At 63.6% G+C, this 227,552-nt stretch carries 219 protein-coding genes, 2 tRNA genes, 1 other RNA gene and 1 pseudogene (2 of these 223 cut by a window edge); 91 read left to right on the top strand and 132 right to left on the bottom strand.

Annotated elements, in window-relative coordinates; translation table 11 throughout:
- From efp to LB513_RS07450, 5 genes are all read left to right on the top strand, one after another.
- On the top strand, positions 1-203 hold the final stretch of the coding sequence (gene efp, locus LB513_RS07470) for an elongation factor P (protein ID WP_224662818.1). The gene continues 364 nt to the left of window position 1, outside the view; the window shows 203 of its 567 coding nt (coding positions 365-567); its start codon lies off the left edge, out of view; the stop codon is at positions 201-203.
- A 25-nt stretch (positions 204-228) separates the two neighbouring features.
- A complete protein-coding gene (locus LB513_RS07465) occupies positions 229-1,029 on the top strand; it encodes an inositol monophosphatase family protein (protein WP_224662817.1) in 801 nt (266 codons plus the stop codon).
- Positions 1,030-1,128: 99 nt separating this feature from the next.
- Positions 1,129-1,815 carry a PAQR family membrane homeostasis protein TrhA gene (trhA, locus tag LB513_RS07460; protein ID WP_224662816.1) on the top strand — a complete coding sequence of 229 codons (687 nt, stop codon included), beginning with the start codon at positions 1,129-1,131 and terminating at the stop codon, positions 1,813-1,815.
- Between the two features lie 106 nt (positions 1,816-1,921).
- Positions 1,922-2,947, top strand: coding sequence for a MotA/TolQ/ExbB proton channel family protein (locus tag LB513_RS07455; protein WP_224662815.1), 1,026 nt, complete (start codon positions 1,922-1,924; stop codon positions 2,945-2,947).
- 1 nt (position 2,948) lies between these two features.
- Positions 2,949-3,980 carry a peptidoglycan -binding protein gene (locus tag LB513_RS07450; protein WP_224662814.1) on the top strand — a complete coding sequence of 344 codons (1,032 nt, stop codon included), beginning with the start codon at positions 2,949-2,951 and terminating at the stop codon, positions 3,978-3,980.
- Positions 3,981-4,055: 75 nt separating this feature from the next.
- Here the strand turns inward: LB513_RS07450 and LB513_RS07445 are convergent, their stop codons facing one another.
- The gene (locus LB513_RS07445) at positions 4,056-4,409 is read right to left on the bottom strand and encodes a DUF1304 domain-containing protein (RefSeq protein WP_224662813.1); all 354 of its coding nucleotides are present in this window, start codon (positions 4,407-4,409) and stop codon (positions 4,056-4,058) included.
- Positions 4,410-4,547: 138 nt separating this feature from the next.
- Between LB513_RS07445 and LB513_RS07440 the strand changes: the two genes are divergently transcribed.
- Positions 4,548-6,032: a carboxypeptidase M32 gene (locus LB513_RS07440; protein ID WP_224662812.1), complete on the top strand. Its 1,485-nt coding sequence runs from the start codon at positions 4,548-4,550 to the stop codon at positions 6,030-6,032.
- A gap of 1 nt (position 6,033) precedes the next feature.
- Here the strand turns inward: LB513_RS07440 and LB513_RS07435 are convergent, their stop codons facing one another.
- A complete protein-coding gene (locus tag LB513_RS07435) occupies positions 6,034-7,833 on the bottom strand; it encodes an ABC transporter transmembrane domain-containing protein (RefSeq protein WP_224662811.1) in 1,800 nt (599 codons plus the stop codon).
- 201 nt (positions 7,834-8,034) lie between these two features.
- Here LB513_RS07435 and rpmE point away from each other — a divergent pair, with 201 nt between their 5' ends.
- Positions 8,035-8,256 carry a 50S ribosomal protein L31 gene (gene rpmE, locus LB513_RS07430; RefSeq protein WP_006327661.1) on the top strand — a complete coding sequence of 74 codons (222 nt, stop codon included), beginning with the start codon at positions 8,035-8,037 and terminating at the stop codon, positions 8,254-8,256.
- A gap of 52 nt (positions 8,257-8,308) precedes the next feature.
- Here rpmE and LB513_RS07425 read toward each other — a convergent pair whose 3' ends face one another.
- On the bottom strand, positions 8,309-9,016 hold the full coding sequence (locus LB513_RS07425) for a hypothetical protein (protein ID WP_224662810.1): 708 nt from the start codon (positions 9,014-9,016) through the stop codon (positions 8,309-8,311).
- A gap of 158 nt (positions 9,017-9,174) precedes the next feature.
- Here LB513_RS07425 and LB513_RS07420 point away from each other — a divergent pair, with 158 nt between their 5' ends.
- Positions 9,175-10,287 carry a helix-turn-helix domain-containing protein gene (locus tag LB513_RS07420; protein ID WP_224662809.1) on the top strand — a complete coding sequence of 371 codons (1,113 nt, stop codon included), beginning with the start codon at positions 9,175-9,177 and terminating at the stop codon, positions 10,285-10,287.
- Between the two features lie 16 nt (positions 10,288-10,303).
- Here LB513_RS07420 and LB513_RS07415 read toward each other — a convergent pair whose 3' ends face one another.
- A complete protein-coding gene (locus LB513_RS07415; RefSeq protein ID WP_224662808.1) occupies positions 10,304-10,933 on the bottom strand; it encodes a TetR/AcrR family transcriptional regulator in 630 nt (209 codons plus the stop codon).
- Between the two features lie 133 nt (positions 10,934-11,066).
- On the opposite strand from LB513_RS07415, the gene LB513_RS07410 reads away from it, so the two are divergent.
- Entirely contained in the window at positions 11,067-11,546 is a 480-nt protein-coding gene (locus LB513_RS07410; protein ID WP_224662807.1) for a DUF1772 domain-containing protein, read from the top strand.
- A 27-nt stretch (positions 11,547-11,573) separates the two neighbouring features.
- On the opposite strand, the gene LB513_RS07405 is transcribed toward LB513_RS07410, so the two are convergent.
- From LB513_RS07405 to LB513_RS07375, 7 genes are all read right to left on the bottom strand, one after another.
- Positions 11,574-11,870 carry a SelT/SelW/SelH family protein gene (locus tag LB513_RS07405; RefSeq protein ID WP_411962686.1) on the bottom strand — a complete coding sequence of 99 codons (297 nt, stop codon included), beginning with the start codon at positions 11,868-11,870 and terminating at the stop codon, positions 11,574-11,576.
- 11 nt (positions 11,871-11,881) lie between these two features.
- Positions 11,882-12,631, bottom strand: a complete 750-nt coding sequence (locus tag LB513_RS07400) for a YebC/PmpR family DNA-binding transcriptional regulator (RefSeq protein WP_224662805.1) — start codon at positions 12,629-12,631, stop codon at positions 11,882-11,884.
- Positions 12,632-12,865: 234 nt separating this feature from the next.
- Positions 12,866-13,633, bottom strand: a complete 768-nt coding sequence (locus LB513_RS07395; protein WP_224662804.1) for a TerC family protein — start codon at positions 13,631-13,633, stop codon at positions 12,866-12,868.
- Positions 13,634-13,701: 68 nt separating this feature from the next.
- A complete protein-coding gene (locus LB513_RS07390; RefSeq protein WP_224662803.1) occupies positions 13,702-14,526 on the bottom strand; it encodes a YmdB family metallophosphoesterase in 825 nt (274 codons plus the stop codon).
- Positions 14,527-14,584: 58 nt separating this feature from the next.
- The gene (locus LB513_RS07385) at positions 14,585-15,172 is read right to left on the bottom strand and encodes a 5-formyltetrahydrofolate cyclo-ligase (RefSeq protein ID WP_224662802.1); all 588 of its coding nucleotides are present in this window, start codon (positions 15,170-15,172) and stop codon (positions 14,585-14,587) included.
- A gap of 91 nt (positions 15,173-15,263) precedes the next feature.
- Positions 15,264-15,418: non-coding RNA, 6S RNA (gene ssrS, locus LB513_RS07380), on the bottom strand.
- Between the two features lie 25 nt (positions 15,419-15,443).
- A complete protein-coding gene (locus LB513_RS07375) occupies positions 15,444-15,869 on the bottom strand; it encodes a DUF4345 domain-containing protein (protein WP_224662801.1) in 426 nt (141 codons plus the stop codon).
- Between the two features lie 144 nt (positions 15,870-16,013).
- Here LB513_RS07375 and LB513_RS07370 point away from each other — a divergent pair, with 144 nt between their 5' ends.
- The 4 genes from LB513_RS07370 (at position 16,014) to msrB (ending at position 19,281) form a co-directional block, all read left to right on the top strand.
- On the top strand, positions 16,014-16,853 hold the full coding sequence (locus LB513_RS07370; RefSeq protein ID WP_224662800.1) for an AAA family ATPase: 840 nt from the start codon (positions 16,014-16,016) through the stop codon (positions 16,851-16,853).
- 39 nt (positions 16,854-16,892) lie between these two features.
- Positions 16,893-17,339, top strand: coding sequence for a GNAT family N-acetyltransferase (locus LB513_RS07365; RefSeq protein WP_224662799.1), 447 nt, complete (start codon positions 16,893-16,895; stop codon positions 17,337-17,339).
- Positions 17,340-17,346: 7 nt separating this feature from the next.
- Positions 17,347-18,537, top strand: coding sequence for a vWA domain-containing protein (locus LB513_RS07360; RefSeq protein ID WP_224662798.1), 1,191 nt, complete (start codon positions 17,347-17,349; stop codon positions 18,535-18,537).
- 339 nt (positions 18,538-18,876) lie between these two features.
- Positions 18,877-19,281 carry a peptide-methionine (R)-S-oxide reductase MsrB gene (gene msrB / locus LB513_RS07355; RefSeq protein WP_224662797.1) on the top strand — a complete coding sequence of 135 codons (405 nt, stop codon included), beginning with the start codon at positions 18,877-18,879 and terminating at the stop codon, positions 19,279-19,281.
- Between the two features lie 62 nt (positions 19,282-19,343).
- Here the strand turns inward: msrB and LB513_RS07350 are convergent, their stop codons facing one another.
- The 13 genes from LB513_RS07350 to LB513_RS07290 form a co-directional block, all read right to left on the bottom strand.
- Entirely contained in the window at positions 19,344-19,655 is a 312-nt protein-coding gene (locus LB513_RS07350; RefSeq protein WP_224662796.1) for a hypothetical protein, read from the bottom strand.
- 6 nt (positions 19,656-19,661) lie between these two features.
- A complete protein-coding gene (locus LB513_RS07345) occupies positions 19,662-20,102 on the bottom strand; it encodes a hypothetical protein (RefSeq protein ID WP_224662795.1) in 441 nt (146 codons plus the stop codon).
- Positions 20,103-20,137: 35 nt separating this feature from the next.
- Entirely contained in the window at positions 20,138-20,398 is a 261-nt protein-coding gene (locus tag LB513_RS07340) for a DUF2312 domain-containing protein (protein WP_140702457.1), read from the bottom strand.
- Positions 20,399-20,606: 208 nt separating this feature from the next.
- Entirely contained in the window at positions 20,607-24,065 is a 3,459-nt protein-coding gene (gene pyc, locus LB513_RS07335) for a pyruvate carboxylase (RefSeq protein WP_224662794.1), read from the bottom strand.
- Positions 24,066-24,345: 280 nt separating this feature from the next.
- Positions 24,346-25,464, bottom strand: coding sequence for a branched-chain amino acid ABC transporter substrate-binding protein (locus LB513_RS07330; RefSeq protein WP_224662793.1), 1,119 nt, complete (start codon positions 25,462-25,464; stop codon positions 24,346-24,348).
- A 138-nt stretch (positions 25,465-25,602) separates the two neighbouring features.
- Positions 25,603-25,950 (bottom strand): DUF6867 family protein, encoded by a 348-nt coding sequence (locus tag LB513_RS07325; RefSeq protein ID WP_224662792.1) that lies wholly within the window; start codon positions 25,948-25,950, stop codon positions 25,603-25,605.
- 17 nt (positions 25,951-25,967) lie between these two features.
- On the bottom strand, positions 25,968-26,696 hold the full coding sequence (locus LB513_RS07320) for an ABC transporter ATP-binding protein (protein WP_127260487.1): 729 nt from the start codon (positions 26,694-26,696) through the stop codon (positions 25,968-25,970).
- The gene (locus LB513_RS07315; RefSeq protein WP_224662791.1) at positions 26,696-27,778 is read right to left on the bottom strand and encodes an ABC transporter ATP-binding protein; all 1,083 of its coding nucleotides are present in this window, start codon (positions 27,776-27,778) and stop codon (positions 26,696-26,698) included. Before LB513_RS07315 ends, LB513_RS07320 begins: the two co-directional genes overlap by 1 nt.
- Positions 27,779-27,795: 17 nt before the next feature.
- Positions 27,796-29,391, bottom strand: a complete 1,596-nt coding sequence (livM, locus tag LB513_RS07310) for a high-affinity branched-chain amino acid ABC transporter permease LivM (RefSeq protein WP_224662790.1) — start codon at positions 29,389-29,391, stop codon at positions 27,796-27,798.
- A gap of 4 nt (positions 29,392-29,395) precedes the next feature.
- Complete coding sequence (locus LB513_RS07305) at positions 29,396-30,298, bottom strand: branched-chain amino acid ABC transporter permease (protein WP_224662789.1); 903 nt, start codon at positions 30,296-30,298, stop codon at positions 29,396-29,398.
- Between the two features lie 335 nt (positions 30,299-30,633).
- Complete coding sequence (locus LB513_RS07300) at positions 30,634-31,635, bottom strand: 4-hydroxyproline epimerase (RefSeq protein ID WP_224662788.1); 1,002 nt, start codon at positions 31,633-31,635, stop codon at positions 30,634-30,636.
- Positions 31,636-31,650: 15 nt separating this feature from the next.
- Positions 31,651-32,907, bottom strand: a complete 1,257-nt coding sequence (locus LB513_RS07295) for an NAD(P)/FAD-dependent oxidoreductase (RefSeq protein WP_224662787.1) — start codon at positions 32,905-32,907, stop codon at positions 31,651-31,653.
- A 60-nt stretch (positions 32,908-32,967) separates the two neighbouring features.
- The gene (locus LB513_RS07290) at positions 32,968-33,861 is read right to left on the bottom strand and encodes a dihydrodipicolinate synthase family protein (RefSeq protein ID WP_224662786.1); all 894 of its coding nucleotides are present in this window, start codon (positions 33,859-33,861) and stop codon (positions 32,968-32,970) included.
- A 68-nt stretch (positions 33,862-33,929) separates the two neighbouring features.
- On the opposite strand from LB513_RS07290, the gene LB513_RS07285 reads away from it, so the two are divergent.
- Positions 33,930-34,622, top strand: a complete 693-nt coding sequence (locus LB513_RS07285) for a GntR family transcriptional regulator (RefSeq protein ID WP_224662785.1) — start codon at positions 33,930-33,932, stop codon at positions 34,620-34,622.
- Positions 34,623-34,976: 354 nt separating this feature from the next.
- Here LB513_RS07285 and LB513_RS07280 read toward each other — a convergent pair whose 3' ends face one another.
- On the bottom strand, positions 34,977-36,473 hold the full coding sequence (locus tag LB513_RS07280) for a CoA-acylating methylmalonate-semialdehyde dehydrogenase (protein WP_224662784.1): 1,497 nt from the start codon (positions 36,471-36,473) through the stop codon (positions 34,977-34,979).
- 158 nt (positions 36,474-36,631) lie between these two features.
- On the opposite strand from LB513_RS07280, the gene LB513_RS07275 reads away from it, so the two are divergent.
- Positions 36,632-37,513 (top strand): LysR family transcriptional regulator, encoded by an 882-nt coding sequence (locus tag LB513_RS07275; RefSeq protein ID WP_224662783.1) that lies wholly within the window; start codon positions 36,632-36,634, stop codon positions 37,511-37,513.
- Between the two features lie 27 nt (positions 37,514-37,540).
- On the opposite strand, the gene LB513_RS07270 is transcribed toward LB513_RS07275, so the two are convergent.
- Complete coding sequence (locus LB513_RS07270; protein ID WP_224662782.1) at positions 37,541-38,248, bottom strand: hypothetical protein; 708 nt, start codon at positions 38,246-38,248, stop codon at positions 37,541-37,543.
- A 45-nt stretch (positions 38,249-38,293) separates the two neighbouring features.
- Between LB513_RS07270 and LB513_RS07265 the strand changes: the two genes are divergently transcribed.
- Both LB513_RS07265 and LB513_RS07260 read left to right on the top strand, forming a co-directional pair.
- Positions 38,294-38,737, top strand: a complete 444-nt coding sequence (locus LB513_RS07265) for a hypothetical protein (protein ID WP_224662781.1) — start codon at positions 38,294-38,296, stop codon at positions 38,735-38,737.
- On the top strand, positions 38,734-40,893 hold the full coding sequence (locus tag LB513_RS07260) for a phospholipase D-like domain-containing protein (protein ID WP_224662780.1): 2,160 nt from the start codon (positions 38,734-38,736) through the stop codon (positions 40,891-40,893). The genes LB513_RS07265 and LB513_RS07260 overlap by 4 nt, the downstream gene beginning before the upstream one ends.
- Before the next feature lie 12 nt (positions 40,894-40,905).
- Here the strand turns inward: LB513_RS07260 and LB513_RS07255 are convergent, their stop codons facing one another.
- The 8 genes from LB513_RS07255 to rsfS all read right to left on the bottom strand — a co-directional run bounded on the left by LB513_RS07255 (position 40,906) and on the right by rsfS (position 49,230).
- Positions 40,906-42,162 (bottom strand): D-amino acid dehydrogenase, encoded by a 1,257-nt coding sequence (locus LB513_RS07255; RefSeq protein WP_224662779.1) that lies wholly within the window; start codon positions 42,160-42,162, stop codon positions 40,906-40,908.
- 78 nt (positions 42,163-42,240) lie between these two features.
- Positions 42,241-43,380 carry an alanine racemase gene (alr, locus tag LB513_RS07250; protein WP_224662778.1) on the bottom strand — a complete coding sequence of 380 codons (1,140 nt, stop codon included), beginning with the start codon at positions 43,378-43,380 and terminating at the stop codon, positions 42,241-42,243.
- A 92-nt stretch (positions 43,381-43,472) separates the two neighbouring features.
- Positions 43,473-43,991 (bottom strand): RNA pyrophosphohydrolase, encoded by a 519-nt coding sequence (locus LB513_RS07245; protein ID WP_224662777.1) that lies wholly within the window; start codon positions 43,989-43,991, stop codon positions 43,473-43,475.
- A gap of 160 nt (positions 43,992-44,151) precedes the next feature.
- Positions 44,152-45,330, bottom strand: a complete 1,179-nt coding sequence (locus tag LB513_RS07240) for a divergent polysaccharide deacetylase family protein (protein WP_224662776.1) — start codon at positions 45,328-45,330, stop codon at positions 44,152-44,154.
- A gap of 182 nt (positions 45,331-45,512) precedes the next feature.
- The gene (locus LB513_RS07235; RefSeq protein ID WP_224662775.1) at positions 45,513-46,844 is read right to left on the bottom strand and encodes a S41 family peptidase; all 1,332 of its coding nucleotides are present in this window, start codon (positions 46,842-46,844) and stop codon (positions 45,513-45,515) included.
- Positions 46,845-48,167, bottom strand: a complete 1,323-nt coding sequence (locus tag LB513_RS07230; protein WP_224662774.1) for a murein hydrolase activator EnvC family protein — start codon at positions 48,165-48,167, stop codon at positions 46,845-46,847.
- Between the two features lie 120 nt (positions 48,168-48,287).
- Complete coding sequence (rlmH, locus tag LB513_RS07225; RefSeq protein ID WP_224662773.1) at positions 48,288-48,770, bottom strand: 23S rRNA (pseudouridine(1915)-N(3))-methyltransferase RlmH; 483 nt, start codon at positions 48,768-48,770, stop codon at positions 48,288-48,290.
- Between the two features lie 82 nt (positions 48,771-48,852).
- Positions 48,853-49,230: a ribosome silencing factor gene (gene rsfS, locus LB513_RS07220; RefSeq protein WP_372952950.1), complete on the bottom strand. Its 378-nt coding sequence runs from the start codon at positions 49,228-49,230 to the stop codon at positions 48,853-48,855.
- Between the two features lie 241 nt (positions 49,231-49,471).
- On the opposite strand from rsfS, the gene LB513_RS07215 reads away from it, so the two are divergent.
- Positions 49,472-50,323 (top strand): mechanosensitive ion channel family protein, encoded by an 852-nt coding sequence (locus LB513_RS07215; protein WP_224662771.1) that lies wholly within the window; start codon positions 49,472-49,474, stop codon positions 50,321-50,323.
- Between the two features lie 31 nt (positions 50,324-50,354).
- Here the strand turns inward: LB513_RS07215 and LB513_RS07210 are convergent, their stop codons facing one another.
- The 6 genes from LB513_RS07210 to LB513_RS07185 form a co-directional block, all read right to left on the bottom strand.
- On the bottom strand, positions 50,355-51,641 hold the full coding sequence (locus tag LB513_RS07210) for an MFS transporter (RefSeq protein WP_224662770.1): 1,287 nt from the start codon (positions 51,639-51,641) through the stop codon (positions 50,355-50,357).
- Between the two features lie 74 nt (positions 51,642-51,715).
- Positions 51,716-52,303: a nicotinate-nucleotide adenylyltransferase gene (locus LB513_RS07205; protein ID WP_224662899.1), complete on the bottom strand. Its 588-nt coding sequence runs from the start codon at positions 52,301-52,303 to the stop codon at positions 51,716-51,718.
- Between the two features lie 330 nt (positions 52,304-52,633).
- Positions 52,634-53,920 (bottom strand): glutamate-5-semialdehyde dehydrogenase, encoded by a 1,287-nt coding sequence (locus tag LB513_RS07200; RefSeq protein ID WP_224662769.1) that lies wholly within the window; start codon positions 53,918-53,920, stop codon positions 52,634-52,636.
- Between the two features lie 3 nt (positions 53,921-53,923).
- A complete protein-coding gene (gene proB, locus LB513_RS07195) occupies positions 53,924-55,060 on the bottom strand; it encodes a glutamate 5-kinase (RefSeq protein WP_224662768.1) in 1,137 nt (378 codons plus the stop codon).
- Between the two features lie 4 nt (positions 55,061-55,064).
- A complete protein-coding gene (gene obgE / locus LB513_RS07190; protein ID WP_224662767.1) occupies positions 55,065-56,096 on the bottom strand; it encodes a GTPase ObgE in 1,032 nt (343 codons plus the stop codon).
- A gap of 72 nt (positions 56,097-56,168) precedes the next feature.
- A complete protein-coding gene (locus LB513_RS07185) occupies positions 56,169-56,789 on the bottom strand; it encodes a rhomboid family intramembrane serine protease (protein ID WP_224662766.1) in 621 nt (206 codons plus the stop codon).
- Between the two features lie 312 nt (positions 56,790-57,101).
- Here LB513_RS07185 and LB513_RS07180 point away from each other — a divergent pair, with 312 nt between their 5' ends.
- Positions 57,102-57,971, top strand: coding sequence for an endonuclease/exonuclease/phosphatase family protein (locus tag LB513_RS07180; RefSeq protein WP_224662765.1), 870 nt, complete (start codon positions 57,102-57,104; stop codon positions 57,969-57,971).
- Positions 57,972-58,108: 137 nt separating this feature from the next.
- On the opposite strand, the gene LB513_RS07175 is transcribed toward LB513_RS07180, so the two are convergent.
- From LB513_RS07175 to LB513_RS07165, 3 genes are all read right to left on the bottom strand, one after another.
- Positions 58,109-58,696 carry a GNAT family N-acetyltransferase gene (locus LB513_RS07175; RefSeq protein ID WP_224662764.1) on the bottom strand — a complete coding sequence of 196 codons (588 nt, stop codon included), beginning with the start codon at positions 58,694-58,696 and terminating at the stop codon, positions 58,109-58,111.
- A gap of 137 nt (positions 58,697-58,833) precedes the next feature.
- Positions 58,834-59,103, bottom strand: a complete 270-nt coding sequence (rpmA, locus tag LB513_RS07170) for a 50S ribosomal protein L27 (RefSeq protein WP_013529063.1) — start codon at positions 59,101-59,103, stop codon at positions 58,834-58,836.
- A 98-nt stretch (positions 59,104-59,201) separates the two neighbouring features.
- Positions 59,202-59,843 (bottom strand): 50S ribosomal protein L21, encoded by a 642-nt coding sequence (locus tag LB513_RS07165; RefSeq protein WP_224662763.1) that lies wholly within the window; start codon positions 59,841-59,843, stop codon positions 59,202-59,204.
- Positions 59,844-60,210: 367 nt separating this feature from the next.
- On the opposite strand from LB513_RS07165, the gene LB513_RS07160 reads away from it, so the two are divergent.
- Positions 60,211-60,300 (top strand) — tRNA-Ser (locus LB513_RS07160).
- Positions 60,301-61,495: 1,195 nt separating this feature from the next.
- Here the strand turns inward: LB513_RS07160 and LB513_RS07155 are convergent.
- Positions 61,496-61,732, bottom strand: coding sequence for a hypothetical protein (locus tag LB513_RS07155; RefSeq protein WP_224662762.1), 237 nt, complete (start codon positions 61,730-61,732; stop codon positions 61,496-61,498).
- A 686-nt stretch (positions 61,733-62,418) separates the two neighbouring features.
- Complete coding sequence (locus tag LB513_RS07150; RefSeq protein WP_224662761.1) at positions 62,419-63,303, bottom strand: hypothetical protein; 885 nt, start codon at positions 63,301-63,303, stop codon at positions 62,419-62,421.
- Between the two features lie 448 nt (positions 63,304-63,751).
- Between LB513_RS07150 and LB513_RS07145 the strand changes: the two genes are divergently transcribed.
- Positions 63,752-63,844, top strand: a complete 93-nt coding sequence (locus tag LB513_RS07145; protein ID WP_224662760.1) for a putative RiPP precursor — start codon at positions 63,752-63,754, stop codon at positions 63,842-63,844.
- A 394-nt stretch (positions 63,845-64,238) separates the two neighbouring features.
- Here LB513_RS07145 and LB513_RS07140 read toward each other — a convergent pair whose 3' ends face one another.
- Complete coding sequence (locus tag LB513_RS07140) at positions 64,239-66,134, bottom strand: GGDEF domain-containing protein (RefSeq protein ID WP_224662759.1); 1,896 nt, start codon at positions 66,132-66,134, stop codon at positions 64,239-64,241.
- 329 nt (positions 66,135-66,463) lie between these two features.
- Between LB513_RS07140 and LB513_RS07135 the strand changes: the two genes are divergently transcribed.
- From LB513_RS07135 to LB513_RS07125, 3 genes are all read left to right on the top strand, one after another.
- Complete coding sequence (locus tag LB513_RS07135) at positions 66,464-66,988, top strand: L,D-transpeptidase (protein ID WP_224662758.1); 525 nt, start codon at positions 66,464-66,466, stop codon at positions 66,986-66,988.
- Between the two features lie 284 nt (positions 66,989-67,272).
- Complete coding sequence (locus LB513_RS07130) at positions 67,273-69,261, top strand: ice-binding family protein (protein WP_224662757.1); 1,989 nt, start codon at positions 67,273-67,275, stop codon at positions 69,259-69,261.
- Between the two features lie 165 nt (positions 69,262-69,426).
- Positions 69,427-70,224: an EAL domain-containing protein gene (locus tag LB513_RS07125; protein WP_224662756.1), complete on the top strand. Its 798-nt coding sequence runs from the start codon at positions 69,427-69,429 to the stop codon at positions 70,222-70,224.
- 31 nt (positions 70,225-70,255) lie between these two features.
- Here the strand turns inward: LB513_RS07125 and recQ are convergent, their stop codons facing one another.
- The gene (gene recQ, locus LB513_RS07120; RefSeq protein ID WP_224662755.1) at positions 70,256-72,094 is read right to left on the bottom strand and encodes a DNA helicase RecQ; all 1,839 of its coding nucleotides are present in this window, start codon (positions 72,092-72,094) and stop codon (positions 70,256-70,258) included.
- A 210-nt stretch (positions 72,095-72,304) separates the two neighbouring features.
- Positions 72,305-72,811, bottom strand: coding sequence for a hypothetical protein (locus tag LB513_RS07115; RefSeq protein WP_224662754.1), 507 nt, complete (start codon positions 72,809-72,811; stop codon positions 72,305-72,307).
- Between the two features lie 64 nt (positions 72,812-72,875).
- Here LB513_RS07115 and LB513_RS07110 point away from each other — a divergent pair, with 64 nt between their 5' ends.
- Positions 72,876-74,297 (top strand): coniferyl aldehyde dehydrogenase, encoded by a 1,422-nt coding sequence (locus LB513_RS07110; protein WP_224662753.1) that lies wholly within the window; start codon positions 72,876-72,878, stop codon positions 74,295-74,297.
- A gap of 22 nt (positions 74,298-74,319) precedes the next feature.
- On the opposite strand, the gene LB513_RS07105 is transcribed toward LB513_RS07110, so the two are convergent.
- Both LB513_RS07105 and uxaC read right to left on the bottom strand, forming a co-directional pair.
- Entirely contained in the window at positions 74,320-74,658 is a 339-nt protein-coding gene (locus LB513_RS07105) for a cupin domain-containing protein (protein ID WP_224662752.1), read from the bottom strand.
- 62 nt (positions 74,659-74,720) lie between these two features.
- A complete protein-coding gene (uxaC, locus tag LB513_RS07100; protein ID WP_224662751.1) occupies positions 74,721-76,130 on the bottom strand; it encodes a glucuronate isomerase in 1,410 nt (469 codons plus the stop codon).
- Between the two features lie 178 nt (positions 76,131-76,308).
- Between uxaC and LB513_RS07095 the strand changes: the two genes are divergently transcribed.
- Positions 76,309-77,778, top strand: a complete 1,470-nt coding sequence (locus LB513_RS07095) for a mannitol dehydrogenase family protein (protein WP_224662750.1) — start codon at positions 76,309-76,311, stop codon at positions 77,776-77,778.
- 52 nt (positions 77,779-77,830) lie between these two features.
- Here the strand turns inward: LB513_RS07095 and LB513_RS07090 are convergent, their stop codons facing one another.
- The 8 genes from LB513_RS07090 to LB513_RS07055 all read right to left on the bottom strand — a co-directional run bounded on the left by LB513_RS07090 (position 77,831) and on the right by LB513_RS07055 (position 87,165).
- Positions 77,831-78,238 (bottom strand): F0F1 ATP synthase subunit epsilon, encoded by a 408-nt coding sequence (locus LB513_RS07090; RefSeq protein ID WP_224662749.1) that lies wholly within the window; start codon positions 78,236-78,238, stop codon positions 77,831-77,833.
- A 116-nt stretch (positions 78,239-78,354) separates the two neighbouring features.
- A complete protein-coding gene (atpD, locus tag LB513_RS07085; protein ID WP_224662748.1) occupies positions 78,355-79,911 on the bottom strand; it encodes a F0F1 ATP synthase subunit beta in 1,557 nt (518 codons plus the stop codon).
- Between the two features lie 70 nt (positions 79,912-79,981).
- Positions 79,982-80,866 (bottom strand): F0F1 ATP synthase subunit gamma, encoded by an 885-nt coding sequence (locus LB513_RS07080; protein WP_224662747.1) that lies wholly within the window; start codon positions 80,864-80,866, stop codon positions 79,982-79,984.
- A gap of 32 nt (positions 80,867-80,898) precedes the next feature.
- Positions 80,899-82,428, bottom strand: a complete 1,530-nt coding sequence (gene atpA / locus LB513_RS07075) for a F0F1 ATP synthase subunit alpha (RefSeq protein WP_224662746.1) — start codon at positions 82,426-82,428, stop codon at positions 80,899-80,901.
- Positions 82,428-82,988, bottom strand: a complete 561-nt coding sequence (locus LB513_RS07070; RefSeq protein ID WP_224662745.1) for a F0F1 ATP synthase subunit delta — start codon at positions 82,986-82,988, stop codon at positions 82,428-82,430. Before LB513_RS07070 ends, atpA begins: the two co-directional genes overlap by 1 nt.
- Before the next feature lie 246 nt (positions 82,989-83,234).
- Positions 83,235-83,630, bottom strand: coding sequence for a DUF4345 family protein (locus LB513_RS07065; RefSeq protein ID WP_224662744.1), 396 nt, complete (start codon positions 83,628-83,630; stop codon positions 83,235-83,237).
- Positions 83,631-83,761: 131 nt separating this feature from the next.
- Positions 83,762-84,814, bottom strand: coding sequence for a hypothetical protein (locus LB513_RS07060; protein ID WP_224662743.1), 1,053 nt, complete (start codon positions 84,812-84,814; stop codon positions 83,762-83,764).
- 167 nt (positions 84,815-84,981) lie between these two features.
- Positions 84,982-87,165, bottom strand: coding sequence for a primosomal protein N' (locus LB513_RS07055; protein WP_224662742.1), 2,184 nt, complete (start codon positions 87,163-87,165; stop codon positions 84,982-84,984).
- Positions 87,166-87,254: 89 nt separating this feature from the next.
- On the opposite strand from LB513_RS07055, the gene fsa reads away from it, so the two are divergent.
- From fsa to LB513_RS07020, 7 genes are all read left to right on the top strand, one after another.
- On the top strand, positions 87,255-87,911 hold the full coding sequence (fsa, locus tag LB513_RS07050) for a fructose-6-phosphate aldolase (protein ID WP_224662741.1): 657 nt from the start codon (positions 87,255-87,257) through the stop codon (positions 87,909-87,911).
- A gap of 79 nt (positions 87,912-87,990) precedes the next feature.
- Positions 87,991-88,887 (top strand): LysR family transcriptional regulator, encoded by an 897-nt coding sequence (locus tag LB513_RS07045; RefSeq protein ID WP_224662740.1) that lies wholly within the window; start codon positions 87,991-87,993, stop codon positions 88,885-88,887.
- A gap of 142 nt (positions 88,888-89,029) precedes the next feature.
- A complete protein-coding gene (locus LB513_RS07040) occupies positions 89,030-89,806 on the top strand; it encodes an ECF transporter S component (RefSeq protein ID WP_224662739.1) in 777 nt (258 codons plus the stop codon).
- A complete protein-coding gene (locus LB513_RS07035; protein WP_224662738.1) occupies positions 89,806-91,569 on the top strand; it encodes an ABC transporter ATP-binding protein in 1,764 nt (587 codons plus the stop codon). Before LB513_RS07040 ends, LB513_RS07035 begins: the two co-directional genes overlap by 1 nt.
- Positions 91,570-92,397 (top strand): energy-coupling factor transporter transmembrane component T family protein, encoded by an 828-nt coding sequence (locus LB513_RS07030; RefSeq protein ID WP_224662737.1) that lies wholly within the window; start codon positions 91,570-91,572, stop codon positions 92,395-92,397. It begins immediately after the preceding gene.
- A complete protein-coding gene (locus LB513_RS07025; protein ID WP_224662736.1) occupies positions 92,394-92,840 on the top strand; it encodes a nuclear transport factor 2 family protein in 447 nt (148 codons plus the stop codon). The genes LB513_RS07030 and LB513_RS07025 overlap by 4 nt, the downstream gene beginning before the upstream one ends.
- 7 nt (positions 92,841-92,847) lie before the next feature.
- Entirely contained in the window at positions 92,848-93,477 is a 630-nt protein-coding gene (locus tag LB513_RS07020) for an NAD(P)H-dependent oxidoreductase (protein ID WP_224662735.1), read from the top strand.
- A 59-nt stretch (positions 93,478-93,536) separates the two neighbouring features.
- Here LB513_RS07020 and lptE read toward each other — a convergent pair whose 3' ends face one another.
- Both lptE and leuS read right to left on the bottom strand, forming a co-directional pair.
- On the bottom strand, positions 93,537-94,121 hold the full coding sequence (gene lptE, locus LB513_RS07015; RefSeq protein ID WP_224662734.1) for an LPS assembly lipoprotein LptE: 585 nt from the start codon (positions 94,119-94,121) through the stop codon (positions 93,537-93,539).
- Positions 94,108-96,732 carry a leucine--tRNA ligase gene (gene leuS / locus LB513_RS07010; protein WP_224662733.1) on the bottom strand — a complete coding sequence of 875 codons (2,625 nt, stop codon included), beginning with the start codon at positions 96,730-96,732 and terminating at the stop codon, positions 94,108-94,110. Before leuS ends, lptE begins: the two co-directional genes overlap by 14 nt.
- 151 nt (positions 96,733-96,883) lie before the next feature.
- Between leuS and LB513_RS07005 the strand changes: the two genes are divergently transcribed.
- Positions 96,884-97,546 (top strand): YggS family pyridoxal phosphate-dependent enzyme, encoded by a 663-nt coding sequence (locus tag LB513_RS07005; RefSeq protein WP_224662732.1) that lies wholly within the window; start codon positions 96,884-96,886, stop codon positions 97,544-97,546.
- Positions 97,547-97,836: 290 nt separating this feature from the next.
- Positions 97,837-98,886 carry an aldo/keto reductase gene (locus LB513_RS06995; RefSeq protein WP_224662731.1) on the top strand — a complete coding sequence of 350 codons (1,050 nt, stop codon included), beginning with the start codon at positions 97,837-97,839 and terminating at the stop codon, positions 98,884-98,886.
- A gap of 303 nt (positions 98,887-99,189) precedes the next feature.
- On the opposite strand, the gene LB513_RS06990 is transcribed toward LB513_RS06995, so the two are convergent.
- Positions 99,190-100,098 (bottom strand): LysR family transcriptional regulator, encoded by a 909-nt coding sequence (locus LB513_RS06990; protein WP_224662730.1) that lies wholly within the window; start codon positions 100,096-100,098, stop codon positions 99,190-99,192.
- A gap of 118 nt (positions 100,099-100,216) precedes the next feature.
- On the opposite strand from LB513_RS06990, the gene LB513_RS06985 reads away from it, so the two are divergent.
- Positions 100,217-101,398, top strand: coding sequence for an MFS transporter (locus LB513_RS06985; RefSeq protein WP_224662729.1), 1,182 nt, complete (start codon positions 100,217-100,219; stop codon positions 101,396-101,398).
- A gap of 54 nt (positions 101,399-101,452) precedes the next feature.
- Positions 101,453-102,487, top strand: coding sequence for an aldo/keto reductase (locus tag LB513_RS06980; RefSeq protein WP_224662728.1), 1,035 nt, complete (start codon positions 101,453-101,455; stop codon positions 102,485-102,487).
- 233 nt (positions 102,488-102,720) lie between these two features.
- On the opposite strand, the gene LB513_RS06975 is transcribed toward LB513_RS06980, so the two are convergent.
- Positions 102,721-102,993, bottom strand: a complete 273-nt coding sequence (locus LB513_RS06975; protein ID WP_224662727.1) for an usg protein — start codon at positions 102,991-102,993, stop codon at positions 102,721-102,723.
- A gap of 298 nt (positions 102,994-103,291) precedes the next feature.
- Between LB513_RS06975 and acs the strand changes: the two genes are divergently transcribed.
- Both acs and LB513_RS06965 read left to right on the top strand, forming a co-directional pair.
- Positions 103,292-105,247 carry an acetate--CoA ligase gene (gene acs, locus LB513_RS06970; protein WP_224662726.1) on the top strand — a complete coding sequence of 652 codons (1,956 nt, stop codon included), beginning with the start codon at positions 103,292-103,294 and terminating at the stop codon, positions 105,245-105,247.
- Positions 105,247-105,987: an MOSC domain-containing protein gene (locus LB513_RS06965; RefSeq protein WP_224662725.1), complete on the top strand. Its 741-nt coding sequence runs from the start codon at positions 105,247-105,249 to the stop codon at positions 105,985-105,987. The genes acs and LB513_RS06965 overlap by 1 nt, the downstream gene beginning before the upstream one ends.
- Positions 105,988-106,408: 421 nt before the next feature.
- Here LB513_RS06965 and LB513_RS06960 read toward each other — a convergent pair whose 3' ends face one another.
- Positions 106,409-107,827 carry a TadE/TadG family type IV pilus assembly protein gene (locus LB513_RS06960; protein ID WP_224662724.1) on the bottom strand — a complete coding sequence of 473 codons (1,419 nt, stop codon included), beginning with the start codon at positions 107,825-107,827 and terminating at the stop codon, positions 106,409-106,411.
- A gap of 297 nt (positions 107,828-108,124) precedes the next feature.
- Entirely contained in the window at positions 108,125-108,994 is an 870-nt protein-coding gene (locus tag LB513_RS06955) for a transglutaminase-like domain-containing protein (protein WP_224662723.1), read from the bottom strand.
- A 162-nt stretch (positions 108,995-109,156) separates the two neighbouring features.
- Between LB513_RS06955 and LB513_RS06950 the strand changes: the two genes are divergently transcribed.
- Positions 109,157-109,828, top strand: coding sequence for an HAD-IA family hydrolase (locus LB513_RS06950; RefSeq protein WP_224662722.1), 672 nt, complete (start codon positions 109,157-109,159; stop codon positions 109,826-109,828).
- 35 nt (positions 109,829-109,863) lie between these two features.
- Here LB513_RS06950 and LB513_RS06945 read toward each other — a convergent pair whose 3' ends face one another.
- A complete protein-coding gene (locus LB513_RS06945) occupies positions 109,864-110,079 on the bottom strand; it encodes a DUF1674 domain-containing protein (RefSeq protein ID WP_224662721.1) in 216 nt (71 codons plus the stop codon).
- A 119-nt stretch (positions 110,080-110,198) separates the two neighbouring features.
- Here LB513_RS06945 and htpX point away from each other — a divergent pair, with 119 nt between their 5' ends.
- The 4 genes from htpX (at position 110,199) to purH (ending at position 116,179) form a co-directional block, all read left to right on the top strand.
- A complete protein-coding gene (gene htpX / locus LB513_RS06940; RefSeq protein ID WP_224662720.1) occupies positions 110,199-111,221 on the top strand; it encodes a zinc metalloprotease HtpX in 1,023 nt (340 codons plus the stop codon).
- The gene (locus tag LB513_RS06935; RefSeq protein WP_224662719.1) at positions 111,218-112,606 is read left to right on the top strand and encodes an RsmB/NOP family class I SAM-dependent RNA methyltransferase; all 1,389 of its coding nucleotides are present in this window, start codon (positions 111,218-111,220) and stop codon (positions 112,604-112,606) included. The genes htpX and LB513_RS06935 overlap by 4 nt, the downstream gene beginning before the upstream one ends.
- A gap of 148 nt (positions 112,607-112,754) precedes the next feature.
- Positions 112,755-114,479, top strand: coding sequence for a heparinase II/III family protein (locus tag LB513_RS06930; protein WP_224662718.1), 1,725 nt, complete (start codon positions 112,755-112,757; stop codon positions 114,477-114,479).
- Positions 114,480-114,562: 83 nt separating this feature from the next.
- Complete coding sequence (purH, locus tag LB513_RS06925; RefSeq protein WP_224662717.1) at positions 114,563-116,179, top strand: bifunctional phosphoribosylaminoimidazolecarboxamide formyltransferase/IMP cyclohydrolase; 1,617 nt, start codon at positions 114,563-114,565, stop codon at positions 116,177-116,179.
- Between the two features lie 40 nt (positions 116,180-116,219).
- Here purH and LB513_RS06920 read toward each other — a convergent pair whose 3' ends face one another.
- Entirely contained in the window at positions 116,220-117,596 is a 1,377-nt protein-coding gene (locus LB513_RS06920) for an MFS transporter (protein WP_224662716.1), read from the bottom strand.
- A 288-nt stretch (positions 117,597-117,884) separates the two neighbouring features.
- On the bottom strand, positions 117,885-122,684 hold the full coding sequence (locus LB513_RS06915; protein ID WP_224662715.1) for an NAD-glutamate dehydrogenase: 4,800 nt from the start codon (positions 122,682-122,684) through the stop codon (positions 117,885-117,887).
- A 133-nt stretch (positions 122,685-122,817) separates the two neighbouring features.
- Between LB513_RS06915 and LB513_RS06910 the strand changes: the two are divergent.
- A pseudogene (locus LB513_RS06910) lies at positions 122,818-123,380 on the top strand (peroxidase-related enzyme).
- Positions 123,381-123,418: 38 nt separating this feature from the next.
- Here the strand turns inward: LB513_RS06910 and LB513_RS06905 are convergent.
- Both LB513_RS06905 and typA read right to left on the bottom strand, forming a co-directional pair.
- Entirely contained in the window at positions 123,419-124,033 is a 615-nt protein-coding gene (locus tag LB513_RS06905; RefSeq protein ID WP_224662714.1) for a LysE family translocator, read from the bottom strand.
- 163 nt (positions 124,034-124,196) lie between these two features.
- Positions 124,197-126,026 carry a translational GTPase TypA gene (typA, locus tag LB513_RS06900; RefSeq protein ID WP_224662713.1) on the bottom strand — a complete coding sequence of 610 codons (1,830 nt, stop codon included), beginning with the start codon at positions 126,024-126,026 and terminating at the stop codon, positions 124,197-124,199.
- Between the two features lie 198 nt (positions 126,027-126,224).
- Here typA and LB513_RS06895 point away from each other — a divergent pair, with 198 nt between their 5' ends.
- A complete protein-coding gene (locus LB513_RS06895; RefSeq protein WP_224662712.1) occupies positions 126,225-126,503 on the top strand; it encodes a hypothetical protein in 279 nt (92 codons plus the stop codon).
- Positions 126,504-126,573: 70 nt separating this feature from the next.
- Here the strand turns inward: LB513_RS06895 and LB513_RS06890 are convergent, their stop codons facing one another.
- Complete coding sequence (locus LB513_RS06890) at positions 126,574-128,148, bottom strand: alkaline phosphatase D family protein (protein ID WP_224662711.1); 1,575 nt, start codon at positions 128,146-128,148, stop codon at positions 126,574-126,576.
- A gap of 134 nt (positions 128,149-128,282) precedes the next feature.
- The gene (locus LB513_RS06885; RefSeq protein WP_224662710.1) at positions 128,283-129,566 is read right to left on the bottom strand and encodes an MFS transporter; all 1,284 of its coding nucleotides are present in this window, start codon (positions 129,564-129,566) and stop codon (positions 128,283-128,285) included.
- Between the two features lie 72 nt (positions 129,567-129,638).
- Between LB513_RS06885 and LB513_RS06880 the strand changes: the two genes are divergently transcribed.
- A complete protein-coding gene (locus LB513_RS06880; RefSeq protein ID WP_224662709.1) occupies positions 129,639-130,256 on the top strand; it encodes a TetR/AcrR family transcriptional regulator in 618 nt (205 codons plus the stop codon).
- Positions 130,257-130,300: 44 nt separating this feature from the next.
- Positions 130,301-130,894 carry a hypothetical protein gene (locus tag LB513_RS06875; protein ID WP_224662708.1) on the top strand — a complete coding sequence of 198 codons (594 nt, stop codon included), beginning with the start codon at positions 130,301-130,303 and terminating at the stop codon, positions 130,892-130,894.
- A 172-nt stretch (positions 130,895-131,066) separates the two neighbouring features.
- Here LB513_RS06875 and ppa read toward each other — a convergent pair whose 3' ends face one another.
- From ppa to LB513_RS06845, 6 genes are all read right to left on the bottom strand, one after another.
- Positions 131,067-131,600: an inorganic diphosphatase gene (ppa, locus tag LB513_RS06870; RefSeq protein ID WP_224662707.1), complete on the bottom strand. Its 534-nt coding sequence runs from the start codon at positions 131,598-131,600 to the stop codon at positions 131,067-131,069.
- 121 nt (positions 131,601-131,721) lie between these two features.
- Positions 131,722-132,228 (bottom strand): GNAT family N-acetyltransferase, encoded by a 507-nt coding sequence (locus LB513_RS06865; protein ID WP_224662706.1) that lies wholly within the window; start codon positions 132,226-132,228, stop codon positions 131,722-131,724.
- Positions 132,229-132,333: 105 nt separating this feature from the next.
- On the bottom strand, positions 132,334-132,972 hold the full coding sequence (locus tag LB513_RS06860; RefSeq protein WP_224662705.1) for a TPM domain-containing protein: 639 nt from the start codon (positions 132,970-132,972) through the stop codon (positions 132,334-132,336).
- Positions 132,973-132,979: 7 nt separating this feature from the next.
- On the bottom strand, positions 132,980-133,867 hold the full coding sequence (locus LB513_RS06855; RefSeq protein ID WP_224662704.1) for a TPM domain-containing protein: 888 nt from the start codon (positions 133,865-133,867) through the stop codon (positions 132,980-132,982).
- A 4-nt stretch (positions 133,868-133,871) separates the two neighbouring features.
- The gene (locus tag LB513_RS06850) at positions 133,872-134,681 is read right to left on the bottom strand and encodes a TPM domain-containing protein (RefSeq protein WP_224662703.1); all 810 of its coding nucleotides are present in this window, start codon (positions 134,679-134,681) and stop codon (positions 133,872-133,874) included.
- A gap of 200 nt (positions 134,682-134,881) precedes the next feature.
- The gene (locus LB513_RS06845) at positions 134,882-135,520 is read right to left on the bottom strand and encodes a LemA family protein (protein ID WP_224662702.1); all 639 of its coding nucleotides are present in this window, start codon (positions 135,518-135,520) and stop codon (positions 134,882-134,884) included.
- 159 nt (positions 135,521-135,679) lie between these two features.
- Here LB513_RS06845 and LB513_RS06840 point away from each other — a divergent pair, with 159 nt between their 5' ends.
- From LB513_RS06840 to LB513_RS06825, 4 genes are all read left to right on the top strand, one after another.
- Positions 135,680-135,931, top strand: a complete 252-nt coding sequence (locus LB513_RS06840; RefSeq protein WP_224662701.1) for a hypothetical protein — start codon at positions 135,680-135,682, stop codon at positions 135,929-135,931.
- Positions 135,932-135,944: 13 nt separating this feature from the next.
- Complete coding sequence (pdxY, locus tag LB513_RS06835; RefSeq protein ID WP_224662700.1) at positions 135,945-136,829, top strand: pyridoxal kinase PdxY; 885 nt, start codon at positions 135,945-135,947, stop codon at positions 136,827-136,829.
- A gap of 176 nt (positions 136,830-137,005) precedes the next feature.
- Positions 137,006-137,650: a carbonic anhydrase gene (locus tag LB513_RS06830; protein ID WP_224662699.1), complete on the top strand. Its 645-nt coding sequence runs from the start codon at positions 137,006-137,008 to the stop codon at positions 137,648-137,650.
- 160 nt (positions 137,651-137,810) lie between these two features.
- On the top strand, positions 137,811-139,865 hold the full coding sequence (locus tag LB513_RS06825; protein WP_224662698.1) for a M3 family metallopeptidase: 2,055 nt from the start codon (positions 137,811-137,813) through the stop codon (positions 139,863-139,865).
- 40 nt (positions 139,866-139,905) lie between these two features.
- On the opposite strand, the gene LB513_RS06820 is transcribed toward LB513_RS06825, so the two are convergent.
- From LB513_RS06820 to LB513_RS06805, 4 genes are all read right to left on the bottom strand, one after another.
- Positions 139,906-141,381, bottom strand: a complete 1,476-nt coding sequence (locus LB513_RS06820) for a M81 family metallopeptidase (protein WP_224662697.1) — start codon at positions 141,379-141,381, stop codon at positions 139,906-139,908.
- Between the two features lie 126 nt (positions 141,382-141,507).
- The gene (locus LB513_RS06815; protein ID WP_224662696.1) at positions 141,508-142,332 is read right to left on the bottom strand and encodes a carbohydrate ABC transporter permease; all 825 of its coding nucleotides are present in this window, start codon (positions 142,330-142,332) and stop codon (positions 141,508-141,510) included.
- On the bottom strand, positions 142,329-143,198 hold the full coding sequence (locus LB513_RS06810) for a carbohydrate ABC transporter permease (RefSeq protein WP_224662695.1): 870 nt from the start codon (positions 143,196-143,198) through the stop codon (positions 142,329-142,331). The genes LB513_RS06815 and LB513_RS06810 overlap by 4 nt, the downstream gene beginning before the upstream one ends.
- A gap of 353 nt (positions 143,199-143,551) precedes the next feature.
- Positions 143,552-144,784 carry an ABC transporter substrate-binding protein gene (locus LB513_RS06805; RefSeq protein WP_224662694.1) on the bottom strand — a complete coding sequence of 411 codons (1,233 nt, stop codon included), beginning with the start codon at positions 144,782-144,784 and terminating at the stop codon, positions 143,552-143,554.
- 181 nt (positions 144,785-144,965) lie between these two features.
- Here LB513_RS06805 and LB513_RS06800 point away from each other — a divergent pair, with 181 nt between their 5' ends.
- From LB513_RS06800 to LB513_RS06790, 3 genes are read left to right on the top strand one after another with little or no spacing between them, the layout of a single operon-like run.
- The gene (locus LB513_RS06800) at positions 144,966-145,736 is read left to right on the top strand and encodes an SDR family oxidoreductase (RefSeq protein ID WP_224662693.1); all 771 of its coding nucleotides are present in this window, start codon (positions 144,966-144,968) and stop codon (positions 145,734-145,736) included.
- A gap of 2 nt (positions 145,737-145,738) precedes the next feature.
- The gene (locus tag LB513_RS06795; RefSeq protein WP_224662692.1) at positions 145,739-146,809 is read left to right on the top strand and encodes an ABC transporter ATP-binding protein; all 1,071 of its coding nucleotides are present in this window, start codon (positions 145,739-145,741) and stop codon (positions 146,807-146,809) included.
- 8 nt (positions 146,810-146,817) lie between these two features.
- Positions 146,818-147,699 carry a MurR/RpiR family transcriptional regulator gene (locus LB513_RS06790; protein ID WP_224662691.1) on the top strand — a complete coding sequence of 294 codons (882 nt, stop codon included), beginning with the start codon at positions 146,818-146,820 and terminating at the stop codon, positions 147,697-147,699.
- Positions 147,700-147,702: 3 nt separating this feature from the next.
- On the opposite strand, the gene LB513_RS06785 is transcribed toward LB513_RS06790, so the two are convergent.
- Positions 147,703-148,026, bottom strand: a complete 324-nt coding sequence (locus LB513_RS06785) for a DUF167 family protein (protein ID WP_224662690.1) — start codon at positions 148,024-148,026, stop codon at positions 147,703-147,705.
- Between the two features lie 3 nt (positions 148,027-148,029).
- Complete coding sequence (locus tag LB513_RS06780) at positions 148,030-148,320, bottom strand: YggT family protein (protein ID WP_224662689.1); 291 nt, start codon at positions 148,318-148,320, stop codon at positions 148,030-148,032.
- 160 nt (positions 148,321-148,480) lie between these two features.
- On the opposite strand from LB513_RS06780, the gene LB513_RS06775 reads away from it, so the two are divergent.
- The 3 genes from LB513_RS06775 (at position 148,481) to LB513_RS06760 (ending at position 149,526) form a co-directional block, all read left to right on the top strand.
- A tRNA-Ala gene (locus tag LB513_RS06775) sits at positions 148,481-148,556 on the top strand.
- A gap of 309 nt (positions 148,557-148,865) precedes the next feature.
- Positions 148,866-149,225, top strand: coding sequence for a DUF2934 domain-containing protein (locus LB513_RS25305; protein ID WP_411962685.1), 360 nt, complete (start codon positions 148,866-148,868; stop codon positions 149,223-149,225).
- Positions 149,212-149,526: a plasmid stabilization protein gene (locus LB513_RS06760; protein WP_224662688.1), complete on the top strand. Its 315-nt coding sequence runs from the start codon at positions 149,212-149,214 to the stop codon at positions 149,524-149,526. The genes LB513_RS25305 and LB513_RS06760 overlap by 14 nt, the downstream gene beginning before the upstream one ends.
- 75 nt (positions 149,527-149,601) lie before the next feature.
- Here LB513_RS06760 and LB513_RS06755 read toward each other — a convergent pair whose 3' ends face one another.
- A complete protein-coding gene (locus LB513_RS06755; RefSeq protein WP_224662687.1) occupies positions 149,602-150,024 on the bottom strand; it encodes a winged helix-turn-helix transcriptional regulator in 423 nt (140 codons plus the stop codon).
- 96 nt (positions 150,025-150,120) lie between these two features.
- Between LB513_RS06755 and LB513_RS06750 the strand changes: the two genes are divergently transcribed.
- Positions 150,121-150,837: an SDR family NAD(P)-dependent oxidoreductase gene (locus LB513_RS06750; protein ID WP_224662686.1), complete on the top strand. Its 717-nt coding sequence runs from the start codon at positions 150,121-150,123 to the stop codon at positions 150,835-150,837.
- A gap of 5 nt (positions 150,838-150,842) precedes the next feature.
- On the opposite strand, the gene LB513_RS06745 is transcribed toward LB513_RS06750, so the two are convergent.
- The 5 genes from LB513_RS06745 to LB513_RS06725 all read right to left on the bottom strand — a co-directional run bounded on the left by LB513_RS06745 (position 150,843) and on the right by LB513_RS06725 (position 155,901).
- Positions 150,843-151,874 (bottom strand): energy transducer TonB, encoded by a 1,032-nt coding sequence (locus tag LB513_RS06745; RefSeq protein WP_224662685.1) that lies wholly within the window; start codon positions 151,872-151,874, stop codon positions 150,843-150,845.
- On the bottom strand, positions 151,871-152,329 hold the full coding sequence (gene exbD / locus LB513_RS06740; RefSeq protein ID WP_224662684.1) for a TonB system transport protein ExbD: 459 nt from the start codon (positions 152,327-152,329) through the stop codon (positions 151,871-151,873). The genes LB513_RS06745 and exbD overlap by 4 nt, the downstream gene beginning before the upstream one ends.
- Positions 152,330-152,333: 4 nt before the next feature.
- Positions 152,334-153,266, bottom strand: a complete 933-nt coding sequence (exbB, locus tag LB513_RS06735; protein WP_224662683.1) for a tonB-system energizer ExbB — start codon at positions 153,264-153,266, stop codon at positions 152,334-152,336.
- 243 nt (positions 153,267-153,509) lie between these two features.
- Entirely contained in the window at positions 153,510-155,120 is a 1,611-nt protein-coding gene (locus LB513_RS06730) for a 5-guanidino-2-oxopentanoate decarboxylase (RefSeq protein ID WP_224662682.1), read from the bottom strand.
- Between the two features lie 25 nt (positions 155,121-155,145).
- On the bottom strand, positions 155,146-155,901 hold the full coding sequence (locus LB513_RS06725) for a glutamine amidotransferase (protein WP_224662681.1): 756 nt from the start codon (positions 155,899-155,901) through the stop codon (positions 155,146-155,148).
- 159 nt (positions 155,902-156,060) lie between these two features.
- Here LB513_RS06725 and LB513_RS06720 point away from each other — a divergent pair, with 159 nt between their 5' ends.
- The 8 genes from LB513_RS06720 (at position 156,061) to LB513_RS06685 (ending at position 163,292) form a co-directional block, all read left to right on the top strand.
- On the top strand, positions 156,061-157,140 hold the full coding sequence (locus LB513_RS06720) for a LacI family DNA-binding transcriptional regulator (protein WP_224662680.1): 1,080 nt from the start codon (positions 156,061-156,063) through the stop codon (positions 157,138-157,140).
- A 111-nt stretch (positions 157,141-157,251) separates the two neighbouring features.
- Positions 157,252-158,358 (top strand): ABC transporter substrate-binding protein, encoded by a 1,107-nt coding sequence (locus tag LB513_RS06715; RefSeq protein ID WP_224662679.1) that lies wholly within the window; start codon positions 157,252-157,254, stop codon positions 158,356-158,358.
- 79 nt (positions 158,359-158,437) lie between these two features.
- The gene (locus LB513_RS06710) at positions 158,438-159,256 is read left to right on the top strand and encodes an ABC transporter permease (protein ID WP_224662678.1); all 819 of its coding nucleotides are present in this window, start codon (positions 158,438-158,440) and stop codon (positions 159,254-159,256) included.
- The gene (locus tag LB513_RS06705) at positions 159,253-160,053 is read left to right on the top strand and encodes an ABC transporter permease (RefSeq protein ID WP_224662677.1); all 801 of its coding nucleotides are present in this window, start codon (positions 159,253-159,255) and stop codon (positions 160,051-160,053) included. Before LB513_RS06710 ends, LB513_RS06705 begins: the two co-directional genes overlap by 4 nt.
- 45 nt (positions 160,054-160,098) lie before the next feature.
- The gene (locus tag LB513_RS06700; RefSeq protein WP_224662676.1) at positions 160,099-161,106 is read left to right on the top strand and encodes a dimethylarginine dimethylaminohydrolase family protein; all 1,008 of its coding nucleotides are present in this window, start codon (positions 160,099-160,101) and stop codon (positions 161,104-161,106) included.
- 1 nt (position 161,107) lies between these two features.
- Positions 161,108-162,169, top strand: coding sequence for an ABC transporter ATP-binding protein (locus LB513_RS06695; protein ID WP_224662675.1), 1,062 nt, complete (start codon positions 161,108-161,110; stop codon positions 162,167-162,169).
- 111 nt (positions 162,170-162,280) lie between these two features.
- A complete protein-coding gene (locus LB513_RS06690; RefSeq protein WP_224662674.1) occupies positions 162,281-162,970 on the top strand; it encodes a cysteine hydrolase family protein in 690 nt (229 codons plus the stop codon).
- Complete coding sequence (locus LB513_RS06685) at positions 162,957-163,292, top strand: GYD domain-containing protein (protein WP_224662673.1); 336 nt, start codon at positions 162,957-162,959, stop codon at positions 163,290-163,292. The genes LB513_RS06690 and LB513_RS06685 overlap by 14 nt, the downstream gene beginning before the upstream one ends.
- Before the next feature lie 18 nt (positions 163,293-163,310).
- Here LB513_RS06685 and LB513_RS06680 read toward each other — a convergent pair whose 3' ends face one another.
- Both LB513_RS06680 and LB513_RS06675 read right to left on the bottom strand, forming a co-directional pair.
- Positions 163,311-164,255 carry an LLM class flavin-dependent oxidoreductase gene (locus tag LB513_RS06680; protein WP_224662672.1) on the bottom strand — a complete coding sequence of 315 codons (945 nt, stop codon included), beginning with the start codon at positions 164,253-164,255 and terminating at the stop codon, positions 163,311-163,313.
- A gap of 118 nt (positions 164,256-164,373) precedes the next feature.
- Positions 164,374-164,529: a hypothetical protein gene (locus LB513_RS06675; RefSeq protein WP_224662671.1), complete on the bottom strand. Its 156-nt coding sequence runs from the start codon at positions 164,527-164,529 to the stop codon at positions 164,374-164,376.
- Positions 164,530-164,852: 323 nt separating this feature from the next.
- Between LB513_RS06675 and LB513_RS06670 the strand changes: the two genes are divergently transcribed.
- A complete protein-coding gene (locus LB513_RS06670) occupies positions 164,853-165,620 on the top strand; it encodes an SDR family NAD(P)-dependent oxidoreductase (protein ID WP_224662670.1) in 768 nt (255 codons plus the stop codon).
- A 212-nt stretch (positions 165,621-165,832) separates the two neighbouring features.
- On the opposite strand, the gene LB513_RS06665 is transcribed toward LB513_RS06670, so the two are convergent.
- The 7 genes from LB513_RS06665 to uxuA all read right to left on the bottom strand — a co-directional run bounded on the left by LB513_RS06665 (position 165,833) and on the right by uxuA (position 174,746).
- Positions 165,833-166,777, bottom strand: coding sequence for an ABC transporter permease (locus tag LB513_RS06665; RefSeq protein ID WP_224662669.1), 945 nt, complete (start codon positions 166,775-166,777; stop codon positions 165,833-165,835).
- Positions 166,774-167,829: an ABC transporter permease gene (locus tag LB513_RS06660; RefSeq protein ID WP_224662668.1), complete on the bottom strand. Its 1,056-nt coding sequence runs from the start codon at positions 167,827-167,829 to the stop codon at positions 166,774-166,776. Before LB513_RS06660 ends, LB513_RS06665 begins: the two co-directional genes overlap by 4 nt.
- Entirely contained in the window at positions 167,829-169,340 is a 1,512-nt protein-coding gene (locus LB513_RS06655; RefSeq protein ID WP_224662667.1) for an ABC transporter ATP-binding protein, read from the bottom strand. Before LB513_RS06655 ends, LB513_RS06660 begins: the two co-directional genes overlap by 1 nt.
- 216 nt (positions 169,341-169,556) lie before the next feature.
- Positions 169,557-170,588, bottom strand: coding sequence for a BMP family protein (locus LB513_RS06650; protein WP_224662666.1), 1,032 nt, complete (start codon positions 170,586-170,588; stop codon positions 169,557-169,559).
- A gap of 132 nt (positions 170,589-170,720) precedes the next feature.
- Positions 170,721-172,022 (bottom strand): NAD(P)/FAD-dependent oxidoreductase, encoded by a 1,302-nt coding sequence (locus LB513_RS06645; protein WP_224662665.1) that lies wholly within the window; start codon positions 172,020-172,022, stop codon positions 170,721-170,723.
- A 2-nt stretch (positions 172,023-172,024) separates the two neighbouring features.
- A complete protein-coding gene (locus LB513_RS06640) occupies positions 172,025-173,401 on the bottom strand; it encodes a glutamine synthetase family protein (RefSeq protein ID WP_318011179.1) in 1,377 nt (458 codons plus the stop codon).
- Positions 173,402-173,561: 160 nt separating this feature from the next.
- Entirely contained in the window at positions 173,562-174,746 is a 1,185-nt protein-coding gene (gene uxuA / locus LB513_RS06635; RefSeq protein WP_224662663.1) for a mannonate dehydratase, read from the bottom strand.
- Between the two features lie 89 nt (positions 174,747-174,835).
- Here uxuA and LB513_RS06630 point away from each other — a divergent pair, with 89 nt between their 5' ends.
- Positions 174,836-175,621: an SDR family NAD(P)-dependent oxidoreductase gene (locus LB513_RS06630; protein ID WP_224662662.1), complete on the top strand. Its 786-nt coding sequence runs from the start codon at positions 174,836-174,838 to the stop codon at positions 175,619-175,621.
- 38 nt (positions 175,622-175,659) lie between these two features.
- On the opposite strand, the gene LB513_RS06625 is transcribed toward LB513_RS06630, so the two are convergent.
- The 5 genes from LB513_RS06625 to LB513_RS06605 form a co-directional block, all read right to left on the bottom strand.
- A complete protein-coding gene (locus tag LB513_RS06625) occupies positions 175,660-177,732 on the bottom strand; it encodes a 3-hydroxyacyl-CoA dehydrogenase NAD-binding domain-containing protein (RefSeq protein ID WP_224662661.1) in 2,073 nt (690 codons plus the stop codon).
- A 169-nt stretch (positions 177,733-177,901) separates the two neighbouring features.
- Entirely contained in the window at positions 177,902-178,849 is a 948-nt protein-coding gene (locus LB513_RS06620; RefSeq protein WP_224662660.1) for an ABC transporter permease, read from the bottom strand.
- Between the two features lie 3 nt (positions 178,850-178,852).
- A complete protein-coding gene (locus LB513_RS06615) occupies positions 178,853-179,833 on the bottom strand; it encodes an ABC transporter permease (RefSeq protein WP_224662659.1) in 981 nt (326 codons plus the stop codon).
- Between the two features lies 1 nt (position 179,834).
- Positions 179,835-181,331, bottom strand: coding sequence for a sugar ABC transporter ATP-binding protein (locus LB513_RS06610; protein WP_224662897.1), 1,497 nt, complete (start codon positions 181,329-181,331; stop codon positions 179,835-179,837).
- A gap of 70 nt (positions 181,332-181,401) precedes the next feature.
- A complete protein-coding gene (locus tag LB513_RS06605; RefSeq protein WP_224662658.1) occupies positions 181,402-182,415 on the bottom strand; it encodes an ABC transporter substrate-binding protein in 1,014 nt (337 codons plus the stop codon).
- A gap of 211 nt (positions 182,416-182,626) precedes the next feature.
- On the opposite strand from LB513_RS06605, the gene LB513_RS06600 reads away from it, so the two are divergent.
- The 8 genes from LB513_RS06600 (at position 182,627) to LB513_RS06565 (ending at position 192,509) form a co-directional block, all read left to right on the top strand.
- Positions 182,627-185,044, top strand: a complete 2,418-nt coding sequence (locus LB513_RS06600) for a glucan 1,4-alpha-glucosidase (RefSeq protein ID WP_224662657.1) — start codon at positions 182,627-182,629, stop codon at positions 185,042-185,044.
- A 45-nt stretch (positions 185,045-185,089) separates the two neighbouring features.
- Positions 185,090-186,106, top strand: a complete 1,017-nt coding sequence (gnd, locus tag LB513_RS06595; RefSeq protein ID WP_224662656.1) for a phosphogluconate dehydrogenase (NAD(+)-dependent, decarboxylating) — start codon at positions 185,090-185,092, stop codon at positions 186,104-186,106.
- Between the two features lie 22 nt (positions 186,107-186,128).
- Complete coding sequence (gene zwf, locus LB513_RS06590) at positions 186,129-187,505, top strand: glucose-6-phosphate dehydrogenase (RefSeq protein WP_224662655.1); 1,377 nt, start codon at positions 186,129-186,131, stop codon at positions 187,503-187,505.
- A gap of 11 nt (positions 187,506-187,516) precedes the next feature.
- On the top strand, positions 187,517-188,221 hold the full coding sequence (locus tag LB513_RS06585) for an ROK family protein (RefSeq protein ID WP_224662654.1): 705 nt from the start codon (positions 187,517-187,519) through the stop codon (positions 188,219-188,221).
- Between the two features lie 215 nt (positions 188,222-188,436).
- Entirely contained in the window at positions 188,437-188,901 is a 465-nt protein-coding gene (locus LB513_RS06580) for a MucR family transcriptional regulator (RefSeq protein WP_224662653.1), read from the top strand.
- A 102-nt stretch (positions 188,902-189,003) separates the two neighbouring features.
- Positions 189,004-190,104, top strand: coding sequence for an aminotransferase class I/II-fold pyridoxal phosphate-dependent enzyme (locus LB513_RS06575; protein WP_224662652.1), 1,101 nt, complete (start codon positions 189,004-189,006; stop codon positions 190,102-190,104).
- 158 nt (positions 190,105-190,262) lie between these two features.
- Positions 190,263-191,501 carry an MFS transporter gene (locus tag LB513_RS06570; RefSeq protein WP_224662651.1) on the top strand — a complete coding sequence of 413 codons (1,239 nt, stop codon included), beginning with the start codon at positions 190,263-190,265 and terminating at the stop codon, positions 191,499-191,501.
- A gap of 12 nt (positions 191,502-191,513) precedes the next feature.
- A complete protein-coding gene (locus LB513_RS06565) occupies positions 191,514-192,509 on the top strand; it encodes a glycosyltransferase family 8 protein (protein ID WP_224662650.1) in 996 nt (331 codons plus the stop codon).
- Positions 192,510-192,518: 9 nt separating this feature from the next.
- Here LB513_RS06565 and LB513_RS06560 read toward each other — a convergent pair whose 3' ends face one another.
- From LB513_RS06560 to hemC, 6 genes are all read right to left on the bottom strand, one after another.
- Positions 192,519-193,247, bottom strand: a complete 729-nt coding sequence (locus LB513_RS06560; RefSeq protein WP_224662649.1) for a glutamine amidotransferase — start codon at positions 193,245-193,247, stop codon at positions 192,519-192,521.
- A 15-nt stretch (positions 193,248-193,262) separates the two neighbouring features.
- Positions 193,263-193,742 carry a TerB family tellurite resistance protein gene (locus tag LB513_RS06555; protein WP_224662648.1) on the bottom strand — a complete coding sequence of 160 codons (480 nt, stop codon included), beginning with the start codon at positions 193,740-193,742 and terminating at the stop codon, positions 193,263-193,265.
- 37 nt (positions 193,743-193,779) lie between these two features.
- On the bottom strand, positions 193,780-195,378 hold the full coding sequence (locus LB513_RS06550) for a heme biosynthesis protein HemY (protein ID WP_224662647.1): 1,599 nt from the start codon (positions 195,376-195,378) through the stop codon (positions 193,780-193,782).
- A gap of 10 nt (positions 195,379-195,388) precedes the next feature.
- Positions 195,389-196,870, bottom strand: a complete 1,482-nt coding sequence (locus LB513_RS06545; protein WP_224662646.1) for a COG4223 family protein — start codon at positions 196,868-196,870, stop codon at positions 195,389-195,391.
- Positions 196,871-196,978: 108 nt separating this feature from the next.
- Complete coding sequence (locus LB513_RS06540; protein WP_224662645.1) at positions 196,979-197,698, bottom strand: uroporphyrinogen-III synthase; 720 nt, start codon at positions 197,696-197,698, stop codon at positions 196,979-196,981.
- A gap of 1 nt (position 197,699) precedes the next feature.
- Entirely contained in the window at positions 197,700-198,626 is a 927-nt protein-coding gene (gene hemC / locus LB513_RS06535) for a hydroxymethylbilane synthase (RefSeq protein WP_224662644.1), read from the bottom strand.
- 154 nt (positions 198,627-198,780) lie between these two features.
- On the opposite strand from hemC, the gene tsaD reads away from it, so the two are divergent.
- Genes tsaD through LB513_RS06500 form a run of 7 tightly spaced genes read left to right on the top strand, consistent with a single transcriptional unit; the run spans position 198,781 to position 203,551 of the window.
- Positions 198,781-199,866, top strand: a complete 1,086-nt coding sequence (tsaD, locus tag LB513_RS06530) for a tRNA (adenosine(37)-N6)-threonylcarbamoyltransferase complex transferase subunit TsaD (protein WP_224662896.1) — start codon at positions 198,781-198,783, stop codon at positions 199,864-199,866.
- Positions 199,863-200,879: an NAD(P)H-dependent glycerol-3-phosphate dehydrogenase gene (locus LB513_RS06525; RefSeq protein WP_224662643.1), complete on the top strand. Its 1,017-nt coding sequence runs from the start codon at positions 199,863-199,865 to the stop codon at positions 200,877-200,879. Before tsaD ends, LB513_RS06525 begins: the two co-directional genes overlap by 4 nt.
- Positions 200,880-200,913: 34 nt before the next feature.
- Positions 200,914-201,210 (top strand): YciI-like protein, encoded by a 297-nt coding sequence (locus LB513_RS06520; protein WP_224662642.1) that lies wholly within the window; start codon positions 200,914-200,916, stop codon positions 201,208-201,210.
- A gap of 40 nt (positions 201,211-201,250) precedes the next feature.
- Positions 201,251-201,676, top strand: coding sequence for an EVE domain-containing protein (locus LB513_RS06515; RefSeq protein WP_224662641.1), 426 nt, complete (start codon positions 201,251-201,253; stop codon positions 201,674-201,676).
- Positions 201,631-202,329 (top strand): class I SAM-dependent methyltransferase, encoded by a 699-nt coding sequence (locus LB513_RS06510; protein WP_224662640.1) that lies wholly within the window; start codon positions 201,631-201,633, stop codon positions 202,327-202,329. The genes LB513_RS06515 and LB513_RS06510 overlap by 46 nt, the downstream gene beginning before the upstream one ends.
- 49 nt (positions 202,330-202,378) lie before the next feature.
- The gene (locus LB513_RS06505; RefSeq protein WP_224662639.1) at positions 202,379-202,795 is read left to right on the top strand and encodes a DUF1761 domain-containing protein; all 417 of its coding nucleotides are present in this window, start codon (positions 202,379-202,381) and stop codon (positions 202,793-202,795) included.
- Between the two features lie 12 nt (positions 202,796-202,807).
- Positions 202,808-203,551, top strand: a complete 744-nt coding sequence (locus tag LB513_RS06500) for a glycosyltransferase family 25 protein (protein ID WP_224662895.1) — start codon at positions 202,808-202,810, stop codon at positions 203,549-203,551.
- A 25-nt stretch (positions 203,552-203,576) separates the two neighbouring features.
- Here the strand turns inward: LB513_RS06500 and gcvA are convergent, their stop codons facing one another.
- Positions 203,577-204,509 (bottom strand): transcriptional regulator GcvA, encoded by a 933-nt coding sequence (gene gcvA / locus LB513_RS06495; RefSeq protein ID WP_224662638.1) that lies wholly within the window; start codon positions 204,507-204,509, stop codon positions 203,577-203,579.
- A gap of 11 nt (positions 204,510-204,520) precedes the next feature.
- On the opposite strand from gcvA, the gene LB513_RS25235 reads away from it, so the two are divergent.
- Positions 204,521-204,910, top strand: coding sequence for a hypothetical protein (locus LB513_RS25235; RefSeq protein ID WP_318011176.1), 390 nt, complete (start codon positions 204,521-204,523; stop codon positions 204,908-204,910).
- 67 nt (positions 204,911-204,977) lie between these two features.
- On the opposite strand, the gene LB513_RS06485 is transcribed toward LB513_RS25235, so the two are convergent.
- Positions 204,978-205,514 carry a L,D-transpeptidase gene (locus LB513_RS06485; RefSeq protein ID WP_224662893.1) on the bottom strand — a complete coding sequence of 179 codons (537 nt, stop codon included), beginning with the start codon at positions 205,512-205,514 and terminating at the stop codon, positions 204,978-204,980.
- Between the two features lie 144 nt (positions 205,515-205,658).
- Here LB513_RS06485 and LB513_RS06480 point away from each other — a divergent pair, with 144 nt between their 5' ends.
- The gene (locus tag LB513_RS06480; RefSeq protein WP_224662637.1) at positions 205,659-206,342 is read left to right on the top strand and encodes a response regulator transcription factor; all 684 of its coding nucleotides are present in this window, start codon (positions 205,659-205,661) and stop codon (positions 206,340-206,342) included.
- A gap of 221 nt (positions 206,343-206,563) precedes the next feature.
- Positions 206,564-207,016, top strand: coding sequence for a Crp/Fnr family transcriptional regulator (locus tag LB513_RS06475; RefSeq protein WP_224662636.1), 453 nt, complete (start codon positions 206,564-206,566; stop codon positions 207,014-207,016).
- A 15-nt stretch (positions 207,017-207,031) separates the two neighbouring features.
- Here the strand turns inward: LB513_RS06475 and LB513_RS06470 are convergent, their stop codons facing one another.
- The 7 genes from LB513_RS06470 to tesB form a co-directional block, all read right to left on the bottom strand.
- Complete coding sequence (locus LB513_RS06470) at positions 207,032-207,838, bottom strand: exodeoxyribonuclease III (protein WP_224662635.1); 807 nt, start codon at positions 207,836-207,838, stop codon at positions 207,032-207,034.
- Between the two features lie 240 nt (positions 207,839-208,078).
- Entirely contained in the window at positions 208,079-208,759 is a 681-nt protein-coding gene (locus tag LB513_RS06465; protein ID WP_224662892.1) for an outer membrane lipoprotein carrier protein LolA, read from the bottom strand.
- Positions 208,760-208,906: 147 nt separating this feature from the next.
- The gene (locus LB513_RS06460; protein WP_224662634.1) at positions 208,907-211,591 is read right to left on the bottom strand and encodes a DNA translocase FtsK; all 2,685 of its coding nucleotides are present in this window, start codon (positions 211,589-211,591) and stop codon (positions 208,907-208,909) included.
- Between the two features lie 221 nt (positions 211,592-211,812).
- Positions 211,813-212,088, bottom strand: coding sequence for a hypothetical protein (locus LB513_RS06455; protein ID WP_224662633.1), 276 nt, complete (start codon positions 212,086-212,088; stop codon positions 211,813-211,815).
- Positions 212,089-212,405: 317 nt separating this feature from the next.
- Entirely contained in the window at positions 212,406-213,761 is a 1,356-nt protein-coding gene (locus LB513_RS06450; protein ID WP_411962684.1) for an ammonium transporter, read from the bottom strand.
- A gap of 30 nt (positions 213,762-213,791) precedes the next feature.
- Positions 213,792-214,130: a P-II family nitrogen regulator gene (locus tag LB513_RS06445; protein WP_010912291.1), complete on the bottom strand. Its 339-nt coding sequence runs from the start codon at positions 214,128-214,130 to the stop codon at positions 213,792-213,794.
- A 216-nt stretch (positions 214,131-214,346) separates the two neighbouring features.
- Positions 214,347-215,219, bottom strand: a complete 873-nt coding sequence (gene tesB, locus LB513_RS06440) for an acyl-CoA thioesterase II (RefSeq protein WP_224662632.1) — start codon at positions 215,217-215,219, stop codon at positions 214,347-214,349.
- A 93-nt stretch (positions 215,220-215,312) separates the two neighbouring features.
- Here tesB and LB513_RS06435 point away from each other — a divergent pair, with 93 nt between their 5' ends.
- Positions 215,313-216,575, top strand: a complete 1,263-nt coding sequence (locus LB513_RS06435) for a ubiquinone biosynthesis hydroxylase (protein WP_263481983.1) — start codon at positions 215,313-215,315, stop codon at positions 216,573-216,575.
- Here LB513_RS06435 and LB513_RS06430 read toward each other — a convergent pair.
- The 4 genes from LB513_RS06430 to LB513_RS06415 form a co-directional block, all read right to left on the bottom strand.
- Positions 216,572-216,970, bottom strand: coding sequence for a GFA family protein (locus LB513_RS06430; RefSeq protein WP_224662631.1), 399 nt, complete (start codon positions 216,968-216,970; stop codon positions 216,572-216,574). The two genes, LB513_RS06435 and LB513_RS06430, sit on opposite strands and share 4 nt — an antisense overlap.
- Before the next feature lie 256 nt (positions 216,971-217,226).
- Entirely contained in the window at positions 217,227-217,754 is a 528-nt protein-coding gene (locus LB513_RS06425) for a hypothetical protein (protein ID WP_224662630.1), read from the bottom strand.
- Positions 217,755-217,826: 72 nt separating this feature from the next.
- The gene (locus LB513_RS06420) at positions 217,827-218,183 is read right to left on the bottom strand and encodes a YciI family protein (protein ID WP_224662629.1); all 357 of its coding nucleotides are present in this window, start codon (positions 218,181-218,183) and stop codon (positions 217,827-217,829) included.
- 49 nt (positions 218,184-218,232) lie between these two features.
- Positions 218,233-218,394: a hypothetical protein gene (locus LB513_RS06415; protein WP_224662628.1), complete on the bottom strand. Its 162-nt coding sequence runs from the start codon at positions 218,392-218,394 to the stop codon at positions 218,233-218,235.
- Between the two features lie 214 nt (positions 218,395-218,608).
- On the opposite strand from LB513_RS06415, the gene LB513_RS06410 reads away from it, so the two are divergent.
- Positions 218,609-219,034, top strand: coding sequence for an OsmC family protein (locus LB513_RS06410; protein ID WP_224662627.1), 426 nt, complete (start codon positions 218,609-218,611; stop codon positions 219,032-219,034).
- 80 nt (positions 219,035-219,114) lie between these two features.
- Here LB513_RS06410 and LB513_RS06405 read toward each other — a convergent pair whose 3' ends face one another.
- From LB513_RS06405 to sdhC, 8 genes are all read right to left on the bottom strand, one after another.
- The gene (locus LB513_RS06405; RefSeq protein WP_224662626.1) at positions 219,115-219,744 is read right to left on the bottom strand and encodes a YceH family protein; all 630 of its coding nucleotides are present in this window, start codon (positions 219,742-219,744) and stop codon (positions 219,115-219,117) included.
- Positions 219,741-220,502 carry a DNA polymerase beta superfamily protein gene (locus tag LB513_RS06400; protein ID WP_224662625.1) on the bottom strand — a complete coding sequence of 254 codons (762 nt, stop codon included), beginning with the start codon at positions 220,500-220,502 and terminating at the stop codon, positions 219,741-219,743. The genes LB513_RS06405 and LB513_RS06400 overlap by 4 nt, the downstream gene beginning before the upstream one ends.
- Before the next feature lie 73 nt (positions 220,503-220,575).
- A complete protein-coding gene (locus LB513_RS06395; protein WP_224662889.1) occupies positions 220,576-221,007 on the bottom strand; it encodes a DUF983 domain-containing protein in 432 nt (143 codons plus the stop codon).
- Between the two features lie 143 nt (positions 221,008-221,150).
- The gene (locus LB513_RS06390; RefSeq protein ID WP_224662624.1) at positions 221,151-221,930 is read right to left on the bottom strand and encodes a succinate dehydrogenase iron-sulfur subunit; all 780 of its coding nucleotides are present in this window, start codon (positions 221,928-221,930) and stop codon (positions 221,151-221,153) included.
- Between the two features lie 11 nt (positions 221,931-221,941).
- Positions 221,942-222,274 carry a hypothetical protein gene (locus LB513_RS06385; RefSeq protein WP_224662623.1) on the bottom strand — a complete coding sequence of 111 codons (333 nt, stop codon included), beginning with the start codon at positions 222,272-222,274 and terminating at the stop codon, positions 221,942-221,944.
- A gap of 7 nt (positions 222,275-222,281) precedes the next feature.
- Complete coding sequence (gene sdhA, locus LB513_RS06380; protein WP_224662888.1) at positions 222,282-224,090, bottom strand: succinate dehydrogenase flavoprotein subunit; 1,809 nt, start codon at positions 224,088-224,090, stop codon at positions 222,282-222,284.
- A 19-nt stretch (positions 224,091-224,109) separates the two neighbouring features.
- Positions 224,110-224,505, bottom strand: coding sequence for a succinate dehydrogenase, hydrophobic membrane anchor protein (sdhD, locus tag LB513_RS06375; RefSeq protein WP_224662622.1), 396 nt, complete (start codon positions 224,503-224,505; stop codon positions 224,110-224,112).
- A 2-nt stretch (positions 224,506-224,507) separates the two neighbouring features.
- The gene (gene sdhC / locus LB513_RS06370) at positions 224,508-224,927 is read right to left on the bottom strand and encodes a succinate dehydrogenase, cytochrome b556 subunit (protein ID WP_224662621.1); all 420 of its coding nucleotides are present in this window, start codon (positions 224,925-224,927) and stop codon (positions 224,508-224,510) included.
- On the opposite strand from sdhC, the gene LB513_RS06365 reads away from it, so the two are divergent.
- Positions 224,824-225,159, top strand: a complete 336-nt coding sequence (locus tag LB513_RS06365) for a hypothetical protein (RefSeq protein ID WP_224662904.1) — start codon at positions 224,824-224,826, stop codon at positions 225,157-225,159. The genes sdhC and LB513_RS06365 overlap by 104 nt on opposite strands.
- 102 nt (positions 225,160-225,261) lie before the next feature.
- On the opposite strand, the gene LB513_RS06360 is transcribed toward LB513_RS06365, so the two are convergent.
- Positions 225,262-225,657: a hypothetical protein gene (locus tag LB513_RS06360; protein WP_224662620.1), complete on the bottom strand. Its 396-nt coding sequence runs from the start codon at positions 225,655-225,657 to the stop codon at positions 225,262-225,264.
- Between the two features lie 311 nt (positions 225,658-225,968).
- Here LB513_RS06360 and LB513_RS06355 point away from each other — a divergent pair, with 311 nt between their 5' ends.
- A complete protein-coding gene (locus LB513_RS06355; RefSeq protein WP_224662619.1) occupies positions 225,969-226,334 on the top strand; it encodes a hypothetical protein in 366 nt (121 codons plus the stop codon).
- Positions 226,335-226,387: 53 nt separating this feature from the next.
- On the opposite strand, the gene LB513_RS06350 is transcribed toward LB513_RS06355, so the two are convergent.
- Positions 226,388-227,552, bottom strand: partial view of a sensor domain-containing diguanylate cyclase gene (locus LB513_RS06350; RefSeq protein ID WP_224662618.1) — the 3' portion only. It continues 32 nt past the right edge of the window; 1,165 of the gene's 1,197 nt are visible here — the last part of the coding sequence; the start codon falls outside the window, past its right edge; it ends in the stop codon at positions 226,388-226,390.

Genomic DNA, 227,552 nt, shown 5'->3' with positions numbered 1-227,552 from the left:
CGATCGGCATTTCGATGCCAGACTATGTGACGCTGACCATCACCGAGGCGGACCCGGTGGTGAAGGGGCAGACGGCGGCCTCCTCCTACAAGCCGGCCGTGCTGGAGAATGGCATCCGCGTCCTGGTCCCGCCTTTCATCGGCGCCGGCGAACGCATCATCGTCGACACCAACGAAATCACTTACGTGCGCCGCGCCGACTGACGCGCGACGGCAGGAAGATTTAAAGATGGCACGATCAGCCCTCCTCAACGTCATGGTCCAGGCCGCAATGAAGGCCGGCCGTTCGCTGTCGCGCGACTTCGGCGAGGTCCAGAACCTGCAAGTGTCCTTGAAGGGTCCGGGCGACTATGTCAGCCAGGCCGACCGCAAGGCGGAGGACATCGTTTTCGCCGAGCTGTCGAAGGCCCGCCCCGGCTACGGATTTCTGATGGAAGAGCGCGGCGTGGTCGAGGGCGAGGACAGCCAGCACCGCTGGATCGTCGACCCGCTCGATGGCACCACCAACTTCCTGCACGGCATCCCGCTCTTTGCCGTTTCCATCGCACTGGAGCGCCAGGGCCAGCTCGTCGCCGGCGTCATTTACAACCCGGCCATGGATGAACTCTACACCGCCGAGCGTGGCGGCGGCGCCTTCATGAACGATCGCCGCCTCCGCGTCGCCGGCCGCACCAAGCTGGTCGACACGGTGATCGGCTGCGGCATGCCTCATCTGGGCCGCGGCCATCACGGCAATTTCCTCGTCGAACTGCGCAATGTCATGGCGGAAGTGTCGGGCGTGCGTCGCCTCGGCTCCGCATCGCTCGACCTTGCCTATGTTGCCGCGGGCCGCATGGACGGTTTCTGGGAGACCGGGCTGTCGGCCTGGGATCTCGCCGCCGGGCTCCTGATGATCCGCGAGGCGGGCGGCTTCGTTTCCGACATGGATGGCGGCCAGGACATGCTTGACAAGGGCTCGGCCGTGGCCGGCAACGAGATCATCCAGCGCGCCCTGCTGAAGGCCGTGAAAAAGCCGCTCACGGCGCGCTGATCGGCGCGACACGCTGATGCGCCGCGGTCGCAAAACCGCAACGGAAGCTTGAAATACTGTCCGGCGGTTACCCAGATATAGGGTGACGCAGGACCATGGATGACCGACACCAAGCCGCAACCCGACATCCCCTTCATGGGCCGCTGGCACTATTCCCGTGCGGAGATGATTGCCGACGGCATCGTCCACGCCGTCGGGATCGTTCTGGCGATAGCGGCCGGCTCGGCATTGCTGGCACTGGCCGCCTATCGGGTCGGCCCCGGCGAATACGTCGCCGCGGCCTTCTACGTGGTCTCGCTGCTCACCGTCCTGTCCGTGTCGATGACCTACAATCTGTGGCCAGTGTCCTCGCCGGCGAAATGGGTCTTGCGGCGTTTCGACCACGCCGCGATCTATCTCTTGATCGCCGGCACCTACACACCCTTCCTGGCGCAACTCGACGGCTCGCCGCTGGCGAACTGGATGATCGTGCTGGTCTGGATCGCCGCGGCCCTGGGGATCGCGATCAAGGTGTTCCTTCCCGGCCGTTTCGACCGGCTGGCCATCGTCTTCTATCTCGCCATCGGCTGGAGCGGCATCGCCCTGGCCAGGCCGCTAGTCCAGACGCTGCCGACCACATCTCTGATGCTCATCATTGCCGGCGGCATCGTCTATTCCTGCGGCGTCATCTTTTTCGCCTGGAAGCGACTGCGCTTCCACAACGCGCTATGGCATGGCTTCGTCGTGACCGGCGCCGGCCTGCATTTGGCCGCCATGGTCGATTGCCTGGTCGTAAGCCGCCTCTGAACAAGCCCGCGGGCACGGCAATATTGCCAATCGCCATTCAATTTGGTCACAATTCCGTTTAGAGTCGTGAGCGGCGCGATCGGCGGGCAGTGGAAACGGGGCACGGATGGCTTTTCTCAGATCCTTCGGCGTGGGCAGGCGTTCCGACGTCTTGATCTACGACCCGCATAAACTGTCGAGTCCGCAGGTCTTCTTGCTGACCATGGTGATCTTCCTCGCCATTGTCGCCTTTATCGCTGCCATCCTGACCCGCCAGATCTCGACCGCCTTTGGCAGTAATCCGGGCCTGAACGGCTTGATCGTCGGCGTGCTGGCGGTGGGCATCCTCCTGGCCTTCGGTCAGGTCGGTAGGCTGTTTCGCGAAGTGCGCTGGGTCAATTCGTTCCGCGCCGGCTCCGAGACCACCGAACCGGTGCTGCTGGCGCCGATGAAGGCGATGATCGGCCGGTCCTCCGCGACCGCCTTCTCGACAAGCTCGATGCGCACCATGCTCGATTCCATCGCCACGCGCCTTGACGAAAGCCGCGACACCTCGCGTTACCTCGTCGGGCTGCTTGTCTTCCTCGGCCTGCTCGGCACCTTCTGGGGGTTGCTGAACACCATCGGCTCCATCCGCGAAACCATCGAAGCGCTCGATCCCGGCACCGGCGATGCCGCCGCCGTGCTCGACTCGTTGAAGCAGGGACTTTCGGCGCCGCTGGCCGGCATGGGCACGGCCTTCTCGTCGTCGCTGTTCGGCCTTTCCGGCTCGCTGGTGCTCGGCTTCCTCGACCTGCAGGCCGGCCGCGCCCAGACGCGGTTTTACACCGAACTCGAGAACTGGCTGTCCTCGGTCACCGACCTGTCGTCGGACATCGTCGTCTCCGATCCGGCCAAGTCCGAATCCTCCGACGAGATCCGTGTGCTGTCGGAACGGCTGCGCAGCATGCAGGAGAATGGCGGCGGCGCCAATCCCCGCGTCGCTACCGCCATGGCCAATCTTGCCGACGGCATTTCCGGTCTGGTCAAGAACATGCGCTCAGAGCAGCAGATCATGCGCGATTGGGTCGAGGCCCAGTCGGACGAGCAGAAGGCGATGCGCAACACGCTGGAAAAGATCGCCGAGGCCCTAAAAAAGCCCGGGGTCCACTGACATGGCACTGGCGCGTGGGCGACGCAGCGATCGCCGTATCGATTATTGGCCCGGCTTCGTCGACGCGCTGTCGACGCTGCTGCTGGCAATCATGTTCCTGCTCACCGTGTTCGTGCTGGCGCAATTCCTGCTCGGTCGCGAACTCTCGGGCAAGGATACAGCCCTGTCGCGCCTCAACTCGCAGATCAACGAACTGACCCAGCTTCTGGCGCTGGAACGCTCGACGGCGCAGGACAAGGATGATTCGCTGGCCAATCTGCAGGCGTCGCTGTCGGCGGCGGAAGCGGAAAAGAGCCGGCTCCAACAATTGCTGGCGCAAGGCGCCGGCGCCGGCAACGCCGCCAACCAGCGCGCCATTGAGCTCAGCGGCGAACTCGATAGCCAGCGGCAGATCAGCCAGCAGGCCTTGAGCCAGGTCGAGATCCTCAACCAGCAGATCGCGGCACTGCGCAAGCAGATCGGCGCTCTCGAGGACGCGCTCGACGTCTCCGAGACGCGCGACCGCGACTCCAACACCAAGATCGCCGATCTCGGCCGTCGCCTCAACGTCGCGCTGGCGCAGCGCGTACAGGAACTCAACCGCTACCGCTCCGACTTCTTCGGCCGCCTGCGCGAAATCCTCGCCGATCGCGAGAACATCCGCATCGTCGGCGACCGGTTCGTCTTCCAGTCGGAAGTGCTATTCCCGACCGGATCGGACGTGATCAACGATGCCGGCAAGGGCGAGATGAAGAAGCTCGCCGACGCCATTATCGAGCTGCAGAAGGAAATTCCTCCGGAGATCAACTGGGTGCTGCGCGTCGACGGCCACACCGACAACAAGCCGCTCTCCGGCACCGGCCGCTACCGCGACAATTGGGAGCTGTCGACGGCCCGTTCGACCTCGGTGGTGAAATTCCTCATCGAGAATGGCGTGCCGGCCAACCGCCTGGTCGCCGCCGGCTTCGGCGAGTTCCAGCCGCTCGACCCGGCCGATACCGACGAGGCACGCAACAAGAACCGTCGCATCGAACTGAAACTCACCGAACGGTGATCACAACTGTTCGCCGACTAAGCAATGGCGAGCAGACCGCGACGTGTGGGGAGCCGTCCCACAGGCGCTTTTTCCTCACACGGCTAGCCAGACGGCGACCAGCGCAAGCACCGCCGGCGCGGCCTGGACGAACAGGATCTTGCGGCCGGCCGTCGCCGCCCCGTAAAGGCCGGCGATGGCCACGCACAGCAGGAAGAACATTTTGACCTGAAACCCGGCGGCGCCGAGGGTCAGTCCCCAGATCAGGCCAGCGGCAAGGAACCCGTTATAGAGCCCCTGGTTGGCGGCCAGCACCTTCGATGCGCTGGCGAATTCCGGCGTCAGGCCGAAGGCCTTATGGCCGCGCGGCGTGTCCCACAGCACCATCTCGAGATAGACGATGTAGACATGGATCAAGGCCACCAGGCCGACCAGGATGTTGCCGATCATTGCGTTCCCTCGATTTCTCGCGGCAGCATTTCACGCGTGACCTTGTTTGCGCAAGATGCCTGGCGGGATCAGGGCCCAGGGTTGCAAACATCCTGGCGTTGGTATCTTTTCGCGCCGTCCTCAATCACGGAAAACGCCATGTCCTTTCAGAAACTCGATGACCTCGGCCACAAGCTCGAAGCGCTCGAGCATGCGCTGGCCATCCTCGGTGCCGATGAGGCCACCCACATGGCGGTAGGCGGCGGCGAGAAGCGTGCCGAGGCGATGTCGGCGCTGGCGGGCATGTATCACACAAGGGCAACCGCGCCGGAAATAGGTGACTGGATCGCCGCCGCCGAGGCCGAGGCGCTGAACGACGAGCAGAAGGCCGCTATTGCCGAACTGCGGCGGCAGTACACCAATCTGACCTGTCTGCCTGTCGAATTCGTCGAGCGCCAGACGACTGCGCGCATGCGCTGCGAGCAATTGTGGCGCGAATTGCGCGCCAAGAACGACTGGACCGGCTTCCAGCCGGCTCTAGAAGGCGTGGTAGCGCTGGTGCGCGAAGAGGCCGCCCTACGCGCCGACGTACTCGGCCTCGCGCCCTATGACGCGCTGATGGAGCAATACGACCCCGGCAACCGCACCGCCGATATCACCCCCGTCTTCGCTGACCTGAAGGCTTTCCTGAAAGGGTTCGTACCCGAAGCGCTCGCGGTGCAGGAAGCGCGGCTGCGCCAGCGACCGCTGAAGCCGCTTTCGGGCACCTATGCGATCGACAAGCAGCGCGAGCTCGGCCTTGCCATGATGACCGCGGTCGGCTTCGACCCGACGCATGGCTCGCTGTCCGTGTCGCATCACCCGTTCTGCGGCGGCGTTCCCAGCGACGTTCGCATAACCACCCGCTACAAGACCACCGATTTCCTGTCGGCGCTGATGGGCGTGCTGCACGAGACCGGCCATGCGCTCTATGAGCAGAACCTGCCCAAGTCATGGGCCCACTGGCCGTTGGGCAAGGCGCGCGGCATGGCTGTGCATGAAAGCCAGAGCCTGTTCGTCGAAAAGCAGCTCGGCCGCAACCCGGCCTTCTGGCGCTGGGCCCTGCCGGTGGTCGAAAGGCATCTCGGCGAAGCATGGTCGCTCGAGGATATACTGCCGCATGTGCACCGAGTCGAACGCGGACTGATCCGTGTCGATGCCGACGAGGTGACCTACCCCCTGCATGTCATCCTGCGCTATGAATTGGAGCAGGAACTCGTCGGAGGCACGCTCGAGGTGGCCGATCTCCCCGAAGCCTGGGACGCCAGGATGCGCGACTATCTCGGCCTCTCGACCATCGACAATCCGGCCGACGGCCCGATGCAGGACGTGCATTGGCCCGGTGCCGCCTTCGGCTATTTCCCGTCCTATACGCTTGGCGCGATGATGGCTGCGCAGCAATGGGCGGCGCTGACCAGGGAGCATCCCTCCGCCGACGATGACCTCGCAAAAGGAAATTTCGAGGCGATCAACGCGTGGCGCCGCGAAAAAATCTGGTCGCAGGGTTCACGCTGGTCGACGCCGGATTTGCTCGAACGCGCAACCGGCGAAAAGCTTGACGCCAGTTATTTCGTCAACCATCTCAGGCAGCGTTACGGAAGCTAACCTATTCCGCAGCACCCCTGAAGGCGGTCGCCCCGCTCTCGAACTGCAGCTTGGCCAGCCGGGCATAGATGCCGCCCTTGGCGACGAGGCTGTGATGCGTGCCTTCCTCGACGATGCGGCCGCCATCCATGACCAGGATCCTGTCGGCCTTGAGCACGGTCGCCAGGCGGTGGGCGATGACGATGGTGGTGCGGCCCTGCATCAGCCTTTCCAGCGCGACCTGCACCAGCGTCTCGCTTTCGGCGTCTAGCGCGGAGGTGGCTTCGTCGAGCAGAAGGATCGGCGCGTCGCGCAGGATGGCGCGCGCGATGGCCACACGCTGGCGCTGGCCGCCGGACAGCGTCACGCCCCGCTCGCCGACCTGGCTGTCATAGCCTTTTTCCAGCCGGAGGATGAATTCATCGGCCAGGGCGTCCTTGGCGGCCGCCTCGATCTCGGCGTTGCTGGCACCCGGCCTGCCGAAGCCGATATTGTCGCGGGCCGTCGCCGCGAAGATGGTGACATCCTGCGGCACGATGGCGATGCGCTGCCGGATCGCGACGGGATCGGCTTCGCGAACGTCGACGCCGTCGATCGTGATCTTGCCTGTCTCCGGGTCGTAGAAGCGCAGGATCAGAGAAAAGACCGTGCTCTTGCCAGCTCCCGAAGGACCGACGATCGCCACCGTTTCGCCGGGCATGACCTGGAAGCTCAAGCCATGCACGGCGGCGCGGTCCGGCCTTGCCGGATAGGAGAAGGACACGCCCTCGAAGCTGATCGCGCCCTTGGCCACGGAAGGCAGTGGTTTCGGGTCGGCGGGCGCCTGGATTGCCGGTTTCTCCGCTAGGATCTCGGTCAGCCGTTCGGCCGCGCCTGCCGCCTGGGCAAGTTCGCCCCAGACCTCCGATAGCGCGCCAAGCGCGCCGGCTGCGAACACCGAATAAAGCAGGAACTGGCCAAGCGTGCCTGCCGACAATGTGCCTTCCAGCACGTCACGCGAGCCGAACCACAGCACGGCCACGACCGACGAGAAGATCGTGAAGATGGCGAAGAAAGTGAGGAAGGAGCGTGCGAAGATCGAGGACCGCGCCGCCGCGAAAGCGGCCTCCACCGCAGCCGAGAAATGACCGGTGACCAGCTTCTCATTGGTGAACGCCTGCAGCGTGCGCACGGCGCCGATCTGCTCGCTGGCATAGGCCGTCGCGTCGGCGAGCGTGTCCTGCGCCTGCCGCGACTTGCGCCGCACCGAACGACCGAAGGCGACCAGCGGCAGCACGATGATCGGAATGGCGGCGATGACCAGGCTCGACAGTTTCGGGCTGGTGACGACCATCATTGCCACCGCGCCCAGGCCGAGGATGACATTGCGCAAAGCGACTGAGGCAGTGGCGCCGACCGCCGACTTCACCTGCGTGGTGTCGGCGGCAAGCCGCGACACGATCTCGCCGGACTGCGCGGTGTCGAAGAAGGAGGGCGACAGCGTCGTCACATGGGCGAACACATCGCGCCTGATATCGGCGACGACGCGTTCGCCGAGCGTGATGACGAAATAGTAGCGGCCGGCGGATGCCGCCGCCAGCATGGCGGCCATCGCTAGCAAGGCGACGAAATATTCGGCGATGAACGTCGAGTTGGATGACGAGAAGCCATGATCGATCATGCGGCGAACCGCAAGCGGCAGGGCCAGCGTGGTCACCGCCGCGATGACCAGCGAGATGACGGCGCCGACAACCAGCGTGCGGTAGTGTGTGATATAGGGAAACAAGCGCCTGAGCGGCTTGAGCGAGCGCCTGCGCTCGTCTGCGCTGCTGGTTTGCGCCATGGCAGTGTTTCCTCTGGCCGCTCTGGATAATGCGCTCACTATGCGCTTGTCGCGGCCTTGTGATTCAATTCCGCCTGATGTATAGGCTCGCCGACCGTTTTAGAAGCCGTGGCTCCTCAATAGCCGCGGCTTTGAGTTTAAAAAAGAGGCGCATCGACGCAGGCTCATGCCCGTCGGCGCCGGCAAGCCAGGAACCGCGCCATGAAGACCGACATCCATCCCGATTACCACACCATCAAGGTCGTCATGACCGATGGCACCGAATACATGACCCGTTCGACCTGGGGCAAGGAAGGCGATACGATGAACCTCGATATCGACCCGACCACCCACCCGGCCTGGACCGGCGGCCAGCAGACCCTGCTCGACCGCGGCGGCCGCCTGTCGAAGTTCAAGAAGCGTTTCGAAGGTTTCGGCCTCTAAGCCAGACCGGCCTTGCAGATCAAAAACCCGCCCTCGTGGCGGGTTTTTTGCTTCAGCGAATGGTGGCGCGAACAAAGTCGCCGTTAATGGCGACCAGGGGCTTGACGCCGACGGTGTTGGGAAGCGAGCTGTCGACGAAGGATGCCGCCGCCGTCACCGAGTAGCTGATCGCAACCCCTTGTCCGAACGCTAGCGTGGCATCCAGCGCCTTGCCGGTGATGGCAATGTTTTCGTCATGTCTGACGCTGCCAAAAGCGAGATTGGCTTTCAGCGCGTCGCCTTTGAGCTCGACGATCGACGCATGCCCGTCGAGCGAGATATCGGCTGCCTTGCTGGTTATGGCTATGGTGGAAAAATTCCCAGCCATCCTGGCTTGCAGCGCCGCCTGGTTGATAGACACCGAACTTTCAGGTTTGATGTTTGCATTGATGTCGACCCTGCAGTCCGAAGGGTCCATCCATGACGACGGTGAAACATAGATACGCAATGTCGAGGCCTCCAGCTTCATGTCGCTGACAAGGCTGCAGTCATTAGCGAACCAGCTCGAATACCAGCGCGAGAACCAGCCATGGCGGCGGCTGCCGATCGTCGCCTGATAGGGTGCCGACGCCAAAGTCGTGATCCTGACGGAACTGGCTTCACCTGATATAACGATGGCGCTCACGCCATCAAGATCGAGGGTCTTGCCGGCCTCCCCGGTTGCCGGCGAGGCAAGTGCTACACTGCCGAATGACAGCAAAGCGAGAATTGCGAATTTCATTGATATCTCCGATCATGTTTGGCGGTCGGTTGGACCGTGGCGCTGTCGGAATGACCCACGACGTCGAGTTAGGCGACCTCGATCGCGATCCGGGACGCACGTGAACGCAATCCAGCTCATTGTCGGCCGCTGCCAGCCTTGGAACCACGCTTGCCATCATGATCTTCATTCCCTTGCCGTTCGTCGTTGCTCTGCTGCTTGTCATCCTGCTTGTGCAGATGATCCGCCGAAACGAAGCGGATCTGCGCGAGAACATCGCCTTCATTCTGCTGATGGCGGCCTATGCCTTGCAGTCGGTGCTGATTGGCATCCGCTGGGGCTATGATGTCAGAGCAATGATGCCGGCCCAGTCGGCGCTGGCGACGCTGATCGCGCCGCTGGCCTGGATCGCCTTCGGCAACCTGACGACGGAACCGTCGGAGCACCGCCTGTCACGGCTGTGGCCGCATCTGCTGCCGGCCTTCCTGGTTGCCTTGCTGCTGGCCTTCTGGCGCGAGCCGGTCGGACCGGTGATCATCCTCGTGTACTTGTCGTATGGGTTCGCGCTTCTCTGGCTCGCATTGTCTGGCCCGGACGTCCTTGTCGAATCGCGCCTCGACGGCGTCTTGCGATCCTACCGGTCGCTGTGGGTGACGGCGCTGGCGATCCTCGCGTCGCCGCTCACCGACATCATCATCAGTTTTGACATGCAATGGACCGGCGGAGTTCATTCCGGCGCGGTGATTGCCGGCGGCAACGTGCTGGCGCTGCTGCTGCTGGGGGGTGCCGCCGCGGTTGCCAGCGAAGCCACCCCCGCCGATGAAGACAACGAGCCTCGGCCGCAAACCTCGACACGCACTACAACCGAAGACTCGGCGATCGCGGCTGCGGTCGACGCGCTGATGCAGTCGAAGCAACTCTATAAGGATGTCGATCTCAACCTTGGGAGGCTCGCCAGGCGGCTCGGCCTGCCGGCACGTCAGGTGTCGTCGGCAATCAATCGCATCCACGCGTCGAGCGTGTCGCAATATGTCAACAACCACAGGATCGACGAGGCGCGACGCCTCCTGGCTGCGACGGACGAACCGATCACCCGCATCATGTTCGACGCCGGCTTTCTCAGCAAGTCGAACTTCAATCGCGAATTCCTGCGCATCACCGGTCTGAGCCCGAAGGCCTGGCGGCTTGGGCATCAGTTGCCAGCAGGTGCGAGGTCGGTCGCGTCGCTGTCGGGCCAATCCATGCCGGCGACATCGTTGTCGGCCAAGTCCTCGCCCGTGGGAGGAAAATGAACTCGCGCAGTGACACTCACTCTCCGGTCAGTTCCCGCAACGCCATGCGCTTGTAGGCCGCCACGAGCCTGTCGCCCTCATGCCGCTCGACCGAGATCGCCAGCCGCATGGCCGCTTCACCCATCTGCCAGATGAGAAAGGCCGTGGTCTCCAGGGCGACGGCGTCCGCACCGGGGCGCAACCGCCTAAGCACTGCTGTAAGGAACCCGGCATTGGCCCGGCTATCGGCGAGTTCGAGTTGCCGCAGCGCCTTGTCCGCCTGCGTGCCGGACCAGATGTCGCGCATGACCGGCTCGGCCAGGAAAAGGCGATAGTAGATGTCGACCAGTTCGGAAAAGGCTGATCGCAAGCCTTCGGCATCACTCACGCCGGCCAGCGTGGCCGAGATACAGGCCTGGCTTTCAGCGGTGTAACGTTCGGCCAGCGCCCGGATGATCGCCCGCTTGTCGGGAAAGAACTGGTAAAGCGAGCCGATCGAGACGCCCGCCCGTTCCGCCACTTCCCCCATCCGCATCGCGTCGCTGCCTTCCTCGGCGATCAGCGCCGAGGCGGCGGCCAGCATGCGCTCGACCCGCTCGCGGCTGCGCTGCTGGCTCGGCGTCCGGCGCGGCGAGGCGATGGGCTCATTGGACGGCGCGCCTTCCATGGTCGTCTCCAACAAAAGCGTCCGGTTAAACCGGCAACGAAGTGACTTGACGGAAAAAATACGAGGGTTTATCACGTTTAGCAAATGTGAGAACTACTCACGTTTAAACGAACCCTGACCCGGAGCAATCGACGTGATCGCGAAATTTCTTCCCAGCCTGACCTTCGTCGCGGCGCTCGGTGCCGGTGTGGTCGGCGGCGTGTTCTTCGCATTCTCCAATTTCGTCATGCCCGCACTCGCCCGTCTGCCGGCGGCGGGCGGCATTGCGGCGATGAATTCAATCAACATCACAGTCATCACACCGACCTTCATGACCGCGCTCTTTGGCACCGGCCTGATCTGCCTCGTGTTGATCGCCGGCGCCATCCTCGGCTGGGGTCAGCCGGGCTCGTTCTGGCTTCTCGCTGGCGCCCTGATCTATCTCGTCGGCAACCCTATCGTCACAATGGTCTTCAACGTACCGCTCAACGATGCCCTGGCCGCCGTCGATCCGGCCAGCAGCGACGGTGCCGCCGCATGGGCCGGCTATCTCAGCAGTTGGGTCATGTGGAACCACGTCCGAGCCGTCACTGCCATCGTGGCGCTGGGTTGCTTCATGATGGCGCGGCAGTGAAAGTGAACGGATCGCGGGGCTCCGGGTTCACGCCGGGTCTTTTGACACGTGCCCCTTGCGATCGGAGTGACCGAGGTCGCGCTCCGGATCGATGACATCACGAACCAGCTGCTTTAGCTTCGCCGCTTCGGGAAAGCCGCCGTCGCGCTTGCGGTCCCAGACCAGCACATCATTGCAGGAAATGGTGAAGATGCCACCAGTCCCCGGCACCAGTGTCACCTCGCCCAGCTCCGTGCCGAAGGTGGAGAGCAGCTCCTGCGCCATCCAGCCCGCCCGCAGCAGCCATTGGCACTGCGTGCAATAGGTTATGCGGATGATTGGCACGGATTGTCCGCTCACGCCGCGCTGAGCTTGGCCATGGTCTCGTCGTCGACTTCGAAGTTGGCGTAGACGCTCTGCACGTCATCGTCGTCCTCGAGCGTCGCGACCAGCTTCATCAGCGATTGGGCCCGTTCCTCGTCGACCGGAACATTGTTCTGCGGCCTCCAGATCGGCTTCACCGATTCCGCTTCGCCGAGCGACGCTTCCAGCGCCTTCGACACTTCGCCCATGCTCTCGAAGCCGCAATAGATGGTGTGGCCTTCTTCGTCACTCTCCACGTCGTCGGCGCCGGCTTCGATCGCAGCGTCCATCACCTTGTCGGCGCTGCCGGCGGAAGCCGGGTAGTAGATCTCGCCGGCGCGGTCCCACATGAACGACACCGAACCGGTTTCGCCAAGCGCGCCGCCGGCCTTGGTGAAGGCGGCCCGCACATTCGACGCCGAGCGGTTGCGGTTGTCGGTCAGGGCCTCGACAATGAGGGCGACGCCACCCGGGCCGTAGCCCTCATAGCGGACCGCTTCGTAATTCTCGGCATCGCCCATCGACGCCTTGTTGACGGCGCGCTGGATGTTGTCCTTCGGCATCGACACCGCCTTGGCGTTCTGGATCGCCAGCCGCAGGCGCGGGTTCATCGATGGATCGGGCGTGCCGCTCTTGGCGGCGACGGTGATTTCGCGCGCCAGCTTGGAAAACATTTTCGACCGCACCGCGTCCTGACGGCCCTTGCGGTGCATGATGTTCTTGAACTGTGAATGGCCAGCCATGGCACCCCTGTCGTGTTCGGCTAGAGCATGCTGCCACGAGGTATTCACCTCGTCCTGCAACATGCTCGAATTCAAAATGTCAGAGCGTCCAGGTGCAACCTTTGGAAGCACGGCGTTCTCTTTAGGAATGGCCGGCTTATAGATAAATCGGCTCAATTCGTCCAGCCGCAGCTATTGCATCTCGACCAGACATCGCGTGCGACGCCGTTGCGGCTCACGACGACGCAGATGAGATCAATGCTTCTCGCCGGACTTCGCTTTCCTGCGCCCGCGTGCCAGCATATTGAGGCCCTCGACCAGCGCCGAGAAACCCATCGCCGCGTAGATGTAGCCCTTGGGAACATGGTAGCCCATGCCGTCGGCGATCAGCGTCATGCCGATCATCAGCAGGAAGCCCAATGCCAGCATGACGATGCTGGGATTCCGGGCGATGAAGTCGGCCAGCGGCCCGGCGGCCAGCATCATCACGGTCACCGCGACGATGACGGCGATGTACATGATAGCGATCTCGTCCGTCATGCCGACGGCGGTGATGATCGAATCGATCGAGAACACCAGGTCGAGCAGCAGGATCTGGAAGATCGCTCCGGCCAGCGAGATCTGCAATGTCTCGCCCATCATGCTGTCCTGATGATCATCGGGATCGACGGTGTGGTGGATTTCCTTGGTTGCCTTCCAGACCAGGAAGAGGCCGCCGGCGATCAGGATCAGGTCGCGCCAGGAGAACCCATGGTTGAACGCGGTGAACACCGGCGCCGTCAGCTGAACGATGATCGAGATGGTAGCGAGCAGGATGAGCCGCATGATCAGCGCCGCCGATATGCCAAGCCGGCGGGCACGGGCCCGCTGCGCTTCCGGCAGCTTGTTGGTGAGGATCGAAATGAAGATCAGATTGTCGATGCCGAGCACGATCTCCAGCACCACCAGCGTCAACAAGGCGACCCAGGCGGTTGGATCGGACACGAATTGGAAATGCGGTGCCAGGAATTCAACGAGCTGCATGGAGGTCGTCCCCTACGATCTAGAGCAGTGTCGCCGGCAATTAGGTACGACCGAGCACTATATCAATGTCATGACCAGAAAGACGGAGCAGTTTCCTCAAGCCGCGGACCGCGGCGAAACGGCGCGATCTTCTCCGTCAGGCCGGTCCGATCGGAAATGGTGACGCCCACACCGCATAGGGTCGCTGGGCCGGTTGCCGCTTCGAAACGGCCCTTGGGCACTTTGGACAGGAACCGGTTGAGGGGCTCCTCCTTGTCCATGCCGAGAGAGGAATCATAGTCGCCGCACATGCCGGCATCCGACAGATAGCCGGTACCACCATTGAGGATCTGGTGATCGCCGGTCGGCTGGTGGGTGTGGGTACCAACGACAAGGCTGGCGCGGCCATCGACGAAATGCGCAAAGCACATCTTTTCCGACGTCGCCTCGGCATGGAAGTCAATGACCACCGCATCCGCCTGCTCGCCCAGCGGACAGGCGGCAAGTTCGCGCTCGCCCGCCTGGAACGGATCGTCGAGTTCGGGATGCATGAACACCCGCCCCATGATGTTGGCGACGAGCACCCGCGCGCCGCCCCTCGATATGTAGACGCCCGAGCCGCGCCCTGGCGTGCCTTTGGGAAAATTGGCCGGCCGCAGGAACCGCTCTTCGCGCGGCGCGAAGGCCAGGGCGTCGCGCTGATCCCAGACGTGGTTGCCCGTGGTGACGACATCGGCGCCGGCCTCGATCGTTTCGCGAAAGATCTCTTCGGTGATGCCGAAACCGCCGGCGGCGTTCTCGCCATTGACGATGACGAAGTCGAGTTTGAAATCGGAAATCAGACCCGGCAGTTGTTCCCAGACCGCCGTGCGTCCCGTCTTGCCGACCATGTCGCCGAGAAAGAGAAGTCTCATAGGATCCCGCAAAAAGCCGAAGCATGACTTTGGCAAGACCATGCGTCCAAAAATCTATCTACAATTGCGGCCGGAAGCGGCGCAACCCGCTCTCGGTGAGTATTTCGGTAAGAATGACGTCATGGTCCTCATTCGGCACCAGCGCCACCTCCTGACAGTCGAAGGCAATCCCGACCAAACGCGGGGGGCTTCCCTTCTCGATCAGCCTGGCGATGGCACGGTCATAGTAGCCGGCGCCGTAGCCGATCCGATGCCCGCGCGCATCGAAAGCGGCCAGCGGCACCAGCATGACCGACGGATCGAGCACTTCGGCCTCCTGATGCGGACCGACCGTGCCGAACCCCATCTCCACCAAGGGCGCACCGCGGACCAGTTCGCGAAAGACGATGGTGGTCCTGTCGAGGATGGCCGGCAGACAAAGCCTCGCCCCCTTCTCGCGCAAGGCATACATCAGCGGCCGGACATCGACCTCCGAGCGCATCGGCCAGAACCCGGAGACGATCTGGCCCGGCTCGATGGCGAGATGATCGCGCGCCGTCTTCGCCATTTCGAGGGCGATCTCCACCCGCCATAGCGCATCGAGCGCATCGCGGCGCTTCAGCGCCTCGAGACGAAGCTGTTTTTTCAGGTCTTTCGAGGATGTCATGCGGGGACGATAGAATGGCGGGATTTGGACGCAGCTACTGTAAGCGACGTTTTCTACCGCATACCGATGCAACGCGCGCACCAGTATCGAGTGACGATCCACACAACCGGTGGAGAGAGCGATCCCGGGACCTACAAAGTAGGTGGGCGCCGTATGAGAAAACCCACGGGTCTTCCCAGGGACAGCTCCCTAAGGATCGTTAAGGCCCCGGGGAAAATGTTCTCCTGCCGGGAAGCACAGACCGTCCCGCCCAATATAGGCCGCCGATTCGTCAAGCGCCAGCGGCACGGCCATTGTCGGCGGCATTATTCGCAATCCGTCCTTGCCACCAGACCAGCAGCGGCACCGCGAGCAGTTCGACGCAGAGTCCGGCCAGATGACCGGTCGACGGCGGTCCGGCCGTGATGAGTGAGACAAGCCGCGCCAGTCCTCCTGCAAACGTGCAGGCCGCAAGCAATCTGAAGCGCTCCGTTTTGGCCTCGATACCGGGAATACAACTGTACCAGCCAATGCCGATAGCGAGGAAGAATCCGGAGAGGAACCGGAAATGGCTGTCGAGATCGGCCGGCCAGGGCGCCCTGACATGCAGGAAACTTGGCCCGGCCAGCACGCCTGCGAGGCCGACCAGCACCGGCGTCGCCGCCAGCATTCCGACCACTATCTGCAGCGCCATCTTGGTGGAAGTCTGTCCCGCCATGCCCAACCCTTTCGGCCGCAAGGTGGCCGTGTCTCAGCAACGGATTTCCCAGTTGCGGGTTTCAAGCTCATTCGCCGCAGTCGGCCTGCCCTTGCACAGGCGGGGCGGCGTCCTTACGGTCCGATGAACAGACGGGGAGCAGGAATGCGTTTCGAAGGCACGGCGGCCTATGTCGCCGACAAGGATCTTATGGTGGCGGTCAACGCCGCGATCGCGCTCGAACGGCCGTTGCTGGTCAAAGGCGAGCCCGGAACCGGCAAGACCGAACTTGCCCGCCAGGTGGCAGCCGCGCTCGGCCTCGACCTGATAGAATGGCACGTCAAGTCGACGACGCGTGCGCAGCAGGGCCTTTACGAATATGACGCGGTGTCGCGGCTGCATGACAGCCAGCTCGGCGATGCCAGGTTCAACGACATCAAGAACTACATCAAACGCGGCAAGCTCTGGGAGGCGTTCGCTGCCGGCAGGAAAGTCGTGCTGCTGATCGACGAGATCGACAAGGCCGACATCGAGTTCCCCAATGACCTGCTGCAGGAACTCGACCGGATGGAGTTCTTCGTCTACGAGACCGGCGAAACCATCCGCGCCGCTGTCCGTCCCATCGTCATCATCACCTCCAACAACGAGAAGGAACTGCCGGACGCTTTCCTGCGCCGCTGTTTCTTCCACTACATCCGCTTTCCCGAAATCGACACGCTGCACAGGATCGTTGACGTCCATTATCCCGGCATCAAGCAGAATTTGGTGCGGGCGGCGCTCACCCAGTTCTACGAGATCCGCGACGTGCCGGGGCTGAAGAAGAAGCCGTCGACCTCCGAAGCGCTCGACTGGATCCGGCTGCTGGTCAGCGACGACATCGCGCCGGAGGACTTGCGCGCCGCCCCCAAGAACGCACTGCCCAGGCTGCACGGCGCACTCTTGAAGAACGAGCAGGACGTGCATCTCTTCGAACGGCTGGCCTTCATGGCCAGAAGGCAGCAATAGGCAGGCAGCTTTTGCCAAGAACCTTTCGGAGGAAATGACATGTCTGAGATTGTTGTCCGCCCGCTCGCGCAGTCCGACCACGACGACTGGAAGCGCCTGTGGACCGACTACCTCACCTTCTACGAGACCAAGCTGCCGGAAGAGGTCTACGCCATCACCTGGAGGCGGCTGTTCACGGCAGGCGAATTCGAACCGAAGGGTTTTATCGCCACGCTGGACGGCAAGGCGGTCGGCCTCACCCACTATCTTTACCATCGCTCCGGCTGGTCGGAAAAAAACAACTGCTACCTGCAAGACCTGTTCGCCGACCCCGATGTGCGTGGCAAGGGCATCGGCGCCGCACTGATCGAGGCAGTGAAACAGGAAGCCGCAAAGATCGGCGTCAAGAACGTCTACTGGATGACGCACGAAACCAACAGCACGGCGCGCAAGCTCTACGACCGTGTCGCGCGGAAGACGGGCTTTATCGAGTACGATTTGCTGTAGCGAGGCCATGTTCCTTCCCTTCTTCCTCGAACTCAAGGCTGCGCGCGTCCCCGTCTCGCTTCGGGAATATCTGTCGCTGCTGGAAGGGTTGGAAGCCGGGTTGGTCGACTACGACGTCGAGGGCTTTTATTACCTGGCCCGCGCCGCACTGGTGAAGGACGAGCGCTATATCGACCGTTTCGATCAGGTGTTCGCCCATGTCTTCAAGGGCATTGAGGCGCTAGGCGGCCTGGATGCAGTGGATGTCCACACCCTGCCGGAAGAGTGGCTGCGCCGGTTGGCCGAGAAACATTTGAGCGACGAGGAGAAAAAGCTTGTCGAGGCCCTCGGCGGCTTCGACAAGCTCATGGAGACCTTGAAGCAGCGCCTCGAGGAGCAGAAGGGCCGCCACCAGGGCGGCTCGAAATGGATCGGCACTGGCGGCACCTCGCCCTTCGGCGCCTATGGCTACAATCCCGAAGGCGTACGCATCGGCCAGCATGAGAGCCGCAACCGCCGTGCCGTAAAGGTCTGGGACAAGCGCGAATTCAGGAACTTCGACGATGCGGTCGAGCTCGGCACGCGCAACATCAAGATCGCCCTGAAACGTCTGCGCCGCTGGGTGCGCGAAGGTGCGGAAGAAGAGTTCGACCTGCCCGGCACGATCCACGCCACGGCCGAGCACGGCTACCTCGATGTGCGCGCGCGGCCGCAACGGCGCAACGCCGTCAAGCTGCTGATGTTCTTCGATGTCGGCGGCTCGATGGACGACCATATCAAGAGCGTCGAGGAGCTATTCTCGGCCGCCCGCGCCGAATTCCGCCAGCTCGAATATTTCTATTTCCACAATTGCCTCTACGAAGGCGTGTGGAAGGATAACCGCCGGCGCCATGCCGAGACCATCCCGACCTTCGATCTCATCCACAAATACGGCCCCGACTACAAGGTGATCGTCGTCGGCGACGCCGCGATGAGCCCCTACGAGATCGCGCAGCCCGGCGGCTCGGTCGAACATTGGAATAAGGAGGCCGGCAGCGTCTGGCTCGGCCGCCTGTTGCAGCAATGGCCAAACGCGATTTGGCTCAATCCGGAGAGCCAGAAGAATTGGGGTTACACCCATTCTATCGCGATGATCCGCGACATCTTCGGCGGCCGCATGTTCCCGCTGACACTGGCCGGCCTCGAAGGTGCGACGAAGCAGCTTTCGCGGAAGCATTGACCGCTTCCACGTCCGCAATCGCCAAAGTCGGCGCTGCCCCTCACTGTCCTGCCGGACATCTCTCCCCGTAAACGGGGCGAGAGGGCTGACCGCTATGTCGACGCCTTTCTTGCAAAATCGACAATTGGCGAAATCGCCGACGACAGCGTCCCCTCTCCCCGTCACTATACGGGGAGAGGATGCCGGCAGGCAGGTGAGGGGCGGCGCAGACGCCTGAGAGAAGCTGAGCTTCCGGAACAGACTTCGAATGCCAGGCACTGGGCAGGTCCGTAACAAATGCCTATCTTGATGCGAATACCCTTTGCACCAACAACAAGCCGCAAAGGCCGAGGAGATCAAATGGACACCCACACCTATTCCGTGACCCGCACCGACGCCGAATGGCGCGCCATGCTGACGCCGGAGCAATACGCCGTCATGCGCGGTCACGGCACCGAGCGGCCGGGAAGCTGCGCCCTGCTCTATGAAAAGCGCGCCGGCACCTTTTCCTGCGTCGGCTGCGACCAGCCGCTGTTCGAATCCAAGCTGAAATTCGAGAGCGGCACCGGCTGGCCGAGCTTCAACGATCCGGTTCCGGGCTCGGTCGAGAACACCATCGACCGCAGCTACGGCATGGTTCGCACCGAATGCCACTGCGCCCGTTGCGGCAGCCATCTCGGCCATGTCTTCGAGGACGGCCCGCCGCCGACCGGCCTGCGTTATTGCATCAACGGCGTAGCCCTGAAATTCGAGCCGGCCGCCTGAGCGAACCTCCATTACCTCTTTGCGAAGGGCGGCTCCGGCCGCCCTTTTTCGTGGCCGAGTTCTCAGACGACGACCGTGGCGATGAGCCAGACCGCCGAGCCGAGCATCATCAGCGACGCCTTGGCGCCGCCTGACTTCTCAGCGGTGCGCCAGACGGCGATGGTCAGGAACACGGCATAGGGGACCGGCGCGAAATGCACCGCGAGCACGAGGCCGAGCGGCATTTTCAGCCCCAGCAGGATGAGCGCCAGCACGGATGACACGACGCTGATTGCCGTGCCGACCAGAACCATGTCGCGCCAGAAAAGCTGATCAAGCGGCGCCTGTCCAAGCCATCGCGAGCGAAAGAAGGACCCGATCCCGGCTAGCGACATCGGCGCCTATCCCTGCCCCAGCACGTTGGCAACCGCCCGCTCGATGCGTGAGCATTCCGTGACCAGCCAATCGGCCATTGCCGGCCAATTGTCCTCGGCATAGCAGTTCACCCGCCACATCGAATTGATGCCCAGGCCCGGGCTGCTCTGCTCCGGCCCGAGCTTCAGCCTCGCTTCGATCGCCGGCCGGAACGGCTCCAGCCGTGACCAGCTTTGCGTGGCTCCGAATTTTTCGTTGCGGCCGAAGAAGACGCCGACATGGTTCTGCGCCGGCGCGACATACATGGAAAGGACCAAGGCGAAGTCGGGGAGTCCGCGCTGCCAGAACCAAGGCCCGCGCCTCGCCAGCCTCTCCCTCTCCTGGGGATGCCGTTCTTCGAACAGCGTCCAGAAGCCGCGATGGCGGAAGTCAGACCCGCGACGCGCGCCGAAGTCGAATTCGCTCATCGGCGACTCCGGAATTCATCAGCGGGTCACTCGCTCTACTCCATGCCGAGCGCGGCCATATACAGATCGAGGATGGCATCCTCCTCCTGGCGTTCGGCCTGGTCCTTCTTGCGCAGCCGGATGATCGTGCGGATTGCCTTGGTGTCGAAGCCGGTGCCCTTGGCTTCGGCGAAGACTTCCTTGATGTCGTCCGAGATGGTTTTCTTCTCTTCCTCAAGACGCTCGATGCGCTCGATCAAGGCACGCAACTGGCCGGCGGCAACAGTCTGGCTGGTCTCTGTGATATCGTCGGCCATGTTCTCTCCACGTCGTTGGAGCAATTCCACGAAAAGTGCTTTAGCGGTTTTCCGTCGGGAATTGCGTGAAAACTCGCCGCGACTCGTAAACCTGCCTAGGCGAATTGAGCCGGTTCGATGCCCGACCGGATGGCGCGGGTCAAGCCGTTATCGACACGCCGGCCGGGTCAGCCGACACAAGCCGACGGGCCCGGCTGTTTGCCTGATCCTAGCTGAACGCGATCAGCAGATCCTTGGCATCGATCTGGTCGCCGGCCTTGACCAGGACTTCGGCGACGGTGCCGTCCCGCTCGGCATGCAGTGCCGTTTCCATCTTCATCGCCTCGATGGAGAGCAGCACATCGCCGGCCTTCACCACCTGGCCGGCGCCGACCGAAAGACCCGAGACCACCCCCGGCATCGGCGCGCCGACATGCGCCTCATTGCCCGGCTCGGCCTTGCGCCGCGCTTTCGACGCGCCCGTATCATGGCTGCGGTCGGGCACCTTGATGCGGCGCGGCTGGCCGTTTAGCTCGAAGAACACGGTGACCATGCCCTTGTCGTCGACATCGCCGATGGCCAGGCAGCGCACCACCAGCGTCTTGCCCTTCTCGATGTCGACGAAAATCTCGTCTTCCGGCTCCATGCCGTAGAAATAGGTCGGCGTCGGCAGCACGCTGACCGGGCCGTAGGTTTCCTGCGCGCCAGCGAAGTCGGTGAACACCTTCGGATACATCAGCCACGAGGCGAATTCGAACTCCGACAGCTTGCGCTCGAGCTTCTCCTCGATCTCCTTGCGGCTGGCCTCGAGGTCTGCAGGCTTGAGCAGCGAGCCCGGCCGCGCTGTGATCGGCTTTTCGCCCTTCAGCGCCTTCTTCTGCAGCGCCGCCGGCCAGCCGCCTGGCGACTGGCCGAGATCGCCGCGCAGCATCGACACGACCGAGTCCGGGAAGGCGATGTCCTTGTCCGGGTTCTCGACGTCGGCGACCGTCAGGTCCTGGCTGACCATCATCAGCGCCATATCGCCGACGACCTTGGACGACGGCGTCACCTTGACGATGTCGCCGAACATCAGATTGACGTCGTGATAGGTCTGCGCCACTTCGTGCCAGCGCGTTTCCAGCCCCAGCGAACGCGCCTGCTCCTTGAGATTGGTGAACTGGCCGCCCGGCATCTCATGCAGGTAGACTTCCGACGCCGGCCCCTTGAGGTCGCTTTCGAACGCGGCGTACTGGTTGCGCACGGCCTCCCAGTAGAAGGAGATGCGACGGATCCATAGCGGGTCGAGGCCCGGATCGCGGTCGGTGCCCCTCAGCGCCTCGACGATGGAACCCAGGCAGGGCTGCGAGGTGTTGCCCGAGAAGGAATCCATGGCCGCATCGATGGCATCGACGCCACTGTCCACCGCCGCCAGCACCGTCGCCGCGGACAGGCCTGAAGTGTCGTGGGTGTGGAAATGGATCGGCAGGTCGGTCGCCTCGCGCAACGCCTTGAACAGGACGCGCGCCGCGGCCGGCTTCAACAGGCCGGCCATGTCCTTGACCGCGATGATATGCGCACCGGCGGCCTGCAGCTCGCCCGCCAAGCCGACATAGTAGTTGAGGTCGTATTTGGCCCGCGACGGATCGAGGATGTCTCCGGTGTAGCAGATCGCAGCCTCGCACAGCTTGCCCTCGGCGCCGACCGCGTCCATCGCGACGCGCATGTTCTCGACCCAGTTCAGGCAATCGAAGACGCGGAACAGGTCGATGCCGCCGCTCGCGGCCTGCTTGACGAAATGCTGCACGACATTGTCGGGATAGTTCGTATAGCCGACGCCATTGGCGCCGCGCAGCAGCATCTGCAGCAAGAGATTGGGGGCAGCTTCGCGCACGAGCGACAGCCGCTCCCACGGATCCTCGGTGAGGAAGCGCATGGCGACATCGAAGGTCGCGCCGCCCCAGCATTCGAGCGACAGGAGCTGCGGCAGGGCGCGGGCGTAGGTGCCGGCAATATTGGCAATGTCATGCGTGCGCATGCGTGTCGCCAGCAGCGACTGATGGCCGTCGCGCATCGTCGTGTCGGTGACCAGCACTTCCTTCTGTTCGCGCATCCAGGCGGCGAACTTCTCCGGCCCGAGCACGTCCAGCCTCTGCTTGCTGCCTGCCGGCACATTACCATTGAGGTAGGGCACCATCGGCGGCGCCGCGTCGGCCTTCGGCCGTGGCCGGCCCCGCGTCTCGGGATGGCCGTTGACCGAGACATCGGCAAGGTAGTTCAGCAACTTGGTCGCGCGGTCCTGCCGCTTGACCTGCTGGAACAGCTCCGGCGTCGTGTCGATGAACTTGGTCGTGTAGGAATTGTCGGCGAAACTAGGATGGTTGATGATCGCTTCGAGGAAGGTCAGATTGGTGGCGACGCCGCGGATGCGGAACTCCCGCAGCGCTCGGTTCATGCGGGCGATGGTCTCGGTCGGCGTCGGCGCCCAGGCCGTCACTTTCTCCAGCAGTGGATCGTAGAAGCGGGTGATGACGGCGCCGGAATAGGCGGTGCCGCCATCGAGGCGGATGCCGAAGCCGGTCGCGCCGCGATAGGCGGTGATGCGGCCATAGTCAGGGATGAAATTGTGCTCGGGGTCCTCGGTGGTGATGCGGCACTGCAGGGCATGGCCGTTCAGCATGATGTCCTTCTGCGCCGGCACGCCGGACTCCGGTGTGCCGATGGCAAAGCCGTCCAGAATGTGGATCTGAGCCTTGACGATGTCGATGCCGGTCACCTGCTCGGTGACGGTGTGCTCGACCTGGATGCGCGGATTGACCTCGATGAAGTAGAATTTCCCGCTGTCGGCGTCCTGAAGGAACTCAACCGTGCCGGCGCCGACATAGCTGGTCTCGCGCGCGATCTTCAGCGCATAGGAGCAAAGCTCCTCGCGCTGCGCCATTTCGAGATAGGGCGCCGGTGCCCGCTCGACGACCTTCTGGTTGCGGCGCTGGATGGAGCAGTCGCGCTCGAACAGATGCACGACATTGCCATGCGTATCGCCGAGCACCTGCACCTCGACATGGCGCGCACGCTCGATCAGTTTTTCGAGATAGACCTCGTCCTTGCCGAAGGCGGCCTTTGCCTCGCGCTTTCCTTCCGTGACCTCGCGCGCAAGGTCGGCTTCGGAACGGATGGAGCGCATGCCGCGGCCGCCGCCGCCCCAGGACGCCTTCAGCATCACCGGATAGCCGATGGTCTTGGCGAGTTCCTTCACCGCCTCCATGTCGTCGGGCAAAGGATCGGTGGCCGGGATGACCGGCACGCCGACCTCGATGGCGAGGTTGCGCGCCGCGACCTTATTGCCGAGCCGACGCATTGTGTCGGGCTTCGGGCCGATGAAGATGATGCCGGCCTCGGCGCAGGCATCGGCGAATTCCGGGCTTTCCGACAGCAGCCCATAGCCCGGGTGAATGGCATCGGCGCCCGAAAGCCTGGCGACGCGGATCACCTCGTCGATCGACAGATAGCTCTCGATCGGCCCCATGTCGTGGGTCAGATGCGGCCCGCGACCGACCTGGTAGCTCTCATCGGCCTTGAAGCGGTGGAGTGAATATTTGTCCTCCTCGGCCCAGATCGCCACCGTCTTGAGGCCGAGCTCGTTGGCTGCGCGAAACACCCGAATGGCGATTTCGGACCGGTTGGCGACGAGGATCTTCGTGATGGCCAAGGACGAACTCCAGACGTGTGGGGGAGGAACCGGCAGTCATGATTAGCGCGAAAATGCTGCAGCGCAAACAAAATCGCCGCTGACCAGGCCCGCATAAGGCGAATCTCAGCGGCAAGGCAACCCGCATCCGCGCCAACAGGCGACAAACACCCGCTCCGCGTCAGCCCATGATCGTTTTGCGGCTGAGATCGTCTCGCCGTCCCCGGATTGACTTAGACAAGCCTCGAAAAAAATGCCCGGCGCGAGCGCCGGGCATTTCTTGAAGATCAGGCCGAAATACTTACATCTTCTGGATGTAGGTATACTTGCCGTCGTCACCCTTCTTCCACTCGTACATGACATAGCCGGGCAGCGTCGGGTCGCCCTTCGCGTCATAGGACAGGTCGCCGAGCACGGTCTTGAACGGGCCGTTCTCATGCAGCGCCTTCGCAACGACCTGCGGATCGTTCGACTTGGCGGCTGTCGCTGCCGCCGCGATCGCCTGCATCGCCGCGTAGGAGTAGAGCGTGTAGGCTTCCGGCTCGAAGCCCTGGGCGCGGAACTTCTCGACCAGTTCCTTGTTGGCCGGGATCAGACGCGGATCCGGTCCGAACGTGTTGAGCGTACCGGCAACCGCGTCGCCCGCGATCGAAGCCAGTTCGTTCGACACGATGCCGTCGCCCGAGACCAGTGTTGCCTTCAGGCCCTGGTCCGCGGCCTGGCGGATGATCAAACCGGCCTCGGTGTGCAGGCCGCCCCAGTAGATGATGGAAACGCCGGCTTCCTTCATCTTGGCGATCAGCGCCGAGAAGTCCTTGTCGCCGACATTGACGCCTTCATACATGACTTCCGTCACGCCCTTGGCGTTCATCGCCTTCTTGGTCTCGTCGGCAAGGCCCTGGCCGTAGGTGGTCTTGTCATGGATGACCGCGATCTTGGCATCCTTGAAGTTGGTGGCGAGATAGCCGCCGGCGATGCCGCCCTGCTGGTCGTCGCGTCCGCAGGTGCGGAACACGTTCCACAGGCCACGCTCGGTATACTGCGGGTTGGTAGCGGCAGGGGTGACTTCGACGATGCCGTTTTCGGCATAGACTTCCGATGCCGGGATCGAGACGCCCGAGTTGAAGTGGCCGATCACGAACTTGACGCCGTCGCCGACGAACTTGTTGGCGACCGAGATGCCCTGCTTAGGATCCGACACGTCGTCGCCGACCTCGAGCTTGATCTGCTCGCCATTGATGCCGCCCGCCGCATTGATGTCGGCAACGGCCTGTTCGGCGCCCTTCTGCAACTGCGCGCCGAAGGCGGCATTCGGGCCGGTGATCGGGCCGGCGACGCCGACCATTAGGTCAGCCCACGCATTGCCGCTGAACGCGATCAGCGCGGTCAGGGCGACGGCGGACAAAAGTGACTTTTTCATTGAAACGCTCCCATTAACGGAGTGGGCGTGGATGAAGCTTTTCATGCGATGCCCACCCTTATCGCAGAAAGCATAGTTTGCCGATTTTCAGGCACTTGTCACGCCGATTCATCCTCGAAACGACGTTAATCATGAACGTCAACCTTTGGGTTTCCAGCTCAAGATTGAGGCTCGTTCGTAAAGCCAATTATACTGCGAGACCATCTGGTTGGTGCGCGTGTATTGATAGCCAATGAAACCGAGGATCATCAGCACGATGGTATCGACGACATAATAGTGCAGCGAGAACATTGTGCCGGCGAACAGCGCGTGGTGGATGAAGCGAATGGCGATGCCGAGGCCCAGCACATACGCAAACAGATGGAAGAAGCTGCGCCAGGTCTGCGCGCTGGCCCTGCCTGTCATCCATGCCGCCCAGCCGCCAAGCAGACAGGTGACGAAGAAGAACTGCCAGATCGACGGCTCCTCGTAGAGTATGCCTTGCATGGTGGAGTCTCCTGAACTCAGTGGTGTCCGCCTTCGAGATAGGCCGCGCGCACCTCCGGATTGGCGAGCAGTTCCTTGCCGGTGCCGCTCATCGTCACATTGCCGTTGACCATCACATAGCCACGCGTCGCCAGCTTGAGGGCGCCGAAGGCGTTCTGCTCGACCAGGAACACGGTCAACCCTTGCGTCCGGTTCAATTCGCGAATGGCGTCGAAGATCTGCTTGACGATCAGCGGCGCCAGGCCGAGCGACGGCTCGTCGAGCAGCAGCAGCTTCGGCCGCGCCATAAGCGCGCGGCCGATCGACAGCATCTGCTGCTCGCCGCCCGAGAGCGTGCCGCCGCGCTGCGCGATGCGCTCCTTCAGTCGCGGGAACAGCGTGAACACCTTCTCTACGTCCTCGTCATAGTGCTTGAGGTTGTCGAGGCTGGCGCCCATCTGGAGGTTTTCCATGACCGTCATGCGCGGGAAGATGCGCCGCCCCTCGGGCGACTGCGCGATGCGCATACGGGCAATCTCGTGGGTCGGCATCTGGGTGATGTCGGTGCCGGCGAAGGTGATCGTGCCGGCACGTGCCCTCGGCGCGCCGAAGATGGTCATCATCAGGGTCGACTTGCCGGCGCCGTTGGCGCCGATCAGCGCCACGATCTCGCCCTGGTTGACGGTGACATCGACGCCATTCAGCGCGCGGATATTGCCGTAATAGGTCTGGACGCCCTTGATATCGAGCAGCGTTGTCGCGGCCATTATTTGCTCCCTCCGCGCGGCTTCGCCGTCGGGGTTTTCGGCTTGGCAGTGGCCCGCTCGGAGGGCTTTCGCGGCGCGGTCGATGACTTCGCATCGACTTGCTCGGCCTTCGAGGCGCCTTTGGCGACCGTGATCCGTTCGCCGGTGCTGTGGCCGACAGTATCGCTCACCGGGCCTGCCATGAAGGACGAGGATGCCCCTGGCCCGTGAGCTGAGTCCGGCCCGATATCGAGCTGTTCGATCACATCCTCGTCGCCGACCTCGGTCAGCACGGTCTCGACCTCCTCGTCGTCGACGCCCAGATAGGCGGCGATGACACGCGGGTCGGTGCGAACCGATTGCGGGCTGCCGTCCGAAATCTTGCGCCCATATTCGAGCACGACGACATGGTCGGAGATCTGCATGACGACGGACATGTCATGCTCGATCAACAGGATCGAGGCGCCGGATGTCTCCTTGATGTCGATCAACAGAGTGTTCAGGGCCGCCGACTCCTTCGGGTTGAGGCCGGCCGCGGGTTCGTCTAGGCACAGCAGCTCCGGCCCGGTGCACATGGCACGGGCGATCTCGAGTCGCCGCTGTGCGCCATAGGGCAGGTCGCCGGCCGGATCGTCTGCGCGGTCTACAAGGTCGGCCTTTTCCAGCCAATGCTTGGCCAGCTCGACCGATTCCGCCGAGGCCTTGCGATAGCCACTGAAGCCGAACAGGCCGAGTATCGTGTAGCCCGACGCCTTCATGAGCTTGTTGTGCTGGGCAACCAGCAGGTTTTCCAGCAGGGTCATGCCCGAGAACAGGCGAATGTTCTGGAACGTGCGGGCCACCTTGGCCCGCGCCGGTATCTCATGGTTCGGCAGCCTTTCGAGCAGGAAGCGCGAGCCGTTGCTCCGGTTCAGCGTGATCATGCCTTCGGAAGGCTTGTAGAAACCGGTAATGCAGTTGAACACCGTGGTCTTGCCGGCGCCGTTGGGCCCGATCAGCGCGGTGATCTCGCCGCGTTTTGCGGTGAAGGACAGGTCGCCGATGGCGACCAGGCCGCCGAACTTCATCGACAAGTGCTCGACCTGAAGAATGGCATCGTTCATGGGCACACTCGCATTCATCAGCCGTGGCCCTCCTTGGTGAAGGAACTCGACACAGCCTTGCGCTCCTTCAGGAAGGCGGTTGGCTCTCGAGTGCCGACGAAGCCGCGCGGCTTCCACAGCATGACGATGACCATGGCCATGCCAAACAGAAGCATGCGATAGAGCTCCGGTGTGAAATCGGGGCCGAAGACCTGCTTGAGGAAATCGAGCTCGCGCAGCACTTCGGTGCCGCCGATCATCACCATGGCGGCAACCGCAATGCCGACCAGCGACCCCATGCCGCCGAGCACGACGATCGCCAGGATGATGGCCGATTCCAGGAAGATGAAGGATTCGGGGCTGACGAAGCCTTGCCGCGCGGCGAAGAACGAGCCGGCGAAGCCGCCGAACATCGCGCCGGTGGCAAAGGCGGTGAGCTTGGTCGTCGTGGTGTTGATGCCGAGCGAGCGGCAGGCGATCTCGTCTTCGCGCAACGCTTCCCAGGCGCGGCCGACCGGCATGCGCCGCAGCCTTATCGTGACGAAGGCGGTCAGCAGCGCCAGGGCCAGGATCAGGTAATAGAGGAAGATTTTGTAGTAGGCGCTCGACTGGGCAATGTGGAGCACCTTGGCGATATAGTTGGGATCCGAGACATTGAAGGTCATCAGCCCGAAGAAGGTGACTTTCGGAATGCCCGAAATGCCGGCCGAACCGTTCGTCACCTCACGCCAGTTGATGAGCACCAGCCGGATGATCTCGCCGAACGCCAAGGTCACGATCGCCAGGTAATCGCCGCGAAGCCGCAGCACCGGAAAGCCGAGCAGGACGCCCCAGAAGGCGGCCATGGCGCCTGCCGCCGGCAGCAAGATCCAGAAGGACAGGCCGTATTGCGTGCCCAACAGCGCATAGGCATAAGCGCCGACCGCATAGAAGGCAACGTATCCGAGGTCGAGCAGTCCGGCGAGGCCCACGACGATGTTGAGCCCCCAGGCCAGCATCACATAGATCAGTATCTGGATGCCGTAATTGTCGACCCATTTCAGCGAGCCCTGCAAGCCGCCGACGATCGACCAGGACATCAGCGACAGGACCGCCACGACCAGGATCGGGTAGAGGATCAGCGCCGCTATGCCGAGCTTGGTGAAGTTGGCATGGATGAAGCCGCGGAAATAGTAGATCACGCAGGCCAGCACATAGATGACCGACAAGGCGCGCAGGAACTGCAGATACCCGGCCGCCCCAGGCCCCACCCAACCTGCGAGCGAGTTGTTCAACGCAAACAGCAGCACGACCAGCACGACCGCAACGATGAAGGCCGGCAATTGGAAGAAACGCGACGCCGCGCTGGCCGGCAACAGGCCGGTGGCGACGTCGGCGATCTTCTGGTTGGCCAGGAACGGCTGGCCGTAGGCCACGTAGAGGAAGCGTCCGATGGCCGTCGCGACGACCACGGCGACGAGCAGCCCCCAGCGCGTCGTCAGCACCAGCTCATTGGAAATGTTCTGGCCGGTCTTGAGGCCGATGAACAGCACGAACAGGCCAAGCGATATGGCGCCGGCATAGAGGGCCTCGCGCAATGCGCGCTGCATGGGCGTGGCGACGACGTCGCGCTCCGGGTTTACGGTGACGGCCATTGTCTCAGACCTTTTCGACTTCTGGCCGGCCCAATATGCCGGATGGCAGGAAGATCAGCACGATTGCCAGGATCGAGAACGCGGCTACGTCCTTGTAATCGATCGAGAAATAGGCCGACCACATGCTTTCGATGAAGCCGATCAGCAGCCCGCCGAGCACGGCGCCGGGCAAGGAGCCGATGCCGCCGAGCACGGCTGCCGTAAACGCCTTCACGCCCGGCACGAAGCCATCCGAGAAGGCGATGACGCCGTAATACATGAGGAACAGCGTGCCGGCGACGGCGGCAAGCGCGGCGCCCATGATGAAGGTGATCGAGATCGTGCGGTCAACATCGATGCCGAGCAGCGCGGCCATCTTGCGGTCCTGCTCGCAGGCCCTTTGCGCGCGACCGAGCGAGGTTTTGTTGACCAGATACCAGAACAGCGCCAGCAGCAGCGCCGTGACCACCACGATGATGATCTGCTTCAGCGACACGCTGATCCCGTTGATGTTGTAGACTTGGCTGACCATTGGCGGGATCGGCTTGTTGCGTGGTCCCTGGGTCACCTGCACGAAATTGGAAAGCGCGATCGACATGCCGATGGCGGTGATCAGCGGCGCCAGCCGGAATGATCCGCGCAACGGGCGGTACGCCACCTTCTCGATCGTCCAGTTATAGAGGCTGGTGAGCAGCATCGCGACGATCATCATAACCAGAAGCGCGATCACGACCGGGACCGAATAGAATAGCGCCCCGAGTGCCAGGAAGACGATCAGCGCCGTGAAGGCCCCGACCATGAAAATGTCGCCATGGGCGAAGTTGATCATGCCGATGATGCCGTAGACCATCGTATAGCCGATCGCGATCAGCCCATAGATCGATCCCAGCGTCAGCCCGTTGATAAGCTGCTGGACAAAATACTGCATGTGTACACGGCTCCCCTGGAATGTCGCCCATGCAGACGCATTCCTTTTCGTATTTCCCCTAGTCGTAGAGTTTCGAGCCCGGATTGCAACGTCATTTTTCAATCATTTTGCGCGTTTGCGAGGCACGCCGTCCGATTGCTCGTTTTTCACCGCCCGACCCCTGGACTATCTCGGACCCTATCATTGGCATAACGCAATGTCTTTGACGAATCGAGCGCATGATGCAGCCGAATTCGAAGAAATCATCACACAACGCAGGAGATTGGAAGAATCGTTGCGCTGCTGACACGTTTCATTTTTTCGTCATCTTGCCTTCCCCAAGGTCAGGAATGCTCTCACGCGACCACGAATCCGTGCGCGAACGGGTCTCGGTCGTCGATGAAGATAGTGTTCAATCCGGTCATGCGCGCCCAGCCGCCGATCGACGGAATGATCGCCGGCTTGCCCGCCACTGACACCTCCCTCTCGACCTTGCCCTTGAACAACGAACCGATGATCGATTCATGCACGAAGGCGTCGCCGGTCTTGAGCTTGCCCTTGGCATGAAGCTGCGCCATGCGCGCCGAGGTGCCGGTGCCGCAGGGCGAGCGGTCGATGGCCTTGTCGCCATAGAAGACGGCATTGCGGGCATCCGCCTCCGCCACTGTCGGCTTGCCGGTCCACAACATGTGCGACAGCCTGTTGATGCCAGGGTTTTCCGGATGCACGAAAGTGTATTTCTCGTTCAGCCTTTGCCGGACCACCGGGCTCCAGGCGATGAAGTCGCCGGCGGAATGGTCGGCCATGTCGCGATAATTCGCCTGCGGTTCGACGATGGCGTAGAAATTGCCGCCGTAGGCGACATCCACGGTGATTTCGCCAAGCCCCGGACAGTCGACGGTCAGGCCCTCGGCATAAAGGAACGATGGCACGTTGGTGATGCGCACCTCTTCGACATCGTCGCCCACCTGCGTGTACTCGGCAATGACGAGGCCGGCGGGCGTGTCGAGCCTGAGCACGCCAGGCGTCTTCGGCTTGATCAGCCCATGTTCTATGGCCATCGTCACCGTGCCGATGGTGCCGTGGCCGCACATCGGCAGGCAGCCCGAGGTTTCGATGAACAAGATCGCGATATCGCAATCCTCGCGCGTCGGCGGGTAAAGGATCGAGCCGGACATGACGTCATGGCCGCGTGGCTCGAACATCAGGCCGGTGCGGATCCAGTCATATTCGGCAAGGAAGTGCGCCCGCCGTTCCATCATCGTCGATCCATGCAGCAGCGGACCGCCGCCGGCTACCAGCCTCACCGGATTGCCGCAGGTGTGGCCGTCTATGCAGAAGAAGGATTTCTTGGCCATGAGGCTCCTCGAAAATCAAAACCTTTGGGGACTGAAGGGACCCGGGTCGATCGCCGGAGCTTGCCCGAGGACAAGATCGCGGAGCAAGCGCCCTGTGGCGGCTGCCTGGGTCAGGCCGAGATGGCCATGGCCGAAAGCATAGAAGACATTGCCGGACAGGCGGGACGTGCCGATTACCGGAAGCGAATCCGGCAGCGACGGGCGAAAGCCCATCCATTCGCGGCCGCCGGATGGGTCGAGCCCGGGCAGGAAGCGTCCGGCCTTCTCCAGCATCGCCTTCGATCGGGCGAAGTTCGATGGCCGATCGAGCCCCCCAAGTTCGACCGCCCCGCCGACACGTAGGCCGGTCGAAAGTGGCGTAACGACGAAGCCGTGCCCGGAAAAGATCAGTTGCCGCTTCACGTCGAAGGCAGTCGCCGGCAGCGTCGTGTTGTAACCGCGCTCCGTCTCCAGCGGGATCCGGTCGCCAAGCGGCCTTGCCAGCAGATGGGACCAAGCCCCGGCCGCGATGACCAGCTGCTTCGCCTGCCGGGCCGTGCCATCGGCCAGCCTGAGCGTCGCGCCTTCCCGCCCGGCCCCGACATGCTCGATACGGGCTTTTTCAAAGCGCGCGCCCAACCCCTCGGCATAGGCCCACACCGCCTTTCCGAGCAGCTTCGGATCGTCGACTGTCTTCCATCCCGACACGAAGGTGCCCTTGATGAAGCGTGGCGAGAGGCCGGGCTGCAGCGCCGCGAGTTCATCGCCTGCCACATGGCGGAAGCCGATGCCGAAACGCTCGCGCGCGGCCCAGCCGGAAAGCGAGGCGCGGAATTCGGCCTCGCTTTCATAGAGTTCCAGCGAGCCATCCTCGCGCAGCATCCGCCTGGTGGCGGAGCGGTCGAGCAAGGCCATCCACTCGGCCTCGGCGAGCTTCATCATGCCGGCCTGGGCGGCGAGGCTCGCTTGGTATTTCCCGGGCGCGCCGGCGCGCCAGAAGCGGATCAGCCAGGGCAGGAGCTTCGGCAGATAGGCCGGAGGAATGCTGAGCGGGCCGAGTGGATCGGCGAGCCAACTAGGCAATTGCCGGATCATGCCCTTGTGGGCCAGCGGAAGCACATCGGAGAAGGCAAGGGCGGAAGCATTGCCCGAGCTCGTCTCTTCGCAGATGCCCGTCCGGTCGAAGACCGTGACCTTGCGCCCCGCTTCGGTCAGGAAGACCGCGGCGCAGATGCCGATGATACCGCCACCGATGATGGCGACGTCGAGTTGGGTGCCGCTTTCGCTGCTCAAGTACGGCCACCCATTTTGTAGTGAGGGAGCATGTGAATGAACCCTATGCGAACGCCACTCTCAAAACTGCGGCAGGGTCGGCCGCACCGCGAGTGCGTCCTTGATGATCTTCTCGACCGCCTTGCGGCGCTCGCCAGACAGCGGCTGGCGCGGCATGCGGACCCGGTCGTTGGTTTGGATGGCGAACACTTCGGCAAGTTTGATGTTCTGCACCAGATAGGTCGAAACGTCGAGATCGAGCAATGGCCGGAACCAGCGGTAGATGGCAAGCGCTTCCTCGCGCCGGCCCTGCGTCATCAGCTGATAGATGGCGACCGTCTCCCGCGGGAAGGCGGTGACCAACCCGGCGACCCAGCCGATGGCGCCGACCGACAGGGCCTCGAAGGCGAGATTGTCGACGCCTGTGAACAGGTCATAGCGGCTGCCGAAGCGGTTGATGATCTCGGTCGAACGGCGGATGTCGTCGGACGATTCCTTGATCGCCACGAAGCGCTGGTCCGACGCCAGCTCTTCCATCTGGTCGACGGTCACGTCGACACGATAGGCCAGCCGGTTGGAATAGATCATCACCGGCAGGTCGCCGGCCTGCGCTACGGCGCGCAGGGCCGCCACGGTCTCTTCCGTATTGGTGTGGTAGATCGGGCTCGGCACCACCATCAAGCCATCGGCGCCCTCTTTGGCGGCGCGCTTGGCGATGCTGGCGGCTTCGCGTGTGCCGGCCTCGTTCACCGTCAGCAGCACCGGCTTCTTGCCGGCGACCTTCTGTGCGGTCTTCAAAACCTCGATCTTCTCGTCATGCGACAGCATCGGCCCCTCGCCTAGCGAACCGCAGACGATGATGCCGTCGCAGCCGGCCTCCATCTGGAGGCTGAAGCATCGCTCCATTTCGGCGTGGTCGAGGCGGTCATCCTCGGTGAACTTCGTCGTGACGGCAGGAAAAACTCCGGTCCACATGTCATGTCTCCATCTGATATATCAGTCGTATATTTGTTAACAAATCCGCTGTCAACCCGGATTTCGCTATGATATATCGAGAATATATCAGGAGACCGCATTTGATATCCACGGAAGCAAGGACATCGGCTGAGCCGGCGGCGATCAAGGCCTACCACGTGCTCGAGCATATGATCGTTACGCTGGAACTGGCCCCGGCGAGCTTCGTGACGGAGGGCACGCTGATCGACCGGCTGGGCCTTGGCCGCACCCCGGTGCGTGAGGCGATCCAGCGCCTGGCCTGGGAAGGGCTGCTCGATGTGAGGCCGCGCGCCGGCATCGCGATCGCGCCGCTGCATCCCGGAGACTGGCTGCGTGTACTCGACGCGCGCCGCGGCGTCGAGGTCGTGCTGGCACGCTCCGCGGCGCGCTTCGTCACCCGCGAGGCCGCTGACCTGTTTCACGAAGCCGCCCTCGCCATGCAGAAGGCGGTGATCTCGGGCAATGTGCTCGCCTTCATCCAGGCCGACAAGGCACTAGACGAAGCCCTGGCCCTGGCCGCCGACAATCCGTTCGCCGCAAGGCTCGCCGCTCCTTTGCAGACGCACAGCCGGCGCTTCTGGTTCCGCTATAAGGCCGATACCGGGCTGGCCGAATCCGCCGAGCATCACGTCGCCCTGATCCGCTCGATTCTCGACGGCGACGAGGATGGCGCGGCAAAGGACGCAAAGCGGCTGATGGCGCTGCTGCGCGGCCATGCCGAGACCGCCGCCACGCGATAGGACGGTACCGTCATTCAAGCTGCCGCAGCCGAGGGCGAGGACGCGCAAGCCAAGCAATCGTGCGGCTAGTTCATCGTCGGGATGAGGCACTCGGTGCTGTCCTGATGCCGCCCGCGCGCCCGCCGCCGAAGGCGAGGACGCGCAAGCGAGCAATTGTCCGGCTAGTTCATCGTCGGAATGACGAACTCCGCGCCGTCCTTGATGCCGCCCGCGCGCCCGCAGCCGAAGGCGAGGACGCGCAAGAGAGCAATTGTCCGGCTAGTTCATCGTCGGGATGACGAACTCGACCCCGTCCTTGATGCCGCCGCGCGCCCGCAGCCGAAGGCGAGGACGCGCAAGCGAGCAATTGTTCGGCTAATTCATCGTCGGGATGACGAACTCGGCACCGTCCTTGATGCCGGACGGCCAGCGCGACGTCACCGTCTTGGTCTTGGTGTAGAAGCGGAACGCGTCCGGTCCGTGCTGGTTGAGGTCGCCGAAGGACGAGGCCTTCCAGCCGCCGAATGTGTAGTAGGCGATCGGCACCGGGATCGGCACATTGACGCCGACCATGCCGACCTGGACACGGCTGGCGAAGTCGCGCGCGGCGTCGCCGTCACGCGTGAAGATGGCGACGCCATTGCCCATCTCGTGGTCGTTGGCGAGCTTGATGGCGTTCTCATAGGTCGGCGCGCGCACCACCGAGAGCACCGGCCCGAAAATCTCTTCCTTGTAGATGCGCATGTCCGGCGTGACATTGTCGAACAGGCAGCCGCCCATGTAATAGCCGTTCTCATAGCCCTGCATGGAGAAGCCGCGGCCGTCGACGACCAGCTTGGCGCCTTCGTTGACGCCTGTGTCGACATATCCCTTCACGCGCTCCAGCGCCTGGGCGGTCACCAGCGGGCCGAAATCGGCGGAGGAATCCGTGGACGGGCCGACCTTCAGGCTTTCGACGCGCGGGATCAGCTTTTCCATCAGCCTATCGGCGGTGTCGTTGCCGACGGGAACCGCGACCGAGATGGCCATGCAGCGCTCGCCGGCAGAGCCGTAGCCGGCGCCGATCAACGCATCGACGGTCTGGTCCATGTCGGCGTCGGGCATGATGATCATATGGTTCTTGGCGCCGCCGAAGCATTGCACGCGCTTGCCTGCCGCGGTGCCGCGCGAATAGATGTAATGGGCGATCGGCGTCGAGCCGACGAAGCCGATGGCCTTGATGTCGGGATCGTCGAGGATGGCGTCGACCACCTCCTTGTCGCCATTGACGACGTTCAGGATGCCGGCAGGCAGGCCGGCTTCGAGGAACAGTTCCGCGATGCGCAGTGGCACGCCGGGGTCGCGTTCGGACGGTTTCAGGATGAAGGCGTTGCCGCAGGCGATTGCAGGCGCAATTTTCCAAAGCGGGATCATCGCCGGGAAGTTGAACGGTGTTATGCCGGCGACGACGCCGAGCGGCTGGCGCATCGAATAGACGTCGATGCCGGGGCCGGCGCCATCGGTGAACTCGCCCTTCATCATATGCGGCGCGCCGATGCAGACCTCCACCACTTCGAGGCCGCGCTGGATGTCGCCCTTGGCGTCGGCGATGGTCTTGCCATGCTCCCGCGCCAGGATCTCGGCCAGCTCGTCATATTCCTTGGCGACGAGTTCGAGGAATTTCATCAGCACGCGCACGCGGCGCTGCGGATTGGTGGCCGCCCAGCCAGGCTGCGCCGCCTTGGCGTTCTCGACCGCCGCGCGCAGTTCCGCCTGCGACGCAAGCGCCACCGTGCCGCGCACGGAGCCGTCCATCGGCTGCATTACATCCTGCTTGCGCCCGCTGGTCCCGGCGACACGCTTGCCGCCGATGAAATGACCGTAGTCGATCATGATTTCTCTCCCTGGATTCCGATGCCGCATTGTCCGCCTTTGGCGGGCGAATGGCAACGCGAGGGAGAACGCAACCGTTGTGCGTAGAATAGATATCATTTGACGAGCGGGCATTAATTCTCGCAAGTGGCAGCGCCGAACAATCTGCGAGGAATGCCGTGAACTGGGATGACGTCCGAATCTTCCTGGCCGTGGCGCGCGCCGGCCAGATCCTTGGCGCGGCCAGGCGCCTGGAGCTCAACCATGCCACCGTCTCGCGCCGGGTCGCCGCGCTCGAGGAGGCGCTCCGGGCCAAGCTGTTCCGCCGCCTGACGACGGGGAGCGAACTTACGCCTGCCGGTGAGCGCTTCCTCGACATTGCCGAGCGCATGGAAGCCGACATGATCACCGCGCGGTCGACCGTGGCCGGCGAGGGCGACGATGTCTCGGGCACGGTCCGCATCGGTGCGCCGGACGGTTTCGGCGTCGCCTTCCTGGCCAGGCGGCTGGGCGAACTGACCGCGCTACACCGCGAACTCACCATCCAGCTCGTCCCGGTGCCGCGGTCCTTCTCCCTGTCTCGCCGCGAGGCGGACATCGCCATCACGGTCGAGCGGCCGACGGAAGGCCGGCTGGTGGCGGGAAAGCTGGTCGACTACTCGCTCGGCCTCTTTGCTTCCCGCGCCTATGCACAAGCGCAAGGCTTGCCCAGGACAGCCGCCGAACTCGGCCGGCACACGCTCATCGGCTATGTGCCGGACCTGATCGTCAGCCCCTCGCTCGACTACGCGGCCGAGTTCAGCGCGGACTGGCGCACCAGCTTCGCCATCTCCTCGGCACTTGGCCAGGCCGAAGCGGTGCGCTCCGGCGCCGGCATCGGCATCCTGCACACTTTCGTTGCACGCTCGATGCCGGAACTTGTGGCGGTGGATGTAGTCGCGCCCATCCGTCGGGCCTACTGGCTGGTCTATCATGAATCGGTGAGGCCGCTGCGCCGCATCCAGATCGTCGCCAGCTTCATCACCAGGGCGGTTGAACGGGAGCGCGCGCTGTTTGCCTAATTCCCACGCTGGGCACAAAATGACAGATTACGGCGAGTCCAGAATGAAGGAGTTGGCCACGCGCTCGGCCTTGCCCGCAAGCCGCGTCCACATTTGCGCCACCTGCTCTGCGCTCTCGGCCATGACGCTGCAATTCACGTAGCCGTAGCGCGCGCCTCGGACCGAAAACGCAAATCTGGAATGGCCATAAAAGGTGGTATTGTCCTGCCGCACCGTGAAGTCCACGTCGGCAAGGCGAACAGGATAGTTGTCAGGAAAACTTGCAAGTTTGTCATTGGTGAAATCGGCTGTGGTGAACGAACTGCCGACTGTCTTCTTCCAATTGTGTATCGACCAGTTTTCCATGATTTTGCGCGTATCGGACTGTGAGCCCTTGGCCATTGGAACGTAAAGCGCAGCCGATACCATACAGGTGAGATCGGCAGACTTTACGCTCAGCTTTATCTCTTCTTCGGAAAGCGTCTCGTTGATCCAATCTACAGGAAAGGTCAGCGAGAACCCATTCTTTTGATCATGAACGGTGATGTCGGCGGCATTGGCCCCAACGGAGTAGACCAGAAACCCGACAGTCATGGCAACAAAGCAAAAGCGCATCACTGGTGCTCGCGAAATCCCAAGCGCAACAGCGCCCGGTGAGGTGTGCCGCCACCGAATACCACAATCGGGCGACACACACCGCCTTTTCCTTGCCACAAAACCGGCCAGTGTGACATCGGGCGGGCGATCGCCGGCCACCGGCAAGTCGCCGGTGACATCTCTCGGAAGCTGGCGCGGATAGACATGCGAGCCGTTCTTGCCATCCTGCCGCTGCTCCTAGTGTCCGCATGCGCCAACCCGTGGGCGGAAGTGCCGCAAGCGCAATTGCCCAAGCCGATCCGCTACGCCATGGCCCGCCCATCGCCTTTCGTATTCGACAATTACTGCGGTCCGGGCACCCGCACAGGCGATCTGTCCGCCCCGCCGGTCGACCGTCTCGACTCGGCCTGCCGTACCCATGACGCCTGCTACATCGCCCGCCGCAATCACTGCGACTGCGACGCCGCCCTCCTCGCCTCGGCCAAGGCGATACGTAACGACAGGACGGCCCCTCGCAAGATGCGCGGCGAGGCGGACCTGCTGATCGCCACTTTTACCATCCCTGTCTGCAAGGTCTTCCCGCAAGGTTTCATGCCACCGCGCGACCCGGCGCAATTGAGCGCCATGAAGGCCGGAGCCGCCGGGTGACCGGCCGCGCCTCCATCATCTCCGGCTTGGTTGGGCTGGTTCTCATCGCCCTTGCCGGTTGTGCCGGCACTGGCGGCAATGCCTGCGGCCTCTTGCCAGGACAAAAGGCCTGCAGGCAACCAGCGCTGGCGGCCAGCACGCCCGGGCCGCAAGTGGAAGCCTCACAGTTTTTCGGCGATGCCGGGACCGGCAACTATGAAAGACGGTTCCTTGCCCTGCTCGCCCATCATCAGCTCGGCGCCATGGATCGCGCCAATGGCACCGGTCCCTTTGGGCACGACCGCCACGCAATCCGCAACAGCGACTTCCAGGCAAGCTATCGGACGATGGAGCAATTGGCCGGACCGGTTGGGAGGACACATCCGGATCCGGTCGCTGGCGGCGGTGGCGACGGCTATTTCGCCGCACGCTGGCGGGAATCGCGGCAGACACTCTACATCGACGCGGCGGCGCGGCCTTTGGCAGCCAGGACCTTCGACTTTTCCGGCCTGCAGGCGCGCAGCACCGAGATCGTGGTGCGCCAGGCGGGCAGGCTATCGGTTGAGATCGTGGGCTCGTGCGACGGCGCGCTGGCAATCAAGTCCGGCGCCGGTTCACGCACGATCGCCGCGGGTGCCGCGTTTCGTTTGCGCCTGTCGGGCGAAGACGACGCGGTCAGCCTGTTCCCGAGCCTAGGCTTGAACCGTTGCTTGGTGAGAATCCGCTCCAGCCTCGCCCCCGCGGGGGCACCTCTCACAATCCAGCGTGAGGAAACGGCCGATCCGGCGCTCGCCGCCCTCGACAGCCGCTACCAACGCTGCCCGACACCGGATGCGGCGGACCTCGATGCGCTCGCCCGCGCCTTCTATGCCCCTCGCTGGCTTTCACAGACCTGCGCTATGCCGATCGGCGAGCCTGGGCTGCTGCGCAAGTCGCGTGACGGCTTCAACGCCAAGGTGGAGGCGCTGATGGGCGCGCCGCTTCCCGATGCGGCGATAGACAAGGGCGATCCCGAACTGCCGCTCGATTTCTCCCAGGCGCCGAGATTGAAGTTGATCTATCTGTCGTCACTGGAGTTCAAGGCGGATTTCTCCGGCCGTGTCATCGAACGGCTGATCCGCCATCACGCGGCGCTCGGCACCAAGGTGCGTATCATGGTCACCGACGTGCTGGAACGCGACAAGGACGACGCCATGCTGCATCGCCTGGCGGCGGAATTTCCCAATGTCGAGCTGCAGGAATATCGCTGGCGAGCTGATCCGGGCGCACCGATCGACGAGCAGATTTCACAATTGCACAAGGTCATGCATGTCAAAATGCTGGCGACGCTGGCATTTGATCCCGGTCGTTCGCGTGCCATCATCGGCGGGCGCAACATCCATGATGGCTTCCTCTTCCACCAGCCGATCGACCTGTCGCGCTATCCCAACCTTGAGCAATATGGCAAGACCGACGGGTTCTCGCTCAACTACTATTCGAACTGGAGCGATTTCGACCTTGAATTCACCGATCCCGCCACGGTCGAGACGCTTGCCGCCCATCTTTCGACCCTGTGGCTGCGCGATGCGGACACCAACATGGCGCGGCCCTTTTCGATTCCGGTCCGCTCCGGGCGCCCTCCACTCGGCAGCGCGCGACATTTCATCTCTATCCCCTATGAAGACGGACATGCGCTGGAGGACTATTTCGTCGAATTGATCGATGCGGCGCAACACCATATCCAGATCGTCAATCCCTACCTCAACCTGACGCCGAAGCTCAGCCTCGCCTTCGACAGGGCGCTGGCCCGCGGCGTCAGGATCGATATTGTCGGCCGCATCGACCTCAAGGGCGATATCGGAGGCAAGTTCCTGACCGCGCTCAACAAGCTCTTCGTCGAGAGATATGGCGACCGCATCGACATCCGCGAATTCAAGGCCCCCGATGTCGTGTTGCATTCCAAGATACTGATGATCGATGAGCGGCTGGTGACGATTTCATCGGTCAATCTCAATAACCGCAGCTTCTTACACGATTCCGAGAACGGGATGACGGTCCTCGATCCCGCATTCTACGCCAGGATGAAGCCGGTCTATGACGACTATGTCGCCCACTCCAACCCGGTCTCGACAAGGGTGACCATCCCGTTGGCCTACCGGCTGCTGTTCGACGACGGTTGGGTCAGGCAGGCGTTTTGAGCCTGTCCTGCGCTATCGCTGATAGCGGTCCTGCGCCAAGTCTCTTACGTCGATATCAGGCACACGGCTGGAGATGATGTCGGCCAGCACTTTGGCGGAGCCGCAGGCCATGGTCCAGCCTAGCGTGCCGTGCCCGGTATTGAGATAGAGATTGGACAGTTCGGTGCGGCCGATCAGCGGCGGGCCGTCCGGGGTCATCGGCCGCAACCCGCACCAGAACGTCGCATCCCGCAGGGCGCCGGCACCTGGGAACAAATCGCCGACCGAATGCTCCAGCGTGCGCCGCCGCGATTCATGCAGCCTGAGGTCGAAGCCAGAAATTTCTGCCGTGCCGCCGACCCGGATGCGGTCGCCGAGCCTGGTGATCGCCACCTTGTAGGTCTCGTCCATGACGGTCGACACGGGCGCCGCCGAAGCATCCTGGATCGGTACGGTCATCGAATAGCCCTTCACCGGATAGACCGGGATCGGCCGCTGCATCCGGCGCATGAAGCCCGCCGAATAACTACCAAGTGCCATCACATAGGCATCGGCGGCTCTCCAGCCCTTGCTGGTGCTCATATTATTGACGCGGTTGCGCATGCGCAGCACCCGGTAGATCGTCGTGTCGTATTCGAACTTGACGCCGCGCGCCACGCAGAGTTCGGCCAATTTGTCGGTGAACATCTTGCAGTCGCCGGTCTCGTCCGCGGGCAGCCTGAGGCCGCCGACGAATTTTTCACGCACGCCGGACAGTCCCGGCTCCGCCGCGATGCAACCGTCCTGGTCGAGGATTTCGTAAGGCACGCCGTATTTCTTGAGCACCTCGACGTCGCCACCCGTGCCGTCGAGCTGCTTTTGTGTGCGGAACAATTGCACCGTGCCCTGGGAACGCTCGTCATAGGCGATGCCGGTCGCCTCGCGCAGTGCCTTCAACATGTCGCGGCTGTACTCGGCCAGCGGCACCATGCGCGCCTTGTTGATCGCATAACGCTCGGCCGTGCAGTTGCGCAGCATCTTGACCAGCCATGTCCACATATGCGGGTCGAAGGCCGGCCTCACCACCAGCGGGCCATGCTTCATCAGCAGCCATTTGATCGCCTTCAGCGGAACGCCCGGCCCCGCCCAGGGCGACGCGTACCCCGGTGAAATTTCCCCGGCATTGGCGAAGCTGGTTTCCAGCGCCGGGGCCTTCTGGCGATCGAGCACCGTAACCTCATGGCCGGCCTCGGCGAGATAATAGGCCGTGGTGACACCGATCACGCCACCGCCCAGGACCATGATTCTCATCGTGCGTAACTCCAACCCGCTACCCGAGCCGGGCAGGCTTTGCCCTGTCTGCCGGATTTTGCCGCGTCCGCCAAGAGGCTAGCCATCGACGTATCGCCTGTGGAAGCGCGGGCCGAGGCTGGTCAGGATTTCATAGCCGATGGTGCCGGCGTGGCCAGCAGCGTCGTCGACGCTCTGCGACGGGCCGAGCATGTCGACGAGATCGCCCTCCTTGAGTGTGCCGGGTGGCAATGCTGAGATGTCGAGTATGATCGAATCCATCGACACCCGCCCGAGAAAGGGCAAGCGCACGCCCCCGAACCAGGCTGCCGACGCCGCCCGCCGGTGCCAGCCATCGGCGTAGCCAAGCGAGATCGTCGCCGCTGTCATGGGAGCCGCCGCGTGGAACGTGTGGCCATAGCCGACGCCAGCCCCGGCTTCCAACAGCCGAGTCTGCACGACCTTCGCCTGCAGTCCCACCACCGGCAGCATCGGGTTCGGCTCCGACGGCGTCGGATTGATTCCGTAAAGCGCAGCCCCCGGCCGGGCAAGATCGTAATGAAAGCTTTGCCCGAGAAAGATGCCGGAAGAATTGGCGAGCGTGGCTGGCGCTGCCGGCAACATCAGGCGCATGCGCTCGAAAGCCAGCCGCTGCCGCTCATTGGCGGGATTGTCCGGCTCGTCGGCGCAGGCGAGATGGCTCATCACCAGGCGGATGTCGATGCCCTCGAAGGCCCGCGGATCAGCGCCGATGCGCTCCACATCCCCTGAAGCCATGCCGAGCCGCGACATGCCGCTATCGACCTGGACCGCCGCCGGCAGCCTGCGCCCGGCTCCACGGGCGGCTGTCCGCCACGCAGCCAGCTGTTCGGGGCTGTTGATGACAGCGGAAAGATCAGCCGCGACCGCGTCCCGCTCCGCCCCAGGTGGGATGCCGTTCAGCACGAAAACGCTGGCGCCCGGACCAAGCACATTGCGCAGGGCGACCCCTTCGCCAAGCAGCGCCACGAAGAAGCTATCGCAGCCTTCTTTCATGAGTGCGGCCGCCACATGGCCCGCCCCAAGCCCATATCCATCGGCCTTGACCACGCCAGCGCATCGCACCCCGTTCAATCGTGTCGTCAGCCGCCGATAATTCTCCCGGATCGCGCCAAGGTCGATGGTGAGAATGGCCCCGGCAGCCGCCGCGCTTGCTGCGGTGGAACCCTCGGGCGGCGTGCTCTTGGAGGCGTCGTCCATGGCGACCCTTCTCGTGGCGGATAGACATCATTAGGTCCGCCGCGTCGGCACTTCAACCAAGGGCGGTCGCGCCAGCAGCCGGCGTCGCGGAATTATCGCGCCAGATGCTGGAAGGCCGACACGACGTCTTCATAGACATGCCGCTTGAAAGGCACGATCAGATCGGGAAGGTCGCGCATTGGCCGCCAAGCCCAATCGTCGAATTCCGCCGTATGACCGCCTGGCGGCGGATTGATCTGGATTTCCTTCGACTCGCCGTGGAAGCGAAAAGCGAACCATTTCTGCGTCTGGCCGCGATACCGGCCCTTGAAGGCGACGCCGACGAGATGTTCCGGCAAATCATAATTGATCCAGTCCGGCGCCTCGGCCAGCAGCGAGACGCTGCGCATGCCGGTCTCCTCATAAAGCTCCCGCTCGGCCGCCTGCAGCGGTTGCTCGCCCTTGTCGATACCGCCCTGGGGCATCTGCCACAGTTGCGTCGTACCGGCGAACTCGCTGTCCGCTTCGGCGATGCGGTGCCCCACCCAGACCATGCCATCAGCGTTGAGGATCATCAGCCCGACACAAGGCCGGTAGGGCAGCGTTTCAGGATCGATTTTTTTCTTCGCCATCGTCGGACCTTGGTGAATGGTGAATGGTGAATGGTGAATGGTGAATGGTGAATGGTGAATGGTGAATGGTGAATGGTGAATGGTGAATGGCAATAACCCGAGAGCGCGACATCGGAAGGGGCTAAATCCTTCCTTCTATCAACTATTCACTATTCACCATTCACCCTTTTTGCGGGTCGATCGCCACCGCTGAAATCGGCACGATCTCGATGCCGCGCTTCTTGGCCTCGACAACCCAGGACGAGACCGTGTCGACAGTCAGGTCGAAGGCCGAGCCGATGCCGACGGCAGAGCCCTTGGCGCGCGCCGTCGCCTCGAGCTCATCGAGTTTCTTCAGGATGGCGCCGCGATCCTGCACGGCATCGATGGCGGCGTCGCCGGCAACGAAGGGCACGCCGTCCTTGAGCGCCAGGTCCGGCGCCAGGCTGCGCGCCGACGATCCGTCGTCGATATAGGCCAGGCCCCGTTTGCCAAGCTCTGCCATGAACGGCCCCATCGCCGACGCGTCGGCCGAGAAACGCGCGCCCATGTAGTTCATGACGCCGGTGTAGTTCGTCGTGCGCGACAGCGCCCAGTGCAGGTTTTTCAGGTTCTCGTCCGCGCTCGCGGTCACGGTCAGCGTGTTGCGGCCGGGGTTGACGTTCGGATAGTCGAACGGTTCGAGCGGCACCTGCATGATGACTTCGTGGCCGCTTTGGCGCGCCGCCTGCATCCACCGCCCGATGCTGTTGCCTTGCGGCGCGAAGCCCAGCGTCACCTCGGCCGGCAGCTTGGCGATGGCAGCCTGGGTGCCGGTCTGCGACACCGCGAGCCCGCCGATGACGATCGCCACCCGCGCCCCACGTGCGCCCGACCATGGCCGGGCATAGACGTCGAATGGCCGGCGGCCATCGGCCGCGCGAACAGGCAACGGACCGGTTTCGCTGCTTTCGATCAGTTCGGCGTCGGGAATATGAGCGATCTTCAGGTTCTGGCCAATGGTCGACGGGTCGTGGATCACGATCGCCGCCCGCGGCGGCCCATCGCCTTCCTCCGTCTGCACATGGATGATTTGCGGCCCGCCGGCCTTGGCCGGCGTATCTGGCTTTGGCGCCGCGACCGGGGCCAACGCACCGGGCGCTGCGGGCTCGGCCGTCACACTTGCTTTCGGTGTCGAAACCGCGACCTGTTGCGGCTTGCGAAAGGGCTTCTCCCTCAGCGCGATCGCTCCGGAAACCCCGACGATCGCCAGCACCGCCAAACTCGCCACAATCGCGCCGGAGCTGACCTTGCGGGCAACGCGCGGCGGCCGGACGGTCTGTCCGAGCGGGCGTTCGATGTCCTTGCCTGTGTCAGCCAAGCCTTGTCCCCTGGCGCGCGGCTTCGAAACCGGAAGCATTCAAAAAGGCCATGCACGTTCATCAGAATTGGAACGTCCTGGCGCCACAATGGCTGGCGCCTGTCCCCGAATCAAACTGCCGGAACCTTTCGGTCCCGGCAGCTTCGCATTGCTTCGTTCAGGCAGCCAGACTGTTGCTGCCCTTACTGGTTGAGAACGGCCTTTTCCGGGTTGGGCGGGAAGGCAGGATCGGTCTTCTCGCCGCGCAGCAACTGCTCGGCATAGATGAGCTGCAGATCGTCCTTGGGATCCGGCGGCACATAAGCCGCCGAGCCTGACCCGGTCGCGCTCTCGTCGGCGCCCTTGATATGGCCCTTGAGGTCGGATTCGCCGCGCGTCAGGTCCCTGCCCTGCAGTTCCGGCGGCAAAGGCTGGTCGACCTTGATGTCGGGCGTGATGCCCTTGCCCTGGATCGACTTGCCCGACGGCGTGTAATAGAGGGCCGTCGTCAGCCGCAGCGCGCCATTCTCGCCGAGCGGGATGATGGTCTGCACCGAACCCTTGCCGAAGGACTGCGTGCCCACCACCGTGACGCGGCGTAGATCCTGCAGCGCGCCGGCGACGATCTCGGACGCGCTGGCCGAGCCGCCATTGACCAGGACGATCATCGGCTTGCCGTTGATGTCGTCGACCTGCTTCGGCTTGGCGTCGAAGCGGGTGACGTCCTTCGGGTCGCGGCCGCGGGTCGAGACGATCTCGCCACGGTTGAGGAAGGCGTCGGACACGCTCACCGCCTGGTCGAGCAAGCCGCCCGGATTGAGGCGCAGATCGAGCACATAGCCTTTCAGCTTGTCGTTCGGCACCTGCTTCTTGATGGTGTCGATGGCGTTCTCGAGGTCGTCATAGGTCTTTTCGGTGAACGAGGTGATCTTCATGTAGCCGATGTCGTTCTCGACCCGGAACTTGACCGCCTTCACCTTGATGATGTCGCGCACCACGGTCAGTTCGATCGGCTTGTCGGCGCCCTGGCGCAGGATGGTCAGCTTGATCGGTGTGTTGACCAGGCCGCGCATCTTCTCGACCGCGTCGTTGAGGGTGAGGCCACGAACCTCCTCGCCGTCGATCTTGGCGATGTAGTCGCCGGCGAGCACACCCGCCTTGGCGGCCGGCGTATCGTCGATCGGCGTGATCACCTTGACCAGGTCGTTCTCCATCGTGACCTCGATCCCGAGGCCACCGAACTCGCCCTTGGTCTGGACGCGCATGTCCTGCGCCTGTTCGGCGTTCATGTAGGAGGAGTGCGGATCAAGCGACGCAAGCATGCCGTTGATCGCATTTTCGACCAGCGACTTGTCGTCGGGCGGCGTCACGTAATTGGCCCGCACCCGCTCGAAAATATCGCCGAAGATCGCCAGTTGCTTGTATGTCTCCGACCCCGCAGCGTTCGCCGCCGAGCCGGGTGCGCCATAAACAAGGCTCATGGCGGACGCGCCCATCAGCGCACCGGCAAACAGAAGCGACAGTTTCCGCATCATTCACGTCCTTCCAGATAAACGGTCCGCCCACCACGGGGCCGGATCGACGGGTTTTCCATCCTTGCGAAACTCGACATAAAGTTCCGGCGCGGCATTTCCATTCTTCGAGGCCGAGGTGCTTGCCACCCGGGCCTCTCCCATCGCGCCGACCGGCTCACCTGCGAGCACCGACTGGCCAGTCACGACGCTGATTCTGCTCATCCCCGCCAAGACGACATGATAGCCGTCGCCTGCGTTCAGGATCAAGAGTTGACCATAGGAGCGAAACGGCCCCGCATAAAGCACATTCCCATCCGCCGGCGCGGTGACGATGGCCGCCGATTGTGTCGCAACCATGTCTCCAAGCATCACCGCGCCGTTACCGTCGTCGGCGCCGAAGCGCAACTTGATCCGGCCCGTGACCGGCAGCGCGATCTGCCCCTGCAAAGCAGAAAAAGGCGCCGACGCTGTCAGTTGGTTGCCTTCGGGGACAGGCAGCGAGGCCAGTTCGGGGGCAGCCTCGCCGGCCTTTGCGGCGTCGGCGGCCTTGGCGGCATCGGCGGCCTTGCGGGTCTTGTCGGCCTGCGCCTCGAGCGAGGCGATCAGCTCCTTCAGGCTGCCGGCCTTCGCCGCCAGGGCTTCGGACCGCTGCTTCTCGGCGGCCAGTTCGGCCTGTGTGTCGGTTTCGAGTTTCTGCTTCGCTTCCAGCAGCATGGAAAGCCGCTTCTTTTCCGCGGTCTGGTCGCCTACGGCGGCCGTCAGTCGCGCCCGCTCCGCCTCGATCGAGCCGGTCACCCGCGACTGCTCCTTGAGGTCGGCCAGCAGCGTGTCTGCCTGCTGGCGCAGTTCCGGCACCACGGCGCCGAGCAGGATAGCGCTGCGCACCGACGACAGCGCATCCTCCGGCTTGACCAGGATCGCCGGCGGCGGATTGAGCCCCATGCGCTGCAGCGCCCCCAGCACTTCGGCCAGCACGTCGCGCCGTGCCGCCAGCGAAACGCGGATCTTCTCCTCCTGGGCCTTGAGGCCTTCGAGCCGCGCGCCGATATCCTCGATGTCCTGTCCGAGCTTCTGTTCAGTCATCGCCGACTGGATCAGGGCTGCGGTGATCGACGCGTGGTCCTTCTTGATCGTGGCGATGTCGGCGGCAAGCTTGCCCAGCCGCTCGGACGACAGCGTGATCTCCTTCGAGACCCGCTCATATTCGGCTCGGCTCTGGTCTGGATCAGGCGCCGTGTCGAGCGTGTTTTCCGCCCGCGCGGCATGAAGCGACAGCGCCAGCGCCGCGGCGATGCCGCAGCGCACGCGCCATGAGCCCGTCCTTGATTTCCAGTCTTCAGACATTGAAGCCCGATTCTATGCGCGGCTTCGTTAACGAACGATCAACCATGTTCGAAGCCCGTTTCGATTGCTGCAATCTGGCGCCGCATTGGGGCGGAAATCCAGCCGGCGCGCACTCGCCGATCATGAACGGTGGTAGGGATGACCGGACAGTATTGTGGCCGCCCGGTAGAGTTGTTCCCCCAGCATCACGCGGACCAGTTGGTGCGGCCAGGTCAGCGCGCCGAACGAAAGCACGAGTTCGGCTTGGCCGCGCAGCGGCTGGTCGTGACCGTCGGCGCCGCCAATGGCGACGAGCAGCGCCTTGCGGCCGCCATCTCGCAACAGGGCGATGCGGGCGGCAAACTCTTCGGAGGTAAAATTCTTGCCGCGTTCGTCGAGCAGGAACAGCGCGCTGCCTTGCTGCAGCTGCGCCTGCAGCTTCTGACCCTCGTCGCGACGGCGTTCGTTGGCGCTCTGGCCGCGCCCCTCGGCGATTTCGGTCACGCCGGAGAATTCAAGCCCCACCGCCGGGCCGCTCTTGGCGAAGCGCTCGAAATAGCGGTCGGCAAGCTCTCTCTCGGGGCCGGTTTTCATTCGGCCCACGGCATGAACTGATATCTTCATCCTCGCCTCTGCAAGCCGCCGATGCGTGTCACCCAGGGATGGGAACCGGCTTTGCGACAATGACACGCATCAAGAAAACGGCTTAGTGCAGGGTCTCTTCCTCGAGATCGGGCGCCTGCCACATCTTTTCGAGATTGTAGAAGTCGCGGACTTCGGGGCGGAAGACATGGACGATGATATCGCCCGAATCGATCAGGACCCAGTCTGCGCCCGACAGCCCCTCGACGCGCGCCGTGCCGAGACCGGCATCCTTGAGCGCCTTGAGCAGGTGGTCGGCGACAGCCGAGACATGACGGTGAGATCGGCCCGACGCGACGACCATGTAGTCGCCGAGGCTCGATTTCCCCTGTATGTCGATTGAGACAATATTTTCGGCCTTGGAGTCTTCCAGACTGGCAAGGACTGTCTTGATGGCGCGGGACACGGCGTCGTCTACGCTGATCCTGGCCGGCGAGGGCACCATATCGGCCCTCTTCCGCAGTGCTGTTCTCAGTGTATTTCCTTTCGCAGCAAGAACAACCAAATCACCCCTCGAAGCAGGTGACACTGCTTAGATAGGCAGAGTTGCGTTGCACTTTCAAGACGCAGCCCAGATCGGCCCCGCTGCTTCGCCGGTTAGAACGGTCCGCGGCCACACAGTAAAAGCGGAACCCACGCCTTCGGGAGGGGTTATGGGCGCATCGACCAATCGGAATCTCTAAATGGCGATCGACCCGCAAAACGCCTTTCTGTCCATCCAGACAAGCCTCGCGCAGCTGAGCACGCTGATCGTCTCCTATTCTTTCTCGGCCATCGGCGCCATCATCCTGCTGGTTGTCGGCTACATTGTCGCCGGTCTGGCTGAACGCTCCATCTTCGCCGGCCTTGGCCACATCCATCACTTCGACCAGACCTTGCGGCAATTCTTCTCCAAGATCGTGCGCTACGCCATCCTGGTGCTTGTCGTCATCATGGTGCTCGGCCAGTTCGGCGTTCAAACCGCGTCGATCATCGCCGCCATCGGCGCCATTGGCCTGGCCATCGGCCTGGCATTGCAAGGCACGCTGCAGAACATTGCCGCCGGCATCATGCTTCTGGCGCTGCGGCCATTCCGCATCGGTGAGTCCGTCGAGGTCGGCCCCATTGCCGGCACGATCGAGGAAATCGGCTTGTTCGCGACAAAGCTGCGCACCGCCGAAGGCATCTACATCCTCGCCCCCAATTCGACGCTCTGGAACCAGCCGGTGCGCAATTTCTCGCGCAACGGCGTGCGGCGCGGCGACATCACTTTGAGCATCGGCTCCTGGAACGACATCGACCGGGCACAGAAAACACTGCTTGCGCTCGCCGCCGCGGAAAAGCGCATTCGCCGCGATCCGGCTCCGATCGCCTTCGTGGCCAGTCTCGGCGACACGACCGTTTCGCTCACCTTGCGCTATTGGACATCGGCGGCTGATCATTTTTCAACCACCATCGACATGACCAAGCGTGCAAAGCAGGCATTCGACAGCGAGGGCATATCCATACCGCTGCCGCCGCCGGAAGCGCCCACGCCCGAAATCCGCAAGCAATGAACGATGAAGCGGCTCGTTGGCCGGGATCAGCTCAGTCCTTGGCCCGGCCTTGAGGCTCGTCGGGCGCGAAGGCGAGTTCCACGGGCAAGGGGGCCTGCGCCGACATCGGCGCGAAACTGCCAGTATCTGATGCTGGCACAGGCCTGGCCGCGATCACTCGCCACAGCACGAACAGGCAAAACAGCGTAGCGATGACGATCCCGACATAGATGAAGGTCGCGGTGCCGAAAACCACCGAAAGCGCCGTGACGATGCCCGGTACGACGAAGCCGGCCAGTGACCAGGCAAACAGCATCGAGCTCGACAGGGCCAGAAGCTCTTCCTTCTTGGCGCGGTCTGCTGCATGCGCGCTGGACAGCGAATAGATCGATTCCGCCGCCCCGTCCCAGATCAGGTAGATCACCACCAGGACCATCAGCGCGCCGCCATCGAAGACGATGGCAAGCAGGCTTGCCGCAATGGCCAGCATGGCGGCGCCGGCAAGAACGAGACGCCGATCCGTCCGGTCCGAAAGCCAGCCCAGCGGGATCTGCAGGATCAGCGTTCCGACCGGCATCGCCGACAGGAGCAGCGCGACGTCACCTTGCGAATACCCTTTGGCGGTAGCGTGTATCGGCGCAAAACCCGAAATGATCATCGACAGGCCGCCGACCGCCAGCATGCCCGCGATCCCTACCGGTGAGATGCGCCATGCCTGGCGCAAGGCCACCGAAGCCGCCTGCGGCGCCGGCGGCTGGGCAAGGCGCGTCAACCCGACGGGCAGGATCGACAGGGCCGTGAAAGTGATGCCGATCAACGAGGCCTGGGCGGTGTGGATGTCGACAATGGCAAGCGTTGCATAACCTAGGCCCAGCCCGGCCACGTAAGAGACGTAGAACACCGCCATGACCCGCCCGCGTATGGCATTGGGCAGCGCGTCATTGAGCCAGCTCTGCGCGACGATGAACAGGCCGCATATGGCAAAGCCGTAGAGGGCGCGTGCCGCGATCCACAACAAGGCGTGCGGTCCGGCGCCAATGGCGGCATTGGAAAGCGCGATCAGCGCCGACAGCACCATGAAGGCGCGGGCATGCCCGACACGGCGCACCAGCGGCCCGGTCAGGATGCAACCCGCCAAGCCGCCGGCCGAAAGGCCGGTGACGATAAGACCGGCCCAGATCGGGTCGAACCCCTCCACGCCAAGCCGCACGGGAATATAGGCGAACATCAGCCCATTGCCGATGGCGATCAGCGCCATCGACACGATGACGCTGGCAATCGCGATCAGCGGCGCGGGCTTGTCATCGGCTTCGGTAAGGTTTTTCCCGGGAATCGGCATGCCTAGGCAGGATTGCCCATGCAATGGGCAAAGGAAGCGATAAAAACGACATCGCCTGGGACGGAGTTGGCCGTTTACCCCTTTGCCAGTTCGCGGATGGCACTCGAAGACAGGGACGAACGGGGTCCGTGGATGAAGGTCCAGGCCGGGGCCTTGATGCGGGCGAGGCGCGGCGCATCGCCTTCGTCGACGCGGGCATAGTCGAACGTCTTGGCCACGACCGATGACAGGAAAGACAGCGTCGCGCCCGGGCGGTCGATGACCGCGATCGGGAAGGTCATGACGATCTGGCGCCAGCGCTGCCAGCGATGGAAATCGCGCAGTGAGTCGGCGCCCATGATCCAGACGAAATCGACGCCGGGGTTGCGCGCCTTGACCAGCGCCAGCGTGTCGGCCGTATAGCGCACATTATGTGCCGCTTCGAAGGCGGTGACCTTGATCTTCGGGTTCCTGGCGATCCGCTCCGACAGTTGCAGCCGCTCACTGAGCGGCGCCAGTTCACGACTGCTTTTCAGCGGGTTGCCCGGCGTCACCATCCACCAGAGCTGGTCCAGCGCCAGGCGCCTGAGCGCGATCTCTGCGACCAGGGCATGGCCTGCATGCGGTGGATTGAAAGACCCGCCGAACAGGCCGACGGCCAGGCCTTTCTCGGCATGCGGCATTTTGAGATAGGCGGAGGGGACGGGTTGCTGGGACAAGGACAGCATGGGGCTAAGCACCCCCCTCTGCCCTGCCGGGCATCTCCCCCGCAAGGGGAGAGATCACCTGTATTAGCGATGGCGCCAATCGTGTATCGTCGAAGATTGGCGAAACCCTCAATGCCAGCCAATCTCCCCCCTTGCGGGGGGTGAGGCGTGATCCGCGCAGCGGACGGAAAGCCGATTGCTTGGCTTCCCGAACAACGAACGCCCGGAGCGATCGCGAAGGGCCGGGTCCGGCAGGACAGAGGGGGGTGCCTTGGCGCAAGCGTCAGGCCTCTTGCGCAAGCGGCGTCAAGGCCTCACCTGCCCCGATCCGCGCACGCGGTATTTGAACGACGTCAGTTGCTCGACGCCGACCGGGCCGCGGGCGTGCATCTTGCCGGTGGCGATGCCGATCTCGGCGCCCATGCCGAACTCGCCGCCATCGGCGAATTGCGTCGAGGCATTATGCAGCAGGATCGCCGAATCGATCTCGTTGAAGAACCGTTCCACGGTCCGTGCATCCTCGGCCACGATCGCCTCGGTGTGATGCGAGGAGAAGGTCTCGATGTGCTCGATAGCACCGCTAATCCCGTCAACCAGCTTCACCGCGATGATGGCGTCGAGATATTCGGTCACCCAATCGGCATCGGTGGCCGGCGTGGCATCGGCAAAGGCTTTCAGCACCTCGGCGTCCGCATGGATCTCGCAGCCGGCCGCGCGCAAGGCGTCCAGGATCGGCACAAGATGCGTGGACGCCACGGCGCGGTCGACCAGCAGGGTCTCGGCGGCGCCGCAGACGCCTGTGCGCCGCATCTTGGCGTTGACGGCGATCCTCACCGCCATCTCTACATCGGCCGAACGGTCGATGTAGAGATGGCAGATGCCTTCGAGATGGGCGAAGACCGGCACGCGCGCCTCGCTCTGCACCCGGCCGACCAGGCTCTTGCCTCCGCGCGGGATAATGACGTCGAGCGTGCCGTCGAGGCCCTTCAGCATCTCGCCGACGGCGGCGCGATCGGTGGTCGGCACCAGTTGGATGGCGTCTTCCGGCAGGCCGGCGGCTTTCAAGCCTTCGACCAGGCAGGCATGGATGGCGGAGGACGAATTGAGCGAATCCGAGCCGCCGCGCAGGATCACCGGATTGCCGGCCTTCAGGCACAGCGCGCCGGCATCCGCCGTCACGTTCGGACGGCTCTCATAGATGACGCCGATGACGCCGAGCGGCGTGCGCACGCGCTCGATATGCAGGCCGTTCGGCCGATCCCATTCGGCGATGACGTCACCAACGGGATCCCTGAGTGCGGCGATCTCGCGAATGCCGTCGGCCATGGCGCGGATACGCGTCGGATTAAGCTTCAGCCGGTCCATTAAGGAGGCGGACAGGCCCGATTCCTCGCCATTCGAGACATCGATGGCGTTGGCGTCGAGGATCTCCTGTTCGCGACGGAGGATGGCGTCAGCCATGGCGGTCAGAGCGGCGTTCTTGGCGGCGGTGGTCGCAATAGCCAAAGGTCGGGCGGCAGCGCGGGCGCGGCGGCCTATGTCGGCCATCAGCGCCGCGGTGTCGTCCCCGGATTTTTCATGCAGCTTCAGCATGGCTCATCCTCCGCTTGTGTCGCCTCCAGCGTGACTCACCACCAGGTCGTCGCGGTGGATCATCGCCGAACGCGCCTCGTAGCCGAGCACGGTTTCGATCTCGGCCGTCTTCAGGCCCGCGATCCTTACGGCATCGGCGGCATCATAGGCAACCAGCCCGCGCGCGATCTCGCGGCCCTCGGGCGACAGGATCGCCACCGTATCGCCGCGCGAGAAGTTGCCGCTGACCAGCTTGACGCCGGCCGGCAGCAGCGACTTGCCCGAGGTGAGCGCACCAATCGCACCGGCATCGACCGTCAGCCGGCCGGCCGGTTCGAGCTGGCCCGCGATCCACGTTTTGTAGCCCTTGACCGGATTGGCGCTTGGCCGGAAGAAGGTAGCGCGCTCGCCCCGTTCGATCGCCAGCAGCGGCGAAAGCCGCGTGCCCGAGGTGATGATCATCGCCGTGCCGGCGGCGGTGGCGATCTTGCCGGCATCGAGCTTCGTACGCATGCCGCCCCGCGACAATTCGGACGCCGCGGCCCCCGCCATCGCTTCGATATCTGGCGTAATGCGGTCGACCACCGGAATGAATTCGGCTTTGGGGTCTTGAGTCGGCGGCGCCGTGTAGAGCCCATCAATGTCGGAGAGCAGCACCAGGAGGTCGGCGCCCATCATCGTTGCCACGCGCGCGGCCAGCCGATCATTGTCGCCATAGCGGATCTCGGAGGTGGCCACCGTATCGTTCTCGTTGATGACCGGGACCGCCTTCATCTTGAGCAGCGTCGAGATCGTCGCGCGTGCGTTGAGGTAGCGCCGGCGCTCCTCCGTATCGCCGAGCGTCAGCAGGATCTGGCCCGATTTCAGCGCCCCCTTGCCCAACGCGTCCGACCAGGCGCCAGCCAGCGCGATCTGCCCGACCGCGGCCGCCGCCTGGCTTTCCTCGAGCTTCAAGGCCCGCTTTCCAAGGCCGAGGATGGTGCGGCCAAGCGCGATGGCGCCGGACGACACGACGAGGATTTCGGCGCCGCCCTGCGCAAGCACCGCAATGTCGTCGGCGAGCGACGCCAGCCAATCGCGCTTCAGGCCGCTCGCGCGGTCGACCAGCAACGCCGAGCCGATCTTGACGGTGATGCGCCGGTATTTCTTGAGCGACTGCATGGCCTCACTTTTCCCAGCGAGTGTCGACCACGGGCACCGCCTCCGCCCGCGCCTCGGCGATCACCTTCATCAGGGCGCGCAGCACCGCCTCGACCCCCTCCCCGGTGACGGCCGAGAGCAGCATCGGCGCGCGGCCCGCGGCGCGCTTCAGCGAAGCGACCTTTTTCTTGCGCGCCTCGGGATCGAGCGTGTCGATCTGGGAAAGCGCGACGATCTCGACCTTGTCGGTCAGGCCGTTGCCATAGGCTTCAAGCTCGGCGCGAACCGTCTTGTAAGCCTTGCCCGGATTCTCCTCCTGCGCCGAGACCAGATGCAGCAGGACGCGCGTGCGCTCGACATGGCCAAGAAAGCGGTCGCCGATGCCCACGCCCTCATGCGCGCCCTCGATCAGGCCCGGAATATCGGCGATGACGAATTCGCGCGCGTCGATGCGGGCAACCCCCAGACCTGGATGCAGCGTCGTGAACGGATAGTCGGCGATCTTCGGCTTGGCGGCGGTGACGGCGGCTAGGAAGGTCGACTTGCCGGCATTGGGCAGCCCGACCAGCCCCGCATCGGCAATCAGCTTCAGCCTCAGCCAGATATTCATCTCTTCGCCCGGCAGGCCGGGATTGGCGCGGCGCGGCGCCTGGTTGGTCGACGTCTTGAAGTGCTGGTTGCCGAAGCCGCCATTGCCGCCCTTGGCAAGCAGGAAGCGCTGGCCGACCACGGTCAGGTCGCAGATCAGAGTCTCATTGTCTTCCTCGAACACTTGCGTCCCCGCCGGCACCTTAAGCGTGACGTCGGCGCCCTTGGCGCCGGTCATGTTGCGGCCCATGCCATGGACGCCGGTCTTGGCCTTGAAATGCTGCTGGTAACGATAGTCGATCAGCGTGTTCAGCCCGTCGACCGCCTCCAGCCAGACATCGCCGCCGCGCCCGCCGTCGCCGCCATCCGGCCCGCCGAATTCGATGAACTTCTCGCGCCGGAACGACACCGAACCGGCGCCCCCGTCACCGGAGCGGACATAGACCTTGGCTTGATCGAGAAATTTCATGGGCTTGCAGTTTCTGCTGACGGCTTTACGGAGCTGTTGTTTACGTGGCGGATAAGAGGATCGGCGAGGCACCTAGGACATGGTGGACGGTCTCGGGTCTCGTGACAGTTTCACATATAGCCCTCCGCCCAGGATTCCCAGGAGAAAGCCCGCAATGTGGCCCGGTTTCAAATAACCGTCCGAGATCAGATCCAGGCCGACACCGGGGAGAACAACGAGGCATATCAGGAAAGCCGCCGCGGCGCGATCGACTGCCCTCGCGAAAGCGAGGACCGAAGCAAAGCCGGCAAAGGCGAAAGTCGCCTGCGACGCGCCGGTTCCAACGTTCCACGGCGCCTCGATGAAGATAGGACTGACGATCGTTGCGAGTCCGCCGGCGACAAGCCAAAGCAGGAAGACCCAGCGACCACCCGTTTCTCTTTCGACCCGACCGCCCAGCAAAAGGATGCCTATGGCGTTCCACAGCATATGGAGTGGCTTGGCGTGGATGAGTTGCGCCGTAAAGATGCGCCAGACTTCAAATCCGGCCATGTCCTGAATGGTCGTTCCGCCATAATCCCTTAGAGCAGCTACGTTGACGGCGCCGAGTAAGGAATGGTTGGCGGAATAGAAGACGTAACTGGAAACCACAATCGTCAAGGCCGCCAGAAATGCCGACATGCCGCGCCATGAGATGTGAAAGCCGGACTTCATGAATTCCCTGTCAAACAAACCGTGACGCCAAGCGCATCAGCCTCTTCTTGAAGCAGGTCAAGCGCTTCTTGCCGGGAACTCCGCATCATTGACGCACTTCGCCGACGGTGCATCGATATAGGACAATACGATAAATGCTACACGTTGTTGCATCGCGCAAACTTGTCGATGGCATCGACAATCTCGGGCGGACAAGATGCCGCCGGTGCGCTTGGTGGGTTGGCCAACAAAGGACCTTGCTCTAGACAACGGCGGCGAAGGGCAAGGCGCTCGTGACATTGGCGGCGCGGAGCCGGCCGGAAGCATGTCGAGATGAAGCTTGTAACCTACAACATCCAGTACGGCGTTGGCCTCGACGGGCAATACAATATCCGGCGCATAGCCGACGCCGTGCGCGGCGCCGACGTGATCGCGCTGCAGGAGGTCACCCGCAACAATCCCAGGAATGGCGGGCGCGACATGGTCGCCGAGATCGGCGAAGCCCTGCCCGACTATTTCGCCGTCTATGGCAGCAATTTCGAGGCCAATATGGGCTCGCGCATCGAGAACGGGCGCGCCATCACCACGACCTTCCAGCTTGGCAACATGGTGCTGTCCAAGACCCCCATTCATCTGTCGCGCAACCTTCTGCTGCCGCGCAGCCGCAGCTTCGAAGCGATGAACTTCCAGCGCGGCGCGCTGGAAGCGCTGATCGAGACGCCGCTTGGCTTCATCCGCTTCTATTCCGTTCATCTCGACCATCGAAGCCCGGTCGAACGCGCCAGGCAGATCCGCTTCCTGCGCCGGCGCCTGCTGGACTATGCGCTCGAAGGCGGCGCTCTCTCCGGCGTCGCCGAGATCGGCCTGCCGGAAGTGCCGCACCCCGAAGCCTTTGTCGCCATGGGCGATTTCAACATGCTGGCCGGCTCGCCCGAATATGTGGAATTCGCCGGCCTGCCCGACCATGAATTCGGCATGCCGCTGACCGCCGACCTCGCCGTCGACGCCGCCATGCGCCTGAACGCCACCGGCGACGATCTCGTCAGCTGGGTCGATCCCCAGGACCCCGCCAATGCCAGCCGCCACAAGCGCATCGACTATGTCTTTACCAGTGCATCGCTGGCCGGATCGCTGAAGCGCCTTTGGGTCGACCGGCAAGCGGACGGCTCGGACCATCTGCCGGTCTGGGTCGAGCTGGGCTGAACTCCTAAGTCACGAACCATCCACGGGCCAAGAGGTCCCCTCTCCCCACGGGGAGAGGTCGGATTGCCCCGAATTGTTCTTCGCAATTCGGCTGGCAATCCGGGTGACGGGGCGGCATACGTCCTCCCAGGCATCCATCAAAAATGAACCCAATTGCGCAGGCTGGTCCACGTCTTGCGGTCGAGCCGATAGCGCTCGACCGGCACCTGGCCGGCGACGATCGAGTTCAGCATGCCCTGTCCGGCATACTGGAAGCCGCATTTGTGGATCACGCGGCGCGAGGCCGGATTGATGACCCGCGTAGAGGCGTGCAACACCTGGATCGACGTCCTCTGGAAGGCGAGGTCGACCAGTGCATGCGCCGCTTCCGTCGCATAGCCGCGCTTCCAGTGGGGCTCGCCGATCCAGTAGCCGAGTTCGAGCCCGCGATCGGTGGTGTTCAAACCGGCGCAGCCGACGAAAATGTCGGTGCCGGCCAGTGTCAGGGCATAGGCGATGCCGGCACGACGGGACCGCGTCATGGCCAGGAAGCTGCGCGCCTCGGCCTCGCCATAGGGATGCGGCATGCGGGCCAGCATTTCGGCGACATGGCGATTGTCGGCAAGCTCGACCAGTTGAGCGATATCGCCTTCATGCGGCGCCCGCATCACCAGCCGCTCGGTGACCAGCACCGGGCAATCTATTGCGTAACTATCGTCGTCCGTGTCTTCGGCTTCGGCAACCATGTGGCAATCCTCCAGGCACAAGAAAAAGGGGAGATGGAAACCCATCTCCCCTGATCCTTTTCCTGACCCGATCCATTCACTGGTTTGGCCAGACACCGGTTCCCGAGATGGGCGCCGGTGTTTTAGTGCGGAACCGGCTACTCCGCGGCTTTGGCAATCGGGTTGACCGATACGTAGGTTCGGCCATTGGCTTTTTTATTGAAAGTCACGGCGCCGGTCTCGAGCGCGAAAAGCGTATGATCCGTGCCCATGCCGACATTGACGCCGGGATGCCACGTGGTGCCGCGTTGACGAATGATGATGTTGCCTGGGATGACGGCTTCGCCGCCGAATTTCTTCACGCCCAGACGCTTGGAATGCGAGTCGCGACCGTTGCGCGACGAGCCGCCAGCTTTCTTGTGTGCCATCTAACTAACTCCGATGCGCCGCAAGGCGCTTGAATGGTCTTATGAACGCGTTCGCGTTCCGTTTCAAGTCCGATACGGCGCAGTTTCGCGCCGGTCGCCTACTTCTTGGCCAGTTCCTTGGCCTGTTCGCGCCAGTCATTGATCTGGTCGGTGCTGAACGGCATGTTGGCGTCGATCTTGGCGACATCCTTGTCGGTCAGCTTGGCAAGCTGGGCGAAGGTCGTGATGCCCTGCTCGTTCAGGTCCTTTGCCGCGACCTCGCCGATGCCGACGATCACGGCGAGATCGTCCGGCTCGCCCTTGGGCGCCTTGAACAGAGGCGCTGCCGCCGGCGCCGCTTCCGCTGACATCGTTGCTTCAGGGGCGGCTTCCGCCTTGGCTGCCTTTCTCGGCGCCTTGGCCCCTGCTGCCTTCGTCGGCCTGGCGCCCTCGAGCAGGATCTCGGAGATCCGCACGGTGGTTAGAAGCTGGCGATGGCCGATCTTGCGGCGCGAATTCTGGCGGCGGCGCTTTTTGAAAGCGATGACCGTGCGATTCTTGCCCTGCTCGACGACTTCGGCGGTAACCAGGGCACCATCGACGAACGGCGCGCCGAACGTGACATTGTCGCCCTCGCCATGCGCGAGTACGTGGCCGATCTCGACGATATCGCCGACATTGCCTTCGACTTTTTCGATCTTCAGGAGATCGTTGGCGGCAACGCGATACTGCTTGCCGCCCGTTTTGATGACTGCGAACATTTTTTGCCTTTCGCTGTTCGGTCGGCCTCGTGAACCGCGCAAGCGGTTCGGCCGTCTTTTTGTCAGTCTGCGGGTTCGAAAAACAAGCGGCGTGGAAGAAACCCTCCACGCCGATTGCGCGCTGTCCCTAACCGAAGGTTCCAGGCGAGTCAAGGCAAACAGCCATTCAAAGGCCGGCAGCAGCGAGAGGGCGTAAGATCGGCATGGCGGCCGAACTCGCCTGAGCCGTGCAGGGGGCTTGGCCGCGAGGCCCGGCCCCAATCCCAGCCCGTCTCGGGCAAGCCAAATAACTGGCGGATTGGCCTTGTAACCGGCCCGATCAGCCGTTATCTAGTGCGCCGCGCCGGCAACGGCCGACCATGACCGCGGAGAGGTGGCAGAGTGGTCGAATGCACCGCACTCGAAATGCGGCATGGGTGCAAGCCCATCGGGGGTTCGAATCCCTCCCTCTCCGCCATACCTTCCAAGCAAGAAATTGAAATCGCAGTCGAATCTGCAAGTCGGAATTCTTTTCCGACTTTGTTCCCCATTATGGTTTCGTGCATTTAACCAGCTGCCGCGGCCCTTACCACCGTATCGCTCGGTCGAAGTCACAATATCGACTGAGCAATCTCCCGGCATATTCCCCCTGACCATCGGCGCCCACTGCCTCGATCACCTTCTCCAGGCTTACGTTGGCTCAAGGTCGCTATTGTCGGTTTGGTACCAAGCCGCGCCCGGGCACCAGGTCCGGCATTCCGCCGAAGCAGCCTTCACGCGCGTCTTTAAATGGCGATTGTCGGGGCTGGAAGGAATGGTGAGTGTACAACGCCGTCTTATATCGAGGACGTGCGGCCACTGAGGGCTGCACGGTTCCGAGCACCGCTACCGGACAACCCGGATCCTGCACGAAGTGCTGTTGAATACCGCCCGCAGTCACCGGAGAGAAGTCGGGTTTATAGAATGGATAGCACTGGTCCGGTGGCTCCGATTTCAATCGCAGACGCTAGTATAGAAAGCCGATGATAAAAAGGCTACTGAACAACGCAACCAAACCAGTGCTTTCGGACGCCAAGCCAACTTGGTGGCATTAGCTGGCATGCCCCTGTCCCGTGCGTCAAAGTTTGGGAATGCCGCACCGTTGAAAAGCTTTTGATAAGCGTTGATCGAATTCGCCACTGCGGGGACCGGGAGGTTGGCCGGATCTGACTTTGGCTGAAGCCTCTCTTTCCCAACCACCGGCCGGAAACTTGTCCCATACGCATTTGCACAGCCTAGTGATTTGTTTGTCTGTAAAAATCCGCCTTGTAACGTCGATTCCACCGGACACAATTCTGAACTCTGGAATGGGTTGAACGCATAGGCCAGTGGTTTGCACGGATGACGCTTCAGCCGAACCCGTAAAATGGCCAAAAGCCAGTATTGCGCCAATAAGGGTTACTTTAGTCGGCGAAGTGGCCATTGTGATTAGCTCCGATGGCTCCGGACTGCTTGGTTGGTCTGATGTGGTTTCGGACAATAGTGCCAGCAATTGCGAAGGCGAACACCAACAGGAGATACCACAAGGAATGGTGGCTGGTGATAATGAGCATCGTACCTATCAAGCCAACGATCAGAGACAAGATATCGAATAGCAACATGCCAAGCATCCCAATCATACGGCCGCCTCCCCCTTAGTAGCCATAGAAGGAAATCTTAAACACCGCCGATATCACAACGACGGCCCATGCGCCTACACCCGCTATGCCGAAACCGATAATGGCCAATACAATGGAAAGACCACGGTTTGAGGGCCACAACCGTTTACTCTGATACCAAACGAGCCATGCGCCGCTGCCGAATACAAGCAATACGAACGTAACCACCAGAAGCGGAATTGCCCATGGGTAAGATTGGGAAAATTCAATCATTTGGCTCTCAAAATACCACAGTCAGCCGATAGACCCAAATTGCCGCCAAGACGCCTACCGCAAATAGGGCTGTGAAGAGTACCATGGAGGAAATCTTCTCGAGCATTCGGATAGGCGTCCTAATAATACAACGTGCAACGGTTTGGGTCTTCGGATCAACCAGAATGAGAATTTTTTCACCAGCTAAAACAATAGTGCTAACGAAGAACCAATTTTTTGCCTTAATCTGATCCGCCGCTCCGTTGTAACCATACGAAACAGTCACTTTCCACAATCAACTTCAGAATTGATCTCGGCCCACTTGACTACTACGCCTTCGATCCTCGCCCATTTCTTTCTTATCCGCTCACGTGAACAAAACCAAATGATGGTCCCCATGATCATTATGGCTATGAAGAGGTAGAAACCCGTTCCATCACCCTTATCGACCGAACCGAACCCGCCAACATGTCAGTAGGGCTTAGGAATAACGTTTGAACAGTGTGATGCCTATGCCTGAATAAATTGCTGGGAAAACTATCCTCACAAACTGATATTGCATCAACCCGAAGACGGCCAGAAGCGTGACGAATGGGACTACACCCAGCGAGTAATAAATCATGAATTTGGTTCTAGCTGTCATTCGTCACCGCGCCTCTGGATATGATTAATTTCATAAGAGCTACACTTTGTTCCCTAGCGACGCCTTAAGGACAGGACGTGCGGCCACTGAGGGGCTGCACGGTTTTCAGCACCGCTACCAGCTCGCTTTGCTGTCGCGTACCGGTCTTGGCGAATATTCGCTCGAGATAGCTTCGGCCCGTCTTCACTGTGAGATTTGTACTCTTGGTTGAGTCCTTCAGGGAAAGGCCGCATGCCAGGCTGATAGCGAGTTTAGCCTCGGCTCTCGTGAGTCCGAAAAGTTCACGAAGGCCTGTCTCGAAATCCTCCAAATTTCGCGGAGCGACTTCATTCGTCATGATCGCCGCGCGCCGTTGGTGGCCGCCCTCGAACAAGCGAGAATCGGCAAGCGGAGCGATCGATACGGCGAGTCCGGTGGCCGCTGTTTTGCCGTGGGCGAGCATCAAGAGTGAGCCGCCTATCTCCGGCGTCGCGCCGTTCTCCGACGAACAAGCAGTTGCGATCAGGCGTTGAATACGGTGCGTATCTGGCTGGTTGGCCGCTTGGATATGTCCATCCTTCAGCCTCAATGGCGTATGCTGCCGTGAGACCAAGGCTTCCGCAGCCTCGTTCATGTGGATCACGCGGCCATTCCCATCAACCACCAGTATACCGAATGGCAATAGCGACGAGAGGCAAGAGGACGCCATGACTCTCACGATCCTGGATGATTTCGCCGGCACGAAGGAGATGTGTGACCCACCTCCGATCCAACCTCGCTTAGACTGGCGCTGCGGCGAATATCCGTGATTCCATTCTTCCAGCTCACGGATGTTTTGCTGCCAACTTGCATCTGCATATTTTCCATCTGTCGTACTCCGTCCGGGAATTTTCTCGTCAAAGGCCCAGAAGGCCCAATGATCGGCGGGTTGCCGTCTCCTCACTGGGGTGACTCCTTCCAGTTGCGCCATTTGCGGTACTCGTCGTGATCCCAGCGTGAATCGGTGCGCCGGTATCGGCCTGCTCGTCGTGCTGTGATGATCAACAGATCGCGCCAGCGGGCGACCTCCACGGTCCGCCCCTGTTGGCTCACCGTGGCTCGATCGCGTTCGGCTATAATGGTTGTGATGCATCACCGGCACCTTGAGCGCGGTCCAGGGCTCACCTGCCGGTTTTCCCCGCTGGTATCTCAGGCCTGCAACTCTTCACGGCAGTAACGCGCTGGCATCGGATCGATCTGCCAAGCTCAGCCTCGAAACATCAAATGCCGATAAGCTCGAGGCTGCGGCGATCGGTTTATGGGGAGGCTGATTGACAGGCTGGTGGCCTGATCCGAGCTCCGACAGGCGCTTTGATCAACTTGACAAGGTGGGCGGGCGGCAGCATCCTCAAGCAGAGGTAAAAGAGAGGACACGTTCCATGAAGAAGACCTACGAGAAGCCAACGCTGCTCAAGCGCGATAGACTGTCAGCAGTCGCCGCCCAGATTGGCCCCTCCACAACGGTCGAGTAATCGAAGTCTCCATCGAGCGAAGACAGTGCAACGCCGGCTGTGGCCAGGTGTAAGCATTTGCCTTTGTTCCCGCCGAGGCTCCGATCCGAAACCCACCGCTCATCCAAGCCCCCTGCCGAAAGGTGCCCGGGCTTCCCTTTTGCGCAACACACATCGGCCCGTTCACGTTATCCTGATTGGCTGCTGAAGGGCGATCCCGCGAAAGCTAGGCGGAGGTGGGGCTTTCACGCCATTGCGGGTCGCCCCCGCGAAAGTGCCAAAAAAAGCCCGCCTTTTGGGGAGGCGGGCGAGTTGACAGAAGTGCCAGGGATCAACCCGGCACAGGGTCAACGAGCCGCCGCATGATTGGTTTCAAGGTCTTCGCTTCCCTTCCCTCAGCCGTTGCCGGCCGGCTTCACCGCGAGTCGCCGCCATTCGTGCCGGTGGGAAGAACCGGGCTTGCGGGCTGGTGTTGCACTGGCTTGGAAATTCCGAACACCCCGTCGTCGCTGCGGCCACCGGGCTTCTGGGCGAAGCTGGCCAGCAGCCCTGTCGTTATCTGGCGCGAGACGGCCTGCGAGAACAGGTACCCTTGCCCGAGACGGTAGCCAAAGGCGGTGAGTTGGGCGGCCTGGTCTTCACGCTCTATGCCTTCGGCGACCACCTGGATGCCGAGCTTGGCTGCGATCCCGAACAGGCCTTCGACGATCGCGACGCTCGGGTCCCCGGGCGTCAGGTGGTCGACAAAAGTCTTGTCGATCTTGATGATGTCGACGGGCACGGTCAGCAGATGCGTGAGCGATGCGAAGCCGGTTCCGAAATCGTCGAGCGCCACCCGCAGCCCGCGGTCCCGCAATGCCCTGATCCCCTGCGCCACCGCCGGATCATTGCGACCGAGATACACCGATTCGGTGACCTCGACGATGACGTGTCGCAACGGTACGTTCTCGCGGCTGAAGGCCGCCTCGATGCGGTCGTAGAGGCGACCGCTATGGAAATCCGCCGAGGAAATGTTCACCCCGACATGTTGGAAGGGTATGCCCTGCTCAAGCCAGCCACGAACGTCTGCGGCGACCATGGCCAGCATGCGGTCGGTCAGGCGCGCGGCGATATGCGCGTCGGCGGTCGCCTCCATGAATGCCGCTGCCGGCAGGATCTCGCCATCGGGCCGCCTCAACCGGCATAACGCTTCCAGCCCCACGATCTCGCGTGTGTCGAGCCGCACGATGGGTTGGTAAAAGGCATCGATCCTGTCGTCGCGCAACGCTGTCTCGACGTCGCGAATGCTCTCGATGCGATGGGTGATCGCGGTGCCGATGTCCTCTCTATAGAGAGCGAAGCCGCCCCGCTTGGTCTCCTTGGCATGATACAGGGCGAAATCCGCATGCTGGTGGACATCGTCGGGATCGGTATCGTCGCCGGACAGGAGCGCGCCACCTATCGTCGCCCGAGGTATGATGATGTGCCCGCCGCAATCGGCCTCAGGCGCAATCGCCTCGAGAACAGATTTCGCCGTCTGTTCCAGGCAAGCGACACCGGCGGTCTCCCTGACGATGACGGCGAACTCGTCGCCGCCCATGCGAAAAACACGGTCAGGCGCTACCGCCACGCCAATTCGCCAGGCCACGGTTTGAAGAAGCACATCACCTGTATGATGGCCGAACGTATCGTTGACGGTCTTGAGATTGTCGAGATCGATCATGAGCAAGGCCCATGATCCGGGCTCGACGCAGGAGATCTGCTCCATCGCGGCGTTGAAGCTGGCGCGGTTCGGCAGGTCCGTCAGCGCGTCCACATAGGCTTTGCGATCACGCTCCATCACCCGGTCATGGCGTTCCAGCGCAATGGCGCACAGATAAGTGCATGCGCCGACGACATCTTCCTCGCGCGGATTTGGGCCGCGCCTTTCCTTGAAATAAAAGGCAAAGGTGCCCATCACGTCGCCCAGCGCACCCCGGATCGGCGTCGACCAGCACGCCTTGAGCCCAAGTGACAATGGCAGGTGCTTGAAGTCGGACCATCGCGGATCGGTTTCGATGTCGCGCACTATGACCGGAACCCCAAGATATGCCGAACTGCCGCATGAGCCGACATTCGGCCCGATCATCACACCGTCAAACTCGTGCGAGAATGCGCCGGGAAAGCTTGGAGCGGCGAGAGGGTGCAACAGCCCGTTGCGCTGGACCTGCAGTATTGTGCAGAGCACACCGGGCAGAAGCACTTCAATCTCGAGGCAAAGCCTGTTCATCGTGGCTTCGAGGTTGTCGCCCTTGGCAATCAATTCCAGAATATTCTTCTGCAGATGAAGCATGGCAATCAACCGATGCGCTCGAGGCGGTTCGCCGGAGTCCGGGGCGTCGACGTAACCGCCAACTAAGCAAGCGGAATAGTAGGCGTAAAGCCCTCGGCGGGCTTTTAATAATGGTTTCTGCAATGCTCAAACGATCGTGTCGATTGCTCGACCAATCGGTCCGATCCTTTCCGGCAAATGGTGACCGCTGGAAGTTGGAATGGGTCCAGGGATCGGCCGCTTGATTACAAGTTTAAGGACATTTCGGCCTCGTTGTTGAGGTGACGGCGCTTAGCTGACCTTCGGCACGGAGCCAGAATGGCTGCCTCCCTCGCCAAGGGAGTCCTCCGATGCGCGCGAAACTCCGACCTGATTGGCGAACCGCCGGCATTGTCATCGCCATTTTCCTTGCGCAGTCGGTGGCCCCGTCATGGGCGGACGGCAAGATCGTCGGCTTCAGCGCCGCCATCGCACCGGGGACAATCGTTGTGCGCACCGGGGAGAGGAGGCTTTACCTTGTGCTCGGCTTCGGTGCCGCGCTGCGGTACAAGGTTGGGGTGGGCCGAGTTGGCCGGCAGTGGACGGGGTCAACGGTCATAGATGGCAAATACATCCGGCCAAACTGGGCGCCGCCTGACGCGGTCAGGCGAGACAAGCCTGGACTCCCGAAGCTTATCGCCAGCGGCGCACCGGAAAACCCGATGGGGGAGGCTGCATTGACCCTGGCGGGGGGCGAATACGCCATCCACGGCACCAATGTCCCCAATTCCATTGGCGGCTTCGTGTCCTATGGCTGCATCAGAATGTATAATAGCGACATAGTTGACCTCTACTCACGGGTTTCCGTGGGCTCACCCGTCCTTGTCACCCGATAATTTTGGAGTCGGCGTAAAGCCTTGCGGAGCCGAATCCCGGCAATTCACACATTCAAAAAATCGGCGGTCGGCCAAATACTACCGACATTGAGGAAATAAAAAATGAGCCGATAAAAAATAAATCATCCGGATAAGACCGCAAAAACACCAGATTATCCAATGATTTCAGCAGAAATATTGTTTAAATATTGTTGGCGAGTTCTTGGTTTTAAGGGATAAGATTTAGAATTTAACCAATTGTTAACACTCCAAGAGCGACTGTCGCGTCGGCTTGGAGACCAAAGATGCACACATTCGCAAAAAACCTCTCGATCGCCTTGGCGGCGCCGCTCGCGCTGATGGCCGGCGCGCACCGGGCCGCCGCCGCCGATGACCTGGCGAGCTTCGGTGTCCTGGCAGGGTCGACCGTCACCAACACCGGCGCCTCGGTAATCACCGGCAATGTCGGGGTAAGCCCCGGCAACGCCATCACCGGCTTCCCTCCCGGCCTGGTCGTCGACGGCGTCATCTACACCAGTGGCGGCGTGGTGGAGCAGGCGCAGAGCGACCTCACGACCCAATTTACGACGCTTAACGGTCAACCGCCTTCCAACAATTTGACCAGCACCAACCTCGGCGGCCTGACCCTGACGTCGGGCGTCTACAAATTCGACGATTCCGCCCAGCTGACCGGGCAATTGACGCTCGACGCGCAAGGCAACCCGAATTCGCGCTTCGTCTTTGTCATCGGCTCGACACTGACCACCGCATCCGCTTCGCAGATCAACCTCATCAATGCCGCACAGGGCGGCAACGTTTATTTCATCGTCGGCAGTTCGGCGACCCTGGGCACCGACACGGAATTCGCCGGCCAGATTCTTGCTTTGACCAGCATCACCCTGAACAACGGCGCGAACATCAACTGCGGTGCCGCGCTGGCGCGCAACGGTGCGGTGACGCTCGACACCAACACCATCTCGATCTGCGTTCTGGACCAGGCCACCATCGGCGACGTCCTCGATACCATCACGGCCGGAACCGGAGGCAACCAGAATTCCGTGGGCTCGGCGATCGACAGCTACGTCTCGGGCGGCGGCGTCCTGCCTGCGGAGTTCCAGAACCTTATAGCCTTCCTGTCGCCGACCGAACTGGACGACGCCCTATCGCAATTGTCGGGCGAGATCGGAACCTCAGTGGCGCCAGCCGGCATGCAGGCGACCACCTCGTTCCTGTCGCAGGTCTTCAGCGAGCTCAACGACGGCAGCGAAGGCCAATACGCTCCACAGAGCGAGCCCGTGCCGGACCAGGCGCCAGGCCCGAACGCGCCCGCGACCGTCAAGACGCTCGGATATGGACCGGATGAAGCGCAAACAACAGGATCCGTCCCCGGCCTGACCGCGTTCGATCGCACATCGTCGCCTGATCCGCGCCGCTGGAACGCATGGGTTGCCGCTTATGGTGACCGGACCACGGCCGACGGCTCGTTCACCGATGGCACCCATGACTTGACCATGGATTCGGCGGGGGTATCGGCAGGCCTCGACTACAGGATAACGCCCGACACCCGCGTCGGCTTTGCGCTCTCCGGCGGCCGCTCCAATTTCGATCTCGCCGACGGACTGGGCGACGGTCGCAGCAATGTCACCCAGGCCGCGATCTATGGTCGGACCAATCTCGACGCGGCCTATCTCGCCGGAGCGCTGTCGTTCGGCCATTACGACGTGAAGACGGATCGGACGCTGACATTCGACGGCGGCGACCATCTTTCCTCGTCGTTCTCCGCCTATGACGTCGCCGGCAGGGTCGAAGCCGGTTACAGGTTCAGCATACCCGAGACGACGATCCTTTCAGGCGCGACAGGCCTCACACCCTATGCCGCGCTCCAGGTGCAATCGTTCCATACGCCTTCCTATTCCGAGCCAAGCGATTCCGGGACCTCGCCCTTTGCGCTCAACTATGATGCGAACACGACGACATCAGTGCATACGGAACTGGGAGCGAAAGTCGACCACGTCATCGCCCTGCAGGACGCCACCGTGCTGACGCTGCGCGGCCGCATAGCCTGGGCGCATGACACCGGCCAGAATTCCGACATGCAGGCGAGTTTCCAGGGCCTGCCGGGCTCTAGCTTTACAGTGGCAGGGGTCGAATATGGGTCCGACGCCTTGCTGTTGTCGGCCGGGGCCGAAATCAAGCTGAAAGGCGGGTTTGCCGTCTCGGGACTGCTCGACAGCAGGTTCGCCAGCACATGGAAATCCTATGCCGCGACCGCACGGCTCAGCTACGGTTGGTGATACCGAGGAAGCCGGGAACCTTTCGGTCAACTCGTCAAAATCAGCGGCTCAACGCAGACTCCGCCCACGCGCGTCCGACGTGCATATTTGCTCGGGCTCCCGACTGGCGTGTTAATTCGGGATTCACATCGATGGCATACCAAAGGATCAACGGAGAGCCTGCGGATGGCGTGCCAAGGATGTCATGGGGGAGAGGACCTCGACTTCGCCTTTACGATGGCTTTCCAGCCGATCGTGAACCTGCGTGAAGGCGTGGTCTGGGGATACGAAGCGCTGGTGCGCGGCACCGATGGCGCGTCTGCCGGCCAAGTCCTTTCCCAGGTCACCAAGGACAATCGCTACAAGTTCGACCAAGCCTGCCGGGTCAAGGCCATAGAATTGGCTGGACGGCTTTTCCCCGGCGATGGCAGCCGCCTCTCGATCAACTTCATGCCCAATGCGGTCTATGAACCGAAAGCCTGCATTCGGGCTTCTCTCGGCGCCGCGAAGCGCTCGGGTTTCGATCCCAAGCGCCTGATGTTCGAATTCACCGAGGACGAACGGATCGGCGATCCGAAACATCTCGAAAACATCATCGCTGCCTACAAGAACATGGGTTTCGTCACCGCAATCGACGATTTTGGCGCGGGCTATGCAGGCCTCAGCCTCCTGGCCATGCTGCAGCCCGATATTATCAAGATCGACATGGCGCTGGTGCGCGGAATTGCCACTTCGGCGGCCAAGCAGGCGATCATCGCCAGCCTGGCTACGCTGGCGCGCGAACTCGACATCGCCTTGCTCGCCGAGGGGATCGAAACGCAGGCCGAGCTTGAGATCATCAAGGCCGCGGGCATATTCCTCGGCCAGGGCTATTATTTCGCCAAACCCGAAGTCGAGCGCTTGCCGAGCATCTCGATTTCCCAACCCTGGGCGTCCTGCGCCGGCGCCTTTCAAGGCCGCCTGCGCCCTCCAACCGCGGCCTGAGCCACCCGTACCATCGCGGATTTAGCGCGCTTCAGACCGACCCATCGGCTCGGTGGGCGGAGATCGCAGCGAGGAATGCTGGGCCGAACTCCTTTAGCTTGGCCGCGCCCACGCCATTGACTTCGGCAAAGGCGTCGATGTCGCTGGGGCGGCGCTCGGCCATGTCGATCAGCGTCCGATCTGAGAACACCACATAGGCCGGCACCTGTCGCTCCTTGGCGAAACGCAGGCGCAATGCCTTAAGGACGGCCAACAGCGAAGCGTCCAATCCCTCGGCGCCTGCGAGAGCCTCCTGGCCGCGCATCTTGCGCAAGGCCCGGCCGCGCGCCTCGACACGGTAATGGAACGAGGCTTCGTCTCGGCCGAGCGCATGACCCTTTTCCGAGATGGCGAGGCCGCCATGGCCGCCGGGATCCGGCTCGACAAACCCGTTCGCGACGAGTTGGCGGATCAGGGATTGCCAAAAGTCCTTCTTGTGCGCCACGCCGGACCCGAAGCAGGCGAGCTTCTGATGGCCGCGCGCCAGGATCTTCTCGGTCTCATGGCCGACCAGGATGTCGATGACATGGCCGGCGCCGAAACGTTGCCCGCTCTGGGCCATCGCCGCCAGGATGAGCCGCGCTTGCGCGCCGCCATCGGCACGCGGCGCCTGGTCGAGACAGTTGTCGCAATTGCCGCACGGTGCTGCCTCCTCGCCGAAATAGCCAAGCAGCACCTGGCGGCGGCATTGCGCCGTCTCGCAATAGCCGATCAGCGTGTCGAGCCGGCCATGCGAACGCCTCTTATGCTCGGCCGAAGCATCCTCGTCGTCGATGAACAGCCGGCGCATGCGGATATCGCCGAGTCCGAACAGCATATGCGCCTCGGCCTCCCGCCCGTCGCGGCCGGCACGGCCGATCTCCTGGTAATACGCCTCCAGACTGCCAGGCATATCCGTGTGGAACACATAGGCCACATCAGGTTTGTCGATGCCCATGCCGAAGGCGATGGTCGCCACCATGACGACGCCGGACAGGGTCATAAAAGCGTTTTGGTTCGCGTCCCGCGCCTCCTTGCTCATGCCGGCGTGATAGGCGAGCGCGGTCACGCCGTTCTTTTCGAGGAACGCCGCGATCTCCTCCGTCTTCTTGCGCGACAGACAATAGACGATGCCGCTGCGGCCCGCGTGACGCTCGATGAAGTCCAGCAGCTGGCGCTTGCTGTCCTGCTTGGCCGCGATGCCAAGCTTGATGTTCGGCCGGTCGAACCCCAGCACCAGCGTTTCGACGCGCTCGGCGAACAGCCTGGCTTCGATGTCCTTGCGCGTGCCCTCGTCGGCGGTTGCCGTCAGCGCGATGATCGGAACCCCCGGAAAGATGTCGCGCAGCCGCGACAGATCTTCATATTCGCACCGGAATGCCGGTCCCCACTGGGAGATGCAATGCGCCTCGTCGACGGCGATCAGGCTGACATCGAGCCTGGCCAGCGCTTCGAGCATCCGCTCGGTCATGAGCCGCTCCGGCGCGAGGTAAAGCAGACGCGTCTGCCCCAAGGCGACACGCCGCCACGCGGCGACGTTCGCCTCGCGGTCGATCGAGGAATTGATCGTGTCGGCGGCAACGCCGGCAAGGCGCAGGGCGGCGACCTGATCCTGCATCAGCGCCACCAGCGGCGAAACGACGATTGTCAATCCGCCCAGGACCAGCGCCGGCACCTGGTAGCAGAGCGATTTGCCCGCGCCTGTCGGCATGACTGCCAGGACATGGCGCCCGGCCAGCAGCGTCTCGATGACATCGGACTGGCCGGGACGGAAATTGTCGAAGCCGAACACGTCCTTCAGCACACGCCGCTTGGGATCGTCCGCCCGCATGCTCGCTGCCTGAACCGGCATCAGGCAGATACCGGGCGGCAAGCGAGTTGGCGAGGATCAGGGCGGATGGGTAAACCGGTCAAGCGACTCTCCGGGGGTGAACCCTTGGAGTAGCCCAGCCCTCAGGCGATCACAACGGCCCTTTCTGGGTCGCCATGTGCCGACGCGCGGATGGCATCCGGCTCACGGCCGCCTGGCAGGTCAATGGAATGGGGCGGCCAGCCAACGGCATCACTCGCCGCTGCTCGCTTGCTCCAGTTCGTCATAGTAGCGCTGAGCCATCTTGGCCTTGTCCGCCCGTGCCCTTTCCGACCGGCGACCGAATTCTTCTTTAAGGGTCTTGGACAACAGCAAGGCATATAGGCAGTATGCGATGGCCGCCGCCATCAGCAGGGTAACCAGCCCCATCGGCACCGAGCGGTCTGCCAGCCTGAGAATTCCAATGGCGCCTGCCAGCAGCGTGGAAAGAGCAGCCATGGCCGTAAGGAATATCTTCGCCGGCCATGACCCTTTCAGGAAGTAGTAGGCGCCGATAATATAGGCCACGCTGGCGATTCCGTTCACGACATTGGGCGGCTGTCGAAGGGCCAGCAGGGTCACCTGGGCCAGGACGCCAAGCACGCCGAATACAATGAAAATGCCGGCAACCGCCTGCATGTGAAGCTTACCGTTCATTCCACCCCCCTGTTCGAAGCCCTGCTCCCCCGGCATTCCAGCATTCAACCAGGGATTGCGCAAGATCTGTCGCTGGATTCCTTCGCCCCGCGCTATAGACTTGGCCAGGCAGGACAGGAGGAGCTCGATGCTGCAGGTGAGACAGAATGCACTGGCCGATCGGTTCCAGCAGCAGCGCGCCGCATTCGCGGCGCAGCCCTTTCCCGAGATCGGCGTCCGAAAGGACCGCCTGAAACGCCTTCTGGCGCTCACCGAGCGGCACGAAGGCGACATCTCCGCGGCTGTTGACGCCGACTTTGGCGGCCGATCGACCCATGAGACGCGCCTTGCCGAACTGTTTGTCGTGCGCGCCGGCATCCATCATGCACTTTCCCACCTGAGGGGCTGGATGCGGGAACGCCGCGTCGCGACCGCCATGCCGTTCCTACCGGGCCGCAATCGCCTTATGCCGCAGCCGCTCGGCGTGGTCGGCATCGTCTCGCCGTGGAATTACCCGTTCCAGCTTGCTGTCGCGCCTATGACCGCGGCCCTCGCCGCCGGCAATCGCGTGCTGGTCAAACCATCCGAACTGACTCCCGCCTTTTCGGCTCTGCTGGCGCGTCTGGCTAGCGAGCATTTCGCCCCGGACGAACTCAGCGTCATCACCGGCGATGCCGAGGTTGGGAAGGAATTCGTGTCGATGCCTTTCGACCACCTGCTGTTCACCGGCTCCACGGCGGTGGGGCGCCAGGTCGCGATTGCCGCTGCCGCCAATTTGACCCCGGTCACGCTGGAACTCGGCGGTAAGTCGCCCGCGATCCTCGATCCATCCTGCGACCTCGACCAGGCCGCTTCCAGCATCGCCTATGGCAAGCTGCTCAACGCCGGCCAGACCTGCATCGCGCCGGACTATCTCCTGGTGCCGAAGGGGCAGGCTGGAATTCTCGCCGCCAAGCTGGCAGCAGCGATCGGGCGGCTTTATCCAAGCCTGCGCGACAATCCCGATTACACCGCCATCATCAGCGATCGCCACCTTGAACGTCTGCGCGACATGATCGCGGAAGCCCGCGATGCTGGGGCGGACATCACCGAGATCAACCCTGCCGGGGAGACGCTTGGCGCCACCAGCCGCAAGATGTTTCCGACCCTGGTCAGGAATGCCGACCCGACCCTTCGGTTGATGCGCGAGGAGATTTTCGGCCCGGTGCTGCCCATTGTCGAATATGCCACGGTCGACGAGGCGATCGGCCATGTGAACCGGTCGGACCGGCCACTGGCGCTCTACTGGTTCGGCCGCGACCCCGGCAACCGCCGCCGCATCCTGCAGGAGACCGTCGCCGGCGGCGTCACCATAAACGATTGCATGCTGCATCTGGTGCAGGAGAACCAGCCTTTTGGCGGCGTCGGCGCCAGCGGCATGGGCGCCTATCACGGCGAATGGGGCTTCCGCACCTTCAGCAAGGAAAAGCCGGTTTTCCTCCAATCCCGGCTGAGTGCCGGAGGCCTTCTGCGCCCGCCCTACGGCAAGACGTTCGAGCGCGTCTTCAGCCTGCTGCGGCGCATCACTTGAGCATTGGGATCGCCTGCGTGCGCTACCCGAGGAAATCGGCGCGGTGCGGCGTGAAACTGTCGACCAGCCGCCCAGCCTTCAATGCCCTGACGCCATGCACAAGGCCGGACGGCACGATGAAGCTGCTGCCGGCATCGAGGATTTCGGTCCGGCCGTCGATGGTCACCTCGAAGCGTCCTTCGGCAACATAGCTTGCCTGGACATGCGGATGCGAGTGCAGGGCGCCAACCCCTCCCTCGTCGAAGCCGAACTCGACCAGCATCAGCTCCTCGGTGTGCAGGAGCACGCGGCGGCGGTTACCGTCCGGCGTCGCCGTCCATTCACCCTCGCCGGCATGCGCGAAAACTTTGGATTCAGTCATAATGGCTCCACGTTTCGGGTGCCCTTGGGCACGGATCGCATAACCCAGGCATGCGGCATGCGTCACAGCCGATAGGCTTTCTTGGCCAGCGTATAGGCCAATTCGCCGGCCAACTCATGCGCCTCGTCTTCGCGCAGCCTGTGCTCCGCAACGAGCCTAGCCAGGAAAGCGCAATCGACCCGTCGTGCCACATCGTGGCGGGCAGGAATCGAGGGAAAGGCCCGGGTATCGTCATTGAAGCCGACAGTGTTGTAGAAGCCCGCGGTCTCGGTGGTCTTCTCTCGATACCGCCGCATGCCTTCCGGACTATCGTGGAACCACCAGGCCGGCCCGAGCTTCAGCGCCGGATAGACGCCGGCCAGGGGCGCCAGTTCGCGCGCGTAACTGCTTTCGTCGAGCGTGAAGAGGATGATGGTCAGGTCACGTTCCAGCCCGACGCAATCGAGCAGCGGTTTCAGCGCCGTCACATAGTCGGTGCGTGTCGGGATATCAAAACCCTTGTCTCGGCCAAATCCGCGCAGGATGGCGGGCGAATGATTGCGGAAGGAGCCAGGATGGATCTGCATGACCAGCCCGTCATCCCTGCTCATCTTGGCCATCTCGGTCAGCATCTGGGCGCGGAACAAGCGCTTCTCGCGCTCGTCGACAGAGCCCTGCCGTATGCGGTTGAACAGTTCCTCCGCCGCCGCATCCGAGAGATTGGCCGTTTCAGCCGTCGGATGCCCGTGATCGGACGAGGTCGCGCCAAAGCACTTGAAGAAGGCGCGGCGTTGGCGATGCGCGTCGAGATAGCCGGCCCATCGGCCGGTATCGCTTCCGGTGATCTCGCCCAGCCTGTCCAGATTGGCTGAAAATCCCTCGAAATCCGGATCGACCACCGCGTCCGGCCGGTAGGCGGTGACGACCCTGCCCCGCCAGCCGCTGTCCCGGATCATCCCGTGCCATTCGAGATTGTCCAGCGCTCCTTCCGTCGTCGCGATCACCTCGATGTTGAAGCGCTCGAAGAGCGCGCGCGGCCGGAAATTGTCCGACTGCAGCAGGGTCGCGATCGTATCGTAATGGCGGTCGGCCGTCGCGGCGTTCAGCGGCTCCTCGATGCCGAAGAGATGGGCCAGCACGTGGTCGAGCCACAGTCGTGTCGGCGTGCCGCGAAAGAGAAAATAGTTCTCGGCAAAGCGCCGCCAGATCGCCCTGCCATCCATCTCGACGGGCGAACCATCGAGGCCGACGATGCCGAGATCCTCGAGCCGGACGCCCTGGCTGAACAGCATGCGCAATATGTAGTGGTCCGGGACAATGAGCAATTGCGCCGGATCGGGGAACGGCTCGTTCAGCGCATACCAGCGTGGATCGGTGTGACCGTGCGGGCTGACGATAGGCAGGTCTTTCACTCGGGCGTAGAGGTCACGCGCAAGCGCGCGCGAATTGGCCTCGGGCGGAAAGAGCAGGTCCGGATTGGTCAGCGCATGCATGGGACTGCGGCTCCTTCCAGGTTGGACAATCCGTAAGTTCGGGCGAAGGCGATGTCAAACTAGCTCCCGAAACGGGCATCCTTGCGGCAGGCGGAAACAGGTGTTACGCCGCTTGTCATCCGCCCCGCCGGGACATCTCGGTGCCACGCCGTGCAAACCTCTCAGCCCCTGTGATGTGATGACCAGAACCGCTTTGTCCAATGCGACGCTGCAACAGCTGCCACAGCCGGTCGAAATCCCCGGATATGATCGCGCCAAGGTCGCGCCGGGCATCGTGCATCTGGGCGTTGGCGCCTTTCACCGGGCTCACCAGGCCGCCTATGTCGACGACTGCCTGTCGGCAGGCGAGACAGGCTGGGGCATCGTCGGCGTCTCCTTGCGCAGCCCCGACACGCGCGACGCGCTGGCGCCACAGGACGGGCTCTACACGCTGGCCATCCGCAGCAGCGGCGCGGAAAAGCTCCGCATCATCGGCTCGATCGGCTCCATGCTCGTGGCGCCGGAAGACCCGGGCGAGGTGCTGGCGGCCTTGACCGACGCGCGCACTCGCATCGTCACGCTGACGATCACCGAAAAGGCCTATCTGCGGGCTGCGGGCGGCGGCCTCGACACCGCCCACCCCGATGTCGTTGCCGATCTGGCAAGACCGGAATTGCCGAAGACGGCGCATGGTTTTCTGACCGAGGCGCTCGCCCGGCGCCGGGCAGCCGGGATAGCGCCCTTCACTGTGCTTTGCTGCGACAATCTCCCGGCCAACGGCGCCACGCTGCACCGCCTGATCGTTGAATTCGCCGCGTTGCGGGATGCCAGGCTCGCCCGACACATCGCCGACGAAGTGGCCTTCCCATCGAGCATGGTCGACCGCATCGTGCCGGCCACCACCGACGACGACCGCGCGCGTGTTGCCCGCCAGCTCGGTGTGGCGGATGCCTGGCCGGTGATGACCGAACCGTTCAGCCAATGGGTGATCGAAGATCATTTTCCAGGCGGCCGCCCAGCCTGGGAACAATTCGGCGTCACCATGGTCGCGGATGTACGGCCCTATGAAGACATGAAGCTTCGATTGCTCAACGGCGCCCATTCGGCCATCGCCTATCTCGGCCTGCTCAGCGGTCATCCGACGGTCGACCGCGCTTTTGCAGATCCGGCGATCCGGCAATTTGTCGACGCGCTCTGGGCCGAGGCGATCCCGACGCTGCCGAGCGATGCGGGGCTCGACACGGCGAGCTACACGGCGGAACTCGCCCAGCGCTTCTCGAACACCGCGCTCGCCCACCGAACGGCCCAGATCGCCAATGACGGCAGCCAGAAGCTGCCGCAACGCATCATTGCTTCAGCCCTTGAGCGGCTTGAAGGCGGCGACCGGCCGGATCATCTGTCGCTGGTGGTGGCCGCCTGGATCGCCGCCTGCGAGGAGCGCGGCAAGACTTTGCCGGATGGCCATTTCACCGATCCGCTCGATGCAGCGCTTGGCGAAACCGCCACGAGGCAGCTCTCTTCTACCGAGACCGTCGCCTCGATTTTTGATCTGGCTGGCTTCGCCAAGGGAAAGCCGGAGGGCGAAAGTTTGATGGAGCTCACGGCCAGGCATCTCGAACGGTTGCGCCGTGGCGGACCGGCGGCTGCCTTCTCTGCAATGGGCACTTAACAAAAAAGCGAGGCAAGGCCCCGCTTTTAATCAAGTCATCCGCAGGCGAATTTTACGCCGGCAGGATGGCGCCCTCGAGCGTCGTGAGCTGGCTAAGGAACTGTTCCGCCTTGCTGCGGGACTGGTCGTCCTTGGCATCCGCGGCATCTTCCTTTGCTGCCTGGATGCGGCGGGCGAGATCCGCGCGGTCGACATCCTTCACGGCAACCGCGGACTCGGCCAGCAGCGTGCAGCCGGACGGAACGATGTCGGCGAAGCCGCCGAACACCACATAGCGTTCTTCCTGCCCGGACACGGTCTTCAAGCTGACCACGCCCGGCTTGATCGTGGTCATGACCGGCGCATGGTTTGCCATGACCGTCATCTCGCCCTCGGCGCCCGGAATGACGACCGATTCAACCTGCTCGGAAACCAGGAGCCGCTCAGGCGAGACCAGTTCGAATTTGAAAGCTTCAGCCATGATCAACCTAGCAAATGGTGAATGGTGAATGGTGAATGGCCTGAAATGCCCTTACCCATCGCCAATTTCCCGTCCGCTACTCCCTATTCACCATTCACTATTGACCATTCACCAGCTTAGGCCGCTTCAGCCGCCAGGCGCTGTGCCTTCTCGACCGCTTCCTCGATGCCGCCGACCATGTAGAAGGCAGCTTCCGGCAGGTGATCGTAGTCACCGTTGCAGAGGCCTTTGAAGCCCTTGATGGTATCGGCAAGGTCGACCAGCTTGCCAGGCGCGCCGGTGAACACTTCGGCGACGAAGAAGGGCTGCGACAGGAAGCGCTCGATCTTGCGGGCGCGGGCCACCGTCTGCTTGTCCTCTTCCGACAGCTCGTCCATGCCCAGGATGGCGATGATGTCCTGCAGCGACTTGTAGCGCTGGAGGATCGACTGCACCTGGCGGGCGACGGCATAGTGCTCGTCGCCGACGACCAGAGGGTCGAGCATGCGCGAGGTCGAATCCAGCGGATCGACGGCCGGATAGATGCCCTTCTCGGCGATGGCGCGATTCAGCGTCGTCGTGGCGTCAAGGTGAGCGAAGGAGGTTGCCGGCGCCGGGTCGGTCAAATCGTCGGCGGGCACGTAGATGGCCTGCACCGAGGTGATCGAGCCCTTGGTGGTGGTGGTGATGCGTTCCTGCAGCGCGCCCATGTCAGTGGCGAGCGTCGGCTGATAGCCCACGGCCGACGGGATACGGCCGAGAAGCGCGGACACTTCCGAGCCGGCCTGCGTGAAGCGGAAGATGTTGTCGACGAAGAACAGCACGTCCTGGCCCTGGTCGCGGAAATACTCGGCGACCGTCAGGCCGGTCAGGCCAACGCGGGCGCGCGCGCCCGGCGGCTCGTTCATCTGGCCATAGACGAGGGCCGCCTTGGAGCCTTCGCCGCCACCCTTCTTGTTGACGCCGGATTCGATGAACTCGTGATAGAGATCATTGCCTTCGCGGGTGCGCTCGCCGACGCCGGCGAACACCGAATAGCCGCCATGCGCCTTGGCGATGTTGTTGATCAGTTCTTGGATCAGCACCGTCTTGCCGACGCCGGCGCCGCCGAACAGGCCGATCTTGCCGCCCTTGGCGTAGGGCGCCAGCAGGTCCAGCACCTTGATGCCGGTGATCAGGATCTGGGCTTCCGTCGACTGCTCGACATAGGTCGGAGCCGGCTGGTGGATGGAACGCATTTCGATCGCGTCGACCGGGCCTTCTTCGTCGACCGGCTCGCCGATGACGTTGATGATGCGGCCGAGCATGCCCGGGCCGACCGGCACGGTGATCGGCGCGCCGGTGTCGCGCACTTCCTGGCCGCGCACCAGACCTTCGGTCGAGTCCATGGCGATGCAGCGGACGGTGTTTTCACCCAGATGCTGGGCGACTTCGAGCACCAGCCGGTTGCCGACATTCGTGGTTTCGAGCGCGTTCAGGATCGCCGGCAGGTGATCGCCGAACTGCACGTCGACAACGGCGCCGATGACCTGGCGGACCTTGCCGGTGACACCGGTCGCCGCGGCCGCCAGCACCGGGCTGTTTGCCGACGCACTCATCGGAACCACCGCCTTCTTCCGTGGTGCTGCCGGAGCCTTTGCCGGTGCCGCTGCCTGTACGGGAACCGCCGCCTTGGGAGTCGCTGCTTTCGCCATCCTCTTTACCCTTTTTCGTCTCTCTGTTTGTCACGCGTCCGGTTGAAGGCCTGCGGCCTCTGGAACCGCGCTAGAGCGCCTCGGCGCCCGAAATGATTTCGATCAGTTCCTTGGTGATCTGCGCCTGCCGCTGGCGGTTGTAGGTGATCGACAGCTTGTTGATCATCTCGCCGGCATTGCGCGTCGCATTGTCCATGGCGCTCATCTTGGCGCCCATCTCGCCGGCCGCGTTCTCGAGCAGCGCCCGGAAAACCTGTACCGAGATGTTGCGCGGAATGAGGTCGGAAAGGATTTCGCCCGGCTCAGGCTCATATTCATAGACGGCACTGCCACCGGCGACTGCCTCTGCCGGCGCCGAAGCGATGCCGGCAGGAATGATCTGCTGAGCCGTCGGGATCTGGCTGATCACCGACCTGAACTGGGAATAGAACAGCGTGCAGATGTCGAAGCCGCCCTCGTTGAACAGGGCGATGACCTTGCGGGCGATAGCGTCGGCATTGGCGAAACCGAGCGTCTTGACCTCACGCAGGTCGACGCGGTCGATGATCAGCGATGCGTAGTCGCGGCGCAGTATGTCGAAACCCTTCTTTCCGACGCAGATGATCTTGACCTGCTTGCCGTCGGCCAGCAGCTTGCGAATATGATCGCGGGCAAGCCGGGCGATCTGCGAGTTGAAGCCGCCGCAAAGACCGCGCTCGGCCGTGCAGACGACGAGCAGATGGACTTTGTCCTTGCCGGTGCCGGTCATCAACGCCGGAGCATCGCCACCGCCGCCGATCGCCTGGGTGATGTTGGCCAGAACGGACCCCATGCGCTCCGAATAGGGGCGCGCCGCTTCCGCGGCCTCCTGCGCACGGCGCAGCTTCGCCGCGGCGACCATCTGCATCGCCTTGGTGATCTTCTGCGTCGCCTTGACCGAGGCGATACGGTTACGAAGGTCTTTTAATGAAGGCATGCTTCAAACCTGATCCCGTCTTGTCGCTTCGCTCAGGCGAAGGTCTTGGCGAAAGCGTCGATCTCGGCCTTCAGCTTGCCGCGCAGATCGTCCGACAGCGCCTTTTCCTTGCGGATGCCGTCGAGAACGTCCTTGCCAGCCGCACGCATGTGGCTCAGCAGGCCCTGCTCGAACTTGCCGACCTGGTTGATGGGCAGCTTGTCCAGATAGCCGTTGACGCCGGCAAAGATCACCGCGACCTGCTCTTCGGTCTTAAGCGGCGAGAATTGCGGCTGCTTCAGGAGTTCCGTCAGGCGCGAGCCGCGGTTGAGCAGGCGCTGCGTGGCGGCGTCCAGATCGGAGCCGAACTGCGCGAAGGCCGCCATTTCGCGGTACTGCGCGAGTTCGCCCTTGATCGAGCCGGCAACCTGCTTCATCGCCTTGATCTGCGCGGCCGAGCCCACGCGGCTGACCGACAGGCCGACGTTCACCGCCGGGCGAATGCCCTGGAAGAACAGATTGGTCTCGAGGAAGATCTGGCCGTCGGTGATCGAGATCACGTTGGTCGGAATATAAGCCGAGACGTCGTTGGCCTGCGTCTCGATGATCGGCAGCGCGGTCAGCGATCCGCCGCCCAGATCGTCATTGAGCTTGGCGGCGCGCTCGAGGAGGCGCGAGTGCAGGTAGAAGACGTCGCCCGGATAGGCTTCGCGGCCCGGCGGGCGGCGCAGCAGCAGCGACATCTGGCGATAGGCGACGGCCTGCTTCGACAGATCGTCGTAGCTGATCAGCGCATGCATGCCATTGTCGCGGAAATATTCGCCCATGGTGCAGCCGGCGAACGGCGCCAGGAACTGCATCGGTGCCGGATCGGAAGCGGTGGCGGCGATGATGATCGAATATTCTAGCGCGCCGCGCTCCTCCAGCACCTTGACGAACTGCGCAACGGTCGAGCGCTTCTGGCCGACGGCGACGTAGACGCAGTAGAGCTTTTCCTTCTCGGGGCCGTTGTCGTGCACCGACTTCTGGTTGAGCATCGTGTCGAGGATGATGGCGGTCTTGCCGGTCTGGCGATCGCCGATGACCAGTTCGCGCTGGCCGCGGCCCACCGGGATCAGCGCATCGATGGCCTTGAGGCCGGTCGACATCGGTTCGTTCACCGACTTGCGTGGAATGATGCCGGGCGCCTTGACGTCGACGCGCTTGCGTTCGGTCGCCTGGATCGGGCCCTTGCCGTCGATCGGATTGCCGAGCGCGTCGACGACGCGGCCAAGCAGGCCTGGACCGACGGGAACGTCGACGATGGCGCCGGTGCGCTTGACGATATCGCCTTCCTTGATGTCGCGGTCGGCGCCGAAGATAACGACGCCGACATTGTCGGCCTCGAGGTTGAGCGCCATGCCGCGGATGCCGCCGGGGAATTCGACCATCTCGCCGGCCTGGACATTGTCGAGGCCATAGACGCGGGCGATACCATCACCGACGGACAGCACCTGTCCGACTTCGGAGACCTCGGCCTCCTTGCCAAAATTTTTGATCTGGTCTTTCAGAATTGCGGAAATTTCCGCGGCGCGGATGTCCATCAGCCGACCTCTTTCAGTGCAAGCTTGAGCGAATTGAGTTTGGTTTTAAGCGACGTGTCGATCTGGCGCGAGCCCATCTTAACCACCAGCCCGCCGAGCAGCGACGGATCGACGGTAACGGAAATGGTCACGTCCTTGCCGGCAACGCTCTTCAGCGCCGCCTTGAGTTCGGTCTGCTGCTCCGGCGTCAGCTCGTGCGCCGAGGTGACGTCGGCCGCTGCCTCGCCACGATGTTCGGCGGCGATCTGGCGGAACGCCCTGATCATGCCAGGTATGGCGAACAGGCGGCGGTTGCGCGCAACGACGCGCAGGAAATTGCCGGTCAGGCCGGCGATGCCGGACTTGTCGGCGATCGCCGCGATGGCCTTGGCCTGGTCCTCGCTTGAGAACACCGGACTGTTGATGAGGCGGGTCAGGTCGGCGCTGCTGGCGAGCATCGTCTCGAAACTGTTGAGGTCGGCCTCGACCTGGGCCACGGAATTGGCCTGCTGCGCGAGTTCGAACAGCGAACCAGCGTAGCGTTCTGCGACACCCGAGATTGGCGATGACGATTGAGCCACGGACCGTCTTTTCTCTTGTCTGACAGGTCTCGGATTGTTGGCGCGAGCGAGAACTCTGGCTAAATCTTTGACCTTACTGCATTTTTCCAAGCTCGGAGGCGCGGCTTCCGCTATCCCCGGCCGAAAGTCGATTGCCGTCTAGCACAGGCATTTTAAGACCGCAATGCGTCGTTCCGCATGGTTTTCAGGCACTATTGTCGCATCCGGCGAAAGACTGGCGCGCTACACGCAGGAATAGCGTTGGATTCATGGGACAAACCCGAATGCGAATGCAAGCGGCAGTGCCGCCAGCACCAATTCCACCAAAATGGAAACCCAATTGAAAGGTGTGTTGGCGCCATCCGACATCATCGACAGCAGGCGGCCAAAGGCGGTGAAGAGCCAGGAGAAACCGAGCGCCATGTAGACCAGCGGCTGCGCCAGCAGGACGCAGCAAAGGCCGACGCCGAGATAAAATCCCGACATCCTGCCGCGCCCCTCGGCGATCGCCGCCGCCTTCTCAGGCCTGGCCTGCAGGCGCAGGACGCGGAAGGCCAGTCCGGGCGCCAGGAAGAACAGGAGGCCGAGCAGCACGGTGAAGACGGCGCTCGACCAGGCCAGCCATTCACCCTGGCTCATCGGCCATGGAAACGTGAAATCCATACTGTCCCTCGAAATGCCTGTTTTGAAATTGCGGGCATTCTACCGGAGGCACAGACATATGCCAGAGGTGCCGGCTATTTAGGGCCTAGCCAGCCAGCGCGAGCCATCGCCGCCTCGGCATTGGCCCTCCCTTACTTTTTTGCCACCGAAGTTTCGTATTCTACGTCGTACATTCCCAATTCGAAGAAACGTTGGAGAATTTTCAGGGCGAGGGCGTGAGTGAATGACGCAATCTCGTAGGGCATCGTGTTCGAATGTTTGACGCCGTGGAAGCCAAACAGATTTCGACCATCGAACGAGTAAGGCAACGCAACGTTGCCATGGAATAGTGCGTTCCGGTATTTGTACAGATCACGAAATTTACCAAGTACGTGGTCTGACTTTTCGCCGTCCAGTAGCGCTCGTAATCGTAATTCCAAAACCCCGCTATTAGCTTTGTCCGACGAAGTCGACAGCATCGCCTCGATTGCAGCAAGCGACCACATAAACCCGATCAAGGGGTTTTCGGAGTTCCTAAAAATCTGGGAAACGTAGCTCACACCCTTCATAAATTGCGATTTGGGCTCACCGGTTATCTCTTTCGGTCTGCCCCATAGGAAGTCATAAACGTTCTTCGCGGATAACTTTTTCAATGCCACGACAGATGCGCAGTCACTTCTATTCTGAAGGTTGATCTTAAACCGCTCAGACGTAGCCCCATCACCCCCACTCAATGATACAACACGATTGACTGAGACCGCCAGCGGATCAGCAATGTGAGATGCCATCAGAATGGTGTAGGTTTTCAGCTCAAAATCTCTAAGGAGCTCGCCATGGAATACCACGCCTTTTGTGCGCCGCAGTGCACTCGCAAAATCGATCTCTGTGGGTGAGGCCTTTTCCTCAAATGACTTTCTAACAATTTCGCGGGAACGGTCGACGTACGTCGCGATCAGCTTTCTATCCAAGGCAATGTGGAAAACGAGGACTTTTGAAGTCTCACTCATCGTGTCAATGTTCGACGCGATCTTTCGAAGATGGTCTCCGTTTCGCTGCTCAATGGTGAGGAACGAATGAGGCGCATGGTCCATGCTCACCTTGCCACTCATTTCAAGTAGGGCACTCCAACTCGAAGTATCTTCGCTTCGAAATACTTTTGGTGCTAAAGCGATGATCTCGAACTTCTTATTCAATAAGGACTTCATTAACACTCCGGCGAGAAATTGGAATTATTTTGAATACCGGCCTGCTTGGACGCCGCTTCACCCTCGATGCATCCCGCCGTTTCCCAACTAATACCGCCGAACAGGCCAAGGGTTTCATGTGACATTCCGTTTTCGTTGAAGGCAGCCTATCGCTGGAAGCGTCAACCTCACAAAAAGCTCTGCGGGTCGATATCGACCTGCACCCTGACCGAGCCGCGCTGCTTCGGCCCATTGGTCAGCATGGCGCGGATGAAACCTTGCATGTCGGCGCGCTTCTCGCCCTGGATCAGCAGGCGGAAGCGGTGGCGGCCACCGAGCAGGGACAGCGGCGCCTCGGCCGGACCAAGCACGAACAGGTCGGCGGCCTCCGGCGCGGCGCGGCGCAGGCCGCGCGCATGGCCTTCGGCTTCGGCCCGCGTCACCGCGCTGACGATGACACCGGCCAGCCGGCCGAAGGGCGGCAGGGCCGCCCGTTCGCGCTCGGCGATCTCGCGCTCGTAAAACGCTTCGGCATCGCCGGAGACGATCGCCCGCATCACCGGATGGTCGGGCTGGAAAGTCTGCAGCAGGCCAAGGCTCTTCTTGCCGGTTCGGCCGGCACGGCCGGTCACCTGGCTGAGCAGCTGGAAGGTGCGCTCGGCGGCGCGCGGATCGCCATTTGCAAGACCGAGATCGGCATCGACGACGCCGACCAGCGTCATGTTGGGAAAATTGTGCCCCTTGGCGACCAGCTGCGTGCCGATGACGATATCGGCCTCGCCATGGGCGATCGCCTCCAACTCCAGCCTGAGCCGCCGCACGCCGCCCATGATGTCGGACGACAGCACGATGGTGCGGGCGTCGGGAAAATGCGCGACGACCTCCTCGGCAATGCGTTCGACGCCCGGTCCGCAGGCGACCAGATGATCCAGCGTGCCGCATTCCGGGCACGCTTCGGGACGGCGCTCATTATGCCCGCAATGATGGCACACGAGTTGGCCGCGGAAGCGATGCTCGACCAGCCAGGCCGAGCAGACCGGGCAGCCGAAGCGGTGGCCGCAGACGCGGCACAGCGTCAGCGGCGCATAGCCACGCCGGTTGAGAAAAAGCAGCGACTGCTCCTTCCGCTCCAGCGTCTGGCGCATATGGTCGAGCAGCACCGGCGACAGGAAGCCGCCGCGCGCCGGCGGTGCGCGCCGCATGTCGATCGACCTCAGTTGCGGAAGCGCCGCCTCGGCGAAACGGGCAGAGAGCACGGCTCTGCTGTATTTGCCCTGGCTCGCATTCACCCGGCTTTCCACCGACGGCGTCGCAGACGCCAGCACGACCGGCAGGCCGCCAATATGGCCGCGCACCACCGCCATGTCGCGCGCATTGTAGAAGACCCGGTCCTCCTGCTTGTAGGCGGGGTCGTGCTCCTCGTCGACAACGATCAGGCCGAGTTCCTTGAACGGCAGGAACAGCGCCGAGCGCGCGCCGGCGACGACGCGAACGCTGCCTTCCGCCACCTGCCGCCACACCCGTTCGCGCATCCTCGGCGGCAGGTCAGAGTGCCATTCGCCCGGCTTGGCGCCGAAGCGCTGCTGGAACCGCTCCAGGAAGGCATGCGTCAGCGCGATCTCCGGCAGCAGGATCAGCACCTGCTTGCCCTGCTCGAGTGCCGCCGCCACCGCCTCGAAATAGACCTCGGTCTTTCCCGATCCGGTGACGCCGTCGAGCAGCGTGACATTGAAAACGCCGGCCGTGACATTGGCGCGCAGCATCAGTGCCGCATCGCCCTGATCCGGCATCAGTTCCGGCGCGAAATAGCCAGGGTCCGGCGCGGCGACGACCGGGCGCGGCGGGATCATCACGGTCTCGAAGACGCCTTGCGCCTTCAGCCCCTCGATCACCGTCGACGACACGCCTGCCGCGTGCGCCAGGCCGGACCGGGTCCAGGCCAGCCCGCCCTCGGCTGCTTCCAGCACGCGCATGCGCGCCGGCGTCATCCGGTCCGGGGCGATCGGCCGCCGCTGCAATCCCTCGATCCAGGGTTCCGGATCGAACGCCTCCGGGGCGCGAAGCAGCATGCGCGCCACCATACCTGGAGGCGACAGCGTGTACTGCGCCACCCAGTCGACGAAGCGGCGCATGGCACGGTCGATCGGAGGGCAGTCGAAGACCTGCTCGATCGGCCGCAGCTTTTTCGCATCGACGCTCTCGATGGCGCCATCCCAGACGATGCCGGCAACCTGCCGCGGACCGAGCGGCACGCGCACGATCGAACCCGGCACAACGCGCATGCCGGCGGGCACCGCATAGGTGTAAGGGCGTTCGGCCGGCATCGGCACCAGCACGGGCGCGGCCGAGACAAAGGGCGAATCTTCGATCATGAGACGTGACCTTGCCCCGACTTTGGTCTAGATCAAAGGGCAACGCTGAACGTGCCTCGCTGGCACGACGAAATCCTCAGGAGACCGTCATGAAATTTTTTGTCGACACCGCCGACGTCAAGGATATCCGCGAGCTCAACGATCTGGGTCTGCTTGACGGCGTCACCACCAACCCGTCGCTGATCCTGAAATCGGGCGGCAAGATTGCCGAGGTCACCAAGCAGATCTGCGACATCGTCAAGGGTCCGGTCTCGGCCGAAGTGACCGGCACGGAATACGCCGAAATGATGCAGCAGGCCAATGTTCTCGCCAAGATTGCCGACAATGTCTGCATCAAGGTGCCGCTGACGCTGGACGGCCTCAGGGCCTGCAAGACGATCCGCACCGAAATGAATCGCATGGTCAATGTGACGCTGTGCTTCTCGGCCAACCAGGCCCTGCTCGCCGCCAAGGCCGGCGCCTCGTTCATCTCGCCCTTCGTCGGGCGCGTCGACGACATCGGCCTCGACGGCATGGAACTGATCCAGGAGATCCGCCAGATCTACGACAACTACGATTATGAGACCGAGATTCTGGTGGCGTCTGTCCGCACCGTGAACCATGTCAAGCAGGCCGCCCTGATCGGCGCCGACGTCGTCACCGCGCCGCCGGCGACGCTGAAGGCTTTGGTCAAGCATCCGCTGACCGACAAGGGCCTCGAACAGTTCGCGGCCGATTGGGCAAAGACCGGCCAGACCATCGGCTGAGCCCTTGCGGTTTCGATTGGGAAAGGTCGGCAACGGCCTTTTTCAATAAGCGATTTGGTGCCAGCGCACGGGAGGCCTGTTGATCCACTCTCGCTTGCTCCGCTATCTCGACGAGGTCGCCCGCTGCGGATCCATCCGCAAGGCCGCCATCACGCTCAACGTCGCGGCATCGGCGATCAACCGCCAGATCATCGCCCTGGAACAGCAGCTTGGCACGCCGCTTTTCGAACGCTTGCCGGGCCAGATGCGTCCCACCGCCGCCGGCGAGGTGCTCATCGCGCACGCCCGCGACACGCTCAAGCACCACCGCAAGGCCATCGAACGGATAGAAACGCTGAAGGATGCGCGTTTCGCCAGCGCCTCGATCGCCACCGTTGGCGGACTGGCCAGCGACATGCTCTCCTACGCCTTGGCCGACTATCGCCGTGAACGGCCCTTCACGCGCTTTTCCGTCAGTGTTCTGCCCTCGGACGAGATCGCCTTGCAGGTCGCCGCCGGCGAGATTGACCTCGGCTTTGCCTTCGACCTGCCCGACACACCAAACCTCACCGTCGCGGCCTCCATGGCGAGCGGCTGCGGCGCATTCCTGCTTCCCGACCATGAACTGGCTTCGAAAGCCCTTCTGCGCCTCGGTGACCTCAGGCGCTTCCCGCTGATCATGCCGCAGCCGGGCGTCATGCTGCGTGACCGGTTCGACCATGCTTGCGCATCGGCGGGCCTGTCCATCGAACCGGTGCTGGAATCGAACAGTTTCGAACTGCTCAAGCATTTCGCCCTTCTCGACCAGGGCATCGCCATCCTCAACCGGATCGACGTGCTGCATACCCATCTTTCGGGCGAAGCGATCTTCATTCCGATCGCTGAATTGTCCCGCTTCACGCAGACGCTCAGCGTCGTGCATCGCGCACGCGGCCGCCTGGCGCCGTTGCCCAGCCATCTCGTCGAGAGGCTAAGCAACCTCATTGCCAGTCAATAAAGCGAACAGCCCGCGATGGATGTGGTGTTGCCTTTTAGGCAACGCCGCGCGCGCTCTTTGATGCTTTGAAGCAGCGTCGTTTCGGCTAACATGCCCCTGGGAACACAACCAGCAAAAATGCTGCTCAAAAAAGGGGAACATCATGACAGCCGAAGCACCGCAACCACGCAGTCTCGCCACCACCGGGGGAGTCTCGATAGGAGGCGCACCCGTTTCCTACACGGCCATCATGGCGGCGCTTGTCGCCGTTCTGGCATTCATCCCGGCTTCGATCGTGGTCGGCGGCATGGGCGGCGGCTGGCCGCTGCATGATGTCATCCATCCGCTGCTCGGCCTCCTGCTCGGACCGATTGCCGGCCCGATCGCCTCGGTCATCGGCATTCTGGTCGGCAACGTCATCGCGCCCTACACCAATCTCGGTCCCTGGAGCCCCTTGATGGGCGCCATGAGCGCCTTCACCGTCGGCATGGTCATGTATCCGAACCGCTCGATGTGGTACGTGCCGTGGGTCATCACGCTGGCCGCCAACCTGTTCTACCTCTACCAGTCGCTGTCGTTCGGCATCGGCTTCTGGCTTTGGCTCAGCAACGTCTTCACAGTCGATGTCGCGCTGATCCTCATCGCCATCCCCCAAATCCGCAACTGGGCGATCGCCCAGATTCGCGGCGGCTCGCCCAGCCTTTGGCTCTATTGCGCCTATTTCGTCGTGTTCTTCTTCGGCTCGACGGCTGGCATACAGCTCAACTGGGTGCCGTCCTTCGCCACCAACCCGTGGCCTGCCGAGGTTTGGCCTCCGCTGGTGGTCATCATCCTGCTCGAACGTGTCGTGTTCACCGCCGTCGGCGCGCTTGTCGCCTTCGCGCTGCTTGCCGCGATTCGCCGCTCGCCGATCGCAAAGGCCAAGATGGCGGGCTACTGATGGCGCTGGCCGCGCAAGACGAGGATGAACGGGCCGCAGGCCCGCTCATCCGCTTCGACGGCGTCACCTACCGCTATCCCGGCGCCGCACGCCCGGCGCTGGACGCCATCAGCCTGACCATTAACCGCGGCGAGATCGTCGGCATCATCGGACCGACGGGGGCCGGCAAGACGACACTATGCCTGGCGCTCAACGGCATCGTGCCGCAGTTCTTCGGCGGCGAATTCTTCGGCAGCGTGCATATCAACGGCCTCGACGCCATCGATACGCCGACCAGCCGGCTGGCAAAGCTCGTCGGCATGGTGTTCGAAGATCCCGAAACGCAGATCACCGCCACCACGGTGGAAGGCGAGGTCGCCTTCGCGCTGGAAAACCTGAAAGTGCCGACGCCGCAAATGGCCGTGCGCGTCCGCGAAGCGCTGGACGCGGTCGGCCTTGCCGGACAGGAAGCCCGCCATCCCGCGAACCTCTCGGGCGGCCAGAAGCAGCGGCTGTCCATTGCGGCCGCCCTGGCTCTGTCCTCGGACATCATCGTGCTCGACGAACCGACCTCGCAACTCGATCCAGTCGCGGCCGGCGAGGTGTTTGCCATCCTGCGGCGCCTCAATCGCGACAATGGCCTGACCGTGATCGTCACCAGCCATGCCAGCGAGGAACTGGCCGAGATCGCCGACCGCATTCTGCTGGTCTCCGACGGCAAGGTCGTGGCCGAAGGACCGCCTGCGCAGGTCTTTGCCGAGACACGCATGCTGGCCGAACATCGCGTACGTCCGCCAGATATCGTGCGCAGTTTCGAGGCGCTGGCGCGCGCAACGCACCACCGCAAACCGCTCGCCGCGCTGCCGGTGACGCTGGCCGCTGCAGAACAGGCGATCGCCGCCAATCCGCTCCCATTTTCCTTGCCGGCTGTACCGGGCGATGCGCCGCGCGACCATTCGGTGGGGTCGGCGCTCACCGTCGAAGGCTTGACGCATGTCTATCCCGACGGGACACAGGCATTGCTCGGCATCGACCTCACCGTGGCGCCCGGCGAGTTCCTCGGCATTGTCGGTCGCAACGGCAGCGGCAAGTCGACGCTGGTGCGCCATTTCCTTGGCCTTTTGTCGCCGACATCGGGTGCGGTGCGTGTCGGGGGCGAGGACATTGCCGGTCTCAAGATCAGCGATCTGGCGCGGCGCATCGGCTACGTCTCGCAGAACGCCCACGCTCAGCTGTTTTGCGACACGGTCGCCAAGGAGGTCGGCTTCGCGCTGTCGATGATGCGCAAGCCGCAGGCGGAGATCGACGCGACCGTGGCGCGTTCACTGGCCGACATGGATTTGGGCTGGGCAGCGGGCCACCACCCTATGGCGCTCAGCCGGGGCGACCGGCTGCGCGTCGTTATTGCCGCCGTACTGGCGCTCCAGCCGCCGATCCTCATCTTCGACGAGCCGACCACCGGCCAGGACTGGCGCGGTTCGCTCGCCATTCTGGACATGCTGCGGACCTTGAACCAAAAAGGCAAGACGGTGGTGCTGATCACGCATCATCTCTATCTCCTGCCGGGCTACGTCAGCCGCATGGTCGTGATGAATGGCGGCAGGATCGTGCGCCAGGGCGGCCTGCGCGACGTTTTCCACGACGGCCCGGCCATGGCGTCGGCGGGCCTGGTGCCGCCGCAGACCGTGCGCTTCGCCGAACACGTTACCGGGCTCAGCGCCGCCCGGCCGCTAGGCCCCGACGATTTGGCCGCCATGCTCGACGCCCGGCGGGAGGTCGCCTAGATGGTCAGTTACGCGCTTCAACGTCTGCCCGCCGAAACCACGGTGGCGCGGGCCGATATGCGGGTCAAGTTCGCGCTGCTCTTGCTGGCGAGCTCGGTGATCTTCGTCTGGAACAGCATTCTCCTGCAGGCGGCGTTCCTTGCCTGTGTTCTCGGTTTGATGCTTTCGGCCGGCGTGACCGCCACAACCATCCGCAAGCTGGTTCTCATCGTGCTGCCGGCCCTGGTGCTGATCACCGTGATCCAGGGCCTGTGGAGCCCCTTTGGCAGGACGCCGGTGTTCACCGTGCCCGATGGCGTGCCGGTCCTAGGCTCGCTTCATATCTTCTACGTCGAGGGGCTGCTGTTCGGCCTCGTCGTCTGTTGCCGCGTCCTGATCCCGATGCTGGCCTTCCAGCTGGTGTTCATGACCAGCGAGCCCAACGACATCGTGCTCGGCCTCGTCCGCATCGGCGTCCCCTACCGCGTCGCCTTCCTGTTCTCGACCACTTTTCGGTTCGTGCCGCTGCTTTTCCAGGAACTGGAAGGCATCAAGGAGGCGCAGAGGCTGCGCGGCATCGACATCGACGATGTCGGCATGGTGCGCAAGCTCGTCGCCCTTGGCCGCATGCTGGTGCCCCTGATCATGATCTGCCTGACCAAGGCGCAGCTCATGGAGATTGCCTTGCAGGCCAAGGCATTCAGCGGTTCGGCCGACCGCACCAGCCTGCATCCGTCACGCGAGCAGCTGTCGCCGGGAGAATGGCTGGCGATCGGGACCTGCTTCGGCCTGCTGGCAGGGGCCATAGCCTGCCGTGTGCTTTATGGACTGGGAGGAAAAGTGCTGTGACCCTTCTGGCTCCTGACGCTAGGGTCGACTGCGATGCCGCCACGCTGGCCATGCTGGAGCGCCAGGCGGCGGCTTGGAAGTCGGGCGACTTCACCGCCGCCGCCGCCGATTGGCATCCCGATGGCGTGCTGACAGCTCCCGGCAACCGGGTGCCGCGCGCAGCGCTAGCTGCCACCATCGCCAATTTCTGTCGCGACTATGGCGACCTCGACGTCACCGTCACCACCGCCTTCTCCTCGGCCGACGGGCGGCGCGTGGCGCTGGAATGGCTGTGGGCGGTAACGCGGCTGCGCGACGGCGCCCGCAGCCTGACCGAGGATGCCATCCTCATCGATCTCGACAGCGATGGACGCATCCTGTCTTGGCGTGAATATTTCGACACGGCCACCGCCGTGGAAGATCACCACAGCCCGCGCGACACGGTCGCCGGTCAGCCAGCTTGAGTCCGCAATGAGAGTCCTCGTCGTTTATTGCCATCCCTGCGCAGACAGTTTCAATGCCGCGGTGCGCGACACCGCCCTGGAGACGCTGGCCGAAAACGGTCATGAGGTCCACATGCTTGACCTTTATGGGATGGGCTTCGATCCGGTGATGCATGGTGATGAATGGCGCCGTTACGGCGACAAGGAGGCCAATTTGGAGCCTGTCTACGACCGGGCCCGCGAACTTCTATGGGCGCAGGCGGTGGTCTTCATCTATCCGACATGGTGGTATGGATTGCCGGCGATGCTCAAGGGTTGGCTGGAGCGGGTTCTGGTGCCGGGCTTCGCTTTCGAAATGCCGACAGCCACGCGCGGGCCACGCCCGAAACTGCGGCACATCCGCAAGGTCCTGGTGATGACCACCTGCGGGGCGACGCCTTTCATGTCGTGGATCATGGGCCAGCCGGGACGCCGCACCCTGCTGCGCGGCTTCCGCTCCGTGTGCCATCCGCTTTGCGCGACAAAGTTCCTGGCACTCTACCGAATGGACAGCGTCTCGCCCGCGCAGCGCCAGACGCACCTCCAGCGCGTCAGGAAGACCCTGGCCACGCTGGGCCGGGCCAGATCATTCCAGAGCCACACGGTGCCGGCGGATTGAGGGGCGTGTCTAGAGCGGGGAACCCTGCCGCCACTTGATCCGTTCGACGGACCGCAGGGTCAGCCGGCCGAGTTCCCGAGCCTGACCAGATCCTGCGCGATCGACAATTGCAGCGCTTCGGCAAGCTCTCGCGCGGCGCGGTTCTCGGCGTCGATCTGTGCCCGGTACGAGGCGAATTCCTGGCGCGGCCTGTCGAACGATGAGGTGACCGAGCGCTTGCCCGAAGAAATCACCACGCCGGTCTTCGCATCGGCCAGCCTGTAGGCCGCGGTCAACGTCACCGTACCAGCGGTCGGCTCGTCCTCATCGGTCCCGACCTGCACGAGGACCGCGGATTCGACCGACTCGGTGACGCCGAGATCGAGCGAATAGACGGGCGAAGCCGGTTCGCCGGCACCGCGCCCGAAGCCGAAGATCAGATTGTTCCGCACCTGCTGGGCGTAACGCGACTTGACCGGCTTGATGGCGATCGACGCCAGTTCGGCATTGGCGCTGGTGCGCGCGCCGGGCGAGAGCGGCGCGTTGGAATAGAGCGGCCGCACGGTGCAGGCCGAGGCCAGCGCAAGCGCGCCGATCATGCCGGCAACCGCGATGCGCCGCAGCACATGGCGAGCGTCAATCTTATTCGGATCAGGCAACGACATTGACGATCCTCTGCGGCACGATGATCACCTTGCGCGGTGTTTTACCTTCGAGCGCTTTCTGCACGAAGTCGAGAGCCAAGACCGCTTTTTCGACCGCACCTTGGTCCGCGTCGCGGGCAATTGTCAAATCACCGCGCTTCTTGCCGTTGACCTGCACCGGATAGGTCACCTCGTTGTCGACAACCAATGCCGGATCGAAGATCGGCCAGGGCCGTTCGGCAACCAGATCGGTGCCGCCAAGCGTTTCCCAGCACTCTTCCGCCAGATGCGGCATGACCGGCGCGATCAGATGCACGAGGATCTCGACGGCCTCGCGGCAGGCGCCTTTCAGCGCCGAATCGGCCTTGCCTTCGGCGACGTCGTTGAGCGGCGTGGTCAGCGCATTGGCCAGTTCATAGATGCGGGCGATGGCGCGGTTGAAGGCGAGCTTCTCGATGTCCTCGCCGACAGCTTTCAGGATCTTGTGCGCCGCCTTGGAAACCGCCGCGGCTTCTCCGCCGCCGGCCGCCGTCGGCTTAACATCGGCCAGCGTCTCGGCCGCCATCGACACCAGACGCCAGACACGCTGGATGAAACGATGCGCGCCGGCGGCGCCATCGTCGGTCCACTCGACATCGCGCTCCGGCGGCGAATCCGACAGCATGAACCAGCGCGCCGTATCGGCGCCATAGCCGTCGGTGATGTCTTCGGGGCTCACCGTGTTCTTCTTCGACTTCGACATCTTTTCGAGCGGGCCTATAGTGACGGTCTCGCCGGTGGCCATCTCCACGGCTCGACGCTTGCCGTCCGCATCCTCGAATTTCACTTCGGTCGGCGCCAGCCAGCGGCCATTCGACGCCGTCCCCAGACGATAGGTTTCGTGCACGACCATGCCCTGCGTGAACAGGCCCCTGAACGGCTCGGCCAGGTCGACATGGCCGGTCTCGCGCATGGCGCGGGTGAAGAAGCGCGAATAGAGCAGGTGCAGGATCGCATGCTCGATGCCGCCGATATACTGGTCGACCGGCAGCCATTCATTGGCGGCCTTGGGGTCGGTCGGTTCGTGCACCCAAGGCGCGGTGAAGCGGGCGAAATACCAGGACGAATCGACGAACGTATCCATCGTGTCGGTTTCGCGCCGTGCATCTGCGCCGCACTGCGGACACGTCACATGCCGCCATGTCGGGTGGCGGTCGAGCGGGTTGCCAGGCCGGTCGAACTCGACATCGTCGGGCAGTTTGACCGGCAGATCGGCCTTCGGCACCGGCACGACGCCGCAATGCTCGCAATGGATCATCGGGATCGGGCAGCCCCAGTAGCGCTGGCGCGAGATGCCCCAGTCGCGCAGCCGGAAATTCACCTTGCGCTCCGCCATCGGCCGGTTGCCGATCGTCTTCTGCTCCAGAAGCGTCGCCACCTCGTTGAACGCCTTCTCCGGTTTCATGCCGTCGAGGAAGCGCGAATTGATCATCGCGCCGTCATCGACGAAGGCTTCGTCGATGACCTGGAAGGTCGACGGATCGCCGCCCTCGGGCATCACCACCGGCACCACCGGCAGGCCATATTTGTTGGCGAAGTCGAGGTCGCGCTGGTCATGCGCCGGGCAGCCGAAAATGGCGCCGGTGCCATATTCCATCAGCACGAAATTGGCGACATAGACCGGCAGCGTCCAGCTGTCGTCGAACGGATGGACGACGCGGATGCCTGTGTCGAAACCCTTCTTTTCGGCCGTCTCCAGCGCCGCCACCGAAGTGCCCATGTGGCGGACCTCGTCGATGAACTTCGCCAGCGCCGGATTGCTTTCAGCGGCCTTCCTGGCCAGCGGATGGTCGGCCGCGATCGCCATGAAGGACGCGCCGAAGATCGTGTCCGGCCTTGTCGTATAGACTTCCAGTTCATGCTCGCCGGCCACGTCCGAAGCCAGCGGCCAACGGATCAGCAGGCCTTCCGAACGGCCGATCCAGTTCTGCTGCATCAGCTTCACCTTCTCGGGCCATTCATCGAGGCCGTCGAGCGAATCCAGCAGGTCTTGGGCGAAATCGGTGATCTTGAAGAACCATTGCGTCAATTCGCGCTGTTCGACCAGTGCGCCCGAGCGCCAGCCGCGCCCCTCGATGACCTGCTCATTGGCGAGCACGGTCATGTCCTCCGGATCCCAGTTCACCTTGGAGGATTTGCGTGTCACCAGCCCCTTCTCGACGAAGTCGAGGAACAGCATCTGCTGGCGATGGTAATAATCGACGTCGCAGGTGGCGAATTCGCGCGCCCAGTCCAGCGACAGGCCCATCACCTTGAGCTGCTCGCGCATGGCGGCGATGTTGCGGTAGGTCCATTCCTTGGGGTGGACCTTGTTTTGCATCGCCGCGTTCTCGGCCGGCATGCCGAACGCATCCCAGCCCATCGGATGCAGCACGTTGAAACCCTTGGCACGCTTGTAGCGCGCCACGACGTCGCCCATCGTGTAGTTGCGGGTATGGCCGATATGGATGTTGCCCGACGGATAGGGAAACATCTCCAGCACGTAGTATTTCGGGCGCGGATCGTCATTCTGCGCTTCGAAAAGCTTCTTAGCGTCCCAGGCCTTCTGCCATTTCGGTTCTGACGCGCGCGGATTGTATCGTTCGGTTGCCATGGGATGTTTTTCACTTAAAAGCATGCGCTGACCGCGCGACGCTTTGCGGTTCATGAATGTGGTCCGGGTGTTCACCATGGTTTGGCAAACCCGTCAACCATATGGCTATCGCCTCGGTCGAAAACGCGGGTCAAAACAGCGGGATTTGCATATGAGCGACACTGTCCAACGGTTTTCCGCGGTGGAGGCCAAGATCGCCGCGGCGGAACGCGAGGCCGGGCGTGAACCGGGCGCCGTGACGCTGGTCGCTGTTTCCAAGACATTCGATGCCGCCGACATACAGCCTGTGATCGAGGCCGGTCATCGCGTCTTCGGCGAGAACCGCGTGCAGGAAGCGCAGGGCAAATGGCCTGATCTGAAGCAGGCCTTTCCCGATATTGAACTCCACCTCATCGGTCCGCTGCAATCCAACAAGGCAAGGGAGGCGGTCGCGCTGTTCGACGTCATAGAGACGGTGGACCGTGAGAAGATCGCCGCCGAACTTGCCAGGGAAATTGCCCGCCAGGGCCGCGCGCCAAGCCTCTACGTCCAGGTCAACACCGGTTCGGAACCGCAGAAGGCTGGCATCGAACCGCGCGAGGCGGTGGCTTTCGTCGCCCGCTGCCGCGATGTCCACGGTCTGACCGTCGAAGGCCTGATGTGCATCCCGCCGGCCGACGAGAACCCGGGACCGCATTTTGCCTTGCTGGAAAAGCTGGCGCGTGAGGCCGGCGTCGAAAAACTGTCCATGGGCATGTCCGGCGACTACGAGAGCGCGATCGCCTTCGGCGCCACCAGCGTCAGGGTCGGCTCGGCGATTTTTGGTAGCCGTTAGCCGGGCAGACCATTTCTTGCTGACCGCCGGTCGGACACAAGGCAACGCGGACACCGTCATCGCGGCTACCGCGCTAGTCCATGATCTCATCTTGTGACGCGCAACGTCACCGAATTCGATGATACAGGCGTGACGGTGCTCAACCCGTGGGACGACTAGCTGCCCGCGTCACATGATACGAAAGCCGGTATCTTTAGGCCAATCCAGATGCTTCATTGCACCAAGAGTTGAAACGAAACGTACCGTTCCTATTTGCTTAGCGTTATCATCATTCTCCTGGAGCGTTCCACATGCGTTACAACCAGCTTGGAAATACGGGGATGTTCGTCTCCGAACTCTGTCTTGGCACCATGACTTTCGGTGCCCCCGGCCAGAATGCCCAGTGGGGCCTGATCGCCAGCCTCGACCAGAAGGGCGTCAACGAGATCGTTGCCCGTTCTGTCAACGCCGGCGTCAATTTCTTCGACACGGCCGACGTCTATTCCTTTGGCGAATCCGAACGCCTGCTCGGCCAGTCATTGAGGGATCTCGGCCTCGACAGGCAGAAAGTCGTAATCGCCACCAAGGTCCACGGCGCCATGGGGGATGGCCCCAACCAGCGTGGCTCCTCGCGCGGCCACATCATGGATTCGGTCGATGCCAGCCTCGAGCGGATGCAACTCGATCACATCGATCTCTACCAGCTGCACGGCACCGACGCCGTGACGCCGATCGACGAAACGCTACGGGCACTGGACGATCTGGTCGCCAGCGGCAAGGTGCGCTATGTCGGCGTTTCGAACTGGCAGGCCTGGCGCATCGCCAAGGCGCTCGGCATCGCCGACCGCAAGGGCTTTGCCCGGTTCGAGACCATTCAGTCCTATTATTCGATCGCCGGCCGTGACCTCGAGCGCGAGATCGTTCCGCTCATCAACGAGGAGAAACTCGGCCTGATGGTCTGGTCGCCAATGGCCGGCGGCCTGTTGTCCGGCAAATACGGTCCCGGCGCGCCCGGCAATGGCGAGGGCCGCCGCGCCTCCTTCAACTTCCCGCCGGTCAACGAGGACCGTGCCTGGGCGGCCGTAACCGTCATGCGCGACATCGCCAGGAAGCATGATGTGAGCGTGGCCACCGTGGCGCTCGGCTATGTCCTGGCCAAGCCCTTCGTGATGAGCGTGATCATCGGCGCCAGCCGCATGGACCAGCTCGAACAGAACCTTGCCGCGACGCAGTTGAAGCTCGATACAGACGATCTGGTGCGCCTCGATGAAGTCAGCGCCTTCCCGGCCGAATATCCCGGCTGGATGCTGGAGCGGCAGGCCGCCGGCCGTCGGCCGGCGCCATTCGCACCGAAGGCGTAAGGCTGCGGGCAGTCAGGTCCGGTTCAAATCCGCGCTGTCACTCTTCCCCCGCGCCGGCGACGCCCCTCACCTGCCTGCCGGCATCCTCTCCCCGTAAAGGGACGGGGAGAGGGGCACTGTCATCAGTGCTTTCGCTAATCATGGACGTTGCATGAAAAGTGCCGGGACTGCGGCCAGCCTCCTTCTCCCCGTCACTTACGGGGAGAAGTGCCCGGCAGGGCGATGAGGGGCAGCGTCAGCTTCAATAATTGGCGTCATCACGTAAACGGAACGTACCGTCGTCGACGGGCTATTGCCCGCCCCTCACGCCAACCTGACGCTCTCGCCGAGGAAATCCAGAAAGGCGCGCACCCTCGCCGGCAAGTGCGGACCCTGACCGACATAGACGGCATAGGTGGCTTCCAAGTCGCCCGGATTGAACGGCTCCAGCAGCGGCACCAGCCGGCCAGCTTCGATATCGTCCGCCACATGCCAGCGCGCCAGACGGGCGATCCCCACACCCGCAAGCGCCAGCCCGCGCATCGTCTCGCCATCGCCAACGGTCGCATTGCCCGCGATCGGAACCATCCAGGCCTTGCCGTCGGCATCGAGAAATGGCCAGCCGTCGACATGCCGCACAAAGCCGAAGCTCATCAGATTGTGCATGTGGAGGTCGGCTGGCTCCAGCGGCGTGCCATGCGCCTTCAGGTAAGACGGCGCCGCAACCACAACCCCTGGGCTTTGCCCGAGCTTACGCGCAACCAGCCTCGATGCGCCAAGCGGGCCGGCCCGGATAGCGACATCGGCACGCTCCGCCATCAGGTCGATGACGCTGTCGGTGAGCACCAGATCGACCGTGATCTCGGGGTAGCGATCGAGGAAGCGCGGCAGGAGCTGGATCAGCCGGTGCACCCCGAACGGCACGTAGCTGTTGACGCGCAGCCGCCCGCGCGGTGCCGCGCCCGCTGCCGCTTCACGCTCCGCGGCGGCCATGTCGGCCAGGATGCGCCGGCCGCTCTCATAGAAGGCGCTTCCTTCCGGCGTCAGTTGCAGCCTGCGTGTCGAACGGCTGACCAGCCGGGCGCCAAGCCGCGCTTCCAGCCGCGCTATCAGCTTGCTGACCGCCGAGGGCGTCATGCGCAAGGCGCGCGCGGCGGCGGAGAAGCTCCCCGCCTCGACGACGCGCACGAAGACTTCGATCTCCCCGGAACGATTGATGTCGGGCCTAGCCATTCGTGAATCTATTTCACAGACAGTGTGCCGTGATCAAGTCTGGTTCACAGTGGGCGGCGGCACGATCTTCCCGGTGGGGCGCGGGACGGCGCCTCTCCTCACCGAAATGGAAGCCGCCATGCCTCTCGCTCTCTACGCCCTCGCCGCCGGTGCCTTCGGCATCGGCGTCACCGAATTCGTCATCATGGGTCTGCTGCTCGATGTGAGCAAGGATCTCGGCGTCTCGATCTCGTCCGCCGGCCAGCTCATTTCGGGCTATGCGCTAGGCGTCGTCATCGGCGCGCCGCTCCTCACCATCGCCACCGGAAACTGGCCGCGCAAGACCGTGCTTCTGGCCTTGATGGCGATCTTCACGCTGGGCAACCTCGCCTGCGCCCTGGCGCCAGACTATTGGACGCTGATGGGCGCGCGCGTCATCACCGCCTTCGCGCATGGCACCTTCTTCGGCGTCGGCTCGGTGGTCGCCACCGGCCTGGTTGCGCCCAACAAAAAGGCTTCGGCGATCGCCTTGATGTTCACCGGCTTGACCATCGCCAACATCCTGGGCGTGCCCTTCGGCACGTGGCTCGGCCAAGCCTTCGGCTGGCGGGCGACCTTCTGGGCGGTGACCGTGGTCGGCCTTGCGGCTTTCGCCGTCATCCTCGCCCTGGTGCCGCGCAGCCGGACAGCCCCAGAGAAGAGCGACCTGCGCGCCGACCTTGCCGTTTTGCGGCGCACGCCCGTGCTGCTCGGCCTCGCGACCACGGTGCTCGGCTATGCCGGGGTCTTCGCCGTCTTCACCTACATCGCTCCCCTGCTTACCGAGATCAGCGGCTTCGAGGAAGCGGCCGTGTCGCCGATCCTGCTTGTCTTCGGCGGCGGGCTGATCGCCGGCAACCTCGCCGGCGGCAAGGTCGCCGACCGCTGGCTGGTGCCCGCCGTGCTGAGCAGTCTCGCCGTGCTGGCGCTGGTGCTCGCAACCATGAGTTTCGCCATCCACAACAAGGTCCTGGCGGTCATCTATGTCGGCCTGCTCGGCGCCGCCGCCTTTGCCACAGTGGCGCCACTGCAGATGTGGCTGCTGGACAAGGCCGAGGGTGCCGGCCAGAGCCTGGCATCGTCCTTCAACATCGCCGCCTTCAATCTCGGCAACGCCGCCGGCGCGTGGCTCGGCGGCGCGGTCATCGCCCACGGTCTCGGGCTGGGTTCGCTGACCTGGGTCGCCGCCCTGCTGCCGCTCGCCGCGCTCGCTGTCGCCGGACTGGCGCTGCGTCTCGATCGCGGCACCGCGGCCGAGACGCCTGCCTCGATCGGGTTGTGACACCCGCCGGTAAAGCCGGATCAGAACCTCGTTTCCATCCATCAGGAGTGAAAAATGGACTATAGATCTCTCGGCGCATCAGGCCTGAAAGTGCCGGCGCTCTCATTCGGCGCTGGAACCTTTGGCGGCTCCGGTCCTCTGTTCGGCGCCTGGGGCACCAGCGACGCCACGGAAGCGCGACGCCTGGTCGACATCTGCCTCGAGGCCGGCGTCAATCTGTTCGACACGGCCGACGTCTATTCGGGCGGCGCGTCCGAACAGGTGCTTGGGGAAGCGATCAAGGGCCGGCGCGATGCCGTTCTGATCTCGACCAAGACTTCCTTGCCGATGGGCGACGGGCCGGCCGACTACGGCTCGTCACGTTCGCGGCTGATAAAGTCGGTTGACGCGGCACTGAAACGTCTTGGCACGGACTATATCGACCTGTTGCAGTTGCACGCTTTCGATGCCGGCACGCCGGTCGAGGAAGTCGTATCGGCGCTCGATGATCTCGTTCGCGCCGGCAAGCTGCGCTATGTCGGCGTCTCCAATTTCTCCGGCTGGCAGGTGATGAAGTCTCTGGCGCAGGCCGACAAGCACGGCTACGCCCGCTACGTCGCGCATCAGGTCTATTACTCTCTGGTCGGCCGCGACTATGAGTGGGAGCTGATGCCGCTCGGCCTCGACCAGGGCGTTGGCGCGCTGGTGTGGAGTCCGCTGGGCTGGGGTCGGCTGACCGGGAAGATCCGCCGTGGCCAGCCCCTGCCGGCAATGAGCAGGCTTCACGAAACCGCAAGCTTCGGACCGCCGGTCGAGGACGAACATCTCTACCGCGTCATGGATGCCCTCGACGCGGTGGCAGAACAGACCGGCAAGACCGTGCCGCAAATCGCCATCAACTGGCTCCTACGGCGCCCGACCGTGTCCTCCGTCATCATCGGCGCCCGCAATGAAGAGCAGTTGCGCCAGAACCTCGGCGCCGTTGGCTGGACCCTGACGCCGGAGCAGATGAAGACACTCGACGCCGCCAGCGAAGTCACCGCGCCATATCCGTATTTCCCCTATCGCCGGCAGGAAGGTTTTGCCCGGCTCAACCCGCCGGCAGTGTGAGCGGGTCGGACTGCCAGGCCGAAGGTTAGCGGGACAGCGCCCCCCTCTGTCCTGCCGGACATCTCCCCCACGAGGGGGAAGATCGGATATTGCTTCGGGTTTCGCCAATCTCCCGACGCTTGACCGATGATGCGGGGCGAAGCTGCCAATCTCCCCACTTGTGGGGGAGATGTCCGGCAGGACAGAGGGGGCGCCGTAGGACGCCAAACGCAACCGAGCCTGCACTGCCGCTCCTAATGCAACACGAACTCTCCATCCAGCTTGCGCCATTCGTTCGGCGCGATCAGCTTCTGGTGCGTGTAGACCACCGAATGCAGCGGGCCTTCGAGCTTCGCCTTCCAGAACTCGATGAACTTGATGAGCATAGGAAATTTCGGGGCGAGATCGTAGTCCTGCCAGACGAAGCTCTGCAGCAAATGCGGATGGTCGGGAAAATGATAAAGGATCTTGGCCGTTGTCAGGCCATAGCCTTTGAGCATCAGGTCCATTTCGGAATGGTCACGCATGGCAATCCCCAGATTGAGTCCGTTCCTCCCAACGTCATAATGTGCGCGCGGTTGCTTAACTGTCTATTGATTTGTGCGTATCCAAAAACAGTTTTCTTCGCTAGAACAGATGCTTAGCAGCGATCGAGGGCGAGTGCTGACAGCGGCAGGTGACGCCTCTGCGTCATCCCGCCGCGCAAACCGAATGTCTAATATTGCCGTCCTGGCGGAACTGGTAATAATGCCGCCGAATTCGCGGCCGCTTCGACGCGGCACCACCGGCTCGAGCCGGTGGACTGGTTCGGGAGGAATGCAGGAAATGTCCGAGGTTCATGTCCACCGCGTCCAGCCGGCGTGGAAGAAGAACGCGCTGATCGACAATGAAACCTACCTGAAATGGTACGCCGACAGCATCGCCAACCCGGACAAGTTCTGGGGCGGGCATGGCAAGCGCATCGACTGGTTCAAGCCTTTCAGCAAGGTCAAGAACACCTCCTTCGAAGGCGAGGTCTCGATCAAATGGTTCGAGGACGGGCTGACCAACGTCTCCTACAACTGCATAGACCGCCACCTGGAGAAGCGCGGCGACCAGACCGCCATCATCTGGGAAGGCGACAACCCCTACGACGACAAGAAGATCACCTACACCGAGCTTCACGAGCATGTCTGCCGTCTTGCCAATGTCATGAAGAAGCACGGCGTCGGAAAGGGCGACCGCGTCACCATCTACATGCCGATGATCCCGGAGGCCGCCTATGCGATGCTGGCCTGCACGCGCATCGGCGCCATCCATTCGATCGTCTTTGGCGGCTTTTCGCCGGACGCGCTGGCCGGCCGCATCGTCGACTGCGAATCGACCTTCGTCATCACCGCTGATGAGGGCCTGCGCGGCGGCAAGCCGATCCCGCTGAAGGAGAATACCGACAAGGCGATCGACATCGCCGCCAGGCAGCATGTGATGGTGAAGAATGTCGTCGTCGTGCGCCGCACGGGCGGGAAGATCGGTTGGGCGCCTGGCCGCGACGTCTGGTACCACGAGGAGGTTGGCTCGGTGACGGCCGACTGCGAGCCGGAGAAGATGAACGCCGAGGATCCGCTGTTCATCCTCTACACGTCGGGCTCGACCGGCAAGCCCAAGGGCGTGCTGCACACCACCGCCGGCTACCTGGTCTATGCCTCGATGACGCACCAATATGTCTTCGATTACCATGACGGCGATATCTACTGGTGCACCGCCGATGTCGGCTGGGTCACCGGGCACAGCTATATCGTCTACGGGCCGCTCGCCAACGGCGCCACCACGCTGATGTTCGAGGGCGTGCCCAACTACCCCTCGCAGTCGCGCTTCTGGGAGGTCATCGACAAGCACAAGGTCAATATATTCTACACCGCTCCGACGGCGCTGCGCGCTCTGATGGGCGCCGGCAACGAGCATGTGACGAAGACATCGCGCAAGTCGCTACGCGTGCTGGGCTCGGTCGGCGAGCCGATCAATCCGGAAGCCTGGGAGTGGTATTTCAACATCGTCGGCGACGGCAAGGTGCCGATCGTCGACACATGGTGGCAGACCGAGACCGGCGGCATCCTGATCACACCGCTGCCGGGCGCCACGGACCTCAAGGCGGGTTCGGCGACGAGGCCCTTCTTCGGCATCCAGCCGCAGCTGGTCGACGGTGATGGCAAGGTGCTGGAAGGAGCCGCCGACGGCAATCTCTGCATCATCGATTCCTGGCCCGGCCAGATGCGAACCGTCTATGGCGACCATGAGCGCTTCGTGCAGACCTATTTCTCGACCTACAGGGGCAAGTACTTCACCGGCGACGGCTGCCGTCGTGACGCAGACGGCTATTACTGGATCACCGGCCGTGTCGACGATGTCATCAATGTCTCCGGCCATCGCATGGGAACCGCCGAAGTCGAATCCGCGCTGGTCAGCCACGATAAGGTTTCGGAAGCCGCCGTCGTCGGCTACCCGCACGACATCAAGGGCCAGGGCATCTACAGCTACGTCACCCTGATGCGGGGTGTCGAGCCGAGCGAGGATCTGCGCAAGGAGCTCGTCGCCCATGTCCGCAAGGAAATCGGCGCCATCGCTGCGCCCGACAAGATCCAGTTTGCGCCGGGCCTGCCCAAGACCCGCTCCGGCAAGATCATGCGCCGCATCCTGCGCAAGATCGCCGAGGACGATTTCGCGGCACTCGGCGACACCTCGACGCTTGCCGATCCGGCCGTGGTCGATGACCTGATCGCCAACCGCCAGAATAAGAAGGCCTGATGTCGATATTGGGCACCGTCACCGACCTGTGGCGCTATCCCGCGAGTTCGCTCGCCGGCGAGCGGCTGGACGCTCTCAGCGTTGGCCGGACGACGGTCGACGGCGACCGCCTGTTCGGATTGGTCGATGCCTCGGACGGCGAAACCGCCCGGCCGGATCGGGGGCCGAAATGGCACAAGGTGCCGTTGATCCATGCTCGGCTGGACGCGGACAATCGCCTCGAGGTTGCGGTGCCGGGAGGAAACTGGCTGCCGGCGCCCGATCCGGAAACCGACCGTGTGCTTTCGGCCTTTCTCGGCTTCGAGGCTTCGATCCGGCCCTACCGTCGCGAGGATGCTCCGCAGGATTATTCCGGCCCGTTCACCAGCGAGCGCTACGCCAGGGCGCCGATCCATCTTCTCACCGCCGCGTCGATGGCCAGGCTGAAGGCGCTTCATCCGCAAGGCGTCCCGGATCCGCGCCGCTTTCGCCCCAACATCGTCGTCGACATGGCGGCCATCGTGGGTTCCTTTCCGGAAACCGAATGGATCGGCCGCAAGCTGGCGATCGGCGACCTGTTGCTGACGATTTCGGACCCCTGCCGCCGCTGCGGCTTCACCATCATCGCCCAGGACGGATTCGACGATGATCCGGGCATCCTGCGCAATCTGGTCCGCTACAACGCCCACAATTTCGGCGTCTATTGCACCGTCGACCGCGCGGCGCGAGTGGCCATCGGCGACACCATGCGCTTCGTGTGAGCTGCGCCGGAAGTCCATCCCGGCGCAGCCTTAGGGGGCCCGCTCCCAGCCTGTAGATTAGTCTCGAATTTCTATGCCACACCCCATGCGGCGATGACCCGCGATCTGCCACGGCGCCCTTTTTGCAGTTCGGCATCTTGTCATTTGCCGCAATGCACCCCATTCTGTCTGTGTGTTCAACAAATCGAAAGGAGGTGATCCGATGTCGAGTGATTTCGTTTTCCAGAACGTGGCCTCAGCGGATTGCACTTTCGGGAAGCAGTCTTCCCGTTAAGGCGCGAAATGCGCGGCGGATGACCCACCGGTCATCTCCAAGGGCCGCGCCACGGACGGAAACACGGAAGGCCGCCAGCTTCGCCAAGAAGCGGCGGCCTTTTCCTTTTTGGTCGCCGCCAGGCTCGATCGTTCGTTCAGCTCGGGCTCACTTGGTGACGGTGAGCCGCTCGATGTTCTGCACAATGGCGCTGAAGGCATCGTCCAGTTCCGGCCCCGTCGCCGCTTCGTAATAATGCTTCAGCGATGACGTGTCGGCGGTCGAGCAATGCTGCAGCACCGTCTTGGCCTGATCCCTTTCGGTCGATGTCATGGACGGATCGTCGAGATCGAAGCCGATCGTGAATATCTCTATGCCGTCGCGTTTCATGTTGGCGCAGATGCCTTCGGCATTGCTTCGCGACATCTGGCCGGCATTCTGTGATTTCGGCGCGCCGCGCCCGCCGGCGAATGCAGTGTTGAACTGGCCGTCCGTCATCAGGATAGCGACCTTGGCCACCTTCTTCAGGTCGAAATTGGCGGGGCCGGTCCCGAGCCCTGCATCGATGATGGCCGGTCGCCAGGTCGGTGAAAGCATATAATAGCCCCATTGCGCGGCGATGCCGCCGGCGGTCACGCCATCGGCCTTGAAGGCAGCGATCGTGTCGAGCAATTTCTGCTTGTCCGCCGTCAACGGAATGAGCGCCGGCTTGGGGCAGGTCTTCATGCGATCGTCGCGGTTGACCCTGGCAAGGTAGGTCTTGCCGCTGTTGTTCCGCCGAGGCTGGGATGGCCCGTCTGAGGAATAATCGGCGTAGCCATCGTTGTCCTTGCGCTCGGTGGCGCATTTGTCCGGGGCTGTCACCGCGGATACCGAAATCGGCGCATCGACGGGCGGCGGTAGATCCGGCCCGCCATTCTGTTCGACGAAGACGCTCCCGGCCAGGCCGCCCGTATTGACCGCCTCGGCGTAGGGAATGATCGAAACGCGCACGCGTGGATTGCTCGGATCGATATTGTTGTCCAGCAAATCCGTCACGGCCGCGGAAGCGGCGGTTTGCAGGTCGCCGATCTTGTTGGTCTTGGCCCGGACGTTCTGCGCCATCGATCCTGTCACATCGAGCATCATGGCCACTTCGATGGATTTGTCGGAATAGAGCGCGGTGGTCGAAGCGCCGACACGTCGCGTGTCGCTCAGGCCGAACATCGGGAAATACAGGGCGACATCGGCATGCACATCCGCCTGCACCGTCTTGGCGGTCTTGTCGACGATCAGCCTGTCCATGACGATCTGGTTGGCCTGCAGGACGCCGGCCTGACTGTTGGCATCGAGGAAAGCCTGCACCGATTTGTTGGCATCGGCCTCCCTGATGACCCCGGTCGTCAGGTCGCGCGCGGTCGACGTCACGGCGGCGTCGACCACGCCCTGCAGGCTCGATCTGGCATTGTAAAGCTGCGTTATGTTGACCGAAAAGCCGACCCCTAGCGCCAGGACCGACGCGGTAAGACCGAATAACACCGCTAAATTCCCGCCGCGATCTCTGGCGAAAGCGCGTGCCGCCTTAACAAAAGCTCCGTGATTTCGCATCCAACCCCCTCCGCTGCCTCGGCCTGCTGCCGTGGAGGTTCAATGCAGGATTAGAGCCGGGCGATACGGGCGGTCGGAGGGCTCATGTGGAGCACGCCCAAGTCATTGTTTTTGTTTGACTGCGAAACTCAGCGTGGTTAGCGCCTGGTTAAAGAACACGCGCTTCAGCGCGTACGTTTACGCCCTGTTTACCATGCTCGCGCCCTGATCACGTCGAAACTCATGAGCGTCCTGTTGCGGCACACGGTTGCTGTGCCGCAACGGACCACCTGCATCGAAAATCCGGGCAATCCGCCCTCAGGCCAACATCTGGGCTCTGACCGTCCTGTCGACGCCGTGATAGGGTGGGTTGAACAGATTGCCTTCCTGCTCGTAGGTCCAGACCTTGAACAGGCTAAGCCGGTGCGGGCCGAAACTATGCAGCAGCGGCACATCGGTGGCGTCGCGGCCACGCGCGATGACGACCCGGCCCATCCTTCGTGTGTTGTGGCGGGGATCGAACGTGTACCATTTGCCGTCGAGGAACACCTCCATCCAGGCCGAGAAATCCATCGGCGACGGATCGGCCGGCACGCCGATATCGCCGAGATAACCGTTCACGTAGCGGGCCGGGATGTTCATGCAGCGGCAAAGCGTGATCGCCAGATGGGCGAAGTCGCGGCAGACTCCGACCCTCTCGTCATGGGCCTGCGCCGCAGTGCGTGTCGATCGGGCATAGCCATAGCCGAATGACAGCCTGTTGTGGACATAGTCGACGATCGCCTGGACCCGGGCCCAGCCGGCAGGGACATGGCCGAACAGCTGCCAGGCGAGATCGCTCAGATGGTCGGTTTCGCAGTAGCGGCTGCCCAGGAGGTAGAAAAGCACCTCGTCCGGCAGCTCCGCCACCGGCACTTCCTTGGCCAGCGTGTTGACCTCATCAGGCTCCCCACTGTCCGAGACGACGGCATCATAGAGGATGCGAAACCCGCCGGCGGGCGCCGTGAAGCGGCGGCAGGTGTTGCCATGCAGATCCTGATAGACGGTGGTGGGTATGGAAGGCGACGTCAGCACGCGGGTCTGGCGCTTGATGTCGGCTTGCCGGTCCCTGTGAATCTCCAGCAGCGAAATCACCGGTGTGGCCTCGGTGCACTCGATCGCGATTTCGTAGCCGAGGCGGATCAGCATATAGCCCTCTTTCGATTGTCCAGGAAAAACCGTTTTGTTCAAACGCCGCAGGATTGACGGAGTTCCCGCGCGGCGTTGAAAAGACCTAAGGTGCGGCTTCCCATTCCGCGGACACGCCGCTAGGGTGCCCGCGCTCCCGTCAACACCCGTCAAAGGACGCCCATGTTCTCCGGCAGAAAATTCGCCGCCTTTCTTTTCGACATGGACGGCACGGTCCTGAATTCGACCGCTGCGGCCGAACGTGTGTGGAGCGACTGGGCGCGGCGTCACGGCCTCGACGTCGCAACTTTTCTGCCCACCATGCATGGCAGACGCGCGATCGAAACCGTCAGCCGGCTGGCGCTGCCGGGGGTCGATCCGCAGCGCGAGGCCGAAGAGATCACCCAGGCCGAAATCGCCGATGTCGATGGCATCGAGGCGATCGCGGGCGCCGCTGCCTTCCTGGCGTCGCTGCCAAGCCGGCGCTGGGCCATCGTGACTTCTTCGCCGCGTGAACTGGCGCTGCGCCGGATCGAAGCGGCGGGCCTGCCCCTTCCGGAGACCATCATCACCGCCGAGGACGTGCTGCACGGCAAGCCGGCGCCGGACTGTTTCCTGCTGGCGGCGCAGAGGCTTGGCGCCGACGCCGGCGACTGCCTCGTTTTCGAGGATGCCGTTCCGGGCATTCAGGCGGGGGAGGCTGCCGGCGCCGAGGTGCTCGTCATCACCGCGACGCACCAGCACAGGATGGAAACGCCGCTCGCCACTATTTCGAATTACAGCGACGTCAGGGTGGTCACCGACGCCAATGGCCGCCTCGCCCTCGAGATGAGGCAAAGCGCGGCGGCTTCCTAATCTGAAGTTCCGCGACTAGATTTTCGTCATAGGCATCAGAAATCGCTGGTCAGGCCCTTTACCTCCCAGTCGCCGTAGCGGCCGGGCTCCTTGCCGCCGCGGCCGCCGATTTCCTTCGGCACGGCGGCTTCCTTCTGGCGATAGTCTGTCCGTCGGGCTTCGGCCTCGGCCAAGGCGCGGCGGGCGGCCGGCGTCAGAAGCTTTTGCGGTGCCTCGTCGGTGGCGGTAATTATACTGATGTCTTCGGTCATGTGATAAATCCGGCGGATTGAACCCGGTCAATTGAAACTGCGGGCTGCGTTTCCCATCATATAGCGATGCAACGACGAGGATCGACCCCTTTTCCTCACCACCCGGACGGGAGCCGACGATGAACACTCTGCGCACCGCCATGCTTCTCGCCGCTATGACGGCGTTGTTCATGGGCGTCGGTTTCCTCATCGGCGGCTCGGGCGGCATGATGATCGCGCTGCTGGTCGCCGCAGGCACCAATCTGTTCAGCTATTGGAACGCCGACAAGATGGTGCTGTCGATGAACAACGCCGTGGAGGTCGACGAAGGGAGCGCGCCGGAATACTACGCCATTGTTGAGGCGATGGCCAAGCAGGCCGGCCTGCCAATGCCGAGAACCTATCTGATCGACAACCCGCAGCCTAACGCCTTCGCCACCGGCCGCAACCCGCAGAACGCGGCGGTTGCCGCCTCCACCGGCCTCTTGCAGGCGCTGACGCACGAAGAGGTCGCAGCCGTGATGGCGCACGAGCTCGCCCACGTCCAGCACCGCGACACGCTGACCATGACCATCGTCGCGACCTTTGCCGGCGCCATCTCCATGCTTGGCAATTTCGCCTTCTTCCTTGGCGGCAATCGCGACAACAACAATCCGGTCGGCTTTGTCGGCGTGCTGGCCGCTATGATCGTGGCGCCCCTTGCCGCCATGGTGGTGCAGATGGCGGTCAGCCGCACCCGCGAATACGAAGCCGACCGGCGCGGCGCCGAAATCTGTGGACACCCGCTCTGGCTGGCCTCTGCCCTTGACAAGATCGCGCGAGGCGCCGAACGCATCCGCAACCCCGATGCCGAGCGCAATCCGGCAACCGCGCATCTTTTCATTATCAACCCCCTTTCCGGCGAGCGCATGGACAGCCTGTTTTCCACACACCCGAGCACCGATAACCGCATCGCGGCCCTGCAGGCTATGGCGCGCGAGATGACCGGGAAAGGCGCAGCCGACGCGCAACGCCAGCCCGCGACACCTGCGCAGGCGGATCAAGCCGGACCGTCGGGGCCTTGGGACAGGGCTGCGCGGCCGGTTCCCCCAGCCGAACCTGACAAGCCGAAGCCCAATCCATGGGGTCGCAATCCGACAGGGCCCAGAGGCCGGTGGTCGTGAGCGTGGCCGACAGGGGTCCTCGACGTACGTTTTCAGCTAATCCAGAACATAGGGAAGACGGCGAATTCGTTGCCGGCCTCGCCGCCCGCAAGGCGGCGGCGCGACTGCTTGCCGCTGTCATCGACGCCAGAACGCCGCTCGATGGACTGACCGATCACGAGAACGGCCACCCGCAATACAGGGCGCTCGATCTGCGCGATCGTGGTCTGGTTCGCGCCATCCTGGTCACCGCACTGCGCTATCGCATGACGATCACGGGGCTGCTGGCGCGCCGCCTGGAAAAGTCGCTGCCGCCCAACGCCACCGCGCTGTCGCACATCCTGCATGTGGCGGCTGCACAAATCCTGTTCCTCGACATTCCCGACAGCGCCGCCGTCGACCTCGCCGTGACCCACGCCAAGTCCGATCCGCGCACGCAGCGCTTCTCCGGCCTCGTCAACGGCGTGCTGCGCACGCTGGCCCGCGCCAAGGAGACCGAACTGCCGGCAGCCCTTGCCGCCACCGACGAAGCCCCGGGATGGTTTTCCGACCGGCTCAAATCCACATACGGCACCGAAAAGGCCAGGCAGATCCTCCAAGCCCACCGCGTTGAGGCGCCGGTGGACTTCACGGTCAAGACCAATCCCGAACTGTGGGCCGAAAAACTGGGCGGCATCGTCCTGCCGACCGGCACCGTGCGCGTGGAAAATGCTGCCGGCGCCATCCCCGAACTGCCGGGCTTCGCCGACGGCGCCTGGTGGGTGCAGGATGCGGCTGCCAGCCTGCCGGCGCGGCTGTTCGGCGACATCGCGGGATTGCGTGTCGCCGACCTTTGCGCGGCGCCCGGCGGCAAGACCGCGCAACTCATTCTCGCAGGCGCCAGGGTGACCGCCGTCGACACCTCGAAGAACCGACTGGTTCGGCTTGCGGCCAACCTTGAGCGTCTTGGTCTGTCGGCCGAGATCGTCCAGGCCGACCTGCTCAAATACGAGCCGGCGGAGCTGTTCGACGCGGTGCTCCTCGACGCGCCCTGCTCGTCGACCGGTACGGTGCGGCGCCATCCCGACGTGCCTTGGACCAAGACCGCCGCCGACGTCGAAAAGCTCGCCGGCCTGCAAGAGCGGCTGCTGGCTCGCGCCGTCACCCTGGTCAGGCCCGGCGGCCGGATCGTCTTTTCCAATTGCTCGCTCGATCCGCTCGAGGGGGAGGAGCTCTACCGCGCCTTTCTGGCCGCTACCCCCGCAATCACCCACGATCCGGTGGGGCAGGGCGAGATTCAGGGCATTGATGCATTCCTGACGCCGCAAGGCACGCTGCGCACCACACCCGCCGACCTCGACCTCGGCACGCCCGAACGCTCCGGGCTGGACGGCTTTTTCGCCGCGCGCATGATGAGAGCCGGCTAAGGACGCGAGCTCAGGCGATAGCGGGCCTTTTTCAGGGAGAAACCGGTTCAAAACCGGATGAAGCGGGGCCTGCCGATGGAATTCGCCTTCGCACGAGTCGCTCGATCATATAAACTTGCGAGGGGGAAGAACCCGATCAGGAGGGGTCTTGGCACTTGCTGCCGGCAACACGACGCGTCTTTGGACGCTTGTCGCGAAGGAGTTCTGGCGCAAGACGCGCCGGCGCCTTCGTGCCGGCCCGGTTTATCGCTGGCGCTACTCCGGCCGGACGCCGGAACGCGTATTGATCGCGCCGCCGGACCTGCGTCTGGCCGACCCGCAGATCGCGCTCGAGATCTATTACGGCCGCTATCCCCTGTCGGGACATCTGGTTGAAACCGGCGGCAAGTCGCCGTTCCAGATCGACGTACCCAATCGCGGTTGGCGCAAGACGCTGCACGGCTTTCGCTGGCTGCGCCATATGCGCGCCGCGGGCACGGAACTCGCCGCCGCCAACGCCCGGGCGCTGGTTTCCGACTGGATCGCCATCCATGGAAGCCATATTTCCGGCGTTGCCTGGGAGCCCGGCACCACGGCCAAGCGCATCATCGCCTGGCTCCAGCATTCCTCGGTCGTGCTGCAGGGGGCCGAGTTTCCCTTCTACAGGGCGTTCCTGAAATCGCTTGCGATCCAGATCCGCTATCTCCGTTCGATGGCGCGCGAAATGCCGGATGGCAAGGACAGGCTGCGCGCCCGCATCGCGCTCGCCTTCGCCGCCCTGTCCCTGCCCGCGCCGGCGTCGGCGCTACGCGGCGCGACCCGCAACCTTGCCGAGGAACTCGACCGTCAGATCCTTGCCGATGGCGGCCACATCTCACGCAATCCGATGGCGGTGCTGGAGATACTCGCCGACCTTCTGCCACTGCGCCAGACATACGCCAACCAGGCCGAAACGCCGCCGCAGGCGCTAATGGGCGCCATCGACCGCATGCTGCCAGCGCTGCGCTTCTTCCGCCATCAGGACGGCAGCCTCGCCCGCTTCAACGGCATGGGCGCCACCATCCACGACCGCATCGCCACCATCCTTCGCCACGACGACACCGCCGGGTCGCCGCTGCTGCACGCGCCGCATTCGGGGTATGAGCGCCTGTCGATGGGCGGCGCCACGGTCATCGCCGACACCGGCTTGCCGCCGCCCATCGACGTGTCCAATGCCGCGCATGCCGGCTGCCTTGCCTTCGAACTGTCGTCCGGCCGCCACCACTACATCGTCAATGCCGGCATCGACACCTATGGGGCCGCAGAGTTCCGGCCGCTGGCGCGCGCCACCGCCGCGCATTCGACCGCCACCATCAACGACACCTCGTCGGCTCGGTTCAGCCACTCGCTGCGGGTCAACGACCTGCTCGGTTCGCCGCTGATCGGCGGGCCCCAGCATGTTCCGTGCAAGCGCATCGACCAGAAGGGCGTCCAAGGCTTCATCGCCCGCCATGACGGGTATCTGCAGCGCTTCGGCTTCCTGCACGAGCGCGAGCTCCGATTGTCCGCCAACGGCAATGTGCTGACCGGCCGGGACCGGTTCCAGCGCCCCGGCAACGCGGCGATCCGCAACAATGGCCGCGACTTCGTCACCGTGCGCTTCCACGTCCATCCCGACATCAACCTGCTGCAGGACGAGCACGACCGTCTGGTCCTGACCGGCGAGCAGGCTGATAGCTGGGTGTTCACCTGCACTGAAGTGGCCCCCGACGTCGAGGAATCGATCTATTTCGCTGGCCTTGGCGGACCGCGGCGCAGCCGACAGATCGTGCTTGCCTTCAAGGCATCGGAAGTGCCCGAGGTCCACTGGCAACTGACGCGCACCAGCACCGCCGGTCACCCGCAAAGCAACTGAGCGGCTCGGCGCCGGTTTGATTTCCCGATATCCTGTGCTACGGCGCGGCATCCTCCACACCAGCCGTGAAAGGCCGCCAGCTCATGGCCGTCGCCGCCAAGAACATCCCAGCTCCCGACCTCGTCCCGGTCCGTCGCGCGCTGCTCTCCGTCTTCGACAAGACCGGCCTCATCGACCTCGCCACCGCGCTTGCAGCGGCCGGCGTGGAACTGGTTTCGACCGGCGGCACGGCCAAGGCGATCGCCGAGGTGGGCCTGGCGGTTCGCGACGTCTCCGAACTCACCGAGTTTCCCGAAATCATGGACGGCCGCGTCAAGACCTTGCACCCCGCGGTGCACGGCGCGCTGCTCGGCGTACGCGACGACCCGGAGCATGCCGCGGCGATGCGCAAACACGGCATCGAGCCGATCGATCTCGTCGTGTCCAACCTCTACCCGTTCGAGGAAGTGCGCCGCTCCGGCGCCGACTATGCGTCGATCGTCGAGAATATCGACATTGGTGGTCCCGCGATGATCCGCGCCTCGGCCAAGAACCATGCCTATGTCGCCATCGTCACCGATCCCGGCGACTACGCCTCACTGCTGAATGCGCTGGAGATGAACATCGGATCGCTGTCGCTGGATTTCCGCAAGAGGCTGGCGGCCAAGGCTTTCGCCCGCACTGCCGCCTATGACGCCGCGATCTCGGGCTGGTTCGCCGAGGCGCTGGAGATCGAACATCCGACGTGGCGCGCCTTTGGCGGCAGGCTGGTCGAGGTGATGCGCTACGGCGAGAACCCGCACCAGAGCGCCGGCTTCTACGTCAATGGCGACAAGCGGCCGGGCGTGGCCACCGCGCGGCAGCTGCAGGGCAAGCAGCTCTCCTACAACAACATCAACGACACCGAAGCCGCCTTCGAGCTGGTCGGCGAGTTCGATGCCGGCCGGTCCGCCGCCGTCGCCATTATCAAGCACGCCAACCCGTGCGGCGTCGCCGAAGGCGCCTCCTTGAAAGCGGCCTACGCCAAGGCGCTTGCCTGCGACCCGGTCTCGGCCTTCGGCGGCATCGTCGCCGTCAATCGCATCCTCGATGCCGAGGCGGCGGAAGAGATCGTCAAGACGTTCACCGAAGTCATCATCGCGCCCGACGCCACCAAGGAGGCGGCGGCCATCATTGCCGCGAAGAAGAATTTGCGCCTGCTGGTCGCCGGCGGCCTGCCGGACCCGCGCACGTCGGGCATCACGGTCAAATCCGTCGCCGGCGGCATGCTCGTCCAGGGCCGCGACAATGCCGTGATCGACGATTTCGACCTGAAAGTGGTGACAAAGTGCGCGCCGACGGTCGCCGAAATGGCCGACCTCGTCTTCGCCTTCCGCGTCGCCAAACACGTCAAGTCCAACGCCATCGTCTACGCCAGGGACGGCGCCACTGTCGGCATCGGCGCAGGCCAGATGAGCCGCGTCGATTCCTCACGCATCGCCGCACGCAAGGCGCTCGACGCCGCCGCATCCGCCGGGCTTGCCGATCCGCTGACGAAGGGCTCGGTTGTCGCTTCAGACGCGTTCTTCCCCTTCGCCGACGGACTGCTATCGGCCATCGAAGCCGGCGCCACCGCCGTTATCCAGCCCGGCGGCTCGATGAACGACAAGGACGTTATCGCCGCCGCGGATGAACACGGCATCGCCATGGTGTTTACCGGTGTGAGGCATTTCCGCCATTGAGCGTGGTCCCTTCACCCGCAAGGGGGGAGGGACAAGCAGGCTATCCCGCCGGGCGATCCGCCGGATAGGGCGTGCGAGCCAGGATCGCCATGCCGGCAGCCAGGAACAGGATGATCACGGCCATGCCGAGCCGCGCGGAACCGCTGAGCGCGGTGATCGTCGCCACCAGGAACGGCGCCAGGAAGCTGGTGGCCCGGCCGGCCAGCGCGTAAATGCCGAAATAGCGTCCCGATTCCTCCGCCGTCACGCTGCGCGCCATGTAGGACCGCGATGACGCCTGCACGGGCCCGAAGGCCAGTCCGATCAGCAGGCCGTAGAGGATGTAGGCCTTCTCCGCCGCCGTGCCGAACAGCCCGCCGGAATCATCGGCCGGAAGTTGGATCAGGCCGAGCAGCGTGAAGCCTGGTCCGGTCGAGACGACGCCGACGGTGGCGATCGACAGCATCACCAGCGCAATCATCACCACCGCCTTGGAGCCGAGCGCCATATCGAGGCGCGCCGCGATCCAGCACCCGAAAATGGCGACGACGTTGAGGATGATGCCGAACAGGCCGATCTCGGTGATCGACCAATGAAACATAGAAGCCGCGAATGTACCGCCCAGCGCCAGCAGGGCGTTGACGCCGTCCTGGTAGATCATGCGGGCGATGAGGAAGCGGAAGATGCCGCCGCGCTTGCGCACTTCGCCCAGTGTCACCTTCAGCTCCGCCAGTCCCTCGCGCACCGCCGGACCGATGGGCAGGCCCTTGATGGCGTCCGGCGTGAAGAGGAACATCGGCAGGATGAACAGGAAGTACCAGCCGGCCGACAGCGGGCCGGTGGCCCTGGCATCTTCGCCCAGCTTCGGGTCGAGACCGAACAGCGGATCGATGCCGATGATGGTCTTGCCGGTTTCAGGCGAACCGGCGAGGCAGGCGACGACAAAGATCAGCGCGATCATTCCGCCAAGATAGCCGAGGCCCCAGGCGATGTTGGAGATGCGGCCGATTTCGCTTTTCGGCACCAGGCGCGGCATCATCGAATCGTTGAACACGGTGGAGAACTCCGCCGCCACGGAGGCCAGCGAAAACAACGCCACGACCAGGAACAGATTGGAGCCCGGAGCGGCGAACCAGAGCAGGCAAAGGCTGGTGATCTTGATCGCGGCGAAGAACCCGATCCAGGGCTTGCGCGGTCCGGTCTGGTCGGCGATCGAGCCCAGGATGGGTGACAACACGGCGATCACCAGGCCGGCGGCGGCGATGCCATAGCCCCAGACGGCCTGCCCGGTGGTGGGATCATCCGCCATGCGTGAAACGAAATACGGGCCGAAGATGAAGGTGGTGACGACGGTGAAGAAGGGCTGCGCCGCCCAGTCGAAGAACATCCATCCCCAGATGCCGCGCCCAGAGGCACACTGCACTGTCTCTACCGCCATGATGATTCCCTTGGCATCGCCCGCGTCGGGCGTCATGTCTGCATGTTTTGTACGACCGCGCAAACGACAAGCGTCGAACTGTCGTTCATTGCTCCTGGGCTCCTCGGCCCGCGCCCATCTAGGCTAAGCATAGGCCTTGTGTGACGGACGTGACTTATCAGGCCGGCACCTGATTGCCGCGTGGTTCCCCCAATCCGTCGCTGCTTCGCAGCGCCACCTTTCTCCCTCCGGAGGGAAAGGAGGGGCGCCCTTCCTCTCCCCCGTCGATCGGGGGAGAGGTGTCGAGCCTCACATCCCCGTCAAATCGCTCATCAGCCCCGAGGCGACGGACAGCCGCGACACGGTGATGTCGCCGCCTTCGGTTAGCGCCTGCAGCCGCTCGCGGATGGGCGCCACCCGCTCGCCGCCGGCTTCCAGCCATGCCGCCACCGGGTCGGCGGCATCGGCATGTGCGGTGAGCGCCGCCTCCGCGATGCCGCGCCGCGCGGTGCCGATAGTGTCCACGGCGCGTGAGAGCGCCAGTTGGTCGTAGTAATCCGACGGCGTGATCGAGCGCGCCGCGTCCTCGACGCGCGGAATGCGGAAAGCGTCACTGACCGCGAAATAGGCCTTTGCCGCCGCGACGATATCGGCGCCGGCCGTGCGCGCCGTCAGCGCTATGTCCGGGATCAGTTCCGCCACCTCGCTCAACGCCAGCTGTTCGGCGAGCTTTTCCGGGGCACCGGCCTTTAAGAGCCCGTCTCGCTTCTCCTCTATGCGCTGGCGCGTGAAGGCCGGCAGAAGCGCCACCAGCTTCGGCTCCAACGCTTTTCGGGCGTCCTGCAATTCGGCGATGCGCTCGACCAGCGGGGCGCTGCCGATATCGTTCTTCAGGTACCAGCCGCTGGTCACGTAGATGAGCCGGCTGACCGTCTCGTAGAGATCGACTTGGACCTGGCCATCGATCTGGTTGTCCAAGGCATCGATATCGCGATAGAGGGCCGGCAGGGCGAAGCCGTCGCGCACCACCGCGAATGTGCGCACCACGTCTGCGACCGTTCGCCCCGTGGCGTCCCGCAGCCGGTTGACGAAGGACGGGCCGCCGCGATTGACCAGGTCGTTGGCGACGACCCGCGCGATGATCTCTCGGCGCAGCCGGTGGGCATGGATCTCGGCGCTATATTTCTTCGCCATACGCTCGGGAAAATAGCCCATCAGGTCGCGGTCGAAATGCGCGTCGTCGGGCACGTCGCTGGCGACGATGTCGGAGAACAGCACGATCTTGGCATAGGCAAGCAGCACGCCGAGTTCCGCCCGTGTCAGCGGCTCGCCGCGCGCTTCACGCTCCGCCAGCGCCACCGGCGAGGGCAGCGTCTCGACGGCCCGGTCGAGCAGGCCGCGCGCTTCCAGCGCCGTCATGAACCGGCTCTGATGCGCAAGGTCGGCAAGGCCGCGCTTGTGGGCGATGGAAAGCGCCAGCGTCTGCTCGTAATTGTTCGACAGCACCAGCGAGGCGACTTCGCTGGTCATATCGGCCAGCAGCTTGTTGCGCGCTGAGCGGGTCAGCGCTCCCTTGCGCATCGCTGAGGCCAGCGCGATCTTGATGTTGACCTCGACGTCGGAGCAATTGACGCCACCCGAATTGTCGATGGCGTCGGAATTGCAACGGCCGCCATTCAGCCCGAACTCGATGCGAGCCCGTTGCGTGACGCCGAGATTGGCGCCCTCGCCGATCACATTGGCGCGCACTTCGAGGGCGGTGACGCGGATGGCGTCATTGGCGCGGTCGCCGACCTCGGCATTGGTTTCGTTGGATGCCCTCAGATAGGTGCCGATGCCGCCGAACCACAAAAGGTCGACCGGCGCCTTGAGGATGGCGGTCATGATCTCGACTGGCGTGGCTGTGGTCTTGCCCAGGCCGATGGCCGCCGCCGCGGCCGCCGGCAAGGTGATCGATTTCTGGCTGCGCGAGACGATGATGCCGCCTTCCGACAGCTTGGCCTTGTCATAGTCCTGCCAGCTCGAACGCGGCAGCGCGAACAGGCGCTCGCGCTCGGCCATCGATGCCGCCATGTCCGGATCGGGATCGATGAAGATGTCGCGATGGTCGAAGGCGGCGATCAGCCTCGTCTTCGGCGACAACAGCATGCCGTTGCCGAACACGTCGCCCGACATGTCGCCGACGCCGACCACGGTGAAGGGCGAAGTCTGGATGTCGCGGTTGATTTCGCGGAAATGCCGCTTGACCGCTTCCCAGGCGCCCTTGGCGGTGATGCCCATCTTCTTGTGGTCGTAGCCAGCCGAGCCGCCGCTGGCGAAGGCGTCGTCGAGCCAGAAGCCGTGCTTCTCGCTGATGGCGTTGGCGATGTCGGAAAACGTCGCCGTGCCCTTGTCGGCGGCGACGACGAAATAGGGATCGTCCTGGTCGCGCCGCACCACTCCGGGCGGCGGAATGACACCATCCAGGCCGATATTGTCGGTGATCGACAACAGGCTTGAGACAAAGTTCTTGTAGGCCGCCGTGCCCGCCTCAAAGATCGCATCGCGACCGGCGCTCATCGGCAGCTTCTTGGGATAGAAGCCGCCCTTGGCGCCGACCGGTACGATGACCGCATTCTTGACCTGTTGCGCCTTGACCAGGCCGAGCACTTCGGTGCGGTAGTCCTGGGCCCGGTCCGACCAGCGCAGGCCGCCACGTGCCACCGGGCCGAAGCGCAGATGCAGCCCCTCGACCTCTGAGCCGTAGACAAAGATTTCCCGCCATGGCCGTGGCGCCGGCAACCCTTCGACCGCTTGCGAATCGAGCTTGATCGCCAGCGACTGGCCTTTCTCCTTGGTATCGGGGACGAAATGGTTGGTGCGCAGCGACGCCTCGATCAAATTGAGATAGCGGCGGATGATGGTGTCGTCATCGATATTCGGGACATCCTCCAGCGCGTCCTGGATCTTGGCCGTGAGGTGCTTTGCCGCTACCGCACCGTCGGTCTCCGCCGTCGGGCCCAACCGGGCGACGAACAGCCCATGCAGGCCGCGCGCGATATCGGGATAGCGGTTCAATGCGGCGGCGATGAAATCCTGGCTTTGCGGAATGCCGACCTGTTGCAGATAGCGGCCATAGGCACGCAGGACGGTGATCTCGCCCGACCATAGGCCGGCGGTCTGGGCCAGGCCGTTATAGCTGTCATTGTCGACATCGCCGCGCCAGGCGGACAGGAAAGCGTCCTCGAACAGCTTGCCGCCATCGGCGAGGTCGATGGGCTTGCCGTAGCTGTTCTCCAGTTCCATGTCGTGGATGAAGACAGAGCCAGGCTGATCACTGGACGGATCGGCGGCGACTTCGAAGGTGCGCTCGCTGATGACGCGGAAGCCGATATTTTCTAGCACCGGCACGCGCCGGGACAGGGCCACCGGGGAACCATGATGGTAGATCTTCAGGGCCGCCTCATGCGGCTTCTGCCCCGCATGGCGATAATAGTCGATCGCGATCGGATTGGCGGCGTCGATTCCGGCAATGCGCGCGGCATCGGTCAGAGCCACCGCCGCACTGAAGGAATCCCGGTAGCTTTGCGGCAGCCGCGCCGCGATCGCCTTCAACGCCTGGTCGCCGCCACCGGCTTCCGCCGCTTCGGCCAGCGCATCGTCCCAGGTGCGTACAATGTCGCGGATTGCCGCCTCGATTGCCGACTGCTCGATCTTCGGCGTCTTGCCGCCGGAGCGCCCGATGATGAAGTGGACGCGCGCCAAACCGCCTTCGGGGAAGGCAGGATAATAAGCCGACAAACGACCTTCGAACACCGTCTTGAGATAGGTGCCGATCCTTTCCCGCACGACGCTGTCGTAGCGATCGCGCGGCACGAAGACGAGGATGGAGACGAAACGGTCGAACTGGTCGGCGCGCACGAGCGCCCGCACCCGCGGCCGCTCGACAAGGCCGAGAATGGCAGCAGCATGCTTCTTCAGAACCGGCACCGGCACTTGGAACAGTTCGTCGCGCGGATAGCTCTCCAGCACGTTGATCAGCGCCTTGCCGGAATGGTCGTGCCGGTCGAAACCGGACTTGGCGATGATGGTTTCGGCCTTTGACCTGAGATAGGGGATCTTCATCACCGAGCGCGTGTAGGCGGTCGACGTGAACAAGCCGACCATGCGCAATTCGCCCGCCAGCGCGCCCTTGGCGGTGTAGGTCTTGACCCCGATATAGTCGAGATAGATGCGGCGGTGCACCAGCGACTTGGCGTTGGCCTTGGTGACGATGAGCGGCTCCGGCCCATGCAGGAAGGCGCGGATTTCAGGCGTGGTCGTCACCGCCTCGGTGCCGCGCCTGAGCACCAGCACGTCCGGGTCGGCGAGAATGCCGAGGCCGGGTCTGTCGGCGCGCTCCAGATTGCCGCTCTCCGCGCCGCCGGAGTATTTGAACTCGCGCATGCCGAGAAAGGTGAAATTGTCGTCGCGCAGCCATTCGAGGAAGGCGATGGCCTCGGCAACGCTCTTCTTGTCGAGCGGCACGGCAGAATAGCGAAACTCGGAAATCGCCTGGTCGAGACGGGCCAGCATCGGCTTCCAGTCGCTGACGGCGGCGCGCACCTGGTCGAGCATCTTGCGAAGCCTTTCGGCCAGCGCGTTCGCTCGCTCATCCGTCAGGCGCGGAATGTGGACATGGACGACGCTCAGCCGGTCGTGATTGCCGTCGTCCTTGAGGGCGCTGCCATCGCCAAGGATCTCGTCGACGCCGGCCTTGCCATGGCGCACGACGATGACCGGGTGGGTGACGAGCGTCGGTTCCCCTGATGTCTCGGTGATCTCGCCCAGTATGGAATCGAACAGGAACGGCATATTGTCGTTGACGACTGTGATCACCGTCACCGGTCGGCCCTCGCGGAAGACGCCTGAATCGGCGTCGACGGCGACCACGGCCGCACCCTTCCTGTGTGCGGCGACCGCCTTTCCCGCGAGATCGGCCGCGCGTTCCAGGTCGGCCGCCTTATAGGCAGCAATGTCTTCAGCCGGGGCGCGGGCAAGCAAATAGTCGGCAAGCTTGGCTGGCCTGTCCTCCGTCTTCGCCGCCGGAGTTTTTTTCTTCGGCTTCGCTACGGATTTCACGCTGGCCATCGCACTTCCTCCCGTCGAATGCTTTTACGATTATGGTAGCAGAAGACGGGTATTTGGCGACAAAGGTTTGACGGCTTGCCGAGAATTATCCGAATTCGACGGCAAGGCGGCGGAGAACGAGGAGGAAGACCCCATGTCCGGTAAAATCACCGCTCTTGAGCTCGGCACAGCAGAGCTGAGCGAGGCGACGAAAGCCTATTTCGCCAAATGCGAGGAAAAGCTCGGCCTGGTGCCCAATGTCCTGCTTGCCTACGCCTTCGACGAGAAGAAGCTGCGCGCCTTCACCGACACATATAACGATCTGATGCTGGCGACTCCGGCCTTTCGAAGCTGGAGCGTGAGATGATCGCGGTGGTCGTCTCGTCGATCAACCATTGCTACTATTGCCTGACCGCGCATGGCGCGGCGGTTCGCCAACTCTCCGGCGACCCGGACTTCGGCGAGATGATGGCGATGAATTTTCGCGCCGCCGACCTTTCGCCCAAGCAGACCGCGATGCTTGAATTCGCGGTCAAGCTGACGGAAGAGCCGGCAAAGATCGTCGAGGCTGACCGGGCAGCACTTCGCGAGGCCGGCTTCACAAACCGCGACATCTGGGACATCGCCTCGACAGCGGCCTTCTTCAACATGTCGAACCGGGTGGCGGCCGCCGTCGACATGCGGCCGAACGACGAATACCACGCCATGGCGCGGTAATATCGAGCGCCAAGTTTACATCCAGGCCCAGCTAATGATCAGGATCGTGCCGCGATCGCCGCCGCCGCACCCGCCATCGTGGTGGCGCTGATGCGGTTTGCGATCCTCATGACGCGCTTGCTTTTCAGCAGCTTGCGCGCCTGCGAGGCGGCCAGCACCCAGGCGAGATCGATCGCGATAAGCACCACCGCCATGGTCGCGGTCAGTTCGACCCAGCCGACGACGTTGACCGAAGCGAGGTCGATGATCGTCGGCAGTAGCGCCAGGTAGAACATCATGATCTTGGGATTGCCGAGCGTCACCGCCATGCCGGCAAAGAACAGCTTCAGCGCCGAATCCTCGCGCGGCATTTCGCCCGCACCCGCCTCGACAGGCGCCGTCCACATCTTCCATGCGAGGTAGGCAAGATAGGCGACGCCGGCCCATTTCACGATGACGAAGGCGAAATGGAAGGTCTGCGCCACGACGGCCAGCCCGAACACCGCCAGCGACAGCCAGATGCCCTCGCCGATCCACATGGCGAGCAGGAACGGGAACACGTCGCGAAAACCTTTTGAGATGACCCGCGCCACAAGCGCGGCGACCGACGGACCGGGCGAGCCGGCGGCAACGAACAGAGCGGCGGCGAAGATGAGAAGGGAGGTGAGGTGCATGGCTCGGGGCCTCTGATTTAACTATCAGATATTAGCGCAAGCAAAAGACTTTCGGTAGCCGGACTGGACGGCGCTATGCGTGGCGCAACTTGGCGGGTCTATAAACGAAGAAAGGGCCGAGCATTGTTCGTGCTCGGCCCTTTCGAAATTTGGCAATTGCAGGTCAGGCCGCGCCGACCGCCTTGGCCGACTTCTCAAAGCGCTTGCGCTCATTGGGGTCGAGATAGAGCTTGCGCAGGCGGATGGTCTTCGGCGTCACCTCGACCAGCTCGTCATCCTGGATCCAGGCTAGAGCCTTCTCCAGCGTCATGCGGATCGGCGGGGTAAGCTTCACCGCCTCATCCTTGCCGGCGGCGCGGATGTTGGTGAGCTTTTTGCCCTTAAGCACGTTCACTTCCAGGTCGTTGTCACGCGAATGGATGCCGATGATCATGCCCTGATAGACCTTGACGCCCGGATCGATGACCATTGGGCCGCGGTCTTCCAGGTTCCACATGGCGTAGGCGACCGATTCGCCCTGCTCGTTGGAGATCAGCACGCCATTGGTGCGGCCGGGCAGCTCGCCCTTGTACGGCTCGTAGGCATGGAACAGCCGGTTCATCACGGCGGTGCCGCGCGTGTCGGTCAGGAGTTCCGACTGGTAGCCGATCAGGCCGCGCGTCGGCGCGTGGAAGACGATGCGCTGGCGGTTGCCGCCGGAGGGACGCAGCTCGACCATCTCGGCCTTGCGCTCCGACATCTTCTGAACGACGACGCCGGCATGCTCCTCGTCGACGTCGATGACGACTTCCTCGACCGGCTCCAGCAATTCGCCGTTCTCGCCCTTCTGCATGACGACGCGCGGACGCGACACGGCGATCTCGAAGCCTTCGCGGCGCATGGTTTCGATCAGAACGGCCAGCTGCAACTCGCCGCGGCCGGAGACGAAGAATGAATCCTTGTCAGGCGATTCCTCGATCTTCAGCGCGACATTGCCTTCGGCTTCGCGCAGCAGGCGGTCGCGAATGACGCGACTGGTCACCTTGTCGCCTTCGGTGCCGGCCAGCGGGGAGTCGTTGACGAGGAAGGACATGGTCACGGTCGGCGGATCGATCGGCTGCGCGTGCAGCGGCTCTGTCACCGCCGGATCGCAGAACGTGTCGGCGACGGTGCCCTTCGACAGGCCGGCGATGGCGACGATGTCGCCTGCCTGTGCTTCTTCGATCGGCTGGCGCTCGAGGCCGCGGAACGCTAGGATCTTGGAGATGCGGCCGGTTTCGACCAGCGTGCCGTCATGGTGCAGCACCTTGACCGGCTGGTTGGACTTCAGCGTGCCGGACTCGATGCGGCCGGTGATGATGCGGCCGAGGAAGGGGTTGGCTTCCAGGATGGTGCCGATCATGCGGAACGGGCCGGGATGCACGGTCGGCGTCGGCACATGCTTGATGACGAGATCGAAAAGCGGCGCAAGGCCTTGGTCCTTCGGGCCTTCCGGATTTTCGGAAACCCAGCCGTCGCGGCCTGAACCGTAGAGGATCGGGAAGTCGAGCTGCTCGTCGGTGGCGTCGAGCGCGGCAAACAGGTCGAACACCTCGTTGACCACCTCGACATGGCGAGCGTCCGGCCTGTCGATCTTGTTGATCACGACGATCGGCTTGAGGCCGACCTTGAGCGCCTTGCCGACAACGAACTTGGTCTGCGGCATTGGGCCCTCGGCAGCATCGACCAGCACGATAGCCGAGTCCACCATCGACAGGATGCGCTCCACTTCGCCGCCGAAATCGGCGTGCCCGGGCGTGTCCACGATGTTGATGCGCGTATCCTTCCAGTCGACCGAGGTCGCCTTGGCCAGGATGGTGATGCCGCGCTCCTTTTCCAAATCGTTGGAATCCATGGCGCGCTCGGCGACGCGCTGGTTGTCGCGGAAGGAGCCGGACTGCTTCAACAGCTGGTCGACCAGGGTGGTCTTTCCATGGTCGACGTGCGCGATGATCGCGATATTACGGATTTTCATGTTTCTGGGTCTCGGGAGCGTTGCAGACAGCAGGCCAAAAGGCGCTGCCTCTTTCGGTTGCGCGGCTCATACAGGGTTTTTCGCAATTGCGAAAGGGCACGCGAGACACCAAATACTCATCAAATCTTAAGCATCCGCGTGTGAAATGATTTTGTTAACCAAGGCGGAACCTTTCGGGGTCCGGGCAGTTCGACCATGATGACCGACAAACTCAATCGATTTTGGCCGCTGATCGCATCGGTGGCGTTCGCCTTGCTGGTGGCGGCCAACGCCGCCCAGTCGGCGGCGTCGCAAAATGAGTCCCGGCCTGACCTGGCCAACGCGCATTCGGCCGAGCAGGTCTTCGCCGACGCCCCAGACGGCGTCGATCCGATGGTGACGGGTCCGGTCAGTGCCGCTCTCAAGCAGAGACAGGACGCGGCCAATTGCGATAGCGCCGTCTGGCCGAACATTCCGATGGTCTGCTACCCGGACTGATCGCGGCGGTCTCTCCTTTGAGCGGGACGCGGGACGAAGCATTCGCAAGCGCCGCGCAACGGTTGCTCGCCTACGCCGACCGCACCGGATCGAGCGTGACCTTGTAGAGTTCGTTATCATCGCGATCCATCAGCCGCACCGTCATCTGTTCGGTGGCGCCGCTGATATCCACCAGGCCGAAGAACTGCAGTCCGACCGAGGGCGGCAGGTTCTGGCCCTGCTCAGCGGTCGGCGCCTTGATGAATTTGAGTTCCGGACCGAAGGTCATGTCGAGATCATTGGGACCGAACGTGCCGGCATGGATCGGTCCTGAGATGAATTCCCAGAACGGATTGAAATCCTGGAACTGTGCCTTGTCGGGATTATAGTAGTGCGCTGCCGTGTAGTGCACGTCGGCCGTTAGCCAGACGGTGTTGTTGATGTTGGCGTTCTTGATAAAGCGCAGCAGGTCGGCGATCTCGAGTTCGCGACCCTTAGGCGCACCATTGTCGCCATTGCTGACCGCCTCGGCGCCGGCCTTCTTGGCGCCATCATCCCAGACGACGACACCGAGCGGCATGTCGGCGGCGATGATTTTCCAGGTCGCCTTCGAATTAGCCAGCTCCCGCTTCAGCCACTTGGTCTGCTGCTCGCCCAGCATGCGCGATTGCGGCGTCATTGCATCCTGCATGTCCGGACCGTTCGGCCCGCGATAGGAGCGCATGTCGAGGAAGAAGACGTCGAGAAGAGGCCCGTAGGCGATCTTGCGGTAGACACGGCCGGGTTCGGACGGTTCGTAGCGGATGGTCGTCATCTCGTGGAAGGCGCGCGCCGCCCGCGCTGCCAGCACATGAATGGATTTCTCGGTGTAGCGGCTGTCGGCGGTCAGGTCCTTTGAATCCGACCAGTTGTTCAGCACCTCGTGGTCGTCCCACTGGTAGAAGGTCGGACAGATGGCGCTCAGGCCCAGAACGTTCCTGTCCATCATGTTGTATTTCCACTGGTCGCGATATTCATCCAGCGTCTCGGCGACCTTGCGCTTGCCTTCGATCATCACGACGTTCTTCCACTTGCCGCCGCCGGGCAGGTCGACCTCGTCCTTCATCGCGCCGTCGGCATAGATGGTGTCACCCGAATGCAGGAAGAAATCCGGCGTGTGTTTGCCAATGGTGGCATAGGTCTTCATGCCGGCCTCATCGATGCCCCATCCCTGGCCGGCAGTATCGCCCGACCAGGCCAACCTGACGTCGCGCCGCGAAGCGGGCGCGGTGCGGAAGCGGCCGGTGATCGGCTCGGAGACGGCGTTGATGTCGGCCAGATCGGCCGCCGTCATGCGGTAGAAGATGTCCTGGTCGGAGGCGAGATCGGTGAGCAGGCGCTTCACCGTATAGTCGCTCGCCGGCGAGGTCTCGAGCGGCGCCAGGCGGGTCGCATTGGCAAAATCCTGCGTCGATGACACTTCGAACATGACGCGCGACGGGCGGTCGGTGCGCGTCCAGACCATGCCGCTCGTCGCGTCGACATCGCCTGACTGGACCCCATGCGTGAAGGCCGGACGCTGGTTCGCACGCGAATAGTATGGAAGCGCAAGGCCGGAAACGCCGACCAAGCCGGCGGCGCTGGCGGAGGTGATGAAGGCCCGGCGGGTGATCGAGAGCGTGTTCATGGCTGTCTCCTGGATGGCGTTGAACGGTGCCCCCAGGGTCAAGCGTCAATGTTTCAGCGTGATCTCGAAACCATGAAGTTTTTCTGACAACGAACCCTTCCCCTTCTCCCCGTGTGGGAGAAGGGGAAGAGCGCTCATGCCGGCTGCGGCTCCGGATCGAAGGCCGGCCGGCTGGTGTTGATCAGCAGCGAGATACAGGCGGCGGCGATCGCCGTCATGCCGGCGATCAGGAACGCCAGTTCGTAATTGCCCTGCAATTCGCGCATCGTGCCGCCGAACGCTGCGGCCGTGGCCGCGCCGACCTGATGACCGGCGACGATCCAGCCGAACACGATAGGCCCGCTGCGGTCACCGAATGCCTCGTTGGCCAGCCTCAGCGTCGGTGGCACGGTGGCGATCCAATCGAGGCCGTAGAGAACCGCGAAGATGATCAGGCTGGTCGCCGAGAAACCGGAATAGGGCAGATAGATCAGCGACAGGCCGCGAATGCCGTAATAGACGCCGAGCAGCTTGCGCGGATCGTAGCGGTCGGTGAGCCAGCCCGACAAGGTCGTTCCGATCAGGTCGAAGATGCCCATCATCGACAAAAGGCCGGCGGCCTGAACCTCGCCTATGCCCATGTCGCCGCAAAACGCGATCAGATGCGTTCCAACCAGTCCGTTGGTGGTGAAGCCGCAGACGAAGAAGGTGGCGAACAGGTACCAGAATACACGCGTGCCTGCGGCGCGGCGCAGCGTGTTGAGCGTGTGCGCCAGGAAATTGCCCTGCGCCGCCGGCGGCGTCGGCGGCACGTCGTCGGCCTCGGCGCCAAACCGGACCATGCCGATCGAGGCCGGCCGCTCCGGCACCAGCAGCCAGACCAGCGGCAGAAGACAGGCGGTTGCGACCGAAACCGCGATGGCTACCGGCTTCCACCCGCCCGACTGGGCGAGCGAGGCGAGCAGAGGCAGGAACACCAGAAGGCCCGTCGCGCTGGAAGCCGACATCAGTCCCATGACGAGCCCGCGATTGGTCTTGAACCAGCGATTGACGATGGTGGCGCCGAGCACGGTGGCGACAGCGCCGGAACCGATGCCGGAAAACACGCCCCATGTGAGGAACAGATGCCATGGCTTGGTCATCACCAGGCTGAGCGCGGTCGACCCGGACATGATGACCAAGGAGGCGAGCAGCGTGCGGCGTAAACCGATCCGCTCCATCAGGGCAGCGGCGAACGGCCCGGTCAGGCCGTAGAGGAAGATGCCGATGGCGGCGGCCACCGAAACCACATCGCGCCCCCAGCCGAAGCTGTTTTCCAGCGGCAGCATCATGACGGCGGGGGCCGAGCGAAGGCCGGCCGCGATGAGAAGGCAGAGGAAGATGACGCCGACCACGACAAAGGCGTAGCGCTGGCCAAACGGGCGGGATTGAGCTATCATGTTACTAACCGGTACGTTACAGGATCAGCATGTATACGTACCGATCGGTAACACTGTCAATCGAGTCACAGGATGCCAACGGACAGAAATATTGAACTGACCATCAGCGACGGTCATGCATCGGCAGCGCCCAAGGCCGCCAAGAAGATCCTCGATGTGGCCTACGACCTGTTTTACCGGCGCGGCATCAGGGCGATCGGCGTTGACGAGATCGTCAAGCGCGCCGGGGTCACCAAGCCGAGTCTCTATCGCAGCTTTCCCTCCAAGGACGAATTGGCGGCCTCCTATCTCAGGCGCTACGACCTCGAATTCTGGAAACGCTTCGACGAGGCGGTCGACGCCCATCCCGGCGATCCGCGCGCGCAGATCAGGGCTTTCCTGACCCGCGCCGGCAAGCGGACCCAAATGCCGGATTATCGCGGTTGCGGCATGACCAATGCGGCGGTCGAATATCCCGAACGCGGCCACCCAGCCCGCGTCGTCAGCGAGGCCAACAAGCAGGAACTGCGGCGCCGCTTGCGCGCCATGGCGCTGGCGATGGGTGCGGACGACGCCGACACGCTGGGTGACGGCCTGCTGCTCCTGATCGAAGGCGCCTATATCAGCGGCCAGCTGTTCGGATTGGGCGGACCGGCGCAGTCAGTGGCCACGAATGCCGATCTGCTGATCGAAGCCAGCTTGAAGAAATAGCGATTGGCGCTACGCTGCCCGGGCTTGCAACGGAGCAGCCGGCCATGCGTGCCATTCTGATCGGGCTTGTCCTTGCCGGATTATGCGATGGGGCTCGCGCCGACGGCATTTCCAGCGCCTACACCGACCTCGACACGAAGAGGGACTGCGTCACCTATGCCAAAGCCGACGAGGGCGACGGCGACTGGGCCGAACTCGCCTGTTCAGGCTATCGCGGCTATCCGGTGCTGGTTGCCTATGACGACGCCCGCGAATCTCTGTTCTACGGATTTCCGCCCGGCGGCGACATGACATCTGCCTGGGAGAGCTTTTCAGGCTTCAATTCATCCGCAGCCAAAGTCGAATGGCGCATCGAGACCATAGGTGACAAGGCTGTGCCGTTCGCGGTGATCCATCGCCGCTCGATCAGCAACAGCGAGGATGAGGCCAAGCCGACCGAAGTGCTGCTCGTGGCCAAGGTCGGCCAGATGGACACGCGGGAAAGCTGCACTGTCGGCCTGGTGCTGGCCACCGGCAACCCGCAAGCCAACGACCAGGCGCGCAAGCTTGCCGATGAGAAGGCGCGCGCCTTCGCCTGCGGCAAGGACAAACACGTTGTCATCGGCAACGTGCCGCCCTTCGGTCGGGTAGATAATTGAGCGTCTAGCGACCTTGTACACGGGATAAGGACGTCGGTCCGCCCTGCCCCTCATTGCCCTGCCGAGGTCGCAGCCAGCTTCCTTCTCCCGATCACAATACGGGGAGAGGGTTCCGGCAGGCGGATGACGGGCAGCGCCGTATCTCAGCCTGTTCGTGCCCCGGGGCCGTTGCCTACTTCGCCGCCTTCGCCCGCTCGATCGCTTCGACGATCATCTTCTTGGCATAGTGGGAATCGTGCCAGCCCTCGATCTTGACCCATTTGCCGGGCTCCAGATCCTTGTAGTGCTCGAAGAAGTGCTGCACCTGCTGGCGGGTGATGTCGGGCAGCTGCGTGTATTCGGTGACGTTCTCGTAGCGCAGCGTCAGCTTGGGTGACGGCACGGCGATGACTTTTTCGTCCTGGCCGGCATTGTCTTCCATCACCAGCACGCCGATCGGCCGCACATTGATGACGCAGCCCGGCACCAGAGCGCGCGTATTGCAGACCAGAACGTCGATGGGATCGCCATCGCCCGACAGCGTATGCGGCACGAAGCCGTAATTGCCGGGATAGCGCATCGAAGTGTGCAGGAAACGGTCGACGAACAGCGTACCCGCTTCCTTGTCCATCTCGTACTTGATCGGCTCGCCGCCGATCGGCACCTCGATGATGACGTTGATGTCCTCAGGCGGATTCTTTCCGATGGCTATGGCTTCAATGCGCATGGCTTGTCCCTCTCTCGGTCCCTCTTTGATGAAAGACCGATAGCGGGAGGCGCGGCACCGTGCAATGCGGCGAATGGTGCTGGAGACGATCGGACGACTCACACGAGGCGAGGCGGGGCTGTCATTCCCAGACGAAGGCGACCTTCTTGAGTGCTTTCTGCTCGAATATCTCGACGCCCTCGGCGACGTCGCGGCCGCCAGCGCCGGCATAAAAGGCGAGCGCGTTCTGATTGTCCTCGAGCGCCCACACCACCATGCCCTTCAGCCCGCGATCGGTCAGCCGGGCCCTGGCCGCCGCGAACAGGCGACTACCCAGACCGATGCCCTGATATTCAGGGCGCATGTAAAGTTCGTAGATTTCGCCCTGTTGACGGAGTTCGCGCGCCCGATTCTTGCCGATCGTCGCATAACCGGCGATCTTGCCGCCGATCTCGACCACCAGAACGGTAGCGGCCCGACGGATGGCGTTAGCCCACCAGTCGGCGCCACGCCGGTTGATCATCGAAGTCAGCGTGCGGTGAGGAATGATACCCGAATAAGCCCCCTGCCATGCCTGAAGATGCACGTCGGCTATCGACTCTGCATCGCGCGGTTCGGCTCTACGGATGTCGATCGTCAGCGTATTCATGATTGATTAACCATAAACCCGGATCGCCCGATTGCAAGAGTCCCGGCGCAGCGCCAAACGCTTTCTTATCGGCGATCAAACTGGCCTTGGAGCGGGCCGAAAAGCTCAGATTTCGACGACATGATCTTCCAGTTCGTTGGTGTCGCCCGGCGTGACTGGGAAATGCTCGGCCAGCACCGCCCCCACCAATTCGATTGCCTTGACGAAGCCGTCGGCCAGACGATCGTCGCCGGCATGCGCGGTCAGGTCGCGTATGACGCCATCCCAGACATGCTGGCCGACCTTGGCATTGATGCCGCTGTCGGCCACCACCTCGGCATAGTGTTCGGCGATCGAGACGAACACGAGCACACCGGTGCGTGCCGCGGTGCGGTGGACGTTGCGGGCGAGGAACTGCTTGATCGCATTGGCGTGCGCGGCCTGGTAGCGCAACCCCCTTGGCACCAGATGGATTCGCAGGCCCGGCAGCGCCCACAGCAAGGCCAGCACGCAGCCTAGCGCCAGCAGCTGGGCGATGACGAAATGCGGCAGCCGGATCGACAACCACCAGGCCTCCAGCCCATAGCCGACGGCCAGGCTGGCGATCAGCATGCCTGCTGTCGCCATGAAGGCGGCTGGGAAGAAGTAGCCGTCGCTGGCGTGCGCCACGACGCAGTAGATTTCGCCATCGGTCGTCGCCTCGGCAGCGCGGATAGCCGCCGCAATGCGCTCGTGATCCGTGGGGCTGATCGATCGTGTTGCCATGATTGTCTCACCAGCTTCCTGAAGAACCGCCACCACCGGACGAGCCGCCGCCGCCCGAAAATCCGCCACCGCTCGAGCCGGACGACCAGCTGCCGCCGGAGCTTCCCGATGACCAGCCGCCACCCGACGAGCCCGTTATCCCGCCGCTACCCGACGTCGACCCGCCCGGCCCGCGGCCGTAGCGAAAGGTCATGCCCAGCCACCTGTAGACGCCAGGCGACAGTTTTGTGCCGAACATCGGCGGCAGGAACGCCATCGCAAGGCCGCCGAAAAACATCGTCGCCCACAAGATGAGGAACACAGTGACAATCGGGTCCAAGGGCGTGCTGCTGTCGGCGGGATTGCGTCTGCCGCGCGCCTCAAGCTCTTCCGGATTGCCTTCCAGCACCATGACCATGTCGTCGACGGCCTTCGAAATGCCGCCCGGAAAGTCGCCGGCGCGGAACGCAGGCACCATGTCGTTTTCGATGATCAGTTTGGTGTGGAGGTCGGTCAGCGTGCCTTCCAGCCCATAGCCGACTTCGATGCGCATCTTGCGGTCATTCTTGGCGACCAGCAGCAGCACACCATTGTTTTCTCCGGCTTGGCCAAGTTTCCAGAAACGGAACAGCCGATTGGCATAGGGCTCGATTTCCTCGCCATCGAGGCTCTGAATGGTGGCGACGACGATCTGGTCCGAGCCCTTTTTCTCGAAATTCGCGAGTTTCTGGGTCATCTCCGCCTTGGTCGCCTCGTCGATGATGCCGGCATTGTCGACGACGCGGCCGGTCAGCGCCGGCAAATCGGCGGCAAGGACAGCCAAACCTGAGAACAGGACCGCGACAGCGATCAGCACGAGCTGGACCGCCGCTGTGACGGGACCGGGCTTCGACGGACTGGTGGAAAATTTCGTCATTCCGTCACCAGCTACCCGAGGAACCGCCGCCGCCGGACGAGCCGCCCCCGCCGGAAAAGCCGCCACCGCCGCCGCCCGAGGACCAACCGCCACCCCCGGACGACCATCCGCCGCCAGAGGATCGCCGGCCAGGCTCGAAGGTCATGCCCAGCCAGCGGTAGCGTCCGGGCCCGATCCTCTGCCCGAAGATCGGCGGCAGGACCGAAGCCGCGATGCCGCCGAAGAAGATGATCGCCCATATGCCGATGAAGACGGTGAAGAAGAGATCGTCGGAATTGAACGGCGCCTGCTGGTTGCGTTCGCCGCGCGCCTCCAGCTCCTCGGGATTGCCCTCCAGCACCATGACCATGTCGTCGACGGCCTTCGATATGCCGCCCGAAAAATCGCCGGCGCGGAACGCCGGCACCATGTCGTTTTCGATGATCAGCTTGGTGTGCAGATCGGTCAGCGTGCCTTCCAGGCCGTAGCCGACCTCGATGCGCATCTTGCGGTCGCTCGGCGCAACCAGAAGCAGGACGCCATTGTTCTCCTTCGCCTGGCCAAGTTTCCAGAAGCGGAACAGCCGGTTGGCATAGGGCTCGATCTCCTCGCCGCCGAGGCTGGGAATGGTGGCGACGACGATCTGGTCCGAGCCTTTGGTCTCGAAGTCTGCGAGCTTCTGCGTCAGAGCCGCCTTGGTAGAGGCATCGATGATGCCGGCATTATCGACGACCCGGCCAGTGAGCGCCGGGAGATCGGCGGCGAGGGCCGTGAGGGGGAACAGGAGAAGGCTGGCAAGAAGGCCAATGAAGGAAAAGTAGGCGTTCCTTAGCACCCCCCTCTGGCCTGCCGGCCATCTCCCCCGCAAGGGGGGAGATCGCCTGTCAGCACCGACAGCGAATCTTCCGCAGCTCAAGAAACAATCGAAACCGCCAAAGCTACCGATCTCCCCCCTTGCGGGGGAGATGTCCGGCAGGACCGAGGGGGGCGCCATGGAGCACACGGCCGACAAGGGACAAGCTCACCAGTAATTCGTCACCCGCCCTGCTTGGTACCGAAATCGACCTTCGGCGGCTGCATCTTGTCTTCGTCCACGGTGAAGTTCGCGAAAGGCTGGTTGCTGCGGAACCACAGGCTTGCCCAGATCACCGAGGGGAAGGTCCGCAGCGTCAGATTGTAGTCGCGCACCGCCTGGATGTAGTCGCGCCGCGCCACCGCGATGCGATTTTCCGTGCCTTCAAGCTGCGCCTGCAGCGCCAGGAAGTTCTGGTTGGCCTTTAGATCGGGATAGGCCTCCGACACCGCGATCAGTCGCGACAGCGCGCTGGTCAGCCCGGCCTGCGCATCCTGGAACTTTTTGAAGGCGGCGGGATCATTGAGCGTTTCCGGCGTCACCGTGATCTGCGTCGCCTTGGCGCGCGCCTCGACCACGGCGTCGAGCGTGTCCTTTTCGTGCGAGGCATAGCCTTTGACCGTCTCCACCAGATTGGGAATGAGGTCGGCGCGGCGCTGGTACTGGTTCAGCACCTCGCTCCATGCCGCCTTGGCGTTTTCCTCGGCCGTCGGGATGGTGTTGTAGCCACAGCCGGCGAGCAGCGGCAGCACGATGGCCATCATCAGGAAGGCGGGAAGCGTGCGGAACACGGACGGGCAGGACAGGCGCTGGGCAAACATGATAGGTCCCTCGATAAGTTGCATGCGAAGCATTACCACAAACGGCGCGCAAGAAAATGACCCCTCCGCCCTTGCGTAACGGGCACGTGCAGGCAGTCCACAAGACCCTGTGAAGGGGCACGCGAACACGGTAAGGTTCGTTCGAAACGGGACATCATCATGGCCGACCGCCAGGACAGCGAGAGGGAATCACGCCGCATCCTCAACCGCGTCGCGCGCGAGACGGATCCGGCCGGCAATTCATTCGTGGCGCGACGCGCAAAGGGCATGGGCGATCACGTCGCCGCGGCCGATGTCGATCCCGATGATCCGATCGAAGTCTGGGGCACCCGCATTGGCCGCACGCTCGGCCTGCTTCTGACACTGGGCCTGATGGGCTGGCTCGTGCTTTACGTCATCCGGGGCAGTTAGGGATCAAGACACAATGAGCGCCGACCAACCCGACGCGCCGCGTGCGGTCATCGTCATTTCCAGCCATGTGGCGCGCGGCTCGGTCGGCAACCGCGCCGCCGTCTTCGCGCTGGAGACGCTGGGCTTTCCGGTCTGGGCCGTGCCGACGGTCATCCTGCCCTGGCACCCCGGTCATGGACGGGCCACGCGCATCGTGCCGCCGCTCGACCAGTTCAAGGCATTGATGGCCGACCTCGAGCGGGCGCCATGGCTGGGCGAGGTCGGCGCCGTGCTGTCGGGCTATCTCGGCGAGGCCGGCCAGGCCGAGGCCGTCGCCTCGCTGATTGCCGCCGTAAGGGCAAAAACTCCCGGCGCCCTCTATATCTGCGACCCGGTGATGGGTGATTCGGGCGGCCTCTATGTCCCGGAGCCGACGGCAATCGCCATGCGCGACAGGCTGATGCCGATCGCCGACATCGCCACGCCCAACCGCTTCGAACTGGAATGGATGGCGGGCGCGCCTTTGCCCGACTTGAAATCGGTGATCGCGGCGGCCCTTCATGCCGGACCCTCGACCATGCTGGTCACCTCCGCGCCCTCCATGATGACGGGTGGCACCGGCAATCTGCTGCTCGACGCCAGCCAGGCGCTGCTTGCCGAGCACCGGCTCATCGACAAGCCGCCGAATGGCCTGGGCGACCTGACGGCGGCTGTCTACCTCGCCCGCGTCCTGTCCGGCCAGCCGCCGATCAAGGCGCTGCAATCGACGACGGCGGCGGTCTACGAGATCCTGGCGCGCACCGCCAAGCGCGGCGGCGACGAATTGCAGCTCGAAACCGATGCGCAGAGCCTGTCGCACCCGATGGCGATGGTGCAGCTTCGCCATCTGACGCATCCGGGACGGGACCGCCGGGCGTGACGTCGGCCGACCTTGACCTCGTCCGTGCCTGTCTAACGGCGCAGCCATGCGCCTTGCATGACGATTGCCGGGCAGCCATCCGCGATTGGGCATTGCCCGCGACCGGCTTTTGCCGTTAGAGCGTTCTCACGCAACGAGCTGCCGCATCCAACCCGGAAAGGCTCCAGACGCCGCCCATGCCCCATCTGCCCGAACACCTTCTCAACGGATACCGCAATTTCATGAGCGGCCGCTATCTCACAGAGAGCGATCGTTATCGCGCGCTTGCCCGCGAGGGCCAGGCGCCCGAGACGATGATCGTTGCCTGCTGCGATTCCCGCGCCGCACCGGAATCGATCTTCGACGCCGGCCCCGGCGAGCTCTTCGTGCTGCGCAATGTCGGCAATCTGGTGCCACCCTACGCTCCGGACGGCGAGTTCCATTCAACCTCGGCCGCCCTCGAATTTGCCGTGCAAAGCCTCAAGGTGAAGAACATCGTCGTCATGGGCCATGGCCGTTGCGGCGGCATCCGCGCCGCACTGGACCCGGCGGCGGCACCTTTATCTCCCGGCGATTTCATCGGCAAATGGATGAGCCTGATCGCGCCCGCGGCCGAAACCGTGTCTTCCAGCACCTTCATGACCACGACGGAACGCCAGACCGCGCTGGAGCGGATCTCGATCCGCTATTCCATCGCCAATCTGAGGACCTTTCCCTGTGTCAGCATCCTCGAGGGCAAGGGCCGGCTGTCCCTGCACGGGGCCTGGTTCGACATCTCCAGCGGCGAACTCTGGGTGATGAACAAGGACACCGGCGATTTCGAAAAGCCGGAGATCGCATAAAGCGCGACCGCCGTCCTGAAATCGCCTGCAATTCGCAGGCGGTAATCTTTGAACGCTGCGACGGATATTGAAGCGGACCCCAGTCAGATGCCGTATTGCGGCTCCGGGGACCGTGTCCTACATCGGGGACACCTTACCCGCCTTCAGCGAAAGACCGTCCATGCCGTCCCCACAATCCGTCGACCTCGCCTCCCATCCGCTGACCGCGTGGCAAGGGCCGCTTGGCCTGCCCGATTTTGCCCACATCGGCGACGGTGATTTTGCCTCGGTCTTCGACGCCGCGCTGAAGGCGCATGAGGACGAGATCGAGACCATCGCCGGGAACCAGGACGAGCCGACCGTCGAAAACACGCTCCAGGCCCTGGAACTCGCAGGCGATGCGCTCGACCGTGTCTCGTCGATCTTCTGGTGCCGCGCCGGCGCTCACACCAATGATGCGATCCAGGCGCTGGAGCGCGAAATCTCGCCGAAAATGTCCAGGCATTTCTCGGCGATTTCGATGAACGAGAGGCTGTTTGCCCGAATCGACGAGCTTTACCAGAAGCGCGATGGCTTGGGCCTCGACGCCGAGACGCTGCGCGTGCTGGAAAAGACATGGAAGGGCTTTGTCCGCTCTGGCGCCAAGCTCGACGCCGAGGGCAAGAAGCGGCTGGCGGCGATCAGCGAGGAGTTGTCCTCGCTTGGCACGGCTTTCGGCCAGAACGTGCTTGCCGACGAGCGCGACTGGGCGCTGTTCCTCGATGAGGCAGACCTTGCCGGCCTGCCCGAATTTCTCAAGAGCTCGATGGCTGAAGCCGCCGAGATGCGCGGCCAGAAGGGCCGCTACGCCGTGACGCTGTCGCGCTCGATCTACGAGCCCTTCTCGACCTTCTCCGAACGCCGCGACCTGCGCGAGATTGCGTTCCGCGCTTTCACCATGCGCGGCCAGAATGGCGGCGCCACCGACAACACCGCCGTGGTGCGCGACACGCTGCGCCTGCGCGCGGAAAAGGCAAAGCTGCTTGGCTATGCCTCATTCGCCGCACTGAAGCTCGACAACACCATGGCCAAGACGCCGCAGGCCGTGCATGCCCTGCTCGACCCGGTGTGGGAAAAGGCGCTTGAAAAGGCAGCGGCCGACCAGCAGCAATTGGAGCGGCTGGCGGCGGAAGCCGGCAGCAACGAGAAATTCGCCGCCTGGGACTGGCGCTTCTATCAGGAGAAGCTGCGCGCCGAGAAATTCGCCTTCGACGAGGCCGAACTGAAGCCCTATCTGCAGCTCGACCGCATCATCGACGCCTGCTTCGACGTGGCGACAAAACTGTTCGGCATCACTTTCGTGGAAAAGCAGGGCATCGCCGCCTGGCACGAAGACGCCCGTGTCTTCGTCGTAAGGAATGCCGATGGCAGCGAGCGCGGCCTGTTCCTGGCCGACTATTTCGCCCGGCCGTCGAAGCGCTCCGGCGCCTGGATGAGCGCGTTGCAGTCCGGTTATAAGCTTGGCCACGGCTCGATGCCGATAATCTACAACATCATGAACTTCGCCAAGCCTCCGGCGGGCGAGCCGGCGCTGTTGTCGGTAGACGAGGCGAAGACGCTGTTTCACGAGTTCGGCCACGCCCTGCACGGCATGCTGACCGAAGTGACCTGGCCATCGGTCGCCGGCACCTCCGTCAGCCGCGATTTCGTCGAATTGCCCTCGCAGCTTTACGAGCATTGGCTGACGGTGCCGGCGGTGCTTGAAAAGCACGCGCTGCATGTGAAGAGCGGCCAGCCGATGCCGAAGGCGCTGCTTGACAAGATGCTGGCGACGCGGACTTTCGGCGCCGGTTTCGCCACGGTAGAGTTTACATCCTCCGCGTTGATGGACATGGCGTATCACGCCCGGCCCGATGCGCCAGAGGAGCCGCTGCGTTTCGAAGCCGAGACGCTTGCCGGGCTCGACATGCCTGACACCATTGCGATGCGCCATCGCACCCCGCATTTCGCCCATGTGTTTTCCGGCGAAGGCTACTCGGCGGGGTATTACTCCTACATGTGGTCGGAAGTGCTCGACGCCGACGCTTTCGCCGCCTTCGAGGAAACCGGCGACCCCTTCGATCCGGAGCTGGCGGAGCGGCTGAGGAAGAACATCTATGCCGCCGGCGGTTCGAAGGACCCGGAGGAGCTCTACACGGCGTTTCGTGGCAAGATGCCCTCGCCCGAGGCGATGATGGTGAAGCGCGGGCTCGTGTAGCGCGCCTCTCCCTTCTCCCCCTGCGGGAGAAGGAAGAACGCTACGCCTTCCACGGATCCGCTACCCTTGGCCAGATCGGCCGCGTCAGCTTCTTGTAGTCCGTCAGCGCCGGATTGCTGGGGTAGGAACTCGGCGCCGAGACATAGATTATCTCGGCGGCGATCGGTTCGAATCCGGCATAGAAATGGTTGGTGGACTTGATGAGCAGCACATCCTTGCTCATCGGATCGACGCCGATATTCGAGAAAACATCCGGCTCGAAGGTCTGCGTGCGGTTGGTGTTGAGGATGATGTCCACCTCAGTGCCTTCGATGCGAACCAGCGCCGCCGGCCCCAGTGTCACCCGGCTCGGGCCAAAACTCTGCCAGCCTTCCGTAACCGCCTTCACCACCTTGACGCGCGCGTCGATCGGCTCGCCGGCCAAGGGTCCGGCCTTGCCGCCGAAGCGCAGGTCGATGACCGCGCCCTCGCCCGCCGCGTGGCAGAATGTGACGGCGATCGGATCCCAGATCGTCGCGACCCCGACTTTGCCCAGGCCACGCGCCAGCATCTGGCGCAGCACGAATGTCCCATCGCCGGCGACACCGCCGCCGGGATTGTCCCAGATGTCGGCAATCACCACCGGCTTGCCCCGGCTTTCAGCCCGGACGGCGAGCGCGCGATCGATGCCGTCGGCCGTGTTCAGCATCGGCATCGCCGTTTGTTCCCGCAAAGCGTAGAGTTCGCGTCCGAGCTTCTCGGCCAGCGCATCGCCGGCTGCCTTGTCATTGTCGGTGACCACCAGGATGCGCGTGCCCATCTCAGGCACGTCGGCCGCCATGAAACCATGGATGACCGAGACCGACAGCACCCCATCCTTGCCGTGCAGGGCCTTGACGCGGTCGACGAAGGAGCGCATCGGCTCGCGGCTCGTCGGCAGCACCTGGATCATGCGGCAGTCGAAGGTCGAGATAACAGGCTTGGTCTCGCCGCGCGCCGCCGCCAGGCCAATCTCGACGACATGTTCGCCCCGCTCGTAGAAATCGGTATGCGGGAACTCGAGGAAGTAGGCCATGATGTCACAAGCCGCAACGCGCTTCGGCGTCAAATGGCTGTGCGGATCGAACTCGGAGGCGATCACCACGCCCGGCCCGACGATTGTCCGCACCCGTTCCAGCAGATCGCCCTCGCAATCGTCATAGCCTTGCGCCACCATGGCGCCATGCAGGCCGAGGATGACCGCGTCGACCGGCAGCGCCGCCTCGAGCTGGCCGAGGATCTCGTCGCGCAGCGCTTCGTAGGTCTGCCGCTGCACCAGGCCGCCAGGCTCAGCCCAGGTGGCGGTACCCTCGATGACGGTGAGGCCTTCCGCGGCCGCGCGGCGACGCAAGGCGACGATCGGCGAGGAACACAGGGTCGGCGTTTCCGGATGCTTGCCGGGCCTGGCATAGAAAGCCATCTCGAAGGAGGCCCGGTCGGTGGGGACGGGCGAGAAAGTGTTGGTTTCGGTCGCCAGCGAGGCGGTGAAAATGCGCATTGTGGGAGGTCCGCTTCGCTCTATCGGTTCGTGGCTGTTGCGGCCGGGCATGTAGACGAGATCGTTGGCCGTGGCGACAGCGGCGCGTTCAATGACATGAAAAACTCCGCTTTGTTGATCGTCCGCCTACTTCACCGCTCCCAGCGCCAGTCCCCTGACGAGGTAGCGTTGCAGCCATATGAACAGGATCGCCACCGGCAAGGTCGCCAGCAGCGTGGCCGCCATCACATGATGCCATTCGATGGTATAGCGGCCGGCCACCAGCGAGAACACCTGGATCGGCAGCGTATAGCTTTCCTGGCTGCGCAGCATGGTCAGCGCGACGACGAACTCGTTCCAGGCATTGATGAAGGTGAAGATCGCGGTGACGGCGATGGCCGGCAGGCATAGCGGCAGGAACACTTTCCTCAGCGTCAACCAGCGGCTCGCACCTTCCATCCACGCCGCTTCCTCGAGATCGCGCGGAATGGTGTCGAAATAGCTTTGCAGCATCCACACCGTGAAGGCGACGTTGAAGGCCATGTAGATGAAGCCGAGCGCGGTCGTCGACTCGACCAGCCCCCAGGCGGCCATCAGCCGGAACAGGCCGAGCACCAGCACGATCGGCGAGATCATCTGCGAGATCAGCAGGAACTGCCGGAAGGGGCCATAGCCGGCGAAGCGGAAGCGCGACATGGCGTAGGCCGCCGGGACCGAGACCAGGATGGCGCCGATCGTGGCGATGACGGACACATAGAGGGAGTTGGCGAGCGCCTGGCCAAAGCCTGTCGCCACCCACATATCGGAAAAGTTCGACCAGCGAAATTCGCTGGGCCACCAGGTCGGCGACAGAACTTCCTGCCTTGGCTTGACAGCGGTCAGGAACATCACGGCGAACGGAAAGATCGTCACCGCGATCAACGGCGCCAGCAGCAGCCAGGCGATGACAGTGCGTTTTAGCTTGCTGTTCATGCGCGTTGCTCCCGCATCGCAAGCCGCACATAGATCATGGTGAAGACCAGCAATATGGCGAACATCACCAGCGACACCGCCGATGCCTCGCCGAGTTTCCCGATGCGGAAGGCCAGCTTGTAGAGATGTGTGACCAGGATGTCGGTCGAGTTGGCGGGCCCGCCCTGCGTCATCACCCAGATGATCGGGAAGGAGTTGAAGACGTAGATGGTGTTGAGCACGATGGCGATGTTGATGAACGGCTTCAACAGCGGAAAGGTGATCTCGCGGAACTGCTGCAGCGGCGTCGCTCCTTCGAGTGCAGCCGCCTCGTAGAGATCGTCTGATATCGACGACAGACCGCCGAGGAAGATCGTTGTGGTGAACGGCACAGTAACCAGGATGCCGATCAGCACCTGCATCGGAAAGGCCGTCTCGGCGCTCGCCAACCATTGGATGTTGTGGTCGATGACGCCCAGCCCAAGCAGGGCTGAGTTCAGCATGCCGCTTTCGCCGCTCAGTGCCCAGCGCCAGACCACCGCGGTCATGGTCAGCGACACCGCCCAGGGCAGCATGATGATAACGCGCGCGATGCCGCGGCCGTAAAAATCAGTGTTGAGGATCAGCGCAACGGGGACCGACAGCAACAGCGCCCCGCCGACGACCAGCACAGTCCAAAGACCGGTGCGCCACAGCGCCGCCGTGAAATCGGGATCAGCGAGCAGGGCCGAGAAATTGGCAAAGTCATTGAACGCGCGAAGCTGCCCGAAACGGTTGACCTCATGCGTCGAGATCTGGATCAGGTCCCAGACCGGCCAGAAGATCACGACCGCCGCCAGGAACAGGCTGGGCAAGGTCAGGAGATAGGGCAGGAAACGATTTTCCATCGACTGGCTTTACCGCGTTGCGGGTGAGGTTGCATTGCGCCGGCCTGACAGGGTGACTTGATCCACCTTGTTCTTCTCTCAGGACTGCATGCAGGTTCGGCGCTGGCCTCACCGAGCTGCCCGTCCTCCGCATCCGTTGCGGAAGGGAGCCCTTCCTCTCCCCCGTCGATCGGGGGGAGAGGTGACGAGCGAAGCTCGACGGAGTGGGGGTCGACCCTTTGGCGCTAGGTGCTTCGCGCTTATGACCCTTCCGTCCGTTCAAGGCGGTTGGTGGTTCCCTCACTCCGTCTCGGCTTCGCCGAGCCACCTCTCCCCCCCTCCGGAGGGAGAGGAAAGGCGCCTGCTGTCGGCCCCTACTTCTTCAGCACGGCGTTGGCCTTGTCTGCCGCCTCCTTCAGGCCCGCCTCGGGGTCGCCGCCGAGATAGATCTTCTGCATGGCATCCGAGGTGATCTGAGCGACCTCTTCCCAGCCCGGAATGACCGGCGCGAAGCGGGCGTCGGGCAGCAGCGCGGTGAAGGCGGCCAGGTCGGCATTGTTGACGTAATAATCCATCTTGGCTTCTTCCTTGTTCACCGGCAGGAAGCCCTCGCCCTGCGTGAACTTGGCGCGCTGCTCCGTGGTGAACAGGAAGTCCATCAGCTTCCAGGCCTCGTCCTTGTTCTTGGAGTTCTTGAACATGATCATGGAGTCGGTGACGCCGTAAGTGCCGCGTGCGCCGGTCGGGCCGGCCGGGATGGCGGCAACGCCATATTTCAGCGTCGGCGCCTCTTCCTTGATCTGGTTGGACAGGAAGGGCGCGGTGATCATCATGCCGACCTTGCCCTGCTTGAACAGGTTCTGCACGTCCTCGCGGTTGTTCGAGGTGACGCCCGGCTCCGTCAGCCCCTCGTCGATCATCGATTTATAGAGCTTGGCGGCTTCGAGCGCTCCGGGCGTGCCCAGGCCTGAGGTGCCGTCCTTGTTCAGGATCTCGGTACCCTGCGACCACATCGCGTAATAGTAATAGACGTCGGTCTCGATCTCCTTGCCCTGCAGGCCGAAGCCGAACGCACCGGAGCCGAGCGCCTTGATCTTGCGCGCGTCTTCCTGCAGTTCGGTCCAGGTCGCCGGCGGCTTGGCGATGCCCGCCTTCTCGAACAGCTCCTTGTTATAATACAGGGCGCGCGCCGAGGCGGCTATCGGCAGGCCGTAGGTCTTGCCCTCCATGATCGAGGGCGACAAGAACGTCTCGATGAAACGGCCCTTGAACTCTGGCGTGATGTAGCCATCGAGCGGTTCCGCGACGTCCTGCTGGACGAAGTCGATCAGCCAGCGCGTGCCGATGATCGAGAGGTCCGCATTCGTGCCGGCGGTGATGTCGGTGGTCAGTTTCTGTAGCAGCACATCCCACGGCACCACTTCGAACTTGACGGTGATGCCGGGATTGGCGGCCTCGAATTCCTTCTTGACGTCGGCGAAATAGGGGCCGGTCTTGGCGCTGTACTCCGCTACGGTGACGCGCACCTCGCCCGCATCCGCGTGCGCCGCCAGCGCCAGCATGCTCATTCCGGCCATCAGGCCGACAGTCCACTTTGCAAAGCTCATGCGATGTCTCCCATTTGATGTCGCAGCCCGCGCGCCTCTTCACGTCGGGTCGGAATATTTGTGTGACTTTCCTACATTATCGATCATCTGATGCCTTGCAAGCGGATACTTATGTTGCTTAGTTACATTCGCAGACGCCGCCTGATAGGCTACGTTCAGCACTCGGGAAAGGACGGCCAGAGTGGTTTCGACAGCCGAGTTCGAAGGCAAGATGGTCGTGGTGACGGGCGCGGGCGGCGGCCTCGGCACGGCCATCGTCGCGCTGATGTCTCAGCGGGGCGCCAAGGTGATCGGCTGTGACCAATCCGCCGACGCTTTGGGGAGCCCGCATCTTGCCGGTCGCCACGTCTTCGATCTTCTCGACCAGTCTTCGATCGAGGCGGCGATCGCCGCCATCCTCGACACGGAGGGTGTGCCCGACATCCTCGTTAACAATGCCGGATGGACGCGCGCCGAGACCATTTCCGCGCTCGACCCCGGCAAGATCGAGCAGGAACTCGACCTCAACCTGACCGGCGTGATGAATTTCGCCGATCCGCTGGTCAAGGCGATGGCTGGCAGGGGCTCCGGCAGCATCGTCTTCATCTCGTCGGTCAATGCCATCGCGCATTTCGGCAACCCCGCCTATGCCGCTGCCAAGGCGGGCATCAACGCTTATGCCAAGGCGATCGCCGTCGAGCTCGGCCGCAGCGGTCTGCGCGCCAATGTCGTCTGCCCGGGATCCATCCGCACCGCCGCCTGGGATCACCGTCTTGCCAAGGATCCCGGAGTTCTCGGCAAGCTGCAGCGGCTCTATCCGCTTGGCCGCATCGTCAACGCCTCCGAAGTGGCGGAAGCCGTCGCCTTCCTCGCATCCGATCGTGCCTCGGGCGTCACGGGCGTCGTGATGCCGGTGGACGCCGGCCTGACGGCCGGGTGCCTGCCCTTCATCGACGACATACTGGGAGGATGACCGTGACCGACGTCGAGTTCCGCGACCTGTCGAAATCGTTCGGTCACCACAAGATCCTCGAGAACATCAGCCTCGACATCAAGAGCGGCGAGTTCGTCGTGCTCGTAGGCCCGTCGGGCTGCGGCAAGTCGACCTTGCTGCGCATGCTGGCCGGACTGGAGACGATCACCTCGGGTGACCTCAGGATCGGCGGCGTACGCGCCAACGACCTGCCGCCACAGCAGCGCAACATCGCCATGGTGTTCCAGTCCTATGCGCTGTTTCCGCATCTGAAGGCGGCGGACAATATCGGCTTTGGCCCCAGGATCCGCGGCGAAGCGCGCGAGGCGGTCGACCAGAAGGTCAAGAAGGCTTCCGGGGTCCTCAACCTCTTCTCCTATCTCGACCGCTACCCCCGCCAGCTGTCCGGGGGCCAGCGCCAGCGCGTTGCCATGGGCCGCGCCATCGTGCGCGAGCCGTCCGTGTTCCTGTTCGACGAGCCCCTTTCCAATCTCGACGCGCAACTGCGCGTGCAGATGCGCGTCGAGATCAAGGCGCTGCACCAGCGGCTGAAGTCGACCATTGTCTATGTCACCCACGACCAGATCGAAGCCATGACGATGGCCGACCGTATCGTGGTGATGAATGTCGGCAAGATCCAGCAGGTCGGAGCGCCGCTGGAGCTCTATGACCGGCCTGCCAACAAATTTGTCGCCAGCTTCCTCGGCTCTCCGTCGATGAGTTTCGTGTCCGGTGCTCTGAAGACGGCGCCGGAGGGGAAAAGCTGGTTCGAATCGGCAGGTGGCGGCCGCCTGGCGCTTGTCGGCAAGACGATGGCGGGCAGCGACACGGTTGAGGCCGGCATCCGGCCGGAGCATTTCGTCATCGGCGAGGCCGCCGACGCGATGACGATCAGGGTCGATGTTGTCGAGCCGACTGGCTCGGAGACCCATGTCTACGGCGCCATCGGCACCGACACGGTGCGCGCCGTGTTCCGCGACAGGGTGCCGGTGAAACCCGGCGATGTGTTGCCGGTCTCGGTCGATCCGGCCCACATCCACCTGTTCGACAAGGCGACGGGCCTGCCCGTGTGAAGACCGATATGAGGACACCAGCCGACATCATCACGCGCCTGCAACTGATATCGCAGGACGGAACGAAGTCGGATCGCAAGCTCGCCGCCTTCGTGCTTGCCGACCTTGACTTCGTCTCCAAGGCGGCGATCTCCGAAATTGCCGCGCGCGTCGGCGTCAGCGAGCCGACGGTGACGCGGTTCTGCCGCAACCTCGGCTGCGAGGGTCTGCGCGACTTCAAGTTCTATCTGGCGCAGGCCATCGCCATCGGCGGCCAGTACCTGTCGCCCGAACCGCTGAACCGCGACATCCGCGAACAGCGCATTGCCGCGGCCATCACCGAGGCGGCGATCTCGGCCATCCAGCGCGCCAGCGAAAATCTCGACATGACCACGCTGGTCGACGTCGCGGCGCGCATCGCCACCTCCGGCAATGTTCTGTGCCTCGGTTCCGGCGGCATTTCGTCGATGATGGCAACGGAGATGCAGAACCGGCTGTTCCGTTTGGGTCTGTCGGCGCTGGCGCAGGTCGACGGGCAATTGCAGCGCATGTATGCAGCCGTTGCCACGCCCGAAACCACCCTGGTCGCCTTTTCCGTTTCCGGCTATGCGCGCTCCGTCATCGATGCCGTGCAGGTCGCCCAGCAATATGGCGCCACCACCATTGCCGTCACCGCGCCGGACTCCGCTTTGGCCAGGGTGGCCGACACGGTGATCCATTTCCAGCCACTGGAGGACGGCAACATCTACAAGCCGACATCGTCGCGCTACGCGTTGCTGGCGATCGTCGACATGATAGCCACCTCCGTGGCGGAAACGCGCGGGCCGAAGGTGCTGGAGAACCTTCGCCGCATCAAGCAGAGCGTGAACACATTGAAAGTCGACGATCCGCGCCTGCCCCTGGGAGATTGAGTATCAGGATCGGCGTTCGAGGGCCTCGATGCCTTTCGCCAGCGTTGCCGGATCACCCAGAATGCGCAGGGTTTTCAGCCGGCTCGTGCCGCCGGCGATGACCGACACGGCCGATGCCGGGACGCCGAGCGCCTTGCCGACAAGTTTTTCCAGTGCCTTGTTGGCGGCCCCGTTTTCGGGCACCGCGCGGACGCGCGCCTTGAGGTGGCTGCGGCCGTCGGCTGAAGTGTCTGCCCCCTCAAGCCTGTCCAGTGCGGACTTTGGCGTCAGTCTGACGAAAACGTCGACGCCCTCGCGACCGATCCTGAAGACCGCGGCCGGTTGCATGGATCAGTAGAACAGCGACCGGACCGTGGTATCCAGGAAACGCTCCAGGAAGAAGATGATCAGGAGCACGATGATCGGCGTGATGTCGACGCCGCCGAGGTCCGGCAGCAGGCGTCGGATGGGACGGAACACCGGTTCGGTGAGCCGGTAGAGCATGCCGCCGATATTGTTGACGACCTGGTTGCGCGAATTGACGACGTTGAAGGCGTACAGCCAGGAGAAGACCGCCGCGGCGATGATCACCCACCAGTAAAGTTCGAGCGCGTAGATCAGCGTGTCGATAAGCGCGTTCATTCAAAGCTCCATTGATTGCGCGACATGTAGCCATTGCGCGCGACACCGGCAAGGGCAGGCTCCGAGCCTCACCATACGGACGCCCGAACGCCCCAGGATTCGGCAAAACCCCGCCTTGACAGAAAACCACCGTGCCCGATAAATGCGCCATCCGCTGGACGGGGCTGTAGCTCAGCTGGGAGAGCGCGTCGTTCGCAATGACGAGGTCAGGAGTTCGATCCTCCTCAGCTCCACCAGCGGAATTTCAAACTTCCGAGTTCACAGCCTGTTTTCGACGCTGATGGTGCGAGCGCGCCTTGTGTCGCGGCGCAGACACACGCTGCCGTATCTCGTTGGGCCTCCGGCAAGGCAACTCGCGGTAACGTGACCTGCGCTCAGCCCATCGGCGCGCGCGCCTGGCGACCTAAGCCCATCCTCCTCATCACAAATCCCGGAACCACAATATCACTGCGAAGTTGATATCCGGCCTGTCGCACAGGAGGCACGCGACGATGGCGCCCGAGGTCTGACCAAGACCGAAAAAGCAGCATTAGCAGGAGATACCAATGGCCAGAATCAAGAACGGCGCGCCCGGCACAACGGATCAGATGCCGCGATGGGAAGGGCCGCCCGAGAATCGTCCCGCCGGCTACTTGCCGGCAGAAGACAATCCAGATGTCGACCGGGATGCGGCGGGGGAGAACCTGCAAGATCCCGACCGGAGCGGTCTTACAGACGCAACGACGACCAAGGACAATCCGCCCTCCAGAGAGGATCGGCCTTCCAGAGAAGATCGTATCCGCGACCGAGCATACCAGCTTTGGGACGCGGATGGGCGACAGCACGGCAGCCATGAGCATCATTGGCATCAGGCAGCCCGCGAGATTGACGACGATAATGAAGGAGGAACAGATGCCGCGCGGTGACAAATCGAAATACACGGACAAGCAGGAACGCAAGGCCGATCACATAGCCGAGGGTTATGAGAAAAGCGGCGTGTCGGAGAAGGAAGCCGAGCGGCGCGCCTGGGCAACCGTCAACAAGGACGATGGCGGCGGGAAGAAGGAGGGTGGTTCGGGTCGCGGCAAGCACACGGGTCATCCGGCCGCTCACAAAGGCGGCGAAAAGGGCGGCAAGGCTGCCGCATCCCGGTCCGCGGCTGACCGTTCAGCCTCTGCAAAGAAGGCCGCCGCGACCCGCAAGCGGAATGCCGAACACCACGCTTAGTGGATGAAGTAGGCCGTGGAGGCGTTAGCCCTCCGCGGCCGACACAGGGCAGTGATACCGCCAATCCGAGCGCCCTCAGTTGCGGGCGCCGTCATAGTCGTATTGCGCTCGTTCCAGCTCAGGTCCATAGGTGATGGACCATTCGTAGAGAGCCTCGAAAGGTTGCCGTAGCGAATGGCCAAGCGGGGTGATCGTATATTCGACCCCCACCGGCGTGGCGGTTGCCAGCACCTCGCGGCGAATGAGCCCATTACGTTCCAGTCGCTTGAGCGCGTCTGCCAGTGCCTTGTGCGTGATGCCGTCAAGGCGCCGCATGATCTCGTTGAACCGCGAAGGCCGGGTGCACAGCACCGTCAGGATCAGCACCGACCATTTGTTGGCGATCTGCTCGAGCACGGGCCGAACCTTTTGAACATCGATCAGCGCCTCCGGTGATACTGGCTTGGGACGGCGGGGCGGACTGACGGACGCGGACCGGTCTTCAAGCAAGGCTGACATAGATATACTCCTCGATATCTGATTTACATATAGTGCGTAATTGACCGTAGGTATATGTTATATATCTGTGCTCCATCATTTTGATGGAGTGGTCACATGAGCAGATTGGAAAACAAGATCGCCCTGGTTGTCGGCGGCGCAGGCGGCATAGGTAGCGCCGTTTCACAGCGGTTCGCCAGTGAGGGTGCGAGGGTCTACGCCACCAGCCGCAAACCGGCCGAAGCGACGGGCGTCGGCAGCATCCGTTGGATACAGGCCGACGCTAGCGACAATGCCGACCTTGACCGCGTCCTCCAGCAGATCAGAGCTGAACAGGGGCGCATCGACATCCTCGTCGTCAATGCCGGCCTTGCCGAACATGCCCGGCTCGAGGACGTTTCGGAGGACCATTTCGACAAGACGTTCGGGCTGAACGTCCGCTCTCTCGTCTTCGCCGCGAAGAGTGCCGTCGATCTGATGCATCCCGGCGCCGCGATCGTGCTGATCGGCTCCATCGCGGGCGACATCGGCACTAAGGGATATGGCGTCTACGGCGCCACCAAGGCCGCGGTCCGCGCGTTCACTCGCACATGGGCCAATGAACTCGCGGCCAAAGGCATCCGCGTCAATGTTGTCAGTCCCGGCCCCACGGATACGGCAATGATGGCGGGGGCGTCGGATGAAATTCGCCAAGCCCTTGCCACCATGATCCCCCTTGGGCGCATGGGCCGGCCCGACGAAGTGGCCGCCGCGGTCCTGTTCCTCGCCAGCGACGAGAGCAGCTTCACGACAGGCGCGGAACTGGTGGTCGATGGCGGCATGGCACAGGTCTGACGCGATCAGTCGCGCAGAGTGTAGCCCAGCGGCAGTCTGACAAGCGAGTTGACGCCTTCGGGAGGTGCCGGGACAGTGGCGCCTCTCAGCATATCAAGCGCGCTGCGATCGAGATCCGCGTCACCGGACGACCCGATTATGCGCACCGAGGTGACGCGGCCCGAGAGATCGACATTGAAGGCGACGGTCACAGTTCCCTCCGAGCGGCGGGCTTTCGCGGCGCTCGGATAGCGTTTGTGCCGATTAATCCACGAGCGCAGCCGCGATTTCCACTTGCTGACGCCGCCGGAGCTCGATGCCGACTGCGCCGATGTCGGCGCCGCCGTCCTGGCGGCGGGCGGCGCATCGGCGCTGGCGACGGTGACCGTTCTGGATGGCGGAGCCTTATCCTTCCTCGGCCGTGGCTTGGGCTTGTCGACAGGCTTTTTCACCTTCTCCACCACAGGCTTTTGCGCCTTGTCGGGGGCTGGCCTTTTCTTCTCCTTTGCAATCTCCACCGGCTTCGGCTGTGGCAACGGAATGACAACCTCGGGCGCGGTCGCCTGGACGATGTCGGGCACGACCTCGTCCAGCGGTGGCTGGTCGGCCTCGGGGACGGCATCGGTTTGAGCGGGATCGGTCTCATCGGGCGCAATCGCATCCGGTGCGGCTGTCTGTTCGGCCGCTTCGGTTCGAGTGGGGTCTGTTTCGTCGGGCGGAACCATGTCCGGCCGATCGACGACCGGTACCGTCTCGTCCGCCGGCTCTTCCGGCGCTATCTCCGTGTCTGGTGCCGGTTCGCTCTGATCGGGCGTCAGGACGTCCAGCGTGGCGACCTGTTCCTCCACGGCCGGCATGACCACCATCGGCATCACGTCGATCGTCTGGGCTGGCGGCGGGCCGCCATCGGCTTCGCTGGTCATGTTGAAATTGCGCACGCCATAGGCGGCCGCGACATGGACCCCTAGCACCAGCGCGGCCGCACCGCTCCACAGGCCGAGATCGCGCCAGCCGAAACGAAAAGGCGTTGCCCCGCGTAAGGCGGCCGGCAGCGTCACGGCGCCCTTGCTCCATTTGCGGGCGGAGCCGCTGCACCGGCTTCTTCCAGGCCGACCAGCGCGATCTTGAGATAGCCGGCGCCGCGAAGCAGGTTCATCACCTCCATCAGGTCGCCATAGCCGACCGCCTTGTCGGCGCGCAGGAAGATTCGAGCCTGCTTGTCGCCCTTGGTCCTTGCGTCCAGAGTGCCTGCGAAACCCTCGCGCGGCACGCTGTCATTGCCGATCGCCAGGGTCAAATCGTCCTTGAGCGTCAGGAACAGCGGCGTCTCGGGCCTGGGTGCAGGAGTTGCGGTCGACCCTGGCAGATCGACATTGACATCCACCGTGGCCAACGGCGCGGCGACCATGAAGATGATCAGCAGCACCAGGATGACATCGATGAACGGCGTGACGTTGATCTCGTGGTTCTCCTCGAGATCGTTGTCCATGGCCTTATGCATGCTGCCCGCCATGGATCTACGCCGTCGTGGCCGGCATGACGCGGCGGAAATCCAGGTCCCGGCTGACCAGCCGTTCGACACCGGCCGACGCATCGGCGAGGATTTGCCGATAGCCGGCTATCGAGCGTGCAAAGACATTGTAGATGACGACGGCTGGTATCGCCGCGACAAGGCCCATCGCCGTTGCGAGAAGCGCCTCGGCGATGCCCGGCGCGACCACGGCGAGGTTCGTGGTCTGCGCCTGCGATATGCCGATGAAGGCGTTCATGATGCCCCAGACGGTGCCGAACAGGCCGACGAAAGGCGCCGTCGAGCCGATCGTCGCCAGCACCCCGGTGCCGCGCGACATGCGACGCGCCGCCGCCGCCTCGATGCGCGAAAGGCGTGACGTGACCCGCTCCTTCAGCCCGTCTCCGGAGACATGGTCGAGCGCGCCGGCTGAAAGCGCGGTCTCCTCCTCCGCGGCGCGCAGCAACAGCACGCCGGGCCCGCTGCTTCGGTCAAGCACGCTGCTCGCCTGCTTCAGCGTCCCTGCGTCGCCGATCGCCCGCACCGCGCGGCGGATGCGCAGCTTGCCGCCGAGAATTTCCAGGGATTTGGCCAGCCATATCGTCCAGGTGACGAGGGACGCGAAGGCCAGTCCGATCATCACCGCCTTCACGACGATATCGGCCGCCATGAACATGCGCCATGGCGACAAATCATGCGGCAGGGCGAGCGATGTGGTCGAAGGCATGGTTTCAGCGGACGCGCCGACGCCCGATTGGCCTTGCGGTGCTTGTGGCCCAAGGTTGGCTGGCGCCGCAATCGTCGGAGGCCTTACCACCGGCACTGTTGCCGCAGGCGCCTCGATCGCAGCGCCATTTGCCGGCGGCTGCTGGGCCAGGGCGGTGCCGGCCGCCAGGATCACGCATGCGGCAAGCGCCGCCAGGAGGCCATTTCTCGACAAGGGCTTCATCCTTAACCAAAGCAACCGGCCGCGCTTCTGACGGGACAATCCGCGATCGCGCGAATGGCGACATGTCTTCAATCAGGCGCGGCGCGGCCGCCGAACCCCTGACTATAAAACATGACTGGTCTAGTCAACATTGAAGATGGGGGCTATGCACGAGGCGTCTCATCGTGCTGAAGATGATGGCGCGTGCCTTCGGCAGGTAACGTCTCGAAAGACACTGCTAAAGCCGTCCGGGAGCTATGCCGGAAAGGCCTCAAGGAACGCCGCCTCATCGATTTCAAGGACCGTCGAGCCTTGATGCGCGCACGCCATGCTCAGGCACTGCCGAAGAACCTCCGGCCGTGCGGCCTTGTCCCAGCGCCATCCGAAAGCCTCGGCGATCTTTCGGAAATCCGGCGTGAATATATCCACGCCGAGCGGCTCGATATCGCGACCCTGCATGTACGATTTTATCTCGCCATACCCCTGGTTGTTCCAGAGGATGACGATCAGTCTGGCATCGGCCTCAACGGCGCTGCCAAGCTCGGCAAGCGTGAACTGGATGCCGCCATCTCCGGTGATGCAGACCACCGGCCGTGACGGATTGCCGAGTTTGGCGCCGATCGCAGCCGGAAGCGCGTATCCAAGCGTGCCGTAGCCGGTCGCCGAGCAGAAGAAGGACGAGGGCGTGGAGGCGGCAAACCCCAGGCAGCCGCTATAGACAGGCTGCGTCGAGTCGCCGACGATGATGACGTCGGGCAAAGTATCCCGCAGCGTGTTGAGCAAATGGAGCCCGGCTCTGGTCCGCGCCGACAGGCCGGTCTCGAAATCACCCAGCGTCGCCCTGACCCTTTCTGCCCCCTGCCCGGCCTCTCTTTGGCGTGCGCCGTCACACAAGGCCTCGACGGCCAGCCTGGCGTCCGAAATGATGCCGATGTCCGCCGGAAGGCCCCGGCAGATCTGCTCCGGATCGAGGTCGATGCGGATGACTTTCGGGCGCATGGACTTCACCGCCGGCAACGTGTCGTCGAAATCGGTCGGTCCGAGTTCCGTTCCTACCGCGATGACGAGATCGGCATGCGCTAGAAGGCGGTGGGCCGCGTCGTAGCCCGGATTGAGCGGCACGGCCAACGGATCGGCGTCGCTGAGCACACCGCGCCCGTTTGTGGTCATCAGCACGGGAGCATCCAGCAGGCCGGCAAGGCGCGCGATCGCGCCCGCAGCCGCCTTGCTGCCTCCACCCGCGACAATCAGTGGCCTGGAGGCACGCGCGCAGGCCTCGACCGCCTCGCTCACGGCGGCCGCGTTGGGCCCTGGCGGCGCGATCGGCGAAATGGCGCGAGCCGCGCCGAGACCGGAACTGTCCCGAACCAGCAGGTCCACCGGAATCTCTATATGCACCGGCCGTGGCCGGGACGCGGAAAACACGGCAAAAGCGCGCGCAAGGACCGTGTCGAATTCGGCAATGTCCAGGATCGTATGGCTGAAGGCGGTGAACTGCCGCATCAATTGACGCTGGTCGGGCAGTTCGTGCAAATGGCCGGCTCCCGATCCCATCGCGCCGACCGGATTGACGGTCGAGATCACCAGCATCGGCAAGGACTCGCCATAGGCCTGCGCCATCGCGGTGGCGATGTTGGTCAGGCCCGGGCCGGTGATGACGAAGCAGACCCCCGGCTTTCCGGTGACACGGGCATAGCCTTCGGCCATGAATCCCGCGCCCTGCTCATGGCGCGGCGTAATGTGGCGGATCGGGCTTCCAGGCAAGGCCCGGTAAAGTTCGACCGTATGGACGCCCGGAATACCGAATACATGGTCGACGCCGTTCGCGGCAAGGCATTCGACGACATAGGCCCCGAATGGTCTCATAATCGGCCGGCTCCGTGATTGAGCGTCACTTGCCCGAAACCCATGCCGCCAATTGCCGCCACAGCGGCGCGTAGCCCTGCCACTCGACGAACGCCGCTGGCGCCCAGTGCGGCGCGCAGTCCGACGTGAAGGCGACGCTCCGCCCCTTGCCGTAGTGGCCGGCGACGATCAGCGGGTCGTCACCTACCTTCGCGATCACCGTGGCGTCGCCCTTCGGCGTGACCCGGTTGAAACCCAGCAGATGCGGCCATGCGGGGCCGAGGCCAGAGACGATAGGATGTGATGCATCGACGATCTCCGGCGTGACGCCCTGGGGGGATTCGACCCGATCGTCCAACCTCGATATGTTGACCGGCAGGATCTCTTCGATCGCCGTGCCGGAATACTGGCCCTTGGCTTCGATGCCCTGGAACGTCATATAGCCGCCGACCATGACGAAGCCGCCCCCGGCCGCGACGTAGTCGCGGATTGCGTGCAACCTGTTGGGCAACGCGACCGAGCGGACAAACGTATCGGGGTGGAGCAGCAGCGTATTGGCGCCGACGTCGCTCAGCATCACGCAATCATAGTCCGACAGCGCTTTGGCATCGAAGGGGAAATCGCGCGCGGCGACATGAGCCGGCTGGTAGTCGACCTGCCAACCGCCGGTTTCCAGGGCGTCGCGCAGCCAGCGAATCCCCTCGGCATATTCGACCGTCGAGAAGCTGTCGAAGCCCTTCTGGTGGGTGCTGTGAACAGTCCAGGATTCACCGGCTATCAAAACGCGCCGTGTCGCGGCCATCTGGTCCTCCGTGCCTGCATGCGTCGCGCCGCTGCTGCGGCGCCGCCTCGTTCCCTGGCAAAAGCGTAATTTATGAAACCGGTTTAGTAAAGCGGTTTACAAAGGAAATTCGCTGTGCTGAAATCCTGACGAAACGGAAAAGGGATTGGCCAAACTTCCATGAAGAAGCCGACGGCATCGACGATCAGAAACGTTGCGCATGCGGCGGGCGTGTCGGTCACCACGGTGTCGCGTCATCTGAACGGGCGCATCAAATTGCCCGCCGAAACCAGCGAGCGCATCCGCTCCGCCGTGGCCAAACTGGAATACCGCCCGAACGCCCTCGCGCGACGCCTCAGCAAGGGCCGCAGCGAGACCATCGGCCTCATCGTCTCGGATATCTCCTACCCCCTGTTCGCCGCCATCGCGAGCGCCGCGGAAGAAGAAGCAAGCCGGCTCGGCTACAGCCTGGTGACGTTCAACAGCCGCAACATGGCAGCCAAGGAGCTGGCGTTCCTGTCGCGCATCGATGACGCGCAGGTCGACGGCATCCTGTTGATGACCAACCACCCCGACGACGGCGCGCTGGTCGAAAAGATCAATGCCTGCAGCAATGTCGTTCTGGTCGACGAGGACGTTCCGGGCGCCATCGCCCCGCGTCTTTTTGCCGACAACCGCGGCGGCGCCGGCCTGGCTACCGCCCATCTTGTGGAGAACGGGCACACCGCGATCGCTTTTGTGGGCGGCCCGCAAGCGCTGCTCAGCAGCAAGGAGCGGTTTGGCGCCTTCGAGGAAGTCCTCAACAATGCCGGGGTGGACGTCAATCCCGACTTTGTCTTCTTCGGCGAATACGACGAAGAATCGGGGCTCCTCGCGCTGCAGCGTTTCGCCACGCTGGACAATCCGCCAACCGCGATTTTCGCGTCCGGCGACATGCTGGCGCTGGGAATCCTGCAAGGGTGCCGCAAGTTGGGCATCCTGGTGCCGGCGGACCTCTCGTTGGTCAGCTTCGACGACATCCGCAATGTCGACCTCCTCGATCCGCCCTTGACCACAGTCCACCAGTCGGCGGCGGAATTCGGGCGCCGGGCGGTCGGCCTGCTGGTCGATCATGTCAACGGCGCCGATATGCCGGACATCGAACGCGTGGCGGTCGAGCTTGTGGTACGCCAGTCCGTGTCCGCGCCACGCAAGACACATTGGAAATCGGCAGGAAACGCCTTGGGAACTCAACAACCGCCGTCAAGAGCGGGACTTTAGGCCATGGTTCCGAAGCAAAACGCTCGGAAGAGATCACGGCATACAAGAAACAGCGACGGATCAACTCCGCGCATGCCTGCAAACCGAACATCAACAATGGGAGCATGAACAATGACAATCTCGCATTTCGCACAGGACGCGGCTCAGATCGCGCTGGACAAACTAAACCGTGGTGAGATCGATCGCCGCTCGTTCCTGACCGCCTTGGGCGGTCTCGGACTGGTGGCCGCCTTCAAGCCCGGCGTCGCCATGGCAGACGCATCCGAAATCGTCGTCTGCAATTGGGGCGGCGCCGCGGCCGATGCCTTCGCCAAGGCCTATGGCGATCCCTTCACCAAGAAGAGCGGCATGAAGGTGGTGATCGACGGTGCGGGCCCGGCCGTCGGCACAATCCGCGCCATGGTCGAGTCCGGCAAGGTGATCTGGGACGCCACCGACGGCGGCATGATCGACTCGCTGACACTCGGCAAAGGCAACCTGGTCGAGAAGATCGACTATTCGATCGTAGACAAGTCGCAGGTGCCGGAGGCCTTCGCCGGCGAGTACGGCATTTCCAATTACGTCTACTCGAACGTGCTCGCCTATGACGCCGAGGCGACCAAGGGCGTCGCCCCGACGGGCTGGGCGGACTTCTTCGATACGGCCAAATTCCCAGGCAAGCGCACCATGTGCAAATGGATCCAGGGCCAGCTCGAATTCGTCCTGATGGCCGATGGGGTCAAGCCCGCCGACCTCTATCCCCTTGACGTCGACCGTGCGTTCAAGAAGCTCAAGCCGATGCTGGGCGACATCATCTTCTGGGAAGGCGGCGCGCAGACGCAGCAATTGTTCCGCGAAGGCGAAGTGGTGATGGGCAACATCTGGCACACCCGCGCCAACCTGCTCAACAAGGAAAAGCCCGACCAGTTCAAGTGGATTTGGGAGCAGAACATCCTGTCAGCCAGCGCCTGGTCGGTTCCAAAGGGTAATCCGGCCGGCAAGAAGGTGTTCGAGTTCATCAACTCGACGCTCGACCCGGCCGGCCAGCTCGTGCTGCTGCAGCTGATGGGCAACGGGCCGTCCAATCCCAAGACGCTGGCTCTGATGAGCCCGCAGGATGCCGCCGTGAACCCGACGACGAAGGAGAATGCGGCCTCGCAGATCATGCTCAACCCGGCCTACTACGCCGAACATGAGACCGAGCTCCAGAACAAATATCTGGACTTCATTTCGAGCTGATCGGCCACGCCAAACAGGGAGGGGCTGCCGCCGACAGGCGGCGGCTCCCGATCCGATGCGAAATTTCAAAAGAACGGCCTTGCTGCTGACGCTCCCCGCCAGCCTTGTCGCGATCTGCCTCTACGCGGCGCCCATCCTCCAGGTGCTGGCGCTGAGCGTGACCGAGCCGAAGCCCGGCCTGGCCAATTACCAGAACCTGTTCGCCAATGCGGCGGTCGGGCGCGTCGTCGTGACCACGCTCAAAGTTTCCATCATGACGACGGTGCTGACCGTGGTGGCCAGCTACATCGTCGCCTTCGCCATCATCCACATGTCGGCCGGCCTGCGCCGCGTCTCGCTGTTCCTGGTCCTGGTGCCGTTCTGGATATCGGTTCTGGTCCGGGCCTTCTCCTGGATTACAATCCTGCGCCGCCGCGGCGTGCTCAACGGCGCCTTGATGGAGACGGGGGTCATTTCGAGCCCGCTCGACCTCGTCTACAATCTGCTCGGCGTCACCATCGGCATGGTGCATTACATGATGCCGTTCGCCATCCTGCTGCTCTACGCCAACCTGTCCGACATCGACCGGCGCATCATGCAGGCGGCGCGATCGCTCGGCGCGCGGCCGGCAACGATCTTCTGGCGCGTCTGGCTGCCGCTCAGCCTGCCGGGCCTCGCCTTGGCGACCCTGTTCGTGTTCGTATTCTCGCTCGGCTTCCTGGTCACGCCGGCGCTGCTCGGTGCCGGCAAGACCCTGATGATCGCCGAATATATCTCGGTGCAGATATCCAGCACTTCGCGCTGGGACCTCGCCACATCGCTGTCGACGATGCTGCTGCTGGTGGTCGGCATCATCGTTTTCGCCGCCATGCGCAGTCCGGCGCTGCGCGCCGCCTTCGTCGCAAGGCCGCAGCAATGAGGCCGCGGCCCATCATCGAGGTCGGCCTGCCACGCATCCTGGCCTGGTGCCTGCTGGGCTTCCTCTTCGTGCCGATCCTGGTGGTCATTCCGGTGGCGCTCACCGACCGCGACTACCTCTCTCTGCCGCAGGACGGGATCTCCCTGCAGCATTTCGCGGCCCTGGCCGACTGGAGCAAGGGCTGGCTGCCCAGCATGCTGACCAGCGCCGGCATCGCGTTGGCCTGCGCGGCGATCGCCACCGCGCTTGGCGTCGCCTTCGCCGTCGGCGCCTGGGCGGCCGGCGGCTGGTGGCCATCCCTGATGCGCATATTGCTATTGTCGCCGATGATCGTGCCGCCGATCATCTACGCAGTCGGCATGGTCAAGCTATGGGCGCGCCTGTCGCTGCTGGACAGCTACACCGGCGTCGTGCTGGTGCATGTCGTGCTCGCCCTGCCGCTGACCGTGCTGGCCATTGGCGCGTCGCTGTCTAATCTCGACCAGAGGCTGGTGCAGGCGGCCAGGAGCCTCGGCGCCAGGCCGATGACCGTGTTTGGCAAGGTGATCTTGCCCAACATCCTTCCCGGCGTCGCCGCCGGCGCCCTGCTCGCCTTCGTCGCCTCATGGGACGAGATCACCGTCACGCTATTCATCACCGGACGCGCCGTCGTCACGCTGCCGCGACGCATCTGGACAAGCATCCAGGATGCGGTCGATCCGGCGCTGGCGGCGATCGCCACGGTCCTGCTGGTCATCACCGTGCTGGCGCTGATCGCGCGTTCGCTGATCGAACGCCGGCAGCGCCAGAGACTTTAACCGCCAATCCCGGTTGTCGGGGGCACTTGAAAGAAAGGAATACGAATGAGCACCGCGATGAGCGACAACGAGTACCGGGAGAACAAATTCTTCAGCATCTTCGGATCGGTGCCGGAGCCGGGCTTTGACACAGCCGAGGAACAGATCCCGGTATGGGGCCGCCATTGGGGCTGCAACAATGATGTGGGCAAGCTGCGCGCCGTGCTGATGCACCGGCCGGGCGACGAGCTCTCGGTCGTCGAGAATAAGCCGATGGACGAGATCGGCGGCTTCGGCGATCCAGAGAAGGGCTGGTACTGGATGGGCCGCACCATGCCTGATCTGCCGGCCATGCAGCGCGCCCATGACGAGTTCACCGGCCTGCTGCGCTCGGAAGGCGTCGATGTCATTCTCGTCGACAAGGCAGCGCCCGGCGCGATGAAGCAGATCTACACCCGCGACAGCGTCATCGGCATCCCGGGCGGCGCCATCGTCACGCGTCTGGCGCGGCGGGTGCGCCGCGGTGAGGAACTGCCGGTGACCCGGGCGCTTGCCAAGGCCGGCTGTCCGATCCTCGGCACCATTCATGGCTCGGCCGTGTTCGAGGGCGGCGGCTTTGCCTTCATCGATGACAAGACGGCCGTCTGCACGGTCAGCATCGCCTGCAATCCGGAAGGTGTGCGGCAGGTCGAGAGCATCCTCGCGGGCCTCGGCGTGACGCTGATCAAGGTGCCGATGCCCGGCTACCGCATCCATATTGACGGCGCCTTCATCATGGTCGACGTCGAGACGGCGATCGTCAATGTCAACGAACTGCCCTATCCGTTCATCGAATATCTGCAGAAGCGCGGCATCAAGCTGATCGAACTGCCGCCCGAGGACAGCGCCATGTCGCTAAATTGCCTTGCCGTGGCGCCCGGACGCGTCATCATGCATGGCAGCCGTTCGCAGCGCCTGTCGGACCGTCTCGATGCCGCCGGCATCACCGTTCTGACATGCAATTACGAAACGGTGGAGCTGGGCGGCGGCGGGCTGCATTGCTCGACGGCGCCCCTGATCAGAGATCCGATCTGACATGACGCTGCTGGCCATCGAGGATCTGGCAAAGACCTACGACAAGGTCACCGCCCTGACCGGGATAAATCTCTCGGTCGAGGCGGGCGAATTCGTCACCCTGCTAGGGCCTTCCGGCTCCGGCAAGACCACCTTGCTGATGTCGCTGGCCGGCTTCACCACGCCGAGCAAGGGGACGATCAGGCTCGACGGCAAGGACATAACCCATCTCGACCCGGAAGACCGCGATTTCGGTTTCGTCTTCCAGGGCTATGCCCTTTTCCCGCATCTGAGCGTCGCCAACAACATCGCCTTCTCCCTCAAGGTCCGCAAATGGGAGAAGGCGAGGATCGATGCCCGGGTCGCCGAAATGCTGTCGCTCGTCGGCCTCGACAATCTGGCCGGGCGCAAGCCGCGCGAACTGTCCGGCGGCCAGCAGCAGCGCGTCGCCATCGCACGCGCGCTGGCATTCGGACCGCGCATCCTGCTGCTGGATGAGCCGCTTTCGGCTCTCGACCGCATGCTGCGCGAAACGATGCAGAAGGAGTTGAAGCGGCTGCACCGCGAGACCGGTGTGACCTTTGTCTATGTCACCCACGACCAGGAAGAGGCGATCGCGATGTCGGATCGCATCGCCGTCTTCAACCATGGCCGCATCGTCGAAATCGGCCCGCCGAGGGACCTCTACAAGAAGCCGGCGACACACTTCGTCGCCGGATTTCTCGGCGAGAACAATTTTTTGTCGGGCCATCGTGCCGACGATGACGAGACCATGGTCGAGGCCTTCGGGACGCGCTTTTCGGCTCCGTTGCAGCCGCGCGAGCGGCCGGGGGACGTGCTCACCATATGGGTGCGGCCGGAGCACATCCGGCTCGGGCCGGCTCCTGGCGACGGGATCGGCTTTCGCGCGACAGTGGTCGAGAACTCCTTCGTCGGTGCAGTTGAACGCATCCTGTTGCGGACATCCACCGGCGAGCAGATGGTTGCCACCCTGCGGTCGGAAGCCCACAGTGAATACAAGCCGGGACAGGTCGTCGAATGCCGGATCGATCCGGCCGCGATCGGCGTCCTGCCGAGCGAGTAGTAGCGCACGCCGCCCCAACCGCGCTGCGGTTCGGACAGGCATTGCAGTTGATGGGCCGCCGCACAGGCGCTCCCGCAGCAGACCGCCCGCAAGCGGTGGAAAGAGGACCGGATGATCAAGGCGACGCCTTTCGACTTTCCCTATGATGGCCGGCTGGTCGCCGAGAACACCGCCCTTGTCGTCATCGATCTGCAGGAGGATTTCCTCTCGACGTCCGGCTATTTCGCCAGGCAGGGCTATGACCCCTCGAGGTTGCGCGCGATCCTGCCGACCGTGAACCGCGTGATATCGGCGTCCCGCGCGGCAGGTCTCAGGATCGTTCACACACGCCAAGGATACCGGGCAGACATGGCCGACATGACACCTTACGAAAAATGGCGGCGCAAGCGCGCGGGCCTTGAAGGAACCGACGTCCTTCTGCGGTCAAGCCCGGGTTTCGAGATCGTTCCTGAGATCGACGTGGCCGCGCACGACATCATCGTCGACAAGACCTGCAACAGCGCCTTCACCTACACCGATTTCGAGCATGTGCTGCGCGCGCAAGGTATCACGCATCTGCTGTTTTCGGGCTGCACCACCGATGTCTGCGTGCACACGACGCTGCGCGAGGCGTGCGACCGCAATTTCCAGTGCCTGACCATTTCGGACGCCTGCGCGAGCGGCGACGCGAAAGCGCATGAGGCTGCCCTTCACATGGTTACGGTCGAGAACGGCATCTTCGGCGCGTTGGCGGATTCGGATGCGGTCATCGCGGGTCTGTCGATCCTGTCAGGCGAGGCGCACAGACATGCCGTCGCATGAGGGGACAGCCGCCGGAGCGGTGACCAGCCAGCTCTATGTCTCGCTGATGCGGCTGACTGACAAGGGGCTTGCCGAGCTCGCCGGCAGCCCGGATCGCCGCAAGGTGAGCGAGGAGCGCGTCGCTGCGCTCGGCGGCCGATCGATCGCATTCTACGCGACCCTCGGCGCCTACGACTTCGTCCAGATCTTCGAAATGCCCGACAACGAGGCCATGATGCAATATGTCCTGACCGCACGGCGCGACGGCTTCGTCGACCCGCTCATCCTGCCGGCCTTCGATCCGGCGAGGTTCGGAACGATCGTTGGGAACGTGCTGGGCTGAAACCTACCCAATTCCCGATCAGACCCGGGCTTGCGTCCTTAAGGCGGGGTGCGGCGCAAAGGCTCCGGCTTGTGGCGTCTCCGCCTCGCGCCGTGCCAGCGAATTGCGAAGCAGGGCCAGCGTTTCGCGTCCTACCGTCGCGATCTCGCGCGGCGTGTCGACGCCGGCAATCATGAATTCATCGATACCGAGTCCGGTATAGGCCAGCAGCGATAGCGCGACCTGGGCCGGCGGCCCGGACAGGTCGACCGCCTTGTGGCCGGCGGCGGACGCCCCTTGGTGGATCCTGACCGGAAGCGCGAAGCGCAATTTGCCGGCGCGGCCATGTTCGGCGGCTGCGGCGCGCACCCGCTCCATCAGCCGGCCGACCTCATCGATCGAGCCCGGCGCCAATTCGAAGACATCGGCATGGCGGGCGGCCACTCTGAGCGCGGTTCCGGATTGGCCGCCCATGCGAATGGAAAGGTCAGCGCCATGCGGGCCCTTGCGCTCGATGTAGCCACCCTTGATGCTGTAGAACGCGCCCTCGTGGTCGAAGGGCCGGTCGTTCGACCAAAGCCGTTTCAGCAGCACCAGATATTCGTCGATGCGCTGCCAGATGACTGTGTGCCCGACCGGCCGTGTTTCGGCATCGTCGTCGCTCAACGGCTCGCTGAGCATCCGCAGTGCCAGCCGGCCGCCGCTCCTGGCATCGATGGCGGCCAGTTGTCTCGCAGCCACGGTCGGGTCGACCACCCCGGCCCAATGGGTGAGGACGACCTCCAGCGACGAGGTTCGGTCAAGCACCTGCGCGGCGATATCCATGTTCGTGAGCAGGCCCGCCGTGTCGTCGACGATGATCTTCTGGAAGCCGCCATCCTCGATCAGGCCAAGCTTTGTCGCCGTCTCGGCGAAGTCGTAGAAGAAGGGAGCCGAGCTATCGGCGTGGGTCTTGCCTGGAACATGCGTGAACTCGATCAGCATTGCCATCTCCTCCATCACTGATGCGGTCAATCGATCGGAATGCGGCCGCGCGGGTTCACCCCGCGACTCGGGTTCGTTCAACTCCGGATGCTGGAAAGTGGCGGTGAGCCGCCTTTACTCAGGCAATAAGACCCAGGACAATTGCCGCGGTGAACACGAATGCGAGGGCAAAGACGACATAGGCAAAGGCACCCGCATAGGCTGGACGGAAGGCCTGGGTATCGGCCAGCCTCTGGTCGCCGCGATCCGTCTGTGCGTTCTGGATATAGGACATATCGACCTCCGTCTCGCTGATTACTCTATAAAATCAGTAGACATTGTCGATTGCTATTTTTCGGCGGTTGTAGGGAAATTTTCCCTCGAAAGAGGCCATTCGCAGTATCTCATGCTACTGAATGCTCCGCAGCCCGGGTGTTGGCCCGGAGCACTGATGCACTTTGCGTCGGCTCGTCCCAGGCGCGCGCGGCGTCTGGACCGGCGCTTGCCTGCCCCTCCGCCACGCTATGGCGACGATGGACCGTGTAGCTTGGCCATCCGACGCGGGCGCGATAGCATCCCCCACGCACAGGAAATGCATCAACAATGGGGAGCAGCAGCATGGGCACAAGACTGGCCGGCAAGGTCGCCATCGTTTCGGGCGGCGCCACGGGAATGGGCGGGGCGGCATCCGAGCTGTTCGCCGCGGAAGGCGCCAGGGTGGCGATCATCGACCGCAATGGCGAGGCAGCCGCGACCACCGCGGCGGCGATCCGTGCGCGTGGCCATGTCGCCGAGCATTTTGTCGCCGATGTCTCCGACGAGGCGCAGGTCGAGGCGGCGGTGAAGGGTGCGACCGAAAAGCTCGGCCCGGTTACGGTGCTGTTCAACCATGCCGGCACGATCGTTATCAAGCCCTTCCTGGAGACCACCGTTCAGGAATGGGATTGGCTGCACGCCGTCAATGTCCGCTCGATGTTCCTGATGACGCGCGCCGTGCTGCCCGGCATGATCGCGGCCGGTGGCGGTTCGATCGTCTGTACCTCGTCCATCTCCGCGGTGGCGGCGACACCGATGGAGGTGCTCTACGACACCACCAAGGGCGCCTGCCACATGTTCGCTCGCGCCATCGCCGTCGAGTTCCGCGACCGCAACATCCGCTGCAACGCCGTCTGTCCCGGCTTCATCCGCACGCCGCACGGCCTGCGCGAGGTCGCGGACCTCGGCAGGCTCGGCGTCGACGTTTCCGACGCAGCACTTGCCGCGCAGCAGGGCCGCATCGGCGAGCCGGAAGAGGTGGCGAAGGCGGCACTTTATCTCGCCAGCGACGAGGCGAGCTTCGTCAACGGCGCGCATCTCTTCGTCGACAACGGCTTTACCGCGATGTGAGTAGCCAAGGCTTGGCGCCTTTCCTCTCCCTCCAGAGGGGGGAGAGGTGGCTCGGCGAAGCCGAGACGGAGTGGGGGAACCACTTGGCAACCGTGGCCAACTTATGCACAAGAACCTCTCTACATCGCGCCGGAGGTCGACCCCCGATCCGTCGAGCTGCGCTCGACACCTTTCCCCCGATCGACGGGGGAGAAGGAAAGGCGCCACGCCTATTACCTCTCTTCCCGTCTAAACGGCTTGAGCAGGGCCGATGGGGCTACCGCATTGCGCGACATCACCGCCATGGCGACGATGGTGAAGATGAAGGGCAGCATGAGGAACGCTTCGTAGGGAATGTGTCCCAGCCCGCTTGCCTGCATGCGCAGTTGTAGCGCATCGACAAAGGCGAACAGCAGCGCCGCTCCCGCCGAGCGCCACGGATCCCAGCGGCCGAAGACGACCAGCGCGATCGCCACCCAGCCGCGACCGGAGACGACGCCGAAGGTGAAGGCGTTGAACTGCGCCATTGACAGGAAGGCGCCCGCCAACCCCATCAGCGCACCGCCGAGAATGACCGCCTGGAAGCGCGTGGCAATGACGCTCACCCCGGCCGAATCGGCGGCGCGCGGGTTCTCGCCGACCATGCGCACCGACAGGCCCCAGGGCGTGCGGTAGAGCACGAAGGCGGCGAGCGGGATGGCGAGGATCGCCATGTAGACCAGCGCGAACTGGTTGAACACCGCCGGCCCCAGAACCGGAATGTCGGACAGGACGGGTATCGGGACTGTTTGGAAACCCTTGATGCTCGGCGGTACCGATTGCTGGCCGAAGATCAGCCGGTAGAGGAAATAGGCAAGGCCCGATGAAAACAGCGTCACACCGATACCGCAGACATGCTGGCTCAAGCCCAGCGCCACGGTGAACACCGCGTGCAGCGCCCCCATCAGCACCCCGGTCAGCAGCGCCGCCAGCACGCCGAGCCACAGGCTGCCGCTGAGGCTTGTAGCGGTGAAGCCGGTCATCGCCGACAGCAGCATGATGCCTTCGATGCCGAGATTGAGCACGCCGGCGCGTTCGCAGAACATTTCGCCCAGCGTTGCAAACGCCAAGGGCGTCGCTATGCGAATGATGGCGGCCAGGAAGCCGACCTGGAAGATCTGTTCCAACACCACGTTCATGAGGCTGCTCCGACGCGGCGGATGCGATAGGCGGTGAACAGCAGCGCCACCAGCATGGCAAGCAGGGCGGTCCCCTGGATGACGTCGCTGAGGAAGGCCGGCACGCCGGTCGCCCGCGACATCGCCTCGGCCCCGGTCATCACGGCGGCGAGGAAGATCGCCGCCGGCACCACGCCCAACGGATTGAGCCGCGCCAGCATGGCGACGACGATGCCGGAATAGCCGTAGCCCGGGGAGAGGTCGCTCATCACCTGGAAATGCACGCCGCCGACCTCACCGACGCCGGCCAGTCCCGCCAGCGCACCCGATAACAAAGCGGTCGAGATCAGAACGCGCTCGACATGGATGCCGCCATAGCGGGCCGCCTCCGGGTTCTCGCCTGTAACCCGGATCCGGAAGCCGAGCGTCGTGCGCGCGATCAGGAACCAGATCAACGGCGCGGCGAGCAGCGCCACGACGACGCCGAGATGCAGCCGCGTGCCTTCGATCAGCACCGGGAAGTTGGCCAAATCCTCGATCGGCGGCGAGATCGGATAGCCGCTGAAGCTATCCTTCCACGGCCCTTCGATCAGGGCCATCAGCGCATAGTAGATGACCGAATTGAGCAGCAGCGAACTGACGACATCGTCGACCTTGAATTTCACCCGCAACGTCGCCGGGACAAGTGCGACCGCCGCCCCCGCGGCCGCTCCAACCACCGCCATCAGCAGCATGGCGAGCGCGCCGGGCATCGGGATGGCGCCGACGAAGCAGCTGGCCACTGCACCGGCCAGCAATTGTCCCTCGCCGCCGATGTTCCAGAATTTGGCCCGGAAGGCGACGGCGACCGCCAGCCCGGTGAAGATCATTGGCGCCGCGCGGACCAGGGTTTCGGTGATGGCGTAGCTGTCTCCGAGCGAGGCCGTGAACATCACGCCGTAGGATTCGAACACGCCCGCCCCGGCAAGCGCGATCAGGCCGCTGCACAGGATGAGCGTGGCCGCGACCGCCAGCAGGGGCAAAGCCAGGTTGAACCAGGCGGGCGTCGACGTGCGGACTTCCAGGCGAAACATCAGCTGTGGCCCTCCGCCCCGGTCATCATCAAGCCGAGCCGCGCGATCGTCGCATCGGCGCTGTTGAGTGTTCCGACGATGCGGCCCTCATACATCACCGCGATCCGGTCGCAGAGCACGAGCAATTCTTCCAGGTCCTCGCCGATGACGATGATGCCGCGCCCCTTGGCCCGCATGTCGAGGAACTTCTCATGGATGAAACGGGCGGCGCCGATATCAAGGCCGCGTGTCGGCTGCGAGACGATCAGCACCTTCGGATCGAAAGCGAGTTCGCGCGCCAGCAGCGCCTTCTGCAAATTGCCGCCCGACAGCGCGCCCGCCCGGGTCATCGGCCCGGGGCACCTGATATCATAGGCCTTGATCTGCGCCTCGGCGAAGGCGCGGATGGCATCGGGCTTGAGCAATCCCCGGCTGCTGAAGGCCGCCGTGCCGATACGCGGCAGCACCATGGAATCCGCGAGCGGCAGGTTCGTCACCAGCCCCGTGGTCATGCGGTCTTCCGGGATGCGTCCGAGCCCAAGCGCCTGCACCTCCCGCGGCGAGAACCGCGTGACCGTCTGGCCGGAGATCGTCATCCGTCCGGTATCGGGCGCGCGCACACCGGAGATCACCTCCGCCAGCGCGCGCTGCCCATTGCCCGACACGCCGGCAATGCCGAGGATTTCGCCGGACCGGACGGCAAGCGAGACGCCGCGCAGCGCCGTGCCTGAATGCTTCGAGGTAGAAATGCCGTCCAGCGTCAGCACCGCCTCGCCGGGCGTCGATGGCCCCCTCGCCGGCGGCACGATCTCGTGCCCGCACATCAGTTGCGCCATGGCACTCGACGTCGTGTTGGCCGGATCATCGACGCGGCCGGCGACGCGCCCAAGCCGCAGCACGGTGCAGCGATGCGTCAGCGCCCGCACCTCGTTGAGCTTGTGCGAGATGAAGATGATGCCGAGGCCTTGCGCTGCCATCGAACGCAACGCCGAGAACAGCCCGTCGACCTCGCTCGGAGCCAGTACGGCCGTCGGCTCGTCGAGGATCAGCAGCCTCGCGCCGCGAAACAGTGCCTTGACGATTTCGAGCCGCTGCTGCTCGCCCACCGACAAGGACGACACGGGCAGATCGGGCTCGAGCATCAGCCCATGCTGGCGGCCGATTTCGGCCAGCCGCTGGAGCCCGCCGGCGCGATCGATCCGTCCGCTCTTGCCGGGAATGCCGATCAACAGGTTCTCCAGCACCGTCAATCGCGGCGCCAGATGAAAATGCTGGTGCACCATGCCGATGCCGGCGGCCAGCGCATCGGCCGAACTGGTGATCCGCACCGGCTTGCCGTGGATCAGGATTTCACCCGCGTCCGGCGCATAGGCTCCGAACAGCACGTTCATCAACGTGGTCTTGCCGGCGCCGTTCTCGCCCAACAGGCCAAGGATTTCGCCGGGCGCGACGCTGAGGTCGACGGCCTCGTTCGCCTTGACGGCGCCAAAGCTCTTGGTGATGCCGCGCATTTCGATGAGTGGGGCGGACAAGAGTGCTCCTGAATTGGGAGGACGGAGCGCGAGGCGCCCCCCTCTGGCCTGCCGGCCATCTCCCCCTCAAGGGGGGAGATTGGATGTCGCGTCGGCTTTCGCCAACCTTCTACGTCTCAGGAAAAGCGCCAAGACCGAAGCAGCCAATCTCCCCCCTTGAGGGGGAGATGCCCGGCAGGGCAGAGGGGGGCGCCTCGCGCCGCCCTCAATTAGGCGTCAATCCGAAACCGGCGTGTTCTCGTCGACATCCACCCGGAAATTACCTTCGAGGATCTCGGCCTTCTTCTTCTCGACCAAATCCTTGACATCAGCCGGCAGCGTCTTGTCGAACTTGTGGTATGGCGCCAGCGAAGAACCGCCCTTGGCCATGCGCGAGAAATCGCCATAGTCCTGGGCGGTGAAGACGCCGGCCTTGACCAGTTTGATTGCCTGTTCGACGGTCGGATACATGTCCCAGACCGGACCGGTGATGACCGTGTCGGGGCCGAGGCTCGACTGGTCCGACATGTTGGAGATGGCGAACACCTTCTTTTCCACGGCCGCCTCGATGACCCCGAAGCGCTCGGCGTAGATGACGTCGGCACCCGCGTCGATCTGGGCGATCGCCGCTTCCTTGGCCTTGGGGGGATCGAAGAAGGAGCCGATGAAGGCGACTTTCTTCTTGATGTTGGGATTGACCTCCTTGGCGCCGGCAAAGAAGGCGTTGACCAGCCGGTTCACTTCGGGAATGCCCATCGCCGCGACGGCGCCGACCGTGCCCGACTTGGACATCTTGCCCGCGATGATGCCGGCGAGATAGGCGGGCTCGTGTATCCAATTGTCGAAGACGCCGAAATTGGGCTCGGCTGGCCCGGCGCCGGAGCCGAACAGGAAGGCGGTCTTCGGGAACTGTTTCGCCGTGCGGCGCGATTCACGCTCGGCGGCGAATGCATCGCCCAGCACCAGCTGGTAGCCGCCCTGCGCATATTCGCGCATCACGCGGCTGAAATCCGCGGTCTGCACCTTCTCGGACCATTTGTATTCGATACCGAGTTCCTTGACTGCCTTCTGCAGGGCGACATGGATCTGGTTGTCCCAGGGCTCCTCGATCGGCGTCGCGAAGATCGCGGCGACCTTCAGCTTCTTGTCCTTGGCGAAGGCAGCGCCCGGCAGCATCGCCGCGGCGAGACCGAGCGCGCCGAGTTCCAGCACAGTGCGTCGCGACAGGCCTTCATGCGCCAGGCGGATTTTGATCTTGCGGTTATCCATTGCAGTCCCCTCTGTTCGACAGCCGTGTCGAGCCGGCTGTTCGCGAAAATGTCAGACGGGCAACTATGGATCGGCTCCGGACCTTTGTCCACATGGTCAAATTTCGACGGCGGTTCTGACCATGAACCGACCTCAATGCTTGATCCGATCCCGCATCGCGTACCACAGCATGCCCAGCACATAGAGCGGCCCGCGCAGCGCCGTGCCGCCGGGGAACGGCATTGGCGTCAGCGTCGACAACAGGTCGAGCCGTGACGCATCGCCGGTGATCGCCTCGGCCAAGAGCTTTCCCGACAGCGTCGACAGGATGACGCCCTTGCCGGAATAGCCATGCGCGAAATAGACCTCGCCATAATGCCCGACATGCGGCAGCCGCGACGTCGTCACAGAGACCAGCCCGCCCCAGGCGTGATCGATGCGGCAGCCCTTTAGCTGCGGGAAAGTTGCTTCCATATGCGGCCGCACGAAGCCGGCAATGTCAGCCGGTGGCGACGGCGTGTAGCGCTCGCCACCGCCGAACAGCAGCCGTCCATCGGCCGACATTCGATAATAGTTGACGACGAAGCGCGTGTCCGACACCGCAACATTGGCCGGGATGACGTTGCGCTCGCCCTGCAGCGGCTCGGTGGCGACGATATAGTTGCCGACCGGCATGATGCGGCTGTTGACGCGCGGCTCCAACCCATTGAGCAGCGCATCGCCCGCCAGCACGACATGCTTGGCCCTAACCGAACCCTTCGCCGTCGAGACCCGGATCGAGGGCTCGCGCTCGAGCTTCACCGCCACCGAATTCTCATGGATGATCACGCCTGCCGCCACTGCCACGCGGGCAAGGCCGAGCGTGTAGTTCAGCGGATGCATGTGGCCGCCGAGCGGCTCATACATTGCGCCTTGATAGGGCGTGTCGACTTTGGCGCGGGCGTCCGCGGCCGACAGGATCTGGACGTCGCGGAATTTCATCACGCTGGCAAGGCATTGCGCCTCTTCTTCCAGATCCCTGAGATCGGACCCGTTTACCGCCCCGACCAGATGACCAGTCAGCCTGAGGTCGCAATCGATGCCATGGCGCTCGATGATGTCGAGCACCAGTCCGCGCGCCTCGAGGGCCAGATCGAACAGCATTTTCGCCCGCTCCGGACCGTAGAGCTTGACCAGTCCTTTGGCGCCCTTGCGCAGGCCGGGGATCATCTGGCCGCCATTGCGCCCCGAAGCGCCCCAGCCGATCTTGCCGCCTTCGAGCACCACCACCTTCAGGCCGCGTTCGGCGGCGTGAAGCGCGGCGGAAAGCCCCGTGCAGCCGCCGCCGACCACCACCAGGTCGGCATCTACATCGCCAAGCAGCGCCGGATGGTCCGGAGCCGGGTTGGCGGTCGCGACATAGTAGGATTTTCCTATATCGAGGCCGGAATTGAAGCCGGTTGCACTGGAGGCCATGATCACACCTTCAAAAGAAGGTGGTCGCGTTCCCAACTCGTAACCACGCTCTGGAACAGGTCGAGCTCGACGCTCTTGACGCGCAGGTAAGTCTGGAAAAAATCCTCGCCGAGCAGTTTCCGCACCGGCTCGCAAGCCTCGAAACGATCCAGCGCCTCCTCCATGGTTTTGGGTAGCGTGCTCTTGATCTTGTAGGCATTGCCCGACGCTTCGGCCGAGCGCGCGAGCTTCTGCTCGATACCGAGATAGCCCGCCAGAAGCGAACCGGCGATCGCCAGATAGGGATTGCAGTCCGCGCCTGGCAGCCGGTTTTCCACCCGCCTGGCAGCGCGGCCGCCGGCCGGCACGCGCAGGCCGCAGGAGCGGTTGTCGTGCGACCATTCGATGTTCGCCGGCGCGCTATGGTTCGGCCTTATGCGGCGAAACGAGTTCACATTGGGCGCGAACAGCGGCATGATCTCGGGCACGTATTTCTGCAGCCCGCCGATGAAGTGGCCGAACATCTCGGTGTCGGCATCGTCGGCGGTGGCAAACAGCGCATTGCCCGCCTCATCGACAACGGACATGTGCAGATGCATGGAACTGCCGGCCTGAGCTGCGATCGGCTTGGCCATGAAGGTGGCATGCATGCCGCATTGCTGTGCGGCCTGGCGCGTCAGGCGCTTGAACAGCAGCACCTTGTCGGCCAGCGGCAGTGCATCCCCATGCAGGAGATTGATCTCCAACTGCGCTGTGCCCGATTCATGAATCAGCGTGTCGAGCGGCAGCCCGGCGGCCGCGGCATAATCATAGACGCGCCGCATCACCGGCTCGAATTCCTCGAGTGCAGCCATGTCATAGGGGTGCTGCACCCCCTCGGCCCGGCCATTGGCGCCGACCGGGGCCGCCAACGGCCGATCGGGATCTGGATTGGGCGCCGTCAGATAGAATTCGACCTCCGGCGCCACCACCGCGCGCCAGCCGCGCTGCCTGTAGAGATCGAGCACGGCGCGCAGCACATGGCGCGGCGAGGCCATCCACGGCCGGCCGTCCATGTGGAAGGCATCGGCGAAGACATAGGCCTTGCCGGCAGCGGCACCGGGCGCCAGACAGAGCGTCGACAGGTCAGGCACCATGCGCATGTCCGGGTCCGAATAGGCAAAGCCCTCGTCGATCGAGCCGGAATAGCGGCCGTCAATGCTGACCAGGAAGGCGCTGCTCGGCAGAAACAGCGCGCGGTCTTCAAGCGCCCTGAGGAATTTCGCCGTCGGCAGCGCCTTGCCGCGCAGCACCCCATTCATGTCTGGCACCAGGCACTCGACCTCGTTGATGCCGTGTTGGGCCAGCCAGGCCCTTGTGCCGTTGGAGATTGCGGTTGCATCCGTGTTCTTGTCAGGCATTTCGTTCATGTCCGCATCTGAGAGGTCAGTGGTCTGCGCGGCCCAGCGGTTCCCGGTTTCAGAACCGGCTCCGCCATCGTCCCTCAGGCGCAGGCGCCCGAAGCACGCATGAAAGAGCCGCCGAGATCTATTGTGCCGGCGCTGGCTCCGCCCGTGCGCGTCAGGCCAGTTCGAACCGCTCCACCGCCCGCATGACGCCGCGCAGCTCTGCCAGCCCCTTCAGGCGACCGATCAGCGAGTAGCCGGGGTTGATCCTGGTCTTGCCGATATCGTCGGCGAGCAGATGGCCGTGGTCGGGGCGCATCGGTATGCGCCAATCGACCCTGCCCTGCGCGCGCCGCCGCGCCTCTTCCTTCATCAGCGCCAGGACGACATCCGCCATGTCGGTGGAGCCCTCCAGGTGCTCCGCCTCGAAGAAGGAACCATCCTCCTCGCGCGTCACGTTGCGCAGATGCGCGAAATGGATCTTCGGCGCGAACTCCGCGATCATCGCGACAAGGTCGTTGTCGGCCCGCACGCCGTAGGAACCTGTGCAGAAAGTCAGTCCGTTGGCCGGACTGTCGACCGTCTCCAGGATGAAACGCGCATCCTGCGCCGTGGAAACGACGCGCGGCAGCCCGAACAGCGAAAAGGGCGGATCGTCCGGGTGGATGCACATGCGGGCGCCGACGTCCTCGGCAACGGGGATGATCTCGTTCAGGAACCAGGCCAGGTTGGCGCGCAACTCCGCCGGGCCGATCGTGTCGTAATCGGCGAGCGCCTCGCGCATCGTCTCGCGATTGTATTTGCGCTCGGTCGCCGGCAACCCGGCAATGAGATTGCGTTCCACGCTGGCGATCTGTTCTTCGCTCAGGCTCTTCAGCCGGGCCTCCGCCTGCTTGAGACGCTCCGGGCTGTAGCTCGCCTCGGCATTCCGGCGCTTCAGCACGAACACATCATAGGCGGCGAAATCGATCGCATCGAAGCGCAGGGCATAGCCGGTCGTCGGCAGCCGGTAGGCGAGATCGGTCCGGGTCCAGTCGACCACCGGCATGAAATTGTAGCAGATCGTGGAGATGCCGGCATTAGCCAGCGCCCGGATCGTGTCCTTGTAGAAGCCCGCGTAACGCTGCCGCTCGGCCGAGCCTATCTTGATCGAATTGTGGACGGGGATGCTCTCCACCACCGACCAGGTCAGCCCCGCCGCCTCGATGATACGCTTGCGCTCCAATATGGCGTCGAGAGGCCAGGCGCTGCCGTCGTAGATATTGTGCAGAGCCGACACGATACCCGTCGCCCCGGCCTGTTTGACATGATCGAGCGTGACCGGATCGTCCGGACCGTACCAGCGCCAGCATTGTTCCATGATTGTCTCTTGTGTGGTTGCGACGCTTCATATTGTCGGGCAACCCATATTGTCGGACAACAATGGCGAGTCAAATCGGAGTTTCGGCAATGAAGGATTTCGACGGCAAGGTCGCCTTGGTGACGGGGACGACCGGGATAGGCCTAGCCAGCGCCAGGCGCCTCGCGGCCGGCGGCGCGGCGATCCTCGCCTGCGGCATCGACGCGCGCGCCAACGCGGCCATGCAGGCTGAACTGAACGAGGCGGGCTTCGGCGCGCTGGTGGTGACAGCCGACGTCGCCGTGCCTGACGAGGTGGCCAAGGCAATCGCCGCCGGCGTCGCACGCTTCGGCGGGCTGGACGTCATCGTCAACTCGGCCGCCGTGCATCCCTATGGCACGGCGACGACCACGGATTTCGAGACATGGAACCGGACGATGTCGGTCAATGTCGGCTCGATCTACCTGACGGCGCGCTTCGGCATTCCCGAAATGATCAAGCGGGGCGGCGGCGCAATCGTCAATGTCGCCTCGGTGCAGGGCCACGCCTGCCAGCAGGACGTAGCCGCCTACGCCACGACCAAGGGCGCGATCCACACGCTGACGCGCTCGCTCGCGCTCGACTATGCGCGCCAGGGCATCCGCGTGAACTCGGTCAGCCCGGGCTCCATCCGCACGCCGATCCTCGAACGGGCCGCGCGTGGCGCCGACGGCACGGACGCCGATGTCGAGGCGGCTTTCAGGCGCTTCGGCGAGGCGCATCCCCTCGGTCGCATCGGCGAGCCCGAGGAAGTGGCCGAACTCATCGCCTTCCTGTGCTCGTCGAAGGCGGGCTTCTGCACCGGGGCCGACTACAAGATCGATGGCGGCCTGACTGCCGGCATCGGCGTCAAGTGAACGTAGGCCCAGCGCCTTCAAACCCCGCACCTGCCTGATCAGGCTGTTGCGTCGGGTTCCCAGCTGCCGGTCCCGGCCATCCGCTTCAGGAGAGGCGCCGGCCTGAACACATCCTTGCCGGTCTGCCGATGCCAGTATTCCAGCCGCTCGATGATCTTGCCCGCCCCTTCAAGCCCCGCCCAGAACATCGGACCGCCCTTGCCGACGGGAAAGCCATAACCATTGACCCAGACGACATCGATATCGGAGGCGCGCGCGGCTATTCCTTCCTCGAGGATCTTGGCACCCTCATTCACCAGCGGATAGAGCGTGCGCTCGATGATCTCCCCGGCGCTGATCGCGCGCGCCGCGATGCCGCGCTCCGCCGCCTTCTCACGGATCAACGTCTCGACCTCCGGATCGGCAACCGGCGAGCGCGCGCCGGCCTCGTAGAGGTAGAAGCCGCGGCCGGTCTTCTGGCCGAAACGACCTTGCTCGCAGAGCGTATCGGCGATCACCGCGGCCTGCCCGCGTGCCTTGCGGTTGCGCCAACCGATGTCGAGACCGGCGAGATCGCCCATCTGGAACGGCCCCATCGGCCAGCCGAAATCGGTGAAGGCCTTGTCGATCTGTCCTGGCGTGGCGCCTTCCAGCAGCAGCGCCTCGGATTCCGACCCCCGCGCCGCCAGCATGCGGTTGCCGACAAAGCCGTGGCAGACGCCGACGACGACGGCAACCTTGCCGATCCGCCGCGCCATGTCGACTGCGGTCGACAGCGCGTCCGGCGCCGTCTTCTGCGCCCGCACGATCTCCAGCAGTTTCATGACATTGGCCGGTGAGAAGAAGTGCAAGCCGAGCACATCTTGCGGGCGCGAGGTTGAGGCGGCGATTTCGTTGATATCGAGATAGGACGTGTTGGTGGCAAGGATGGCGCCGGGCTTGGCGACCGCATCCAGCTTGCCGAAAACCTCCTTCTTGACCGCCATGTCCTCGAACACCGCCTCGATGATCAGATCGCAATCCGCAAGGTCGGCATAGTCGGTCGAACCCTTGAACCGGCTCAGCCGCTCGTCCCTTGCCTCTTCGGTCAAGGACCCGCGCGTGACGGAAACGGTATAGTTCTTCTCGATCGTTCCCATTCCGCGTCGCAGCTCCTCATGGCTGGTCTCCAGCAGGGTCACGGGATAGCCGCCATTGGCGAAGGCCATGGCGATGCCGCCGCCCATTGTGCCGGCGCCGATGACGCCGACGCGCCCGATCCGGCGCTTGGAGGTATCCTTGCCGGGAAACTTTGCCGCCTCGCGTTCGGCGAAGAACAGGTGCCGCTGCGCCCGCGACTGGTCGCCGCCGACAAGGGTCACGAACAGCGCGCGCTCCGCCGCCAAGGCCTCGTTGAAAGGCAGCGTGACGGCATTGCGCACGGCGCGCGCGCAGGCGATCGGCGCGTCGAGCCCACGCGCCTTCTTGGCGAGTTCCGCAACCTCGGCATCGAAGGCGGCAAGGTCCGTCTCCTTCAGCCCCTCATCGCGGTCACGCACCGGCTGGAAGGGCCCGCCCTTGCGAGCGATTTCCCGGGCGAAGTTCACGGCGTGCGTGGTCAGGCCGCCTTCGAAGACGGCATCGACGAGACCATCTTCATGCGCTTGCGCCGCGCCGATTGGCACTCCCGAAACGATCATCCTGAGCGCCTTCACGGCTCCGACGAGGCGCGGCAGCCGGACCGTACCGCCGCCGCCCGGCAAGATGCCGAGCTTGACTTCGGGCAAGCCGAGTTTGGCCCCGGTGTCGGCAACCCGAAAATGGCAGCCAAGCGCCAGTTCCAGCCCGCCGCCCAGCGCCGTGCCGTGGATGGCGGCGACGGTTGGCTTGGCTATGGTCTCCAGCGTTGCGATGATGGCCCTGAGCTCGGGCTGCTGCATCGGCTTGCCGAATTCGGTGATGTCGGCTCCGGCGATGAAGGTCCGGCCGGCGCAGGCGATGACAATGGCGGCGACGGATGGATCGTCGCGCAACTCGATCAGCGCCTGCATCAGCGGCTCGCGGACATGAAAGCTCAGCGCGTTGACCGGCGGATTGTCGATGGTGACGATGGCGACATCGCCGTCGCGGTTGAGCTTCAGGGAATTGGACAAGGAAGACCTCCCGGCAATGCTGCGGCTTCACGCCGCCGACCGCATTTACAGCGCCCCGGCTCGGAAGGGAACTGGGCGCCGACCCCAACGGCAGGCTTTGAACGGCCTGCGCGGCGACGGCCTCGGCGGCAACCGCGACCGAGTGGAGAAGGCAGCCGTCGGAATCGGGCTATCGCACCGCCTTCTGCCCGCCCGCCGCCGTGATCACCCCGACGATGATCAGCCCGGTCAGCAGCAGACGCACCCCGGCGCTGACGCCGAACGTGTTGAGCATGGTCAATAGCAGGACCAGGAACAGAGCGGCACCCCACACGCCCGGCACATTGGCCTTGCCGCCCGCCACGGAGGTGCCGCCGATGACCACCACGGCGATCGAAGCCAGCAAATATTCATTGCCGATGTCGATATTGGCGCCGCGGAAATAGCCGGCAAGCAGCGCACCGTCTATGCCGCCGAGCGCCCCTGACAAGGTGTAGGTGAGGAATCGGATTCGGCCGACATTGACGCCCGCAAGCCAGGCGGCGCGAATGTTCTGGCCGATGGCCAGCACCGAGCGTCCATAGATCATGCGCTGCAACGCGATGGCCGCACCCACGGTGAACAGGACGGTGAGGATCGCCAGCACAGGTATGCCAAGGATCTGGAGATTGGCGAAATCGGCGAAGCCGGCCGGCGGCTTGATCTGCAGGCCACGCCCGTAGCTGATATCGATCGACTGGATGATGAAGCTCGCCGACAGAGTGGCGATGATCGGCGGGATGCGCAGCGCCCAGATCAGCAGATAGTTGACTGCGCCGATCGCGGCGCCGCAGGCCAGCGCCGCCAGCAGGCCGACAAGGATCATGGAATCGCTGCCGCCCATGACCTTCATGGCCACCGCGCTGGCCAGGCCGATATTGGCCGGCAGGGAGAGGTCGACATTGCCGGGTCCGAGCGTGATGACGAACATCTGTCCGACGCCGACGATGACCGTGAACACCGCCAGCGACAGCGCCGCGGTCACCATGCCGCCGGCGCCATAGCCGCCGGTGAAGATGATGGTCGCCAGCCACACGACGATCGCGCCGAGGAAGGACCAGACCCAGGGTTTGGCGACGAGCGATTTTGCCGAGCTCATCGCTTACCTCTCCCTGCGGCTGATCAGCACCCGCGCCGCCAGCACGATGATCAGGATGGCGCCGTTGGCCGCCACCTGCCAGTCGGGCGGAATGTGCATAAAGGTGAGCAGCGGCGACGCGGCCAGCGCCAACGTCAATGCGCCGATCACCGCGCCGATCGGCGACACCCGGCCGCCGACGAATTCGCCGCCGCCGAGGATGACGCCGGCGATCGCCAGCAGCGTGTAGCCATTGCCGATATTGGCGTCGGCCGAGGTTGTGATGCCGATCAGCGCCATGCCCGAGAGCACGCCGAACAGCCCGGCCAGCGAAAACAGCACGATCTTGGTCTTCACCAGCGACCAGCCGGCCCGCCCCAGCGCTGCCGGATTACCACCCGAGCCGCGCAGGATCACGCCATAGGAAGTCCGCATCAGGCCGAAATGGACGATGAGCCCGATCAGCAGCGCCGCGATGATCGGGAACGGCACGAAGGGCGGCTTGAGCGCCATGATCGACAGCAGCCAGTCCGGCGCCTTGCCGCCCGGCTTCGGCAAGACGAGAATGGCCAGTCCCTGCCAGACGAAGCTCATGCCGAGCGTCACCACGATCGACGGCAGATTGCGCAGCTGGATCAACGCGCCGAGCAGGGCGTAGACCCCGATCGACCCGAGCAGGATGAGAACGCCGACAAGCGGCGCGTCCCTCAGCCAGGTCGCGGTGACGCAGCCGACGAAGCCGACGAAGGTGCCGATCGACAGATCGAGCTCGTTGCCCGCGATGACGAACATCTGCGCGATCGTCGCCAGCGCGATCGGAATCGCCAGGTTGAGCATCAGGCTGAAGCCGAAATAGCTGATGGCGCGTGGGTTGAGCCAGGCGATGGCGATCAGCACCAGAGCCAGCGACAGCGCCGGGAGCAATCCGCGCAGCAGGCGCGCCCGCGCCAACGCCCCACGCTCGGCAGAATTTCTGGCGGTGGTATCGATGCTGGCAGCTGTCATTTCAGGCCGCATCGCCGAAGGAGGATTGGATGATCTTCTCCTCGGTCAGTTCGTCGCGGCCCAGATTGGCGACGATCCGGCCGTTCTTGAAGACATAGATGTGATCGCAATTGTCGAGCTCTTCGGTTTCCGTCGTGTACCAGAGGAAGGTGCGGCCGTTCCGCGCCTCCTCGCGCACGAGATCGTAGACCTCCAGCTTGGTGCCGATATCCACGCCGCGCATCGGATCGTCCATCAGCACGATCTGTGCGTCGGAGCCGAGCGCACGCGCAAAGAGCGCTTTCTGCTGGTTGCCGCCCGACAGCGAGAAGATGTTGTTGTTCATATCCGGGGTGCGGATGCCGATCTTCTTTTGCCAGAACTGAGCGAGTTCGGCTTCCCTGCGCGGCGAGATCAGCAGCCCGTTGCGCAGCCGCGCCAGCGACCGGATGCCGATATTCTCGGATATCGACCATTGCGGGAAGATGCCGTCCGACTGGCGATCGCCGGCGACCAGCGCCACCGGCGCGGTTACCTCGACCCCTGCCCTTGGTCGCGATGCGGCAGCGAAGATCGCCAGCAGCAGGTCGGTCTGTCCGTGTCCCGCCAGCCCGGCCAGGCCGATGACCTCGCCCGCACGAGCGACCAGCTCGGCACCGTCCTTCTGCCCGGAGGGACGCGCCCGGACCCGCAGCGGATTGGTTTCTGACTTGGCGGTGGCGGCTTCGGCCGCGATCTTCCGATGCGCTTCCGCGCCGCCCATCGCCGTCACCAGCCGGTCGCGGTCGAAGGCAGTGGCGGCGTCGGTGACAACCACCTTGCCATCGCGCATCACCACGATGCGGTCGGCATTCCTGAGCACTTCGCCCAGCACATGCGAGATCAGGATGCAGCTTTTCCCGCCAGCGACGAAGCGGCGCATGAAGGCCAGCAGCTGCCCGGCCGTATGCGAGTCGAGCGACGATGTCGGTTCGTCGAGGATGACCAGGTCGAGCCGGTCCTGCGTCACCGTGAAGGCGCGCGCCACTTCGACCATCTGGCGCCGGCCGATCGAAAGGTCGCCGACAATGTCCCAAGGCGAAATGCCGTGGCCCGGAAAGATCTCGTCGAGCTTGCCGGCGATCAGCTCGGCCGCCTTGCGCCGCCAGCCGAAGCCCTGCAGCGAGGCGTGGTTGATACGCGTGTTCTCGGCGACGCTGAGATTGGGGCACAGCGACAATTCCTGGAACACGCAGCGTATGCCGAGCTTTTGCGCCCGCGACACCGAGTAATTGTCCTCGATGCCGCCATGCACGCCGATCGTGCCGCTGTCGGGGACGCTGGTGCCCGCCACCATGTGCATCAGCGTCGACTTGCCGGCGCCATTGTGGCCGACAAGGCCGACGCATTCGCCGGGGCCGACATGGAAATCCACCCCGCCCAGCGCCCTGACGGCGCCGAAATGCTTTTCGGCACCGTCAAGTCTTACAATATCTGTATTGGCGGCGCCGAAATGTTTTTCGGCGCCGTTCAACCTCATGATGTCGGCGTTACCTTCAGCCACGCTCAACGATACCTGCTCGATGGTCCGGTCGGCAACGCTTCCAGTCTCACTTGATGTTGGCTTTGATCGCCGCCAGCGCGTCTTCCTGGGTATATTCGTGCGTGGCTACGCCGCCTTCCTTGATCTTGGGCAGGGCTGCCTCGAAATCGTCCTGGGTGAAGGCCAGATACGGCACGAGCAGGTCGTGCGGAATGTCCTTGCGTCCGTCGAGCACCTGTTGCGCCACCCAGAAGGCGAGCGACGACACACCGGGCGCGATCGATGCCGACCAGGTCTGGTAGCCGTCCTTGTCCTTCTGCTCCTTCCACCATTTCAGCTCGTCCTGACGGTTGCCCATGATGATGGTCGGACGCGGCTTTCCGGCGGCGGCGAAGGCCTGCGCGGCACCGTAACCGTCACCGCCCTGATCGACGACGCCGACGATTTCGGGCAGCGACGGCAGGATGGTGGCGACCGCCTTCTGCGCGGTAGTCTGGTCCCAGTCGCCGGTGACCGAACCGACGATCTTGAACTCGGGATGCGCGGCGACGCCCTCGAGGATGCCGGCATGGATGGCGTCGTCGATCGACGTGCCGGCCAGGCCGCGGATTTCCAGCAAATTCCCGCCCTTGGGCTGGAACTTGGCCATCTGCTCGATTTCCTGCTTGCCCATATCCTTGAAGTCGACGACCACACGGTAGGCGCAGGGCTCGGTGACGATTCCGTCGAACGAGACGACGACGATACCGGCATCGCAGGCCTGCTTGATGGCGCCGTTGAGCGCGTCCGGCGAGGCGGCGTTGATGACGATCGCGTCATAGCCCTGCAGGATGAGGTTCTGCACCTGGGCCGCCTGCGTCGGCACTTCCTTGTCGGCGGTGGTGAAGATGTCGGCCGCGCCGACGACCTTGTCCTCAACCGCCTTCTTGGTGACGATGCCATAGCTGTCGAGCATCGCCTGGCGCCACGAATTGCCGGCATAGTTGTTGGAGAAAGCGATCTTCTTGCCGCTAGTGTCGGCAAATGCCGTGCCCGAGGCGAGCATCGCGGCAAGGGCACCCAATACGAATAGTCTCTTCATGTCATACTCCTCCCAAGAGTTACTGGTGGTGGTGATTCGTCGATAATGAGTGGCTCGATTTCCTGTTTTTTATCTATTGTCAGACAAATGCAGATGGCCGGCAAACTGTCAACTGCATTCGGCGGGAGCCCGTCGATCAACTTGCGGTGCGATGATTGAAAAGGGCTGGCCATTCTGGTCTAGGGAATAGGCCAGGAGAGAACGAGACAGAATGCCAGTGACGCCAGATGTTGCTCCCGGCGCCCCCGGGATTCCGGCGCGCTGGACATCGAGCGCCAAGAGTGGGGTCGGGACCTCGCTTTCGCCGGCCGGGCTGGTCTGGTTCACGCTCAGCCACGGCATCCTCAACGAGGTCTACTATCCGCGCGTCGACAGCGCCTGCACCCGCGACCTCGGCCTGATCGTCACCGGCCCCGGCGGCTATTTTTCGGAAGAAAAGCGCCACGCGACCCACCTCATCGAACCGTTCGAGGATGGCGTCCCGGCCTACAGGCTGATCAACACCGCCCTCGACGGCGCCTACAGGATCGAGAAGCGTGTTCTCGCCGATCCGGCGCGGCCGGCGCTGCTGCAGGAGATCATCTTCACCTCACTGACGGGCAGGCCCGGCGACTATCGCGTCCACGCCCTGCTGGCGCCGCATCTTGTCAATGCCGGTATGGGCAACACGGCCTGGGCCGGCAGCCACAAGGGCAAGCCGGTGCTTTTTGCCTCCGGGCGCGGCATCTGCCTGGCATTTGCCTCGTCGCTGCCCTGGCGAACCGCGTCGGCCGGCTATGTCGGCGTCTCCGACGGCTGGCAGCAACTGCGGCATGCAGGCAAGCTCGACCCGGCCTGCCTGCGCGCCGAGGACGGTAATGTCGCGCTGACCGGCGAGATCGGCTTTACCCCGGCCCGGACAAGGGCCGTTCTGGCCTTGGCTTTTGGAGCATCGCCCGACGAGGCCGCCGAGAATGCCTTCGCCAGCCTGAAGCGCGGTTTTGCAGCGGCGGCGAAATCCTATGTCGGGAATTGGCGCAAATGGCAGGCGTCCTTGCTACCGTTGGACCTCAATATTGGAGCCGAGATCAACTTCTACCGTGTCTCGACCGCCGTCCTGGCCACACACCAGGCGATCACCATGCCGGGCGCTGCTGTCGCCAGCCTGTCCATCCCCTGGGGCTTCGACAAGGGCGACGACGACCTCGGCGGCTATCATCTCGTCTGGCCGCGCGATCTGGTCGAGACAGCCGGCGGCTTTCTCGCCGCCGGCGATGCGGCTGCGGCACTGCGGGTCCTGGATTATCTGCGCTCCATCCAGCAGCCGGACGGCCACTGGCCGCAGAACGCCTGGCTCGACGGTGCCGCCTATTGGCCCGGCATCCAGATGGACGAGTGCGCCTTTCCGCTGCTGCTGGGCGACGCCCTGCGTCGCGCCGACGCCCTGCCGCCGGCCAGGCTCCTGGCTTTCCTGCCGATGATCGAGAGCGCCGCCGGCTATGTCGCGCGCAACGGTCCCGTCACCGGAGAGGACCGCTGGGAAGAGGATGCCGGCTACAGCCCCTTCACGCTTGCCGTCGAGATCGCCGCGCTGCTGGCGGCGGCCGACCTCCTCGACGCATGCGGCAAGCCCGATCCCGCGGCCTACCTGCGAGAGACGGCCGACTGCTGGAACGACCAGGTCGAGCGCTGGACCTATGTCGCCGGAACGGAAATCGGCCGCCAGGCGGGCGTCGCCGGCTATTATGTCCGCATCGCGCCGCCAGACAGCGCCGAGGCCGGGTCGCCGAAGGACGGCTATGTCCCGATCAAGAACCGGCCGCCCGGCGACAGCGACCGGCCCGCCGAGGAAATCGTCAGCCCGGACGCGCTGGCGCTGGTGCGCTTCGGCCTGCGAGCGGCCGACGATCCGCGCATCGTCGACACGGTCAAGGTCATCGACGCGCGATTGCGCCGCGACCTGCCGCAAGGCCCGCTCTGGTACCGCTACAATGGCGACGGTTATGGCGAGCACGAAGATGGGTCACCCTTCGACGGCACCGGCCAGGGCCGGCCGTGGCCGCTGCTGGCGGGAGAGCGCGCCCATTACGAACTGGCGGCCGGCCGCAAGGATGAGGCGGCCGCGCTGCTCGGCGTGATGGAAGGTTCGACGGGGCCGGGCGGCCTGCTGCCGGAACAGGTCTGGGACGGCGCCGACCTGGCCGAGCGCGAATTGCTGCATGGGCGCCCCTCCGGAAGCGCCATGCCGCTGGTCTGGGCGCATTCGGAGCATATCAAGCTGTTGCGATCGCTGCGCGACGGCGTCGTCTTCGACATGCCGCCGCAGGGCGTCAAGCGCTACATCGAGGACAAGACCGCATCGCCTTTCAGGACATGGCGGTTCAACAACAAGATCCGCTGGCTGCCCGAGGGCAAGACCCTGCGCATCGAACTGCTCGCCGCGGCGACGATTCACTGGAGTACCGACAATTGGGCGAATGCCCGTAACAGCGACACGGTGGAGAACGCATTCGGCATTCATTTGGCCGATCTGCCCACGGCCGGCCTCCGCAAGGGAAGCACCATCGTGTTCACTTTTTTCTGGCCCGGAACCGGCGATTGGGAGAATGTCGACTTCTCCATTACGTCAGGCGCCCCAGATAGCCACTAGATCTCCCCGACAACAGCAGTTTTTATCAGACACAGGGACGAAACCATGCAGATCGGAATGATGGGACTTGGCCGGATGGGCGCCAACATGGTCCGGCGGCTGATGCGCGACGGCCACGAATGCGTCGTCTACGACATCAACCCCGCCAGCGTATCGGCCCTGGTGACCGACGGCGCGCTGGGTGCGGCGTCCATGGCGGAATTCGTCAGCAAGCTGGCCAGGCCGCGCTGCGTCTGGCTGATGCTGCCGGCGGCCATCACCGGCAGGATCATCGACCAGGTCGCCTCGCTGATGGAACCCGGCGATATCGTCATCGACGGCGGCAATTCATACTATCACGACGCCGTCGACCAAGCCGCGAAATTGGCCACCAACGGCATCCATCTTGTCGATGTCGGCACCAGCGGCGGCGTCTGGGGGCTGGAGCGGGGCTACTGTCTGATGATCGGCGGCCCGGACGTGGCAGTCCAACATCTCGATTCGGTCTTCGCCACGCTGGCGCCAGGCGCGGACGCCGGCGCGCCTGCCCCCGACCAGACGGCAGGCACGGCGCCCTTCGGCTATCTGCATTGCGGGCCAAGCGGCGCCGGCCATTTCGTCAAGATGGTGCATAACGGCATCGAATATGGCGTCATGGCCGCCTATGCAGAAGGCATGAACATCCTGAAATCGGCCAATGCCGGCAAACGGCCGCGCACGGCGGATGCGGAGACCAGCCCGCTGGAAAACCCGCAATACTACCAGTTCGACATCGACCTCGCGGAAGTGGCGGAGGTCTGGCGGCATGGCAGCGTCATCGGTTCCTGGCTGCTCGACCTGACAGCAGGCGCACTTGCATCCGACCCCACATTGGCGAATTTCGGTGGGCGGGTTTCGGATTCGGGTGAAGGCCGCTGGACGCTGAAGGCGGCGATCGACACCGGCGTGCCGGCGCCGGTGCTGTCCTCGGCGCTGTTCGACCGCTTCTCCTCGCAAGGTGAATCCGAATTCGCCGACAAGCTGTTGTCGGCCATGCGTTATGCCTTCGGCGGGCATGTCGAGAAGCCGAAGGGCGGCAAATGATGGTGGCAAGGGAGACGCGCGCATGAGCCCGGAACGGTCCGATACGCTGGTGCTTTTCGGGGCCACCGGCGACCTCGCCCACAAGAAGATATTTCCCGCCCTCTACCGGATGGTCGCCAAGGGAACGCTCACCGAACCGGTGATCGGCGTGGCCTTCGACGCCTGGGATTTGAAGCAGCTGCAGGACCGGGCGCGCGATGGCATCGTCAAGACGCTCGGCACGATCGACGAACAGGTCTTCGCCAAGCTGGCCTCGCTGCTTCGCTATGTCAGCGGCGACTATCGCGACTCGGCCACGTTCGAAAAACTGAAGATCGCGCTCGGCAGCGCCCAGCGGCCGCTGCACTACATGGCAGTGCCGCCGACCATGTTCGAGACAGTCGTCCAGGGGCTGGAGCAATCCGGCACCGCGCACGGCGCCCGGCTGATGGTGGAAAAACCCTTCGGCCACGACTTGCAGTCGGCGCGCTGGCTCAACCGCGTCCTGCACCTTGTGTTCGACGAGCAGTCCATCTTCCGCATCGACCACTATCTCGGCAAGGAGGCGATCCAGAACCTGCTCTATTTCCGCTTCGCAAACTCCTTCCTCGAGCCGATCTGGAACCGCAACTACGTCGAGAGCGTGCAGATCACCATGGCCGAGGATTTCGGTGTCGAAGGCCGCGGACGCTTCTATGACGATGTCGGCGCCATTAGGGACGTCATCGAGAACCACCTGCTAAACATCCTGTTGCTGCTCGCCATGGAGCCGCCGGTCGGTCGCTCGGCCGACGATTTGATCGACGAGAAGGTGCAGGTGCTGCGGGCGATCCGGACCCTGACCAAGGACGATGTGGTGCGCGGTCAGTTCACGGGCTACCTCGCCGAGCCCGGCGTCAGGCCGAATTCCCCGGTCGAGACCTTCGCCGCGGTGCGCTTCTTTGTCGACACATGGCGCTGGCAGGATGTGCCGTTCTTCATCCGCGCCGGCAAGAACATGCCGGTGCATGTCACCGAGGTGGTGGTGCGGCTGAAACGGCCGCCCCTCGACGTGTTCGACCCGATCAAGCCCGCCGACCAGAATTACGTTCGCTTCCGCATCGACCCGCAGGTGGTGATCGCCATCGGCGCCCAGCGCAAGGAGGCCGGCGACGACATGATCGGCGAACAGGTCGAACTGACCGCTCTCGATGATAGCAAGGCCGACATGCCGCCCTATGAGCGGCTGATCGGCGACGCCATGAACGGCAATGGTCAGCTCTTCACCCGACAGGATGCCAGCGAACTTGCCTGGCGCATTGTCGGCCCTGTGCTGGGTGACACGACGCCGCCCCATCTTTACGAGCCACTGACATGGGGACCGGCCGATGTCATGAACAGCTTCGCGCCGCCCAATGGCTGGATCGATCCGGTGAAGTGAAGGGCAGCGCGATGGGCAGTCCAGTGGAGCGCCCCCAGGCGGACGCCGGCCAGATCGTGCTGGTGGTCGACATTGGCGGCTCTCACGTCAAGATCCTGACCAGCGCCGGCGGCGAAGTGCGTCGTGCTGATTCCGGATCTGGGCTCACGCCTGGCGAGCTCGTCGATGCGGTGAACAAGCTTGCCGACGGCCTGTCCTACGACGTCGTCTCCATGGGTTATCCCGGGCCGGTCGGGCGTGACAGGCCGCTGGCCGACCCCGCCAATCTCGGCCCCGGTTGGGCCGGCTACGATTTCGCCGCGCGATTCGGCAGGCCGGTGAAGATGGTCAATGACGCGTTGATGCAGGCTATCGGCAGCTATGACGGTGGGCGCATGCTGTTTCTCGGGCTGGGAACCGGCCTCGGCGCCGCCATGATCGTCGCCAATGTCGCCCAGCCGATGGAGCTTGCCCACCTTCCCTACAGGAAGGGCAAAAGCTTCGAGGACTATGTCGGCGAACGCGGCCTGGTAAAACACGGCAAGAAGAAATGGCGCGGATATGTTTTCGACGTCGTTGACCGGCTCCGCGCCGCCATGCAGCCGGACTATGTCGTGATCGGCGGCGGCAATGTCGACAAGCTCGATGAATTGCCGACCGGTGCAAGGCGCGGCGACAACACACGCGCCTTCGAGGGCGGATTTCGTTTGTGGCGCGACAAAGCGCTGATAGTCTGATATTGTTATTATTCAGTATAGTTGTTCAAAACAACGTGTGATCGCGATACCAAGTCATTGCATTGGCCAGAGTCGCCGACTAGGAATTCCGCGCCACAACCTCGCCGCTCGTCCTCTGGAAGAGCACATAATGTCGCGGCATTTGATTTTGCGCATGATCCTTTCCGGAGATCGAACCCGATTTTCAGCTCATACGCGTTAGACGGAGAAATAGATTGACCGACGATAACGACAGCGCCCGTAAAGACATCGACCTTCTCGAACTCACCGCACATATCGTGTCGGCCTATGTCGAGAAGAACCGCCTGCCGGTTTCCGGCCTGGCTGACCTTATCGCCAGCGTCAGTGCTTCGATCAGTGGGCTTGGCCAGCCCGTCGTCCCGGCGGCGGCGCCGCTGGTTCCCGCCGTCAACCCGAAGAAATCGGTGACGCCGGATTTCATCATCTGCCTTGAGGACGGCAAGAAGTTCAAATCGCTGAAGCGTCATCTCGGCGTGCATTTCAACCTCACTCCCGACGCCTACCGCGCCAAATGGGGCCTGCCGGCGGATTACCCGATGGTTGCTCCCAACTACGCCGCCTCGCGCTCGATGCTGGCGAAGTCGATCGGTCTCGGCCGCAAGGCCGCCGAGGTGGTGCCCGCCAAGGGCAAGGGCCGCAAGGCCAAGGTCTCCGCCTGAGCAGAGCCGGCGCTGAGCCAATGGATTGATTTGAGCCTGCCGGGCCGATGGCCCGGCAGGCTTTAGCTTGTGGCTTGGATGGGCCGGTTCGTGGGGTGGGCGATGAATTACACCAGGATGGTGATCGAGAAAGAGGCGCCGGAGGAATATGGCTATGACCGTATCCGCTACAATCTTTCCGAAAGTTCGATAGCCGACCAGAAACTGTCCGACATCGGCCTGTCGCTACCGGACCTCACGCTTTTCTATGGCGAGCATCGCGGCGACAAGGAGTTGCGCGCGCTGATTGCGGCGCAGGATCCCGGCATCTCGCCCGATGATGTCCTGGTCACAGCCGGCGCCGCCGGCGCGCTGTTCATCATCTCGACCTCGCTTCTCTCGGCCAACGACCACCTGATCGTTGTCAGGCCCAACTACGCCACCAACATCGAGACGCCGAGGGCGATCGGCTGCGCCATCGGCTTTGTCGATCTGACGTTCGAGGATGGCTTCGCCATCGACATCGGCCGCGTCAAGGCGGCGATGCAGCCGAACACGAAGCTGATCAGCGTCACCTGCCCGCACAACCCCACCGGCACCATGATGGATCGGGCGGACCTCGATGCGCTCGTGGCTCTGGCCGAGGCGCACAATTGTCATCTGCTGGTCGACGAGACCTACCGCGATCTCTCCTACGGCAGGCGCCTGCCATCGGCGGCTTCGCTCAGCACGAAGGCGATCAGCGTTTCATCCCTGTCCAAGGCGTTCGGCATTCCCGGCATCCGCATCGGCTGGCTGACCACCAGGGACGCCGTCCTTCAGGAGACGTTCCTCGCCGCCAAGGAACAGATCGGCATCTGTGGCAGCGTCATCGACGAAGGCATCGCGCGCGGCATGTTGGAGCGCCGCGACGCGTTCCTGGCCAGGCTGTTGCCCGAAATGGCGAAGCGCCGCGACATCGTCCAGGCCTGGATCGACCGCGAGCCGCTTGTCGATTGGGTGCGCCCTGAAGGTGGTGTCGTCGGCTTCCCGCGTCTCAATGTCGACCCCGGCTTCGACCTCGACCGGTTCTACCGCGATCTTTTGGAAAAACACGGCACCTATGTCGGGCCCGGCCACTGGTTCGAAATGGAAAAGCGCTTCTTCCGCGTCGGTTTCGGCTGGCCGACGGAAGCCGAATTGCGGGGCGGCCTGGAAGCCATTTCGGCCGCGTTGCGACAGTAACTTCCGCATGCGATACAAGAAGCGCGGGCGAAGTCCCTTGATCCGGGCCCGATTTTGACGCATATGCGCGCCGAACTTCATCAAGTTCCATTGGCCGGAACAGCGCCCATTTGGGAAGTGCCCCGCTGGCCGATGCAATCGCAACGGGGCCCATCTCCATGATACCAGAACAAACCTCGCCGGAGCAGCGCTACGCCGCGTTCCGACACAAAGCCTTTCTCAGCTACTGGACGGCCCGCTTCCTCACCACCTTCGCGACCATGATCGTCTCCGTTGCGGTCGGCTGGCAGATCTATGATCTGACGCGCGATCCGTTCGACCTCGGCATTGTCGGCATCGTTCAGTTCCTGCCGTCGCTGCTGCTGGTGCTGGTGACGGGCGTCGTCGCCGACCGCTTCGGCCGCCGGCTCATCATGGCGCTGGCAACGGTGGTGGAGGCTGGTTGTGCGCTGGTTCTCCTGTACTTCACGCTGCGCGGCCTCGTCAGTCCGCTGCCGATCTTCGTCGTTCTGGCGCTGTTCGGTATGGCCAGGGCCTTTTACGGCCCAGCCTCGTCGTCGCTGTTCGCCAATCTGGTGCCACCGGAGGATTTCGGCAACGCAATCGCCTGGAACTCATCGGCATGGCAGACGGCAACCATCATCGGCCCGGTCGCCGGCGGCCTGCTCTATGGCGTTTCTCCGGAAGCCGCATACGCCGTCGCCTCGGCGCTGATGCTGGTCGCCGGCATGCTGATCTTCACCATTCCCAAGCCCGTACAGCAAACCGCCACAGACAAGCCGACCATGGAGACGCTCTTTGCCGGCTTCCGCTACATCTGGAGCGAGAAGATCGTGCTCGGCGCCATTTCGCTCGACCTGTTCGCCGTCTTGTTGTCGGGCGCTTCGGCCTTGCTGCCGGTCTATGCCCGCGACATCCTGCATCTCGGACCCTGGGGCCTCGGGCTGCTGCGCTCGGCTCCCGGCATCGGCGCCATCTGCGTCGCCATCTGGCTGGCCGGCCATCCGATCCGCAACCATGCCGGCCTGATCATGCTTGGCTTCGTCGCCGCTTTCGGTGCATCCACCGTGGTGTTCGGCCTGTCCACCATCACCTGGCTGTCGATCGTCGCGCTTGCTTTTCTTGGCGCCACCGACATGTTCAGCGTCTATATCAGGGAGACGCTGATCCAGCTGTGGACGCCCGACGATGTGCGTGGCCGCGTCAACGCCGTCAACCAGGTCTTTGTTGGCGCCTCAAACGAGGTCGGCGAATTCCGCGCCGGCACCATGGCTGCTTTGATCGGCACGGTTCCGGCGGTGGTGATCGGCGGCGTCGGCGCCATCGCGGTCGCGGGATTGTGGGCATATCTGTTCCCGCAACTGCGCAAGGTGCGTCACCTCAGGGGCCGCAACTGATTGAACGGCACCATGGAAATTCGGCGCGCCGCCATGCGCGCCTGTGACAGCGTCGCGCTTTGTGTCGACGACGGCAACGCCCGCCAGGCGGCAGTGACGATTGCGTCGGTGATCGCGCATCTCTCAGCCGGGCCAGCCCTCACGTTTCACATATTCCATGGTGGCCCACCCAGCCGCCGCTCGCGCCGGCTGGAAAGCCTGCATGTGAGCCCGCATCGACTATGCGTGCATTACGTCGAGAACCGGTTTCGGTCTCTGGCCCTGTTCGATCACGTCACCCCGGCTGCGCTGCTGCGGCTGCAACTCGGCGACCTGCTCCCCACTTTAGACCGCGTTCTCTATCTCGACGCGGACATTCTCGCGGTAGCCGACATCCGGCCGCTACTGGCCACCGATCTGGTCAGCGCCGTGGCGGGTGCCGTCCAGGACTTCGGCCTGCACGCAGCCCTCGCCGAAGAGGCAGTTACCGGCCGGCCCGATCATCTGCTCCATGTCCGCGACGCGCTCGGCTGGGACCCCGACGACTTCATCTACGTGAACTCCGGCGTGCTGCTGCTTGATCTCGCCACGCTTCGCCGCGAGCGGTTCGGAGAGCGCGCCGGGCAACTTGTGCTCGATCACCCGCATCGGTTCCGCTGGCGCGATCAGGACGCGATAAATCTGCTGCTGGCTGGCCGCATTCTTCTGCTCGATCCGCGCTGGAACACGATGGTCTGGTTCCTCGAGCGCGAGCCGCGCCGACACCATGCCGATATCGCCGCGACCGCACTGCAGCGCCGCGATCCCTGGCTGCTGCATTTCTCCGGCGCCTGCAAACCATGGCACGGCCTTTGCGATCTCGCCCATTACCGCCGCTGGTGGCGTGCCGCCCTGCGGACATCGCCGCTCTGGGTGCTGAGGTGGCTCAGGCTGCGGCTCGCGGCAGTGCGCGCGCCGGTGTCGGGGTTGATACGGCGAACACGCCGGCGATGGCGTGCAAAGCCGCTCCCGTCCGGCACCACTCGGTAGAGGGCGCGATCAGCGTCTGCCCTGGTCCGCCGCCGCTCCGGCGAAAATCGTGCGCAGGAACTCGTCCAGCCAGCGCTTCAGATGCATGTCCCAGATCAGCCGCCCGCCGAGATGGTCGCGGCCCGGCTGTGCGCCGGGCAGCTCGAACCGCTGGGCGCCGCGCACCACCCAGCGCTGCATCATCATCCGGGTCAACTCGCCATGGAATTGGATGCCCCAGGCATTGTCGCCGTAGCGGAAGGCTTGGTTGGGATAGGTTTCCGCCGTCGCCAAAAGCGTCGCGTCCCTGGGCAGCGAGAAGCCCTCGCGGTGGAACTGGTAGACCATCTCCGGCCAGGGCATCAGTTGCTTGCCGGCTTCGGTCGCCGCCAGCTTGTACCAGCCGATCTCGACCAGCCCTTCGCCATGGCCCTCGACCTTGCCGCCAAGATGATTGGCCAGCATCTGGGCGCCAAGGCAGATGCCGAGGAACGGCCGGTTCTCCTTGAGCGGAACCTCAAGCCAGTTGGTCTCGCGGCGGACGAACTCATCCTCGTCATTGGCGCTCATCGGGCCTCCGAACACCACCGCGCCGGCGTGGCCCTCCAATGTTTCCGGCAAGGCATCGCCAAGAGGCGGGCGCCGGATGTCGAGATCGAAACCCTCTTGCAGAAGCATATGACCGACGCGGCCCGGGCTCGAACTCTCCTGATGCAGCACGATCAGGATCTTGGGCTTCGAACTCGTCTGGCGCGGCATGGGCAGGCGAATATCCTATTCGTCCGATGAGGTTCCGGTGACGCCCGGTGCGTGCGCCGCCACCCTGCGGCGCGCCTCAATGCGGTCGCGGCGTTCGACGCCGATCAGTTCGGCGACGCGCCAGACCGTGTTGTCCTCCAGCTCGTGCAGTTCGCCATCGGCATAGACGATCTCCCACATCAGGCCGATGAAAGCCTTGCGCGCGTCGGCATCGAGGTGTCGCTTGAGCACGCTGGTGAAGGCATGCAGGTCGATCGACTCATTGTCTGCCCGCTCGCCGGCGGCGGCGAGGTCTTCAAGCTCGTCGCCACTGATCGAATAGCTCTGCGCCAAAACCGCCTTGAACTTCTCCCATTCGACATCCTGGCGCACGCCATCGGCATTCATGACATGGTAAAGCAATGCCGAGGCCGCGACACGCGGATCGTCCGTGCCGGCATGCGCGTCGGCGTCGGTCGACAAGTCCCTGAGAAATGACAGCACACGTTCAAACATCATTCATTCCCAAGGTCGCCCGACGCATCGGAGAGATTCAAAACAGCCGAAACCGGCGCGACGATTTATCCGCTTCGTCATCGGGATCGACACCCGGATCATCCGGCAGCCGGGCCAGCTCTTCGGCCGGATCCACGACCTCCGCGTCGGCGGGCACCTCGGCGAAAGCCGCCGCAGTGATGGGCCTGACATGATCCTCATGGTCTTCGATCGGCTTGCCGATCGGCTCGCCTGGAGCCGCCTGATCGATCATTTCAGCCCGTTTGTCACCGCCCGGTCCCGACAGCGCCGGGCGGCTCGAAGCCTCCGGCTCGGATGTCTCGTCATCATTGTCGATCAGATGGCCGATTCGCTCCATCGGCGCCCGCCACTCGAAGGCGTCGAGCCGCCCCGTGATCGGCGAGACCGGTGCCCAGCGTTCGGAAGCAACCCCATCGGCGACCCATGCCGGATCGCGCGGCGCCCGCACAGCCTTTGACAAGAGCTGCCGCACCTTGCCCTGGTCGCCCGTCTCGGCTTCCTCGATATCGGCCAGAAGCAGGTAAGCCCCCTCGCGGCGGTCGATGCGGATCGCAGCTTCCGCCTCGCGGCGGGCCGTCTGGAAATCCTGTGCGTCGAGTGCTGCGCGCGCGACCGTTATCGACGATTCGGCATGGTTCTTCTTCATCTCCTGCAGCTTTTTCGCCCGGTTGAGGCGATCGAGCACGGCATCGCCTGGCCTTGCATGAGTATAAAGCTCTGCGATCTCCGGATGCGGCTCGGCCCTCCAGGCCGTCTCGAGGATCTTCGAGCCCTTGCGCACGTCGTTTTGCTTGAACAGCGAGGCGGCGGCGGCGACAGCGGCGGGGGCGAAGTCGGGCCGCAGCTTGTTGGCTTCGATCGCCGCCGTCCTGGCAGAAGCCGGGTCGCTGTCGGCCAGCGCCTGCGCCTTTGCGGTCAGCAAGACGGCGCGCCGGCGGTTTGCGGCATCGCGTTCGATCTGCCGCGTTGACTTCTGCGCTTCCACCAGTTTCAGGGCGCCATCCCAGTCGCCGCGCGCCGTCAGCTCTTCCAATGTCGATTCGGCCGCCCATGCCAGTTGCGGGGCCACGGCGGCGGCACGGCCGGCATAGTGACGGGCCGCATTGCGGTCGCCGAGCCGCTCGGCCTCTAGATAAAGGCCGCGCAGACCGAGCAGGCGCATTTCAGGGTCGTCGAGCATGCTCTCGAACTTCTGCCGCGCCCCTTCATGGTCACCTTCCAGCAACGAGGCCTGCGCCTCGAGCAGATGGATCAGCGGCTCCTGGTCGGAACGGATCAGCTTGGCCGCTTCCTTGGTCTTCTTGCGGGCCAGCGCACCGTCACCGGCGCCGGCGGCAATCATGCCGGTCGACAGCGCCTGATAGCCGCGGTCGCGCCGGCGCACGCGGAAGTAGCGCGAGATGGTGTACGGGCTGTTCCATAGCGACTTGACGAGCCACCACAGGATCATCACCGCGGCGACCACGGCCACGATGGCCACCGCCGCCACCATCAGGCTGACCTGGTACTGATAATTGTTGAAGGTTACGACCATTTCGCCGGGCCGGTCGGCCAGCCAGGCAAAACCCAGTCCGAGCGCGAACACGACGATGAGGAAGACCAGGAGGCGGATCATTGCGTTGCCCTCATGCCTTCATCGCGGTGGAGATCAACGCGTCGACCTGGCTCTCGACCTCGATGCGCGCCTTCAGTTTACCCGCGAAATCGGCTCCGGCGGCTTTGGCCGCCTCGGGCAGGGCATCATATTCGCCAAGCGCCTTGACATAGTCGCCCTGGTTGACCGCCACCTCCATGCGCGCAATGGTTTCCGGCGCGCCGGAACCCGCCACGGCGCCGATGGGCCTGACCTTGACCAGTGATTGCGCACTCGACAGCAAATTCCGCAGCAGGCCGGCATCCTCATCGACGGGCGCCGCGGCGGCCACCATCGCACTGGCGGCGGCGTCCGCCTGCGATGCGATCTCGGCGCGGGTCGCAATGCCCTCTTCGGCGTAGGGACGCAATGTCGCCAGCTGCGGCGCATCCGGCGCAATCGCCGCGAAGGTCTCGAGTTCGGCCGAGAACGGCCCGCCGCGATCGAGCGCCGCCTTCAGCGCCGACGCGGCAATGGAAAGTGCGACCTTTGGCTGTCCGGCCTGCGCATCGACCTTTCCGGAAAGCTGCGACACCGACTGCTCGAGCGCGGCAAGCCGGCCTTCCTGCGCACGTGCCGTCTCGCTGGTCGATTTCACCAGCGCATCGAGACCTGTCAGCCTTTCGTTGAGCGGGCCGAGATCGACCGGAGTCGCGCTGCCTGCCTTGCCCAGGGCCGCGACCGCGGTTTCGATCTGCGTCACCTTGTCACCAAGGGCAGCAAGCCCGGCGCTGTCGCCGGCGCCGCCCTGACCTGTCGCCGATTTGAGCGCCGCCACATCGGCTTTCACCTGATCGAGGGCGGCCGAGAGACCGTCGACCTTGGCCGAGGCATCGCTGTTGCCGGCAGACTCCTTCAGGCTTGCGATCTCCGTCCTCAGCGAAGCGATGTCGCCATTGACGCCATCCAGCGAAACGCCCGGTCCGGTACCCGGCGCGCCAAGCAGGCCGGCATATTGCAGGCCGCCGGCCCCGACCAGCGCGATGACACCGCCGATGATGCCGGCGGCGACGCCGTTGAGGCCGCCGCGCTTTGCCGCGGGAGGTATCGGTGCCATGGTCTCGCCCCGTGTCTCGGTTCCTGTCTTTCTGTCGTCGGTACGCTTGGCCGCTGCATCCACGAAATTATAGTCGGAAGCCCTGTCGCGGCTGGGCGGCGAATCCGAGCCGGGATAGGGCAGCTCGGGCTCCTCGGCTATGGCCTCTGCCTCTGCCGGTGTTTCCGCCGGCGGAGCGGCCGCGGCATCGGAATGCTCCCAGGGTTCGAGGTCGACCTGGTCTGCGTGCACCGGCTCTTCGGGAACCTCGGCTTGAAAAGCTCCCGGCGCTACCTCGTCTTCGTCGTCATGTTCGGTTGCCATTGGCGACGCTGCGGCGTCCTCGTCGACGATGCGCGACACGGCGCCGGGCTCGAGGTCGATGGTGACCGGCTCGCGGCGGCTTTTCGAGTGTCGCATCTTCGGCGTCTTGACCATGACGGGGCTCCGCAATTCGCTTCGTCTCAACGCCTCGCGGCGCATGATGGTTCAGAAAGGGTCTAGCACATCACCAAGCGGTGAAAAGGGGCGGTGTGATGACGCGGCTCAGCGCCATTCTCGCAACAGCGCCAGCATCGCATCCTCCTCCGGCTGCGCGGGGAAGCGAATCCTGGCGCCGGCGGCATCGTCAAAGGCTGCGCCGATGCGGGCAGAAAGGGCGAAAAAGCAGGTCTTTTCATAGTACTCACGCAAAGCCGGCCGCCTGATCAGGTCCCGCATCGCGGCCGCCGCCTTGGCCGAATAGAGCAGCACCGCGTCCACGGGATGGCTAGAAAGCAGGGCGACAATGGCCGCCTCGTCCGGATAGTCCATCGCGCGCGTGTCATAGGTCTCGACAGCATGGACATGAACCCCGGCGGCCCGCAGTCGCTGTTCGAACGCGGGAAAGCGGACTCGCCCGCAGGGATAGAGGATGGACTTCCCGGTATATGCCGGGGCAATGGCTTCGGCCAAGGCTTCGGCATCGCCAGGACCTTCGCCGATCGAAAGCAACCCCGCCTGGCGCGCGGCCTCCGCCGTCATCTTGCCTACAGCATGACAAGGCAGACGCGAAAGCATCGCCAATAGATCCTTCGAGGCATGGCGCAGCGCATTGGCGCTGGTCGCCGCGACGGCGCTGGCATTGTCCGGGACCAGTCCGGTGTCGACCGGCAAGGAAACCGTTTCGGTCAGGGGCAGGAGAATCGGTTGAAATCCCGTTTCCAGGAGCCGCCGGGCGGTCCGTGACGCGCCCGGTTCCGGTCTCGTCACCAGCACGCGCCGCATGTCAGAGCCAGCTGTCGAAGAAAGTCTCGCCTGCCTTGGCCCGCACGATCCGTGCGGCTTCGTCGCCGATGCGGACTGCATCTCCCGCCGGTCCTTGCAGTTCGACCGTGTGAGACTGCGTGCCGTCGGGCGATATGATCAACCCGCGGAAAGAGAGGTCTTCGTCCTCGATCGCTGCATAGCCGGCGATCGGCGTGCGGCATGAGCCATCGAGCGCCGCCAGGAAGGCACGCTCGCAGGCCAGCGCCTGTCCGGTCGGCACATGGTGGATGGCAGCCAGCATTCTTTCGGCCTCGCGGTCGCCGATACGGGTCTCTATGCCGATCGCGCCTTGTCCAGGCGCCGGCGGGAAGATGTCGAGAGGCATCAGGTCGGTGACGAGATGGTCGAGCCCGAGCCGCTTCAATCCGGCATGAGCCAGGATGGTTCCGGCCGCGACCCCTTCGTCCAGCTTGCGCAGGCGCGTCTGCACATTGCCGCGAAACATCACCACGTCGAGATCCGGCCGCATGCGGCGGATCAGCGCCTGCCGCCTGAGCGACGAGGAGCCGACTTTCGCGCCTTGCGGCAGGTCCGCGATCGTCTTCGCGACATTGCTGACAAACGCATCACGCGCATCCTCGCGCGGCAGGAACGCGGATAGCTCGAGTCCCTCAGGCAATCGCGTCGGCATATCCTTCGATGAATGAACGGCGATGTCGATCCTGCCGGCGAACAACGCCTCCTCGATCTCCTTGGTGAACAGGCCCTTGCCGCCGGCTTCCGATAGCGGCCGGTCCTGGATTCGGTCGCCGCTGGTCGACATGGCGATGACCTCGAAGGCCGCCGCGGGCACGCCATGCGCGGCCATCAGCCTCTCGCGCGTTTCATGCGCCTGCGCCATCGCCAGCGGGCTGCCGCGTGTTCCGATTCTGAAGATTGTTTGCATGGCGCGTCGTCCGTGATAACCCCCGGCCGAAGCATCCCGCTGCCAGGCGCAACCACTTGGCGTCGCGGACATGCGGCTGAACTCACCGAGGCCTTCCGGGTTTCTCCTACCGGGGAAAAGCCCGATAAACAATCTCCGGGGTAGCGACCAATTGATCCGCGTTCTGGGCATCGAGACGAGCTGTGACGAGACCGCCGCCAGCGTTGTCGCGCTGGACAGCGACGCCCTGCCGAGGATCCTGTCCAACATCGTTCTGAGCCAGATCGAGGAGCATGCCGCCTTCGGCGGTGTCGTGCCGGAGATCGCGGCGCGCGCCCATGTCGAAGCGCTGGACGGCATCATCGAGGCTGCACTCGCCGATTCCGGCGTGGCTCTCGCCGATATCGATGCCATCGCCGCCACGGCCGGCCCGGGCCTGGTCGGCGGCCTGATCGTCGGGCTGATGACGGCCAAGGCGATCGCCGCCGCCGCGGGCAAGCCGCTGATCGCCGTCAACCACCTCGAAGGCCATGCCTTGACCGCCCGGCTGACCGACGGGCTCGATTTTCCCTATTTGCTGCTCCTGGTGTCCGGTGGCCACACGCAGATCCTGGCGGTGCGTGGCGTCGGCGACTATCAGCGCTGGGCCACCACCATCGACGACGCGCTCGGCGAAGCCTTCGACAAGACGGCCAAGATGCTGGGCTTGCCCTATCCCGGCGGCCCCAACGTCGAAAAGGCGGCGCATGACGGCAACGCAGCCCGCTTTGCCTTTCCGCGTCCGATGAAAGGCTCGGCGCAGCCCGATTTCTCCTTCTCCGGCCTCAAGACCGCCGTGCGTCAGGCGGCGACGGCGATAGAGCCCCTGGGCGACCAGGATGTCGCCGACATATGCGCCTCTTTCCAGGCAGCGGTGGCCGATGCGCTGGCCGACCGTGTCGCACGCGCGCTGACGCGATTTCGCGACACCTTTCCGGGCGCGAAGAGCCCCACGCTTGTCGTCGCCGGCGGCGTCGCCGCCAACCGTACGATCAAGGCGACGCTGGAGCATCTGTGCGCCCAGGCCGGCTTCTCCTTCGTTGCGCCGCCGCTGAAGCTGTGCACCGACAACGCGGCGATGATCGCCTGGGCCGGGATCGAGCGTCTGCGTGGGGGCCTGGCCGAGGAGAACGGCTTCGATTTCGTGCCACGCTCGCGCTGGCCGCTGGACAGCATCTCGGCGCCGATGGTCGGGTCAGGGCGGCGCGGAGCCAAGGCATGATTGCCGAGGCCGAGAACGGGCGGAACGACGGCAGCTGGCGCGTCACCGTGCTGGGCGGCGGTGCCTGGGGCACGGCGCTGGCGCAGGCCATGCTGCGCGCCGGGCATGCGGTGCGGCTTTTCGCGCGCGACCCGCAAACCGCCGCCGCGATCGGCCGCGGCGAAAATCCACGCTATCTGCCCGACATTGCGATTGCGCCCGGTATCGAGGCGACAAGCGACATTGGTGCGGCACTTGCCGGCGCGGACTGCGTGCTGGCGGTGACGCCGGCGCAGGCGCTGCGGGCCACTCTGACTGCCGCGAAGGACCACATGCCGAGCGGCATCCCGCTTGTGCTCTGCGCCAAAGGCATCGAGCGCGACACCGGCGATCTGCTGTCGGCCATCGTCGAGGAAATCCTGCCGCTAAATCCGGTGGCCGCCCTGTCGGGGCCGAGCTTCGCCACTGACGTCGCCCGGGGCCTGCCGACGGCTGTGGTGGTCGCCGCCCGTGACGAGGCGCTGGCGGCCGACCTCGCGGCGCGCTTCTCGGCGGAAAACCTGCGCTGCTATTCGAGCGACGACCTGATCGGCGTCGAGATCGGCGGCGCCTTGAAGAATGTCTTCGCCATTGCCGCGGGTGCCGTCACCGGCGCCGGGCTCGGCGCCAGCGCCCAGGCCGCGATGGTGACGCGCGGCTTCGTCGAACTGCGCCGCCTCGGCGCCGCTTTCGGCGCCAGGCCGGAAACGCTGATGGGACTCTCGGGCCTCGGCGACCTGCTACTGACCTGCTCGTCGGCGCAATCCCGCAATTTCGCCTACGGTCTGGCCCTTGGACGAGGCGAACCGATTGCCGGGCTGAAGCTGGCCGAGGGCGTGCCGACCGCGGCGATCGCCGCCCGCATCGCCGCCGAGCGGGGCATCGACGCGCCGATCATTACTGCCGTGTCGGCCATACTGGACGGTACGATCACCATCCGTCAGGCTGTGACGGCCTTGATGACCCGGCCGCTGAAGACCGAGACCACCGATTGACGCCAGGATATGATGGCAAAACCAGGAGAGAACGATGCTGTTTGCGTTGATTTGCAAGGATAAGCCCGGAAGCCTGCAGGTTCGCCTCGACACGCGGCCCGTGCATGTCGCCTTCCTCGAAGGCTTGAACGGCGACGGAAAGCTTGCCTTCGCCGGTCCGTTTCTCGATGCCGAAGGCAAGCCCAATGGCAGCCTCGTGGTTGTCGAGGCGCCCGACCTGACCGCGGCGCAAGCCCTGTCGGCTGCCGATCCCTACGCAAAGGCCGGACTGTTCGAAAGCGTCGAGATCCGCCAGTGGAACTGGACCTTCAACAAGCCGGCGGCTAGTTAAATCCGGCCGCAGGGAAGCGAGCCGCAACGAGGAGCGAGAGATGAACTACTGGCTGTTCAAATCGGAGCCGTTCAAGTTCTCCTTCGAGATGCTGAAAGAGAAGGGCAAGTCCGGCACCCAGTGGGACGGCGTGCGCAACTATGCCGCGCGCAACAACATGAAGGCGATGCAGGTCGGCGATCTCGGCTTCTTCTACCATTCCAATGAAGGGTTGAACGTGGTCGGCATCGCCGAGGTCTGCGCGCTCGCCCATCCTGACAGCACAACCGACGACCCGCGCTGGGAATGCGTCGACATCCGCGCTGTCAGGGACATGCCGAACCCGCCGACGCTGGAACAGATCAAGGCCAATCCCGCCCTTGCCGACATGGCGCTGGTGCGGCTCGGGCGGCTTTCCGTGCAACCGGTGACGCCGGCGGAATGGAAAGAAGTCTGCCGCATGGGCGGCTTGACGCCAGCGCCGTGACGGTGCTCACCCCAGACGGCGCGACGCAATTCATCCTCGACAACACAGCGCTGATGGCGCCTCCTCATGTGCCGGAAATCCAGCTTCATCTGGCCGACGAGGCGCATGCTCTGTGGCAGCGGACCGAGGACGAACTGGCCGAGATCGGCCTGCCGCCGCCCTTCTGGGCATTCGCCTGGGCCGGCGGCCAGGGTCTTGCCCGCTATATCATCGACAATCCGGCCGTGGTGCGGGGCAAGCGCGTGCTCGACTTCGCCTCCGGCTCCGGCCTCGTGGCCATCGCAGCCGCCAAGGCAGGCGCCGCCAAGGTGCTGGCCGCCGATATCGATCCGTTCTGCGTCACGGCGATTCGTCTAAACGCCCACGCCAATGATGTCGGCGTCGATTTCCTCGGCACGGATTGCATCGGCAACGATGCGGGCTGGGATGTGGTCCTGGCCGGCGATGTCTTCTACGACAATGCCTTCGCCGGCCGGCTGATGCCCTGGTTCGCGATGCTGAAGGCGAGAGGCGCCGAGATCCTCATCGGCGATCCCGGCCGCTCCTATTTGCCGAAGACAGGGCTCGAGCCGCTGGCGGTCTATGAGGTGGCCGTTACCCGCGCCTTGGAGGATTCCCTGGTCAAACGCACCACCGTCTGGCGGTTTGCTTGACGTCATCGCCGAACAGGCGTTTCCATGAATCTCGAACGGAGGGGGAATCATGGACTTTTCAGCAGTGAACTGGCTGGCGGTGCTCGCCGCCGCCGTCCTGGCGTGGCTGTTCGGCGCCATATGGTACATGGCCTTGAGCAAGCCGTGGCTGAAGGCCGCGAAAATCGATCTCGCGACGACAAAGAGATCGCCGCTGCCCTTCATCATCAGCTTCGTCGCCGAATTGCTGATGGCCACGATCATGGCGCTGGTCGTCGGCGCCATGACCGGGGGTGAGCCGACTTGGCTCGCAGGCCTCGTCTTCGGCTTCGTGCTTTGGCTGGGCTTCGTCGCAACGACATTGTCGGTCAACCACCGTTACGAAAATTTCGGCTGGGACCTGACCCTGATCGACGGCGGCCACTGGCTGGGCGTGCTGCTGATCATTGGCGCGGTGGTCGGCTGGTTCGGCGCCGCCTCAAGCTGAGCTTCGTTGATCGTGGACGTAGATACCGGATTCCCGCGCGACCTGGTGTTCACGCGGGTCTGCCACGTCAAGCAGGGCTATGACGACCGCCGTCGCCACATCATCGGCGAGTTCGAACGGCGCGGTGTGCCTGTCACCTTCTACACCGACTGGGACCAGCCGGATGTCACTCCGGAAATTCGCGCGGAGTTGATCGCCCCCCGTTTCGTCCACCCGGCGCAGGTCTCGCTGGCTTTGAAGCACGTCGGCATCTGGCGCGATTTCCTCGAGACCGACCAGCCCTATTGCCTGGTTTTCGAGGACGACGTGTTCCTGGCCCGCAACTTCGTGGCCAAGTTCCGTCAGGCGCTGGCCGAACTCGGCAGCCCCTCGCGCAAGGCCGTCATTTATCTGGGCAACGGCAGCAACTACTACACGCCCATGTGGAAGCTGCGGAAGGGCCAAATGCTCTATCCGGCAATGCATGCCAGGTGTGCCGATTCCTACCTGATTACGCGGCCGGTCGCGCAAGCCCGATGCGCCTGGATCGAACGCAATAAGATATCGACCGTGATCGACCACCAGATCGAGCAGATGGATGCCGCCATGGGTATCGAAATGCTGTGGTTCGAGCGGCCTATCGCCGAGCAGGGCAGCGAGAATGGCGCTTTCCATACCTCGGTTGCCGGCAAGCGGCGTTCGCTGCTTTACAAGAAGCTGCGCTGGAACTGGAAGAAGTACAACCGCATGATCTTCGGCCACACCGCTCGCTCCTGACGGCGCTGGCGTCGAGACGCCGCTTTCACACCTGGTCGGCGCTCGCCGTCCTTGCCACTTCCTCCAATATCCAGTCTCGAAAACCTGCCACGCGCGGATCATCGGCCATGGCCTGGGGGTAGACCAGGAAATAGGCGAATTCCGGCGCGACCCTGATGCTGAGTTCGAAGGGCCGTACCAGGCGGCCCTCGGACAGGTCGTTCGCCACCATGGCGAAATCGGCCAGCGCCACGGCATTGCCGTCGACCGCCGCCTGGACCGCGTCCGTCGACGTGCCGAAGACTATGGTGCGGCTGTCGTCGAAATCGTCGACCCCCGCCGCCGCCATCCACATGCGCCAGTTCGGCCAGGTCACGCCTTGCCGGGCCCATTCGATATGGGCCAGCGTGTGGTGAAACAGGTCGCGCGGTTCGCTCAAGGGCGGCCCGGACGCCAGCAGGGCCGGGCTGCACACCGGAATGATGATATTGTCGAACAGGCGGTGCGCGCAAAGACCCGGATAGTTGCCGGCGCCGAAGCGGATGCCGACATCGACATCGTCGCGATCGAAATCGCGCAACCCATAGGCGATGTCGAAACTCAGCTCGATGCCCGGCTTCTGCTTGCGGAAATCCTCGACGCGCCGCATTAGCCATTTGGCCGCGAATTGGGCGTCCAGCGTCACTTTCAGCAAGGCCGTTCCGCGCGTCATCTTCCGCGCCCGCATCACCGCACGGCCGAGCAGGTCGAGCGCGTCGATCGCCGCCTCGAACACGATCTCGCCGGCCGGGGTCAGGCGCATTGTCCGGCTGGTGCGCGTGAACAGGGCCAGCCCGAGCTGGTCCTCGATTTCCTTGATCTGATGGCTGACAGCGGCCGGCGTCAGCCCCAGTTCATCGGCGGCGCGGGTGAAATTGAGGTGGCGGGCCGCTGCCTCCAGCGTCCTGAGCGCCCTCGTGCCGGGGAGCGGATTTGCCATCAGGACAAAACTTGGACAGCCATGGCCAGCCCCTCACCGATCCTCAAAGGAAACTTGAAGATAGGCCAAAAACTACTCGTTTCCCGCATGAATTTCAATCAGGCAGGATAGGAGCATCACAAAACCATCAAATCGGATTTGATCTCCGACGAACGGATCGCATCATGGCTTACATTGCTTTCAGCTCAAATCATGCCACGCCTAATCGGCTGACGATGATCGCCGACTGGCTGCGCCACGCTCGGGTCGCGGCGAAACTCCCGCTTCCCGATGTCGAGGATCTGTCGGACCAACAGTTGCGCGATATCGGCGCCCGGCGAAGCGACGTCACGCGCGCAATGGACAGTGAGTCCGGGCGCCTGGGACTACTGGCCCTTGGCTGGCGCCAACCACGCCGATAGGACAGCAGGTAGTAGATACAGTCGGATAGTAGCGGACATCAAATCCTACTGCCTACTGCCTACTGCCTCACCTCACCACCCGCATCACCGTCCGGTTAGAAAGCAGCGGCAGCAGACGCGCCATCGTGCGGGCCGTCACCGCGACGCAACCTTGCGTCGGCGTGAAGCCTGGACGCGCCAGGTGGAAGAAGATGGCGCTGCCGCGTCCGCGCCGACGCGGCGACAGGTTCCAGTCGAGAACCAGGCAGGCGTCGTAGAGCCGGTCGTCGCGCCGCATCCGTTCATGGCTGGCGCCGTAGGGAATCTTGACCGGCCGGTTGTAGTTGCGGTCGTCCGGCACCTCGCACCAGCCGAGATCGGGCCCGATCGGCGTCATTGCCAGGCGCGTGCGCCGGCCACCGGCAAATTGATCCGCTCGGAAATAGCCCGACAGGATCCGCATCCGACCAAGCGGCGTGGCCCCGTCACCCTCGCGCTTGGCGGCCGAGATGCCGCCGCGTCCCAGCGCGCAGGCAAACACGGTCCGGCCGGCCTGCAAAAGGCCCTGGCTGGGATGGCCGGGCCTCGCCCGAACGGTCAACACGCGCAGCCCTTTTGGCAAAATTGCGCCGGCTGCATTGCGCTGACGTTTTTTCTTGTATGATCGCGCCACGGAACAAATCACTGTGATCGGCTATTGTGTCGGCCAGCTTCCGCATAAATACGCAGCGGTCAACTGAATTTACTTTTCAAAACAACGGATTGATCCATGACTTCACGCACCATACTGATTGTCGACGACGATGATGACCTGCGCGGCACCCTGGTCGAGCAACTATCCCTTTATGAGGAATTCGACGTTCTGCAGGAGGCGACGGCGGCAAAGGGCGTCGCCACGGCGCGCGGCGGCCTCATCGATCTTCTGATCATGGATGTCGGGCTGCCCGACATGGACGGCCGCGAGGCGGTGAAGATCCTGCGCAAGGGCGGCTATAAGGCGCCCATCATCATGCTGACCGGCCACGACACCGATTCCGACACGATCCTCGGCCTCGAGGCCGGCGCCAACGACTATGTGACGAAGCCGTTCCGCTTCGCCGTCCTGCTGGCCCGCATCCGCGCGCAACTGCGCCAGCACGAGCAAAGCGAGGACGCCACCTTCTCGGTCGGCCCGTACACCTTCAAGCCCAGCCAGAAACTGCTGATCGACCAGCGCGGCGGCAAGGTGCGGCTGACGGAAAAGGAAGCTTCGATCATCAAATATCTCTATCGCGCCGAACAGAAGGTGGTGACGCGCGACGTGCTGCTCGAGGAAGTGTGGGGCTACAATTCCGGCGTCACCACGCACACGCTGGAAACCCATGTCTACCGGCTGCGCCAGAAGATCGAGCGCGATCCTTCCAATGCGGAAATTCTTGTGACAGAAAGCGGCGGCTACAAGCTGGTTCCTTAAACATTTCATTATCCAATGAGCGGCGGGGTGGGGACGCTTTTCGGGTACGGTCCCGATACCAGGGCGGTTTGGATCGGACCCGCTACGCATCGCTCGAGATCGGAAGCGATCTTGGGAGGCATGATGCGTACGCTCAAAGTGGCGGAGTGGCTTTGCGCGTTCAGGGGACGCGCGGGCGCTCCAAAGGAGGAGTCGGACTGTCGGTTCGGGGACATAGCTAGATGGCGCTGGATGACGATATCCGCATCCTGTCCGCCGTGAGGCTCTTCGAGGGCTTCACGCAGGAACAATTGCGCCTGCTCGCCTTCGGCGCCGAAAACACCATGCTGCGGGCCAATCACAAGCTCTACCGAGAGGATGACGAAGCCGATTCGGCCTATGTCGTGGTCAGCGGGCGCATCGTCCTCTATCGCGAGCAGAATGGCGAGCGCGTGCCAATCGGCACGGCCGGCCCCGGAGCCATCCTGAGCGAACTGGCACTGATCGCAGACAGCAACCGGCTGACCAGTGCGTCCGCCGAGATCGATTCCGAAGTCATCCGGCTCAGCCGCAAGATGTTTCGCCGCATCCTCGAGGAATATCCTGAAGTCGCGGTGAAATTGCATCAGCGTATTTCCGAGGAATTCCAGGCGATGATCCGCCGGATCGAGGAACTGGCGCCCCGCTTCAGCTGAGGAGGGGCTAGGACCCTACTCCAGATCGAACCGGGCGATGACAGGCACATGGTCCGACGGCCGCTCCCAGTTGCGCGCCGTCCGCAGGATCTCGTAGCCGGCAAAGGCGGGCACCAGATTGGGCGAGGACCAGACATGGTCGAGCCGGCGGCCGCGATTGGATTCTTCCCAGTCCCGCGCGCGGTAGCTCCACCAAGTGTAGAGCTTCTGCTCATAGGGCACGTTGAGCCGCATCAGGTCGACCCAGTCGCCGGCAAGGCGCATCGCCTCGAAACTTTCCGTCTCGGCCGGGGTGTGGCTGACCACGTTGAGCAACTGCTTGTGCGACCAGACATCGTGCTCGAGCGGCGCCACGTTGAGGTCGCCGACCAGCACCGAGGCTGACACCTCGTCATGCTCGGCGCGGATGGCGTTCATTTCGGCGACGAAATCGAGCTTGTGTCTGAACTTCCTGTTGATCTCAGGGTCGGGTTCGTCGCCGCCGGCCGGCACATAGAAATTATGCAGAAGGATCGTCTTGCCGCCGGCTCGCACGGTCACCGACAAATGGCGGCTGTCCTCTATGCCGCAGAAGCGGCGCTTCTCGACCAGTTCGATCGGCCGCCGCGCTACGGTCGCCACGCCATGATAGCCCTTCTGACCATGGAAGGCGATGTGCTCGTAGCCGAGCGCGCGGAACGCCTGCTCGGGAAACAGCTCGTCGGGGACCTTGGTCTCCTGCAGGCACAGCACATCCGGGGCGCACTCAAGCAGCAGGCGTTCGACGATCGGCATGCGCAGGCGAACGGAGTTGATGTTCCAGGTGGCGACGGAAAAGGGCATTCGGGGGTCCGGAAAGAGGGTCCCGAACTACTGCCAGCCGCGCGCCGCAAAGACAAGCCGGCATGCGCGGGCTGCTTCCTCTTGCCCCGCAGGCAGTTGGGTCTTCATGTCAGGCCGGGTCGAAAATGCCGGTTCGCGAGAACCGGCCGGAGTTGCTGAAGGGATTTGAGGTCAGTCCTGCTCCTGCGCAGCAGGACCTGCGGAGCGAAGAACCATCCCTGCGGGCGGCCTTGCCTGAATCTATCGCGTCTTGGTGTTGACCTCGCGATTGGCCGTGTAGTCGATCGCGAACGTGTCGGCGGCAAAGCTGACGCCTTCCTTCACATTGAAGATCATCACGGTCGTGTCCTTGCCCTGCGCATCGGTGATCGTCCACTGGCGCAGCTCGGAGGATTTGGGGTCGAACATCATGGTGATCTTCGAGTTGCCGAACACGGATTTGTCGGCAAGCTGGATGGTGGTGAGGTCGTCTTCCTGCTTGACGCTTTTGACGCGGCCACCGGAGAGATCGATCCTGTCGTCGAGCAGCAGTTTCAGGGGCGTCTTCGACAGCGGATAGAGGTCGGACGTATTGAGCTTCTTGTTCAGGATGACCACCGACTTGCCGTCGGAGATCACCTTGAAGTTCGAGGCTCCGTCATAATTGAAGCGGATCTTGCCCGGCCGTTCGAGGAAGAACTTGCCACCGGACTGCTCGCCCTTGGGGCCGAACTGGACGAATTCGCCGCTCATCGATTTGACCGAAGAAAAATGGTCCGCGATCTTCTGGGCGCTCGCCGGCACGGAAGCCTGCGCCGAGGCCAGCAACTGGAATCCAGGCACCAGGTTGAAAGCGGCCGCGCCCGCGAAGGCCAGGCCGAAGCCAAGCAGACGGCGCCGGCTGAGAGCGAAATCGCTGGGCGCTGAAGCATCGTTGTTCATGTCGGTCACTCTCGTCTGATCCTCGATCTGTCGCAGTACCTGAACCCCCAGTTGGGCTGAAATTTGGCGGTTCGTCACGCGCTGTCGCTTAACGCTCCCGAAGGGTCAAGGTTTCCGAGCAAAGACCTCCTCGACGCACAGGCCCCGTCAGAACTTGTCGTCTTCGGTCGGCACCAGGATTTCACGCTTGCCGGCATGGTTGGCGGGGCCGACGATGCCTTCCTTCTCCATCTTCTCGATGATGGAGGCGGCGCGGTTGTAGCCGATCCCCAGCCGCCGCTGAATATAGCTGGTCGATGCCTTGCCGTCGCGCAGCACCACGGACACAGCCTGGTCGTAGGGATCGTCGGAATCTTCGAAATTGCTGTTGCCACCACCGCCACCGGAACCGCCCTTGCCGCTTGGCGCGTCGTCGTCCTCGTCGCCATCATCCTCGGTGATGGCGTCGAGATATTCCGGCACGCCTTGCAGCTTCAGGTGCGCGACGATCTTTTCGACCTCTTCGTCCGCGACGAACGGGCCGTGCACGCGCTGGATGCGGCCGCCGCCGGCCATGTAGAGCATGTCGCCCATGCCCAGCAGCTGTTCGGCGCCCTGCTCGCCCAGGATGGTGCGGCTGTCGATCTTCGACGTCACCTGGAAGGAGATGCGGGTCGGGAAATTGGCCTTGATGGTGCCGGTGATGACGTCGACCGACGGCCGCTGCGTCGCCATGATGACATGGATGCCGGCCGCACGCGCCATCTGCGCCAGGCGCTGCACCGCGCCTTCGATATCCTTGCCGGCGACCATCATCAGATCGGCCATCTCGTCGATGATGACGACGATATAGGGCATCGGCTCGAGGTCGAGGCTCTCGGTCTCGTAGATCGCCTCGCCGGTCTGCCGGTCGAAGCCGGTCTGCACGGTTCGCGAGATCTTCTCGCCCTTCTTGTCGGCCTGTGTGACCCTTGCATTGAAGCCGTCGATGTTGCGCACGCCGACCTTCGACATCTTGCGGTAGCGGTCTTCCATCTCGCGCACGGTCCATTTAAGCGCCACCACCGCCTTCTTCGGATCGGTGACCACCGGCGTAAGCAGATGCGGAATGCCGTCATAGACGGAGAGCTCCAGCATCTTCGGATCGATCATGATCAGCCGGCATTCCTCCGGCTTCAGCCGGTAGAGCAGCGACAGGATCATGGTGTTGATGGCAACCGACTTGCCCGAGCCGGTGGTGCCGGCGACCAGCACGTGGGGCATCTTGGCGATGTCGACGATGACTGCCTCGCCATTGATGGTCTTGCCCAGCGCCAGCGCCAGCTTGGCCTTGGTCGTCTCGAAATCGCGGCTGGCCAGGATCTCCCGCAGGTAGACGGTCTCGCGCTTGGCATTTGGCAGTTCGATGCCGATGGCGTTGCGCCCCGGCACCACCGCGACGCGGCAGGCGATGGCGCTCATCGAGCGGGCGATGTCGTCGGACAGGCCGATGACCCGCGACGACTTGATGCCGGGCGCCGGTTCGAGTTCGTAGAGGGTCACTACCGGACCGGGGCGCACGGCGATGATCTCGCCTTTGACGCCGAAATCTTCCAGCACGCCTTCGAGCAGGCGAGCGTTCTGCTCCAGCGCGTCCTTGGACAGGCTGGCGTCACGCACCACGTTCTTTGGTTCGGACAGGAAATGCAGCGACGGCATCTCGAATTTTTCAGAGCCGATCAACGAGGTCTGCGCCTCGCGCTGGACGCGGGCGCCCGGAGCGGGCCGGGGAGCCGGCGCCTCGACGCGGGTGGCGGCGTCGGAGCGGAACGGCTGCACCTTGGCGGCCGGCGGCGCGCGACGCTGGGTGACCGGCTCATCCTCCGGCTCGAACTCCATGCCGTCATCGGCTTCAAAGCCGTCGGCCTCGAAGACATCGGCATCGTCAGGATCGAGCGAAGCGCCGCGATCGTTGACCATGGCGGCGAAGAATTCGGGCTCGACGCGCGCGCGGCCGTCCGGGCTCATTCGCTGCTCGGCGAACTCGGCGGATTCGACCCGTTCGGCGGCGCGCCGCCAGGCGGTGGAGCGCTGCTCCATCACGGGTTCGAGCGCATCGCGCTCCTGCTCGCGGCGCACGGCGCGGCGATGCATCCAGGCGCGCAGCGACAGCCACCAATGGGTGATGGCGCCCAGCGCCAGTATGCCCTCGTCGCCCTCGTCCTCGTCATTGTCGAACAGGAGGTCGTCCTCGCGCGGCTCGGCCGCCGGTTCGTCCTCCTGAATGGCAAAGCCGTTCTTGCGTCCGATCAGGGCCGAGCCATGGGCAAAGAGCCATAGCGCTGGCACGGCGAGCACGATGGCGATGATGCTGGCGATCAGGCCGGTCGGATAGCCGCCGATGATCACACCGGGAATTTTCAATACCATGTCGCCGAAGACGCCGCCGAGACCGGTGGGCAGCGGCCAGGTCTTTGGCGGCACCACGCAGCCCGTCATCGCCGCTGCCAGCAAAGCAAAGCCGAACCAGGACAGCCCGCGCCTCGGCAGCTTGTCGACCCCACGCGCGGTGAACAGCAGGAAGCCCCAGACCACCGTTGGGACCAGAGCGGCCACGGCCGCAAGCCCGAAGAACTGCATGGCGAGGTCGGAGAAAACCGCGCCGGGATAGCCCATGGCATTGGTGACGAGGTTGCTCGTCGCGTGCGAAAAACTCGGATCGGCGACATTCCAGGTGGCGAGGCTGGCCACCCCGAAAGCGGCCAGCACGAACAAGCCGGCGCCAACCAGCCGCCCGGCCTGACGCCGCGCGAATGCCTGAATGCCGTGCCCCGTATCGGCCAGCGCGAGCGGTGCTGAAGCCCCTGAACGCATGCTCTTCCCCGTCTGTCATTGCCTCGCGGGTGCATGACGCACACCGGCGGATTCGACCGTCAGATTATCGGTGGGAAGGTTAAGGCTGCATTAACCATGGCCCGATGCCGGCGCGTGATGCGAATAATCGCCGGGTGGGCATTGGTCGAAAACGACAATGGCGGGCATCATGCCCGCCATCACCCGTGCAGACAATCAGGCCATGGGCCGATTGCGGCAGATCAATTGGCGCCGCCGAGCGCCTGGACGTTGGCGCAGAATTCGGCATGCGGCTTGCTCATCGCCGCGTCGTTGCATTCCTTCTTCATGGCTTCCTGCTTTTCCATCGGCATCGCCATGAACGCCGTCTTGAAATCCGCCATCGGCTTCATGGTTTTCATCCCGGAATCGGTGAAGAACGGTGCCATATTGTCCGGCTCGTCCAATGCGCCGGCGAATGCGACGCCGCCGACCATGGAAAGAGCAAGTGCCCCGAGGCAGATCGTCTTGAGGTTCATGAGAAAGTTCCTTCCCTGTGTTTTGCAAACGACCGTCAAAACGACGATCGCTTCCACAGTTCGGAGCGAAACGGGTGGATGTTTCCTCGAAACTCTTCTTCACGCGAATGTGAGTGCGTCTATCAGGGCGGACGCAGAACGTTTGCACCAAAAAAGAGGCCCGGACGCGGTCCGGGCCTCAAGGCGTGAACTCTTTTCGGGAGCCCACGACGGGATGGTTTTGAAGCAATCCGGACGGACAATGGTCGGCTGCACTGCTGGAAGAGGCAGGGCCGGCTGGAGGAGGAGTCCCGCCGGCCCCGTTGGCGACGCTGGCCTTACGGCACCACTTCGCCATGCTGGGAGATGTCGAGGCCTTCGACTTCTTCCTGGGTCGTCGGACGCAGGCCGACCAGCGCCTTGACGACATAGAGGATCACGAGGGTTGCGACGGCCGTCCACACGATGGTGACCGCCACGCCGTAGACCTGCTTGCCGAGCGAAGCTCCCGACGAGAGGCTGTTGATCGCGGGATCGGCCAGCACCCCGGTGAGGAGCGCGCCGACGACACCGCCGACGCCATGCACGCCGAACGCGTCGAGCGAGTCGTCATAACCGAACATGTGCTTCACCTTGACCGCCGAGATGTAGCAGACGACGCCAGCGACGATTCCGACGATGAAAGCGCCGGTCGGGTTGACGAAGCCGGAAGCCGGCGTCACCGCGACGAGGCCGGCGACAGCGCCCGAGATGATGCCGAGCACCGAAGGCTTCTTGGCGACGATCCATTCGGCGAACATCCAGGCCAGCGCCGCGGCCGCGGTGGCGACCTGGGTGTTGAGCATGGCAGCGCCGGCAAGACCGTCCGCAGCCAGTTCCGAACCGGCGTTGAAGCCGAACCAGCCCACCCACAGCAGCGAGGCGCCGATCACCGAGTAGACGAGGTTGTGCGGCGCCATGTTGGTGGTGCCGTACCCTTCACGCTTGCCGAGCACGAGGGCGCAGATCAGACCGGCAACACCGGCGTTGATGTGAACGACCGTGCCGCCGGCGAAGTCGAGCACGCCAGCCGAGCCGAGGAAGCCGCCGCCCCAGACCCAATGCGCGACCGGCACGTAGACGATGAGCAACCAGAGCGCCATGAAGATCAGCAGCGCCGAGAATTTGAAGCGCTCGGCGAAGGCGCCGGCGATCAGGGCCGGGGTGATGATGGCGAAGGTCATCTGGAACATCGAGAACACGAATTCAGGAATGTTCGCGACGCCCGGCAGCCACAGCGAGGCGGTGGTGATGCCATGATGGAAGAATTTCGAGGTGCCGCCGATATAGCTGTTCATGCCGCCGCCGTCGGAGAAGGCCAGCGAGTAGCCGAACATGAACCACAGCACCGTCACCAGGCAGGTGATGGCAAAGCTCTGCATGACGGTGGCGAGCACGTTCTTCTTGCGCACCATGCCGCCATAGAACAGCGCCAGGCCGGGAATGGTCATCATCAGCACCAAGGCCGTGGAGGTCAGCATCCAGGCCGTGTTGCCGGTGTCGAGCACCGGGGTGGGGGCAGCAGCCGGCGCCGCCGCGGCGGCAGCGGGAGCCGCTTCCTGCGCGAAGGCGGCGAACGTGCCCAATGCCACGAGAGTGAGCGAACCCAAAAGGGCCGCCCGTCCCGTTGTCTTCAAGGTGGAAGGAATATTCATTGAACTCTCCATTGGAATACGTTTCGCCGCTCAGAGTGCGTCGGTGTCTGTTTCGCCGGTACGGATGCGCACCGCCTGATCGATGCCGAAAACGAAGATCTTGCCATCGCCGATCTGGCCGGTCTTGGCGGCGGCGGTGATGGCTTCAACGGCCTTGTCGACCGTATCGGCACTGACCGCGACCTCGATCTTGATCTTCGGCAGGAAACTGACCGCGTATTCCGCCCCGCGATAGATTTCCGTATGTCCCTTCTGACGCCCGTAGCCTTTGACTTCGGTGACGGTCAGGCCCTGAATGCCGACGGCGGTGAGCGCTTCGCGCACCTCGTCGAGCTTGAACGGCTTGATAATTGCCATCACGATTTTCATAAGGTTTAACCCCTTGCTGTTGCGGTGCCCCGCGTTTGCACGACTTCACCGATCCCAAAGAGCCGGAGAGTGCCCACGAGGATTCAAGCTCCGTGCCAGTTGCCGAAGCGGGTGTTAACCTGTTGTAAATAAAGAGCTTGAGGCGCATGGCGCCTATACCCCGGAACAGCATCCGGGGGACACGTGGTCACAAACTAGGCAATTTTTTAAAAATGCCTAGTCCGTAGGCAGTCGCTTCAGCCGGATCAGTCCTTCCTGCGCCATTGAGGCGATCAGCGTGCCGTCGCGCGCATAGAGCGTGCCACGGCTGAATCCGCGCGATCCCGAGCTTGAAGGGCTGTCCTGGACGTAGAGCAGCCAGCCGTCGAGCGGATGCGGCCGATGGAACCACATGGAGTGATCGAGGCTCGCCGCCTGGATATCCGGATCGAAGAGACCGCGGCCATGCGCGAAGGTCGACGTGTCGAGCAGTGTCATGTCGGACAGATAGGCGAGCAGCACCGATTGCAGTGCCCGGTCGTTCGGAACCGGCCCGGCGAGGCGGATCCAGACATTCTGCCGTGGCGGCAGCTTGTCGCGGCTTTCGTAGTGCTGGAGGTTGACCGGGCGCAGTTCCAGCGGCCGCTCCCGCGCCCAGAAGCGTCGCACCGCCTCCGGTACGCGTTCGGCCTTCTCGAGCAATTGCCGCTGCGTCTGCAGGCCTTCGGGCGGCGGCACGTCTTCGGGCAAAGCGAACTGATGCTCGAGCCCCTTCTCGTCGACCTGGAACGAGGCCTCCAGCGAAAAGATCGCCTGTCCGTGTTGGATCGCCAGCACGCGGCGCGTGGTAAAGGAGCCGCCGTCCCGGATGCGGTCGACTTCGTAGACGATCGGCACCTTGGTGTCGCCGGGCCGCATGAAATAGCCGTGCAGCGAATGCACGTAGCGGTCGGGCTCGACCGTTCGCTGTGCGGCCACCAGGGCCTGGGCGATGGTCTGGCCGCCGAACACGCGCTGCCATTCAACCTGGGGGCTGCGACCACGATACAGATTGTGTTCCAGCCTCTCGAGGTCGAGAATGCCGAGAAGCTCGTCCATGGCCGACGTCATGTTCTGATCCCATCGCAAGATGCATGGCGGGTTTCCGACAGGATGGACGAGCCGTCAAGGGTGGACGACCCGGCCGGCGCGCAAGGAGCGAAGATGATTGAAAGCAAGACGGATGCGAGGACCAGGCCCGGGCTCGACGTTCTGGTCGCCGGCGCCGGCTATGTCGGCCTTGCAGCCGCCGTCTCGCTGAAGCAGGCGCGCCCCGGCCTGGCGGTCGCGCTCGTCGATGCCTCGCCCCCCGGCGCCTGGCAGAAGGATGGCCGCGCATCGGCCATTGCCGCTGCCGCCTGCCGCATGCTCGACCAGCTCGGCGTCTGGGCCGACATCGCGCCGCAGGCTCAGGCGATCACCGAGATGATCATCACAGATTCGCGCGGTTCGGACCCGGTCCGCCCGGTCTTCCTGACCTTCGACGGCGAGGTGGCGCCGGGCGAGCCCTTCGCGCACATGGTGGCCAACAAAGCGCTCAACGGCGCCCTCCGGGACAAAGCCGGGAAGCTCGGCATCGACATCATCGAAGGCGTTGCCGTGCAGGGCTTCGAGACCGGCGGCGCCGGCGTCACCATTCGCCTTGCCGATGGCGCCGAGTTGAACGCGCGGCTGCTGGTCGCCGCCGACGGCGTCAACTCGAAGCTTCGCGAGATGGCCGGCATCAAGACGGTGAAATGGGATTACGGCCAGTCCGGCATCGTCTGCACCGTGGCGCATGAACGTCCGCACAATGGCCGCGCCGAGGAGCATTTCCTGCCACCCGGACCCTTCGCCACGTTGCCGCTCAAGCCGTCGGAGGACGGCACCAACCATTCGTCCATCGTCTGGGTCGAACGCACGGAAGACGCCAAGACGCTCGTCGAAGGCGACGACCTCGTCTTCGAGCAGGAACTCGAACGGCGCTTCGGCCTGAAGCTCGGGCAGATTCGCGTCGCCGACAAGCCGCGCGCCTGGCCGCTTGGCCTGACTATCGCGCGCGCCTTCGTCGCGCCGCGCATCGCGCTCGCCGGCGATGCCGCACACGGCATCCATCCTATCGCCGGCCAGGGTCTCAATCTCGGCTTCAAGGATGTCGCCGCCCTTGCCGAAGTGATCGTCGAGGCAGACCGGCTCGGCCGCGACATCGGCGCCCTCGATGTGCTTGAGCGCTACCAGCAGTGGCGCCGTTTCGACACGGTTCAGATGGGCATCACGACGGATGTGCTGAACCGGCTGTTTTCCAACGATATCGGTCCGCTGCGCACCATCCGCGACATCGGCCTGGGCCTGGTCGAACGAATGCCGCGCCTCAAGGATTTCTTCATCCGCCAGGCATCAGGACTGTCGGCTGACACGCCGAGGTTGCTGAAAGGCGAAGCGATCTAGTCTTTCGTATAGTCAGGTCCGACACGTGTTGGCAGGCCGTCGGCAAGTTTCAACCAAGGCAGTTTCTCCTCAAAAGCGACATGCAGCGTTGGCGCAAATTTCTCCGGCTCCTCCATCGCTGCGGCAAAGAAATGCATGACACCGGACATGTTCTTCGAGCGGAAGGAAAGCGGCGAGCCACAGTGACGGCAGAACGTTCTTTCCACACCGGGAGAAGAGTTGAATACTTTCGGCAGCTTGCCCAGCCATCGCCATTGGCTGTCTAAAACGCCAATATAGGTGGTCATCGGCGCGGAACATTGCCGCCGGCAACTTTCACAATGACAGCTCACGCAGGCTTGTGCCGAGCCATCGACTTCAAAAGCAATGGCGCCACATAAGCAATGCCCGCGCATGCAAAGTCTCCTTGACCTAACCGAGCTGAAAGATACCTTATAGCCGTCGTAGCGAGGGGGCGGCGTGAAATGCGCTGAGCGGGCGCTCAATTCCGACACCATTCTTCGAATGAAGCCGGGCGCGCTCCAAAGACATGGGCGTTGGCCTACCCGGCCTTAGCTTCAACTGCAACGCCACTGATGAATGTTTCGTCCGGCAACGGCGCAAACGCACAAAGACGTCGACCGCAGGGCCGGCCTCCCCACATCCACACGTCTAGTTGACCTCAAAACCGAGCTTCTGCCGCAGGCGCAAAATGCGCTGATCGGCTATCTCAAGGCGCTTCTCGCCACCCTGGGCGGCGCGGTTGAGCATCTGCAGGAGATCGTTGCGTTTCGACACGTCGAGACGCTGGCGCAGGAACGGCGCCAATTTGTCGATGACGATCGTCGTGTCGTCGATCTGCGCGGCCGCCCATTTGGCGTAGATCACGGCCTCTTCCGTCTTCTTCTTGTCGGCGATTTCCGAGATCACCGACCGGATGACAGCCTCGCGCTGTGGCAGCACTGGTCCATCCTCGGAGACGAGCGCCGTGATGAGCGTCGCCGCCGCCACCACCGGGTCGTCGATCGCCGTCAGCGGCGACAGGGCCGCCTGCTTGCGCAGCTTCTTGCGGCGCACGGAACCTTGGACGCGACCGATGACATCGGCAACGTCACGAGCGGCCTCGTTCATGGCCTTCATCCGGTACCACCAGAGCGCCCCCGCTCCGAGCACGCCAAGAACAGCAATCAAGAACGGCATCGGATTCCCTCGAGTTCCCGGCGACGATAGGGGAACTCTCGGCTTCCTTCAACGGCGAGCGAACAATCCTGCCTATGATCCCGGCACGTCGTAGATCGCCCGCACTTCGATGGTGCCGAGTTCGGCCAGCGGGATGCCGGCGGCAAGGTCCAGCGCCTCTTCGATGTCTCCGGCCTCGATCATGACGAAGCCGAGCAATTGCTCCTTGGTTTCGGCGAAGGGGCCGTCCGTGACCAGCCTTTTGCCGTTGCGCCGTCGCACGGTCTTGGCGGACGTCACCGATTGCAGCGCCTCGGCAACGATCAGCTTGCCTTGTCGGTCCAAAGTCCTGTCATAGGCCAGCGAATCGCTATCGAGCTTGGCGCTCCGCTCGGTTGTCAGCGCGTGGAGGTCTTTTTCCTCGCCGTAGACCAGGCACATATATTTCATGTCCAGTTCCTTCCTTTGAAGACTCTTCGGTGGCCGTGCCGGCCTTGCCCTAGATCGACGCCGCATGATCGAGAAGCCACGCCGCGACCCCGATGAGGACAGGGGCGGCCAGCAGCTTGGCTAGGCCGGCCATAGCCGGGTCCAGCCAGAAGTCTTGTCGCTCGATCTTGCGGCACGGCCCCTTCCAAAGCGCGAAAAATAAATCGTTCATGTGAATCTCCATCCGGCCACGACACCATGGCCCCCGCAGGACGGTCGAACCCGGCAGGAGCCGACATTTTCGCTTCAGCATTTTTTTCGAAGGATTCGGTCATCGGACGGTTTGTTGTCCGAGACCGCGGTGGCGTTCGTCTCCGGGCGCGCTATGTTGAGCGGACACCGGGCTTACGCCCGGACAACGCGCCACGACAGCCAAGGAGAATTTCATGGACCGCACAGCAAACGCCATCTGGAAAGGCAATTTGAAGGAGGGCACCGGGACAATCGACACCCAGAGCGGGACCTTGAAGGGCACGCCCTATTCGTTCAAGGCACGCTTCGAGGATGAAAGCGGCAGATCCGGCACCAATCCCGAAGAACTCATCGCGGCCGCCCATGCCGGCTGCTACGCCATGCAGCTGTCGCATTTCCTTGCCGAGAACGGCACGCCCGCAACCGAGCTCGACGCCAAAGCGGTGGTGACGCTGGTTCCAGGCACCGGCATCACCGGTAGCGCCATCACGCTGGTCGGCAAAGTGCCTGGTATCGATGAGGCGAAGTTCAAGGAATTGGCGGAAAAAGCCAAAGCCGAATGCCCTGTCTCGAAGGCGCTCGGCGCCATCAAGGTTTCGCTCGACGCGAAGTTGGGGTGATTAGCCTGGCCGGTAGCGATCCTTCGCGCGCCTCTCTGCCCTGCAGGACAGAGGGGGGCGCTGTCCCGCCGACGTCTTCCTTACACGCCCAACGCCTCTATCTTCGCCCTCAGCGCCGCAACCTCCTGCTCCAGCGCCTCCACTCTTGCTTCGAGATCGGAAGCTGGCATCGCCGATACGCTCCGCTGTACCGCCAGCGCCGCGACGTCGACCGCTCCGCTCAACAAATGCACGTAGCGGTCCTCGCGGTGGCCGGGGCCGCGCGGGATTTCCTGGATCAGCGGTGGCCGGCGGCCGATCAGCATGTCGAGTTCGGCGCGCAGGGGCTCGATCGACGAAAACCGCGCCATGCGCTCGGAACGCGCCAGAAGTTCGTGCGCCGTCTGCGGCCCGCGCAACAGGAGCAGACCGAGCAAGGCGGTCTGCGGCGTGGTCAGCGAGAAGCGCTGCGCCATCTGGTGCTCGTAACGCTCCACGCGCGAGCCGAACATCTGCCGCACCAGAGCCTTCTGTTCGAGCAGCTTCAGGGCCCGGTGCACCTCCGTCTGCTCCAGCGCCATCACCGGCTCGCGCGCCGTCTTCTGGTTCGCGGCGGCCTGCGCGCTATTGAGCGTCAACGGATAGACGTCGGGCGTCAGTACCTTCTTCTCGATCAGGCAGCCGAGCACGCGCGCCTCGGCAGGGGAAAGGACGGGAAGGTCATCGCTCATTTACGGTAGGCCTCTTGGCGGTAGAACTCTGTTGCAAGGGCACTGGCGCGCGCCTGGCGAACCTCATCGCGCACCATGCCGGGAAGGTTCATTTGGTGATGGCCATAGCGTGCTTCCAGATAATGCGCGATTGCAGTCGGGATGAGACCGAATCCCATCTCACGCGTCCGGCTTTTCCGCTCGATCAGGTGACGTATTTCCTTGCTTGCCGGCCCCGGAATCTCGGTCTGAGCGAGACATTCCCCAAAGTTCATGGGGGGCAGGCTGGTGAAGTCGCGCTGTTCCATCCAGTCCAGTGCCACGAGCGGGCGGATCAAGTAGAACAGCTTCTTGAGCTTCACCTGACCGGAGAGACTGCCGATCTTGGCGACCTGCGAGCGCGCTAGGCCGAGATAGTGGTGCGCCACCTTTGCCGGATCGACTATCTGGGCCAGCACGTCGAGAAGGCGCGCGCGAAACCCTGCGACTTCTTCATAGACGATTGGCGACTTTGCCCATTCCACGATGACGGCGTTGCCGCCAAGCGCCAGGCGCAGGGCTTTGCGGAGATCCCATCCGCCGGCGTCGACCTCGCCTTCGATCGGAAACTCGATGACGTCGCGCGCCTGCTCGAGCACGAGATGATCCGCAACAGGCCTGACATAGACGAAGCGCCAGTCATAGTCACTGTCGGGAGAAGGGAAGCCCCAGGCGCGGCTGCCGCTTTCAATGGCGAACAGGATCGCTACCCCTTCAGCCCGCGCCAGATCGAGTCGCATTCGGATCGCCGCGACGGCCTCAGGCGAAAACTCAGCAGGCAGGGGCCATTCCATCCAATGCCTATAGCCTTCGTTACCGTCCGTCTTCGCCAGGCGAATCGGATCTCCCGGCGGATGCTGACGGGACCAAGGGCGTGGCCATCCGGCCTTCCTCTGCCTTGTAGAAATACTGGCTGGCCACCAGCCATCCCTTCAGCGGACGCAATGGCGGAATGCAGGTCAGTAGCATGAACGGCAAGGTCGTGAACAGATGCACCCAGTAGGGCGCTTCGAAGCGCACCTCGATCCAGAGCGCAAGCACAACGCTCGGCACGCATGCAAAACATATCACGAAGAAGGCCGGGCCATCGGCGGGGTCGGCGAAGGAATAGTCGAGGCCGCAGACTTCGCAGCCCTTGCGAAGCTTCAGGAAGCCCTCGAACAGATGTCCTTCGCCACAGCGCGGACACCGACCCTTTATGCCTGTTTCAATCGGCGACAGCGGAGCCCATTCGCGATCCGGAATCATCTTGCTCTTCCTTGTCGTGTCGCGCTGGCGCGGTCGTCAAATGCAAGGACCTGCCCGCGGGCGGCTGGTGGAACATAGCCGCAGTGCAACTATCCGTTCCGACAGACAAGCCCGTCCTGAAAGGTCGAGCAGGAACGGCTCTAAATGCGCCGTTCGACCATCATCTTCTTGATCTCCGCGATCGCCTTGGCCGGGTTGAGGCCCTTGGGGCAGGTCTGCGCGCAGTTCATGATGGTGTGGCAGCGATAGAGCCGGAACGGGTCCTCGAGATTGTCGAGCCGCTCCCCCTTGGCCTCATCGCGACTGTCGATCAGCCAGCGATAGGCCTGCAGCAGCGTGGCCGGACCGAGATAGCGGTCGCCGTTCCACCAATAGCTCGGGCACGACGTCGAGCAGCAGGCGCACAATATGCACTCGTAAAGACCATCGAGTTTCTCGCGGTCCTCATGGCTCTGCAGCCATTCCTTGGCCGGTTCCGGCGACACCGTTTTCAACCAGGGCTGGATCGAGGCGTGCTGGGCGTAGAAATTCGTCAGGTCGGGCACCAGATCCTTCACCACCTGCATATGCGGCAGGGGATAGACCTTGATGGCGCCGCTGATGTCGTCGCAGCCCTTGGTGCAGGCCAGCGTATTGGAACCGTCGATGTTCATGGCGCAGGAGCCGCAAATGCCTTCGCGGCAGGAGCGGCGCAGGGTCAGCGTCGGATCGATCTTGTTCTTGATGTAGAGCAGCGCGTCCAGCACCATCGGGCCGCAATCGTCCATATCGACGAAATAGGTGTCGATGCGCGGGTTCTCGTCATCGTCTGGCGACCAGCGATAGATGCGATATTCCCGCAGATTGGTCGCGCCTTCCGGCTTCGGCCAGGTCTTGCCTTGCTGGATCTTGGAGTTTTTGGGAAGTGTGAGTTCGACCATTCGCCCTCGTCCTATTCCTTCTCGTGCCCGTAGTCTTTGTCATGCACGAAATGAGCGTTGACAAATCCTGTACACCTACCGTGCACCCGCACTTCCACGGCGTTGCCGACGACCTGCTTGCGCGTGGCAACCCGACCGCGCTCGCCAGCCAAGCAGTTCACCGGTCCGCTGCTGCTCCTCAGAAATGCAAGCCTCTCGGAGGACTGTGCGCTCGAAGCATTCTTCCAAACGGCAATGTCATTGACCATCGCGGAGATCTTGTCGGCACCGTCATAGACGTAGACCGTGTCAGCCGAGGTCGCACACCCGCCGACGGCGACGCAGAGCATCGTGACCGCCGCCATTCTCATCTCAATACACCCGCGCCTTCGGCGCGATCTTGGCGAGGCTGATGCCGCCGTCCTTTTCGGCCAGCAGCGGCTCGGTGTGCACCGGCCGGTAGCTCAGCGTCACCTGTCCGTCCTCGCTTAGATGGGCGAGCGTATGCTTGCGCCAGTTGACGTCGTCGCGGGCGGAAAAATCCTCCCGCGCATGGGCGCCCCGGCTCTCCTTGCGCGCCTCGGCGCCGTAGACCGTGGTGACGGCGTTGGCCATCAGGTTTTCAAGCTCCAGCGTCTCGACCAGATCGGAATTCCAGATCATCGAGCGGTCATAGACCTTGATATCGGCAAGCTCGGTCCACAGCTGCGAAATGCGCTTGCAGCCGCTCTCGAGCGACTCCTGCGTGCGGAATACGGCGGCGTCTTCCTGCATCGCCCTCTGCATCTTTTCGCGCAGCACGGCCGTGGGCGTCGACCCGTTGGCGCGGCGCAGCCGGTCGAAGCGATCCATGATCTTTGCGACCGAGGCTTCGTTGGGCGACGGGATGGCCGCCTTGCGATCGATGACCTGCCCGGCCCGGATCGCCGCTGCGCGGCCGAACACCACGAGATCGATCAGCGAGTTCGAACCCAGCCGGTTGGCGCCGTGCACCGATGCGCAGCCGGCTTCGCCGACTGCCATCAGCCCGGGCGACACGCGGTCGGGGTTCTCCGGAGTGGGGCTCAGCACCTCGCCCCAGTAATTGGTCGGCACGCCGCCCATATTGTAGTGCACCGTCGGCAGAACCGGGATCGGCTCCTTGGTAAGGTCGACGCCGGCGAAGATTTTCGCCGATTCCGAGATGCCGGGCAGCCGCTCATGCAGCACGGCCGGATCGAGATGATCGAGATGCAGGAAGATGTGGTCCTTGTTCTTGCCGACGCCGCGACCCTCGCGGATCTCCAGCGTCATGCAGCGCGAGACGACGTCGCGCGAGGCAAGGTCCTTGGCCGACGGCGCGTAGCGTTCCATGAAGCGCTCGCCCTCGGAGTTGACGAGATAGCCGCCCTCGCCGCGCGCGCCCTCGGTGATCAGGCAGCCGGCGCCATAGATGCCGGTCGGATGGAACTGCACGAACTCCATGTCCTGGAGTGGGAAACCAGCCCGCGCCGCCATGCCGCCGCCATCGCCGGTGCAGGTGTGCGCCGAGGTGGCCGAGAAATAGGCGCGGCCATAGCCGCCGGTCGCCAGCACCACCATCTTGGCCGAGAAGCGGTGGATGGTGCCGTCGTCGAGGTTCCAGGCCACGACGCCGGTGCAGGTGCCGTCCGGCTCCATGATCAGGTCAAGCGCGAAATACTCGATGAAGAACTGCGCGTTGTTCTTCAGCGACTGGCCGTAGAGCGTGTGCAGGATGGCGTGGCCGGTGCGGTCGGCCGCGGCGCAGGTGCGCTGCACCGGCGGACCGTCGCCATAATTCATCATGTGGCCGCCGAACGGCCGCTGGTAAATCTTGCCCTCCTCGGTGCGCGAGAACGGCACGCCGTAATGCTCGAGCTCGTAGACGGCGGCCGGCGCTTCGCGCACCAGATATTCCATGGCGTCGACATCGCCCAGCCAGTCCGACCCCTTGACCGTGTCATACATGTGCCACTGCCAGGAATCCGGCCCCATATTCGACAGCGACGCGGCAATGCCGCCTTGCGCCGCCACCGTGTGCGAGCGGGTCGGGAACACTTTGGAGATGCAGGCGGTACGCAGGCCCTGTTCAGCCATGCCCAGCGTGGCGCGCAGGCCGGCGCCGCCGGCGCCTACGACCACGACATCGAATTTGTGGTCGACGAAGGTGTAGCCCGCCATGTTTGCGTCCTTGGCCAACTCAGCCTCCGAATGCCAGCTTGAGCAGGGCGAAGACCGAGGCCACGCCGACCGCTATGGTGAAAAATGTGTTGAGCGCGATCAGCGCCAGCTTCATGCCCTCGCCATGCACGTAGTCCTCGATGATCACCTGCATGCCGATCCGCATATGGATAAGCGCGGAGACAAGCACCAGCAGCAGCACCAGAGCGACCAGGGGATTGGCGAGCGCCGCCCTGACCTCGGCATAGCCGGCGCCGTTGAGCGCGACGAGGAAGCCGACGAAGAACAGCATCAAGGGGATGTTGGCCACCGCCGTGAGGCGCTGGCGCCAGAAATGCCCGGTGCCCTCGCGGGCGGAACCCAGGCCGCGGACCTTCGCCAGCGGCGTGCGCATATCGCTCTTGCCAACGCTCATGATCAGGCTCCCCGGACCATGTAGCCGGCGATCCAGATCAGCGCCGTCAGCAGGATCGATCCGGCCAGTGTCGCCCAGGCGATCCGCGACGAGGCATGCTTCTCGAGGCCGGCGCCGGTGTCCCACACCAGGTGCCGGACGCCGCCAAGCATGTGGTGCATCAGCACCCAGCTATAGCCGAACAGCACGAGTTGGCCGAGCCAGGTTCCGAATGCCCAGTTCACCCGATCGAAGGTCGATTGCGAGCTTGCCGCCGCCATCAGCCAGGCGGCCACGAGCAGCGTGCCGAAATACAATGCGCCGCCGGTGATGCGATGGATGATCGACATCGTCATCGTGATGGGCGGCCGGTACACGCTCAGATGCGGCGACAGTGGCCGTTCACGTCTGGCGAAGTCTTGGGTGGCTGGTGATTTGCTCATGGCTCCCCAGTTCGGCGTCCCTGTGCCCGTCGCCCAAAGTGATCTCGATTTTGGGAAGACCGGCATGCATAAACAAAATCCAAAGCGCGTCCCGATCGGGCGTCACGCTCCAGCCGCAGGTGGAAATGCGGCATTGCCGCTTCCGGTTGCGACCTCGGACACGCGGTTTCTAATGCTCTTTTTGCACCGCGTCAAAGCCAGAAAACCGTTTTGGAAACGTAATTTAGTCTGATTAAAAGGCCTGCCGGCGCTTCAATCGATTAGCGGCTGCGGGGCCGAAGCTGGCGCCGTCTCTCCGCGCTGCAGCACGCGCGCGGTATAGCACGATGCAGGCTCAGCGGGTGCAAGTCACCGGTGTCGACCCGCCCTTCATGACAAGAGCCTCGCGGCCGTCGATCACGATCGCGTCATGCGCCTGGCCAAACCGGCTGTTCTGGTTGGCGGGCGAGGCGGGCATGTCCTGAACGACGCCGTCAGGACCGACAACCCGGATCGACGCGCCGAGGTTCTCGATGGTCATCCTTCCGCCATTGGCGCAGACATAGGCGGCCGTTCGCGGCTGCGGCCCTGTCACCTCGGTGACCGGACCCGGGGCCGCAGGGGCCACCGGTACCGAGGTCGCAGCAACGCCGCCGGCTTTCGGGGTGTCCTCCTGCGGCATGCAGGCGACGGCCAGTAACAGCAGCGGCCACAGGGCGAGCGTTACCCGAACCGACCCGCGTAACGGCATATCATGTCCTCCCGCGGCACGCGGCCACTTTAGCCTGCCCAATCAGGTCGGTCCGACGCCGAGCGCGATGCTGCGGCCAAGCATTGCCAAATGATGACCGCAGGGTTCTCCCTGGCGCCGGAAATTAACCATGCTTGATAAGACACCGGCCTGCGCCGCGCCAGCCTCTTAACAAAGGTTAAGAAATGGTTAATTTCTGATTCGAGGAGCAGGCGCCTCCCGCAAAGCGGTTCAGCGGTCTGGGGCAGCGGTCTGTATCCGGTAAGGGCGAAAGCGTGTCGTAACGCCTTCGCCACAACACGGAGGACGCCATGCGTTCGAACTCTGTCGGATCGTGCCTTGCGGCACTCGTCCTGTCTGCATCAGTCGTCGCCTTGGCGGCACCGGCACTCAGCGGTACCCGCCATCAGGACCGCGTCTACGCCGATTCCTTTGGCAATCTCGTCATCGACAGCGCCGCCGGCTACAAGCGCATCCTTGTCGGTGAAGGCGCGCTGGCCAAGCAATTGTCGGATTATACGGGTGCCGGCCAGCCCAAGGTGATCTACGAAAACGAGTCGGACGAGATCTCAGGCTCCAGCGACTGCTACCGCCCGCCGGTGTTCGTGAAGGGTCGGTCCTATATGTATGGGCTTTCCGACGGCGAGATGCCCGAACTCAGCCCTTGCCGGCGCTGAGGCAACGACATTTGTGAACCGGCTTTCCGGGAGGCGGACGACGCTTTCCCGCGTCAGCCGATCCTGAGTGGCTCCGGCGTGAACATTGTTTCCGATCGCTCAAGCGACAGGCGCACGCTGTCGCGGCCATTCCTCTTGGCTATGTAGAGCGCTTCGTCGGCCCGACGCATAAGCGGTTGCAGCGCCTCTTCGCCACTGCGGGCCGCGACGCCGAAGCTCGCGGTGACCTTCGTGCCTGGAGGAAGGCCGTCGACGCTGCCCGCCGAATAAAGCGTGCGCACAGCCTCGGCAAACAGCCGTGCGGCGCCAAGATCGCTCAATGGCAGCAGCACGGCGAACTCCTCGCCACCGATGCGCCCCGCGACGCCGCGCGCACCGGCGGCTAACCGAAGCTTGGCGGCGAAATCGGCGATGACGCGGTCGCCCGCCGCATGGCCGTGAAGATCGTTCAGCGCCTTGAAGTGATCGAGGTCGGCCAGCACCAGCGTCACCGGAAATTTTGCCGCCGCGCAACGCTCCAGCAGGACGGTCGCGCGCTCCTCGAACCCACGGCGGTTGAGCAGGCCCGACAGCGGATCGGTGTGTGTCTCCGTCTTCAGGGCCTTCATCACGTCGAGGGCGGCCGCGGTGAACAGACAAAGTGCGATGAGCAGCGACAGCAGCGCATGCGTCAGCAGAGCGGTCGTCCAATAGGTCGAGGCGTAGAACCCGTCATAGCTGGTGAAAGGACCGTGAAGAATGACGACGACCAGCGTGCGAACGAAGAAGTTCAGCCCTGAAAGCAACGACAGGATGAACAGGATGTTCTCGATCGGGCCGTTGCGCCGCACCGGGCGCAGTTCGGCGGCGACCAGAAGAGCGAGCCCGCCAAAGGCGAAATTCATCGACAGGATACGCCAAGTCAGGTCCGGCGCGGCGAATGTGAACCACATCAGTGCCGACAGGCCACTGCCCATCAGGGCGCTCATTGCCAGATAAGGCACCTGGCGGCCATTGCGGGCAACGATGGCCCCCGCCAGGCAGCAGCCGGCAATGGTGAAGCAGACATTCGACACCAGCTTGGTCGGCATCATACCGATCGGCAACGTAAAATACTGCAGCAGGAAGCCGGCGGCCGAGACGCTGTAGCTTATCGCCAGCACCGCCAGATAGGGACGGTGGCGTTGATGGAACCATAGCATGGAGAAGGCCGCGCCAAGTGCCAGCGCGATCGTCGGA

The organism is Mesorhizobium sp. ES1-1 (assembly GCF_020164785.1).
Lineage (GTDB): Bacteria > Pseudomonadota > Alphaproteobacteria > Rhizobiales > Rhizobiaceae > Mesorhizobium.
This window is presented reverse-complemented; position numbering and strand designations above follow the sequence as displayed.

Coding starts and splice junctions, on each gene's coding strand:
- LB513_RS06975 (WP_224662727.1), bottom strand. CDS start 102,993: ATGCGTGACCATTCCGAAATGGACCTGATGCTCAAAGGCTATGGCCTG.
- LB513_RS06730 (WP_224662682.1), bottom strand. CDS start 155,120: ATGAGACCATTCGGGGCCTATGTCGTCGAATGCCTTGCCGCGAACGGC.
- LB513_RS25305 (WP_411962685.1), top strand. CDS start 148,866: ATGGCCAGAATCAAGAACGGCGCGCCCGGCACAACGGATCAGATGCCG.
- LB513_RS06875 (WP_224662708.1), top strand. CDS start 130,301: ATGCGTGCCATTCTGATCGGGCTTGTCCTTGCCGGATTATGCGATGGG.
- LB513_RS06720 (WP_224662680.1), top strand. CDS start 156,061: ATGAAGAAGCCGACGGCATCGACGATCAGAAACGTTGCGCATGCGGCG.
- trhA (WP_224662816.1), top strand. CDS start 1,129: ATGACCGACACCAAGCCGCAACCCGACATCCCCTTCATGGGCCGCTGG.
- LB513_RS06945 (WP_224662721.1), bottom strand. CDS start 110,079: ATGACCGAAGACATCAGTATAATTACCGCCACCGACGAGGCACCGCAA.
- LB513_RS06810 (WP_224662695.1), bottom strand. CDS start 143,198: ATGGAAAATCGTTTCCTGCCCTATCTCCTGACCTTGCCCAGCCTGTTC.
- LB513_RS07265 (WP_224662781.1), top strand. CDS start 38,294: ATGCGAGCCGTTCTTGCCATCCTGCCGCTGCTCCTAGTGTCCGCATGC.
- lptE (WP_224662734.1), bottom strand. CDS start 94,121: ATGTCGTTGCCTGATCCGAATAAGATTGACGCTCGCCATGTGCTGCGG.
- LB513_RS07255 (WP_224662779.1), bottom strand. CDS start 42,162: ATGAGAATCATGGTCCTGGGCGGTGGCGTGATCGGTGTCACCACGGCC.
- atpD (WP_224662748.1), bottom strand. CDS start 79,911: ATGGCGAAAGCAGCGACTCCCAAGGCGGCGGTTCCCGTACAGGCAGCG.
- LB513_RS06965 (WP_224662725.1), top strand. CDS start 105,247: ATGTCGATATTGGGCACCGTCACCGACCTGTGGCGCTATCCCGCGAGT.
- LB513_RS06755 (WP_224662687.1), bottom strand. CDS start 150,024: ATGTCAGCCTTGCTTGAAGACCGGTCCGCGTCCGTCAGTCCGCCCCGC.
- LB513_RS06885 (WP_224662710.1), bottom strand. CDS start 129,566: ATGATAGCTCAATCCCGCCCGTTTGGCCAGCGCTACGCCTTTGTCGTG.
- LB513_RS06420 (WP_224662629.1), bottom strand. CDS start 218,183: ATGAAATATATGTGCCTGGTCTACGGCGAGGAAAAAGACCTCCACGCG.
- LB513_RS06780 (WP_224662689.1), bottom strand. CDS start 148,320: ATGAACGCGCTTATCGACACGCTGATCTACGCGCTCGAACTTTACTGG.
- LB513_RS06505 (WP_224662639.1), top strand. CDS start 202,379: ATGGACTTTTCAGCAGTGAACTGGCTGGCGGTGCTCGCCGCCGCCGTC.
- LB513_RS07080 (WP_224662747.1), bottom strand. CDS start 80,866: ATGCCTTCATTAAAAGACCTTCGTAACCGTATCGCCTCGGTCAAGGCG.
- LB513_RS06455 (WP_224662633.1), bottom strand. CDS start 212,088: ATGAACCTCAAGACGATCTGCCTCGGGGCACTTGCTCTTTCCATGGTC.
- LB513_RS07095 (WP_224662750.1), top strand. CDS start 76,309: ATGACCAGAACCGCTTTGTCCAATGCGACGCTGCAACAGCTGCCACAG.
- LB513_RS06785 (WP_224662690.1), bottom strand. CDS start 148,026: ATGCAACCGGCCGCGGTCTTCAGGATCGGTCGCGAGGGCGTCGACGTT.
- LB513_RS07245 (WP_224662777.1), bottom strand. CDS start 43,991: ATGGCGAAGAAAAAAATCGATCCTGAAACGCTGCCCTACCGGCCTTGT.
- LB513_RS07320 (WP_127260487.1), bottom strand. CDS start 26,696: ATGGCCGCGACAACGCTGCTCGATATCAAGGGCGTCCAGACCTATTAC.
- LB513_RS06450 (WP_411962684.1), bottom strand. CDS start 213,761: ATGAATATTCCTTCCACCTTGAAGACAACGGGACGGGCGGCCCTTTTG.
- LB513_RS06695 (WP_224662675.1), top strand. CDS start 161,108: ATGACGCTGCTGGCCATCGAGGATCTGGCAAAGACCTACGACAAGGTC.
- LB513_RS07165 (WP_224662763.1), bottom strand. CDS start 59,843: ATGTTCGCAGTCATCAAAACGGGCGGCAAGCAGTATCGCGTTGCCGCC.
- uxuA (WP_224662663.1), bottom strand. CDS start 174,746: ATGGAACAATGCTGGCGCTGGTACGGTCCGGACGATCCGGTCACGCTC.
- sdhD (WP_224662622.1), bottom strand. CDS start 224,505: ATGAGCGTTGGCAAGAGCGATATGCGCACGCCGCTGGCGAAGGTCCGC.
- LB513_RS07110 (WP_224662753.1), top strand. CDS start 72,876: ATGCTGCAGGTGAGACAGAATGCACTGGCCGATCGGTTCCAGCAGCAG.
- LB513_RS06610 (WP_224662897.1), bottom strand. CDS start 181,331: ATGAGGTTGAACGGCGCCGAAAAACATTTCGGCGCCGCCAATACAGAT.
- LB513_RS07175 (WP_224662764.1), bottom strand. CDS start 58,696: ATGGTTGCCGAAGCCGAAGACACGGACGACGATAGTTACGCAATAGAT.
- LB513_RS06760 (WP_224662688.1), top strand. CDS start 149,212: ATGCCGCGCGGTGACAAATCGAAATACACGGACAAGCAGGAACGCAAG.
- pdxY (WP_224662700.1), top strand. CDS start 135,945: ATGAGCGCCGACCAACCCGACGCGCCGCGTGCGGTCATCGTCATTTCC.
- LB513_RS06960 (WP_224662724.1), bottom strand. CDS start 107,827: ATGCGAAATCACGGAGCTTTTGTTAAGGCGGCACGCGCTTTCGCCAGA.
- LB513_RS06365 (WP_224662904.1), top strand. CDS start 224,824: ATGATCGACATCGTCATCGTGATGGGCGGCCGGTACACGCTCAGATGC.
- LB513_RS06660 (WP_224662668.1), bottom strand. CDS start 167,829: ATGTTTCGCCTGGAAGTCCGCACGTCGACGCCCGCCTGGTTCAACCTG.
- leuS (WP_224662733.1), bottom strand. CDS start 96,732: ATGGCAACCGAACGATACAATCCGCGCGCGTCAGAACCGAAATGGCAG.
- LB513_RS07360 (WP_224662798.1), top strand. CDS start 17,347: ATGTTCCTTCCCTTCTTCCTCGAACTCAAGGCTGCGCGCGTCCCCGTC.
- recQ (WP_224662755.1), bottom strand. CDS start 72,094: ATGCCGGTTCAGGCAGCGAGCATGCGGGCGGACGATCCCAAGCGGCGT.
- LB513_RS06675 (WP_224662671.1), bottom strand. CDS start 164,529: ATGTCCTATATCCAGAACGCACAGACGGATCGCGGCGACCAGAGGCTG.
- LB513_RS06790 (WP_224662691.1), top strand. CDS start 146,818: ATGAGGACACCAGCCGACATCATCACGCGCCTGCAACTGATATCGCAG.
- LB513_RS06705 (WP_224662677.1), top strand. CDS start 159,253: ATGAGGCCGCGGCCCATCATCGAGGTCGGCCTGCCACGCATCCTGGCC.
- LB513_RS07300 (WP_224662788.1), bottom strand. CDS start 31,635: ATGGCCAAGAAATCCTTCTTCTGCATAGACGGCCACACCTGCGGCAAT.
- LB513_RS06390 (WP_224662624.1), bottom strand. CDS start 221,930: ATGGTCGAACTCACACTTCCCAAAAACTCCAAGATCCAGCAAGGCAAG.
- LB513_RS06415 (WP_224662628.1), bottom strand. CDS start 218,394: ATGAACGATTTATTTTTCGCGCTTTGGAAGGGGCCGTGCCGCAAGATC.
- LB513_RS07030 (WP_224662737.1), top strand. CDS start 91,570: ATGGTCAGTTACGCGCTTCAACGTCTGCCCGCCGAAACCACGGTGGCG.
- LB513_RS06620 (WP_224662660.1), bottom strand. CDS start 178,849: ATGAGCTCGGCAAAATCGCTCGTCGCCAAACCCTGGGTCTGGTCCTTC.
- LB513_RS06665 (WP_224662669.1), bottom strand. CDS start 166,777: ATGAACGTGGTGTTGGAACAGATCTTCCAGGTCGGCTTCCTGGCCGCC.
- LB513_RS07185 (WP_224662766.1), bottom strand. CDS start 56,789: ATGAAGTCCGGCTTTCACATCTCATGGCGCGGCATGTCGGCATTTCTG.
- LB513_RS06400 (WP_224662625.1), bottom strand. CDS start 220,502: ATGCGACTCGATCTGGCGCGGGCTGAAGGGGTAGCGATCCTGTTCGCC.
- LB513_RS06845 (WP_224662702.1), bottom strand. CDS start 135,520: ATGTTTGCCCAGCGCCTGTCCTGCCCGTCCGTGTTCCGCACGCTTCCC.
- msrB (WP_224662797.1), top strand. CDS start 18,877: ATGGACACCCACACCTATTCCGTGACCCGCACCGACGCCGAATGGCGC.
- LB513_RS06550 (WP_224662647.1), bottom strand. CDS start 195,378: ATGATCCGCCTCCTGGTCTTCCTCATCGTCGTGTTCGCGCTCGGACTG.
- LB513_RS06905 (WP_224662714.1), bottom strand. CDS start 124,033: ATGCACCTCACCTCCCTTCTCATCTTCGCCGCCGCTCTGTTCGTTGCC.
- LB513_RS07365 (WP_224662799.1), top strand. CDS start 16,893: ATGTCTGAGATTGTTGTCCGCCCGCTCGCGCAGTCCGACCACGACGAC.
- LB513_RS06555 (WP_224662648.1), bottom strand. CDS start 193,742: ATGTTTGAACGTGTGCTGTCATTTCTCAGGGACTTGTCGACCGACGCC.
- LB513_RS06670 (WP_224662670.1), top strand. CDS start 164,853: ATGGGCACAAGACTGGCCGGCAAGGTCGCCATCGTTTCGGGCGGCGCC.
- LB513_RS06820 (WP_224662697.1), bottom strand. CDS start 141,381: ATGCGCATTTTCACCGCCTCGCTGGCGACCGAAACCAACACTTTCTCG.
- exbD (WP_224662684.1), bottom strand. CDS start 152,329: ATGGCGGGCAGCATGCATAAGGCCATGGACAACGATCTCGAGGAGAAC.
- LB513_RS06950 (WP_224662722.1), top strand. CDS start 109,157: ATGTTCTCCGGCAGAAAATTCGCCGCCTTTCTTTTCGACATGGACGGC.
- LB513_RS06640 (WP_318011179.1), bottom strand. CDS start 173,401: ATGCCTGACAAGAACACGGATGCAACCGCAATCTCCAACGGCACAAGG.
- LB513_RS07230 (WP_224662774.1), bottom strand. CDS start 48,167: ATGTCTGAAGACTGGAAATCAAGGACGGGCTCATGGCGCGTGCGCTGC.
- LB513_RS07345 (WP_224662795.1), bottom strand. CDS start 20,102: ATGAGCGAATTCGACTTCGGCGCGCGTCGCGGGTCTGACTTCCGCCAT.
- obgE (WP_224662767.1), bottom strand. CDS start 56,096: ATGAAATTTCTCGATCAAGCCAAGGTCTATGTCCGCTCCGGTGACGGG.
- LB513_RS06545 (WP_224662646.1), bottom strand. CDS start 196,870: ATGGTCAAGACGCCGAAGATGCGACACTCGAAAAGCCGCCGCGAGCCG.
- sdhC (WP_224662621.1), bottom strand. CDS start 224,927: ATGAGCAAATCACCAGCCACCCAAGACTTCGCCAGACGTGAACGGCCA.
- LB513_RS06985 (WP_224662729.1), top strand. CDS start 100,217: ATGCCTCTCGCTCTCTACGCCCTCGCCGCCGGTGCCTTCGGCATCGGC.
- LB513_RS07180 (WP_224662765.1), top strand. CDS start 57,102: ATGAAGCTTGTAACCTACAACATCCAGTACGGCGTTGGCCTCGACGGG.
- ppa (WP_224662707.1), bottom strand. CDS start 131,600: ATGCGCATTGAAGCCATAGCCATCGGAAAGAATCCGCCTGAGGACATC.
- rpmE (WP_006327661.1), top strand. CDS start 8,035: ATGAAGACCGACATCCATCCCGATTACCACACCATCAAGGTCGTCATG.
- LB513_RS06480 (WP_224662637.1), top strand. CDS start 205,659: ATGACTTCACGCACCATACTGATTGTCGACGACGATGATGACCTGCGC.
- LB513_RS06615 (WP_224662659.1), bottom strand. CDS start 179,833: ATGACAGCTGCCAGCATCGATACCACCGCCAGAAATTCTGCCGAGCGT.
- LB513_RS07060 (WP_224662743.1), bottom strand. CDS start 84,814: ATGAAGTCCTTATTGAATAAGAAGTTCGAGATCATCGCTTTAGCACCA.
- LB513_RS06435 (WP_263481983.1), top strand. CDS start 215,313: ATGATTGAAAGCAAGACGGATGCGAGGACCAGGCCCGGGCTCGACGTT.
- gcvA (WP_224662638.1), bottom strand. CDS start 204,509: ATGGCAAATCCGCTCCCCGGCACGAGGGCGCTCAGGACGCTGGAGGCA.
- LB513_RS06425 (WP_224662630.1), bottom strand. CDS start 217,754: ATGCCGTTCTTGATTGCTGTTCTTGGCGTGCTCGGAGCGGGGGCGCTC.
- LB513_RS07140 (WP_224662759.1), bottom strand. CDS start 66,134: ATGCTTCATCTGCAGAAGAATATTCTGGAATTGATTGCCAAGGGCGAC.
- LB513_RS07150 (WP_224662761.1), bottom strand. CDS start 63,303: ATGGCGCAACTGGAAGGAGTCACCCCAGTGAGGAGACGGCAACCCGCC.
- LB513_RS07065 (WP_224662744.1), bottom strand. CDS start 83,630: ATGGATTTCACGTTTCCATGGCCGATGAGCCAGGGTGAATGGCTGGCC.
- LB513_RS06830 (WP_224662699.1), top strand. CDS start 137,006: ATGCCCCATCTGCCCGAACACCTTCTCAACGGATACCGCAATTTCATG.
- LB513_RS07435 (WP_224662811.1), bottom strand. CDS start 7,833: ATGGCGCAAACCAGCAGCGCAGACGAGCGCAGGCGCTCGCTCAAGCCG.
- LB513_RS06385 (WP_224662623.1), bottom strand. CDS start 222,274: ATGGCGGCGGTCACGATGCTCTGCGTCGCCGTCGGCGGGTGTGCGACC.
- LB513_RS07005 (WP_224662732.1), top strand. CDS start 96,884: ATGAGCGACACTGTCCAACGGTTTTCCGCGGTGGAGGCCAAGATCGCC.
- uxaC (WP_224662751.1), bottom strand. CDS start 76,130: ATGCATGCGCTGACCAATCCGGACCTGCTCTTTCCGCCCGAGGCCAAT.
- acs (WP_224662726.1), top strand. CDS start 103,292: ATGTCCGAGGTTCATGTCCACCGCGTCCAGCCGGCGTGGAAGAAGAAC.
- LB513_RS06465 (WP_224662892.1), bottom strand. CDS start 208,759: ATGAACAACGATGCTTCAGCGCCCAGCGATTTCGCTCTCAGCCGGCGC.
- LB513_RS06700 (WP_224662676.1), top strand. CDS start 160,099: ATGAGCACCGCGATGAGCGACAACGAGTACCGGGAGAACAAATTCTTC.
- LB513_RS07290 (WP_224662786.1), bottom strand. CDS start 33,861: ATGTGGACCGGAGTTTTTCCTGCCGTCACGACGAAGTTCACCGAGGAT.
- LB513_RS06525 (WP_224662643.1), top strand. CDS start 199,863: ATGATTGCCGAGGCCGAGAACGGGCGGAACGACGGCAGCTGGCGCGTC.
- LB513_RS07350 (WP_224662796.1), bottom strand. CDS start 19,655: ATGTCGCTAGCCGGGATCGGGTCCTTCTTTCGCTCGCGATGGCTTGGA.
- LB513_RS06470 (WP_224662635.1), bottom strand. CDS start 207,838: ATGCCCTTTTCCGTCGCCACCTGGAACATCAACTCCGTTCGCCTGCGC.
- LB513_RS06405 (WP_224662626.1), bottom strand. CDS start 219,744: ATGAGCGATGACCTTCCCGTCCTTTCCCCTGCCGAGGCGCGCGTGCTC.
- LB513_RS07385 (WP_224662802.1), bottom strand. CDS start 15,172: ATGACATCCTCGAAAGACCTGAAAAAACAGCTTCGTCTCGAGGCGCTG.
- LB513_RS07340 (WP_140702457.1), bottom strand. CDS start 20,398: ATGGCCGACGATATCACAGAGACCAGCCAGACTGTTGCCGCCGGCCAG.
- gnd (WP_224662656.1), top strand. CDS start 185,090: ATGCAGATCGGAATGATGGGACTTGGCCGGATGGGCGCCAACATGGTC.
- LB513_RS06570 (WP_224662651.1), top strand. CDS start 190,263: ATGATACCAGAACAAACCTCGCCGGAGCAGCGCTACGCCGCGTTCCGA.
- LB513_RS06855 (WP_224662704.1), bottom strand. CDS start 133,867: ATGACGAAATTTTCCACCAGTCCGTCGAAGCCCGGTCCCGTCACAGCG.
- LB513_RS07370 (WP_224662800.1), top strand. CDS start 16,014: ATGCGTTTCGAAGGCACGGCGGCCTATGTCGCCGACAAGGATCTTATG.
- LB513_RS06815 (WP_224662696.1), bottom strand. CDS start 142,332: ATGAACAGCAAGCTAAAACGCACTGTCATCGCCTGGCTGCTGCTGGCG.
- purH (WP_224662717.1), top strand. CDS start 114,563: ATGGCCGTCGCCGCCAAGAACATCCCAGCTCCCGACCTCGTCCCGGTC.
- LB513_RS06650 (WP_224662666.1), bottom strand. CDS start 170,588: ATGGATAACCGCAAGATCAAAATCCGCCTGGCGCATGAAGGCCTGTCG.
- LB513_RS06680 (WP_224662672.1), bottom strand. CDS start 164,255: ATGCTGATCGAGTTCACGCATGTTCCAGGCAAGACCCACGCCGATAGC.
- LB513_RS06690 (WP_224662674.1), top strand. CDS start 162,281: ATGATCAAGGCGACGCCTTTCGACTTTCCCTATGATGGCCGGCTGGTC.
- LB513_RS06920 (WP_224662716.1), bottom strand. CDS start 117,596: ATGGCGGTAGAGACAGTGCAGTGTGCCTCTGGGCGCGGCATCTGGGGA.
- LB513_RS06605 (WP_224662658.1), bottom strand. CDS start 182,415: ATGAAGAGACTATTCGTATTGGGTGCCCTTGCCGCGATGCTCGCCTCG.
- LB513_RS06430 (WP_224662631.1), bottom strand. CDS start 216,970: ATGCGCGGGCATTGCTTATGTGGCGCCATTGCTTTTGAAGTCGATGGC.
- LB513_RS06890 (WP_224662711.1), bottom strand. CDS start 128,148: ATGAACACGCTCTCGATCACCCGCCGGGCCTTCATCACCTCCGCCAGC.
- LB513_RS06410 (WP_224662627.1), top strand. CDS start 218,609: ATGGACCGCACAGCAAACGCCATCTGGAAAGGCAATTTGAAGGAGGGC.
- LB513_RS07040 (WP_224662739.1), top strand. CDS start 89,030: ATGACAGCCGAAGCACCGCAACCACGCAGTCTCGCCACCACCGGGGGA.
- LB513_RS07325 (WP_224662792.1), bottom strand. CDS start 25,950: ATGCAAGGCATACTCTACGAGGAGCCGTCGATCTGGCAGTTCTTCTTC.
- LB513_RS07135 (WP_224662758.1), top strand. CDS start 66,464: ATGCGCGCGAAACTCCGACCTGATTGGCGAACCGCCGGCATTGTCATC.
- LB513_RS07205 (WP_224662899.1), bottom strand. CDS start 52,303: ATGCCGCATGCCGAGAAAGGCCTGGCCGTCGGCCTGTTCGGCGGGTCT.
- LB513_RS06825 (WP_224662698.1), top strand. CDS start 137,811: ATGCCGTCCCCACAATCCGTCGACCTCGCCTCCCATCCGCTGACCGCG.
- LB513_RS06360 (WP_224662620.1), bottom strand. CDS start 225,657: ATGCCGTTACGCGGGTCGGTTCGGGTAACGCTCGCCCTGTGGCCGCTG.
- LB513_RS06915 (WP_224662715.1), bottom strand. CDS start 122,684: ATGGCCAGCGTGAAATCCGTAGCGAAGCCGAAGAAAAAAACTCCGGCG.
- LB513_RS06575 (WP_224662652.1), top strand. CDS start 189,004: ATGAATTACACCAGGATGGTGATCGAGAAAGAGGCGCCGGAGGAATAT.
- htpX (WP_224662720.1), top strand. CDS start 110,199: ATGAACACTCTGCGCACCGCCATGCTTCTCGCCGCTATGACGGCGTTG.
- zwf (WP_224662655.1), top strand. CDS start 186,129: ATGAGCCCGGAACGGTCCGATACGCTGGTGCTTTTCGGGGCCACCGGC.
- LB513_RS06895 (WP_224662712.1), top strand. CDS start 126,225: ATGACCGACAAACTCAATCGATTTTGGCCGCTGATCGCATCGGTGGCG.
- LB513_RS06630 (WP_224662662.1), top strand. CDS start 174,836: ATGAAGGATTTCGACGGCAAGGTCGCCTTGGTGACGGGGACGACCGGG.
- LB513_RS06995 (WP_224662731.1), top strand. CDS start 97,837: ATGCGTTACAACCAGCTTGGAAATACGGGGATGTTCGTCTCCGAACTC.
- LB513_RS07055 (WP_224662742.1), bottom strand. CDS start 87,165: ATGATCGAAGATTCGCCCTTTGTCTCGGCCGCGCCCGTGCTGGTGCCG.
- LB513_RS07395 (WP_224662804.1), bottom strand. CDS start 13,633: ATGCAGCTCGTTGAATTCCTGGCACCGCATTTCCAATTCGTGTCCGAT.
- LB513_RS07450 (WP_224662814.1), top strand. CDS start 2,949: ATGGCACTGGCGCGTGGGCGACGCAGCGATCGCCGTATCGATTATTGG.
- LB513_RS06585 (WP_224662654.1), top strand. CDS start 187,517: ATGGGCAGTCCAGTGGAGCGCCCCCAGGCGGACGCCGGCCAGATCGTG.
- LB513_RS06600 (WP_224662657.1), top strand. CDS start 182,627: ATGCCAGTGACGCCAGATGTTGCTCCCGGCGCCCCCGGGATTCCGGCG.
- rlmH (WP_224662773.1), bottom strand. CDS start 48,770: ATGAAGATATCAGTTCATGCCGTGGGCCGAATGAAAACCGGCCCCGAG.
- LB513_RS07440 (WP_224662812.1), top strand. CDS start 4,548: ATGTCCTTTCAGAAACTCGATGACCTCGGCCACAAGCTCGAAGCGCTC.
- LB513_RS07215 (WP_224662771.1), top strand. CDS start 49,472: ATGGCGATCGACCCGCAAAACGCCTTTCTGTCCATCCAGACAAGCCTC.
- LB513_RS07400 (WP_224662805.1), bottom strand. CDS start 12,631: ATGGCTGGCCATTCACAGTTCAAGAACATCATGCACCGCAAGGGCCGT.
- LB513_RS06715 (WP_224662679.1), top strand. CDS start 157,252: ATGACAATCTCGCATTTCGCACAGGACGCGGCTCAGATCGCGCTGGAC.
- LB513_RS07145 (WP_224662760.1), top strand. CDS start 63,752: ATGAAGAAGACCTACGAGAAGCCAACGCTGCTCAAGCGCGATAGACTG.
- LB513_RS07425 (WP_224662810.1), bottom strand. CDS start 9,016: ATGAAATTCGCAATTCTCGCTTTGCTGTCATTCGGCAGTGTAGCACTT.
- LB513_RS07235 (WP_224662775.1), bottom strand. CDS start 46,844: ATGATGCGGAAACTGTCGCTTCTGTTTGCCGGTGCGCTGATGGGCGCG.
- LB513_RS07285 (WP_224662785.1), top strand. CDS start 33,930: ATGATATATCGAGAATATATCAGGAGACCGCATTTGATATCCACGGAA.
- LB513_RS06560 (WP_224662649.1), bottom strand. CDS start 193,247: ATGCCGCGCCAGACGAGTTCGAAGCCCAAGATCCTGATCGTGCTGCAT.
- hemC (WP_224662644.1), bottom strand. CDS start 198,626: ATGCAAACAATCTTCAGAATCGGAACACGCGGCAGCCCGCTGGCGATG.
- LB513_RS06355 (WP_224662619.1), top strand. CDS start 225,969: ATGCGTTCGAACTCTGTCGGATCGTGCCTTGCGGCACTCGTCCTGTCT.
- LB513_RS06860 (WP_224662705.1), bottom strand. CDS start 132,972: ATGGCAACACGATCGATCAGCCCCACGGATCACGAGCGCATTGCGGCG.
- LB513_RS06645 (WP_224662665.1), bottom strand. CDS start 172,022: ATGGCCTCCAGTGCAACCGGCTTCAATTCCGGCCTCGATATAGGAAAA.
- LB513_RS06980 (WP_224662728.1), top strand. CDS start 101,453: ATGGACTATAGATCTCTCGGCGCATCAGGCCTGAAAGTGCCGGCGCTC.
- LB513_RS07130 (WP_224662757.1), top strand. CDS start 67,273: ATGCACACATTCGCAAAAAACCTCTCGATCGCCTTGGCGGCGCCGCTC.
- LB513_RS07375 (WP_224662801.1), bottom strand. CDS start 15,869: ATGGCGGGACAGACTTCCACCAAGATGGCGCTGCAGATAGTGGTCGGA.
- alr (WP_224662778.1), bottom strand. CDS start 43,380: ATGGACGACGCCTCCAAGAGCACGCCGCCCGAGGGTTCCACCGCAGCA.
- LB513_RS07210 (WP_224662770.1), bottom strand. CDS start 51,641: ATGCCGATTCCCGGGAAAAACCTTACCGAAGCCGATGACAAGCCCGCG.
- LB513_RS06515 (WP_224662641.1), top strand. CDS start 201,251: ATGAACTACTGGCTGTTCAAATCGGAGCCGTTCAAGTTCTCCTTCGAG.
- tesB (WP_224662632.1), bottom strand. CDS start 215,219: ATGACGTCGGCCATGGACGAGCTTCTCGGCATTCTCGACCTCGAGAGG.
- LB513_RS07305 (WP_224662789.1), bottom strand. CDS start 30,298: ATGCAGTATTTTGTCCAGCAGCTTATCAACGGGCTGACGCTGGGATCG.
- LB513_RS07280 (WP_224662784.1), bottom strand. CDS start 36,473: ATGATCGACTACGGTCATTTCATCGGCGGCAAGCGTGTCGCCGGGACC.
- LB513_RS06865 (WP_224662706.1), bottom strand. CDS start 132,228: ATGAATACGCTGACGATCGACATCCGTAGAGCCGAACCGCGCGATGCA.
- LB513_RS06540 (WP_224662645.1), bottom strand. CDS start 197,698: ATGCGGCGCGTGCTGGTGACGAGACCGGAACCGGGCGCGTCACGGACC.
- LB513_RS07445 (WP_224662813.1), bottom strand. CDS start 4,409: ATGATCGGCAACATCCTGGTCGGCCTGGTGGCCTTGATCCATGTCTAC.
- LB513_RS06565 (WP_224662650.1), top strand. CDS start 191,514: ATGGAAATTCGGCGCGCCGCCATGCGCGCCTGTGACAGCGTCGCGCTT.
- LB513_RS07330 (WP_224662793.1), bottom strand. CDS start 25,464: ATGAAAAAGTCACTTTTGTCCGCCGTCGCCCTGACCGCGCTGATCGCG.
- livM (WP_224662790.1), bottom strand. CDS start 29,391: ATGGCCGTCACCGTAAACCCGGAGCGCGACGTCGTCGCCACGCCCATG.
- LB513_RS06510 (WP_224662640.1), top strand. CDS start 201,631: ATGGAAAGAAGTCTGCCGCATGGGCGGCTTGACGCCAGCGCCGTGACG.
- LB513_RS06880 (WP_224662709.1), top strand. CDS start 129,639: ATGCCAACGGACAGAAATATTGAACTGACCATCAGCGACGGTCATGCA.
- LB513_RS06685 (WP_224662673.1), top strand. CDS start 162,957: ATGCCGTCGCATGAGGGGACAGCCGCCGGAGCGGTGACCAGCCAGCTC.
- rpmA (WP_013529063.1), bottom strand. CDS start 59,103: ATGGCACACAAGAAAGCTGGCGGCTCGTCGCGCAACGGTCGCGACTCG.
- LB513_RS06990 (WP_224662730.1), bottom strand. CDS start 100,098: ATGGCTAGGCCCGACATCAATCGTTCCGGGGAGATCGAAGTCTTCGTG.
- LB513_RS07105 (WP_224662752.1), bottom strand. CDS start 74,658: ATGACTGAATCCAAAGTTTTCGCGCATGCCGGCGAGGGTGAATGGACG.
- atpA (WP_224662746.1), bottom strand. CDS start 82,428: ATGGACATCCGCGCCGCGGAAATTTCCGCAATTCTGAAAGACCAGATC.
- LB513_RS07155 (WP_224662762.1), bottom strand. CDS start 61,732: ATGATTGAATTTTCCCAATCTTACCCATGGGCAATTCCGCTTCTGGTG.
- typA (WP_224662713.1), bottom strand. CDS start 126,026: ATGAAAATCCGTAATATCGCGATCATCGCGCACGTCGACCATGGAAAG.
- LB513_RS07390 (WP_224662803.1), bottom strand. CDS start 14,526: ATGAGACTTCTCTTTCTCGGCGACATGGTCGGCAAGACGGGACGCACG.
- LB513_RS07465 (WP_224662817.1), top strand. CDS start 229: ATGGCACGATCAGCCCTCCTCAACGTCATGGTCCAGGCCGCAATGAAG.
- LB513_RS06955 (WP_224662723.1), bottom strand. CDS start 108,994: ATGCTGATCCGCCTCGGCTACGAAATCGCGATCGAGTGCACCGAGGCC.
- LB513_RS07035 (WP_224662738.1), top strand. CDS start 89,806: ATGGCGCTGGCCGCGCAAGACGAGGATGAACGGGCCGCAGGCCCGCTC.
- LB513_RS06805 (WP_224662694.1), bottom strand. CDS start 144,784: ATGAGCTTTGCAAAGTGGACTGTCGGCCTGATGGCCGGAATGAGCATG.
- LB513_RS06460 (WP_224662634.1), bottom strand. CDS start 211,591: ATGCGTTCAGGGGCTTCAGCACCGCTCGCGCTGGCCGATACGGGGCAC.
- LB513_RS06840 (WP_224662701.1), top strand. CDS start 135,680: ATGGCCGACCGCCAGGACAGCGAGAGGGAATCACGCCGCATCCTCAAC.
- LB513_RS07200 (WP_224662769.1), bottom strand. CDS start 53,920: ATGCTGAAGCTGCATGAAAAATCCGGGGACGACACCGCGGCGCTGATG.
- LB513_RS07315 (WP_224662791.1), bottom strand. CDS start 27,778: ATGAACGATGCCATTCTTCAGGTCGAGCACTTGTCGATGAAGTTCGGC.
- LB513_RS06475 (WP_224662636.1), top strand. CDS start 206,564: ATGGCGCTGGATGACGATATCCGCATCCTGTCCGCCGTGAGGCTCTTC.
- fsa (WP_224662741.1), top strand. CDS start 87,255: ATGAAATTTTTTGTCGACACCGCCGACGTCAAGGATATCCGCGAGCTC.
- LB513_RS06445 (WP_010912291.1), bottom strand. CDS start 214,130: ATGAAAATCGTGATGGCAATTATCAAGCCGTTCAAGCTCGACGAGGTG.
- sdhA (WP_224662888.1), bottom strand. CDS start 224,090: ATGGCGGGCTACACCTTCGTCGACCACAAATTCGATGTCGTGGTCGTA.
- LB513_RS07415 (WP_224662808.1), bottom strand. CDS start 10,933: ATGGAAGGCGCGCCGTCCAATGAGCCCATCGCCTCGCCGCGCCGGACG.
- proB (WP_224662768.1), bottom strand. CDS start 55,060: ATGCAGTCGCTCAAGAAATACCGGCGCATCACCGTCAAGATCGGCTCG.
- LB513_RS07090 (WP_224662749.1), bottom strand. CDS start 78,238: ATGGCTGAAGCTTTCAAATTCGAACTGGTCTCGCCTGAGCGGCTCCTG.
- LB513_RS07125 (WP_224662756.1), top strand. CDS start 69,427: ATGGCGTGCCAAGGATGTCATGGGGGAGAGGACCTCGACTTCGCCTTT.
- LB513_RS06750 (WP_224662686.1), top strand. CDS start 150,121: ATGAGCAGATTGGAAAACAAGATCGCCCTGGTTGTCGGCGGCGCAGGC.
- LB513_RS07020 (WP_224662735.1), top strand. CDS start 92,848: ATGAGAGTCCTCGTCGTTTATTGCCATCCCTGCGCAGACAGTTTCAAT.
- LB513_RS07455 (WP_224662815.1), top strand. CDS start 1,922: ATGGCTTTTCTCAGATCCTTCGGCGTGGGCAGGCGTTCCGACGTCTTG.
- LB513_RS07420 (WP_224662809.1), top strand. CDS start 9,175: ATGATCTTCATTCCCTTGCCGTTCGTCGTTGCTCTGCTGCTTGTCATC.
- LB513_RS06725 (WP_224662681.1), bottom strand. CDS start 155,901: ATGGCCGCGACACGGCGCGTTTTGATAGCCGGTGAATCCTGGACTGTT.
- LB513_RS06520 (WP_224662642.1), top strand. CDS start 200,914: ATGCTGTTTGCGTTGATTTGCAAGGATAAGCCCGGAAGCCTGCAGGTT.